Origin of the sequence: Mesorhizobium wenxiniae (genome assembly GCF_002284535.1) — a bacterium.
Lineage (GTDB): Bacteria > Pseudomonadota > Alphaproteobacteria > Rhizobiales > Rhizobiaceae > Mesorhizobium > Mesorhizobium wenxiniae.
Genome location: NZ_NPKH01000011.1, coordinates 1 through 227,753, shown reverse-complemented (window position 1 = coordinate 227,753; position 227,753 = coordinate 1). Strand labels below are relative to the sequence as shown.

The window sequence follows — 227,753 nt, the reverse complement described above, 5'->3', positions numbered from 1 at the left end:
CAATCTCGCCATTTCGGTGATGGAATCCGGTCGTACCGAAGTCATTGCTGGCATGAACCTGCCGATGCTGATCAAGCTGTCCAGCATTCGCAAGGGCGACAATATGAGCGCAGCGCTGGACGAGGCGCAGGCGGCCGGCCGCAAATACATCAATGTCGCCAGCCAGCTTCTGAGCAGCAAATGAACGCGCTGTCGGCCAAGAAGAGTGACATCGTCCGGGAATTTCCAATCGTCAACCAGCGTGGCCTGCATGCCCGCGCCTCGGCGAAGTTCGTTCAGGTCGCCAGCGGCTTCGACGCCTCCGTCCAGGTCGAGAAGGACGGCGTCACGGTTGGCGGCACCTCGATCATGGGCCTCATGATGCTGGCGGCGAGCCCCGGTTATTCGATCCGCGTCACCGCCAGCGGCCCGGAGGCCGAGCAGGTGATCGACGCGCTGGAGCAACTGGTCGCCTCCCGCTTCGGCGAGGAGTCCTGACGCCCAGAGCGCCGCGCCTCATTTGGACGCGCAAAGGACGCTTTAGCACCTTGAATTTGCGCATCGTGCTTCCGGAAACCAATTCCGATTTCGGACCGAGGTGTCTCCGAAGACATGCACGGATAAAGATTTCTTTATATCCCATTGTCGTTAGACCGACGATCTGCTAGTCAGGCCGGCAACTCGCGCCCTTCGACACGCCTTCCGGCGTGGGCGCATCCCGAAGACAATTCTTGATCGGAGCACTGCCATGACGGGTAGCAATGACTATGTGGTCGCCGACATCTCGCTTGCCGGCTGGGGCCGCAAGGAGATCGAGATCGCTGAGACCGAAATGCCGGGCCTGATGGCCTGCCGCGAGGAATTCGGTAAGGCGCAGCCGCTCAAGGGCGCGCGCATCACCGGCTCGCTGCACATGACCATCCAGACGGCGGTGCTGATCGAAACGCTGAAGGCGCTCGGCGCCGACATCCGCTGGGCCTCCTGCAACATTTTCTCGACCCAGGACCATGCGGCCGCGGCCATCGCCGAGGCCGGCATTCCGGTCTTCGCCGTCAAGGGCGAGACGCTCGAGGACTACTGGGTCTACACCGACAAGATCTTCCAGTGGGCCGATGGCGGCACCTCCAACATGATCCTCGACGATGGCGGCGACGCCACCATGTACATCCTGATCGGCGCGCGCGCCGAAGCCGGCGAGGATGTGCTCTCCAATCCGGGCAGCGAGGAGGAAGAAATCCTGTTTGCCCAGATCAAGAAGCGTATGGCGGCATCGCCCGGTTTCTTCACCAAGCAGAAGGAAGCGATCCGCGGCGTCACCGAAGAGACGACGACCGGCGTCAACCGGCTCTATCAGTTGCAGAAGAAGGGCCTGCTGCCGTTCCCGGCGATCAACGTCAACGATAGCGTGACCAAGTCGAAATTCGACAACAAATATGGCTGCAAGGAATCGCTGGTCGACGGCATTCGTCGCGGCACCGACACGATGATGGCCGGCAAGGTTGCGGTCGTCTGCGGCTATGGCGACGTCGGCAAGGGCTCTTCGGCGTCGCTCAAGGGCGCCGGCGCCCGCGTCAAGGTCACCGAGGTGGATCCGATATGTGCATTGCAGGCGGCGATGGACGGTTTCGAAGTCGTCACGCTCGAGGATGCCGCCCCGACCGCCGACATCATCATCACCACCACCGGCAACAAGGATGTCGTCACCCTCGACCACATGCGGGCGATGAAGGACATGGTGATCGTCGGCAATATCGGCCACTTCGACAACGAGATCCAGGTGGCGTCGCTGCGCAATCTGAAGTGGACCAACATTAAGCCGCAGGTCGACATGATCACCTTCCCGGACGGCAAGCGGATGATCCTCTTGTCGGAAGGCCGCTTGCTCAATCTCGGCAACGCCACCGGCCATCCGAGCTTCGTCATGTCGGCGTCCTTCACCAACCAGGTGCTGGCCCAGATCGAGCTGTACACCAAGCCCGGCCAGTATCAGAACCAGGTCTATGTCCTGCCGAAGCATCTCGATGAAAAGGTCGCGCGCCTGCATCTCGACAAGCTCGGCGCCCGGCTCACCGAGTTGTCCGGCGAACAGGCTGCCTATATCGGCGTGACCCCGCAGGGACCGTTCAAGCCGGAACACTACCGCTATTAACCACAGCGGAAATTACCACTAGATATTGAGGTCGGGCGATTGACTTTTCGCCCGGCTTTATTTTTGCGCTGATTGATTCTTCACGCCGATTCGCGCAAGCGCTATGGTGCTGATTCGCGGGGCCGGGGGACGAGGGCCGACGCCCGCATCAGGGCGGTCTTGCATTCAGGCGGCGAAGAGGACCAGGACATGCCGGGGGATTACCCGCCTTGCGCGGGACAGGCCGTTTCCGGCGGCCACAACGATTCGGTGACCACGGGTTCCGCTGCCAGAGGCGGGAGCCTCTTATGGCGCGCTGGCAGCCGCGTCGGAAAATTGCTTGCTTCTTCCGCGCTCGCCGGTCCGCTGCTTGGCCTTTCGGCACATGCTGGACCCGCTGCTGCGTCCAAAGCCGGGCTGTCGGTCAGCACCGTCGAGGTCATGCAACTCGCGATGTTTGTCGGCGTCATGGGCGCGGCACTTGTCTCAGCCATTTTCCTGATCCGCGAACGAGCGCGCACCTCGGCGCAGAATGTCGAACTCAGAGCCCGCTTGGCCGACGTCAACGCTGCGCTGCAACGCTCCGAAGCGCTGCTCAATCTGCGCGGCCAGCGTGTGGTCGTATGGGCCTCGGAAAACAAGAAGCCCGAGCTCGTCGGGACATTGCCGGTTGAAAGCGGCGCCCCGGAAGACCGTGCCGCCTTCCTCGCCTTCGGCCGTTGGCTGATGCCGCGCTCGGCGGCGGCGCTCGAAAATGCCGTGGCGGGACTGCGGGAAAAGGCGAAGCCGTTCGATCTCGTCCTTGAATCGCAGGCCGGTGCGCCGCTCGAAGTGCATGGGCGCAAGGGCGCAGCACACGTCGTCGTCCGTTTCGTCTCGCTTTCAGAAACGCAGCGAAGCGAGGCCAGGCTGAAAATCGAGAACCAGCATCTCGCCGCCGACTATGACACCATGCTCGGCCTGCTCAACGCACTCAGCATGCCAGCATGGCTGCGCACGGCGAACGGGCGGCTGAAATGGGTCAATCGCGCCTATGCCAAGGCGGTCGAGGCGGAAAACGCCGAAGCGGCGGTTCGCGATGCGAAGGAATTCTTGGGTAGCCAGGCGCGCGATGCGATCGCTGCACAGCACAAGTCGCATCCCGTCTTCGAGCAGGCGCTTTCCACTGTGATCGAAGGCGACCGCCGCATGTTCGCTGTGACCGACTTCGCCGGCGCGGACGGTTCGGCGGGTCTTGCCTGCGACACCAGCGCCATCGAAACCATCCGTAACGAATATGAGCGGACCGTGCGGAGCCACGCCGACACGCTCGATCAGCTCAACACCGCCGTGGCGATTTTCGATACCGACGAAAAGCTGCGGTTTTTCAACCAGGCGTTCCAGAAACTATGGGGTCTCGACAGCGGCTTCCTGCACAGTGCTCCCGACAACGCTTTGTTGCTCGACCGGCTGCGCAGCGAAGGCAAGATCGCCGAGCAGCCCGAATGGCGGCGCTGGAAGGAAAGCCTGCTTGGCGCCTATCGCGCGGTCGAGTCGCAGGAACATTGGTGGCATCTGCCGGACGGCAAGACCATCCGCGTCGTCGCCAATCCGCAGCCTAAGGGCGGCGTGACCTGGGTGTTCGAGAACCTGACCGAGAAGATGGACCTCGAAAGCCGCTACCAGACCGCGGTGCGGGTTCAGGGCGAGACGCTCGACAATCTTGCCGAAGGCGTGGCCGTGTTCGGCCCGGACGGAAGGCTCAGATTGTCGAACCCGGCATTCGCAGCACTTTGGGGGCTGGACGCCGACGCCGCCAAGCCAAACGTTCACGTCTCCACGATCCGCGATCTGTGCGACCGGCGCGCGCCGGACAGCCCCTGGCGCGGGTTCGTTGCCACCATCACCGGTTTCGACGACGAGCGCCGCGACCGCCACGGCCAGACCGAGCTGAACAACGGCACCGTGCTGCGCTACGCGATGATCCCGCTGCCCAACGGGCAGGTGATGATGACCTTCGTCGACGTCACCGACAGCGTCAATGTCGAGCGTGCGCTGAAGGACAAGAACGAGGCGCTGGAAAAATCCGACCAGCTCAAGAACGAGTTCGTGCAGCACGTCTCCTACGAATTGCGCTCGCCGCTGACCAACATCATCGGCTTCACCGAGCTTCTTTCGCTGCCGTCGACCGGGCCATTGAGCCAGAAGCAGCGCGAATATGTTGAGCATGTCAGCTCGTCTTCCTCGGTTCTGCTCACCATCGTCAACGACATCCTCGACCTGGCGACCGTGGATGCCGGGATCATGGAGCTCGATATCTCCGAAGTTCACGTCGATCGGACCATCGCTGCCGCTGCCGAGCTTGTCTCCGAACGGCTGGAGGAGCATGCAATCAGGCTCAAGGTCGATGCGGCCACTGCGCCGAAGACATTCCACGGCGACGAAATCCGCATCCGCCAGATCCTCTACAATCTGCTGAGCAATGCCGCGAACTACGCTCCGGAGGCGAGCACCATCACGCTCGCCTGCCGCTCGCTTGCCGAAGGCGTGGAATTCTCCGTCCACGACGACGGTCCCGGTATGCCGCCGGACCTGCTCGATTCGGTGTTCCGGCGTTTCGAACCGCGCACCAATGGCGGCCGCCGGCGCGGCGCCGGGCTCGGCCTGTCGATCGTCAAGAGCTTTGTCGAGTTGCATGGTGGCAGCGTCCGCATCGAGACCGGCAAGGACATGGGCACAACCGTAATTTGTGCCTTTCCCGACACGCCGTCCGGCATCCGCGCGGCGGCCGAGTAGCGCGCTCGATGGCAGGCGTGGTGCTGGAGCGTTTTCTCGCCGACGAGCCTGCGACCGCAAGGCTGGGCGAGGATCTGGCCATGTCGCTGCGCCCCGGCGACGTGCTGGCGCTCAAAGGCGATCTCGGCGCCGGCAAGTCGAGTTTGGCGCGGGCGCTGATCAGGGCAATGACCGACGATGCCGGTCTCGACGTGCCGAGCCCGACTTTCACGCTCGTCCAGAGCTATGAGGCGCGTATTCCCGTCCATCATTTCGACCTCTACCGCCTGTCCTCGGCGTCCGAACTGGACGAACTGGGTTTTGACGAGGCGCTAGCGCAAGGCGCTGCCCTGGTCGAATGGCCGGAACAGGCAGAGGCCTATTTGCCAAAGACTTCGGTGCTGATCGAACTCGTCCATCAGAACGACGGGCGCCTGGCGAGATTGTCGGGACAAGGCGCTGCCTTCGAGCGTGCGGCGCGATCGCTGGCCATGCGCGATTTTCTGGAAAGAGCTGGCTGGGGTGAAGCGCAGAGACGCTATTTTATCGGCGACGCCTCGGCCCGCTCCTATGAGATCGTCTCGCTGGCCGGCCTGCCGCCGCGCGTTTTGATGAATTCGCCGCGGCTGATGCTCGGGCCGCCGGTCCGCGACGGCAGGCCCTATGCTATGATCGCCCACACCGCGCAATCGGTCTCGGCCTTCGTCGCCATTGACCGGGCGCTGCGGGCCGGTGGCGTCAGCGCCCCGGAGGTCCACGCCCAGGACCTGGACCAGGGCTTTCTTCTGCTCGAGCATCTCGGCTCGGAGGGATTTCTCGGCCAGCAGGGTCAGCCGGTGGCGGAGCGCTACGCGGCGGCGGCCGAACTGCTCGCCATGATGCATGGCAAGGCATGGCCCGATCGCATCGAGGTCGCGCCCGGCGTCTTTCACGACGTGCCGCCTTTCGACCGCGACGCCATGATGATCGAAGCCGAATTGCTGGTCGACTGGTATGTGCCGGCGATATCAGGCGGCCCGGCAAGCGATGCCTTGCGCGCCGGCTATAACAGCGAATGGAATGCGGTCCTCAACCGGCTGGAAGGGCGCGAATACACGCTTATGCTGCGCGACTTTCATTCGCCGAACATCATCTGGCGCGGCGAGCGTACCGGTTACGATCGGCTCGGCATCGTCGATGTCCAGGACGCGCTGATCGGCCCGTCCGCCTACGACCTCGCCTCGCTTGCCATGGATGCCCGCGTTACGATCCCGCCTGAGATCGAGAGGCGGACGCTCGATGCCTATATCGCAGCGCGCCATAAGGCTGGCGCTTTCAACGAAGACGAATTCGTCGAAACCTATGCGATCATGGCGGCGCAGCGCAATTCGAAGATTCTCGGCATTTTCGTCCGGCTCGAAAAGCGCGACGGCAAGCCTTATTATCTGAAGCACCTGCCGCGCATTCGCGACTATCTTCGGCGGGCGCTGACGCATCCAGCACTGGCTGCCCTGCGGGATTTCTATACAGCCCACGGCCTACTGGAGGAACGGTCGCTATGACGGCACGCCCCAAGATCGCAATGGTGCTTGCCGCCGGGCTGGGAAAGCGCATGCGGCCAATCACCGACACAATGCCAAAACCGCTGGTCAAGATATCAGGCAAGACATTGCTCGACTGGAGCCTGGACAGCCTGGCCCGCGCCGGCGTTGAAAAGGCCATGGTCAACGTCCATTATTTTCCCGAACAGATCGTCGCCCACGTCGCCGCGCGCCGCGCCCCGAAAGTCGTCATTTCCGATGAAAGCGAAAGACTGCTCGATTCCGCCGGCGGTATTGTCCATGCTTTGCCGGAACTGGGAGGGGCTCCCTTTTACATCGTCAACGCCGACACCTTCTGGATCGACAGCGGCGTGCCCGACCTTGCCCGCCTCGCCCTTGCGTGGGACGCGGCGAAAATGGATATTCTGCTGATGCTCGCGGATCCCCAGTCAGCAACCGGACACAGCGGCGGCACCGATTTCCTGATGTCGCCGGACGGCGCCTTGCGGCGTTCGAAAGGCGACCCGACAGGCCTGATCTATGCCGGTGCGGCGATTGTCCATCCCAGGCTTTTCAGGGATGCGCCGGCCGGGCCGCATTCGCTCAACGCCTATTTCGATGCGGCCATCGCTGCCGGTCGCCTGTTCGGCATGGTGATGCAGGGCCATTGGATCACAGTTGGTACGCCCGACGCCATTCCGCTTGCGGAAGCGGCCGTCGCCGCCGCTCTTGCTGAGTCATCCAGCGCTTTTACCGCGTTGACCAGCGCCATCACTGAGTTGAAATGAGCGGCTCCCGCCGCGTTTTCTCGATCCCGCCCGGAGCGCCGTTTCTGCCGACGCTGGCCAAGGCCCTGCTGTCAGGGCGGCTCGTTCCCGGTTTCCGCTTCGACGGCGACCCGCTGGTGCTGGCCGACGCCACCATCTACGTGCCGACGCGCCGCGCCGCGCGGGCGCTGCGCGGCGTTTTCGTCGACCGTCTGGGCAGCCGCTCGGCGATCCTGCCGGTGATCCGCCCGCTCGGCGAGTTCGACGAGGACGAGGCCGCGTTCGAGGCCGACGCATCGGCCGCCATTGACCTCGCGCCGCCGATCGCCGCAATCGAGCGGCTGCTGCTGCTGGCGCCGCTGGTTCGCGCCTGGAAACGCCGCCTGCCGGCGCATGTCGCGGCACTTTTCGACGAGGAGATCGTCGTGCCGGCATCCGCCGCCGACGCCATCTGGCTGGCGCGCGATCTGGCCCGGCTGATGGACGAGATCGAGACGGAAGGTACGGACTGGACCAAGCTCGCCGATCTGGTGACCGGCAACCTCGCCGGCTGGTGGCAAGTGACGCTCGACTTCCTGAGCATCGTCACCGAAAACTGGCCGAATCTCCTCGAAGAACGCAACCGCTCCAACCCGGCCGCGCATCGCAATGCGCTGATAAGGCTGGAAGCAACACGGCTGAAGGGCAATCCGCCGGCCGGACCGGTGATCGCCGCCGGCTCCACGGGTTCCATTCCCGCCACCGCCGAACTGCTTGCCGTGATCGCCGGCCTGCCCAGCGGCGCCGTCGTGCTGCCCGGCCTCGACCTGATGCTGGATGAGCCGTCTTTCGCGGCGATCGCCGCACCTGGCGCCCGGCCGGCCTTGCTTGGCCACCCGCAATACGGCCTGGCAAAACTGATCGGCAAGATCGGCGTGCTACGCGGCGATGTCGGGGAGATCGCCGTTGCCGAAAGGCCGCTCGCGCTGCGCGCCGCACTTGTCGGCGAGGCGCTGCGGCCGGCCGAGACCACCGAGCTGTGGGCCGAGACGCGCGCCCGCTTTACGGCCGGCGATATCACCAAGGCCTTCGCCGACGTGACGCTACTCGAAGCCGCCGGCGAGCGCGACGAAGCGGTGGCTATCGCCGTCTCGCTCAAACGCGCCGTCGAACAGCCCGGCCAGCGCGCCGCACTCGTCACCGGCGACCGCGCTTTGGCGCGGCGTGTCTCAGTCGAGCTTTTGCGGTTTGGTGTCGTCGCCGACGATTCGGGCGGCACCCCGCTCATCAACACGCCAGCCGCCGGCCTGCTCAGGCTGGCGCTTCAGGCCGCGTTCCGGCCCGGCGACCCGGTCGCTCTGCTGTCGCTGCTCAAGCACCCGCTGCTTGGCCTCGGCCTGAAACGCACAAGCGTCCGTCACGCGGCGGAGATCGTCGAACTGGTGGCGCTGCGCGGCGGCACCGGCCGCCCCGACGTCGCCTCGCTGCCGATGCTATTCGAGGCCCGCCTCACCGGCCTGGGCAGCATCCGGCCGCCCTTCTGGTTTTCCCGCCTGACTGTGCGAAACATCGAGCGCGCCCGCGAATTGCTCGTTCGCCTTGCCGATGCTCTGGCGCCGCTGACCGCCTTTCGCAGTCAAGCCGAAGCCGATTTTGCCGAATTGACCCGGGCCAGCGTCGTCGCGCTCGAAAGTCTTGGCCGCACCGCGGATGGCAGCCTAAGCGAGCTCTATGCCGGCGATGCCGGCGAAAAGCTCGCCGAGCTCTTGCGCGGGCTGATCGCCGCCTCGGCGTCGCTCTCCTTCGCGGCGGACGAATGGCCCGACGTGATGGAGGCGCTGATCGCGCCCGAAACCGTCAAGCCGGCTCAAGGGACCGACAGGAACATCGCCATCTGGGGTGCGCTGGAAGGCCGGTTGCAGAGCGTCGACACGCTGGTCGTCGGCGGGCTTAACGAAGGCGTATGGCCGCGCAAGCCGGAGAGCGACCGCTTCATGTCGCGACTGATGAAGACCGGCATCGATCTCGAACCGCCCGAACGGCGCATCGGCCTGGCTGCCCATGACTTCCAGATGGCGATGGGAGCGAAGAAAGTGGTGTTGGCGCGCTCCGCCCGCTCCGGCGACGCGCCGGCGGTGCCATCGCGCTGGCTGCAGCGCCTCCTGACGTTCATAGGCAAGGACCACGCGGCGGTGCTTCGTCGGCGTGGTGATGAATTTCTGTCCTGGGCCCGTGGGCTCGATGCCGGCGAAAGGAGAGATTTCGCGCCGCGACCGCAGCCGAAGCCGCCGCAGGCTGTGCGGCCGCAACATTTCTCGGTCACCGAGATCGAGACGCTGCGGCGCGACCCTTACGCGATCTATGCCAGGAGGATCCTCGGCCTGATGCCGCTCGATCCGGTCATCCGCGACCCGGGCGCCGCCGAGCGTGGCACGCTGTTTCACGCCATCCTGCATCTCTTTTCGCGGACAGTGGCCGACCCGCTTGTGCCGGAGGCGCTGGCCGGTCTTATCGTCGCCGGCCGCGCATGCTTTGCCGAGGCGGCCCTTCCTCCCGATGTCGAGGCGGTGTGGTGGCCGCGCTTCGAAAAGCTCGCCGCTGGCATCATCGAATGGGAACGCGGCCGCGCCTTCGCCGTGACAATGCGACATGCCGAAGAGCGCGCCGAGAAAACCGGCGTCGGCCAGTCGGGCGTGACGCTGTCCGGCTACGCCGATCGTGTCGATCTCCTGGCCGGCGGCATGGCCGACATCCTAGACTACAAGACCGGCTCCTCGCCATCCAAGGCGCAGGCCCATACGCTGCTTTCGCCGCAATTGGCGCTCGAAGGCGCGCTGCTCAGGCGCGGCGCCTTCAAGGGACTCGGTGCGCGCGAGCCGTCGCAGCTGGCCTTCATCAGGCTGAAACCGAACGGCGAGGTGTTCGAGGAATCCATCCTCGAATACAACCGCAAGCCGCGAACCGCCGCCGATCTCGCCGAGGAGGCCTGGGCACGGCTCGAAAAACTGCTGATCCACTATGCCGACCCGACGACAGGCTATCTGTCGCGCGCGCTGCCGTTCCGCGAGGGCGAGACCGATGGCGACTACGATCATCTCGCCCGCGTGCTCGAATGGTCCGCCGGCGGCGACGCCGACGACGAGGGAGGGGAGGCATGAAGAAGGCCTATCCAATCCCGACCGATACCGCCGCCAGCCAGGCCAGCGCCTCCGACCCGCAAAATTCCGCCTGGGTTTCGGCCAATGCCGGATCCGGCAAGACCCATGTGCTGGCCCAGCGCGTCATCCGGCTCTTGCTGCGCGGCACCGATCCGTCGAAGATCCTGTGCCTGACCTACACCCGCGCCGCAGCCACCAATATGTCGAACCGGGTGTTTTCGACGCTGTCGGAATGGACGGCACTTGGCGACGTCGAACTGGCGGCAAGGGTTGAAGCGCTGGACGGTCGCCAGCCCGATCGCGAAACCATGCGCCGCGCGCGCCGGCTGTTCGCCGAGGCGCTCGAGACGCCGGGCGGGCTGAAGATCCAGACCATCCACGCCTTCTGCGAATCGGTGCTGCACCAGTTTCCACTGGAGGCCAACATACCGGCCCATTTCGAAATGCTTGATCCGCAGATGGAGGCGTCGCTCTTCGCCGCCGCCCGCCGCGACCTGATCTCGGGCACTGCCGCCGGCGATAGGGGGCTGGCCGAGGCTTTCGCCGCCATTCTGGAACGCGGCGGCGAACATGGGCTCGACGCCTTGCTGGCCGAGATTGTGCGCAAGCGCGACGGCTTGCGCGCCTTCATCAGCGCTGCCGGCGGTGATAGCTTCCGGGCGCTGTTCGACGAGTTTAGGTTTCGCGCCGGCCTGACCGCCGAAGGCCTGGCGGCGTCCGTCTGGCCGCTGCCGGGCTTCCTGCCGGACTATCTCGTCACCTTTGCCCGCGCTGCCGAAGCCGCCGATGCCCGCATCGTGCTGAACAATTTGCTGCCCTACGCCCATCTTGCCTTCGCCGAGGATGATCCGGTTCGCCGGCTGCAATTGCTGGCAAAAGCCTTCCTGCGGGCGGATGGCGAGCCTTATGAGCCGGCAAAGACGTTCAAGAAGGCGTTGCTCGACCGATTGCCGGATCTTGCCGAGCGCTATCTCTCGGCGGCCGATGCCATCCTCGAAATCTCCGACCGGCTGGCCTTGTTCAGGATGGTCGAGGGCACACGTGCCGCGCTGACCATCGCCGACTGGCTGATCGCCCGCTACGAGCATTTGAAGCGCGCGCGCGGCTTCCTCGACTTCAACGACCTCATCACCCGAACGGTCAATCTCCTGGCGCGGCCCGATGCCGGTCCATGGGTTCAATACAAGCTCGACCAAGGCATCGACCATATCCTGCTCGACGAGGCGCAGGACACCAGTCCCGACCAATGGGAGGTGGTGAAGCGGCTGGCCGAGGAATTCTTTGCAGGGCTCGGCGCGCGCGACGCGGTTCACCGCACGGTCTTTGCCGTCGGCGACGAAAAACAGTCGATCTATTCCTTTCAAGGAGCGGCGCCCGACTCCTTCGCCGACTCAAGGCTGCTGTTTGCCGGAAAGGTGCGCGACGCCAACGCCGCCTTCGCCGATCTCAAGCTGACCTGGTCGTTCCGCTCGACCGACGACGTGCTTGCGGCGGTGGACCGTGTCTTTGCCGACCCGGTCGTGCGGCGCGGCATCAGCCACGATCCCGACCCGCTGAACCACAAGGCAATCCGCACCGATGCGCCGGGCTATGTCGAGGTCTGGCCGTCGATCGGTGCCGACGTCGTTGACGAGCCCGACGACTGGACGCAAGCCGTCGACCACGCCCATGCGCCAGCGGTGCGTGTTGCCGAAAACGTCGCGGCGACCATTGCCGGCTGGATCGGCGCCAGCGAAATCATCGAAGGCCGCGGCAAGAAGCTTCGGCCAGGCGACGTGCTGGTGCTGGTGCGCAAGCGCGATCGCTTCGTCCATGCGCTGACGCGCGCGCTGAAGCGCCGCGACATCCCTGTCGCCGGCGCCGACCGGCTCAGCCTGCCCGGCCATATTGCGGTAAAGGACCTGATCGCACTCGGCCACTTTCTCGTCCAGCCTGAGGACGATCTGTCGCTTGCAGCCGTGCTGCGCAGCCCGATTTTCGATGTTTTGGAAGAGACGCTTTTCGCGCTTGCCGGCGAGCGGCCGTCCGGCCTCTCGTTGATCGCCTCGCTCAGGCAGCATGCCGGTGAAAGCGCTGCCTTGGCCGCAATCGTTGCCCAACTCGACACTTGGTCCGATGAAGCCGCATTCAAGCCGGTGTTCGAATTCTATGCCGGGGCTCTCGCCCGCGACGGCCTGCGCAAGAAGATGATCGCGCGGCTCGGGCCGGAGGCCGGCGACATTCTCGACGAGTTCCTGAGCTTCTGCCTAGCCGAGGAACGGACCGGCCTGCCGGGACTGGAATCCTTCCTGGCGACGCTGGAAAATGCCGGCCCCGAGATCAAGCGCGAAATGGACCAGACCCGCGACGAGGTTCGCGTCATGACCGTGCATGCCGCCAAGGGCCTGGAGGCGCCTGTCGTGTTCCTGGTCGATGGCGGTTCCGCCCCGTTCAGCGACCAGCATCTGCCGCGACTGATGCCGTTCGAAGGCTCGGGCGACCATTGGGACGGCAAGGGCTATCTCTGGCGCTCGGCCAGCGATGTCGCCAATGGATTTTCGCGGGCCGCTTCGGTCCGCGCTCGCGAGCTGGCAGACGACGAATACCGCCGGCTGCTCTATGTCGGCATGACCCGGGCCGAGGACCGGCTGATCGTCTGCGGCTATCACGGCAAGCGGGCACCAAACGCCGGCACCTGGCATTCGATCGTCAGCCGCGCGCTGGTCGGCGCCCCCGAAAGTGCTGAGCGGCAGCACCCCGCCACCGGCGAGACCGTGCATCGGTTTCACGTGACAAAATTGCCGCCGGTCGGACATGCGGCTGCCGAAGAGGCGCGGCAGACGACACAGTTCGAGCGGTTGCCGAAGAGCCTGTTCCAGCCTTTGCCGCCCTTCGAGGATCTGCCGCGGCCGCTGTCGCCGTCCGGCGCCTCGGCGCTGATCGACGAGGCCAAGCAAGCGGTGATCGACACCGGCTCGCCGGTGCTGGACACCGAGGCGGAGCCTGGCTTTGCCGTGATGCGGGGGCTGGCGCTGCACAAGTTGCTGCAGATGCTGCCGGGCATTGCGGAGGCCGAACGCCGCGATGCCGCGGAACGCTATCTCAAGCGCGCCGGCGCGCAGTGGCCAGAAACCGAGCGCGACAAGGCCTTGGCCTCGGTGGCGACGATCCTTGCCGACAGCCGTTTCGATCAGCTGTTTGCGCCCAATTCACGCGCTGAAGTCGCGGTCATGGGCAGCCTCGAGGTCAAGGGCAAGCTGCGCTCGATCTCCGGCAAGATCGACCGGCTGGCGGTCACGCCAGGCAGGGTGTCGATCGTCGACTACAAGACCAATAGGCCGGCGCCCGCAGCCTTGGCGGACGTTCCATCGGCCTATGTCCTGCAACTCGCGCTCTATCGCGCGCTGCTCCAGCCGCTTTATCCCGAGCATGAGGTCTCGGCGGCGCTGCTGTTCACTGAAGCGCCACGATTGATCGAGCTGCCGCCGGCGGTCATGGACGACGCTCTTGCCGGACTCACGGGAGCGTGACACAACAGCTGCTTGAAGAAGGGCGCGATCACCACCACATTTGGTGCGACAATAACTCACGAAAGGATTTTCGCATGGCCACCGTCAAGGTCGACAAGAGCAATTTCCAGACCGATGTGCTTGACGCCAAGGAGCCGGTCGTCGTCGATTTCTGGGCGGAGTGGTGCGGCCCCTGCAAGATGATCGCGCCGGCGCTGGAAGACATTGCCATTGAACTCGGCAGCAAGGTCAAGATCGCCAAGCTCAACATTGACGAGAATCCCGAGCTTGCGGCGCAGTTCGGCGTGCGCTCGATCCCGACGCTGATGATTTTCAAGGGCGGCGAAATGGCCGACATGAAGGTCGGCGCCGCACCGAAGACGGCGCTGTCGCACTGGATCAACGGCAATCTCGCCTGATCCGACCCTGAATCTCTGCAATCAAGCCCGGCCTCGCGCCGGGCTTTTTTTGTTGGCGTTATTCACAGCGCCGCGCGTCCCTCTTGGACGCGCAAAGGACGCTGTAGCACTCGATCTTGCGCATGACCCCGGAAACCGAATCCGATTTTCTGGGTCATGCGCTGGTCCGCCCTGGCACTCGCCACTTGCGGCCCCATGTTCTTGTCTGGCTTAAAGCAGGAGAACGACATGACCGGATCCGCCAAGGCCACCGTCTTCATCGACAATGAGCGCGTTATCGTCACCGAATACCGCTTCGCGCCGGGCGACAACACCGGCTGGCATCGTCATGGCCATGATTACGTGATCGTGCCGCTGATGGACGGCAAGCTCAAGCTCCTGACCAAGGACGGCGAATCCTTCGCCGAAATGAAGAAGGGGGCGCCCTATTTCCGCAAGGAGGGCGTGGAGCATGACGTCATCAATGCCAATGAGGGCGAGTATGCCTTCATCGAGATCGAGCTGAAGTAACGCGGGAGCAGGCCCTCGCAACATCTTGCCGACAGCGCATGGCGGGATCAGATGCAGGCAAGCGGACAATCAAGAACGCAGGCTTTGACGCGCCGATTGATCGCGAAGGGCTATCCAGCCATGCTTGTTCGCAGCTTTGCGGCCGGCGCTGTCGAGACGGATCTCAACCTCGTTCTATGGAAATAGGGCGATGATCCTCCGTGGCGGCTCGCGCCGATCGACGACGAAAGCAGACTGTCGTGAGAAGCGCATGACTTGGCAATCGCTCCCGCGTTCGAGAGCGTTCAGCTTTCGATAGAACCACCGAACCGCTCTAAGTATTTGTTTTACGCAATTCCGGACGGAAACCGCGACACACTTTTCCTGGAATTGTTCTGGCCTCTTGATACCGGAGGTCCGGCAGAATAGATCAGGTCGGCGGTGTGCCGTTTTCGGCCAGCACCGCGCCGGCCAGATAGAGCGAGCCGCTGATCAGGATGCGCGGCGGCGGTCCGTCCCATGTGTCGCGCAGCAGCATCAGCGCATTGGCGACGGAGCTCACCGGTTCGGCCGACAGGCCGGCCTCGACGGCGCGGATCGCCAGTTCCTCATTCGGCACGCTGGCCTCGCTGAGGCTCACCGGCACCGTGTAGACATGCCGCACCAGCCCCTTGAAGGCGCTGAAATAGCCGCTCTGGTCTTTGGTGTTGATCATGCCGGAAATCAGGAACAGCGGCCGCGGGTTCTTTTCCTCCTGCTCGGCAAGTGCTTCGGCGACGACCACGCCGGCGCCCGGATTGTGGCCGCCGTCGAGCCAGATGTCGGCGCCCTTCGGCGCCAGTTCCGTCAACCTGCCTTGCGGCAATTTCTGCATCCGCCCCGGCCAGGTGACATTGGCCATCGCCTTGTCGGCGACGCGATGGCTGATCTCGAAGCCCGCCGCCTTGACCGCCGCAATCGCCGCCGCGGCGTTGGCGAACTGGTGGCGCCCTGGCAGCCGCGGCGGCGACAGGTCCATCAGCCCGTCTTCGTCCTGATAGACCATCCGGCCGTTTTCCTCGAAGGCGAGGAAATCCTGGCCATAGACGAAGGCGGGACAGTCGAGCCGCTCGGCGGTTTCGATAAGCACCTGCAGCGCCGTTTCGCTTTCCTGCGCGCCGATGACCACCGGGCAACTGCCCTTGATGATGCCGGCTTTTTCGGCGGCGATCAGTTCGACACGGTCGCCGAGAAAGGATTCGTGGTCGAGCGAGACCGGCATGATCACCGACACCGCCGGCTCGCTGATGACATTGGTGGCGTCGAAGCGGCCGCCAAGGCCGACCTCGATGATGACGGCATCTGCCGGATATTCGGAAAACAGCAGGAAGGTGACGGCGGTGAGGATTTCGAAGACGGTGATCTTCTGGCCTTCATTGGCTTTGGCGACGCGGGCGATGGCGTCGGCGAAGACCTTATCCTCGACCAGCCTGCCGCCGCCGTCGGCGGCCAGCCGGTAGCGCTCATGCCAGTTCACCAGATGCGGCGATGTGTGGACATGGACGCGGTGGCCGGATGCTTCCAGCAGCGCCCGCGAAAACGCGGCGCAGGAGCCCTTGCCGTTGGTGCCGGCGATGTGGATGACCGGCGGCAGATGGTCCTGCGGATTGCCCAGCCGCTCCAGCAGCCGCGAAATGCGGTCGAGCGAAAGATCGAAGCCCTTCGGATGAAGCGACATCAGGCTTTCGATTTCGCGGTCGGCGGCAAGCGTGGTCATGGGAGAATCCTAGCGCATGACCCCGAAAATCGAAATCGATTTTCGGAAAGGATCATGCGCGAATCAAGATGCTACAGCGCCACAGATGGCGCGCAATCGCGGTTCGCGACGACGGATGTCGCGTCAGGCTTGCGGGCGTGCTTCCGCCGGGAGCGCCACCGGCGGCAGAATTTCCGGTTCCAGCGGCTTTTCTTCTTCCGGCAGCTTGAGCAGCATTTTCAGGAGCCGCGCGATCGTCTGGCGGATCTCCAGCCGCGACACCACCATGTCGACCATGCCGTGCTCCATCAGATACTCGGCGCGCTGGAAGCCGTCGGGCAGTTTTTCCCTGATGGTCTGCTCGATGACGCGCGGCCCGGCAAAACCGATCAGCGCGCCGGGCTCGGCGATGTGCACGTCGCCCAGCATGGCGTAAGAGGCGGTGACGCCGCCGGTGGTCGGGTTGGTCAGGACGACAATATAGGGAAGACCGGCTTCCTTCAGCCGATCGACGCCGATCGTGGTTCTCGGCAATTGCATCAGCGACAGGATGCCTTCCTGCATGCGGGCGCCGCCGGAGGCCGCGAACAGGATCAGCGGCCGCTTGCGTTGCACAGCGACCTCAAAGCCACGAACGATGGCATCGCCGGCTGCCATGCCGAGCGAGCCGCCCATGAAGGCGAAGTCCTGCACGGTCACCACCACCGGCAGGCCCTCGACGGTCCCCAGCGCATTGATGATGGCGTCCTCCAGCCCGGTCTTGGTCTTGGCCTCTTTCAGCCGGTCGGTGTAGCGCTTCTCGTCGCGGAATTTCAGTGGATCCTGCACCACCTTGGGGTTTTCGAGCATCTCGTACTTGCCGTCGTCGAAGAAGAATCTCAGCCGCTCCTTGGCCGAGATCTTCATGTGATGGCCGGAGGACGGGATGACGAACTGGTTCTGCTCCAGGTCCTTGTGGAAGACCATCTCGCCGGTCTCCGGATCCTTGATCCAGAGGTTCTCAGGCATGTCGGTGCGCCGGCCGAGCATCGAATTGATCTTCGGGCGAACGTAGTTGGTGATCCAGTTCATCGCTTCGGCTCCTGTCCTGACGAAGAGTTAGACCATGGTCTCAAAAAGGGGCAACCGGTTTTCGGTGGAGATCATGGTCAACCAGAAGATCAAGACTATTCGGCGGCAGCAAGGCGAGCGGTACGCACGCCTTGCGAAAGCCCGCTGACCAGCGCGGCGACCGCCTCGGCCGGATCGGCGGTCTTTTCGCCCTTCGGCCCCAGAACATTGGCGACCGCATTGACGATCGCGGTGCCGACGACGACGCCGTCGGCCGACGCCCCGATGATGCGTGCCTGCTCGGCGGTCTTTACGCCGAAGCCGACGCAGACCGGCAGGTCGGTATGCCCCTTGATGCGCGTGACCGCCGCCGCCACCTTGCCGGTGTCGGCAAGTGCCGAGCCGGTGATGCCGGTCATCGACACGTAATAAACGAAGCCGGAGGTGTTCTGCAGCACCTTGGGCAGGCGCTTGTCGTCGGTGGTCGGCGTCGCCAGCCGGATGAAATTGATGCCGGCCTTGAGCGCCGGAATGCACAATTCCTCGTCCATCTCCGGCGGCAGGTCGACGACGATCAGCCCGTCTATGCCGCTGGCCAGCGCATCCCTGAGAAAGCGGTCGACGCCGTGGATGTAGATCGGATTGTAGTAGCCCATCAATACGATCGGCGTTTCATTGTCGGCGGCACGGAATTCCGACGCCATCTTCAACGTCTTGACCAGGGTCTGGCCGCCTTTCAGCGCGCGCAGGCCGGCGGCCTGGATCGCCGGGCCGTCGGCCATCGGATCGGAAAACGGCATGCCCATTTCGATGATGTCGGCGCCTGCCTTGGGCAGTGCCTTCATGATCGACAAGGCGGTGTCGTAGTCCGGGTCGCCGCTCATGAAATAGGTGACGAGCGCCGGGCGGCCCTCGGCCTTCAGCTTGGCCATGCGGCGGTCGATGCGGGTGGTCATGATCAGATCTCCATGCCCAGCATATTGGCCACCGTATGCACGTCCTTGTCGCCGCGGCCGGACAAATTGACGATGACGATCTGGTCCTTGTCCATGGCGGGTACGATCTTCACCGCATGCGCGATGGCATGGGCGGATTCGAGCGCCGGGATGATGCCTTCGACGCGTGTCGTCAGCTGGAACGCCTCCAGCGCCTCGTCATCGAGGATTGGCACATAGTCGACGCGGCCACTGTCGCGCAGCCAGGAATGCTCCGGTCCGACGCCCGGATAATCGAGGCCGGCCGAGATCGAATGCCCGTCCATGATCTGCCCGTCGGCGTTCTGCAGGAGGTAGGTGCGGTTGCCGTGCAGCACGCCGGGCGCGCCGGCGCTCATCGAGGCGCAATGCTCGATGCCATCGAGGCCGCGGCCGCCGGCCTCGATGCCGATGATGCGAACCTCTTTGTCGTCGAGGAAGGGATGGAACAAGCCGATGGCGTTCGAGCCGCCGCCGACGGCGGCGATGATCGTGTCCGGCAGCCGGCCTTCCTGCTCCAGGATCTGGGCGCGCGCCTCGGTGCCGATCACCGACTGGAAGTCGCGCACCAGCTCCGGATAGGGGTGCGGGCCGGCGGCGGTGCCGATCAGGTAATAGGTGTCCTCGACATTGGTCACCCAATCCCGGAGAGCTTCGTTCATGGCGTCCTTGAGCGTGCCGTGGCCGGCGGTCACCGGCCGCACCTCGGCGCCGAGCAGCTTCATGCGGAAGACGTTCGGGCTTTGCCGGGCGACGTCGGTAGCGCCCATGTAGACGACACACGGAAAGCCGAAACGCGCCGCAACGGTGGCCGACGCCACGCCATGCTGGCCGGCGCCGGTCTCGGCGATGATACGCTTCTTGCCCATGCGCTTGGCCAGCAGAATCTGGCCGAGGCAGTTGTTGATCTTGTGCGAGCCGGTGTGGTTCAAATCCTCGCGCTTGAAGTAGACCTTCGCGCCGCCGCCCAGGCCCTTCGCCGAGGAAACCTCGCGAAGATGCCTGGTCAGGCCTTCGGCGAAATAAAGCTTCGAGGGCCGCCCGGCATAGTGGGTCGAAAGGTCCGTCAGCTCGGCCTTGAAATCCGGGTGGTCCTTAACCTCGTTCCAGTGCCGCTCCAGGTCGAGGATCAGCGGCATCAACGTTTCGGCAACGAAACGACCGCCGAAGATGCCGAACATGCCTTGCTCGTCGGGTCCGGTGCGGAAGGAATTGGGTGTCGCCGGCCTGTTCATCGCCGATCTCCTAGCTTGTGGTTTGAAGCACGGTCAGGCGGCGCGGTTGTCGCGCGCTGCCCTGACGGCCCGGAAAAACTGTTCGATCAGCGCCGGATCCTTGACGCCCGGTGCGCTTTCCACGCCCGAGGAAATGTCTAGTCCGGGCGGGTTGGCAAGCCGAAGGGCATCGCCGATATTGGCGGCGTTGAGTCCACCGGAAAGCATGTAATCGACGCCTGCGTCAAGGCCGGCCAGAACGCGCCAGTCGAAGGCAATGCCGTTGCCGCCCGGCAGTTCCGAACCCTTCGGCGGCTTGGCGTCGAACAGGAAACGGTCGGCAATGCCGACGAGGGGTCTTATCCGCTCCAGGTCGGCAGTCTCGCTGACCGGCAGCGCCTTCATCACCGGCAGGCCATAGCGGGCCTTGATCTTGGCCACCCGCTCCGGCGTCTCCGATCCATGCAGCTGCAGCATGTCCGGGCGCATTTTTTCGACGATTTCATCCAGAAACGCATCGCCGGCGTCGACCGTCACGGCAACCGCCTTGGCCTTGCCGATTGCCGCTTCGCGCAAGCGGCCGGCTTCCGCCGGCTCGACACAGCGCGGGCTTTTGGCAAAGAAAATAAAGCCGACATGGCTGGCGCCGCCGGCCAATGCCGCGGCCAACGCCTTGTCGGTCTTCAATCCGCATATCTTGATGTCGAGCGCCATGACGCGGGGATTGGCACGAAACGGCAAAAGAGTCGAGAAAAAGCATCCTGTTTGCCGCCAGCGCGGAACGCGCTACCTCTCTAGATAAGAATGCGGAACGCGCTACCTTACTTCAGACAGCACAGGCGGGAGCAAACAAGCATGGCAGACCAAACCGTCGCCCAACTTAGGCAAAAGCTCGCGCAAGCCCGCGAGGTCATCGCGCATCTGATGGACAAGGCCGCCTTCAACGGCGCCGAGGCACACCGCGCGCTCGACTATTTCAGCAACGATGCCTTCGAGAAGAATTTCTTGCCATGGCCGCGCCATACCGACGAGGGCTTGCGTCCTGAAGAGCTCAACGCTGCCAACGACGACTGATCGGGCGATCTACTCGAACATGATCGCTTGCAGCGCGCCGCCATTGCGCTTAAGCCAATCCTTGCAGCGCTCGGTGTCGGGGCAGAGCTGCTCGCACAATTTCCAGAATTTTGGGCCGTGGTTCATCTCCTTGAGATGCGCCACCTCATGCGCGACGAGGTAGTTTATGACCGGTCGGGGCGCCATCATGATGCGCCAGGAGAACGACAGGTTGCCGTCCGACGTGCACGATCCCCAGCGGCTCGACGTGTCCTTGAAGCGGATTGCCTTGGCGCGCTTGCCGACCGCCCCGGTATGCTTGACCACCAGCGCCTCGATTTCGCGCTTGGCTTCGCGCTTGAGAAAATCGGCGATGCGGCGCGGCAGGTGCAGACGATCGCCATGCACGATCATCAGCGGACCGCGTTCGTCGCGCGACAGCGTGACGGTCCCGCGTTTCGAAGGCTCATGAACGATGCGATGCGGCACGCCGCGCACCGGTATCTTGATGCCCGGCCGCACCTGCGGCCGGTTGGGCACCTTGGCCAGCCGCTGCTCCAGCCAGTCCTGATGGCGATCGAGAAATTTTTCCACTTCGCCTCGGCGCAGGCCCGGCGGCACGGTGATGCGCAGACCACGGCCGCCGGAATCGATGCGCAGCGTCAGCCGCCGTGCCCGGTCGCTCTCGACGATCTTGAGCGGCAGCGTGCGGCCGGCAACACAATGCTCCCGCTCCACGACGGGGGAGGGCCTGGGTTTGGTCAGGTTGCGGAAGAAGCCGAATGACATGGCGGGACGATACGTGATTCGAGGAAAACGAATAGGACATAAAAGAAACGGCGCCGCTGACGCGACGCCGTTCTGATTACTTATATCAGGCCAAGTGCCTTACTCGTCCAGTAGCCCTGGCGTGGATTTGCCACCGTTGCCAGTCCCCGTCGAGCCGGTCGATCCACCAGTTGTAGGAGATGTCGGCTTGTTGCGGTTCGCCATGAAGCGATCGAACTCTTCCTGGTCCTTGGCGCGACGCAATTCCCTGGCATATTCGTCGAACTCGCTCAGCATCTCGTCGAGCTTGCGGCGCTCTTCATTGAGCCGCTCGAGTTCTTTTTCGCGCCAGTCGTCGAAAGCGACGTTGCCGGTGCGGGCGGAGCCGTGGCCCCAGCGTGCCGCTCTGTCGGAACCGCGGCGGCAGCCGGCGAAGATGCCGTCGGTCGCGCGGTTGACGTCGCGCTTGAAGCCGTCAAGCCGGTCGCCCCAGATGATGTAGGCGAGCATGGCGAGGCCGAGCGGCCAGAACACCATGAAGCCGATCACCATCAGTGCGATGGTCGCCGGCGTCCAGGCCGGACGGATCAATGCAGATGTGTTCATTTTCTCCCAATCCTTCAGTTGGAGACAGCCAATCCCGGCTGCGTGGAATCGAAATGGGATGGGAAAAACGGCGATTCAAGACAGTGCCGGCCAAAACCGGACAAGCGGCTGAAATGATTATCGGTTTTTGAGGGTTTCGAGGAAAAGCACGACCAAACCGGCGATCAGCCCCCAGAATGCCGCGCCGACGCCGAAAAGCGTCAGCCCCGAGGCGGTGACGGCAAAGGTGACGGTGGCGGCCATGCGTTCGCTCTCCTCCTTCAAGGCAATGGACAGCGCGTTGGTGAGCGGCGCCATCAGCGCCAGCCCGGCCACCAGCACGATCAGGCTCTGCGGCAGCACGGCGAAGATCGCCACCAGCGAGGCGCCGAAAATGGCGAAGACGAGATAGGCAAGCGCGTAGAAGGGGCCGGTCTTCCAGCGCTCGCCCGGATCGGGATGCACATCGGGGCCGGTGCAGATCGCCGCCGAGATCGCCGCCAGATTGGTGGTCGAGGCCCCGAACGGCGCCGACAGCAGCGAAAGCAGGCCGGTGACGCCGATCAGCGCGCCAGGTTCCGGGTGATAGCCTGCGGCCCTCAGCACGGCGAGGCCGGACAGGTTCTGCGAGGCCATGGTGACGAGATAAAGCGGCAGCGCCAGGCCAATGATCGCCGTGACGGTGAACTGCGGCGCAATCAGCGTCAACGTCGAAAGTTCCGGGGTCGGCAGGCCACCGACCCGGCCGGTGAGGAAGGCGGCAGCGCCGCCGCCGACCAGCACCGCCAGCACCGAGAGCGCCGGATTGAACAGGCGGATGACAAAGAAGGCGGCGATCAGCGGCAGGATAAGCCACGGGTCGACGGGAATGGCCTTCACCGCATTGATGGCGAAGGTGACGACGATGCCGGCCAGCATCCCCGACGCGACCGAGGCCGGTATCCTGGCGATCAGCTTGGTCAGAGGCCTGAACAGGCCGGTGGCAATCAGCAAAATCCCGGTGACGATGAAGGCGCCGACGGCTTCGCCGATCGAAAAGCCGCTCGATGCCGCGATCAGCGCCACCCCCGGCGTCGACCATGCGGCGATGACCGGCATCCTGGTGCGCCATGACAGCCACAGGCTCTCGATCGCCATGGCGAGGCAGATCGCCGTCACCCAGCTCGCGGTTTCGACCTGCGTCGCGCCGACCGCCTTGGCGGCGGCGATGACGATGGCCAGCGTGCCGCCGAAGCCGACAATCGCCGCGACGAAGGCGGATACCGGAATGGAAATGCGCATGTCCCTAGCCTGCCTGCCGCACCATGGCGTCGACCGCCCGCACCAGCATGTCGAGATCCTGAGGCCGCGACAGGCGGTGGTCGCCGTCGGGGATCAGCGACAGCGTGACGTCGTCGGCCGGCAGCAGGCCGACCAGTTTCAGCGCATGGCTCGGCGGCACGTCGGCATCGGCCAGCCCTTGCAATATGTGGACGGGGCAATGGGTGTCGATCGGCCCGTTCATTGTCAGGTTGTTGCGGCCGTCCTCGATCAGCGCTCGGGTGTAGATGTAAGGCTCGGCCGAATAGTCCGACGGCTCCGCGGAAAAGCCCTTCTTGGCAAGATCGCGCTTCTGCGCTTTCGTCAGCGCCGGCTCGACCAGCTCTGCGGTGAAATCCGGCGCCGGCGCCAGCAGCACCAGGCCGGCGATGCGGTTCTGGCCTTCCTTGTGCAATTCTTGGCGCAATTCCTGGATCATGCGCAGCGCGATCCATGCGCCCATCGACGAGCCGACCAGGATTTGCCTGCCTTGCGTGAAATGGCGGAAGACAGCGAGGCTTTGCGAAAGCCATTTCGAGACGGTGCCGTCGGCAAAGGCGCCGCCCGATTCGCCATGACCGGAATAGTCGTGGCGCAGGAATGCCCGGCCTTGCCCGCTCGCCCATTCCGCCAGCTTCTCGGCTTTGGTGCCCAGCATGTCCGACTTGTAGCCGCCGAGCCAGACAATGCCTGGCGCGGCACCCGCAGCGCGCCTGACAGCGATGCTGGTTCCGTCGACATCGAGAAAAACCGGTGCGGTCACGGCGAACTCCTCACGCAAGTCTTTTGACACAGCTGGCGGTTCAACGAAAAGTGCTCGGCAAAGTTTCTTCGTTTGGTACAGGCAGAAGTCAGGCAACAGGTGATTTCCTGTGAACGCTGTGCTATTGACTCCGGCCGCGCGCTCACCACATTGGCGCGTTCGCAATCTGAATTGAAAATCCTGAACGAAACGGCTCAAGGAGACCACGACCATTCGCAGACCTTTCAAAGCAACGGCGCCCACCAAGGAGGGCCCGCGCTCCAACCGTGACATCCGGGTTCCCCGGGTCCAACTTATCGACGCCGAAGGCCACAACCATGGCGATGTCTCCATCAATGACGCATTGCTGCTCGCCGAAGAGGCTGGGCTCGATCTGGTCGAGATATCGCCCAACGCAGTGCCGCCCGTCGTAAAAATTCTCGATCTCGGCAAGTTGAAATACGCCAACCAGAAGAAGGCGGCCGAGGCGCGCAAGAACCAGAAGGTCATCGAGATCAAGGAGATCAAGATGCGCCCGAACATCGACAGCCATGACTACGAGACCAAGATGAAAGCGGTCCGGCGGTTTTTCGAAGAAGGTGACAAGGTCAAGCTGACATTGCGCTTTCGCGGCCGCGAGATGGCGCATATGGAACTCGGCATGCAGCTTCTGAATAAAGTTCGTGAGGAAGTGGCGCCTATCGCCAAGGTCGAAGCCGAACCGAAACTCGAAGGCCGCCAGATGATGATGGTGCTAGCGCCCCGCTAAGCGATCCCGTCGAAAGCAAAGGCCGCTTCGGCGGCCTTTTGTTTTGTTTTGTCTTCGCCATGATTTCTCCGCAAGTTGCATCGACAAGGATTCGGGTTGCCGGTCCTCGCGGCGAAAGGATTGTCCCATGGCCGCTGCGGCACGTTCTCCGATTGAACAGTCGTTTGACGAAATGGGCCGCTATCAGCGGCGCCGGCGCGTCCTGCTGGCGCTGTTGATCGGTGCTTTTTGCGCTTTGCTGATCTTCGGCGGCTCCACGCACGATGAACTAGGCCACGAACGCATAGAGGGGCAGTACGGGATCGCCCTGATACTGATCGGGATCGGCGGCCGGCTCTGGTCGATCCTCTATATCGGCGGCCGCAAGTCGGCCGAAGTGGTTGCCACCGGGCCATATTCGGTGATGCGCAACCCGCTGTATTTTTTCTCCACCGTAGCGGCCGCCGGCATCGGCGCCCAGACCGGCAGCGTGATCGTCTCGGTGGCGTCGGCGGTTTTGTGCGCGGCCGCGTTCTACATCGTCACGCTGCGCGAGGAACGGCATTTGACGACCGTGCTCGGGGCGCCGTACAAGGACTACATCGCACGGGTGCCGCGGTTTTTTCCCAATCCGCTGCTTTTTCGCGATCAGGCCGAGGTCACCTTCACACCGCGCATCTTCAATCACACGCTGCGCGACGGCTTGATGTTGCTGGCTTCCATACCGTTTTTCGAACTCATCGAGTCCGGACAGGAAAGCGGTGTAATTCCCGTCCTCTTCTGGCTGTATTAGTTGCGTGATGGCAAAAGAGGCGACATGCATTAAATACGCCTGAATCATCCTGCAAAGGCGTCCCGCGATCGGCGGGGGCGCCTGTTTTCTTGGCCAGGCGCTGCGATCGCTGGCGAAGTTCCTCGACGATCGGATTCCCCGACATGCTTAATGAAGTTCAATCGGCGCGGGTCGAACAAGCGCAGGCCAAGCGTGCGCTGGGCAGGTATCAGCACGCACGAAGGATGGTGCTTGCCGCCCTCGTGGTCGTCATGTTCGCAGCGCTGCTGTTTGGCCAGTCTGCTTTTCCTCCCGAAAGCGTGCCGCACGAAACGATCGAAATGGTCGGCGTCCTGCTGATCTTTCTGGGCATTGTCGGGCGCTTGTGGTCAACGCTCTATATCGGCGGACGCAAATCCTCCGAGGTGGTTACCGGCGGACCCTATTCGATCACCCGCAATCCGCTCTATGTCTTCTCCTCTATAGCTGCCGCCGGCGTCGGCGCGCAGATGGGCTCGATCACTGCGGCGATCGGCTTCGCGGTGATTTGCGCCGCCGCCTTTCATGTCGTCATCCTGCGCGAAGAGAAGTTCCTGAAGGAGGCCTTCGGTACTCCATTCCAGGCGTATATGGCGCGGGTGCCGCGCTTCTTTCCGAAGCTTTCGCTGTATCAGGAAGGCGACACCGGCAGCTTCAAGCCGCGCCTGCTGCGGACGACGCTGCTCGACGGACTGGTATTCCTCGTTGCCCTGCCGTTTTTCGAATCGATCGACGGCGCCCAGCAATCGGGCATACTGCCGGTGCTGTTCCGTTTCCCATAGGCACAGGGTGTTGCGCGCCGGCCCGCTTTGACGTATAGCACCGCCGTTCCCAAAAACCGCCCGGCAGGGCATGCCGTGGCGGTTTCATTTGCTTTTCGGGCTTTGGTCGGCCTGAAGCGAACAAAAAGCGCGATGATGCGCACATAAACGGAGTAGCAAAATGCCCAAGATGAAGACCAAGTCAGCCGCCAAGAAGCGGTTCAAGATCACTGGTACCGGTAAAGTCCTGTCGGCTGCGGCCGGCAAGCGTCACGGCATGATCAAGCGTTCCAACAAGTTCATTCGAAATGCCCGCGGCACGATGGTTCTGGCTGAACCGGATGGCAAGAAGGTCATCAAGAATTTTCTGCCGAACGGCCTCTAAGGCATTCGGTCTGGACAACGTTTTAAGGAGATCATGACATGGCACGCGTAAAAAGAGGCGTCACTTCGCACGCCAAGCACAAAAAGGTCCTGAAAGCCGCCAAGGGTTTTTATGGCCGCCGCAAGAACACGATTCGCATCGCCAAGCAGGCGGTGGAAAAGTCGCTGCAGTACGCCTACCGCGACCGCAAGAACCGCAAGCGTTCGTTCCGCGCCCTCTGGATCCAGCGCATCAATGCCGCCACCCACGAGCATGGCCTGACCTATGGCCGCTTCATTGACGGTCTCAACAAGGCCGGCATCGAGATCGATCGCAAGATCCTGTCGGACATGGCCATCCACGAGCCGCAGGCATTTGCCGCACTTGTGGCCAAGGCCAAGGTCGCGCTCGAATACCTCAAGAACACCACACCGAACGCTTTTGAAAGCGCTGTAGCCTAACCAGCGCCTTCCCAAGCACTTCGACACTTGATTTGGGAAACCCGCGCTGGCAGGGCTGGCGCGGGTTTTTCTTTGCCTCCAATCGGGCCTGAAACATGAGTGACATGGAAACCCTCGAAAATTCCCTGATGAACGACATCGCGTCGGCCGCCGACGAGGCCGCGATCGAAGCCGTGCGTGTTTCAGCGCTCGGCAAGAAGGGCTCGGTCTCAGAAATGCTGAAGACGCTCGGCTCGATGAGCGCAGAAGAGCGCCAGATTAAAGGCCCGGCTATCAACGGCCTCAAGACCCGCGTCACCGAGGCACTTACCGCGCGCCGCGCCGAGCTGAAGGACGTGGCGATCGCGGCACGGCTCGCGGCGGAAAAGGTCGATGTGACGCTGCCGGTGCGGCAATCGCCGGCCGAGCGCGGCCGCATCCATCCGATTAGCCAGGTCAGCGACGAGATTGCCGCGATCTTCGGCGACCTCGGCTTTGCCATCGCCGAAGGCCCCGATATCGAGACCGACTATTACAATTTCACGGCGCTGAATTTCCCCGAAGGCCATCCGGCGCGCGAGATGCACGACACCTTCTTCTTCCAGCCGGACGAGAAGGGCGAGCGCAAGCTTTTACGCACCCACACCTCTCCGGTGCAGATCCGCACCATGGAGGTGCAGAAGCCGCCGATCCGCATCGTCATCCCCGGAAAAACCTACCGGCAGGACTCCGATGCCACCCATTCGCCGATGTTCCATCAGGTCGAGGGACTGGTGATCGACAAGACGGCCAATGTCGCCAACATGAAATGGGTGCTGGAGGAGTTCTGCAAGGCCTTCTTCGAGGTGCCGCAGGTCAAGATGCGCTTCCGGCCGTCCTTCTTCCCGTTCACCGAACCCAGCATGGAGGTGGACATCCAGTGCGACCGTTCGCGGCCGGGCGAGGTGCGCTTCGGCGAAGGCTCCGACTGGATGGAGATCCTCGGCTGCGGCATGGTCCACCCCAACGTGCTCCGCTACGGTGGGCTCGATCCTGACGAGTATCAGGGCTTTGCCTGGGGCATGGGCATCGACCGCATCGCCATGCTGAAATACGGCATGCCGGACCTGCGCGCCTTCTTCGACGCCGATGTGCGCTGGCTGTCGCATTACGGCTTCCGGCCGCTCGACATGCCGACGCTATTCGGGGGCTTGAGCGCATGACAGCGGCCCACACCGGCGGCTGCCGTTGCGGCGCCGTGCGGTTCGAGGCTTCGGCCGAACCGCACCATGTCAGCTATTGCCATTGCGGCGATTGCCGGCGGGCCAGCGGCGCGCCGGTGTCGGCTTTCGTCGGCTTCATCACCGAGCAGGTCGCCTTCACGGGCAAGGCGCTGAAGATGTTCGAGAACGGGTCGGTGACGCGCTCCTTTTGCGGCGTCTGCGGCTCGCCGATCGCCTATGTCGACGAGCGGCTGGCCGACCATATCTATTTCGTGCTCGGCGCCATGGACATGCCGGCCTATTTCAAACCGACGCACCATGCCCATGTGCGCGAGCAACTGCCCTTCCTGCACATGCCGGACGACTTGCCGCGCCATTTGAAGACCAGCGTGCCCAGACCATCAGACGGAACATAGTCATGAAACTCACCCTCTCCTGGCTCAAGGATCATCTCGAGACCGACGCCTCGCTGGCCGAGATCGTCGAGCGGTTGACCTCGATCGGCCTCGAAGTCGAGCATGTCGATGACAGGTCGAGCCTGAAGCCGTTCGTCATCGCCAAGGTGCTGACGGCGGTGCAGCATCCCGACGCCGACCGGCTGCGCGTGCTGACGGTCGATACCGGCGACGGCAAGGCCCCGGTGCAGGTCGTCTGCGGTGCGCCCAACGCCCGCGCTGGCCTGATCGGCGCCTTTGCAGCACCCGGCACCTATATTCCCGGGATCGACGTGACGCTGGCGGTCGGCAAGATCAGGGGTGTCGAAAGTCATGGCATGATGTGCTCCGAGCGCGAGCTCGAGCTTTCCGAAGAGCATTCCGGCATCATCGACCTGCCCGCCGACGCGCCTATTGGCACCAGCTACGCCGCCTACGCGCATCTCGACGATCCGGTCATAGAGATCAATTTGACGCCGAACCGTCCGGACGCGACCAGCGTCTATGGCATCGCCCGCGATCTGGCGGCAAGCGGGCTCGGCCGCCTCGTCGGCGGGGCGATCATGCCGCATGCCGGCGACGGCATGTGCCCGGTCAAGGTGAAGATCGAAGCACCGGAGCTCTGCCCGGGTTTCGCGCTCAGGCTGGTGCGCGGCGTGAAAAACGGCCCGTCGCCGAAATGGCTGCAGCAGCGGCTGATCGCCATTGGGCTGAGACCGATCAGCGCGCTGGTTGACATCACCAACTACGTCACCTTCGACCGCGCCCGGCCCCTGCATGTGTTCGACGCCAACAAGGTCGCCGGCAACCTCACCGTGCGGCGGGCCAGCGATGGCGAAAAGGTACTCGCCCTCGACGGGCGCGAATACACGCTGACGCCTGACATGTGCGTCATAGCAGACGAGGACGGCGTCGAATCGATCGCCGGCATCATGGGCGGCGAGCATTCCGGCTGCGACGAGAACACCACCGACGTGCTGATCGAATCCGCACTTTGGGATCCGATCACCACCGCGCGCACCGGCAGGACGCTAGGCATCATCAGCGATGCGCGTTACCGGTTCGAGCGCGGCGTCGACCCTGAATTCATGGTGCCCGGGGTGGAACTGGCCACCAAGCTGGTGCTGGATTTCTGCGGCGGGACGCCGACCGAAACCGAAGTCGTCGGCTATGCCGGCCATGTCGAGAAGATCGTTTCCTTCCCGTTGTCAGAAGTGAAGCGGCTGACCGGCATCGAGGTGCCCAGGGACGGGAGTCTCGCCATCCTTTCGCGCCTCGGCTTCAAACCGGAAGGCGTGGGTGATGTCATCAATGTCGCCGTGCCATCCTGGCGGCCGGATGTCGATGGCAAGGCCGATCTGGTCGAGGAAGTCATGCGCATCCACGGCATCGACAATATCGCGCCGCAGCCGCTCGGCGCGCATGATGCCGTCAATGCCAAGATCCTGACCACGCTGCAGATCCGCACCCGCGCCGCCAAGCGGGCGCTGGCGGTGCGCGGCATGATGGAGGCGGTCACCTGGTCGTTCATTCCGGCAAAACATGCCGAACTGTTCGGCGGCGGCGAGACATCACTCAAGCTCGCCAATCCGATCGCCGCCGACATGTCCGACATGCGGCCGTCGTTGCTGCCGGGCCTGATCGCCGCCGCGCAGCGCAATGCCGACAAGGGCATCGGCGATGTCGCGCTGTTCGAAGTATCGGGCACCTATGAGGGCGATGCGGCCGACCAGCAGCGACGCGTCGCCGCCGGCGTTCGGCGCGGCACGGCCAAGCTCGAAGGCTCCGGCCGTCATTGGGCCGGCAATGCCGGTCCGGTCGGCGTTTTCGACGCCAAGGCCGACGCGATCGCAGCACTCGAAGCCTGCGGCGCGCCGGTCGAGCGGCTGCAGATCGAGGCCGGCGGCCCGGCCTGGTATCATCCCGGCCGTTCCGGCACGATCAAGCTCGGACCTAAAGTCATCTTGGGAACGTTCGGCGAATTCCACCCTAAGACCCTGGAGAAACTGGACGTCTCCGGGCCGCTCTGCGGCTTCGAGGTCTTCGTCGACGCCGTACCCGAGCCGAAGGCCAAGCCGACGCGGACGAAACCGAAGCTGGAACTGTCTGCCTTCCAGGCGGTCAAGCGCGATTTCGCCTTCGTCGTCGACAAAGCGGTCGAAGCCGGCACGCTGACCCGCGCCGCCCTTGCCGCCGACAGGAAGCTGATCACCAATGTCTCGGTCTTCGATGTGTTCGAAGGGGCATCGCTCGGCGCGGCCAAGAAATCGATCGCCATCGAAGTGTCGATCCAGCCGGTCGATAAGACGCTGACCGACGAGGATTTCGAGACGCTGGCAAAGCGCATCGTCGAGAATGTGAACAAGCAGACCGGCGGAGTGCTGCGGGCATAAATCGGATTTGGAAACAAAGAAGGGGCGCTGGAGCGCCCCTTCTAATTTTCATTCGGCCGGTGTCTAGCCGTTGACCAGCGCCAGCATTTCTTCGGTATAGCGCTTTCCGACGACTTTTTCCGGCGACAGGGCGTCCCCGATGGCCGCCACCTCGGCTTGGCTCAGCGCGATCTGTGCCGCTGCCGCATTCTGTTCCAGATGGTGGATCTCGCGGGCGCCGGGGATCGGCACGATGAAATTGCCCTGATGCAGCACCCAGGCCAGCGCCAGTTGCGCCGGCGCCACACCCTTCTCCGCCGCCATTGTTTCCAGCGTTGCAATGACCGCCGCATTGGCCGCCATGGCGTCGGCCTGGAAGCGCGGCAATCCACGGCGCCAATCATCGGCGCCGAGAACCTCTGGTTTGGCGATCGTGCCGGTCAGCAGGCCGCGGCCGAGCGGGCTGTAGGGGACAAAGCCGATGTCGAGCTCGCGGCAGACGGCAAACACCTCTTCTTCCGGATCGCGGCTCCACAGCGAATATTCGCTCTGCACGGCTGATATCGGATGCACGGCATGCGCCCGGCGAATGGTCGCGGCACTCGCCTCCGACAGGCCAAGTGCGCGCACCTTGCCTTCCTGCACCAGCTCGGCCATGGCGCCGACCGTATCCTCGATCGGGACATTGGGATCGACGCGATGTTGGTAGTAGAGGTCGATCACCTCGGTGCCCAGCCGCTTCAATGAGGCTTCGGCCACCGCCTTGACGTGTTCGGGGCGGCTGTCGACACCGGCCATGCGCTCGACGCCGTTGCCTTCTTCGAGAATCTTGAAGCCGAATTTTGTCGCGATCGTCACCTGATCGCGCACCGGCTTCAACGCCTTGCCGAGCAGGATCTCGTTCTCGTACGGCCCATAGACTTCGGCTGTGTCGAAGAAATTGACACCAATATCGACGGCGCGGCGCAGCGTGGCGATCGCGTCGGCCTCCGGCTGGCCGCCATAGACGAAGCTCATCCCCATGCAGCCGAGGCCGACCGGATAGACGTCAAGTTCATTTCCAAGCTTGCGGGTTTGCATTACGCCTCTCCTTGTTGTGATGCGACGGAAATAGCGTCTTGCACCGCGTTCGATAATCGGCTCTCATTCGCACGGGCTGTTCTAAAAAACAGATCAATGAACCGAACTCACCTCTCACAGCTTGCAGTGTTAGCAACCGTCGCCCAGTGCGGCAGCTTTCGTGGCGCGGCCAGGGAACTGGCCATTGCGCCCTCCGCAGTCAGCCATGCGGTTTCCAGCCTGGAAGCGCGTCTTGGCGTCCGGCTCCTGGCGCGCAGCACGCGCAGCGTCGCCCCGACTGAGGCAGGCGCGCAGCTGCTCGAGCGGTTGAGGCCGGCGCTGTCGGAAATCGATCTCGCGCTGGAATCGGCGGTCGAGGCGCGCGACCGGCCGGCTGGCAATCTAAGGCTGACTGTGCCGCGCACCGCTGCCCACCTGGCGCTGACGCCGCGGCTCGGTGCCTTTGCATCGGCCTATCCCGACATCGCGCTGGAGATCGTCATCGAAGACCGCTTCACCGATGTGGTCGAAGGCGGCTTCGACGCCGGCGTCCGGCTCGGCGAGAGCCTGCAGCGCGACATGATCGCGGTGCGCATCGGGCCAAATCTTTGCGGCGCCGTCGTCGGCGCGCCATCCTATTTCGCGACCATGCCCAGGCCGCGCCATCCGTACGATCTTGCCGGTCACCGCTGCCTCCGCTTCCGCTTCTCCAGCGGCATCCTCTACCGCTGGGAATTCGAGAAGGACGGAGAGGAGATCGAGCTGGCGGTGCAAGGGCCGCTGATCCTCGACGAGGACCATCTGATCGCCAATGCGACGGCGCCGGCCTTGCCTTCGTGTTCGAGGATTATGTTCGCGATGGCATTGCCGACGGCAAGCTCATTCGCGTGCTGGAGGACTGGTGCCCGCCCTTCGACGGTTTCTTCGTCTACTATCCGAGCCGCCGCCAGATGCGGCCGTCGCTCAGGGCCTTTGTCGATTTCTTCAAGATGACCGGATGAAAGCCGAGCTCGTAGCCGTTCACCGACAATGCCGGCATGGATCACAAACACTACGACCCGCTATGGCTGGTCGGCGATCGTCCTCCATTGGCTGATCGCCGCGATCTTCATCGGCCAGTTCGCGCTCGGCTTAGTCATGATGCGGGTATCCAGCCAGCGCACCGCCTTCGAGCTGATCCAACTGCACAAATCTTTCGGTTTCCTGCTGCTCGGCCTGGTGATCCTGCGCATTGCCTGGCGGCTCGGCAATGCGGTGCCGGCGCTGCCACGCTCGGTCGGACGCTTCGAGCGCCGGACAGCGCCGCTCGTCCATTCGCGCTCTACGTGTTTCAGCTCGCGCTGCCCCTGTCCGGCTGGGCGCTGGTGTCGGTGTCGATGCTGGAGATCCCGAGCGTGCCGTTCAACCTGTTCGTCATGCCGGACCTGCCACTCGCGGAATCGGACCCGGCGGAAAGCTTCTGGACGTCGGCGCATTGGTATCTCGCCTATGCCGGCATCGGACTTGTCGCCCTGCATTTCGCCGCGGCGCTGCGCCATCATTTTTGGCTGAAGGACACGGTGCTGACGCGCATGATCGCGCCTTCGTCGGATCACAACGCGGAATAGAGTGAGCGGCTCATTCGTTGGTGGGGCGAGGGCGCTAAAAAGTGTTGCCTCCAAAAAGGATGACGCCCATGGTTGCGCGCATCTTCGGATTTGCGGCGGTCGCCGCTTGCCTTGCCGTGCCTGTTTTCGCGGCGGTGGCGCTCAGCGACGCTGCCGGCAGCTACACGATCAGCCCGGTCGGTTCCAGCATCCGTTTCTCCGTCGGCAAGGCCGGCGGCGGCGGGCTCGCCGGCGCCTTCGCCCGCTTCAAGGGCAGCATCCGCATCGACAACAGCAATATCGGGCGCTCCCAGGTCAATATCACGATCTTTCCCGAAAGCGTCGGCACCGGCCAGCGCCGCGTCGACGCCTTCCTTCGCTCCGACGCGGTGTTCGACGCAGCCAACAATCCGGAAATCCAGTTCCGCTCGACCAGCGTGAAACGCACCGGCGACACGTCAGCCCTTGTCACCGGCCGTCTGACGGCGCGCGGCAAGACTTTTCCGGAAAAGTTCACCGCCGAGCTCGCCGGCCTCAAGGCGGGCACGATCAGATTCCATGTCACCGGCAAGGTGCTGCGGTCGCGCTACGGCATGGATGTCGGCACGCCGATCTATTCGAACGTCGTCGACTTCGACATGACGCTTACAGGTAGAAGGGGATAGCCTTTGGACCTGGGTTCCTCTTCCCGCTACGTGGCACGAGGAACCCAAGCTCTGCGGAGGGCAGCGCCGGCACCCGAACAAGCCGCAGACGATCGCCTTGCTCCCTGCCATGGTTCGCGTTGGCTTTTCCGCCGATTTCAGGCAAACCTCGACGTCTGCAATTTAAAGATGGAGAAGCCTGATGTTCCGATGGGGTGTTTTGTCGACGGCCAAGATCGGCCGCGAGCATCTTTTGCCCGCAATAGTCGAGGCGGAGAACGGCGTGCTGTCCGCGATCGCCAGCCGCGACATTTCGAGGGCCCGTGCCCTGGCCGATCGTTTCGGCGCGCCCCATGCCTTCGGTTCCTATGACGAGCTGCTCGCATCCAAGGACGTCGACGGCGTCTACATCCCGCTGCCGACCGCGCAGCATGTCGAATGGACCGCCAAGGCGATCGAGGCCGGCAAGCATGTTCTGGTCGAAAAGCCGCTGGCCCTCGATGCCAAGGAGATTCCGCCGCTGATCAAGCTGCGCGACGCCAAGAACGTGCTCGTCTGCGAAGCCTTCATGGTCGTCTACCACCTGCAATGGATCAAGGTGCGCGAGCTGATCGCCAACGGCGCCATCGGCCGGCTGCGCCATGTGCAGGGCGCGTTCTCCTACTACAATGTCGATCCCAAGAACATGCGCAACCAGCTCGATCTCGGCGGCGGCGCGCTGCCCGACATCGGCGTTTACCCGACGGTATCGACTCGTTTTTCGACGGGCAAGGAGCCGCTGCGCGTCCAGGCGACGATCGAACGCGACAAGACGTTCGGCACCGACATCTACTCTTCGATCCGCGCCGATTTCGGCGACTTCGAACTGTCGTTCTACCTGTCGACGCAGATGGCGGCGCGGCAGGTGATGGTATTCCACGGCGAGAAGGGCTTCATCGAGGTGCTTTCGCCGTTCAACGCCGGCATCTACGACCATCATCGCATCGAGCTGCACAACCAGAACCACAGCGAGGCGCAAGTGTTCCGCTTCCCCGGCATGCAGCAATACCGGCTGGAGGTCGAGGCGTTCGCGCGGGCGGCACAGGGCGGCACCGACCGCGTCTTTACGCTGGAAGAGTCGGTGCTCAACCAGAAGGTCATCGACGCCATCTTCCGCGCCGGCGAGAAGGAAGGCTGGGAGACGGTCTGACGATCCGTCAAAGCCGGGAGGAGAGCCGGGGGAGGAGAGAATGGCTGACGATGCCGATGTGATCATTGTCGACGCCGGCCTTGCCGGCCTCGTCGCCGCGGCGGAACTGGCCGAGGCCGGCAAGAAGATCGTCGTCGTCGACCAGGAGCCGGTCCAGTCGCTCGGCGGCATCTTCCTCGTCGATTCGCTCATGGTACGCGGCGCTGGAAGGCACGTTTCTCGGCGGCTGCATCTTTTCCGGGCCGCAGCGCCGGCCGCGCGGCGTCACGCGGGATGGGCTAGACCCCTTTACCAGATCCACTCGCCGCGTCCCAGAACCGCTACCGCGTCGACGATCCGGGTAAAGCTCGAGCGGGCGCGGCCGACCGTATGCCGGGCTCTGAGATAGCCATGTACCAGCCCCGGCTCTTCGAACCAGAAGGCGTGGCCGTCTGCCGCAAAGACGCGGTCGCGATAGGCCTCGCCGTCCGACGAGAGCGGGTCGCATTGTGCGGTGATCAGCACGGTGGGCGGCAGATTGGCAGAATCGGCGTCGGCCAGCGGCGACAGCGTGAGATCTCCGGTGCGGTCTTTGCCGCCGGTCCTGATATTCGTGTAGAAATCGAGGTCGCGCACTGTCAGCATCGGCGCCTCGGCATGGGTCACGTAAGAACCCTGCGTGCGGTCGCCGCCAAGGCCGGGATAGATCAGTACCTGGCCGATCGGCCTTCGCGCATGGCCGCGTGTTGCGTGGCTGACCGCAGCGGCGAGATTGCCGCCGGCGCTGTCGCCGCAAAGCAGGATCGGGCGCTTGTAAGTCGTCGCCGCCCATTCGAAGGCGCTGATGGCATCGTCGAAGGCGGCCGGATGAAGATGTTCCGGCGCCAGCCGGTAGTCGACCGAAACCACTTCATAGCCGGTGCGGCCGCAAAGCTCGGCGCAGATATCGTCATGGCTGTCGAGCCCGCCGAGAATAAAACCGCCGCCGTGGAAATAAAGCACCATCGCCGCCGCTTCCGGCGCCGGGGTCCGATAGATGCGGATCGGGATCGGATGCGAGGGCGTGACAATGGCGGTGGTTTCCGCCGTAACCCCTTGCGGATAGCCGGCAGAGAACTCGCGGCACATGCGGTCGTAGATTTCGCGCTGCTGGTCGATCGTGTAGTCGATCGTATCCGGTGGATAATAGGAATTGGTCCGCTCGATGAAGGCCCAGGTCTCGGCGTCGATCAGCTTTTTGTAGTCGGTCATGGGAACTGAACGGATCGTAACGAATCCGCCTGGGCACCCCCCTCTGTCCTGCCGGCCATCTCCCCCTCAAGGGGGGAGATCGGATGTCGCATCGGCTTTCGCCAATCTCCAGCGCGGCAGGAAGGGTGAATGGGCCGAAGCTGCCAATCTCCCCCCTTGAGGGGGAGATGCCCGGCAGGCCAGAGGGGGGTGGGAAGAAAAGCCATCATCTCCGCAGGATCATTTTCCCTTCCACACCGGGTCTCGCTTTTCGGCAAAGGCGCGAAAGCCCTCGAGATTGTCCTCCGAGCCGTACAGTGCGTCAACCGTCGGCAATTGGCGGCGCGTCACCCGGTTCATCGCGTCCTGGAAGGTGAGCGATTCGGCGATCCGCGCCGTCTCCTTGATCGCGGCAAAGACCAGCGGCGGACCGTCGGCCAGCAGCCGTGCGATCTCCCAGACGCGGTCTTCGAGCCTGTCCTTGGGCAGCACCTCGTTGACCAGGCCCCAGCGATGCGCCTCGGCGACATCCATCCAGCGGCCGGTGAGCAAAAGATCCATGGCGACGTGATAGGGAATGCGCTTCGGCAGCTTGATCGTCGCTGCGTCAGCCAAAGTGCCGGCACGGATTTCGGGCAGCGCAAAGGAGGAATGATCCGACGCGTAGATGAGGTCGCAGGATAGCGCCAGCTCGAAACCGCCGCCGACCGCCATGCCGTTGACGCAGGCGATGACCGGCTTGTTGAGGTCGCGCAATTCCTGCAGCCCGCCGAACCCGCCAACGCCATAGTCGCCGTCGACCGCATCGCCGCCGGCCGCGGCCTTCAGATCCCAGCCGGCGCAGAAGAACTTATCGCCGGCGGTCGTGACAATGGCGACCCGCAGACCCGGATCGTCGCGGAACGCCTTGAACGTTTCGCCCATCAGGCGCGAGGTCTTCAGGTCGATGGCATTGGCCTTGGGCCGGTCGAGCGTGACTTCGAGAATGGTGCCCTCGCGGCGGGTGGTGATGACGTCAGACATTCTTTTTCTCTCCAAGCACCAGCAGCGCGTCGGCGATCCAGGCGCCTTTGCCTTGCGCGCTGACGATCAGCGGATTGATGTCGAGTTCCTCGATCTCGCCGGCATTTTCCTGCACGAAGGCGGCGATGCCTGATATCGCATCGATGGCGGCCGCGACATCGGCCTTGGGCCGGCCGCGATAGCCTTCGAGCAGCGGGAACAATTTGAGCCCGCGCAATGCCGCCTCGATGTCGTCGCGTGTCGCCGGCAGCATCAGCGTGACGCTGTCGCGCAGCAGTTCGACCAGCACACCACCGGTGCCGAGCGTCATAACCGCGCCGAACATCGGGTCGCGGGTGAAGCCGACGAGCAGTTCGGCGACGCCGTCGCGCACCATGCGCTCGACATAGAGGCCGGTGCCGAGCGCATAGAGATCATGGGCGGCGGTGCTGACGGATTCGGCATCCCTGAGGTTAAGCCGCACCGCGCCGAGCTCGGATTTGTGAGTGACGCCCAAAGCCTTCAGCGCAACCGGAAAACCGAGCGCCATCGAGGAGATCACCGCGTCGACCGCATTGCCGGCGCGTTCGCCCCTCGGCACGGGAAGCCCGGCCTCGATCAGCCGCGCTTTCGCCTCGGCCTCGTCAGGCGTGACATGGTCGCTGGCCGGCGCACCTGACGCGGAGGTGTCGATCGGCTGCGCCTGCGGCTCGCGCCAGGCCCAGCCGATGAAGGCGGCCGCCTGGGCGGCGTCCATTGCCTCGGAAATGCCGAACAACGGCACCATGCCGCGTGCCATCAGCCCGGCGGTGTATTCCTCGGGCAGGTTCTCCGGCAGCGAGGAGACGATTGCGCCCTGCGCCTTGTTGGACGTCAGCGCCGATTCGAAGGCGCGCAGCGTCGTCCACCAGTCGGTATCGGAGCATCGGTCGGGGCGCGGGAAATCGAGCACCAGCATGTTGAGGTCGAAGCCGCCCGACACCATGGCGGTGAAGGTGGCGGTCATCGCCGGCTCGTTGTTCCAGATGAAGGTGTGGTAGTCGAGCGGGTTGGCCACCGCAACCAGCGGCCCGAGCGTCGATTTGACGTGGGCGCGATGCGTGTCGGTCAGCGCCGGGAAATTCACCCAGCGGCCTTCTGCGCTGTCGGCCATGACAGACGCTTCGCCGCCCGAACAGCTCATCGACGACAGCCGGTAGCCGGGCAGGGGACCGGTGACGTGCAGCAGCTTGAGCGCCTCGATGAAGGCAGGGATGGAATCGACGCGGGCGATGCCGAGCCGCTTCAGGAAGGCGCCCGAGGCAGCGTCCGAGCCGGCCAGCGACGCGGTATGCGAGACGGTCGCTTGCCGCGCCTGCTCGGAGCGGCCGACCTTCATGGCGATGATCGGTTTCTTCAGCTCTCGCGCCCGCGCGGCCAGCCTTTCGAAGCCGGCTACTGAATCGAAGGCCTCGATATGCAGGCCGAGCGAAGTGACGCGATCGTCCTCGATCAGGCCGAGCGCCATTTCGGAAAGGCCGGTCTGTGCCTGGTTGCCGGCGGTCATCAGAAAGGCGATCGGCAGGCCGCGCTTCTGCATAGTCATGTTGATGGCGATGTTCGACGATTGGGTGATGATGGCGACCCCGCGGCCACCCTCGGCCAGCCTGATGCCGCCATGCTGGTCGGGCCATAAAAGCGCGCCGTCGGCATAATTGATCAGGCCGTAGCAGTTCGGCCCGATGATCGGCATCTGGCCGGCCGCTGCGACTAGTTCGGCCTGCAGCCGCTCGCCGTCCTCGTCATAGGCCTCGGTCTCGAGAAAGCCGGCGGCAAAGCAGACGGCGCCGCCGGCACCGCGCTCGGCCAACGCCTTGACCACTTCTATGGTCAAATGCCGGTTGACGCCGACAAAGGCAGCGTCCGGCGCTGCAGGCAGGTCGGCCACCGAGCGATAGGCCTTGCGGCCGGCGACCTCCTCCTTGGTCGGGTGCACCGGCCAGATCTCGCCGGCAAAGCCCATCTTGATCGACTGCGCGACGACGGCGGCAGCCTGCGCGCCGCCGAAGACGGCAATCGTTCGCGGGCGCAAAAGGCGCTCAAGTTTGTGCATCGATCAGCCCCCGAACGGGCGCAACAGCGCCCGCGAGATAATGTGGCGCTGGATTTCCGAGGTGCCTTCCCAGATGCGCTCGACGCGGGCGTCGCGCCAGATGCGCTCCAGCGGCAGGTCGTCCATCAGCCCCATGCCGCCATGGATCTGGATTGCTTCATCGGCGACGAAGGCAAGCATTTCGGTGGCCTTCAACTTGGCCATGGCCATGTCCTGATCAGTGACGGTGCCCTGATCGTACTTCCAGCCGGCTTCGAACACCATCAGGTCGGCCGCCTTCAGTTCGGTCGCCATGTCGGCGAGCTTGAACGATACGCCCTGGAACTTGCCGATCTGCTGGCCGAATTGCTGCCGCTGCGCGGCGTATTCGACGGCATGGCCAAGCGCCCGCTCGGCCCGGCCGAGACAGGTGGCGCCGACCTGCAGGCGGGTTGCGCCAAGCCATGAATTGGCGACGTCGAAGCCCTTGTGGACCTCGCCGAGCACTTGGGCTCCGGGCAAGCGGCAATCGTCGAATTCGAGGATGGCGTTGGTGTAGCCGCGATGCGAGACGTTGCGATAGCCGTCGCGCACCGTGAAACCCTTGGTGCCCTTGTCGACGAAAAAGGCGGTGATCTTCTTGCGTTTGCCGCGCGGCGTCTCCTCTTCGCCCGAGGCCATGAAGACGATGGCAAAATCGGCAAGGTCGGCATGGCTGATGAAATGCTTGGTGCCGTTCAGCAGCCAGTCGTCGCCGTCCTGCACGGCGGTCGCCTTCATGCCGCGCAGGTCGGAGCCGGCACCCGGCTCGGTCATCGCCAGGCAGTCCCATTTGTCGCCGCGAATGCAGGGATAAAGGTATTTCTCGCGCTGCTCCGGCGTGCCGGCCAACAGGATGTTGGAAGGCCGCGCCACGCAGGTCCAGTGCAGCGCGTAATTGGCACGGCCGAGCTCTTTTTCGTAAAGCAGCCAGGTCACCGTGTCGAGCCCGGCGCCGCCGACTTCCGTCGGCATGTTGGCGGCATAGAGACCGGCTTCGATTGCCTTGGCCTTGATCTCCTCGATCAGCTCACGGCGCAGCACGCCGGTGCGCTCGACTTCGCGCTCATGCGGGTAGAGCTCATTCTCGACGAAGGCGCGCGTCGTCTCGACGATCAGTTTCTGTTCTTCGGAGAGGCCAAATTCCATAGTATTAGCCTTTCTTCTTTTTCTTCGGCTTTTCAGCCTTGGCTTTTTCGGCCGCCTTGGAAGCGGTGGGCTTCTTCGCCGCAAGCTTGGCGAGCTGCTTGGTATAGTCCTTGTGCAAGGCGCCGGCGCCCCAGCCCTTGCCTTTGTTCTGCTTCGACAGCGCCTCCATGATGGCCACCAGATTGTCGTCGCGGATCTTTTCGAGCTCACGGATCGACAGGCCATGCGCCTGGTCGTCCGACTGGGTGGCGATCAGGTCGACCAGTTCGTCGTTGAACTCCGGCACATCCATCAGCTTGGTCCATGGCCATTTCAGGCACGGCCCGAACTGCGCCATGAAATGGCGCATGCCGGCCTCGCCGCCGGCGACGCGATAGACCTGGAACATGCCCATCTGCGCCCAGCGCAGGCCGAAGCCATAGCGCATGATGTCGTCGAGTTCCTCGACCGTGCAGATGCCATCCTTGATCAGCCACAGCGCCTCGCGCCATGCCGCCTCCAGCAGGCGGTCGCCGACGAAAGCCTCGATCTCCTTGCGGATCACCACCGGCTTCATGCCGATCGAGGCGTACATCTCCTTGGCGACTTCGATCGCCTCGGGAAAGGTCTGTTCGCCGCCGACGATCTCGACCAGCGGCAGGAGGTAGACCGGGTTGAACGGATGGCCGACGACCAGCCGCTCCGGATGCTTCTTCATCGCCACCTGCATGTCGGTCGGCTTGATGCCGGAGGTCGAGGAGCCGACGATGGCGTTGGCCGGCGCATAAAGGTCGATCTCGGCCAGCACGCGGTGTTTCAGTTCGAGCCGTTCCGGTACGCTTTCCTGGATGAAATCGGCATCGGCGACGGCATCGGCGATGGTCTTGGCAAAGGTCAGTTTGCCCTCTTTTGGGAGGCCGTCGGGCAGCATCTGTTTGTAGGCGCGGCGCGCGCCTTTCATCACTTCGCCGACCTTGCGCGAAGCTTCCGGGTCGGGATCGAAAATCGACACGTCGATGCCATTCAAGAGCAGCCGCGCTACCCAGCCGGCGCCGATGACGCCGCCGCCGATTGCAGCTGCCTTGGTGATGATGCTCATGCGGAGGCTCCGGTTCTTGTCCTGGCTATTTCCAGATCGATGAGAGGCACGCGCTCGCCGGCGCGGATCACGGTGGGGTCATAGGCCCTGCGCGCAAACACTTCGAGCACGATGGGCCGGAAGAAATCGATCGGCAGCGTCTCGTAATCCGGATCGAAGCTCGACTGGTCCCAGCGCTCGCAGAACTGGTCGCAGTCGTCGAAATAAAGATGGCCGGCGAAACGGTCGCGGGCATGGGGATTGCCGCCGAGATGGTGGGCGTAATAGAGGCGCTGGAAGTCACCGTGCTTTTCCACCACCCAGGTGCACTGCTCGCGCACGAAGGGTTTTAGGATCGAAGCTGCATATTCGTCGTGATTGTAGGGTGCGTAGATGTCGCCGATGTCGTGCAGCAGCGCGCAGGCCATCCAGTCGGTGTCGGCGCCGTCGCGCCATGCGCGCGTCGCCGCCTGGAGCGAATGGCCGAGCCGGGTGATCTTGTAGCCGGACAAGCCTTCGTCGAGCTGGACAAGCGCATCAAGCAGCCGTTCACCGGTCTTCGCCGCATAGTCGATCTCGTGCTCGGTGAGGAACGCGTAGTCGTCGCGGTCGCCGTCCTTCATGGCGGTGAATTTCACGGTCTTCATCGGCGGCTCCTCCCTACCGATTCCCTGTTCAAAGCGGCGCGCGCTTCGTCAAATTGAGCTTCTTGCGCACCTCGTCCGGGCCGATGACCCTTGCGCCCATGTTCGACACGATGCTGACCGCCCGCTCGACCAGCTGCGCATTGGTCGCCAGCACGCCCTTGTCGAGCCAGAGATTATCCTCGAGCCCGACGCGGACATTGCCGCCGGCCAGCACCGCGGCGGCGGCATAGGCCATCTGGTTGCGGCCGATGGAGAAGGCCGACCAATTCCAGCTCGACGGCACATTGTTGACCATCGCCATGAAGGTGTTGAGATCATCGGGCGCGCCCCATGGCACGCCCATGCACAATTGCACGAGAGCATCCGGATCCAGCACCTTTTCCTCGACGAGCTGCTTGGCAAACCAGAGATGCCCGGTGTCGAAGGCCTCGATCTCCGGCTTGACGCCGAGCGCCGTCATCATGCCGCCCATGGCGCGCAGCATGCCGGGCGTATTGGTCATGACATAGTCGGCTTCGGCGAAATTCATCGTCCCGCAGTCGAGCGTGCAGATTTCCGGCAGGCATTGGCGCACATGCTCCACGCGGTTGGTCGCGCCGCCCATATCGGTGCCTTTCTCGTTGAGCGGTAGCGGATTCTCCGGCGAACCGAACACCATGTCGCCGCCCATGCCGGCGGTCAGGTTCAGCACCACGTCGACATCTGCAGCACGGATGCGCTCGGTTACTTCGCGATAGAGCTGCACGTCGCGCCGTGGCTTGCCGGTTTCGGGGTCGCGCACATGGCAGTGGACGATCGCCGCACCCGCTTTTGCCGCATCGATGGCCGAATCGGCAATCTGCTTGGGCGAACGGGGCACATGCGGGCTACGGTCCTGCGAGCTGCCGGACCCGGTCACGGCACAGGTAATGAAAACCTCACGGTTCATCGTTAGCGGCATGGACTTTCCTCCCAACCAGCACAGACGGCCAAATCAAACATGGGCCTGATCGAACAGACGGCAACAATGCCTGACTTGCCGGAAACTGTTTTGCGTTTTACGAAGATCGGATGATGAAAAACGAAAAGCCTTCGATCTTTCGCGCCGAACGCTCGCCGCTCAAGGTAACTCTTCTGATATTTTCCGGGTCGTCGATCATGTGCGTGGCATCGGCGGTCGATCCGCTGCGCGCCGCCAACCGTATTGCCGGCGAGACGCTGTTCGATTTCAGGCTGGTTTCGGTGACCGGCGAAGCGCCGGTCACCACATGCGGCCTGCCGGTTGCGGTCAGTGGCCGTTTCGATGCGGCGGATATAACCGATATGCTTGTCGTCGTCGCCGGTTTCGGTACGCAGAACTATGCCACATCGGCTCTGCTTGCCGGCCTGCGCCGGGCGGCGCGCGCCGCACGCGCCTGCGGCGGTGTCGAAGCCGGCACCTGGCTGGTGGCGCGCGCCGGCCTGCTGGAAGGACGCAGCGCCACCACGCATTGGGAGGACATGGAAGATTTTTCGTCGGCCTTTCCAGGCGTCGATGTGCGCCCCGACCGCTATGTCATCGACGGGCCGGTCTTCACCTCGGGCGGCGCTTCGCCGACCTTCGACCTGATGCTGCATCTGATCCGCACGCGGCTCGGCATGGCTGTCGCGCTCGATGTGGCAAGTGTCTTCATCTACGATCAGGCGCGCGCCGCGACCGACGCGCAGCCGCTTGTCTCGCTCGGCCGACTCGACGGCTACGATCCCAGGCTGGCGCAAGCCATCCGGCTGATGGAAGCCCATGTCGACCAGCCCTTGACCATTGCCGCGGTGGCAAAGCGCGCCGGGGTGACGGCGCGAACGCTGGAGAGCATCTTTCGCAAGTCGATCGGCGAGACGCCGGGCGCCTATTATCTCAGGCTGCGGCTGGGTGCCGCGCGCCGGCTGGTGATCGACACGCGGGTGGCCATGGCCGATATTGCCGGGCGAACAGGATTCTCGTCCGCCGCGGCATTTTCCAGGGCGTTTTCAAGAGCTTTCGGCGAAGCGCCGGTCAGGCTGCGTAAGGGATAGTCGGGATTAGGCAGCGTCCTGGCGGTCGCTTTTGCCGTCGATGTGCGAGCGCATCTGTCTCGCAAGATGGGTCTCAAAGCGGCTGGCGACCGCGCGATCCCATTCGTTTGCACTGCGCGCACCGTGCTTCGGATGCGGCAGCGCCATCAGCCGGTCGATGATCGATCCGGCCTCGCCAGATGAGAGCAGGGCGTCGATTTCGCGTTCGTGCTGCATATCGTTTCGCCTCCTTCTTTCTGTTCCCGCCACGGACCACATATACGAGATTCGTGACGGCTGTTTGAAGGCAAGAGCGAGGCGATTGAGGGGCGGTGCGAGGCAAAACCTTGTCGTCAGTTCCGTCCCCGCGCAAAGCTGTTCCGGACGGCGGGTCGGTCAAGAGACCCGCCGGTGCGACACCTCAGACATACCGGTTGACGATATTCTCGAGCAGTTCCTGGCGGCCGGATCTCGGCTGCGGCTCGATCTTCTTCTTGACGACGCGTTCGGTGATCTCCTCCAGCGTCCTCTTGCCGGCAAGCATCGCCTTGGCCTCGGCCGAGTTCCAGCCGGCATAGCGCTCGGCCAGCGGTCCCGATAGCGCCTTGTCCTCGACCATGCGCGCCGCAGCCTTGAGGCCGCGTGCACAGCAATCCATGCCGCCGATATGGCCAATCAGCAGATCCTGCGGGTCGAGCGACTGGCGCCGCAACTTGGCGTCGAAATTGGTGCCGCCGGACTTGAAGCCGCCAGCCTGCAGGACCTGGTAATAGGCCAGCGCCATCTCCGGCACATTGTTGGGGAACTGGTCGGTGTCCCAGCCCGACTGGTAGTCGTTGCGGTTCATGTCGATAGAGCCGAAGATGCCGAGCGCACTGGCCAACGCCAGTTCATGCTCGAAGGAATGGCCGGCCAGGATGGCATGGCCCTGCTCGATGTTGAGCTTGACCTCCTTCTCCAGCCCGAAGCGTTTCAGGAAGCCGTAGACCGTGGCGACGTCATAGTCGTACTGGTGTTTTGTCGGCTCCTGCGGCTTCGGCTCGATCAGAATGGTGCCCTTGAAGCCGATGCGGTGCTTGTAATCGACGACCAGGTTGAGGAAGCGGCCGGCCTGTTCCTGTTCGCGGGCAAGGTCGGTGTTGAGCAGCGTCTCATAGCCCTCGCGGCCGCCCCACAGCACATAGTTCTCGCCCTTCAGCCGCTTGGTGACATCGATGCAGTGTTTCACCGTCGCTGCCGCATAGGCAAACACATCCGGATCGGGATTGGTGGCGGCACCCGCCATGAAGCGGCGGTTGGAGAACAGGTTGGCCGTGCCCCAAAGCAGCTTGACCCCAGTCTGCTTCATCTTCGACGCAAAGTAATCGGCGATCTCATCGAGGTGCGCGGCACTTTCGGAAAAATCTTTTCCTTCCGGCCGCACATCGGCATCGTGGAAGCAGAAGTAGGGGGCACCGAGTAGCGCAAACATGTCGAAGGCGACATCGGCCTTGAGCTTGGCCAGCTCCATCGTGTCGGTGCCGCCGGCCTTGGCGAACCATGGCCGCTCAAAGGTCTGGCCGCCGAACGGATCGCCGCCCGGCCAGGCGAATGAATGCCAGTAGGCGACGGCAAAGCGCAGATGGTCTTCCAGCCGCTTGCCGGCGACAATTTCGTCGGGATTGTAGAACCGGTAGGCCAGCGGATTGGTCGAATCCGGCCCCTCATATTTGATCTTCTGGATGTCGCCGAAAAAGCCGCTGGTCATGATTGTCTGTCCTCTCGCATGGTTCTATCCTGATTACCTCAGGCGTAATTGGTTTCGCGTTGGCGTTGGATGAAAACGGTCATGTCAAAGCCCCTCAACAAAGGAGACAGACCATGACCGACCTCAACACGATCGCCGAAAACTACATCACTGCCTGGAACGAGAGCGACGCCGTGCGCCGGCAAGCCTTGCTCAAGGCGGCCTTCACCGAGGACGTCAGCTACCGCGATCCGATCATGCAGGGCGACGGCCATGACGGCGTCGACGCACTGATCGAAGGCGTCCAGCAGCGTTTTGCCGGCTTCCGGTTTTCGTTGAAGGGCAAGCCGGACGGATTTGGCGACACGATCCGCTTCTCGTGGAATCTCGGGCCGGAAGGCACGGATTCCGTCATCGAAGGCACCGACATCGGCGTCATCGAGAATGGCCGCCTGAAGAGCGTCACCGGCTTTCTCGACAAGGTTCCGGCACAGTGAGGTCATCTCAGGCCTCGGCGGGGGTGGGAAACCACTCACGCCGTGGCGGCCTTGATGGCTGGGTAAAGCAAGCGGTAGCGCTGATAGGCATCCGCATAGGCATTGCTTAGTGCGGCGACCGGCTCGATAGTGGCATCGGTGGCCGGCGCCGTGCACACTCTGAGCGGATCGGCGCCCGTCGCCGCGATCATGCCGAGTCGCGCCGCACCGAAGGCAGCGCCGAAATCGCCATCGGCCGGGATGTCGACGGGCAGGCCGAGGGCGGTGGCGATTGCCTTCAGCCAATAGCGCGAGCGCGAGCCGCCGCCGATCGCCGTCACCCGCGTCAGCGTCGTGCCGGCCGTGGCCAAAGCCTCGAGACTGTCGCGGAAGGCGAAAGCCACACCTTCGACTACCGCCTGGGTCAGCACAGCGCGGCTCGATTCATGCGCAAGCCCGGTGAACGCGCCGCGGATGGCCGAGTCATTGTGTGGCGTACGCTCGCCGGAGAGATATGGCAGGAAGGACACGCCGGTCGGCGCCTTCAGCGTATCGCCGAGTTCGGCGGTCAGCTCGCCGGCGCCTTTCCCTGATATCTCCGACAGCCAGTTGAGCGAATCGGTCGCCGACAGGATGACGCCCATCTGGTGCCAGGTGTCGGGCAGCGCGTGGCAGAACGTATGCACCGCGCTTTCCGGGTTTGGCAGATAGGCGGCGTTGGCGGCAAACAGCACGCCTGACGTGCCAAGCGAGACGAAGGCCTGGCCGGCTGCGACCGTGCCCATGCCGCAGGCCGACGCCGCATTGTCGCCGGCGCCGCCGGCGATCGGGATGCCGGCCTGCATTCCCCATTTCGAGGCCAGTTCGCTGCGCAGGGCGCCGGCCTTCTCAGTGCCTTCGACCAGCGACGGCATCTGCTTCTGGTCAAGCGACGTGGCGGAAAGCAGGTCGGATGACCAGCCTCGCTTGCCGACATCGAGCCAGGACGTGCCTGCCGAGTCCGACATTTCCGAAATATGTTCGCCGGTGAGCCAGAGCCGCAGGAAATCCTTCGGCAGCAAGACTTTTGCCACTTTGGCGAAAACATCCGGCTCGTTGTTTTTCACCCAGACCAGCTTTGGCGCGGTGAAACCGGGGAAGACAATGTTGCCGGTCAGATTGCGAAAGCGCGGGTCGGCGTCGAGCTTGGCCGCCTCGGCATGGCTGCGCGTATCGTTCCACAGGATGCAGGGGCGCAGCACCTGGTCGCCGGCGTCGAGCAAGGTGGCGCCGTGCATCTGGCCGGAAAGGCCGATGCCCTTCACGGCGGCGAGTTGTCCTGCATACGAGGCGTTGAGCTCGGCAATTGCTTCCTCGCAGGCGCGGATCCAGTCGGCGGGGTTCTGCTCGGACCAGCCGGGATGCGGCCGCGACACGTCGAGTGAAGCATGGCCAGAGCCGATGACAGTCTGCCCGGCATCGATCAAAAGCGCCTTGACGCCCGACGTGCCAAGATCGAGGCCGAGATACATGGTGTCCTCCCACTGCCATTAATTTTTTCGGATCTCGAAAAAATATGACTTCGCAGTTTTTAAGACAAGATCCGCCTCCGGTCAATTCTCCGACAAATCGGCGGCGCGCCGCGAGAACAGCGCCGACAGCAGACTGTCCGGCCGCGCCAGCGCGCGTTCCGCGGCAAGCGCCGTTGCCAGCGCATGATCGCCGGAACGCAACGCCGCTTCGATCAGCGTCAGGTCGATGACGTCGCGTTGCGCGTGGCTGCCCCCGAACCGGTGGGCGATCGCCCGGATTGGCCGGATCAGGCGTAGCGTCTCGGCATAATTGCCGTCGCCGAATGCCTTGATGGCGAGCGTCAAGGGATGGCCGACATCGCGGGTGAAGGCGGCGTTGTCGTCGTTGCCGTGCAGGGCCTCGCTCTGCGCCTCGAGCAAGGCGCGAACCGGCGCTTCTTGGCCGGCGCCGACGAAGGCCATCATCGCATGGGCATCGTTGAAGGCATAGTTGCCGGCGCTGGCTTTGGTCCAGTTGGCGGCGAGCGCCGCCCAGCGGGGGCCGACATCGACGCCGCCGAGATGCAGCCGCCACAGGATCGCCGAAGCGTCGACCATGTTGAGCGCCAGCGTCGAGCGCTCGCCGTAGATCGGCCCGTCATAGAGCGCCAGCACCTGTTCGGTCTCGCCGAGATCGTAGTGAAACAGCGCCAGATGCCACCAATTGTGCACTTGCAGGAAGCTTTCCTTCGTCCAAGCTTCGGGGTTGGCTCGCATCCAAGCGATGCCGTCCTTTTGCCGGCTCTGCATTTCCATGACGTGGGCGACGGCGTGCTGTGCCCAGCCGTCGCGCGGCTCGATGTCGACTGCCATGCGGCCAAGCTTTTCGGCGCGCGCATAGTCGCCCATTTCCTCCAGCCCGAACGCCTGCATGCCAAGTATGGCGTGGTATCCCGGCATGCCGCTTTGCCACGACGGCAGCGCGCGGCCGATGCGGTCGCGCAGCATGCGGGCATTGCCGGTGAAGAAATCGATCTGGTGCCCGGTCTGCAGCGCCAGCGCATCGAGCGGAAACTCGATGGCGATATCCTCGAGCAGACGGGCGGCTTGATGCCAACCTCCTGCGGCAAGACGGCCGAGTGCAGCGACATGCGCCTGCTCACGCGGCGTCGCCGCAAGCGGTAGCGACGCCTCATAGCAAGTCCTGGCCACGGCTGTCGCCTCACGCTCGGTGGCGAGGCCGAAGAGATAGCCCTTGAACACATGCGCCATGACGAAGCCGGGATCCTCGGCGATGGCGCGATCGACCGAGCCGACCGGATCGCCGATGAAGCATTGCAGTTCGCGGACAGCCTGGCTGTAGGACGAGAACCCGGCCTCGGTCGCACCCGAAAATGTCAGGCCGAATGCATCCCTGACTGCCATGTCATGTCCTCAATTGCCCGAGCGCATCGCCACCGTGGCGATGCCGGCGCCGACCAGCAGCGTGCCGCCGGTGCGGTTGAAGATGCGGATCGCCAGGGGATTACGCACGACGTTGCGCGCCCTTGCCGCGATCAACGCGTAGCCGAAGGCATTGGCGAAGGCGAGCACCAGGAAGGTCGTTTCAAAGATCAGCATCTGCGTCCAGAAGTCGGCGTGCCGGTCGAGGAACTGCGGCAGGAAGGCGACGAAGAAGGTGATGCTTTTCGGGTTGAGCGCGGTGACCAGCCAGGCATGCGCCATCATCTTGGCCGACGACACCGCGTCTAGGCGCGGCTCGGCCTTGAGCGTGCCACCGGCGCGAAACAGCTTTACGCCGAGATAGATCAGATAACCGGCGCCGATCACCTTCAGCAGCATGAATACGGTGGCCGACGCCGCCAGCAGCGCGCCGATGCCCAGCATCGACAGCGTCATCGCCGTGAAGTCGCCGAGCGCCACGCCGACCGCCATCGGCAGCGCGGTGCGCCAGCCCTGGCCGAGAGCATAGGACACGACCAGAAGGATGGTCGGGCCGGGAATGACAAGAAGGATCGTCGAGGCGGCGGCAAAGGCGGCCCAGTTTTCGAAGGACATGTTCGTCTCCTTGAGCTCAAAGAAAAGGATAAATCCTTGGGCTCGCAAAGATGTAAAGGGGCAGCATCGAAAATGTGCGGCGCGACGGCTCGGCCGGGAGGTTAAGGCAGGGTAAGAAGTCTTCACGCTTTTTCAACCATGATTGGTGAAAATACACTCTATCCGGCCGGACCGTGTTTCCCGCCGACAGCGTAGGGTTTGGGTAGATGCGTGAGTTGCCGCAAGGGCTGACGCCGCCGTACAATGGCGACGAAATCGAAATCGAAATTTCCGAAATCCAGCTTTCCCGCCGCGCAGTGTTGTCCGGCGCCGGTGCGCTGGCGCTGCTCGGCATCGCCGGCTGCAGCCAAACGCTCGATTTGTCGGCGCTGCAACTCGACGGCGTCACCACCGGCGCGATCACCCCCATCCGCCCGAGCATCAGCGTCGACAAGAACATCACCAGTCCCGATGTGATGTATGCCTCCGTCACCGACGGCGGCTTCACGCTGCCGGAAGTGCCCTACCTCAAAGTCAAGCCGGAGTTCCGTCGCCAGATCGTCGTCGACCCGACCGGCGAGCAGCCCGGCACCATCGTCGTCCATTCGCAGGAGCGGCTGCTCTACCTAGTGCAGCCCGGCGGTGACGCGATCCGCTACGGCGTCGGCATCGGCAAGGAAGGCTTCCGCTGGTCCGGCCGCGCCAATATTCAGTACGGCAAGGAATGGCCGACCTGGACGCCGCCGGCCGAGATGATCGCCCGCAAGCCGGAACTGGTGAAATGGCGGGCCGGGCAACCCGGCGGCCTCGACAACCCGCTCGGCGCGCGCGCGCTGTACATCTACCAGAACGGCCACGACACCGGCTACCGCATCCATGGTTCGCCCGAATGGTGGAGCATCGGCCAGGCGATGTCGTCGGGCTGCGTTCGCCTGATCAACCAGGACATCATCGACCTCTACAGCCGCGTCTCCAGGAAGAACCCGGTCGTCGTCGTCTGACCCTCCCGGTCGTCGTGTGATCTGATAGCGGGGCCGGCGCGGCCGCTCGACTCTCCCGTTGCGTGATCTCGCAAGACAGGCGAATGTGCCTGCAAAGCCACTGCTCGGGAGACGTGAAGCATGTCCGGAACTTTTGTGATCGCGCAAGGCGGCGGTCCGACCGCCGTTATCAACCAGACGATGGTGGGCGCTGCGCTCGAAATCCGCAAGCGGCATCCCGGCGCTAAGGTCCTGGGCTCGATCCATGGCGTGCGCGGTATTCGTGACGGCAACTATATCGATCTCTCAGCGATTCCAGAGGATCGGCTGCGGCTGATTGGGGCAACGCCGAGCGCCGCGCTTGGCTCGACGCGCGACAAGCCGGATGACGCCTATTGCGAGATCATCCTCAATGGTCTGAAGAAGGCCGGCGCCGACGCGTTCATCTATATCGGCGGCAACGATACGTCGGGCACGCAGCAGATCCTGACCGATGCCGCCGGCGGCAAGATAGCTTTCGTCCATGCGCCGAAAACCATCGACAACGATCTCGAGGAGAACGACCACACGCCCGGCTTCATTTCGGCAGCCGAGTTCGTCGCCGGCGCCTTCCTCTCGGTCGACCTCGACTTCCGGGCTCTGCCGGGTATCTATGTCGGCATCGTCATGGGGCGGCATGCCGGCTTCCTCACCGCCGCCGCTGCCGCATGGCAGCTTGCCCCCGACAGCGGCCCGCATCTCGTCTATGTGCCGGAGCGGCCGTTCTCGGCTGCGGCCTTCATCGACGACGTGCGCGCCACGCTCGACCGCCACAAGCGCTGCATCGTTGCCGTGTCCGAAGGCGTCAGCACCGCCGACGGCAAGGCACTGGTCGAAAGCCTAGTCCCGCCGGAGAAACTGGAGCGCGATGCGCACGGCAACGTCAAGCTGTCGGGCAGCGACCTGCCGGCCGCCCTCGAGCGCGCGCTAGCCGAAGGATTGCCGGGCAAGCGGGCGCGTGTCGATGCGCTCGGCTACATGCCGCGCGGCTATGTCGGCGCCATCAACGCCGTCGATGCGCAGGAAGCTTTCGACGCCGGCGTTTTTGCCGTCGCTGTCGCCGAACAGGGCGGCGGCTCGGTGGCGCTGCAATATGACGGCAAGAAAACCGTGCTGAAGAAGGTGCCGCTGAAAAACGTCGCCGGCAAGACCCGCCACATGCCCGCTGATTTCATGCTGCCGGAGGTCAACCAGCTCTCCGATGCAGGCATGGCCTATCTGAAGCGACTGGTTCCAGAAAAATACAAGGTTGGAAAACCGTTCGTCTGATGCCGGCCCTCTTCTGATGCCGGAAATCTTGTGATGCTTGACTGGTTCAGCAAGACGAAGGTCGACGCGGTTACAACCATGCTGACCGAGCCGTTCGTGCATGATTTCGTGCGCGCCAACATCTGGCATCTTCGCGGCCGCGACATCGACCTGCTTGTCGACACCGGCATGGGCATCCGCCCGCTGGCGCCGGAGATCGACACGCCGGCGGGCAAGCCGCTGCTCGTCGTCGCCACCCATATCCATCTCGACCATGTCGGCTCGCTGCACGAATTCCCGCTGCGGGCCGGGCCGAGACACAGCGCCGCGTATTTCAACAGCATGGATGACGCCGTCACCTACGCGCACATGTTCCACGATCTCGACGGCGCCGTCTCGAAGCTGCCGGCGCCCGGCTGGAAAGCCGCCGATTACAAGATTCCGCCGGCGTCGCTGACGCGAACACTTGACGAGGGCGACACGGTCGATCTCGGTGACCGGCTGTTCCGCGTGCTGCATCTGCCCGGCCATTCGCCCGATTCGATCGCGTTGTTCGACGAGGCCGACGGCCTGTTCTTCGCCGGCGACGCCATCTACGACGCGATGCTGATCGACAACCTGCCGGACTCCGACCGATCAGCCTATCGCCGGACGATGCAGCGGCTGCTCGATCTGCCGATCCGCATCGGTCATGGCGGCCACGGCCCGAGCTTCGACGCCAAACGGCTGCGCGAGATCGCCAACGGCTATCTCAGGCGGACAGACGGGATCGGCGCATAAGAGGCTTCGATGGCCGGCAGGACAGAGCCGGGAAGACATGCGAGCTCGTGATCCCTGTCGGCAATTTGTTCTTGCTTTGTGCCGGCAACTATGTTATCGATTTCCGCATGGTGCTGATCGCGCAAACAACCCGCCGCAAGGCGGGTTGTTTGTTTCAGGTCGGCGCTACTCCACTTCATCAAGGGTTCGACCCCAGCCATGCATCTGGCGAGCGGGTGACACCGACCCGATAAATTAAATCTTCGTAATATCATCTGGTAACCGCAATCGCCGCCCTAGATGCGGGGGCTGTCGATCCGGTCGGCTGCCTGCCAGGCGAGACAGGCAAGACGACCCTCGACACGCCGAATGGGCGATTCCCAACCGGAACGCCACGGTGCCCGACCAATTTCTCGCCCGGACAACGGCCATGTCACCCATCGACATTCTTCGCAGACATCGCGTCGCCGCCTGCTGGGCGCCGCACTGATTGTCAGCCCTTTCATCGTGCCCCTCGCCCCCAGACTGAATGGCGCTCTGGCAGAAACAGTGACCCCTCCCGTCACCGGGATGACGGTGCCCAATGGATCGTTTGCCCCGATCGTGGCGGCCGATAAACCGGCAGTGGTGACAATCACCACTGTCATGAAGGCACAGTCGGAGACCATGAGCGACGCTGCTCCGTTCGGCGACAACTCACCCTTCGACGACTATTTCCGCCAGTTCTTCGGCGACCAGGGACTGCCCGGACACCGCCGCCGCAGCAGGCGCCCCGCGCAGAGGCGCTCGGTTCCGGCTTCATCGTCGCCGCCGATGGCACCATCGTCACCAACAATCACGTCATCGACGGCGCCACGTCGATCAAGGTCACTCTCGACGACGGCACCGAACTTCCCGCCGAGCTGGTTGGTCGCGACGCCAAGAACGACCTCGCCGTCCTCAAGATCAAATCCGACAAGACTTTGCCGACCGTCAAATGGGGCGACTCCGACAAGCTCATGCCGGGCGACCAGGTGCTCGCTTTCGGCAACCCGTTCGGCCTCGGCACCACGGTTACATCCGGCATCGTCTCGGCGCGCGGCCGCGATCTGCACAGCGGGCCGTTTGACGATTTCATTCAGATCGACGCACCGATCAACCACGGCAATTCAGGCGGTCCGCTGATGGATGTGAGCGGCAACGTCGTCGGCATCAACACGGCAATCTTTTCGCCGAATGGCGGCAGCGTCGGCGTCGGCTTCGCCATCCCGTCGGACCAGGCGCAAAAGGTGGTCGCCAAGCTGATGAAGGGTGGCTCCATTCAATACGGCTATCTCGGCGTCCAGATTCAGCCGGTGACGCCCGATATGGCGAGCGCTGTCGGCCTCGATCAACCCAGTGGTGCGCTGGTTTCCGCGGTTACTGACGGCTCGCCGGCGGCAAAAGCCGGGATCGAGACCGGCGACGTCGTCACCAGCTTCGCCGGTCAGCAGATCAAGCATCCCAAGGGACCTTTCGCGTGCCGTTGCCGACGTCTCGCCGGGCGCCACGGAAACGCTCGATATCTGGCGCAAAGGGAAGACTGTCGAAATTTCCGTCGATGTCGGGCGCAATGGAGACGATGTGCAGACGGCATCGGTGGGCGGCGGACCAGAGGCACCGTCCGCACAGCCGGGCCTTCGTGCGCCTGCGATCGGCCTCGGTCTGATGGACGTCACCCCGGATGTCCGACAGGCGTTGAACCTGGCGCCCAACCAACGCGGCGCGCTGGTTGAGAGTGTCAATCCCGACAAGCCGGCCTCGGCTTCCGGTATCCAGCCCGGCGACATCATCGTCGCCGTCAATCAGGCGACGGTGCGGGACGCCAGGCAGGCAGACCAGGCGATCGCGCAGGCCGGAAAGGCTGGCAAAAAGTCCGTGCTCCTGCTCGTCGAACGCGGCGACGCGCAGATGTTCGTCGCCGTGCCCTTCGCTAATGGCTGAGGCGGCGCATTGCCGCGAGGTCGCGGCCAAGATTCTGGTTGCCCGCCAGAGCATCTTCGAGAAGACTGGTGAAGGCCGACAGATGGCCTGATGCACACGGATGTTTCGATGGTCACCCGCGGCTTCTCTTCAGGACGAAAGCCCCCGACGGATGCGGATGCGCGCATTCCGCCGGGGCAGTATCTCGAGCAAGGGTTCCCGGTGCTGTCGGCCGGGCCGACGCCGCGCGTGCGCACCGAGGAGTGGTCGTTCACGCTCAAGCACGGGCCGCGGCCGGTCAAGAAGTGGAGTTGGACAGAGTTCAACGCGCTGCCGTTGACCAAGATGACCCGCGACATCCATTGCGTGACCGCATGGACCAAGTTCGACACAGCGTGGCAGGGCGTGCTGGTCGACGATATTCTGGCGGATGCCGGCATTGAGCCACTGAGCCCCTTCACTCTGGCGCTGTCCTTCGACGGCTACACCACCAACGTGCCGACGAAGGATCTCACCGCCGGCAAGGCGATGGTGGCGCTGCTTTACGAAGGCAAGCCGATCACGCCGGACCATGGCGGCCCGGCGCGGCTGCTGGTTCCGCATCTCTATTTCTGGAAATCGGCCAAATGGCTGAACGGGCTGCAGTTCACCGAGCGCGACGAGCCCGGGTTCTGGGAGTTGCGCGGCTATCACATCTATGGCGACCCGTGGCGCGAGCAGCGCTATACGGGCGATCCATGAGCGACGGGCCGGCGGCGCAGTCGCCCTGGCAGACCGTCACCATCCGACGCATCGAAAAGCGTACGCCGCGCGTCACCAGTTTCTTCTTCAAGCTGTCGCGACCCTTTGCCCATCAAGCCGGGCAACATGTCGATGTCAGGCTGACGGCGCCGGACGGCTATCAGGCGCGTCGCTCCTACTCGATCGCCTCGGGGCCGGAAGCCGGCGAGATGATCGAACTGGCGATCGAAAGGCTCGATGATGGCGAGGTCTCGCCGTTCTTCCACGATATCGCGGCTGTTGGCGACGAGGTCGAATTGCGCGGACCGCTCGGCGGCCACTTCGTCTGGTACGACGGCGACGGCGGACCGCTTCTGCTGGTCGGCGGCGGGTCCGGCGTGGTTCCGCTGATGGCGATGATCCGCCATCGCGCGGCGCGCAGATCGGCGGTGCCCGTGGCACTGGTGTTTTCCGCACGGGTCTGGGACGAGGTGATCTTTCGCGACGAGTTGATCGGCCTCAACGATCGTCGCGACGGCTTCGATCTGGTGCTGACGCTGACCCGCGAGGCCGCCCGGCGCCCAGCGGACTATTCGCGGCGGGTCGATGCCGCGATGATAGAGCAATCGATGGTGCGGCTGCCCGCGCCGCCCAGGTTCGCCTTTGTCTGCGGCTCGAATGCCTTCGTGTCGGCCGCCGCTCAGGCGCTGATCGATGCCGGCGTTCCGGCAGGCCTCATCCGCACCGAGCGTTACGGGGTTTAATGCATGTCGCGCAAAAGTGTGCAGCGGTTTTGCGATTACGACATGCATAGAAAACGACAACGTAAAGCGCGTCGCATAAGGCCGGCCAAACGCGACGCGCCTTAGCCGCCTCGCCGGTCAGGCGTCGATTTCGAGCGCCGTCAGTGGCTTCGAACAGCAGGCAAGGATGAAGCCGTCGTCGATCTCGTGATCGAGGATGCCGCCATTGTGGCTCATCTCGACTGTGCCCGAGACCTTTTTCACCTTGCAGGTTCCACACAGGCCGAACTCGCAAGCCGCTGGGATGCGCACGCCCGAAGCGCGCGCCGTCTGCAGCACGGTCTGGCCGGCAACGCAGTCGGCATCGACATCCGAAAGCGAAAAGCGGATCGGCGTTGCGGCCTCGGCAGGTGTCTCGACCCCGCCCTCTGCCGGCCCACCCTTTGCCGGTGATGTGAACGGGGCCAGTATTTCCTCCACCACTGGGGCCGCAAAGCTCTCCTGATGATAGTTGGCCATGTCGAATCCGGCCGCCTCAAGCATCTGCCGCACGGCGCGCATGAACGGGTCGGGACCACAGCAGAAAATTTCGCGCTCGCGAAAATCGGGCGCCAGCAGCGGCAGCCGTATCGCGTCGATCCGGCCCATATGGCCGAACCAGCCCTCGCGGCTGGAGCGCTCCTCGATCATGAAGCCAAGCGTTAGGCCCGGCATGCGGCTGCCAAGCAGTTCGAGCTCCTTGCGGAAGATGATCTCCTCGGGCTTTCGTGCGCAGTTGACGAAGCCGACATCTGTCCATGGCGCGCAGTCGTTCAGCCAGCGCAGCATTGACATCATCGGCGTCACGCCGGAGCCGGCCGAAATGAACAGATACTTGGCCGCGGGGTGGCTGTGCAGCGAAAAGTCGCCGGTCGGTCCATAGGCTTTCACGTGAACGCCGGGTTTTAGATTGTCGAACATCCAGCGTGTGCCGAGGCTGCCGGCCTGCGCTTTCACCGTCACCGCGATCGAGAAAGGCCGCGACGGCGAGGACGACAGCGTATAGGTCCGCATCAGCGGGCCCTCAGTGGTCGGCAGTTCCAGCGTCACGAACTGCCCCGGTCTGTAGCGGAACCAGGTCTGGTTGTCGGAGCGGAAGGTGAAGGTCTTCACGTCAGGCGCCTCGTCGCTGACGCCGATCACTTCCAGCACCTGAAGCCTGTCGTTCCAGGGCGCCATCTCGTCGAGATGGCGGTAGAGCCCGAGATCCGTCATCGCATTCATACCCTTGACCTTTCTCAGGCGACGCTGCGCAACGCCGGCCGGCCGTCTTCGGCAAGGCGCGGCCCGATGAAGGAGGCGTACCATTCGACGAACTGGATGACGCCGCCCTCATGCAGTTCAGAATAGGGGCCGGGCTCATAGGCCGGCGACAGGATGCCGAAGGCGTTTTCCTCGACGATGCGGCGGTCCTGATCGTTGGTCTCGGTCCAGACATGGGTGAGTTCGGCGAGATCGTAATCGACGCCTTCGACCGCGTCCTTGTGGACGAGCCATTTGGTGGTGACGGCCGTTTCCGTGGCGCTGATCGGCAGCACGCGGAAGGTGACGGCATGGTCGCCGAGGATGTGGTTCCAGGTCGTCGGATAGTGATAGAGCAGCAGCGAGCCGATGCGCTCGGTCGAAACGCTGTCGGAAAGGTTCTTCTTCACCGCGCGTCTTCCCGTCATCGTGTAGCTGACGGCATCGCGCAGCAGCGGCGCGCGGGTGGCACGATATTGCCCGGCCGGATCGATGCGGAACTTGCTCGGCAAGCCCGCCGCCTCGCATTTCGCCCAGTGCGCGAGCATCTCCGGATCGCTATCGGCTCCCTGCACGCCAGTCACGGTCGGCGCTTCCGGGAATGTCTTGCACAGTTCCGGGTGGTTGCCGGCGCAATGGTAGCACTCGCGGTTGTTTTCCCAGACGAGCTTCCAGTTGCCCTTCTCGACGATGGTCGATTCGAAGGCGATTTTTGCGTCGCGCAGCCGGTGCGGCAGGAGGTAAGGCTCGATCATGGCGCGCATCGGCGCGAAATCGGCGGGCTCCTTGGCCAAGCAGATGAAGATGTAGCCGCCAACGCTTTCGCAAGCCACCGGCTTCAGGCTGAACTGGCTCTTGTCGAAGCCGTCCGCCATCTGCCTTGCGAACAAAAGCCGGCCATCCAGCTCGTAGGTCCACTGGTGATAGGGGCAGACGAGCTTCGCCGCCGTGCCTTTGTCGGCGTTGCAGACGCGGCTGCCGCGATGCCGGCAGGAATTGTGGAAGGCATTGATCCTGCCTTGCTGGTCGCGGACCAGCACGACCGGATAGTCGCCTATCTGGGCAGTGATGTAGCTGCCCGGCTTCGGCAACTCGCAATCGTGGCCGATGAACAGCCAGTCGCGATACCAGATCAGCTCCATGTCGAGCTTGAAGAAATCAGCATCGGTATAGAAGGGCTGCTCGAGCGAATAGCCTGCCCTGCGGCCGTGCAAGAGCCTCAGCATGTCGTTGCGCGCATCCATGTCCTGTCCTTATAGCCGTCGCATCGGCCCGAAATCGGAATCGATTTCGGAAAGCACGATGCGCAATTCAAAGTCTTGGGGCGTGTTTTGTGCGTCCAAATGGACGCACGTCGCTCCAAAGACTGAACTGGTGGTGATGGAGGAAGGATCACTCGCAGGCCGGCGACAGGCCAGACATGCATCATCCACCTCTTGACCGCCCACCGCGATCAGTCGTGTCTAGAAATCTCGGGCTGGTTTCCGGGCTCTGGAGTGTCCTTGCGGACTCGTCGCGACACCTTCCCAGGCTTGTGGCCCAGTGGTCTCCCGTTGCGACTTGAACTCCACCACCGTTGCGGGGGCAGCGCCGGGTTCTGACCGGCTTCCCAATTCTCCGCTTCGTCGTCACCAAGCGGCACCTGAGTTGGCGTGATCTAATCATGACGGCTGGCTGACTGTCGGCATGAAAGCGACATCGTATCCATGCGGCGCGACACGGCGGCGAAACCCTGTGGGCCGGGATTTGAGGGGGATGAATTTGCACCCGGCTGCGAGCGCTGCCGGTTCTGAAAGCACGCCGGATTTAACCATTGCAGGGCGCCTAAATGGTTAACGATTCGACAACAACTCAGCACCGGCTTTTTAAGCCGCTTCTAAAATCGAACCGAACGGTTCGTTTCTGTTGACAATGCGTGCATGACGCTGTGAACGCAGGTCCGGCAATTCGTCAAATGGTCGAGTGGCGCCTTTGGCATAAACCTCTGAAACAAAACATAAAATAACACTACTGGAAGCATCTGGTACAATTTCAAGGTGTAGATTCTTGGTCCACACGGAACAACTTAGTGATTGGAATCCGCCGAATGGCCTTCCCACATCGGGGCTGTCCGAACGACGCGAATTCCTCCCAAGACACGCCGCTAGACGGACGGAAAATTAAGATACTGGAGTACCAAAAATGAAAAAGATTGCTCTTACTGCCGTCGCCGTTCTGGCCATCACCGGCAGCGCCTTTGCTGGCAGCGACCATTATGGGTCCAACGGCGCCAACCAGCCGGCCGCTGCGGTCGACAACAGCTCGTACACGGCTTCCATTCAGAAGCCGCCTCACGCTGAAAAGCCCGTTGTCCACGGCGCTGACCGCAACCTCTTCGGCAACAATTAACAGCTGATCCCAAACAGCAGAGCGGCGTTGTCTTTCATAAAGACCGCGGCCGCCGCGCTGAGGGGATACGACTATTCAGGAGTACTAGAAATGAAGAAGATCATTCTTGCCGCCGCCGCCATTCTGGCCGTCTCCGGCAGCGCTTTTGCCGGCAGCGACAATTTTGGATCGAACGGCGCCAACCAGCCGGCCGCTGCGGTCGACAACAGCTCGTACACGGCTTCGATTCAGAATTCGGCTTCGGCGCAGAAGCCGGTTCCGGCTGACGAGAAGCCCGTCCACGGCAGCGACCGTAACCTCTTCGGCAACAACTAGTGTCGAGCCCAACAGCAGCGGCGGCATTTGCCCGCCGCGCTGGTGGAACACGAAAAATCCAGGAGTACTGAAATGACGAAGATTGTTCTTGCGACCGCCGCCGTTCTGGCCGTCGCCGGCAGCGCATTTGCCGGTAGCGACAATTATGGATCGAACGGCGCCAACCAACCGGCCGTTGCGGTCGACAGCTCGTACACGGCTTCGACCCAGAATTCGGCCCCGGCGCAGAATCCGGTTCCGGCTGACGAGAAGCCTGTCCACGGCAGCGACCGCAACCTGTTCGGCCGCTAACAGCGACCTGAGCGCACAAGAGCGGCGGGCTTTTGCCCGCCGCTCTTGTTTTTTGCCTTCGCCAAACTGCCTGTATCCAGCAGTTAGGCCGCCAGCCTCAGGCTGCCCTTGCTTCCGCTTTGTGGAGTGTGAAGGAATGTCCGTCGGCATCGAAAATATGCAGGTCGCCGGCATCGGCATTCAACCGCAGCGCAGCACCCCGCTTGACCTCGACATTGCCGGGCAGCTTGGTCACCAGCGGCAGTTCGGAGCGGCCGATGTCGACATAGACGAGCTGAACCTCGCCGAGCTGCTCGACATAGTCCACCGTTCCCTCGAAAAGATAATCCGTCCCGGTGGCGATCATCAGATCCTCCGGCCGCACGCCGAAGCTCACCGAAGCGCCCTTCACTGACGCTGGCGTGGCGATCGGCACCGTCGCCTTGCGCCCGCCGACATGACTGACGACGGTCGGGTCGCCTGATTTGTCGATCGTCGCCGGCAGGATGTTCATTGCCGGCGAGCCGATGAACTGAGCAACGAACAGATTGCCGGGTTTCTTGTAGAGATCCATCGGCGTGCCGACCTGCTCGATATGGCCCTCCTTGAGCACCACGATGCGGTCCGCCAGCGTCATCGCCTCCACCTGGTCGTGGGTGACGTAGATCATCGTTGTAGCCGGCATCGACTCCTTGAGCTTGGCGATCTCGATGCGGGTGGCGACTCGCAGTGCCGCGTCGAGGTTCGACAGCGGCTCGTCGAACAGGAAAACCTTCGGGTTGCGCACGATGGCGCGGCCGATGGCGACGCGCTGGCGCTGGCCGCCCGACATCGCCTTGGGCAGGCGGTCGAGATATTTTGTCAGCTGCAGGATTTCCGCGGCCTGGCGCACTCGCTTGTCGATCTCTGCCTTGCTCTCCTTGCCGATCTTCATAGAGAACGCCATGTTGTCGTAGACGGTCATGTGCGGATAGAGCGCATAGGACTGGAACACCATGGCGATGCCCCGCTTCGACGGCGGCACGTCGTTGACCACCTCGCCGTCGATCCTGAGCTCCCCGGAGGTGATTTCCTCAAGCCCGGCGATGGACCGCAGCAAGGTCGACTTGCCACAGCCGGAAGGGCCGACGAAGACGATGAACTCGCCCGACTTTATGTCGAGGTCGATGCCGTGGAGAATGTTAAGATTGCCGTATGATTTCTTCACTTGCCTTAGCGTGACATCGGCCATGATTCCCTCCAGTGAATACCAAATTCAGTTGACACGCCCGAACCAGGCGCCGTAGCCGCCGAGGCGGATAGAGCCGACGCCAGTCTGTCCCGAAAACCCGTGCCCCGGCAAGGGTTGCAGCGAGCGTCCGCCGAGATCGATTTCGGCCGGTCGGCTGCCGAGATTGAAGGCGCAGACGATCTGCTCGTTGCCCTCGCGGCGCGTGAAGGCGACCGTATCGCCTTGGCTTTCGATGAAGTCTATTTCGCCCTTGGCCAGCGCCGGATGCAAACGGCGGAAAGCGAGAAAGCACCGGTAGTGTTCGAGCAGCGAGCTGTCGTCGCCCTGCTGCACATCGACCGCTTGCGAAAGGTGCTTAACGGGCACGGGCAGCCAGGGCCTCGCCTTGGAGAAGCCGCCATTGCCGTCGGCGCCATTCCAGACCATCGGCGTGCGGCAGCCGTCGCGGCCCTTGAACTCCGGCCAGAAGCGGATGCCGTAGGGGTCCTGCAGGTCCTCGAATTGCAATTCCGCTTCGCCAAGGCCAAGTTCCTCGCCCTGATAGATGCAGACCGAACCGCGCAGCGACATCAGCAGCGCCGAGATCACCTTGAGATAAGCGGTCTGGTCGGCCTCGCCCGCCGCCCAGCGGGAGGCAGTGCGCATCACGTCATGGTTGGAGAAGGCCCAGCACGACCAGCCGTCGCTGGCAACCTTGCCGAAGGCTTCCAGCACCGAACGCACCTTTGCCGCGCTGATCTTTTCGGGCGCCAGGAAGTCGAACGAATAGCACATGTGCACGCGCTTGCTGCCGGCGGTATAGGCCGCCACCACCTCGAGCCCGCGCTGCGAATCGCCGACTTCGCCGACCGCCGCCGTCGCCGGATATTCGTCGAGCAGCGCGCGGAAGCGTTCGAGGAAGCCGAGATTTTCGGGGCGGCTCTTGTCGTAGAGATGGTCCTGGTAGTTGTAAGGGTTGACGGAAGGAGCGGTCTGGTCGTTGCGCTCTTCGGGCGGCAGCGGCGGATTGTCCTCCAGGCCCTGGCTGTGGAAGTAGAAATTGATTGTGTCGAGGCGGAAGCCGTCGACGCCGCGCTCCAGCCAGAAGCGGGTGACATCGAGCAGCGCATCCTGGACCGCGCGGCTGTGGAAGTTGAGATCGGGCTGCTCGGCCAGGAAATTATGCAGGTAATATTGCTGGCGGCTGGTGTCCCACTGCCAGGCCGAGCCGCCGAAGATCGACAGCCAGTTGTTGGGTGGCGTGCCGTCGGGCTTGGCGTCGGCCCAGACATACCAGTCCGCCTTCGGGTTGGTGCGGCTCGAGCGGCTTTCCCTAAACCACGGATGGATGTCGGCGGTATGCGACAGCACCTCGTCGATCATCACCTTGAGCCCGAGCCTGTGCGCCTCGGCGGTCAGGGCATCGAAATCGGCCAGCGTGCCGAACATCGGATCGACGTCGCAATAGTCTGACACGTCGTAGCCGAAATCCTTCATCGGCGACTTGAAGAACGGCGAGATCCAGATGGCATCGACGCCGAGCGCCGCGATATAGGGCAGCCTGCGGATGATGCCCCTGAGGTCGCCGATGCCGTCGCCGTTCGAATCCTGATAGCTGCGCGGATAGATCTGGTAGATCACGGCACCTCGCCACCAGTCGCGGTCGACGGCGAGGTCGGGGCTCAACGTTGCTTTCACAGCGGATTGCATGATCTCAACCCCCTTTGACCGAGCCGGCGAGCAGCCCGCGGACGAAATAGCGCTGCAGCGAAAAGAACACGATCAGCGGCACGACAATGGTGATGAAAGCCGATGTCGTCAGGATCTCCCAGTCGCCGCCGCGCGAGCCGAGCAACGCGTTGAGCTTGGCGGTCAGCACGATCTGGTCGCCCTCGGTGCCGAGGAAAACCATCGCGACCAGCAGATCGTTCCACACCCACAGGAACTGGAAGATGGCGAAGGAGGCCAGCACCGGGAACGACAGCGGCAGCACGATCTTGACGAAGATCTCGAAATCGCTGGCGCCGTCGATGCGCGCCGACTCCATGATTTCGCGCGGCAGGCCGGCAATGTAGCTTCTGAGGAGATAGATGGCGAAGGGCAGGCCGAAGCCGGTATGCGCCAGCCAGATGCCGAGATAGGTTTTCGACGGCACGCCGAAGAAGCTGCCGACGCCGTTGTAAAGCTTCAGCAGCGGGATCAGCGACATCTGCAGCGGCACGACCAAGAGGCCGATGATCACCGCGATGAGCAACGCCCGGCCGGGAAAGCGCATCCAGGCCAGCGCATAGGCCGCGAACGCCGCGATCAGGATCGGGATGACCGTCGCCGGAATGGTGACGGTCAGCGAATTCATGAAGGAGCGGCCGATACCTTCCGAAAACAGCACCGTATTGTAATTTTCGGTGGTGAATTTCGGCGGCGCCGACGAGGCGTAGTAGACGCGCTGGCCGCGCTCGCCCTCAAAGGGCTTCGTTGAGGTCATGACGAATCTGCCGTCGGCGTTGAGCTGCAAGGTCTCGCCGTCGCCGAGATCGGCTGTCGTGCCGGCGGGATATTGCGTCGGCGCCGACGACTTGACGCCGAAGGCGCTGATGTCGCGGGCCGGAGCGTCGCCGAAGATGTTGCCCTCGAGGACGAACTTGCCGTCCTTCTCGACTTGCGCCGAGGCGGGTGGCAGCCGGCCCGCTTCCGTCTGGGTGGAACTGGCGAACGAGTTCCACCAGCCCGAGGCGATGATCTGATCCTTGTCGCGCAGCGACGAGACGAGAATGCCGAGCGTCGGCACGGTCCAGATCGCGACGAAGATGAAGACAGCGATATGGACGCCGAAACGGCTGGCAAAGGACTTTCCGGTCGCCACGGCCATCTCAATGTCCTCCCGTCTCTTTGTTCGCCTGGCGGATGTTCCAGACCATGATCGGAATGACCGCGATCATGATGATGATGGCGATGGTGGCGCCGCGGCCGAAATCGCCGCCGCCGCGGAACATCCAGTCGAACATCAGATTGGCCAGCACCTGGCTGTTCCATTGGCCGTTGGTCATGGTCAGCACGATGTCGAACACCTTCAGCACCAGGATGGTGATGGTGGTCCAGACGACGGCGATCGTGCCCCAGATCTGCGGCACCATGATCTTCCAGAAGATCTGGAACGGATTGGCGCCGTCGATGACGGCCGCTTCCAGCGTCTCTTCGGGAATACCCCGCAAGGCCGAGGACAGGATGACCATGGCAAAGCCGGTCTGGATCCAGATCAGGATGATCATCAGGAAGAAATTGTTCCAGAACGGCAGCGATATCCAGACCTGCGGCTGGCCGCCGAAATACTGGATGATGGCGTTGAGCAGGCCGATCTGCGTCTGGCCGGCGCCGCGATACTCGTAGATGAATTTCCAGATGACGCTGGCACCGACGAAGGAGATGGCCAGCGGCAGGAAGATGAGGCTCTTGGCGATGGTGCCCCACCAGATCTTGTCGGTGAGGACGGCGATGATCAGCCCGAGGAACGTGCAGGCGGCCGGCACCACCGCCAGCCACATGATGTTGTTGAGGATGGAAGTGCGGAACTCGCGGTCGCCGAACGCCCATTCATAATTGGCGAAGCCGACGAAGTTGGCGCCACCGCGATCGAGGAACGACAGCCTGAGCGTCTCCACGACTGGGTAGATCAGGTAGATGGTGAGGATGATCATGGCCGGGCCGACGAACAGCCACGGCCGGATCATCCCCTGCCGGCGCAGATTGTCGATGGCCGCAGCACCTGCAACACCGCGCGACGGAAAGATGATGTCCACCAGCTTGTTGGCGCCCCAGAAATAGGCGACGCAGCCGCCGACGCCGACGATGATGACGAATATGGCCGAGAAAATCTGAGCCGCCACGGGTCCCTCCCTCTGCGCATGATCCGCCAGTCGAGAATGGCTTTGGCGACCGGATCATGCGCCGATTCAGTTGTTTGGAACGCGACCGGATGCAAGGCGGGGTTCTAGTCTTGCTGGTCGCGCGTCATGCCGGAATGTGCTCATAAACAAAGATTGCTGCGGCGCGGGCCGCCGGTCGGATCCGGGCCACTGAGCCCCGGATCCATTCAGGATCGGCAGTCCGCACGTCAGCCGGGACCGCCTACTTGATCGCGTCCCAGCTCTTCTGGATGTCAGTGGCGACATCCTGGGCGGACTTGCCGCCGACGAGATCGATCATGCCGGTCCAGAAGGCGCCGGCGCCGATCTTGCCCGGCATCAGGTCGGACCCGTCGAACCGGAAGGTCGAGGCCTCGGCAAGGATTTCGCCCTGCTTCTTCAGCGCGTCGCTGGCATAGGCCTCCTTGTTGACCGACTTGAACGGCGTCACGAAACCGCCCTGGGCCATCCAGATCTCATGGGCGAGCGGCATCTTCAGGAATTCGATGAACGCGCGGGCACTCTTGCTATCCTTGGTGATCATGGCCAGCGTGCCGGCGCCGAGCACCGGGGTGCCGAGGTCGGGCTTGGAAGCGTAAGGTGGGAAGTAGAAGAAGTCGGCGTCCTGGCCGATCTCAGTGCCTTCCGGGAAGAAGGTCGGGATGAACGACGCCTGATGGTGCAAATAGCATTTCGGCGGCACCGAGAACAGGCCTTTCGGGCTGTCGCGGAAGTCGGTCGCCGCCACCGCCTTGGCGCCGCCGTCGACCATCTTGTCATCGGTCGCGATCTTGCCGAAAATGTCGATGGCGTTGACCACCGCGGGATCGTTGAATGGGATCTCGTTCTTCACCCACTTGTCGTAGGTCTCGGGCGTCTGCGTGCGCAGCATGATGTCCTCGACCCAGTCGGTCGCCGGCCAGCCGGTGGCGCCGCCCGAACCGAGCCCGATGCACCATGGCGTGCCGCCGTCGGCGATGATCTTCTTTTCAAGCTCGGCGAGCTCTTCCTGCGTCCTCGGCACCTCGTAATTGGCTTCCTCGAAATTGTCCGGCGAGTACCAGACCAGCGATTTCACGTCGGCCTTGTAGGGGAAGGCGAAGAAGCCCGGCTTGCCGTCCTTGTCGTTGAAGGTGCCGAGATCGACCCATGACTGGCCGGCGCCGTAATTGTCCTTGATCCAGTTGGCGGTGTCGTCGCCGAGCGGCGTCAGCAGGCCCTTGGACGCCAGATCCTGGATTAGGCCCGGCTGCGGCAGCACCGCGATGTTGGGCGGGCTGCCGGCCTGCGTGTCGATGACGATCTGCTGCTCGTAATTTTCCGACGACGAGTATTTGATCTCAGCGCCGGTGGCCTCCGAGAAATAGTCGAGAACGGTGCGCACAAGGCCCTCGTCCTCGCCGCGCCATGGCCCGAAGATCGATAGCGTCTCGCCCTTGAGGTCGACCTTCTTGAGCTCTTCGTAGTTTGCCCAGTTGAAACGGGGGTCCTCACCCGGCTTGAACTTCAGTTCGGCTTGCGCCGGTGCGCCCAGGGCGAGCGTGACAAAAGCGGCGCTCAGCAGAAGCATTTTCGTCATAGGTATTCCCTCCCAGTGGTGACAAACACCGGACGGAACCTCCATTCCGTCCGCCGACGCCGTAGGACTGTGACTCAGTCGGAAAGGAACCGCAACCTTTCGAAGAGTCTTCCAAAGCGCTTTGGTTCTTTTCGATCACGCCACTGAATGGATCAGAAGTCAAGAGGGATATAAGCTAATCGATTTAATTCTGCCGATATAAGGAGCAACTAAATGCGATGCAGAAGGCTTTTTTGGCGCGCCAGCAGCAAATTTTGCTTCAAACCGGTCAGAAACAGTGCTTATGGTCTTAAATGCAGCAGCGCTTGCCGTGGCGGGGCCGACAGTCCATAGTTAAAAGCGCTTTGAGGCTTGGAGGCCTCCGGTGAACCTCAAACAGCTTTCCCACATGCTGGCGCTTTCGCAGACAACGGTAAGCCGTGCGCTCAACGGCTACCCGGAAGTCAACGAGGAAACGCGCCGGCGGGTGATCGACGCCGCCAAGCGCCACGGCTACCGCCCCAACCCGAGCGCGCGCCGGCTGGCGACCGGCAAGACCGGGATGATCGGTTATGTCTTGCCGACCGGGACGACCGTCGACATCGACCCGCATTTCGTCGAATTCCTGTCCGGTCTCGGCGACTACGCCCGTTCGCACGAACTCGACCTGGTGCTGTCCCCGGCCGATGCCGACGACCAGGAGACGACCTACCGGCGCATCGTCGCCAACCGGCAGGTCGACGCCGTCTACATCTCATCGCCGAGGCCGGCCGACCGGCGGGTGGCGCTGGTCAGCACGCTCGGCATCCCCTTCATCGTCCATGGCCGCAGCGAAGGGCTCGATTTCGACTACCCCTACACCGACATCGACAATGAGGGCGCCTTCCACGAGGCGGCTCGGCTGCTCGTCCAGCTCGGTCACCGGCGGCTGGCGCTGATCAACGGCGACGACCGCGAGACCTTCGCCATTCACCGCGAGCGTGGCGTGCGCCGGGCGCTGGCGGCGAGCGGTCTGGCCCTAGGCGAAGGCCATGTCTGTTCCCTCGCCATGACCGAGGAGAACGGCTACCGCGCCGCCAGACGGCTGCTCGAGCGCAGCGATGCGCCGACCGCGATCGCCTGCTCCAGCCTGATCATGGCGCTCGGCGTCGTGCGGGCGGCGCGCGATCTCGGCCTGACTATCCCCGGCGACCTGTCGCTGATCGCCCATGACGACGTCTTCCCCTGGCTGAAGCCGGAAAATTTTTCGGTGCCGTTATCGACGACGCGTTCGCCGATCCGTTTGGCCGGCGCGCGCGTCGCCGAGCGGCTAGCGGCGCGGATTTCCGGATTGGAGGAGGGCGCCCGCGGCGAAGTCTGGCCGGTCGATCTGGTGGTAAGGGGATCGGTCGCCGGAGCCCGGGCCTAGCGCACTGGTTTCGGCTCGACCTGACCTGAATCAACATAACCCCAAAGCGCCAGAGCTATACCATCGCAGCCTCGGCCGCCTTGGTGACCAGCAGGCCGTAGTCGAAATCTTTGTCCCTGCCCTTGGGGCCGAAATTCTCGGCCGTGGCGCTTCTGTCTGCGCTGATCGGCGCAAAATGGTTCACCACTTCCGCCCAGGATTTTTCCGGAGCCTAGCCGAAGAGCGGCAACGTTGCCAAAGGCGCGCAAATTCTTTTCGCACAAGGGGGAGAAGTGGAGACGCGCATCAGTCGAGGAACGGCTTGGCCTTCATTGTCGCGGGCACCGGCACGCCAAGGCGCGCAAGCACCGTCGGCGCAAGCTGCAGCTGGTCGAGCAGCGTATCGGCCTCCGGACCCTTGCCCTGTCCGAAATAATACAGAGCAAAATCCTGCATATCGTCGTCATGGCCGCCATGATGGCCGCGATCGGTCTGGCCGTGATCGGCGGTGACGATCACCTCGTAGCCGGCTTCCCGCCAGCGCGGCAGGAAGGTGGCCAGCATGCCGTCCATCGCATAAACGGCATGGTCCATCTCGTGGCAGTCGTGGCCGAAGCGGTGGCCCATCGAGTCCAGTGTGCAGGTATGCAGGATGCCGTAGTCGATGCCGTGGCGCCTGGTCAGCATGGTCAGCGTCGCGAACAGGTCGATGTCGCTCGGCGTCATCTGGTTGCGGGCGTTGTAGCCGGTCATCGTGTGGAAACGGCCATACGTGATCGGCCCGCCCGGCTCGTCGAATTCCATATCCTCGACCAGATCGAAAGGATAGGCCCGGAAGAATTCGGACCAGTAGGAATGGGTGACCGCGCCGGTCTTGCCACCGGCCTTGCTGACCTCGGAGAAGATATCCGGTTGCTCGACGCGAAACCGGTTCTCGTTGGTCAGGATACCATGCACCTGCGGCGCCACGCCGGTGTGGATCGAGGCATAGCAGCAGGCCGAGGTCGACGGCAGCACGGAACGCATCTTCCAGATGCGCGCTTCGCCCGATTGCACCCAGCCTTCGAGATTGCCCATCAGCCGGCGCCAGTTGCGGTAAGGCACGCCGTCGAGGATGATCAGCAGAAGTTTTGTCGTCAGCGCCACGGGGTGTCTAATTGCCCGCGCTGGCCATGCGCCGTCCCTTGATCGCCTTTTCCAGCCAGCCGATCTCCATTTCGGGGACTGAGGACAAGAGAAGGTCGGTGTAGGCATCGAACGGCGGCGCCAGCACCTGGCTTTTCGCGCCGTAGCGCACCACCTCGCCGCGATACATCACCGCGATCGAATCGGCGATCGACTTCACCGTAGCGAGGTCGTGGGTGATGAACAGATAGGCGACGTTTTCCTCTTTCTGCAGCTCGAGCAGCAGCTTCAGGATGCCATTGGCCACCAGCGGGTCGAGCGCCGAGGTCACCTCGTCGCAGATGATCAGCTTCGGCTTGGCCGCAAGCGAGCGGGCGATGCAGACGCGCTGCTTCTGGCCGCCGGAAAGCTCGGCCGGGTAGCGGTCGATGAAACCCTTGCCCATTTCGATCTTGTCGAGCAGCTCGGCGACGCGGGCGTCACGTTGCCTTCCACGCAGACCGAAATAGAATTCGAGCGGCCGGCCGATGATGGTGCCGACGGTCTGGCGCGGGTTCATCGCCACGTCGGCCATCTGATAGATCATCTGCAACTGGCGCAGATCCTCCTTGGGCCGGTCGGCGAGCCGGTTGGCGAGCGGACGTCCATCGAAGGTGACGGTGCCCTCTTCGGGTGGCAGGAGGCCGGTGATGGCGCGCGCCAGTGTCGACTTGCCGGACCCGGACTCGCCGACCACGGCCAGCGTTTGGCCCGGATAGATGTCGACCGAGACGTTCTTCAGCACCTTGATATGGCTGCGGCCATAGGCGGCGGTGATGTTCTTGACCGACAGGAACGGCGTCGTGCCGGGCTTCTGCTCCTGGTGCTCGATCTCATGCACCGAGACCAGCGCATTGGTGTATTCCTGGCGCGGCTCCTTGATGATCTGGCGGGTGCCGCCCCATTCGACCAGCCGGCCATGGCGCAGCACCATGATCTCGTCCGAGACCTGCGCGACGACGGCAAGGTCGTGAGTGATGTAGAGCGCCGCGACATGGGTGTCGCGGATGGCGTCCTTGATCGCCGCCAGCACGTCGATCTGCGTCGTCACGTCGAGCGCCGTGGTTGGTTCGTCGAAGACAATCAGGTCGGGCTCGGAGCACAGCGCCATCGCCGTCATCACGCGCTGCAGCTGGCCGCCGGACACCTGGTGCGGAAAGCGCTCGCCGATGCTTTCGGGGTTCGGCAGGCTGAGCTTCTTGAACAGCGCGACGGCGCGTTTTTCGGCCGCGGCCCGTGTCGCCGTGCCATGCAGCAGCGTCGCCTCGACCACTTGGTCCATCAGTCTGTGCGCCGGGTTGAAGGCGGCGGCAGCCGATTGCGCGACATAGCACACCTCGCGGCCGCGCAGCTTGCGAAAGCCCTCCTTGCCGCCCTTGAGGATGTCGCGGCCGTTCAGTATGACCTCGCCGCCGGTGATGCGCACGCCGCCGCGGCCATAGCCCATCGATGCCAGGCCGATGGTCGACTTGCCGGCGCCGGACTCGCCGATCAGGCCGAGCACCTTGCCCTTCTCGAGCGTCAGCGACACATCATGGACCAGCACGATGTTCTTCGGCGGCTCGCCCGGCGGGAACACCGTGGCCTCGATGCGCAGATTGCGGATGTCGAGCAGCACGGACTTTGCTCGCTGGTCAGCCATTATCCGCGCCCTCCCTTCAGACTTGTCGTGCGGTTGAGCACCCAGTCGGCGACGAGGTTGACGGAAATCGCCAGCATCGCGATCGCCGCCGCAGGGATGAGTGCCGCCGCTATGCCGAAGACGATGCCGTCCTTGTTTTCCTTGACCATGCCGCCCCAATCGGCGCTAGGCGGCTGCACGCCAAGTCCGAGGAAGGACAGCGTCGACAGGAACAGCACCGCATAGATGAAGCGCAGGCCGAGTTCCGAAACCAGCGGCGACAACGCATTGGGCAGGATCTCGCGGAAGATGATCCACATGCTGCCTTCGCCGCGCAGCTTGGCCGCCTCGACGAAATCCATGACGTTTATGTCGACGGCGACCGCCCGCGACAGGCGATAGACGCGGGTCGAGTCGAGAATGCCCATGACCAGGATCAGCGTCACCAGATTGGTTGGCAGCACCGACAGCACGACGAGGCCCATGATCAGCGTCGGGATCGACATCAGGAGATCGACAAGGCGCGACATAAGCGTATCGAACCAGCCGCCGAAAACCGCCGCCGAGAAGCCAAGGATTGCGCCGAGCGAGAAGGACAGCGCGGTGGCCAGCACCGCGATGAACAGCGTGACGCGGGCGCCATAGATCATGCGCGAAAGAAGGTCGCGGCCGAGATTGTCGGTGCCCAGCCAATGTGTCGCCGACATCGGTCCCCAGACATCGCCGACGATCTCCCCATTGTCGTACGGCGCGATCCAGGGCGCGAAGATCGCTGCCAGCACGAACAGCGCCGTCAGCACCAGGCCGATCAGCGCAGGGATGGGGATGCGTTTTATGTCGAGCATGCCCGCTCCCCTATTTCGGATGTCTGAGACGCGGATTGGCGACGATCGCCGCTATGTCCGCAATGATGTTCAAGCTGATGTAGACAGCGGCGAAGATCAGGCCGACCGCCTGCACCACCGGCACGTCGCGCTTGGTGACGTGGTCGACGAGATATTGGCCCATGCCCGGATAGACGAAGATCACTTCGACCACGACGACGCCGACGATCAGATAGGCGAGGTTGAGCATGACGACGTTGATGATCGGCGCAATCGCATTGGGAAAGGCATGCCTGCGGATGACGGCGAATGCCGAAAGCCCCTTGAGCTCGGCGGTTTCCACATACGCCGATTGCATGACATTGAGGATAGCGGCGCGCGTCATGCGCATCATGTGGGCGAGCACCACCAGCGTCAGTGCCGCCGCCGGCAGCATGATCGCCTGCATGCGCTCGCCGAAAGGCATTCCGTCATAGACTGTCGAGATGCCGGGGAAGATCTGGTATTTCACGGCGAAGAAATAGACGAGCACGTAGCCGATGAAGAATTCGGGAAACGAGGTCGAGGCAAGCGCCAGTCCGGAGATCAGCTTGTCGACCCAGCCATTGCGGTAACGCACCGCGATCAGGCCGAGGACGATCGCCAGCGGCACGGCCACGACCGCCGCCCAGAAGGCGAGGAACAGCGTGTTCCACAACCGCCCCTTCATCGACGCCGCAATATCCTGCCCGCTCGACATGGCGGTGCCGAGATCGCCGGTTACGACGCCGCCGAGCCAGCGGAAATAGCGGATAAAGGCCGGATCGTTGAGGCCGAGCTGCTCGCGCAGATTGGCGAGCGACTCCGGTGTCGCCGACTGCCCGAGAATAGCTTGGGCGACGTCGCCGGGCAGGATCTGGGTGCCGGCGAAGATCAGGACCGATACGGCCAACAGCAGGAGAATGCCCAGCGCAATGCGCTGGGCCACCAGTTTCATGATGGGTGAGGACATATCCGCAAGGCCAGGCTCAGGCTTCGAGCCAGCACTTTGCCAGAGCGTACCCGTTCATCAGTTCCTGATGCGGATCGTCGACCCAGCCGGCGACCTTGGCGCCCGTCGCGTCGATGAACTGATTGAACATCGGCAGGATCAGGCCGCCCTCGTCGCGCACAAGGACAGCCATGTCGTGGTACATCGCTTTGCGCTTGGTCTCGTCGAGCTCGGCGCGGGCCGCCAGCACCATCTTGTCGAAATCCGGGCGCTTGAAACGCGTATCGTTCCAGTCGGCCGTCGACAGATAGGCGGTCGAATACATTTGGTCCTGGGTCGAGCGGCCGCCCCAGTAGGAGGCACAGAAGGGCTGCTTGTTCCAGACTTCGTTCCAGTAGCCGTCGCCCGGTTCACGCTTGAGCTCGATCTGGATACCGGCCTTGGCGGCGCTCTGCTGGAAGAGTTGGGAGGCGTCGACGGCGCCGGGGAAGGCGACGTCCGAGGTCCTGAGCAGCACCGCGCCGTCGTGACCAGACTTCTTGAAATGGAACTTGGCCTTGTCGGGATCATACTTGCGCTGTTCGATCTCAGTGAACAGCGGATAGGACGCATTGATCGGGAAGTCGTTGCCGAGCGAACCATAGCCTCTGAGAACCTTGTCGAGCATCTCCTCGCGGTCGATCGCCAGCTTCAGCGCCATGCGCAGGTCGTTATTGTCGAACGGCGCTGTGTCGCAGTGCATGATGAAGACATAGTGACCCGGCCCCGCATGGTTGCGGATGGTGACGCCGGGCAGGCGCTTGATCAGGTCGACGATCTTCGGCTCGACGCGGTTGATCATGTTGACCTGGCCGCCCTGCAGGGCCGAGGTGCGCGCAGTGGCATCGTTGATGACGATGATCTCGATCTGGTCGGCATGGCCCATCTTGTCGCCCTGCCAGTAATTGGCAAAGCGCTCGCCGCCATGGCGCACGCCGGGCTCGTTGATGGTGATCTTGTAGGGTCCGGCCGAGATGCCGGCATCGGCCTTGTCCTTGCCGCCATTGGGCTGGACGATCAAATGGTAGTCGCTGAGCAGATAGGGCAGGTCGGCATTGGCTTCCTTCAGCGTCAGCACGACTTCCTTGCCGCTGGCCTTGATGCTCTCGATGCCCTTCATGTAGCCGAGCGCGCCCGACTTCGATTTCTCGTCCGAATGGCGTTCGAGCGTCGCCGCCACGTCCTCGGCGGTCACCGTCTTGCCATTGTGGAATTCGACGCCGTCGCGGATCTTCAGCGTCCAGACCTTGGCGTCGTCCGACGAGCCGATCTCCTCGGCAATGCGGTTCTCGAGACTGCCTTCCGGGGAGAGCTCGACGATTAGTTCGCCCCACATCTTGCCGAAGGCGAACGGCACCTGGGTCATGAACAGGGCCGGATCGAGGCTGTTGGTGGACTCGCCGCCGACCAGGCCGGCCTTCAGCGTGCCGCCCTTGACCGGACCCGCGGCGCGCGCCGCGCTTGAAAGCAGCGAGTTGGCGAACGTCGCGGTGACGCCGAGTGCTGCCGCCCTGCCGAGAAAATCACGACGGCTCAGTTTGCCGGATGCGACGCGCCGGCTAAGAAATTCCAGTTCGTTCGACATGTTGTTCCTCACTCTGTTGGTTCGACCTTGTGGTCGTTTTTTATCGTTTCTTGTGAGGAGAATAATGACCGCAACGGAACGCCGTAAGCAAGACCGAATGCGACATGCCGTGGCGTAAATCGTACGTCGCAATTGGATCAATCCGCATAAGCGCTCAAAGCAGAGCGCGCGGGATTTTCTCTTCGAAATTGCGCTCGAAAACCAGTTTCTCGCCTTCATAGGCTTCGATTCTGGCGTTAACCATGAAGTTTTGCGCGTCGGACCGCATCTCGGCGAAGGTTTCGGTGCGCACCGACCATCGATTTCGCGACAGCGTCTGCGTCCAATGCGTCTTGCCCGACGCTGACAGCGGATTGTCGGGATTGATCGCCCATGTCTCTCGCGCGATGCTGCCATTGGCGAGGCCATGCTCCAGATCGCGCACCTCGCCGAAATCGTCGACGATGGAAAGCGTGACAATTCCGGTCTTCTCGTCGCGATCGACATGACGTTCGGAATTGGCAGCGCGGATCGTTTCGGTCGCCCAAGGCGATGCTGCCTCGGGCGTGGGGAACGTGACTTCATCGCCTTGCGCCAGCGGGCGCAGCGGCAATTTCAGCGTCGCCGCCGACAGGTCGAGCCGGACCGGTTCCGGAGATGGCCAGATCATCGGCCAGTAGGCGTTCGAAACGGCAATACGCAGGCGATGGCCTGATGGCACGCGATAGGCGCATTGGTCGAGCACCACCCGGGCGCTGACAGTTTCGCCCGGCACCAGCGCTTGCGGGAATTCGTGCGAGTTGTGGTGCGTCAGGTTGAGCACGCCGTAGGAGATCAGCTCCGATGCGCCGTCGGGATGCACATCGCACAGCCGGATGGCGATGTTCGCTTGAGGCCGGTCGGACGAAACCCTGACCAGCACTTCCGGTGCGCCGACAATGTCGATCGCCTCAGTCAGCGCCGGCTGGTCGAAACACACCGATAGTGCATCGTCCGGGCGCTGCTCGCCGGGCAATTCCGGGCCGAACGTGAAGGGAAAATATTCGCCGCCGGCAAGGCCGCAGGTTTGCGGTGAAGCCACGATGATCGGCTTGCTGCCTTCTGCGATCAGCTCGACTTCCTGCGTCTTGATATCAGACGACGGCCACACCGGTTCCGCGACCCAGCGGCCTGGCCGCTCCTGATGCCAGCGTGCGGGGCGGACGCTGTCCATGACATAGGCGCGGTAGGCCGGGTCGCCCTCGACGCCGGCGTCGATGTCCTTCAGCCAGCGGTCCCACCAGCGCAAGGCCTCCTGCAGGAAGCCGATGCGCGGTTCGGGTGCGGCATAGTGAGGGTATTTGTGGATCCAGGGACCAACGATCCCTTTGACCGGCGCCTCGATATTGGCGGCGAGATGGGAAATGGTATTTCGATAGCCGTCATGCCAGCCGCCGATCGACAGCACCGCAGCTTGGATGGCCGAATAGTCCTCGCAGATCGAGCCGCGCTTCCAATAGGCGTCGCGGTGCTGATGCTTCAGCCACAGCGGCGCCAGGAAGGGCTGATTCTCCAGCCGGGTCAGCCACAGGTCGCGCCACCTGACGTCGCCGGCCAGCAGCGGATCCGGCGGCCGCGAGGAATAGGACAGCATGGTCGAGGCCCAGCCGAAATTCTCGATCAGCAGGCAGCCGCCCTTGTAGTGGATGTCGTCGGCATAGCGGTCGACGGTCGAGCACAGGCTGATGACTGCCTTTAGCGCCGGCGGCTGCTTGGCAGCCGTCTGCAGGCAGTTGAAGCCGCCCCAGGAGATGCCCATCATGCCGACACTGCCGTTGCACCAGGGCTGGGCCGCCGCCCAGGCAATCACGTCGCAAGCGTCCTGCAATTCCTGCTCGGAATATTCGTCATCCATCAGCCCTTCGGAATCGCCATTGCCACGCATGTCGACGCGGATCGAGGCGTAGCCGTGGCCCGCGAAATAGGGATGCGTCAGCTGATCGCGAAAGATCGTGCCGTCGCGCTTGCGGTAGGGCAGGTGCTCGAGGATCGCCGGCACCGGATCGTCGGCAGCATCGGCCGGCATCCATACCCGCGCCGACAGCCGGCAGCCATCCGGCATGACGATGCCCATGTCAGGAAATTCGACGACCTTGCGGGGAAATTCTGTGACGGTTTTCATGCGGCGCTCCTGGCTGGCCGCATGATGGAGCTCGAGCCTGCCGCGTCGTGGGCCAGCCAACGAATTCGGCTGGTCAATCCGCGTCAACTCAGCGGAATGTCGTTTTCGGCCTTGCTTGCCTGGTAAGCGCTGGACAGTTCGTCATAGCGCGCCGAGATCTTGCCGATCCGCGTTTCCAGCCGCTGGCGCTCGGCCTCGGCCAACGACCGCACCAGTTTGCGGATCGAAAAGCTCTTCCAATAGGCGTTCTCGGCATTGTAGCCGCCGGCGTCGAGGGTGAAGACCTCCTTCAGGATCTTCAGGTCGTGCGGGATGGCGAAGCTGTCGCGCGAATCTTCGTGCGAAAACAGATAGTAGAAATTATCGAAGCCGGTCCAGGTGATCGCCGACAGGCACAGCGAGCAGGGTTCGTGCGTGGCGAGGAAGATCGCGTCCCTGGTATCGACGCGCTCGGCCTTCGGCATTTCATAGAACCGCTTTAGGCAATGCACCTCGCCATGCCAGAGCGGACTTTCCGTCTCGTTGTTGGTTTCGGCGAGCACCAGCGAGCGATCATCCTTTCTCAGGATCGCCGCGCCGAACAGCTTATTGCCGTGGGCGACGCCTTCGGTGGTCTTCGGTATGATGTCGTGCTCGATCACGTCGAGCAGGCGATCGATCAGCGAGACGTCGGCCATCAGGCGGTCCCGTCGGGGAGATCGATCTCGTAGGCGTGCGAGAAATGGCACTCTTCGAGATTGGAGCCGTCGCCACCGCGGTCGACGACGAGAAAGTCCTGGGCCTCGCCGATCGGCGTCAGCACGCCGTGCCACCGATTGCGCGGATAGTTGACGCCTTGCCCGGGCGCGGTGATGAAGGCGTGCGGCTCACCAGGGCCGTCGTCGCCATCATGGCAGACGACGACCAGGAACGGCCGTGGCGACAGCGGGATGAAAGCCTGGCTGCCGAACGGGTGACGCTCGACCATGGTGAGCTTCAGCGGAAAATCGTAAGGCGTGCCGCGCACCATGGAGATCAGCACGCGCGCATTCGGCCCTAACGCTTCGGCGGTGGCGAGGTCGTGATAGCGCTCGGCCTTGCCGCCATTGATCGGATAGTGATTGTCGCCGCCCATATCGATGACGTCGCCGAATTCGGCGAAGGTCTCGCGGGTCAGCGGCCGGGCGACGATTCGGGTCATGGCGCGCGACCCTCGAAGCCCACCCCACCAAGCTTGGCATGCCGGTTGACGTCCTTGTAAAGCAGGTAGCGGAATTTTCCGGGACCGCCGGCATAGCAGGCCTGCGGGCAGAAGGCGCGCAGCCACATATAGTCGCCGGCCTCGACCTCGACCCAGTCCTGGTTGAGGCGGTAGACCGCCTTGCCTTCCAGCACATAGAGCCCGTGCTCCATCACATGAGTCTCGGCGAACGGGATGACCGCGCCCGGCTCAAGCGTGACGATGGTGACGTGCATGTCGTGGCGCATGTCGGCCGGATCGACGAAGCGCGTCGTCGCCCATCTGCCTTCGGTGCCCGGCATCGGCGTGGGCGCGATGTCTCGTTCCTTGGCGAAGAAGGCTTGCGGGACATCGATGCCCTCGACGGCGTCGTAAGCCTTGCGGATCCAGTGGAAGCGGACAGCAGCACCGCTCTCGTTGCGAACGGTCCATCCGCTGGCCGGCGGCAGGAAAGCAAAGCCACCCGGCTGCAGGACATGTTTCTCGCCAGCCAGCAAAACGGTCAGCTCGCCCTCAACCACGAACAAGGCGCCTTCGGCGCCGGCATCCGGTTCAGGCCGGTCGCTGCCGCCGCCGGGCGCGACCTCGACGATATATTGCGAAAACGTCTCGGCGAACCCCGACAGCGGGCGCGACAGCACCCAGACGCGGGTCTTTTCCCAGAATGGCAGGGCGCTGGTGACGATGTCCTGCATCACCCCCCTTGGAATGACCGCATAGGCCTCGGTGAAGACAGCCCGGCCGGTCAGCAGCTCACTCTGGCCGGGGTGGCCGCCCTGCGGCGCGTAGTAGAATCGGTCGGCCATCTTGATCGTGTCCATGAGTTCAAAGCCTATTGCGGAGCCAAAGCCTATCGCGGAAGCCAAGGCTATTGTGAAAGCATGTCCCTGAGGCGGAGCAGTGCGATGCGCTCGACCTGTTTGCAGGCGGTGTCGAATTCAACGTCGTGGCTGTTGCCGCTGCGCGCCTCGAACTCCGCCAGGATTTCCGCCTTAGTCTTGCCTTTCACCGCGATAATGAAGGGAAAGCCAAAGGAAGTGTCGTAGGCGGCATTGAGTTTGGAGAACAACTCGCGCTCCTTGTCGGTCAGCGCGTCGAGCCCGGCGGAAGCCTGTTCCCTCGTCGATTCCGCCGACAGCCGCTTGGCCTGCGCCAGTTTGCCGGCGAGGTCGGGATGGGCCTTGAGCACGGAGAGCCGCTCGGCCTCGCTGGCGCCGCGAAAGACGCGGCACAGCGCATTGTGGAGGCCGCCGGCACTATCATGCGCCGGGCCGAGTTCCAGTTCGAAGGCGCGCTCGGCGATCCACGGCGAATGCTCGAACACGCCACCGAATGCATGGACGAAGGCCTCGAACTCCATTTTCGACGGGCGCAGCGCCGGCGGCCGGAAGGAATGGGTCTCTTGCCAGTGCCTGGCGATATCGATGCGCCGCGCCAACCAGACCCTGTCATGCGATCTGACGTAGTCGACGAAGCGCTTCAGCGCCGCGGCCCGGCCCGGCCTGCCGACGAGGCGGCAGTGCAGGCCGATATTCATCATGCGCGGCCTGCCTGCCTTGCCCTCGGCGTAGAGCGTGTCGAAACTATCCCTGAGATAGGCGAAGAACTGGTCGCCCGAGTTGAAGCCCTGCGGCGTGGCGAAGCGCATGTCGTTGGCATCGAGCGTATAGGGGATGATGAGCTGCGGCTTTGTCGACCCGTCCGGCCCGTCATGCTCGAACCAGTAGGGCAACTCGTCGTCATAAGTGTCCGACACATAGTCAAAGCCGCCTTCTTCCGCCGCCAGCCGCACGGTGTTGATCGACGTGCGGCCGGTGTACCAGCCTGCGGGCCGCGCCCCAGTGACCTCGTAGTGCAGCTGGATCGCCGCTTCCATGTCGCGGCGCTCGTCCTCCGGCGCATGGTCGCGGTAGTCGATCCATCTCAGCCCGTGCGAGGCGATTTCCCAGCCGGCATCCTGCATCGCTGCGACCTGGTCGGGCGAGCGCGCCAGCGCTGTGGCGACGCCGTAGCAGGTGACCGGTACTTCAGCCTCGGTGAACAGGCGCAGCAATCGCCAGAAGCCGGCGCGGGCGCCATATTCGTAGATCGATTCCATGTTCCGGTGGCGCTGCCCGGGCCATGGCGCGGCGCCGACGATCTCGGACAGGAAGGCTTCCGAAGCCTTGTCGCCATGCAGGACGCAGTTCTCGCCGCCTTCCTCGTAATTGACGACGAACTGCACTGCGACATGCGCCCCGCCAGGCCACTTCGGATCCGGCGGATTGGCGCCGTAGCCGCGCATGTCTCGTTCGTACCGCATCGTTGCTCCTGCCGGATTGTGTGATCAGGATAGTCGAAAGCGCCGCTTGCGCATTCCCCCGAAAATTTTGAAAGTGTTTTTGCAGCACTCCGCTCGACCGGGACTTATGCATCGCCTTTAATTGGCGCACAATTCGTCAAACATGTTCGGCTGTACCGGGCATGTTCGACTGTACCGGGAATGGGAGCAGCCAGTGGCGGAAACGTCGAAAGCCGAAGGCGGACGTCTGACGACCCATGTCCTCGACACCGCGACCGGCCGGCCGGCGGCAGGTCTGTCGATCGAGCTTTACCGCATCAACGACGATATGCGGACGCATCTGAAGACGACGGTCACCAATGCCGACGGCCGCTGTGACGCGCCGCTGCTTGCCGACGCGGAATTCCGCACCGGCGAATACGAGCTGGTCTTCGCGGCCGGCGACTATCTGCGCCGGCAGGGATTGAGGCTGCCGGAACCGGCCTTCCTCGACAGCGTGCCGATCCGCTTCGGCATGGCCGAGCTGGTGCACTATCATGTGCCGCTGCTTATATCGCCCTACGGCTATTCGACTTACCGAGGGAGCTGACACATGGCCGGGCTCAAGACACGCAATGAGATACGCTTCATCCTCAATGGCGAGCATGTTGCGCTGACCAGGGTCGCGCCTGAGGAGACCTTGCTAGACTGGCTGCGGCTCGAGCGCACGCTGCGAGGCACCAAGGAAGGCTGCGCCGAAGGCGATTGCGGCGCTTGCACCGTGCTGATCGGAAGGCTCTCAGCCGGCCGGCTGGTGTATGAAAGCGTCAATGCTTGCATCCGCTTCCTCGGTTCGCTCGATGGCACGCATGTCGTGACCGTCGAGCATCTGCGTGGCGACGGCGATAGGCTGCATCCGGTGCAGCAGGCCATGGTCGACTTTCACGGCTCGCAATGCGGCTTCTGCACGCCGGGCTTCGTCATGTCGCTTTACGCTCTGTGGATGCGGTCGCCGGAGCCGTCGGATGCGGCCATCGAAAAGGCGCTGCAGGGTAATCTCTGCCGCTGCACCGGCTACGAGGCGATTGTCCGCGCCGCGCGTGCCATCTTCAGCTACGGCAAGGCGGCAAAGGACCCGCTGGCTGCGGAGCGCAAGGCGATCGCCGAGAAGCTTGCGGCCATGAAAGACGGCGAGCGCATCGAGATCGGCGCCGGCAAGCAGCGGCTGGTCGTGCCGGCCGATGCCGACGACCTCGCCGCCGTGCTGGACAAGGAGCCGGGCGCCACCATCGTTGCCGGTTCGACCGATGTCGGCCTGTGGGTGACCAAGCATATGCGTGAGATTTCGCCGGCGATCTTCATCGGCAATCTCGACGGGCTCTGCGCGATTTCCGAAGATGAGGGCGTCATCTCGATCGGCGCCGGTGTCACCTATACGGAGGCGTTTTCGACGCTGGCGAAACGCATCCCGGCGCTCGGGCCGCTGTTCGATCGCATCGGCGGCGATCAGGTGCGCAATATGGGTACGATCGGCGGCAACATCGCCAATGGCTCGCCGATCGGCGACACGCCACCGCCGCTGATTGCACTCGGTGCGCGGCTGACGCTGCGCCGGGGCAACAAGCGGCGGACGATCTCGCTCGAAGATTTCTTCGTCGCCTATGGCAAGCAGGTCCGGCAGCCGGGCGAGTTCGTCGAGGCCGTGCATGTCCCGGTACCCGCGAAAGGCACGAAGTTTGCGGTCTACAAGATCACCAAGCGCCGTGACGAGGACATCACCGCAGCACTTGGCGCATTCCTGCTGACCCTGGCCAAGGAGGGCACGGTGGCGGAGGTGCGCATCGCCTATGGCGGCATGGCGGCAACGCCCAAGCGGGCTTTCAGCGTGGAAAAGGCGTTGCTCGGCAGGCCTTGGACCGAGGCGACAGTCGACGCGGCGATGGCCGAATATGCCAGGGATTTCACCCCGCTGACCGACATGCGGGCGAGCGCCGAATACCGGGCGCTAGCGGCACGGAACCTGCTGTTGCGCTTCTTTGCCGAGACCAGCGGCACCAAGGCGCCGATCCAGGTTTCGCGGCACGAGGCGGCGTGATGACCAAGCACGCTCCCAACCTCAAGGCGCAAAAAATTTCCGGTGGCGTTGCCGCCGACCAGCGCCATGATTCTGCGTACAAGCATGTCAGCGGCACGGCCGTCTATATCGACGACATGCCGGAATCATCAGGCACGCTGCATGGCTGCCTCGGGCTTTCGACGGCCACGCACGCCACCATCACCAGCATGGACCTGTCGGCGGTGCGCGCAGCACCCGGGGTCGTCGACGTGCTGACGGCGAGCGACGTGCCGGGTGAAAACGACATTTCGCCGACCGGCCGTCACGACGAGCCGGTGCTGGCCGACGGCAAGGTACAATTCTTTGGCCAGCCGATCTTCTGCGTCGTCGCCGAAACGCGCGAGCAGGCGCGCCGCGCCACAAGGTTGGCCAAGGTCGAATACAAGGAATTGCCTTTCGTCACCGACGTCGGCGTGCTCGATCCCAGCAAGGACAAGCTGGTCACGCCGCCGCTGACCCTGAGGCGCGGCGATGCAGCGGCTGCGATCAAAGCGGCGCCGCGTCGGCTGAAGGGAAAAATGCGCATCGGCGGTCAGGACCATTTTTATCTCGAAGGCCAGATCGCCATGGCCATTCCCGGCGAGGATCAGGACGTCACGATTTATTCCTCCACCCAGCATCCGAGCGAAGTCCAGCACATGGTCAGCCATGCGCTCGGCGTGCCAAGCCATGCCGTCACGGTCGAGATCCGCCGTATGGGCGGCGGCTTTGGCGGCAAGGAAACGCAAGGCAACCAGTTTGCCGCGCTCGCGGCGATTGCTGCGAAAAAACACCACCGCGCGGTGAAAATCCGGCCCGACCGCGACGACGACATGATCGCCACCGGCAAGCGCCACGACTTTCTGGTCGATTACGAGGTTGGCTTCGACGACGAGGGCAATATTCTCGGCGTCGATTTCATGTTCGCGGCGCGCTGCGGCTTCTCGGCGGACCTTTCAGGCCCGGTCACCGATCGCGCGCTATTCCACTGCGACAATACCTATTTCTGGCCGGCGGTTCATGCGCAATCGGCACCGCTCTACACCAACACCGTGTCGAACACCGCCTTCCGCGGCTTCGGCGGGCCGCAAGGCATGGTCGGGGCCGAGCGCGTCATCGACGAGGTCGCCTTTGCCGTTAGCAAGGACCCGCTCGAGATCCGCAAGAAGAACTTTTATGGCACCTCAGACCGCAACGTCACGCCCTATCACCAGACGGTCGAAGACAACATCATCCACCGCATCGTCGCCGAACTGGAGGCGAGTTGCGACTATGCGCGGCGTCGCCGCACCATTGAAGCCTTCAACGCCAACAGCCGCTTCATCAAGCGCGGATTGGCGCTAACGCCGGTCAAATTCGGCATCTCGTTCACCGCTACGCATTACAACCAGGCCGGCGCGCTGGTGCATGTCTACACCGACGGTTCGGTGCATCTGAACCATGGCGGCACCGAAATGGGGCAGGGCCTCTACGTCAAGGTGGCGCAGGTTGTGGCGGAAGAGTTCCAGATCGACCTCGACCAGGTCAAGATCACCGCAACGACGACCGGCAAGGTGCCGAACACCTCGGCGACCGCCGCGTCGTCAGGTTCCGACCTCAACGGCATGGCGGCGCAGAACGCAGCCCGGCAGATCAAAGAGCGGCTGACCAATTTCGCCGCCGAACAATACCAGGTGCCGCGCGACCAGGTGCTGTTCCTGCCCAACCGGGTGCGCATCGGCAACCAGGAGATCGCCTTCGCCGATCTCGTCACGCAGGCCTACATGGCCCGCATCCAGCTTTCGGCGGCGGGCTTCTACAAGACGCCGAAAATCCACTGGGATCGCGACAAGGGCGAGGGTCGCCCCTTCTATTATTTCGCCTACGGCGCCGCGTGCTCGGAAGTGTCGGTCGACACGCTGACCGGCGAATACATGGTCGAGCGCACCGACATCCTGCACGAGACCGGCCGCTCGCTGAACCGCGCCATCGACCTCGGCCAGGTCGAGGGCGGTTTCATCCAGGGCATGGGCTGGCTGACGACGGAGGAACTTTGGTGGGACGACAAGGGCCGGCTGCGCACCCATGCGCCGTCGACCTACAAAATCCCCTTGGCCTCGGACCGACCGAAGATCTTTAACGTGACGCTGGCCGACTGGCCTGAGGCGCACGAGCCGACGGTGCACCGCTCCAAGGCGGTCGGCGAGCCGCCGCTCCCGCTCGGCATGTCGGTGCTGCATGCTCTGTCGGATGCGGTGGCGAGCGTTGCCGACCACCGGATCTGCCCGCGCCTCGATCCACCGGCGACGCCGGAGCGTGTGCTGATGGCGATCGAACGGCTGAAGAGGGAAGCCAAGACCAGCACGTGACCAGTCTTTGGAATCCCAGAAAGCGTGCAATTCAGGCCGAAAACTCTATATTTCCCGATAGGGAATGCGAATGATGACCTCGAAAGTGCAAAGCTTGAAAGCCTTTCTTGCCGACGCCGGCCGGGTCGCCCTGGTCGAGGTGGCCGGGACAAAAGGTTCGACGCCGCGCGAGAAGGGCGCCTTCATGCTCGTCTCGGGCGCGGCAAGTTTTGGCACGATCGGCGGCGGCCAACTCGAATACATGGCAATCGACAAGGCGCGGCAGATGCTTTTCTCCCCCGTTGAGGGGGGTGAGGAGAGGTCGGCCAATGGCCGAGAAAAAGCCAACGATTTGGCTTTTTCAGCGACGAACGCCCGGAGCCATAGCGAAGGGCAGGCCGCGAAGCGGCCAGAGGGCGTCGTCTCAGAAGGCATCGCCAGAGCGTCGAGCACTGCCGCGGCGATCCCACCCGACGGCTTCGCCGCCGCCCTCCCCTCAAGGGGGAAGGATGTCAGCGCCACGCTCGATATCCCGCTCGGACCCGAAATCGGCCAGTGCTGCGGCGGCAGGGTCGAGGTGTCGATCCGGCTGGTCGACGCTGCGTTGGCGCAAGAGCTGATTGCGGCCGCGCAAGCCGAGGAGGCTCAACTGCCGCATGTTTACATCTTTGGTGGTGGTCATGTCGGCCAGGCGTTGGCCTCGGCGGTGGCCTTGCTGCCGGTCCGTGTCGTCGTTGTCGAGACGCGGGTCGAGGCGCTGGAGGGCATGCCGGACACGGTCGAAACCAGCCTGACGCCAATGCCCGAGGCTGTGGTGCGCGAGGCTCCGCCCGGGAGCGCCTTCGTCGTCCTCACCCACGACCACGCGCTGGATTTCCTGATCGCCACCGAGGCGCTGAAACGCCGGGATGCCGCCTATGTCGGCATGATCGGCTCGAAGACCAAAAAGGCGACGTTCAGGAGCTGGTTCCTGAAGTCAACGGACGGCAGCGAGGCGGAATTTGCCCGCCTGGTCTCGCCGATCGGCGGTGAAACGGTCAAGGACAAGCGCCCGCAGGTGATCGCGGCACTGGCCGCCGCCGAGATCATGACGGCGCTGGCCGCGGATGCCACGGCGTCAGCCGCTCCGCACCCCGCCTCTCGTGGCAAGGCAATGGCCGGCTGACAGCCAAGCGCCTACAGCCTGCTGCTCACATCGGCCGTTTCATACCCCAGATGGTCGCGCAGCGTGCTGCCTTCATAGTCAGTGCGGAACAGGCCGCGCCGCTGCAGCTCCGGCACGACAAGCACGGCAAAGGCATCAAGCTCGCCAGGAAAATAGGACGGCATGACGTTGAAGCCGTCTGCCGCGCCACCCTCGAAGCGTGCCTCGAGCTCGTCGGCGATCTGGGCCGGCGTTCCGACGACGCGCCAGTGGCCGCGAGCGCCGGCGAAATGGCGGGCAAGCTGGCGAATCGAAAGGTTGTCGCGGCGCGACTGCTCGATGACCAGCGCCTGCCGGCTCTGCATGCCTTCGCTGGCCGGCAGCTCCGGCAGCGGCCCATCTATGGGATAGCGCCACAGATCGGAAATGCTGAGATAGCTGGAAAGCAACGCCACGCCGACATCGTCGGGGATCAGCTCCTGCAGCTCCTCATATTTTGCCGTGGCTTCCGCTTCGGTTGCCGCCACGACCGGCGCGACGCCCGGCATGATCTTGATGTCGTTCGGCTCGCGCCCATAGGTCGCCAGACGCCCCTTGAGATCATCATAGAAGGCCTTCGCCTCCTCGAATGTCTGCGCTGCCGTGAACACGACATCAGCGGTCCGGGCGGCAAGATCCCTGCCCTCGTCCGATGCTCCGGCCTGAACCATGACCGGTGCGCCCTGGGGCGAGCGCGGCAGATCGAGTGGGTCCCGCACTGAAAAGCTTCTGCCGTCGTGACCAGGTCCGGAAACCCCGTCCAGCTTGCCTTGCCAGAGTGCGGTAACCACGGCAGCGAATTCTCGCGCGCGCTCATAACGGTCGGCGTGCGGGCGCAGGCCGGTCGCGCCGAAATTAGCAGCTTCGATGTGGCTGGCGGAGGTGACAAGGTTCCAGCCGGCACGGCCGCCACTCAGATGATCGAGCGACAAGAAGGTCCGCGCCAGCCCGTAAGGCTCGGTATAGCTCGTCGATGCCGTGGATACGAGGCCGATGCGGCTGGTCTGGGCCGCGAGAGCCGAAAGCAGGCTGATCGGTTCGAAGCCGATCGAGCGTGACGTCTGGCTGGCGATGTTGATATCGGCCTCGCGCACGCCGGCGGCGTCCTCGCAGAAGATCATGTCGAATTTCGCCGCCTCCGCCGTTCGCGCCAGCTGGATGTAGTGCTCGATGTCGACGCCTGCCGTCACATGCGCTTTTGGGTGGCGCCAGGCGGCAATGTGGTGGCCTGTTGCCCACAGGAACGCCCCGAGCTTCATCTGACGTCGATGGGCGGTCATCGTTCATCTCCCCCAGCAAGTCCGAGATGGGAGCGCAGCGTCGCGCCGGGATAATCCGACCGGAGAAGGCCGCGACGGCGAAGCTCCGGCAGCACGAGGTCGACGAAATCGTCGAGCACAGATAGCGCCGGTGGCATGAGTATGTTGAAACCATCGCAGCTTTTCGATCGGAAGGGCTCTTCGAGCCTATCCGCGATCAGGTCCGGCCTGGCGGCCATGTCAGCACCCGGCGCGACGGTCATCAGCACCTTTGTCGCGCCAGGACTGCGCCCGAACGCAAGCGCGTGGCGCTTCAGATCGTCGGGCTTCGCGCCCGCGATCGATGGCTCGTCCAGCAGGATGACATCGGCGAAGCGGGCGGCGATCTCCATGTCGGGCTCCGACAGGCCTGACATGACGAGCACCGGCATATCCTGCGGCGAGCGTGCAACGTTCAGTGGCCCGCGCACAGAGAAAAACTCGCCCTTGTGGTCGAGCAGGTGCATCTTTTCGGGATCGAAGAAGCGGCCGCCGCGCTGGTCGAACAGCAGGGCATCCGCATCCCAACCTCTCCACAAGCCCCGCACGATCCCGATGAATTCTTCCGCGCGTCGGCGGAAATCGTCGCGGGAAAACCCTTCCGGACGGCTGAAATTGGTCGCCTCGCGCGGATCGGGGACCATGCTTGCGTGCCACCCGGCACGGCCATGGCTGATGACGTCGAGCGATGCGAAACGGCGCGCGAGGTTGTAGGGCTGGTGGGCGACCGTCGACGCCGCGGCGACGAGGCCAATCCTGCTGGTAATCGTCGCAAGCGCTGCCAGCAGGGTCGTCGCTTCGAAGGGCACTTGCCGGTTCGGTGCGTCGCCGCCTGCAGCCGGCGCGGAATCAGCAAGCAGCACCATATCCAGCCCGGCCGTCTCGGCCTTTTGCACAAACCGGGCCAAAAGAGTGAAATCCGGACCGGCGTCGGATGGAGGGGAAAGAGCGCTTTCCGGAAACAGTGAAACGGCGAGATGCATTTTGGCACCGCTGGCCATCGGTCTTCCCTGGTGAGTGAATTCCGCAGGGACTATCTTCGCCGGCTTGACGGGACGCAACCGGCCAGCCGGCGATCATTTGCCTGCCAGAATATCCTTGATCAGCCGTTGGCAGCGCTCGGCCATGAAATCGAGCAGCAGCCGCACCTTCGGGTCCTGCAGCTTCTTGTGCGGGTAGACGGCGGCGAACTGCACCGGTGTCGGCGGCGTGTCGGGCAGGATCACCTTCAGCCGCCGGTCGCGGATGAACGGCTCAACCTCGAAGCGCGGCTTGTTGATGATGCCGCGGCCGGACAGCGCCCAGCCGGTCAGCACGTCGCCATCGTCGGTGTCATAAGGCCCATGCACTTCGAATTTCCGCGGGCCGTCAGCCGTCTGCAGCGTCCAGACGTATTCGCGCGCGCCGGAATAGCGAAGCATCAGGCAGTCGTGCTTTTTGCCGATCAGTTCCTGCGGCTCGGCCGGCTCACCGCGCGTCTCCAGATATTTCGGCGCCGCCACCAGCACCCGCTCGCACTCCATGATGCCGCGCATCCTGAGGCTGGAGTCCTCGATGATACCGAGCCGGAAGGCAACGTCGATGCCTTCCTTCATAATGTCGACATTGTGGTCTGAAAGCCTCAGCCGCACCTCGATATCAGGGTATTTGTCGTGGAAATCTGGGATGCCCGAGGCCACCAGCCGCCGGCCGAGGCCGAGCGGCGCTGTCACCTTGATGGTGCCGCGCGGCTGGCCTGACAACGCGCTGACCGCGGCCTCCGCCTCGGTGACCGCCTCAAGCACTTGCTTGGCGCCGGAGTAGAACACCGTGCCGTGCTCGGTCGGCATTAATTGCCGCGTCGTGCGGTTGAATAGCCTGACACCAAGGTGCTTTTCGAGCTCCTTGATGCGGTTGGAGGCGACCGCCGGCGAAATGCGCATGTCACGGCCCGCCGCCGATAGATTGCCAAGCTCGACGACGCGAACAAAAACGGCGATGTTGTCGAGGTAGGCCATGCGGCTTAGGGCTCTCATACGGCGTAGGGATAACCCTAATATTTTCTATTTTTTTTTGAAAGTCATCGTGCAGCTCGGCCCTTTCCGTTTGCGGTCCAGTCCGTAAAGTCAGCCGATCGGCAGGGACGACTTTTCAATGTTGGATTTCGCGATTTTCTGGGACTGGCTGAGTTTCGCCGTGCGCTGGCTGCATGTCGTCACCAGCATAGCGTGGATCGGTTCGTCCTTCTATTTCGTTGCGCTCGATCTTGGCTTGCGCCAGCGACCGGGCATGCCTGTCGGCGCCTTCGGCGAGGAATGGCAGGTGCATGGCGGCGGCTTCTATCACATCCAGAAATATCTGGTGGCGCCGGCCGAAATGCCCGAGCACCTGACCTGGTTCAAATGGGAATCCTACGCCACCTGGCTGTCGGGCTTTGCCATGCTGTGCGTCGTCTACTATGCCGGGGCGGACCTGTTCCTGATCGATCCCAATGTGCTTGCCATGTCGGTGCCTACAGGCATCTTGCTGTCACTGGCGACGATCGGCGTCGGCTGGGTGGTCTACGATCTCTTATGCCGTTCGCCGCTTGGCAACAGCGACACCGGCCTGATGCTGGTGCTCTATGGCGTGCTGGTGTTCATCGCCTGGGGTCTTACCCACCTGTTCACCGGCCGCGCCGCCTTCCTGCATCTTGGCGCTATCACCGCAACGATTATGTCGGCCAATGTCTTCATGGTCATCATCCCGAACCAGAAGATCGTCGTCGCCGACCTGATCGCCGGCCGCAAGCCCGACCCGAAATACGGCAAGATTGCCAAGCAGCGCTCGCTGCACAACAATTACCTGACGCTGCCCGTTTTGTTCTTGATGCTGTCGAACCACTACCCGCTGGCGTTCGGCACCGAGTTCAACTGGGTGATCGCCTCGCTGGTTTTCACCATCGGCGTGCTGATCCGGCACTATTTCAATACGATGCATGCGCGCAAGGGTAACCCGACCTGGACCTGGCTGGCTGCGGCCGTCCTGTTCGTCGCCATCATGTGGCTGTCAACGGTGCCGAAAGTGCTGACCGGCGAAGTCAAGGCGACCTCTGCGGCACAGGTCTATGTCGCCTCGGCGCACTTTCCCGCAGTGCGCGACACGGTGCTTGGCCGCTGCTCGATGTGTCATGCGCGGGAGCCATCCTACGAGGGCATCTATCACGCGCCGAAAGGTGTGATGCTCGACACCGACGCCGGCATCGCCGAGCAGGCCCGCGAGATCTACCTGCAGGCCGGCCGCAGCCACGCGATGCCGCCCGCCAACGTCACCCATATCACCGACAAGGAACGGGCGTTGCTGGTGGCATGGTTCGAGGAGGCAGGGAAATAAGCATGACCAGCACGCTCCTGCGCGGCCGCACGCTGTCCTTCCTGCGCTGGCCTGAGACCGTCGACGATCATTCCGCCTGGCGCTACGAGGATGACGGCGGCCTGCTGCTCCGCGACGGCAGGATCGCTGCCGCAGGCGCCTATGCCGACGTCGAGAAAAAAGCTGATGAAGGCGTAAAAAAGATCGACCACCGCCCGCACCTGCTGCTGCCTGGCTTCATTGACGCGCACGCGCACTTTCCGCAGATGCAGGTTATCGCTTCCTACGGCGCCGAGCTGCTCGACTGGCTGAACACTTACACCTTTCCCGAGGAAACCAAATTCCAGAACGCCCAGCATGGCCGCCGCATCGCCAGGCTGTTCCTCGACGAGATGGTGCGCCACGGCACGACGACAGTCGCCGCCTATTGCTCGGTCCACAGGGAATCGGCCGAAGCGTTCTTCGCCGAGTCGCATGACCGCAACATGCTGAACATCGCCGGCAAAGTGATGATGGATCGCAACGCGCCGGAGGGCGTGCTCGACACGCCGCAATCGGGTTATGACGACAGCAAGGCGCTGATCGCCGAATGGCACGGCAAGGGGCGCCAGCACTATGCCATCACACCGCGCTTCGCCATCACCTCATCACCCGAGCAGTTGGAGATGGCAGGCGCGCTCTGCCGCGAATATCCTGATCTGCACATGCAGACGCATCTGTCGGAAAACCACGCCGAGATCGCCTTTACGCTGCAACTTTACCCCCAGGCACGCGACTATACCGATGTCTACGAGCATTATGGGCTGCTCGGGCGCAAAAGCCTGTTCGGCCACTGCATCCATCTGTCGGAACGCGAGGCGGATGCGCTTTCGGACACGGGCTCGGTGGCCGTGTTCTGCCCGACCTCGAACCTGTTCCTCGGCTCGGGCTTGTTCGACTATCAGCGCTACCGCACGCGTGACAAAGCCCTCCGCATCGCCGCCGCCACCGATGTCGGCGGCGGCACCAATTACTCGATGCTGCGCACCATGGACGAGGGTTATAAGGTGATCGCGCTGAATGGCGAGAAGCTCAACCCGTTCCAGTCGTTCTGGCAGCTCACCCGCGGCAATGCCGAGGCGCTGTCGGTCGTGGAAAAAGTCGGCACGCTCGACCAAGGCAGCGATGCCGACATCATCGTCCTCGATGCCCGCGCCACGCCGGCCATGCGGCTGCGGATGGAGACGGCGGACACGCTGGCGGAGGAACTGTTTCTGCTGCAGACACAGGGCGACGACCGCGCCGTGCGCGAGGTCTATCTCGCCGGACGTGCGATGAAAAGCGATCTGGGACTTAACGTCGGGCTATGAAGTAATCGGTGGGTTCAAGCATGACAGTGCGCCAGTCCAAGCTGATCGGAATGGTCGGAGGAATGAGCTGGGAGTCGAGCGCCCTCTACTACCGGCTGCTGAACGCGGCCGCACATCGCCGGCTTGGCGGCCATCACAATGCGCGCTCCGTGCTGTTCACGCTCGATTTCGACGAACTTAACACCATGGCTTCCATGGGTCGATGGGATAGCGTCGGTGAAAGAGTTGCCGAGGCCGCGCGGTGCCTGGAAGGGGCCGGGGCAGACTTCGTGATCATCACGGCGGTCACCCCGCACTCGGTTGCAGATCAGGTTGAGGCGGCGATTGGTATCCCGTTGCTCCATCTGGCCGATCCGACTGCAGTTGCGATCCGCAACCGGGGTTTCTCGCGCGTCGGACTTTTGGGAACCCGATACACGATGGAGATGGATTTCTTCAGACAACGGCTCAGGGACCGTCATGGCCTCGACGTGATCACGCCGCTACAGGAGCAGCGCACCGCTCTGCACCGGATCATCGTTGACGAGCTGACCCTGGGCGCCGTCAAGAACGCCTCCAAGGCGGCGCTCCTGCAAATGGCGCGTGATCTCCAGGCCCGTGGCGCGGAAGCGATCATCGTCGGCTGCACCGAACTGCCGCTTCTGCTCGACACGGACGACTATCCTGTGCCAGCCTTCGACGTAACGGTTCTTCATGCCGAGGCCGCGGTCGATCTGGCGCTGGAGACGGATCCGCGTGAAGCATCCGAGGCTTGACCCGGCGGCAACCATCGGTCAAAGCGTGGAGTTGACAGGGGAACGACATGGCCGTTGCGGACGATATCGCTCTGATCCAGAAACAGGAAGCCGAGCTTGTCTTCCCGGCCTTTGATGAGGCTGTCGCCTTCAAGATCGGCTCGGCGATCCGCGACCGGGCACTAGCCGAGAATCTGCCGATCATCGTCGATATCAGAACCTTCGACCGGCCGCTGTTCTACGCGGCAATGCCGGGCTCGAACGCCTCCAATCCGGATTGGGCGCGGCGCAAGATCAACGTAGTGCGGCGGTTCCTGAAAAGCACCTACCGCATGGTGCTGGAGCAGCAGCGTCCCGACCGCAGCTTCAAGCCGGGCGAGGGGCTCGACATCTCAGACTACGTGCTGGCCGGCGGCGGTTTTCCTGTCACGGTCAAGGGCGCCGGTGTGATCGGTGTGATCGCGGTCTCGGGCCTGCCGGAGCGCGAGGATCACGGCGTCGTCGTCGATGCGCTGTGCAGCCATCTCGGCGTCGACGGGTGCGAACTGGCACTGCCGCCGGAAGCAAAATGACCGAGATCGATCCCAAGACCTTCCTCACCGCCATCTTCAATGCCGCCGTCGCCGCTGCCGATCCCCAGAGGACCATCAGGGATCACCTGCCGGCAAGGCCGAAAGGGCGCACCATCGTCGTCGGTGCCGGCAAGGGTTCGGCGCAGATGGCGGCGGCTTTCGAGAAGGTGTGGGACGGGCCGATCGAAGGGCTGGTCGTCACCCGCTACGGCTACGCTGCGGCATGCCAGCGCATCGAGATCATCGAGGCGGCGCATCCGGTGCCGGACGTCGCAGGGCTCGAAGCGTCGCGCCGGCTGCTCGAAAAAGTTCAGGGGCTGACCGCGGATGATCTGGTCGTGGCGCTCATTTCCGGCGGGGGGTCGGCGCTGCTGCCGGCGCCCGCGGAAGGTCTGACGCTGGCCGACGAGATCGCCGTCAACGAGGCGCTGCTCGCCTCCGGCGCGCCGATCGCCGCGATGAACACTATCCGCAAACATGTTTCCATTATCAAGGGCGGTAGATTGGCCGCGGCCGCCTATCCGGCCAAGGTCATGTCGCTGGTCGTCTCCGACATTCCGGGCGACAATCCGGCGCTGGTCGCTTCCGGTCCGACCGTTCCCGATTCGGGCAGCCGCCAAGAGGCGCTGGCATCGATCGCCGCCTATGGCATGAAACTGCCGGCTGCGGTGATGGCGCATATCAATTCGCCGGCCGCAGATGCGCCGCGCGCCGACGATTCGCGTTTTTCGCGCAACGAAGTGCATCTGATCGCCTCGGCCGGCGTATCGCTGGAAGCGGCTGCAGCCGAAGCCAGGCGCCATGGCATCGAGGCGGTCATCCTCTCCGATTCCATCGAGGGCGAGGCACGCGAGGTCGGCGGTGTCCACGCTGCGATCGCCCGCGAAGTCGCGACGCGCAACCGGCCCTTCCGAAAGCCCGTGTTGGTCTTGTCTGGTGGAGAGACGACGGTGACTTTGCGGGCAAAAGGCAAGGGCGGCCGTAACAGCGAGTTCCTGCTCGCCTTCGCTATCGGCATCAGCGGCATGGATGGCATCCACGCGCTGGCCGCTGACACCGACGGCATCGACGGCTCTGAGGACAATGCCGGCGCCTTCGCCGATGGCTCGACGGTGTCGCGGATGCGGGCGACGGGCGTCGATGCTAAGGCCATGCTCGCCGGCAACAATGCCTGGACGGCATTCAACGTCGTCGGCGATCTTTTTATGCCCGGCCCGACCGGGACGAATGTCAATGACCTAAGGGCGATCCTGATCAGATAGGTTCAGGCCGCCATCAGCTTTTTTACCGCCTTCATGTCCTGCAGGAACCGCTCGCGCTCGGCCTGTTTGTCCGCCGGCTCGCGAATACGCAGGATGAAGGACGGGTGGATGGTGACGAACACACGCAAGCCATCGTCGCGCTCCACGACCTCGCCGCGCATCTTCATGATCGGCACGACCTTGCCGAGCAGCGACTGCGCCGCTGTTGCGCCGAGCGCCACCGCCAGATTGGGCTTGATCATTTCGAGCTCCTTGTCGAGCCACCAGCGGCAGGCCTGCACCTCGCCGGCATTTGGCTTGGAGTGGATGCGCCGCTTGCCGCGCGGCTCGAATTTGAAATGCTTGACCGCGTTGGTGACATAGACTTTCAACCGGTCGACGCCGGCATCCTCAAGGATGGCGTCGAAGACCTTGCCCGCCGGCCCGACGAAGGGTTTGCCGGCCAAATCCTCCTGGTCGCCAGGCTGTTCACCGACGAAGATCACCTTGGCCTTGTCAGGCCCTTCGCCGAACACGGTCTGTGTTGCATTGCGCCAAAGCGGGCAGCGGCGGCAGGCTTTCGCGACTTCGCTGAGTTCGGGAATAGATCTTGCGTCGTCGCCTTCCGTCGTCTCAGGCAATTCAGGCTTCGGCCAGCGTCTTGCCTGCACCTTAGCGTGGTGTGGCGTGGGATTTGTCTGCATCCTGGCGATCATGGCTGATGCGGCCTTGTCCGCTGCTGCGATCAGACACGCAATGAGCAAAGCCCGCGGAAGGTTCCGTTGAAATTACACACGCCTGCGCCTTCACCGGCGGATGGCCGACAACGCGATGCCTACACCTCGTGCAGATAGAGATGATAATCCAGTTCGCTGACCGTGCGCGCCACGCGCAGATATTCGGATTGCTTGATCGCCACAAATGTACGGTGCAGGTCTTCGCCCAGTGCGCCTTTGAGGAACGTCGACGCGCGCGCGGCCTCGATCGCGGCGCGCCAGTCCACCGGCATGGTCGTGCGCGTGATTGCCGATTCGTAGCCATTGCCGGTGGTTTCGGGGCCGGGATCGAGGCCTTCGTCGAGACCCTTAGTGATGCCGGCCAGCACAGTTGCCGCTACCAGATAGGGGTTGGCGTCGACGCCCGACGGCCGGTGCTCGATGCGCCGGTTTTTCGCATCACCCGCCGGCACGCGCAGCGCCACCGAGCGGTTGTTGACGCCCCAGGTCGGCGCCACCGGCGCATAGGATTGCGAAACGAAACGCCGCCATGAATTGGCGTGCGGCGCAAACACCAGCATCGATTCGGCCATGGTCTGGATGAGGCCGCCAAGGCCGCGCAGCAGCGGCAAGGACCAAGTCTCGCCGCTAGCCTCAGTGAAGACGTTCTTGCCGGCGTTGTCCCGCAGCGAGACATGGAAATGCATGCCAGAGCCGGCATATTTCTCGATCGGCTTGGCCATGAAGCAAGCGGTGACGCCGTGGCGGCGCGCCTGTGCCCGCACCAGCCGCTTCAGCATGACGAGGTCGTCGGCCGCCCGGATCACATCGTTGCGGTAGTTCAGTGTCAATTCGTACTGGCCGGGCGCATATTCGGAAATGACAGTCTCGGCCGGGATGCCTTGCACCTTGGCCGCGGCATAGATGTCGGAAAACAGTGGCTCCATGCCGTGCAGATGGTCGACGGAATAGACCTCGGTCTTGGCCGAGCGTCGGCCGTCGAGCACCGCGTGTGCCGGCTGCACCTTGCCGTCGGCGTCGCGCTCGTTGGCGAGCAGGAAGAATTCGAGCTCGAAGGCGCCGGCCGGATGCAGGCCCTTGGCCGCCAGTATCTCCACCTGACGGGCCAGCGCCAGCCGCGGATCGGAGGACATGGGCTGACCGTCGAGATGATACATCGCCATCAGCACCTGGCCGCGCGGCGGCTGTGTGCCGAACAGCGGCACCAGCGTGCCGGGGATCGGCCATGCCCGCAGGTCGCCGTCGCCGGTCGTCCAGATCAGCCCCGTCTCGTGAACGTCCTCGCCGGTGATGTCGAGACCGAGGATCGAGATCGGCATGTGCCGGCCGCCCTCGAAGATGCTCTTCAATTCGTGCCGGCGCACGATCTTGCCACGCCCGACGCCATTGGCGTCGGTCAGCACGATGTCGAACGCTTCGATTTCGGGATGGGCGTCGAGAAAGGTCTGCGCCTCGGCAGGCGTCGAGCCCGAAGGTGATGTCATAATGGCGTTCAAAATTTGCTTGTGCGCTTCTCTCATGTGCAAGCTTGTCTCATGCCGCGAGCCTTGCCGCAACCGCGCCGAAGGCGGTGATCAGGCGGTTGACCTGGGTGGCGCTGGTCGCCGGCGAGATCAGCATCATGTTGTGGAACGGCGCAATCAGCACGCCGCGATTGACCAGTGCGACATGGATAGCCGCTTCGAGCTCCGGCGCGAGCGCTGTTTCCGCCTCGCCGCCATTCCTCAGCGGGCCAGGTGCGCAGATGAACTCGACGCGCGCGCCGACTTGGGCAACATGCCAGGGCAGGCGGCAACGGTCGATGACGGCGGTCAGCCCTGCGTCGAGCCGCCGCGCCAGATGGTCCATATGGTCGTAGTTCTCCTCGGTCATCACCTCTTCGAGCGTGGCGCGCATTGCCGCGAACTGCAGCGGATTGGCCGACAGCGTCGTACCCATGCCGGAATAGCCTGGTTCCTTGGCGCTGATATAGTCGGTGTAGCGGCTGGCGACGTCTTCGCTCATCCCCCACACGCTGGCCGGCACGCCACCGGCGATTGGCTTGCCGAGCACGAACAGGTCCGGCTCCAAGCCGTGTTTCCTGGTGTAGCCGCCCGGACCGGTCGAGATCGTGTGCGTCTCGTCGATCAGCAGCAGGGTGCCGGTTGCGCGGGTGAGACGGCGTAGCGCGTCGTGGAAGCCGGGTTCGGGCAGCACCATGCAGGAATTGGTCAGCACCGGCTCGGTGATGACGCAGGCGATATCCTTATTCCGGAGCACGGCCTCGAGTGCCGGCACATCGTTGAACTCGATGACATCGGTCGTCCGGGTAAGGTCGCGGAATTCGCCGGCCAGTCCCGGCCGGTTGGCCGGTCTGCCGCCGACCAGCCGCACCATCGTCTCGTCAACCGAGCCGTGATAGCAGCCGTTGAAGACCAGGATCTTTTCCCGGCCGGTGATGGTGCGGGCGACGCGCAGCGCAAAGCGGTTGGCATCGGTCGCCGTCGTCGCGATCTGCCAGAACGGCAGGCCGAAGCGCTGTTGCAGCAACGGGCCGATCGCTACCGCATCTTCGGAAGGCAGCATGTAGGTCAGGCCGTGTCCGGCCTGCCGGCGGATGCCGCGCGCGACCGGCGGCGGCGAATGGCCGAACATCGAGCCGGTGTCGCCGAGGCAGAAATCGTCGAGCCGGTTGCCGTCGATATCGGTGATGGTGGCGCCTCTGGCGCTGTCGACCAGGATCGGAAACGGCGTCGGCCAGTCGTTCATCCAGTGCATCGGCACGCCGCCGAAGAAGCCCGGCAGGCCGTTGCCGACCTTGGCTGCCGATTTCGGCCTTGCCTTGCGGAAGGCTTCGGCCTCGGTCTCGCGCAAATCGGCGATGCGGGCAGTGCTGATGCCGCCGATGGACGTCTTTAAATGGTCGATAGTATGCATGAAGGTCCCTCTCATCCGTCACTCTGCCAATCGGCGTCCGGAACCGCAATTGGCCGCACAGCTGTCCTGCATTGGTTCAGCGGCCAGGGTGAAGAGGACGGGCGCTTGACCTGAGGGCATCCTCCAGCATCAATGCGGATAGGGTTTGTGGCTGGGGAAAGAAAGATGCGGACGATCTTCTGTGCAACAACGCTGCTGTTATCGGCCGGCTCGGCCTTCGCCACCGGCGGCATCTGGTGCTCGGCCGAGGATGCAGCGGTGAAATTCCAGGTCGAAGCCGGCGTCACCAGAGGCATGGGCGGTCCAACGTTCAATTTCCGCGGCGATCTCGAAATTCTCGGCAGACCCGTCGGCGACGATTTGCGCAAGACAGTGTTCGAGGATTCCAACCTCACGCAATATTGGCTCGACGGCAAGGAATTGCGGCTGCTCGTCTATCGCCAGCACGAGGTCGCAAACACCTACAGCTCTGTCGAACTGACGATCGTGACCAAGTCCAGTGAAGAAGGCACCTATGACGGGCGCTATTCGCTCGCCATCTATGAGGGCACGGCTGACACGGGTGGCGATAGCATGCCTGCCGCGTTGACCGGCAAAGTCTCCTGCGGGGCCGAGTAGAGAACTCCCGGTTATGCGGAAATATCGATGACGCCGCAATCGCCGGCGGCACTGCCGAAGGCGACGCGGCGTTCCTCCCTATCCCACATCATCGAGGTGATGGCGCCCTTGCCCGGTCGGCGCAGAAGCACCTCTTTGGCGTCAGCGAAACGCACCGCCATCACCATGCCGTCGTCATAGCCGATGGCGACGACATCCTGGCTTGGATGGCAGGCGACCGAGGTCACCATGGCGTTGCCGCGCGTGCCGAGTTCCAGCGGCGCCTTGCCCATCGGCCCGTCCTTGCCCGAAAACGGCCAGACGATCGCCGCCGGTGCGCCGGAACTGGCCAGCCATTTTCCCTTGGCGCTCCACGACAGGCTTTTGACTTTGCCGGGATAGCCGCTCATGCGCATGTGCTTGCCGTCGGCCAGCTTCCAGCCATGTAGGGCGTTCTCCTGCATGGTGGTGACGAGGAAGGCGCCATCCGGCGAGAAGGTGATGCCGGTATGGGCGCCGGCCCATTCCAGCTCGACTGGCTTGCCGTCCGCCGCCGGAAAATGCAGCGTCGCGCCATTGTAGCGGGCGACGCCGAAGCGCATGCCCTTGGGCGAGAACGCCAGCCCTTCGACCGAACGCGGATGCATGAATTCTTTAGTCTTGCCGTCGGCAAAGCGCACAAAGGCGATTTTGCCCGAGGCATAGGCCACGGCGCCTTGTGGTCCGGCGGCGACGCTGGTGATCCATTTTTTCCCGGCGCTTGCCAATTCTGCCGCATTGCCGCCGGCGCTAACCGAAAAAATCTTGCCGTCCTCGCCGCCGGTGATCAGCCGGTCGTTGGCCGCATCGTGGAACGCGGCGAGCAGCCCGTCATTGGCCTGCGCCGTCTTGTGGCCGTGGTCCAGCCGATGGATTGTGCCGTCGGCCAATGCGAAATGCGGTACGTCGCCAAGGAAGACGGCGGCGATGCAATGACCCTGGAGATCAAGTGGGGCGACTGTGGGCATGGCTATCGTGGTTCACAGCTAGACGGGATTGCAGGGGCGGTTCAGGCGGCTTACTCGACGTTTGCGGTTCCGGCAACCATGAGGATCTGCATCGAAACCACAATTGTGGCGACTCCGATCGTCAAAACAGTCCCTTGGCCCGCAGACCAGTTGCGAAGGTCGCCAATGGCATCGCCAAGGTCAAATCCTGGCCTTGGAGGCTCTCGGCACCATAGCTGGCATACAACCGTGCTGCCCGCTCGTTCTTGGCGTCGATGATGAGCAGGATGCCGCCGCCCTCACCTGCAAGCCGCAGGCAGCGCAACGCTGCGGCGGCTAGCAGCTGACCTCCGAGCCCTTGCCCGGCGACGGCGCGGGCGGTCGCAAGCCGGGCAAGCTTGAAGCCGGAAACCTCGTGTCGCGCCAAGCCTCTCGTCATGGCGTCCGGCACTGCTTCATGAGCTACAGCGGAAGGGGCGATTGTATAGAAACCGAGGAGCCGGTCCGAAGCCGCGTTGTCGATTGCACAGAAGGTCTTGGCCGCGTTCTGATCGTGGCTCTGCCGTGCGAACCGCCGCAGAAATCGTTCATCTGCGCATCACCGCAACCGAAAGAAGCCCGATCGTGGCGTTTCGCAATCGACTCCTCGTGCCAGAACGGAAGCGTCACACAGTATCCGGCAAGGCAGCGCTCGCCGCTCGCAGCCTAGCATTGGGTTTCGGCGGGTTCTCAAGTAGGTCAAGGATGCGTGTGAAGTCGCGGTTGGACGCCCTCATCACCTCGGCAGCTTCGATCACGGCCTGCGCTTCGGGTACGATCTTGTCGAGGATGAAATCGGCCATGTCCTTGTGCGACAGCGCAGCTGCCCGGGGCGATGATCGCCTTCTGCGCCGGTGGAATGCGTATCTGATAACGTTCGAATTATTGTCGGCGGATCTGGACATAATCTGTCCTCTTTTGCACTTCTGTACACATGATATGTGTACAGAAGGCAGTAACCAACCCCTATTCGGTCCATTACGCCTGGCAGGCGTCGAAGCTCTTCTTAAGGCGCTCGGCGTCGAGCTCGCGGCCGATGAATACCAGCCGGCTCTCGTGCTTCTCGCCGTCCTTCCAGGCGCGCTGGTGGTCGCCCTCGATGATCATGTGGACGCCCTGAATAACGTAGCGCTCGTCATCGCCCTTGAGCGCGATGATGCCCTTCAGCCGCAGGATGTTCGGGCCTTCCATCTGGGTGATCTTCTCGATCCACGGGAAGAACTTCTTTGGGTCCATCTCACCGCCGCGCAGCGACACCGATTGCACCGTCACGTCATGGATATCGGAAGGGTGCGTGTGATGATGGTGGTCATGCCCGTCATGGTGATGATGACCATCATGATCGTGATGGTCATGGTCATGATGATCATGGTCGTCATGCGCCTCGAGGAAGTGCGGATCGTTCTCCAGCGCTCGGGAAAGATCGAAGGCGCCACGGTCGAGCACCTCGGACAGCGCCAGGCCGGCGCGGGTGGTGCGATGAATCCTGGCCGCCGGGTTTATCGCGCGGATCGTCGCCTCGACCTTGCTCAGTTCCTCCGGCGTGACGAGATCGGTCTTGTTGAGCACGACGACATCGGCAAAGGCGATCTGGTCCTCGGCTTCGCGGGAATCCTTCAGCCGCAACGGCAGGTGCTTGGCGTCGACCAGCGCCACCACGGCGTCGAGCCTGGTCTTGGAGCGCACATCGTCGTCCATGAAGAAGGTCTGCGCCACAGGCACCGGATCGGCGAGGCCGGTCGTCTCCACCACGATGGCGTCGAAACGGCCCGGCCGGCGCATCAGGCCCTCGACAACGCGGATCAGGTCGCCGCGCACCGTGCAGCAGACGCAGCCATTGTTCATCTCGTAGATTTCCTCGTCGGATTCTACGATCAGCTCGTTGTCGATGCCGATCTCGCCGAACTCATTGACGATGACGGCGTAGCGCTTGCCGTGGTTTTCCGAAAGGATGCGGTTGAGCAGCGTCGTCTTGCCGGCGCCGAGATAGCCGGTGAGAACGGTTACGGGGATCTGCGTCGTCTGTGCATCGCTCATGTTGGGCCTCGAAAAGGATTGTTGGCTCCATATAGGATGTGCGCCGTGCTTTTGCACGCGGCAAACCGATGGGCCAAACACGTCGCCAACATTGCCGGCTTTCCCAACATCGCTGAACTTTCATTGGCGCTGGCGGATTTCACTGCCTAGATAAGAACAAGGCAGCTTGCTCGAAAGAAACCAAAAGAGGCGCCGAATGTCCGACAAACCGTCCCCGTTGAGCCGGCGTCAGGCGCTCGGCTTCATTGCCGTCAGCGCCGGCGGCGGCGTCTTCCTTCCGGGCATCGCGCTGGCTCAGCAGGCCTCGCCCTATGTCGGGCTTGCCCTGTTCGATAGCGGTGCCGGCGTTTGCGCGATCACGCCGGAAGCGACTGAGGGGCCGTTCTATTTCGACCCGAAGCTCCAGCGCGCCGATATCACCGAAGGCAAAGCGGGCATTGCTCTCAATGTGCGGCTGCAGGTGGTCGACGCGGCCTGCCGACCGCTTGCCGGCGCGCGTGTCGACATCTGGCATTGCGACGCGCAAGGGCATTATTCAGGCTATCCGGGACAAGGCGACGGCCAGGACGTCGATACGTCAGGCCAGAGTTTTCTGCGCGGTTGGCAAAAGACCGACGAGAGCGGTCTCGTCTCGTTCGCCACCATCTATCCCGGCTGGTATCGCGGCCGCACCACCCACATCCACTTCAAGGTCTTCCCCAACGCTAATTCGGTGATGACCGGCCAGCTGTTTTTCCCCGATAGTCTGAGCGAGCAGATATTCACCACTGTCGCGCCTTACACCGACCGGTCCGGCAAGCGCGATACGTCGAATGCCAGGGACCGTATCGCGCGGCGCGCTGGGCCGCTGTCGCAGGCGGCGCTGCGCGAGGTGGCGGAGGTCTACCAAGCCTTGATGATCGTCGCGATGAAGGCTGGTTGAGTCTCGTCGTGTGTGGAGTGCTCCTGCTGCAAGCGTCCACCTCTACCGAAAAGTCGTTTGTCATCTAACTGAAATAAACATCTGGCATTAGCCACGGCGGACACCGCATTGCTTGCCGGCAAAGCTGTTTTGCAAAGCCGGATCTTTGATCGTCGATTGCCAACCGGGCGGCTGCCTCTATGCTGTCCGCACCGGTTCGGCCGAAGAGGGATGACCATGGCCAAGGCGGACAAGACTGCGACAATGAGCCGGCTGCATTCGGCGGCGCGGCTGGCACGTACTGCGCTGGCGGCGCGGCTTCTAGGGCACGGCTTCTATGCCGGTCAGGACCAGATCATGCTCGCGCTCGACCGTGAGGACGGGCAGACGCCCGGCAATCTTGCCGGTCGCCTCGGTGTGCGCCCGCCGACCATCACCAAGACCATCAACCGGCTGCAGGCGCAGGGCTTCCTGGAAAAGCGCGCCTCTTCCGCCGATGCCCGCCAGGCCCATATCTTTCTGACCGACACGGGCCGCGAAATCATTCATGCCATCGAGAAATCGGTGAAGAAGACCGAGAAGCAGGCGCTGAAGGGTCTCGATAAAAAGGACCAGAAGGCGCTGTTCAAGCTGCTCGCCCGCGTTGAGGCGAACCTCTCGAACGGCGAGATGGTTCTCGTCGACGAGGAGATCGACGCCGACGAATGATCAGCGGCTGACGCCATCAGGCAGCGGCTGCTGACGATCCATGGACCAATGCCGACCAGCGGCCCGGCGTGACACCGAACGCTTTCTTGAAGTGTCTGTTGAAATGACTTTGGTCGCTGAACCCGGCCGCTATCGCGATCTGCGCCAGTGGCTCGCTTGCCTCGATCATGCGCCGTGCTCGTTGAAGCCGGCGCATCAAGAGAAAGCGATGCGGGCTGGTGGAGAAGGCAGCACGGAAATGCCGCGATAGGGCGTAGCGATCCAGCCCGGTGATCGCCTCCAGCTCGTCGGAGCGGACGATACGGAAAACATTCTCTTCCAGATAGTCGCGCGCCAGGCTGGCCGCGCGCCATGCTGTCCTTGGGATCGGTTTCGCCGGCAGGCCTGCATGCCGTGCCAGGCTTCGCATCAGCTGCGCAATGAAGTCGGCGACAAAGAGATCGTCCAGCTTCTGGTCCAACGGCCCCAGCGCCGAAAGCAGCCTCGTGCGGAAGACAGGATCCGTCACCACGGCATCCCTGACGAAAGGCAGCGATGCGTCGATCGTATCAAGGCAGTCCAGCACGACGGACGGCTCCAGATAAAGCATCCTGTAACGCAGGCCCTCTTCGGTGCCGGCACCGCCGTCGTGCAATCCGTCGGGATGGAGCACGATAATCTGGCCGGGCAGGCTATGATGCGACGCGCCGCGATAACGGAAACTCTGGACGCCATGCAGCGTCACGCCGATGGCGTAGGTATCGTGACGATGGAGATCGAACGCGCTGCCGTGGAACCGGGCCTCGATACGCTCCATGCCGGCGGAATCGGGTGCCGAGATGACGCAGTTCTCAGCCGCGTCAACGCACAAACGTCCAAGACCTTGGAAGGCCTCGCCATCTAGGCTGTTTGACATCGCTTCACTCACAAACCTCGAATGGCAAATGTCTCATGTTCGACACGAAATTTGCAATCGTGCTGCAGGACGACCTTCCCGTCTGGCAAAAGCTCAATGTCACCGCCTTCCTGACCAGCGGTATCGTTGCGCAGTATAGCGACATCATCGGCGAACCCTATCGCGACCGCGCCGGCAATATCTACAATCCGCTCTCGATCCAGCCGGTCATCGTGCTTTCGGCCGATCGCCCGACGCTCAGTGCGATCCACCGGCGGGCGCTGGACCGCGGTGTGACGACCTCGCTCTACGTCGACGAAATGTTTTCGACCGGCCACGACGCGGGGAACCGCGCCGTATTTGCCGAATTCGCACCCGACGACGCCAAGGTCGTCGGCATCGCGGTGCGTACCGAAAAGAAGCTTGTCGACAAGATCACCAGGGGCGCCCGTATGCATCCCTAGTGCACGTAGTCAGCTGTTGTCAGCCTCCTCTGGCTTGCCGGCAGGTGACAATTGCCTCAAAGGTAGGGCTCTGCCCTGCTTCCATCCGGCCTGAAATTGAGTGCTCTCCCAAGACAAGACGAAAGCGCGACGCCTCCGGCGGCGATCCTCTGCATGCTTTCCGTCTATGTATTTTTCACCTTCCTCGACACCAGCAGCAAATATCTTGTCATGGCCGGCGTCTCGGCGCTGATCGTCGCCTGGGCTCGCTTCGCCGTCCATGTCGTGCTTGTCGGTGTCTTTCTGCGCGGATGGCGCGAGCCGGCGCGCTTTCGCGCCAACAATCTGCCGGCGCATATCCTGCGCGGCGCCTTCCTGTTCGGATCGACCATTTGCAACGTCATGGCGCTGCGAACCTTGCAGCTGGCAGAAACCACATCGATCTATTTCTTCGCGCCGATGGTGATCACAGCAATCGCCGGTCCTTTGCTCGGTGAATGGGCTGGCTGGCGGCGCTGGCTGGCAATCCTGAGCGGCTTCGTCGGCGTCCTCATCATCACCCGGCCAGGCGTTGGCGTCTTTGGCGTCGGCCATCTCTTCGCGCTCGGCTCGATGCTGTCGAACTGTTTTTACGTCATCATGACGCGGCGCATGTCGGCCACGGAAACCTCGGAGAGCCTGATTCTCTTTTCGGCGCTGGCTCCGGCCGTACTTCTCCTGCCGATGCTGCCGTTTTCGCTTTCGCTGCCGCAGGATGGCTGGCACTGGTTCATCCTGCTGATGCTTGGCGTCTTCGGTGCAATCGGCCACTGGCTCCTGGTTCAGGCCTATCGTCTTGCCACCACCACGGCATTGGCTCCCTATCCCTATTCACAGATGATCTGGATGATCATTGCCGGCTGGATTGTCTTCAACCAGTTTCCCGACCGCTGGACGCTCGTCGGGGCGATCGTCATCGTCGCCAGCGGCCTTTATATCGTCCATCGCGAGCACCGGCTTCGCGTGCGCAACCGCGCCGCCCTCGACGTCGAGGTGGAAGCGCTGGCAAAAAAACTTTGATTTGTTCCGGAAGGGTGGCATAAGGCCGCGTTTAAACTGTTTAGATCATGATCCCGAAAGTGGCATCCGGTTTCGCTGGAGATCATGGATCAGCTCTAGATCGTCGGGGGAGCGCAAGGCGCTGGCACAGAAGATCAAGCTTTCGACGATCGCGGATGCGCTCGGTGTGTCCACGGCCACGGTCTCGCTGGCTCTGCGCGACAGTCCGCTGGTTGCCGGAAACACCCGCGACCGCATCAAGGAACATGCCCGCGCCATCGGCTATATCTACAATCGCCGTGCCGCCAGCCTGCGCACCTCGCGTTCGGGCATCGTCGGCGTCGTCGTTCACGACATCATGAACCCGTTCTTCGCCGAGATACTGCGCTCGATCGAAAGCGAGCTCGATCGCAGCCGGCAGACCTTCATCCTGTCGAACCACTACGACCAGCTCGAAAAGCAGCGCACCTTCATCGACACGCTTTTGCAGCTCGGCGCCGACGGCGTCATCATGTCGCCGGCCATCGGCACGCCGCCCGAAGACATATTCATGGCCGAGGAAAACGGCCTGCCCGCGGTGCTGATCGCGCGCACCGTCGAAGGCGCCGACGTGCCGGTGTTTCGCGGCGACGATGCCTACGGCACTGGGCTTGCCACCAACCATCTGATCTCGCTCGGCCACAAGCGCATCGCCATGGTCGGCGGCACCGACCAGACCTCGACCGGCCGCGATCGCTACCAGGGCTATGTCAACGCTATGGAGGCGGCCGGGCTGGAGGTCAGGCCGTCCTGGCGCATCGCCGGTCCGCGCACCAAGCAGGCCGGCTTCGAGGCCGCCGGGCAGTTCCTTGCGCTGAAGGACAAGCCGACCGCGGCCTGCTGCTGGAACGACCTCGTCGCCATCGGCCTGATGAACGGTATTGCACGCGCCGGGCTGGTGCCGGGCATTGACATCTCCGTCACCGGCTATGACGATCTCGAGGAGGCGGCGATCGCGACGCCGGCGCTGACCACCGTGTGGAACGGCCAGCGTGAAGTCGGCCGCCGCGCAGCCAGCGCGCTGCTCGACAAGCTCAATGGGCAGATGGTGCGGCCGTCGCAGGAACTGATCAAGCCGGAACTGCATGTGCGCCAGTCGACCGGCAAACCGGTGGAGCGTGAATGACAAAAGCCGAACAGCAGCAAGCAGTCGCCATTCTGGTGCCGGGCCAATTCAATGATCATGCGGTCGGTCGCATCGACCGGACGTTCAGCCGCGTCTGGATCGAACGGGCCGATGCGTCGCTGGTCACCGACGAGCTGCGCCGGACGGTGCGCGGCATTGCCGCCTTTGGCGGGATCAACGCAGCCCTCATCGACGCGCTGCCGAACCTCGAGATCATCGCCAATTTCGGCGTCGGCTATGATTCGGTCGATGCCCGTCACGCAGCACAGCGCGGTGTCATGGTCACCAACACGCCTGACGTGCTGACCGAGGAGGTCGCCAACACGGCGATCGGGCTTTTGATCAACACCATCCGCGATCTGCCGCGCGCCGAGACCTGGCTGCGCGACGGCAGTTGGGCACGCAACGGCAACTATCCGCTAAGCCGGCTGACTTTGCGCGGTCGCAGCGTTGGCATTTTCGGCATGGGCCGCATTGGTCTCGCCATTGCGCGCCGGCTAGAGGCCTTTGGGCTGCCGATCGCCTATCACAATCGGCGCCGCGTCGAAGGCCTGGCATACGAATACCACGGCACGCTGAAAGGCCTTGCCGAGGCGGTCGATACGCTGATCTCGGTGGCGCCCGGCGGCGCCTCGACGGAAAAGGCGGTCAACGCCGAGATCCTGTCGGTGCTTGGTCCGAATGGCGTCTTCGTCAACATCGGTCGCGGCAGCACGGTGGACGAGGCAGCTCTTGCCGCAGCCCTGGCCAATGGCACCATCGCAGCTGCCGGGCTCGACGTCTTCGCCGATGAGCCGAACGTGTTGCCGGCGCTGCTCGCCGCTCCCAACACCTCGCTTTTGCCGCATGTCGGCTCGGCTTCGGAACATACCCGCCGCGCCATGGCCGATCTGTGCGTCGACAATCTGATTTCCTGGTTTTCGGAAGGGAGGGCGCTGACGCCGGTGCCGGAAACGGAAAAGGTCAAGGCGCGCAGCTGATTGGCACGCTTTCTAATTTGTTAACTACGGCTTAACGCTTTGAATCATTCTATATCTATCGCCAAACACCCGGAGAACGCAGATGAAAGCACTTGCTGCATTGATGGCGGTGGCCGCGCTGTTCGGCAGCGTTCAGCTGTTTCACGGCGGCAGCGGCGAAGGCCGCACAGCCGCCGATGAGCTAACGCCGTCGCCCGACGACTACAGGCTGGTGGCCAATGGCGACGAAGCCTCCTGCGCGGTCAAGCGCGGCACTGAGATTTCGCATGGCCTTTCGCTGTTGACGGTCACTGCGAATTGCCGCCGGGTCTTGCCCGGCATCGAGCGCGCGAAATTCTGGCGTGAGCAGGATGACGGCACGGTCACCTTCAGCGCGAACGGCATCGACCCGATCGTCACTTTCGGCGTCGCCGACGGCGACGGTTATGAATCCTACGCGCCAGCCCTGCCGCTGCTGTCGCTGGCGGCCGGCAGCGATTGATGTTGACGTCTGACCGCTGAACTATTCCGCGGCGGCCCGCGTGCCGGATTTCGCTGCGGCGTGCAGGCGCACCGCGTCGCCGAAGGCGCGGAATATCCTTGCTGAGATGCTGTCCGACTTGACCCAGTATTCGGGATGCCACTGGACGCCGACGGCGAAAGCACGGGCGTCCCGCACCGAAACCGCCTCGACCGTGCCGTCAGTGGCGACCGCCTCTATCTGCAGCTTCGGGCCGAGCCGGTCGATGGCCTGGCGGTGCACCGAATTGACCATGATGTCGTCCGCCCCGAAGACGCCGGCGAGGCAGGTTCCAGGCTTGATCGAAATGGACTGGCGGATGGCGAAGCGTTCGTCCTGATTGTCGCTCGCCGGTGCGCGATGGTCCAGCGATCCCTTGCGCTCCTGAATCTCTGTAGCCAGCGTGCCGCCCAGCGCCACATTCATTTCCTGGATGCCGCGGCAGATGGCGAGCAGCGGCACGCCGCGCTCCACTGCCTTGCGGATCAACGGCAGCGTCGTCGCGTCGCGGGCAGGATCGTAGGGACCATTGGCCTCGCTGGCATCGCCGCCATAGAGCGAGGGATGCACATTGGACTTCGAACCGGTGACCATGACGCCGTCGACCGATGACAGGAGTTCGTCGAAATCGAGCCGGTCGCCGAAGGACGGCACCAGCACCGGGAATACGCCGGCGCCCGAAAGCGCCGCCTCCAGATATTGCTGCGGAACGGCATGCCAGGTGTAGTTATCGAACTGGCGGACGTCGGTCGATATGGCGACGAGCGGCTGCTGCATTTTTGATCCGGGTTCCATTCAGTGCAGGGACATATTCTGCCTTTAAAATAGGCGATCCGAAGGGGCTTTGCCATGACAAGTTCGGCATGTCGCATGGTCCACCGAAACGGCGTTAGACTTAAGTTGCAAGAGGTGCGTTCGCGCCGCGAATTTCGCGGAAACGCCGCCGGCAAAACCGGCTGCCATGGCTGGACTCGACTTCTTGCCCGTGTAATGTCTGCCGCGAAGCCGATCCGGGGCACAGAGCATTTCCCGAACGTCGGTCTATTGATCCAATAGGGAGGACTTCATGGATCGTCGATCATTCATCCGCAAGGCCGGCGCGACCGGTGTGGGCGCCGCGGCGGCTACAGCAGCGCTTGCCGCGCCGGCCATCGCCCAATCCAATCCGAAAGTGACATGGCGCCTGGCGTCGTCCTTCCCGAAATCTCTCGACACGATCTACGGCGGCGCCGAGGTCTTTTCCAAGATGCTTGCGGAGGCGACCGACGGCAACTTCCAGGTCCAGGTCTTCGCGGCAGGTGAACTCGTGCCCGGCCTGCAGGCCGCGGACGCCACCACCGCCGGCACCGTCGAGGCCTGCCATACGGTGGCATATTATTATTGGGGCAAGGACCCGACATGGGCGCTGGGCGCTGCGGTTCCGTTCTCGCTCAACGCGCGCGGCATCAATGCCTGGCATTACCACGGCGGCGGCATCGACCTGTTCAACGAGTTTCTCGCCACGCAGGGCCTTTTTGGCTTGCCGGGCGGCAATACCGGCGTGCAGATGGGCGGCTGGTTCCGCAAGGAGATCAACACCGTCGCCGACCTTTCGGGCCTCAAGATGCGCATCGGTGGCTTTGCCGGCAAAGTGGTGGAAAGGCTCGGCGTGGTGCCGCAGCAGATCGCCGGCGGCGACATCTATCCGGCGCTGGAAAAAGGCACCATAGACGCCGCCGAGTGGGTCGGCCCTTATGACGATGAGAAGCTCGGATTCTACAAGGTCGCGCCGAATTATTATTATCCCGGCTGGTGGGAAGGCGGGCCGACCGTCCATCTGATGTTCAACAAGGCGAAATACGAAGAGCTTTCACCGGCCTATAAGGCGCTGGTGCACACCGCCGCGCAGGCCGCCGACGCCAACATGCTGCAGAAATACGACTTTCTGAATCCGGCGGCCGTGAGGCGGCTGGTGTCCGGGGGCGCCAAATTGCGCCCGTTCAGCCCGGAAATCTTGGCAGCCTGCTTCGAAAAGGCAAACGAGGTCTATGCCGAGATGGAAGCCTCGAACGCGCCGTTCAAGAAGATCTGGGACTCGATCAAGGCGTTCCGAAAGGAGCACTATCTCTGGGCGCAGGTGGCCGAGTACAATTACGACACCTTCATGATGGTCCAGCAGCGCACCGGCAAGCTCTGACAACAGTGACGGCCCCACGCGCGTGGCGCCGTCACACTTCGATTTGCCGGATCAGCGCGGCACAACCAGCACCTTGACTTCGCCTGGCGCAGGCGGATTGGCGATCACCGCAGCCGCCTCCTCAAGCGTCACATGCCGTGAGATGAGCTTGTCGATCTCGATCGCACCCGAGGCGATGAGATCGGCGGCCCGGCGATGCGTAAACGGATTGAGAAACGAGCCCAGGACCCTCAATTCCCGGAACAACAGGTCGAAAGGTTCGAACTCGGCCTTCATGCCTTGAGGCATCACGCCGACGACGACAACCGTACCGCCGGCTTTGGCCAGCCGCATCGATTGCTCGACTGTCTCTCTTACGCCAGCACATTCGAACACCACATTGACACCGCCTGGCATCAGGCCCGACGCACCGACGACCGTGTCGATGATATCGCAAGCGCTTGGGTCGACGGTCGCCGTTGCGCCCAATTCTTCGGCGAGGGCACGCCGCGAGGCCTGGCGCGTCGATAGGATGATTGTCGTCGCGCCGGCAAGCCTCGCCAGTTGCACGGTGAGCAGGCCGATCACGCCGCCACCAAGCACGGCGACCGAGGAGCCGGGTCTGATCTGCGCCAGGTCCAAGCCATGCAGGCAGCAGCCAAGCGGCTCGCAGAACGCGCCATGCGTCGGCTTCAGGTCTTTCGGAAGGGAGAAGGCCTGCTTCTGGGGCAGCACGACATATTCGGCGAAGCCGCCGTCGCGGCGGATGCCGATGGCAATCAGATTATGGCAAAGATTGATGCGACCCGCATGGCAGTGCGGACAGCTCCCGCAGGCGATGTTGGGATCGCCGGTGACGCGATCGCCGACCGAAAAGCCGGACACTCCGGTTCCAATCGCTTCGACGATCCCAGAGAATTCATGTCCGAGCGTCACCGGCGGCGTACAGGGAAATTCGCCATGGAAAAGATGCCGGTCGGTTCCGCAGACGCCGCATGCCTCGATCCGCACCAGGAGATCGTCCGGCCCGGCGGCCGGTTTGCCGACCTCGCGCAGGGCAATGCTGCCCACGCCCTCCAGCCGCACCGCTTTCATCTCTGTTGCGCCTCCGGCATCAATTGAAACTCGGTGGTTGGGACAGATCGGGTGCTGGCGCTGCTGGCTTGGCAGGCGGCGTTTCGCCGAAATTCGGCGGCTGCGACAGGTCCGGTGCAGGCGCGGTCGGCGCCGTGCCGCCATCCGCCGGCGGTATGCCAAGCGGCGACAGGCCCGGCGTTTCCGGTACCTGGTAATCGATCGTGCCCGGGTCGACTGGCGTGCCCTTGTAGTGCATCACCATCTGCGGGAAAGCGATGGTCAGGCCGATCATGATGACCTGGATGCAAACGAAGGGAACCGCGCCCCAATAGATCTGGCCGGTGGTCACCGGTGCGATCTGTTTGCCGGTGAGGCGATCCAGATAGGGCACCCGGGCGGCGACCGAGCGCAGGTAGAACAGCGCGAAGCCGAAGGGCGGGTGCATGAAGCTGGTCTGCATGTTGACGCCGAGCAGCACGCCGAACCAGATCAGGTCGATGCCGAGTTTGTCGGCGGCCGGCGCCAAAAGCGGCACGATAATGAAGGCGAGCTCGAAGAAGTCGAGGAAGAAGGCGAGCAGGAACACGAGGATGTTCACCCCGATCAGGAAGCCAATTTCGCCGCCCGGCAGCGATGTCAGGAGGTGTTCGACCCAGATATGGCCGTTGACGCCGTAGAAGGTGAGCGAGAACACACGCGCGCCGATCAGGATGAACAGCACGAAGGACGACAGCCGCGTCGTCGACGCCAGCGCCTGCTTGATCACGTCCAGCGACAGCCGCCCTTTCATCGCCGCCATGATCAGCGCGCCGACGGCGCCCATGGCGCCGCCCTCGGTCGGGGTGGCGATGCCGAGAAAGATGGTGCCCAGCACCAGGAAGATCAGCGCCAGCGGCGGAATCAGCACGATGATCACCTGCTGCGCCAGCCGCGACATCATGTTGATCTTCAGGCGCTGGTCGGCGATCGCCACGACGTAGATGAAAACCACGCCGATGGTGGCGCCGAGAATGTCGGCGTTTTGGCCCTGCGACGGCGCAAGATAGCGATACGCCGCGTAGGAAACCACGACTGCCGTCAGCAGCGCGACCAGCAACGACAGGATGCCGTGGCCGAGCGTGCGGGCCCCGAGCGGCAGGGCCGGCATCGACTTCGGCCGGACAATCGACATGATCAGGATGTAGAGCGTATAGAGGCCGGTCAGAACCAGCCCCGGGATCAGCGCGCCCGCATACATGTCGCCGACCGAGCGGCCGAGCTGGTCGGCCAGAACGATCAGCACCAGCGAGGGCGGAATGATCTGGGCGAGCGTGCCCGACGCCGCAATGACGCCGGACGCCACACGGCGGTCATAGCCGTAGCGCAGCATGATCGGCAGCGAGATCAGGCCCATGGCGATGACGGAAGCAGCCACCACACCCGTGGTTGCGGCAAGCAGCGCACCGACGAAGATCACGGCATAGGCGAGACCGCCGCGGATCGGTCCGAACAATTGGCCGATCGTATCGAGAAGGTCCTCGGCCATGCCCGATCGTTCGAGCACGATGCCCATGAACGTGAAGAACGGGATGGCCAGCAGCGTGTCGTTCGACATCACCCGGCTGCCGTAGAAATTGTCCGGCAGTGCGTGCAGCAGCGGCCAAGCGAGATTGATCGAGCCGCCCGAATAGGGCGACAGAAGGACACCGATAAAGAAGAACAGCAGGCCGTTGGCGGCGAGCGAAAACGCGACCGGGTAGCCGATCAGCAGGAAGATGACCAGCGAGGCGAACATGATCGGCGCCATGTTCTGGGCGATGAACTCGATCACGAGCGCACCTCTTCGGCGAGCGCCTTCGCTTCGAGTTCGGCCTGCTCATGGACCGATATGAACGGGGTGGGATCGTCCATGTCGCCGCGCATGATGGCGATCTTCTTGATGATCTCGGAGATACCCTGGAGCGCGAGCAGGAAAAAGCCGACCAGCAGGATCGCCTTTGCCGGCCAGATGATCAGCCCGCCGGAATTGTTAGACATTTCGCCGCTGCGAAACGACAGCGACACATAGGGAACGAAATAGATCACCATCAGGGTGACGAACGGCATCAGGAAAAAGAGATGGCCGAGAAGGTCGATCCAGTGCTGCACGCGGCGCGAGAACATGCCGTAGACGATGTCGATGCGGATATGGTCGTTCTGCTTCAGCGTGTAGGCGGCGGCCAGCATGAAGGCGGCGCCGAACAAATACCACTGCAGTTCCAGCCAGGCGTTCGACGACATGTCGAACGTCTTGCGGATGACCGCATTGGCGGCGCTGACCAGGATTGCCAGCAGGATCAGCCACGACACCCATCTGCCGATGAATTCGTTCACACGATCAATGGTTCTGGATAGAGCGAGAAGCCCTGCCATGCATTCCTCCCTTTACGCATCGGCCCGAAATCGGTGTCGATTTTCGGAGAGCACGTTGCGTGCTTCAAAGTATCAGCGGCGCGCCATCCCGCTTGTTTTTCCGCCGCCTCGATGTGGCCCAACGGTATGCCGTGCGTGGCCCGGCGGGTCAACACAGGGCAGACCGACTAAAACAATCTTGTGAAGTGAGGAAGGGGGCTTTTGAGATGAGGAAGGGGGCGAAGCAGCCGCCTGACCCGGCCCATGACCCCGAAAATGGGAATCGATTTTCGCTGGGATCATGCGCAAAATCAAAGTGCTACAGCGTCCCTTGCGCGTCCGAGAGGACGCGCGCGCTGTAGACGTCATGCAACCAAAGTCTACCCAGGCTTGGTACAGTCAGGCGATCTTGCCCTGATCGCGGCCGGTGCCGATCAGCACCAGCATGGCGACGAGGAACAGATACATCCAGCCATCGCGCCATTCGAGCGGAAAATAGCCGGCCCACAGCGATTCGGCCATGCCGAAAGCGGCAGCGCCAAGTGCTGCCCGTAACGGCGAGAGATAGCCGCCCACCGCCGTCACAAACAGGATTTTCAGCCCGTAGACCAACCCTGTGCCGAAGCTGATGTTGCCGTAGTAGAAGGCGGCGAGCACGCCGGCCAGTGCCGCGCAAAGGCCGCCGAAAAGCACCGCACGCCGAAGCACCGCGCGAACATCGACGCCGCACATCGCTGCCGCCCTGGGATCGTCGGACACGGCGCGCCAGCGCCGGCCGAAGCTTGATTGGGCAAACGCCCAGGCGGCGAGCCCGATAGTTGCCGCGACGACAGCGCAGTCGAGCAACTGGATAAGCGTCAGCGTGGCATTGAAATTGGCCCCTCGCGCAAAAATGATGGGCTGGGCCAGCATTGGCGGCAGCCACAGATCATGGGTGTCGGCGGCGATACGGCTGGCTTCCGACAGGGCCAGCAATATACCGAGCGTCGTCACCACGATGGCGTTGGGCGAGCGGTCGGCCAACGGTTCGAAGATGCTTCGCGACAAGACACGGCTGAGCAGCGCCGCATAAAGGAACGCCGCAGCTACGCCGAGCGCGACGGATGCAAACAGCGTCAGCCACAGCACCTGATAGCCGAACGCCGCGGTGAGGATCATCGTATGCCCGCAAAAGGCGAACAGCGCCCCATAGGCAAGATTGGTGCGGTGCAGGATGCCGTTGGTCAGCACGTAGCCGAAGGCAAGCAATGCGTAGAGCGCGCCCGAATGCAGCCCGTTCAGAACCTGCTGGAAGAAATAGAGCATGCAATGTCCTCGATGCATGCCCCGCAATCGGGGCGTAGCGGTTTGGGACGAACGACGTTCTCAAGACAAGGCGATGGCGATCGCCTCCGTGACGAGCGTTGCACCCGGAATCTAACTTGTCAAATGCGATTTATCGGTTAGATTCGCCATATGGTAGTATCCTGGACTCCGCACCGCTTCACCGGTGGCATGCTTGCGCTCGACACGGCGAACACCGTCGTCTTGCGGAACGATCCGGAGAAAACCTTCGACCGGCTCAAAGATCCGGCGGAGATCGCCCGCTTTGCCGAAGCGGCGAGCGGGTTTCGCGCCGCCGAGCTCGGCGGCAGGCCGCTCGTAGCGCCGGCGCCTGAAAAGATCGCGCCGGTGGTGCTGTCGATCAGGGAGACGACCGATCGGCTGTTTCGCCGCGCGGTTTCGAAAGGTGCGATCACTACCGGAGACATGCCCGAATTCCTTGAAGCCTGCGCCGACGGACTCGCCCAAAGCCGCACCGAAATCGGGAGGCCCGGAAAACCGTTCGGCAATCCGGCGACGCCGATTGCCTTCGAGGCGGCGCTTGCGGTCTCGGCGCTGTCGCTGCTGCGCGGCGACACAATCGCCAGGCTGAGGATATGTCCGAATTGCAGCTGGCTGTTTGTCGACAAAAGCCGCAATTCCAGCCGCCTCTGGTGCGACATGGCGGTGTGCGGCAACCGACAGAAGGCAAACCGATACTATCGCCGCCGGACCGCGGCGAGGGAGATCACCAATGTCTAAAAGATACTCGCACGCGATGATTGTCGTCGCGGCGTTGTTCGCGGTGGCCGCGCTCGGCGCCTGCCGTGACTCCGGTAAGGACCAGCTGTTCGCCATTTCCGGGAAGCTGTTCGAGTTCAACTACCGGCTGGGCATCGCCACCTATGTCATCACCCTCAATCCGTTGCGGCCGGTGGGTGAGGGACAGGTCGCCGTGGTCTCCTTCCAGAACCCGGCCGGTGGTGATCCGATCATCGTCACCCAGAAAATATGGCCGAAGCTGCAGCATGTGACGCTGACCAGCCCGCCGCTCACCTGCGTCGTAAAGGACAAGCCCTATACCGTGTCGATCCGCATCGAGGATCGCAGCGGCAAATTGCTGCAGAGTTTCGAGACGACACTGACGTCCTCGCTCGACCAGTCGGTCCTGCCCGACCGGCCTCTCGTGGTCGGGCCAGTCTACGAGCTCAACAAGGACCTGGCCGGCCATGTCGACGGCAAGCTGCCCGGCGAACCAAAGCCCAGTTGCCCAAAGGCTGCATGATGCGTCACCAGCGGCACTGACCGCCGCCGGAATTTTCGTGCTCGGCCATCCTCCCCGACAGGCGTTTCGTGGCGCCACACGGCCGCGCACGGATCATTTGTTGCGCCTCGTCTGGCATCTTCGATTTTGTTTGACCTGCCCGGCAAGGGGAGAAACACTGCAGCATCCGACTCCGACGTTGGCTGTGCTCGAAGTGTGGCCTCCGCAGAGGGAAATGCCTGATGACGCTGTATGATGTCGCGCTCGACGACAAGTTCGACCTGGGGAAGGAGCGCATCTTCCTTTCCGGCGCGCAGGCGGTCATCCGCATGCTGCTGATGCAGCGCGCGCGCGACCGCCGGGCTGGCTTGAACACCGCCGGCTTCGTCTCCGGCTATCGCGGCTCGCCGCTCGGCGGCCTCGACATGCAGCTTTGGAAGGCCAGGAAGCAGCTCGCCCAGTCGGACATCGTCTTTCAGCCCGGCCTCAACGAGGAACTTGCGGCCACGGCCTGCTGGGGATCGCAGCAGGCCGAGTTGCTGGGCGAGGGCACGCATGACGGCGTCTTTTCGGTCTGGTACGGCAAGGGACCGGGCGTCGACCGATCCGGCGACGTGTTCCGCCATGCCAACCTGGCCGGCTCGTCTAGATATGGCGGCGTGCTTGCCCTGATGGGCGACGACCACATGGCCGAATCCTCAACCAACGCGCACGCCACCGAATTCCTGTTCGTCGACAGTATGGTGCCGATCCTCAATCCGGCGGGGGTCCAGGAGATCATCGACTATGGGCTCTACGGCTTTGCCATGTCGCGTTTCGCCGGCACCTGGGCAGCGATCAAATGCGTCAAGGACAACATTGAATCGACGGCTTCGGTCGATGCCGCACTCGACCGGCTTGATATCGTCGCCCCGGACTTCGACATGCCGCCCGGCGGCCTCAACATTCGCAACGAGATCGACATGCTCGGCCAGGAGGAGCGGCTGCATGAATACAAGCGCGCCGCCGCTTCGGCCTTCATCCATGCCAACGGGCTGAACCGGATCGTCTATTCCGGCGGCAGCAGCCCGAAGCTTGGCATCGTCACCATCGGCAAGAGCTATCTCGACGTTCGCCAGGCGCTGGAAGACATCGGCGTCGACGAGACTGCCGCCAACCGCATCGGGATCAGGCTGTTCAAGGTCGGTTGCCCGTGGCCGCTCGACCTGCAGCACATCGCCGATTTCGCTCGCGGCCTCGACGCCATCGTCGTCGTCGAGGAGAAACGCTCGCTGATCGAGGTGCAACTGCGCGAGAACCTTTACGGCACCGCCATGCAGCCGGTCATCGTCGGCAAGAAGGACGAGCGCGGCGACGGGCTGTTCCCGGCCAAGGGCGCGCTCGACCCCAATGACATCGCAATCGCGCTCGGCGAGAGAATCTTGCGAACGATCGGTCCGTCGGACGAGATTGCCGCACGAGTGGCGAAACTTCGCCAGTTCCAGGCGATGCTCGCCGACACGTCAGACATCGCCTCGCGCACCCCCTTCTTCTGCTCCGGCTGCCCGCACAATTCCTCGACCAAGGTGCCCGACGGCTCGCTCGCCGCCGCCGGCATCGGTTGCCATTTCATGGCGCTGTGGATGGACCGCAACACCGTTGGTTTCACAGCCATGGGCGGCGAGGGCGCGCAATGGGTCGGCCAGGCGCCGTTCTCAAAGCGCGACCACATCTTCCAGAATCTCGGCGACGGCACCTACAACCACTCTGGTGCGCTGGCGATCCGCTTCGCGCTGTCGACCGACGCCAACATCACCTACAAGATCCTCTACAACGACGCCGTCGCCATGACCGGCGGCCAGCCGCACGAGGGTGGCCTGACCGTGGACATGATCGCCAGGCAGGTGCGGGCCGAGGGCGTCGAGCGTATCGCTATCGTCACCGACGAGCCGGACAAATATACCGGCAAGGTCGAATTCCCCGCCGGCGCCACCATCCATCACCGCGACGATCTCGACCTCATCCAGCGCGAATTGCGCGCGGTCAAGGGCACATCCGTGCTGATCTACGACCAGACCTGCGCCGCCGAAAAGCGCCGCCGCCGCAAGCGCGGCACATTCCCCGATCCCGACAAGCGCGTCTTCATCAACGAACTGGTCTGCGAAGGCTGCGGCGATTGCGGGGTGCAGTCGAACTGCGTGTCGATCCAGCCGGTCGAGACTGAATTCGGCCGCAAGCGCAGGATCGACCAGTCGAGCTGCAACAAGGATTTCTCCTGCGTCAACGGCTTCTGCCCGTCCTTCGTCACCGTGCATGGCGCCAAGATCAGGAAGGCCGAGGGTATGGCCGGCACGACCGATCCGCTCGACGGCGTGCCCGCGCCCGCTGAATTTCCGCTCGGCGAACAGGGCTGGGCGGCGATCATCGACGGCGTCGGCGGCACCGGCGTCGTCACCATCGGCGCGGTGCTCGGCATGGCGGCCCATCTCGAAGACAAGGGCTGCGGCATGATCGACATGGCCGGCCTTGCCCAGAAGGGCGGCTCGGTGTTCACCCATGTCCGCATCGCGCGCAGCCCGGGCGATATCCACGCCATCCGCGTTTCGGCCGGCAAGGCAGACCTTGTGCTCGGCTGCGACCTCGTCGTGTCGGGCGCTCAAAAGGTGCTCGCCGCGGTGCGTGAGGGCCACACGATCTTCCTCGCCAACACCGCCGAGATCATGCCCGGTGAGTTTACCCGGTCGGCGGATTTCTCGCTGCCTGTCGAGCGGCTGAAAAAGGCGATCCGCACTGCCGCCGGCGACGACAAGGCGCATTTCTTCGACGCCACCCGCACCGCCACCGCGCTGTTCGGCAGTTCGCTCGGCGCCAACATGTTCATGCTCGGCTTCGCCTTCCAGCATGGCGGCTTGCCGCTGTCGGCCGAGGCAGTCGAAAAGGCGATCGAACTCAACGGCCAGGCCGTGGCGATGAACGTCTCAGCCTTCCGCTGGGGCCGCCGCGCCGCCCACCAGCCGGATTTCGTGCGCGGCCTCGTTGCCCAGCCGGGCACGGCTGCACAGAACGCCGCTGTCGTCGAAACGCTGGACGACATTATCGCCCGCCGGTTCGCCTTCCTCACCGCTTATCAGAACGCTGCCTATGCCACGCGCTACGCCGACAGACTGGCCGCGCTGCGCAAGGCCGAAGCCAGGGCGATGCCCGGTTCGACTGATGTGACCGAGGCCGCTGCGAGGAACCTGTTCAAGCTGATGGCGATCAAGGACGAATACGAGGTGGCGAGGCTCTACACCGACGGCTCCTTCGCCGCCGAGCTGGGCAAGCAGTTCCAGAGCTACGACAAGCTCGAATTCCATCTCGCGCCGCCGATGATGGGCAGGCGCGGCAAGGACGGCAAGCCGAGGAAGTCGAGTTTCGGTCCCTGGATGATGGAGGGGTTCCGCCTGCTGGCAGCGATGAAAGGCTTGCGCGGCACGGTCTTCGATGTGTTCGGCTACAGCTCCGAAAGGCGTATGGAACGGCAGCTTCTTGCGCAGTACGAGGCCGATCTGGAGCTTGTCGCCAGCGCGCTGGCGGCAGGCAAGGTCGAGGCTGCGGCCGCGCTTGCCTCGGTGCCGGAGCTCATTCGCGGCTATGGTCACGTCAGGCAGGCCAGTGCCGAAAAGGCCGCTGGCGAACGCCTAAGGCTGCTCGATCCCCTGGCAAAAATGCCCGTTCGGCCGGAACTCCAGGCCGCCGAGTAATCGCCTTGTTTGTTTGAAGGGTAGCTTCCCGGCGCCAACCGACTGACGGCAAAGCACGGAACGGCCTCTCTAAATCTTTCTTAAGGCGAATGTGACACAGCTTGGCTCCCCAGGGTTGGGATTCAGGCGTGAATCTGAAAAGAAAAAACGAGATTCCGGTCGACGTCTATATCCCGTTCGTGGAAACTCTGTTTCGCGACGGGGTGACGCTTTCGATCGGCATTCTCGCGCAAACCTTCCTGATCGGCCTTGTCTGGTGGAAGAACGGCGATCCGCGTTACCTAGTTGTTGCGATTGCGATGGTTCTCGTCGGCATATTCCGCATGAGAAATTTCCAAAAATACAACAGCTTGCCGTCACCAACGACCTGGGAGGAAGCGCACAAGCGCGAAAACGACTATATACTCTACGGCTCCATGCATGGGCTTACGCTCGGGGCTTTTTGCCTCCTCGGCATCTACTTTGCGCGCGACGATTTCGCCGAGATCGCCTCCGTCTGCCTCACGCTGGCGACCGCGACCTCCATTGCCGGCCGCAACTACGGCTCGCCGCGCATGGTGACCATCCTGACCCTTGCATTGACCTGGCCCATCTCGCTGGGCTTCCTGCTGCGCGGCGATATCTATCATGTCCTCCTTGGCCTGCTGTCAGCGCCGTTCCTGTTCGCGATCCGCAAATTCGCCAATACGGTGCGCGATGTGCTTTTTGCGGCGGTGTCGGAGGAGAAGAAGGCGAACCGCCTTGCCCAGCGCTTCAATCGGGCGCTGAACACCATGTCGCATGGCCTTGTCATGCTCGGCCCCGACGGCCGGGTGGCGGTGGCCAATGCCGAAGCCGCGCATCTGATGTCGCTCAAATCGCCCGACGCGCTGCTCGGGCGATCGATTCACGGTCTGCTGATGCGCGGCGTTGCCGGCGGCATGCTGGCGCCGAAGGACTGCCGCTACATCGAAGCCCAGCTTACGCGCGCCCTGCGCGAGGGCCGCGACCGCAAGGTTCTCGTCTCGCTCGCGAACGGTCAGCACTATGAGTTCTCGGCGCGTGAAGGCAGCCAGGAGCTGGGGGTCATCACCTTCGAGGATGTGACGGCCCGCGTTGAGGCGGAAGACAAGATCCGCTTCATGGCGCGCTATGACAACCTCACCGGCCTGCCCAACCGCGCCTATTTCCACGAGCTGATCGGAGAGGCCATGGCATCCGGTGACCTCGAACGTCTCTGCGGGCTCGCCGTGCTCGACCTCGACGACTTCAAGAGCGTCAACGACACGCTTGGCCACCCGGTCGGCGACGGATTGATCTACGCCGTCGCTGAACGGTTGGCGGCGGTCGTCGGACCAGGCGTCACCGTCAGCCGTTTCGGCGGCGACGAGTTCATGATCTTCTTCGACCGCGTCGAGGACGAGAGCCATCTGTCCAGCCAAATCGACGAGATTTTCATTGAGCTGCAGGGCGAGGTCGACGTCGCCGGCCATGGGTTGCGCATCCAGGCCAGCGGTGGCGCGGTGCTGTCGAGGGTCAGGGATACCGATGTCGACGCCATGATCGTCAAGGCGGACCTCGCGCTCCACAAGGCCAAGGAACTCGGCAAGAATACTTGGCGGTTGTTCGAGGCGTCGATGGAGGTCGCTTTCCGCAACCGTCAGCTGATGAAGGCGGATCTGCGCACCGCGGTAGAAAGCAAGGGGTTGCGGGTGGTCTACCAGCCAATCGTGGCGATGAGCACGATGCGCATAGCCAGCTGCGAGGCGCTGTGCCGTTGGGACCACCCCGATCTCGGACCAATTTCGCCCAGCATCTTCATTCCGCTGGCGGAAGAAATGGGCATCATTTCCGAGGTCAGCACCTTCGTCCTGCATGCGGCGTGCACCGAATGCGCCAAATGGCCCGCACAGACCAGTGTCTCGGTCAATCTCTCGGCCAAGGACTTCCGCAACCGCGACGTTATCGAGAAGGTTCGCCATGCGCTCGCCAGTTCCGGTCTCGCCGCCGGCCGACTGGAGATCGAGGTCACCGAGACGGCACTGCTCGACGACAAGTCGCTGACGCGTCAGTATATCGAGGAATTGAAGCGGCTTGGCGTGCGCATCGCGCTCGATGATTTCGGCACCGGCTATTCAAGCCTCAGCTATCTCCACAAACTTCCGCTCGACAAGATCAAAATCGACCGTTCGTTCCTGATGGACGTTACCCAGAACAGCCGTTCGCTCGAACTGCTCAAGGGCATCGTCAACCTGTCACGGCCACTGGGACTTTCGGTGACTGTCGAGGGCGTCGAGACTTTCGAGCAGCTCAAGATCCTGGCCTTGCAGGTCAAGCCGGACCTGGTTCAGGGATTCCTGTTCGGCTCGGCGCTAAGCGCGTCCGGTATCGAGACCATGTCGAGCACGGTCTGGCCCTTCGCCAAGGACATCAAGACGGCCAGGAAGGCCACGCATCGCTGATTTTCAGGAAGAAATCTCGTACTTTGGTATAATTTTTACAATCATTAACCTTAATAGCTGGTAAACGATCTCTATCTTGTTTTCATCTTTACATCTTACGACCCTGCCGTAGTGTTGATCGCGGCGGCAGTTCCGGGGATTGAGTTTATGGTTGTTGAGTTGATTTCGCCTCGCCAGGCGGCGGGTGCGGACGGGAGTGATGCGTCCGACACTATGTCCAGCTTTGCCAGGAATGTTTCGGCGATGCTCGAGCGGACGGAATACCGTCGCTGCGACAAGGGCGAAGACCTCGAGGACATTTACCGGCTGCGCTACAAGTCGTATCGCTCCAACGATATGGTGCCCGACAACGAGAACCATACCATTCACGACGAGCTCGACGACGCGCCGAATGTCTTTCGTTTCGGCGTCTACATCGACCAGGAACTCGTCAGCACGCTGCGCATCCATCACGTCACGCTAGCGACGCCGATGTCGCCTTCCACCAAGGCTTTCGGCGATATCGTCATGCCGATGCTGGCCGAGGGACTGAGCTTCATCTGTCCCAGCCGGTTCGCCTCCGACCCCGACTGGTCACGCGTCTATCCGCAAATTCCCTACCTAACATTGCGGCTCGCCGGCATGGCGTGTTTCCATTTCAACGCGCCTTACTGCCTGTCGACCATTCGCGAGGACCACGCCGGCTTCTACAAGCGGATCTACTATTCCGAGAAGATCAGCGAGGCCCGCGCCTATCCCGGCGTCTACAACAAGGTCGTGCTCTACCGTGCCGACGTCAATGCGATCCGCGAGCGGTCCCTCTCCCGGTTCCCGTTCTTCCGTTCGACTCCGATGGAGCAGCGTATGCTGTTCGACATGCCCCACGTCGGTGAACTCGCGCCGCTGACCATCCTGCCCACAGCCAAGTATTTTTGCGAAGCCGCCTGATGTACGTCGCCCAAAAGCGCGCAGTGGTTTTGGGACAACAACATGCACCTAAACAAGGCAAGTCATTCGGCAACTTTGCAGCCTGGCCATGGAGCTTTCCGGCCGCTTCGGCGTTCTGGCAAGCGCGCCGGTGGCGCATGAACGACGTCGACCCGCTTAGCGTTGGCGGCAATCCTATCGAAAGGAAACGACATGACCATTTCCACGCTCGCACTCACTCCGCTTATCTCGCTGATTGCCGGCGTGCTGATCTTGGTGATGCCGCGACTCCTCAACTACATCGTCGCGCTCTATCTGATCGTCGTTGGCCTGCTCGGGCTGTTTCCGCAGCTTGCTGGTTGATGTGACAAGCTTCAGCCGCAAGGAAGTGCAAGGCGGCAGGCACGGTCACCTCAGGAACAATCTCGCTGCATCGGGCAGCTTCAACTTTCCTTTGAGGCTGTTGTCTCCAGCGATGCGGCAATAGCGCCATTGCCCTCGGCTTGGCTTTTCGCTATGTGCCTGAAAGATGTCTTCGAAGGGGTATTCCTATGGCTGATCACTCGCCGACCGGTCCTGTCGAACTAGGCGCGAAGATGGACTATGCCGAGCACGACCGCACCTATGCCGGCTTTGTCATGCTCGCCAAATACGGGTCGCTGTTTTGCGCCGCCGTGCTTCTCGCAATGGCTTTCGGCTTCTTTGCGGGCGGCTTCTTCTCGGCATTTGTCCTGTTCGTTCTGATCCTCGCCCTCGGCGCTTTCATTCTCCGGTAAATTCTTCAAAACCCCTTGCCCGTGACATCGCCGGAAGTCCGGCCGGCGTCCTGCGCAGACAGGTTCCAGCCGAAAGGATCATGCGGTGGGACAGACGATTTTCATCCCTCGTGAGCTCGATGCGAACGAGCCGCGCGTTGCTGCCTCGCCCGACACGGTGAAGCGGCTGGCGGGGCTGGGGTTCAACGTGATCGTCGAAAGCGGCGCCGGCACGGCATCGCGCATTCCTGACGAGGAGTTCGGTAAGGCCGGCGCTGTGATCGGTAAGGCCGCCGATGTCGCCAAGGCCGATGTGGTGCTGAAGGTGCGCCGGCCTGATGAGGCGGAGCTGAAGGCCTATCGCCCGGGCACTGCCGTCATCGCCATCATGGATCCCTATGGCAACGATGCTGCCGTCGATGCTCTGGCAAGGGCCGGCGCCACCGCCTTCTCGATGGAGTTCATGCCGCGCATCACGCGCGCCCAATCGATGGACGTCCTGTCCAGCCAGGCGAACCTCGCCGGCTATCAGGCGGTGATCGACGCGGCTGCCGAATATGACCGGGCGCTGCCGATGATGATGACGGCGGCCGGCACGGTGCCGGCGGCGAAAGCCTTCATCATGGGCGTCGGCGTCGCCGGCCTGCAGGCCATTGCAACTGCAAGGCGGCTTGGCGCCGTCGTCACCGCCACTGACGTGCGCCCCGCAGCCAAGGAACAGGTCGCCTCGCTTGGCGCAAAGTTTCTGGCGGTCGAGGATGAGGAGTTCAAGGCGGCCGAGACGGCTGGCGGCTACGCCAAGGAAATGTCTAAGGAATACCAGGCCAAGCAAGCGGCGCTGACCGCCGAGCACATCGCCAAGCAGGACATCGTCATCACCACCGCGCTGATCCCCGGCCGTCCGGCGCCGAAGCTGGTTTCAGCCGCGATGGTCGCCTCGATGAAGCCGGGCTCGGTGATCGTCGATCTCGCGGTCGAACGTGGCGGCAATGTCGAAGGCGCCGTGCCCGGGCAGGTGGTGACCACGGCCAACGGGGTGAAGATCATCGGCCATCTCAACGTACCGGGCCGCGTCGCGGCCTCCGCCTCGCTGCTCTACGCCAGGAACCTTTTTGCGTTTCTCGAGACACTGGTCGACAAGACCACGAAGACGCTTGCCATCAACCGCGACGACGACTTGGTCAAGGCGACGATGCTGACCGATGGCGGTAAGGTCGTGCATCCGGCTTTCATCGGCAAGCCGGCGGTGATGATCGCCTCGGCCGAGCCTGCGAAGCCCGCTGCTGGAGAAAAACCGGCCGCGCCAAAGAAAGCTGCCACATCCAGGAAACTTGCCGCACCCAAGTCGCTCGCTAACAAGCCGAAAGGGATCGCGTGATGGACCAGACCTTGCAGAAAGCCCTTGACCAGCTCGATCAGGCGACCGCCGCCGTCCGTCTCGCTGTGCAGGATCTGGCCACAGCTCCAGGCGGTACCGATGCGGCGGGCGACGCCGCGCACGCGCTGTCCGGCGGGGCGATCGATCCGTTCGTCTTCCGCTTTGCCATTTTTGTCCTGGCAATCTTCGTCGGCTATTACGTGGTCTGGTCGGTCACACCGGCGCTGCACACGCCGCTGATGGCCGTCACCAACGCCATTTCCTCGGTCATCGTCGTCGGCGCGCTGCTTGCCGTCGGCATCTCGGCGTCCGGCATCGCCACCGGCTTCGGTTTCGTCGCGCTGATGCTGGTCTCGGTCAACATCTTCGGCGGCTTTCTCGTCACCCAGCGCATGCTGGCGATGTACAAGAAGAAGGACAAGTAGAGCGACATGAACGCCAACTTCGCCTCCTTCCTCTATCTGGTTTCCGGCATCCTGTTCATCCTGGCATTGCGCGGCCTGTCGCACCCGACCACGAGCCGTCAGGGCAACATGTACGGCATGATCGGCATGGGCATCGCCATTGCGACCACGCTGGCGCTGGCGACCCCTTCGGCGGGGGGCTTCGGCCTCATCGTGCTCGGCCTCTTGATCGGCGGCTCGGTCGGCGCGATCACCGCGCGGCGTATTGCCATGACCTCGATGCCGCAGCTGGTCGCCGCCTTCCATTCGCTCGTCGGTCTTGCCGCCGTCATGGTGGCGGCCGCCGCCATCTATGCGCCGGAAAGCTTCGGCATCGGCACGGTTGCCGACATCCACGCCCAGGCGCTGATCGAGATGAGCCTCGGCGTTGCTATCGGCGCCGTCACCTTCACCGGCTCGGTCATTGCCTTCCTCAAGCTCGACGGTCGCATGTCGGGCAAGCCGATCATGATCGGCGGCCGCCATTTCATCAACGCCGCCCTCGGCATCGCGCTGATCGTGCTGATCGTGCTGCTGGTCACCAGCGAGTCCAAGCTGGTGTTCTGGCTGATCGTGGCGGCATCGCTTGTCCTTGGTGTCCTGCTCATCATCCCGATCGGCGGTGCCGATATGCCGGTTGTCGTCTCGATGCTGAATTCCTATTCGGGCTGGGCGGCTGCAGCCCTCGGCTTCACGCTCGGCAATCTGGCGCTGATCATCACCGGCGCGCTGGTCGGCTCGTCCGGCGCGATCCTCTCCTACATCATGTGCAAGGGCATGAACCGGTCATTCATCTCGGTCATCCTCGGCGGCTTCGGCGGCGAGACTTCCGCCGCTGCCGACGACGGCATCGAGCGCACGGTCAAGCAGGGCTCGGCCGATGATGCCGCCTATCTGATGATGAACGCGCAGAAGGTGATCATCGTGCCGGGCTACGGCATGGCGGTCGCCCAGGCGCAGCATGCGCTGCGCGAGATGGCCGACAAGCTCAAGGCCAATGGTGTCGACGTGAAGTACGCCATTCATCCGGTCGCCGGCCGCATGCCCGGCCACATGAACGTCCTCCTTGCCGAAGCCAATGTGCCGTACGACGAGGTGTTCGAACTCGAGGATATCAACTCTGAATTCGCGCAGGCCGATGTCGCCTATGTCATCGGCGCCAACGACGTCACCAACCCGTCTGCGCGGGACGACAAGAGCTCCCCTATATTCGGCATGCCGATCCTCGACGTCGACAAGGCCCGCACCTGCCTGTTCGTCAAGCGCTCGCTCGGCTCCGGCTATGCCGGCATCGACAACACGCTGTTCTACAAGGACGGCACCATGATGCTGCTCGGCGATGCCAAGAAGATGACCGAGGAGATCGTCAAGGCCATGGATCATTGATCCGGATTCGCGGTCCAGTGCACCGCTAATTGTTCGGAAAAAAGCCCGGCTCCGCGCCGGGTTTTTCTTGACTTGAACATCCGGCCTGCAGCGTCTTTGCTCCCATGCCGGTTTCAGCGCTACGATGAACAAATTTTGTTCCGGGCTTTGTCACCAAACGGAGGCACTAGTGTCCGACCCTCATCCTGTTGCGTCGCCGACCAAGACCAGCCCGCCGGCCTCCGGAAAGGCGCCGCGCAAGCTCAGCCAGGCCGTGGTGATCGTGCATGGCATGGGCGAACAGCGACCCATGGGCACGCTGAGGGAATTTGTTCAGGCTGTTTGGAGTCACGACCCTGCTCGCGTGCCGTTTTACGCCCGTGTCGCCGATTCGGGCGGTCCCGCCGGCTCGAAGATCAACCAGAGCTGGATCACGCCTGACAGCCGCACGAACTCGCACGAGCTTCGCCGGATCACCACCCCTTACGATGTCGATGGCCGCCGCACTGATTTCTACGAGCTTTACTGGGCCGACATCACGCAAGGCACGACGCGGGGCCGGCTTGCGGCCTGGGTGGCAAATCTGCTCTGGCGCAAGCCCGCCGACATTCCGCGCGACGCCTGCGGGCTCTATGTCGTTACGTTTCTGGCCGTCATAACAGTCTTGGGCGCGGCGCTCGTGCTCGCGACCTCGGCCTTGCAAGGATATATTTCCTGGACCACGAGCATGCTCGTCACGATCCTGGCCTCGTTCGTCGTCTGGTCGGTGGACCGGTTTGGTCTTCCTTATTTCGGTGATGTGGCCGCCTATGTCCGTGCTGAAGCGGCAACGGTCGAGAAGCGCGCGCTTGTCCGCGACCGTGGCCTGACGCTGCTGAGGCGTCTCATGATGGACGATACCTACGACCGCATCGTGCTGGTCTCACACAGCCTGGGATCAATCATCGCCTATGATTTGCTGCAGATATTGTGGGCTGATTTCAGGCCGCGAAAGCTGGAAGCGGTCCGCGACAAGGCGAGACTGAAAGCGATCCGCGCCGTCGACAGCGCTACGCTCAACGCCGATGGTTCTGCGTGGCCCGACAGCTTGGATGACCTCTCCGGATTCCGGCGAGATCAATGGGAACTCTATCGCCAGCTCCGCGCCAGGGACGACGATCATCCATTGCCGTGGAAGATCAGCGATTTCGTCACGCTCGGCAGCCCGCTGACCCACAGCGAATTTCTGGTGACCTACAATCTCGCCGAATTCAGGCGCGGCATCGCTGAGCGGCTGTTCTCGGCGTGTCCGCCAATCGCCGATACGGCGGCCGGTGGAACCGTCCTCTATCAGGAAGGGCGCAGCCGTTCGGGCAGGCCGCAGCGGGCGGTGCATCATGGCGCTGTATTTGCCGCGACGCGCTGGACCAACATCTTCGACAGGGGCAATGGCTGGCTGACGGGCGACCCGATCTCCGGGCCGATGGCGGAAAATTTCGGCCCCGGCGTGGAGAACATTCAGGTCGAGCTGCGCAGTTCGCTTGGCCGCATCTTCACCCACAGGCTCTATTGGTCGCTGAAGGCGACCGGCGTCGAGGTCGCCGCAGCGGCCGGAACGCCGCCGCGCTCGCATATCGAGGTGCTGCGCGACGCCGTCGATCTCGGCCGCAAACTGGAGCCAAGCCAGGCGGTGTCCACGGTTTTTGCCGGAAAGTAAGAGCCGGCGCTCGTTTCGGTGAACCGGCGCTGGCAATCACCCCATCGAAACAGCATGTCTATGCAGGGGCAGTGTCCCTGCATAGAAGAAACCGTCAAGCACCGATCAGCGGTTGGTCAGGAAGACCGCCTCCTCGTCGTCGCGCTGCCTGCCGCCAAGGGCTGCCGCGGCGCTTGCGATGAAAGCGCCGACAACCAGCGACAGTGCGCCAAGCAGCGCGAAGGTGGCACCGGCTTTCCTGGCGGTATCGGCAGCCTGCTGAGCCTGAACCTTCGCCTCTTCGACCCTGGCAAGCACGGCATCGACACGAGCCCTGGCATCCGGTTCCGACAGCCCGGCTCGGGCAGCCACCAGCTGCGACAGATAGGTCTTGTCGTCGACAGACACTTCTCCTGCTGCTGCGCTCGAGATCAAAATGCGCGAAGCCTGCGCCGTCGCCGCCGCATCGCTCTCCGGGCTGGCGGCAGCAAGCCTGGCCGCATCGGCCGGGCGGAACAATGCATCGACGAAGTACGACGTTGCGTTGTCGGTCGCGGCGCCTCCGGCGTTTGCAGTGGCACCTGCCGAAGCGCCCATTGCCGCGCCCGACGCGACTGTCGAAGCGGCCTGGACGCCGGTTCCGACAGCTGCGGAAAGCGCCGAGCCGAGCACGCCGGCGACGAGCAACGTTGCAAGCGCCCAGGCGAGGAAGCCGTGGGCGGTATCGCGGAAAAAGACTTCATCGGTGTGGACGCCGACCCATTTGGTGCGCAGGCGCCCGGCAAGATAACCGCCGGCAGCCGACGACAGCCACTGCACGATGATCAGCCACGCGGCGGTGGAGGCCGCGAAAGTTGTGACCGATGTGCTTAAGCCGGACCACGGCGAAACCATGGTCAGCCCGAGCCCGGAGCCGAGCAACATCAGGATCAGTGTTAGCCCCGAGGCAGCAAAGGCGCCGGCCACGATCGGCCCCCAGCTGACAGCGGTGGAAGAGGATTCCGTCGGTGCGGAAACGTCGACAGCCGTTAGGGTTGACTGCATGTCAGCCCCCTACCGTGCGAAAAGCATGATGAGAATAATGATCGGAATCGGGACTCCGAGAAGCCAGAGCAAAATGCCACGTCCCATGAGTGCCTCCTGCGGCGATTGTGATCAATCACAATGCCTTGGAAGCCTTTCCGTTCCGACCGGGCCCTCCTCAGTGAACCTTTGTTGCAATGCACCAGACATCATTGGCAGGCCTAGGTCTACCAACGATGTCTCGAGCGCTCGAAATTGAGCGTCCGGCCTGGGCTTTAAATATCCAGATTGGCGACGGACAGCGCGTTTTCCTGGATGAACTCGCGCCTGGGCTCGACCTCGTCGCCCATCAGCCGCGAAAACAGCGAGTCGGCGTCCGTCGCGTCATTGACCTTGACCTGCAAAAGCGAGCGCACATTCGGGTCGAGCGTGGTCTCCCAGAGCTGCTCGGCGTTCATTTCGCCGAGGCCCTTGTAACGCTGCATGGTCAGGCCCTTGCGGCCGGTGGCAAACACGGCGTTGAGCAGCGCCAGCGGTCCCGAGATGGTTTCCGACACATCCTTGCGGCGCAGCACCGGCGGCTCGCCATAGACTTCTGCGAGGCGAGGCGCATAGCGGTCGAGCTGGCGGGCGTCGGCCGAATTGATCAGCGCGAGATCGAGATGCGCGAACTCCTTGACGCTGCGCACCGTGCGCTCGAACACATAGCCGCCGACCCCTTCGTTTGAGGTCGACATGCGGCCCGTCCAGCCGCGTTCGGTGTCCTCGGCGATGATGTCGAGACGCCGGGCGACGCGATCGGCCATGGCGTTGGCCCGGCCGAGATCGGCGAAAACGTCCGGGTTGAGCGCGCCGGCAATCGCGGCCTGCTCGACCACGCCTCTGTTGTAGCGCGTGTGCAGCCCGTTAATGAGCTGGCGCACCGCCAGCGCATCGTCGATGGCGCTGCGCAGGTCCTGTCCGGCCCGCACCTCGCCGGTGCTGAGCGCAAGCGACGCCTCCTCCAGCCCCGAGCCGATGAGAAATTCCTCGAAGGCGCTCTCGTCCTTGAGGTATTGCGAGCTCTTGCCACGCGTCACCTTGTAGAGCGGCGGCTGGGCGATATAGAGATGGCCGCGCTCGATCAGCTCGGGCATCTGCCGAAAGAAGAAGGTCAGCAGCAAGGTGCGGATGTGGGCGCCGTCGACGTCGGCGTCGGTCATCAGGATGATCTTGTGGTAGCGCAGCTTATCGGCGTTGAACTCGTCCTTGCCGATCGAAGTGCCGAGCGCGGTGATCAGCGTGCCGATCATGTCGGAGCCGAGCATACGGTCGAACCGGGCCCGCTCGACATTGAGAATCTTGCCGCGCAGGGGAAGAATGGCCTGGTTCTGACGCGAACGGCCGCCCTTGGCCGAGCCGCCGGCGCTGTCGCCCTCGACGATGAAGATTTCGGACTTCGCCGGGTCGCGTTCCTGGCAGTCGGCCAGCTTGCCGGGCAGCGAGGTGACGCCGAGCGAGCTCTTGCGGGTGATGTCGCGCGCCTTGCGCGCGGCTTCGCGCGCCGCTGCCGCCTGGATGACCTTCTCGATGACCACCTTGCCCTCGGTCGGGTGCTCTTCGAGCCAGGTGCCGAGAGCTTCGTTGACGAGCCCTTCCACCACCGGACGGACTTCGGACGAGACCAGCTTGTCCTTGGTCTGCGAGGAGAATTTCGGGTCGGGAACCTTGACCGACAGCACGGCCGTCAGCCCTTCGCGGCAATCGTCGCCGATCAGCGCCACCTTCTCCTTCTTGGTGAGGCCCGAGGATTCGCCGTAGCCGGTTATCTGGCGCGTCAGCGCGCCGCGAAAGCCGGCAAGATGCGTGCCGCCGTCGCGTTGCGGAATGTTGTTGGTGAAGGCCAGCACGTTCTCGTGGTAGCTGTCGTTCCACCACATGGCGACCTCGACGGTGATGCCGTCACGCTCGGCTTTGATCGCAATCGGCTCGTCGATCAGCGGTTTCTTGACGCGGTCGAGATATTTGACGAACTCCTCCAGCCCGCCATCATAGTGCAGCTCATGGCGCACGACGTCGGCATGGCGGGCATCGGTCAGAACGATGCGAACGCCAGAATTCAGGAAGGCGAGTTCGCGCAGCCGGTGCTCCAGCGTGCCGAAGTCGAACTCGACCATGGTGAACGTCTCGGCTGACGGGAAAAAGGTGATCTCGCTGCCGCTGCGCCCCTCATAAGTGCCGGCAACCTTGCGCTGTTCGTAGGTGCCAGTGACCCTCAGCGGCGCGTCGGCATTGCCGTGCGTGAAGCTCATCTCGTAGATCTGGCCGTTGCGGCGGATCTTCAGCTTCAGCCAGCCCGACAGCGCGTTGACTACCGAGACGCCGACGCCGTGCAGACCGCCGGACACCTTATAGGAGTTCTGGTCGAACTTGCCGCCGGCATGCAGCTGCGTCATGATCACTTCGGCCGCCGAAATGCCTTCGCCGGTGTGGATATCGGTCGGAATGCCGCGGCCATTGTCGATCACCGTCACGGAACCATCGGGGTTGAGCGTTACCGTGACAAGGTCGGCATGGCCGGCCAGCGCTTCATCGATGGCGTTGTCGACGACCTCGTACACCATGTGATGCAGGCCCGACCCGTCGTCGGTATCGCCGATATACATGCCAGGCCGCTTGCGGACGGCATCCAACCCCTTCAAAACCTTGATGGAATCGGCGCCGTACTCGGCCTCAGCGCCGTTGGCGTTGTCGATCTGATCGCTCATGAAAACCTGTCTGATTGATGCCGCACATCCAGCGCAGAAATCGGCTCCGAATCGCGCGTCTTTGATGTCCTAGATATAAGTGCAAAAGGCGGTTTTTCCAAGGTTTGCAAGCATTTCCGAATGGAAGAAGAACACGCTCGGCCGGCCATGGCATCGGACCCAAAAAGTGGATCGGTTTTGGAACAGAGCGGCGGCAACAAGAGCAGGCCGCCCTGTTCCGGCAATCAGGTACTTTCCAGTGCCCCGGTTACATTCCGGAGAGGCCGGCGACATGGACGCTTGCCTTGCCAGCCACTACATTGAGGTGACCAGCGGAGCACGCCATGGACAGTCAGCCCGCCCCATTCGTCCCGCCGGCACCGAAGCCGCGTACCTCGCCGCCTTCGACGCTGGAGATGATCCGCATCGTCTATCGCAATCCGCTCGAACTGTGGGGCGAGCCGACCTACAACGAACCCTGGATTTCGGTGACCGGCATCGGCGGGCCACTGGTCATCGCCAATGACCCCGGCCTCATTCGCCACGTGCTGGTCGACAATGCGAAAAACTACAAGATGGCGACGGTGCGTCAGATGATCCTGCGGCCGATCCTGCGCGACGGCCTGCTGACCGCTGAGGGCGAGGTATGGAGGCGCTCGCGCAAGGCGATGGCGCCGGTGTTCACGCCGCGGCACATCTTCGGTTTTGCCGAGCCGATGCTGAGGCGCACACGGGAGTTCGTCACGCGCTACGAGGGCGGCGGCACGTCGGACATCGCCCATGACATGACGCTGCTTACCTTTGACATCCTGGCCGAGACGCTGTTTTCCGGTGAGATATCAGGTGAGCCGGGCAGCTTCGCCAAGGAGATCGACCGGCTGTTCGAGACCATGGGCCGCGTTGATCCGCTCGATCTGTTGCGGGCGCCCGATTGGCTGCCGCGCCTGACCCGCATCCGCGGCCGCAAGACCATGGCCTATTTCCGCAAGATCGTCACTGACACCGTCAAGATGCGCGAAGAGCGGGTTAAGCGCGATCCGGACAAGGTGCCGCAGGATTTTCTCACGCTTTTGCTCAAGGCGGAGGGACCGGACGGGCTGACGCGCGCCGAGGTCGAGGACAACATCATCACCTTCATCGGTGCCGGCCATGAGACCACGGCGCGTGCACTTGGGTGGACGCTCTATTGCTTGGCCGAAGCGCCTTGGGAGCGCGAAAAGATCGAGCGCGAGATCGACGCGGTGCTGGCGCGCGAGTCCGATCCGACAAAGTGGCTCGACGCCATGCCGTTCACCCGCGCTGCCTTCGACGAGGCGCTCAGGCTCTATCCGCCGGCGCCGTCGATCAACCGCGAGCCGATCGAACCCGAAACCTGGAACGGCCTCTATATACCGAGGCGCGCCGCGGTGCTGGTCATGCCGTGGGTTGTTCATCGCCATCGCAAGCTGTGGGAGCGGCCCGACGCGTTCATGCCCGAACGCTTCCATCCGGGAAATCGCGAGAAGATCGACCGCTTCCAGTATTTACCGTTCGGCGCCGGTCCTCGCGTCTGCATCGGCGCCAGCTTTGCCATGCAGGAGGCGATCATCGCTCTGGCGATCATGCTGTCGCGTTTCCGCTTCGACACCACCGCCGAGACTAAGCCGTGGCCGGTGCAGAAACTGACGACGCAACCGCAGGGCGGCCTGCCGATGCAGGTCACGCGGCGCCTTTAGTGAGCGCCTGATAGGCTAGGCCGCCGTCTTGCGCTGGAACTGGCCCGCGGCCCGGTAACGCCAGAGATAGCTGGGCAGGATGCTGCCGATCGAATGTGGCTGGATATCGAGACCGGCGAGCGTCCTGTTTTCCCTGGTGGCCGCTTCCGACACGATGTTGTGCTCGCGCAATTGCAGGACCTGATCCTTAGTCAGCAGTGGATTGGGCAAAAGCCCGAGAATCGATGCCTGCATGTTCGCCACCCACCAAGGCACCGACACCAGAAGTCGCTTGCGGTCGATCATGGCAAGCATTTCCTGCATGCATTGCTTGAAGGTGAGCACCTGCGGCCCGCCAAGCTCATAGATCCGGCCGCCCTGGACTTTGCCGTCGACCGAGCGCGCCACCGCTTCGGCGACATCGCCGACATAGACCGGCTGGAATTTGGTCTGCCCACCGCCGATCAGCGGCAGGACCGGCGAATAGCGCGCCATATTGGCGAACCGGTTGAAGAAACTGTCCTCCGGCCCGAAATTGATCGACGGCCGCAAGATGACGGCATCGCTGATCGTTTCCAGGACCGCTTTTTCGCCGAGCGCCTTGGTGCGCGCGTAGTCCGATTGCGCGTTCAGATCGGCGCCCAGAGCCGAGATATGGGTGAGGCCAGCGCCGACGGCGCGCGCCGCTTCGGCGACGGCGCGTGCGCCGAATTCGTGGACGGAGGTGAATTTCTGCCGGCCGCTCTCATGCAGGATGGCCACCAGATTGACGACATGATCGGCGTCTTGCACGGCGCGGTCGACCGACCAGCGCACGCGAACATTGGCCTGCACCGGCTGGATCTGGCCGACATTGCCGAGCGGCTGCAAATGGCCGGCGAGATCGGGCCGGCGGCAGGCGACCCTTATGCGGTAGCCGCGCCTGGCCAGCGCCCGCACGACGTGACGGCCGACAAAGCCGGAACCGCCGAACACGACGACGAGCTTTGGGGTCTGCAGGATTTCGGTCATTGCTGGCTCCGGCGCAGTTTCCAGATTTACTGGTGCTTGACTGAAGCCGTTTCTTAGTCCGTTTCGCGCCAAAGGCAAAGGGCGACGATAAGTCGCCGGAGACCTTGTTTCGACCGCGTCAGAACGCCCTGCCGATGCGTGCGTCGACCGATTGGCGGTTGCCGCCGCGAATGACGAAGAAGAACAGGATCGCCGCCCACAGCAGTGATTTTTCGGCGCCCGAAAAGCCCTCGCCCATAGTGACCCAATGGAACCAGACGGTGACCAGAAGCACGAACATTCCGGCGAAGGCGGCCGGTCGGGTCAAGAGACCTATGGCGATGAAAATGCCTCCGAAGAACTCGGTGCATGCCAAGAGCAGGGACCAAAATGCGCCCGGATAGAAGCCGAGGCCCTCGACCATCTCGGCGGCGCCAAACGGATCGGTGATCTTCTGCGAACCATGAATGGTGAGGAAGATGCCGGCTACGGCACGCAGGATGGTTTCAGAGGTGGTGTGCAGCGCCGCATAAAGGCTGCCAAGGGCTGGGACGAAAAGGCTTCTTCTGGAATTCTCGGTGCTTGCGGACATTGGGGCTCCTCTTTTGCTGCTTCGCGCAAACACCCGACCACCTCAGTCAAAGTCAAATGAACAAAAGTTGACTAGAAAAGCGTGTTAACTGACCAGATGCGAGAGAACGCAGAAAACCCCGCCGAAGCGGGGTTTTCGGGGTGACTTCCAAGGTCGGAGTCAGGGTCCGACGAGGCGGCCTGGCCTGAGACGGTATCAGGACGGCGTGAGACGCCCGCCCCAGCCCGGGACATTCGACCGGATGTCACCGCCCGGGCAAACCCCACCCCGGACAGGCATTGGTCGCGCCACCGCGCAAAAAGGTTCAACGGCGGCGAAAAAATCGCAGACAAACTTTTTAGGAAGAATACCGGGCGGCGAATTCGGAGATGCGCTGCACCACGGCTTTCGGAGCCGTTATGCCCCGTGCTGCCGCCTTCTCCGCCGCTTCGGCCCGGGCACGGCCGGGCACATGCACGCCGTAGCGGCGGCGCAACCGTTCGAGCTGGTCCTTCATGCGTTTCTCGAAATCCGGATCGAGCAGCTTAGGCTCGACGGCCAGCACGAAGAGGCCGGTTCCGGGACTGTCCGGTCCGCCGCTGAACCATGGCGCATCGAGCGACCAGTTGGCGCCCGACAGGCCAGCCGCCAGCACTTCGACCATCAGCGCGATGTTGGCGCCGCGCTGGCCGCCGAAGGCAAGCATCGCGCCTTTCATGGCTGCGGCGGGATCGGTGGTCGGGTTGCCGCTGACGTCCAAGGCCCAGCCTTCGGGAATTTTCTTGCCGTCCTCGGCCGCCTTGCGGATGTTGACGAAGGCAGTGGCGCTCGACGACTGATCGATCACCAGCGGCGCTCCGTCGGCGGCGGGCGCGGCGAAGGACATCGGGTTGGTGCAGTAGACCGGCTTGACTGAGCCCGAGCCGGCAAGCACGGCGGGCCCGTTCGTCGCGGCGAAGGACACCAGTCCCAGCGCGGCCAGCCGCCCGGTGAAATAACCGAGTGCGCCGCATGTATAGGCGTTCTTCTGCGAAAAGATAGCGACGCCGAACAGGCGCGCCGCCTTGGCGAGATCGTCGATGGTGCGGTCGAAGCCGGTATGCGCCAGACCGCCTCTCGCGTCAGAGAGATAGACCGCCAAGGCCGGCCTAGTGATGACCGGCTCGGCCTTGCCGTCGATGCGGCCGGCCTCCAGCGCTTCGAGATAGTCGATGAAATGCGACAACCCGACCGTCGACAGCCCTTCCGCCTCGGCCGCTACGATGGAGGCTGCAAGCGACTGCGCCGCTTCTTCATTGGCGCCGGCGCCGAGCGCCGCCATCCGGCACAGCCCTGTCGCTTGGTCGAGACTGAGTTGCATTTCGTAAGTCCTGAATTCGTGAAACTGTCTCGATGTCAGCCGAGCCGGTTTGGAATCCGCGCCTCGAGCCGGCGGAAGCCGAAGACCAGGATACCGGTGATGGCCATATAGACCAACGCCAGAAGCAGCAAGGGTTCGTAGGTGACGAACAGATCCTGGCGCACCCTCGAGGCTACGGCATAGATGTCGACCATGGTTATGGTCGCCACCAGCGGTGTTGCCTTCAGCTGGAGAACGGTTTCGCCGGCCAGCGTCGGCAGCGCCCGGTGGATCGCCTGCGGAAGCCATACTCGCCTGAACATTTTCCAACGGCTCATGCCGAAAGCTCGGGCCGCCTCGAGTTGACCTTTCGGTACGCCTGCGAAGGCGCCACGCATTACTTCGCCTTCGTAGCCAGCATAGGAAATCGTCAGCGAAAGAACTGCATAGGGCCATGCCTGCCTGAGAATGGGCCAGAGGAACGACTCGCGTATCCACGGAAATTGTGGAAACAGCGAACCGAGTCCGAAGTAGAGCAGCCAGAGTTGGAGCAGCAGCGGCGTACCACGAATAACCGTGCAGAACACCTTGGCGGGAACGCTCAGAATCGGCGGGCCGATCACCTGCGCGAGGCCGAGGGGGATAGCGAGCGCGATGCCCAGAGCCGACGTCACCACCAGCAGCCATATGGTCCGCCATATGCCCTGCAAAGCCAGCGGCAGATAGGTGGGCAGCCAATCCCAGCGCATGAGGAAAATCGACGCCAATATGATAACCAGCGCGATCAGGACCAGCGCTATCCGATGTGGCCGCATCCAGAGCGAAGCTCGGGCGGCGGCGTTAATGACCGGGGTTTCGGCAGCCGCCATCAGTGAGGTCCCGCGATCGAAGGCATGCCGCGTCGCGCCCAGCGCTCAACACGCCCGATGACGACGTTGGAGACGAGGGTCAGAACGAGATAGAGCGCGCCCGCCGCCATGAAGAAGGTGAAATAAGCCTTCGTCGCGCCGGCTGCCGTCCGTGTGGTTTGCGTCAGTTCATTGACCCCGACGATCGCGAGAAGCGCGGTGTCTTTGGTGGCGATCAGCCACAGATTTGCCAGCCCTGGGATGGCGAAGGGGAGCATCGCAGGTAGCGTGATACGCCTGAGAAGCAGGCCGGGGGGCATTCCATACGCCCGCGCGGCTTCGATCTGGCCCTGCGGAATGCCGAGAATCGCGCCGCGCAAGACTTCGGTAGAGTAGGCGCCCTGCACGACCCCGAGCACGCCTATTCCGGCGACAACACCGTTGATATCGATTGCGGCATGGCCGAGCGCGGTGAGCAACTGGTTGATGAGGTCGGTACCAGCGAAATAAAGCAGCAGGATCAGCACCAGTTCGGGCACGGCGCGGACCACGGTGGTGTAGACTTCCAGCAGGTCACGGACCACCGGCCCGCCATAGAGCTTGCCATAAGCGCCGCCGACGCCGATCACGAGACCGACTCCAAAGGAGCCGAAAGCAATTCCGACGGAGTTTGCCAACCCATGCAGAAGGCTGAGACCCCTGCCGTTCGGCGGCTGGAAGGAAAGCAATTCCAGCGAACTGGCTCCGAAGATGGTGGCGAGAACGTCGCTCAGCTTATGTCCCCTGGGCTTCCGGGTTGAGGCGCCAATGATGTATCAAGCCGGACGTGCCATCGCGACGATGGCGGCTAGGCATGCCCGGCTTGATGCCGCTGCCGTCAGTTGGACTGCGACTCTTCGCCGTAGATGTCGAAGTCGAAGTACTTCTTGGTGATTTCGGCATACTTGCCATTGGCGCGGATGGCCTTGATTGCGGCATTGAGCTTGTCCTTGAGCTCGGTGTCGCCTTGACGTACGCCGGCGCCGACGCCAGGCCCGAGCACTTCAAGGTCCGGTGCGACATAACCTTTGAGGTCGCAGCACGCTTTGCCTTGATCCGACTTCAAAAATGCGTCGAGCGCGATCGAATCGGCCTGAGTGGCATCGATCCGGCCGGCGGCGAGATCCTGATTTGCCTCGTCCTGCGTCTGGTATTCTTTGATCTCGGCAGCATCGGTGAAGTGCTTTTTGGCGTAAGCAGCGTGCACCGTGGACGCCTGAACGCCGATAATCTTGGCTTTCAGCCCCTCTGGCGTCGCATCGAATTTCTGATCCTTGGCGCCGATCACCGCAGTCGGCGTATTGTAGTATTTCTCCGAAAAATCGATTTCCTTCTTGCGTTCGTCGGTAATGGACATCGAATTCATAATCGCGTCGATCTTCTTGGTTTTAAGCGCCGGGATAAGGCCGTCCCACGGGATTGGCGTCAATACGCAATCCAGCTTGGCTTCGCTGCAGATGGCGTTGACGATGTCTACTTCCCAGCCACCCCAGTTGCCGGAAGCATCCTGCGAGTAAAACGGCGGATAGGCTTCAGGCGAAAAACCCACCTTGATCTGTTCGGCGCTTGCCGAAAATGCGCCCGACAACGCGATCAGCGTGGCCGCGAGCGCCGTTTTGAGAAAAGGTTTCATTTTTTCATTTCTCCCGTTTTTTGGTTTGACGTTCCCGTCTGCTTTTCTCGCAAGTCATCCAACATTGCGCAGAAACTGCTTCAGCCTTTCGGATTTGGGCGCACCGAAGATCTGCTCCGGCGGCCCTTCTTCCTCGACCAACCCGTTGTAAAGATAGACGACATGCGTCGCGACTTCGCGGGCGAACTTCATCTCGTGGGTCACCAGCACCATGGTGCGGCCCTCGCGCGCCAGATCGCCGATCACCTTCAGCACCTCGCCGATCAGTTCCGGGTCGAGCGCCGAGGTCGGCTCGTCGAACAGCATGACGCGCGGATTGATGGCCAGCGCCCGGGCGATGGCCGCGCGCTGCTGCTGGCCGCCCGACAGATAGGCCGGATAGACATCGCGCTTTTCGGCCAGCCCGACGCGGGCGAGCAGCTTTTCGGCCTCGGCGATGGCCACGTCGCGCTTGACGCCGAGAACATGCACCGGAACCTCGATTACGTTCTCGATCAGCGTCATGTGGCTCCACAAATTGAAATTCTGAAAGACCATGCCGAGCTTGGAGCGGATGCGCTCGATCTGCTTGCGGTCGGCGGGAACGGTGTGGCCGTGACTGTCCGCCTTCATCCGGATCTCCTCGCCATTGACGCGGACGATTCCGCTGGTTGGGTTCTCCAGGCAATTGATGCAGCGCAGCAGGGTCGACTTGCCCGAGCCGCTGCCACCGATGATGGCGATGACTTCGCCGTCGCGCGCCGACAGCGAAACACCCTTCAGCACATGCAGTTCGCCGAATCTTTTATGCAGGTTCTCGACATGGATGGCTTCGGCGGCGTCGTTCTGCGCCGTGTACTTCAGGGCGGGGGCCGTGCCTTGCGCTATCACCTTTGGGGTGCCTCACGAAGCGGCTGGACCCATCGCTGCTGGAATTTTTTACCCATTACCATCACTGGACAGACTTCTCATTCTCAAGATGGACCGTTCCGCTTGCCTCCGTCAACCATGCTTTTTTGGACCATTGATCGCGGCTCGCTGAGTGGCTATTGGCTGAATGGGATGTTTCAGGAGCACTTGGTGGGTAAAGCATACGGGTCGCAGTCCATGGCCGGGCCCCTGCAGCGCGTGCTGATGCGGTCCGCCGCAAGCGCCATGCCTCGCGCCAAAGCATCGGAATGGCACTATGGTCCTGGCTTCGATCCGCAAAAGGCCGCCGCCCAGCATCAGGCGCTGACGACGCTGGTTCTGGCATCCGGCGCCGAGATCGAATGGCTGACCGACGCCGATGACGGGCTTGCCGATTCCGTCTTCACACACGATCCTTCACTGATGACCGACCACGGCGCCATCATTCTTGCCATGGGCAAGGCGTTGCGCCTGGCTGAGCCCGGCCTGCACGAGGCGGCCTACAAGCGCATGGGCGTGCCCATCCTCGGCCGCATCGAGCATCCCGGCCAAGTCGAGGGCGGCGACTGCGTCTGGGTGGATTCTCGGACGCTGGCCGTCGGCCGCGGCGTGCGCACCAACCAGGATGGCATCCAGCAACTCGCCAACCTGCTAACACCCAAGGGTATCCAGGTCTATGGTTACGACCTGCCGCTCTGGCATGGCGAGGAGGCCTGCCTGCATCTGATGTCGGTGATCAGTCCGCTCGCCGACGATCTGGCGCTGGTCTATGCACCGCTTTTGCCGGCTGCCTTCTACCAGATGCTGCGGGCGCGCGGCATTCGCCTGGTCGAGGGCGACGCCGAGGAGTTCTTCGCCTCCAACGGTCTCAGCCTCAATGTGCTGCCGACCGCGCCGCGCGAGGTGATCGCCGTTGCCGGCTTCCCGAAGACGGCGGCGGCCATGGCGGCCGCCGGCTGCAGGGTTTCAACCTTCGAGGCGGACGCGCTGTGCATTGCCTGCGAGGGCGGACCGACTTGCCTCACACGTCCGGTGCTCAGACAATGACGACAGTCGGCGAAGCGCTCATCACTTTGCTCGAAGCCCATGACGTCGACACGGTCTTCGGCATACCGGGTGTGCATACTGTCGAACTCTATCGCGGGCTGGCGCGCTCGAAAATCCGCCACGTCACCCCGCGTCATGAGCAGGGCGCCGGCTTCATGGCCGACGGTTATGCGCGCGCCAGCGGCAAGCCTGGCGTCGTCTTCGTCATCACCGGACCGGGACTAACCAACACCATAACCGCCATGGGCCAGGCCCGCGCCGATTCGGTTCCGATGCTGGTGATCTCAGGCGTCAATGCCACGCCGACGCTGGGCAAGGGCCTCGGCCATCTGCACGAACTCCCCGACCAGCGTGGCATGATGGAGAAGGTGGCGCTCTTCTCGCACCGTGTCACCGACGCCGACGAACTGCCGGGCGTGCTTGCCCGCGCCTTCGCCCTGTTTTCGTCATCGCGCCCCGGTCCGGTCCATATCGAGATCCCGACCGACATCATGGTCAAGCCGGCCGACGGCATCGCAGCTTTGCTGACCAATGTCGCGCCGCCCGAACCGGATGCGGCGGCGATAGCAGAGGCGGCAAGGCTTTGCGCGGCTGCCCGCCGCCCGCTGATCCTCGCCGGCGGCGGCGCCAAGAGAGCCGAAGCGCCACTGAAGCGTCTCGCCGAAAGGATGGGAGCGCCGGTTGTCCAGACGGCCAATGCCCGCGGCCTGCTGCATCGCCATCCGCTTGGCGTGCCGGCGAGCCCGAGTCTGAAGGCGGTGCGTGCGCTGATGGCCGAGGCCGATCTGGTCATTGCCGCCGGCACCGAATTCGGCCCGACCGACTATGATGGGTATAGCGACGGCGGCTTTGTCCTGCCGACCAATCTGATCCGCATCGACATCGGCGCCGACCAGCTTGCCCGCCGGCCGGCCCGGATTTCGATCCAGGCCGATTGCGGCGTAGCACTCGAGGCGCTGCTTGCCGAAATCGGCAAGGGCCAGCCGCCATCGGACGACGGTCCGGCTCGCGCCGCTGCAACGAGGCAAGCGGCCTTCGCCGAAATCAGCCCGAGCCTCCAGGCGCAAACACGAGCCGTCGAGGCGATCCGCGATGCGTTGCCAGGCTCGATTATCGTCGGCGATTCGACCCAGCCGGTCTATGCCGCCAACCTCTATTACGATCACGATCGACCGGGCAGTTGGTTCAACGCTGCCACCGGCTTCGGCGCGCTCGGCTATGGTCCGCCGGCGGCGATCGGTGCGGCCCTTGCCGTGCCTGATGCGCCGGTCGTTTGTCTCACCGGCGACGGTGGTTTCCAGTTCACGCTGCCGGAACTGGGCGCCGCGCTCGACGCCTCGGCGCCGGTGATCTTCGTCGTCTGGAACAATCGCGGCTATCGCGAAATCGAAACCTCGATGCTCGATGTCGGCGTCGAGCCGGTCGGCGTCTCGCCGGCGCCGCCTGATTTCTGCAAGCTGGCCGAGGCCTATGGCATTGCCGCCGAGCGGCTTGCCGGCATCGGTCATCTGGCGGACGCACTCCAGCGCGCGCGGGCGACCGGACTGCCGTATGTTATCGAGATCCCTGTCGATTGAGTGCTGTGGCAGAGTCTGCTTGGGGATGCGATCCTCGTCGGATGGCCGCCGGCTTGAGGCGCGTAAACGACACTGTGTCATCGAGATTTCGGTTGAGTGATCGCGCGAAAGGCGCGACCTTCGGCGGCGGCGCGGCATATGAGTGACTGGAGCGGTCGAAGATGACGGATACACTGGACGGCAGGCATGTTGTGGTGACCGGCGGCACAGGAGCGCTCGGTGGCGCGGTTGTCGGCAAACTGCTGGAGCAGGGTGCGGTCTGCCATGTGCCCAATGCCCATGCTGCCGCGCCCGCGCATTTTCCCTTCCCGGCACATGAGCGCGTCAGGCTGGCGCACAATGTCGATCTCGCCGATCCCGCTAAGGTCGATGCGTTCTATGCCAGCGTTACCGATTTGTGGGCATCCATCCATCTGGCCGGCGGTTTCACCGCTGCGCCGGTCGAGAAGATCGAGCCCGCGTCCTTTGCCGAAATGATGGATACCAACGCCCGTACCACCTTCCTGTGCTGCCGCGCGGCGATCCGCTCGATGCTGGAGTCTTCAGTGTCGGGGCGCATCGTCAATGTCACGGCGCGCGCCGGGCTCGACCTTCGGCGCGGTTCCGGCATGGTCGCCTACGGCGCCAGCAAGGCGGCGGTCGCGGCAATGACGGTGGCGATGGCGGAAGAACTCAAGGGCAAGGGAATCCTGGTCAACGCGGTCGCGCCCTCGACGCTCGACACGCCGGCCACCAGGGCAGACATGCCGGCCGCCGATTTCAGCAAATGGGTCAGCCTCGAAGCGGCCGCTGAGGCCATTGCCTATCTCGCTTCGCCGGCCAATCTGGCGATGAGCGGCACGCTGGTGCCGCTTTACGGCAGGGCCTGACACAGCAGGTCGTCGACCAAAGAAAACCCCGCCGGATCGCTCCGGCGGGGTTTTTCGTCACAGCCGCACCGAAATGCGGCAGCAACCAATCTTTAGCTGCCCTGCTTCTTCAGCGCGGCACCCAGGATGTCGCCCAGCGAAGCGCCGGAATCGGTCGAGCCGTACTGGGCGACCGCTTCCTTCTCCTCGGCGATTTCCAGCGCCTTGATCGAGACCTGCAGCTTGCGGGTCTTCTTGTCGAAGGCGATGACGCGGGCGTCGACCTTCTGGCCGACCGTGAAGCGCTCTGGGCGCTGCTCGTCGCGGTCGCGGCTGAGGTCGGAGCGCTTGATGAAGGTCTCGATGCCGCTCTCGACGAGCCGCACTTCCAGACCGCCATCCTTGACGCCGGTGACCTCGCAGGTGACGACCGCGTTCTTGCGCAGTTCGCCTGAAGTCGCCGCCTCGCCGGCCGTGTCCTTGGCCAGCTGTTTGATGCCGAGCGAGATGCGCTCCTTGTCGATGTCGACGTCGAGCACCTGCGCCTTGACGATGTCGCCGCGATTGTACTCCTCGATCACCTGCTCGCCCGGACGGGTCCAGTCGAGGTCGGAAAGATGGACCATGCCGTCGACATCGCCTTCGAGGCCGATGAACAGGCCGAATTCGGTCTTGTTCTTGACCTCGCCCTCGACCTGGCTGCCGACCGGATGGCTGCTGGCGAAAGCCTGCCACGGGTTCTCGAGCGTCTGCTTGAGGCCGAGTGAAATGCGGCGCTTGGCCGGATCGACCTCGAGCACCACCACATCGACTTCCTGCGTCGTCGACAGGATCTTGCCGGGATGGACGTTCTTCTTCGTCCACGACATTTCCGAAACGTGGATGAGGCCCTCGATGCCCGGCTCCAGCTCGACGAATGCGCCGTAGTCGGTGATGTTGGTGACGGTGCCCTTGATCTTCTTGCCTATCGGGAATTTCGTTCCGATCTCGGACCACGGATCGCTCTCGAGCTGCTTCATGCCGAGCGAGATGCGGTGGGTTTCCTGGTTGATGCGGATGATCTGCACCTTGACCGTCTGGCCGATGTTGAGGATTTCGGTCGGATGGTTGACGCGGCGCCATGCCATGTCGGTGACATGCAGCAGGCCGTCGATGCCGCCGAGGTCGACGAACGCACCATAATCGGTGATGTTCTTGACGACGCCTTCGACCACCTGGCCTTCTTCGAGGTTCTGCACGATTTCCGAACGCTGTTCGGCGCGGCTTTCCTCGAGCACGGTACGGCGCGACACCACGATGTTGCCGCGGCGGCGATCCATCTTGAGGATCTCGAAAGGCTGCGGATTGTGCATCAGCGGCGAGACGTCGCGAATCGGGCGGATGTCGACCTGGCTGCGCGGCAGGAAGGCCACGGCGCCGTCGAGATCGACGGTGAAGCCGCCCTTGACCTGGTTGAAGATGACGCCTTCGACGCGCTCACCCTTGGTGAACTTCTCTTCGAGACGGACCCAGCTCTCTTCGCGGCGGGCCTTTTCACGGGAAAGCATCGCTTCGCCAAGCGCGTTCTCGATGCGCTCGACATAGACCTCGACCGTGTCCCCGACCTTGAGCGTCGAGTCCTTGCCCTTGACGCCGAATTCCTTCAGCGGCACGCGGCCTTCGACCTTGAGGCCGACGTCGATGATAGCCATGTCCTTTTCGATCGCGGTGATCGTGCCCTTGACGACTTGGCCTTCGCCGGAATGGCCGGCGGAAAATGATTCTTCGAGCAGGCTCGCGAAATCATCGCGAGTAGGGTTTGCAACTGACATAGTTTCTCCTGGAATGCCCCGCATCTCAAGCGGGACGGGCGCCGTGGGTTAGCGTTGCGTTGGCCTGCCGGCGTTCCGGGCTTCAGAAAAGCCCTTGGCCGCCTAAGCGGCAATTCCGGCGCATGAAAAATGCTGGCAGGCTGGTTCGCGCCCGATATGGATATCTTTTCGCCGCCGGCAATCGGCAGCGGAAGGAAAACCCAGCTCAGGCTTTGTTTCTCTTGGCCAGAACGTCGTCGATGATCGCCTTGGCCGCCAGGAACGCGGCTTCTATAGCCATTTCCGAGGTGTCGAGCAAGTGCGCGTCGGCGGCAGGCTTCAGCGGCGAGTCGGCGCGACCCATGTCGCGCTCGTCCCGGCGCAGGATATCGGCGAGGATCTCGTTGAAATCGGCGGTGCCCCCGATGCTCTCGATCTCGGCCAGCCGCCGCTCTGCCCGCACTTCGGCGCTGGCCGTCACATAGAGCTTGATGTCGGCGTCGGGACAGACGACGGTGCCGATGTCGCGGCCGTCGAGCACGGCGCCCGGCGGCGCCTTGGCGAATTCGCGCTGCTTTTCGACCAGTATGCGCCGCACCGAAGGGAACACCGCCACTTTCGAAGCCGCCTCGCCGACCGCATGCGCCGACAGCACCGACCGGTCGAGCTTGGCCAGGTCGACCTGGCGGGCAGCGGTCTCGGCGGCTGAGACATTGTCAAGCGGCAGACCGAGCCGAAGCAGCGCATTGGCCACAGCGCGATAGGTGAGGCCGGTGTCGAGCAGGTTCAGCCGGTAGTGGTCGGCGACCCGGCGGGCAAGGGTGCCTTTGCCTGCGCCCGCGGGGCCGTCAATGGCGATGGTGAAGACGTGTGTCATTGACGGCTCAACGCTTTGTCCGCCCGGCAACAAGCCCTCGCGCCTTCGTCATCCCAGGGCGCAGCGAACACGTAGCGGAGCGAAGACCCTGGGATCCATGCCGTGATATCAGCCAAAGAGTGCTGCCAACCAGAATTCAGCATCGCTGCGGCGCTCTGATGTCACGGCATGGATCCTGGGGTCTGCGCCGCGTCGCTTCGCTCCTTGCTCCGCCCCAGGATGACGAAGGCAGAGGTGTTGGGGGCCAATTTCCAAGGTTTGCGACTGCCATGTCACTCAATCTCCGCGCCCAGCCCCTTCATCAGCCCCATGAACTCCGGAAAGCTGGTCGCGATCATCGCCTGGTCATCGATGGTCACAGGCTTTTCCGTTGCCAGCCCCATGACCAGAAAGCTCATGGCGATGCGGTGGTCGAGATGGGTCTGGACGACGATGTTGTGTCCATTGGGGTGCCGGCCGAGCCCCTTGCCGCCGGGTTTCCCGCGCACCGCCAACGAGGCCTCGCCCTCGGTACAGTCGACGCCGTTGAGCTTCAGTCCTTCGGCCACTGCCGACAGCCGGTCGGATTCTTTCACACGCAGCTCTTCCAGTCCCTGCATCAGCGTCTCGCCCTCGGCGAAGCTGGCGGCGACAGCAAGCACCGGATATTCGTCGATCATCGTCGGCGCCCGTTCAGGCGGCACGGTGACCCCCTTCAGCTCGGAATAGCGCACCCGCAGATCGGCGACATCTTCGCCGCCTTCATTGCGCGGGTCGACAATGTCGATCCGGGCGCCCATTTCCTGCAGCGTCAAAAGCAACCCGGTCCGGGTCGGGTTCATCAGCACGTTTTCAATTGTAATGTCTGAGCCCGGCACGATCAGCGCCGCCACCAGCGGAAAGCCGGCCGAGGACGGGTCGCCCGGCACAGCGATCGTCTGGCCGGTGAGCTTGCCCTGGCCCTCGATGAAAATGTGGCGCACGCCGCGCTCGTCGGTCTCGACCGACAGATTGGCGCCGAATCCCTTCAGCATCTTTTCGGTGTGGTCGCGCGTCATTGCCGGCTCGATGACGGTGGTGACGCCGGGCGTGTTCAGCCCGGCGAGCAGCACCGCCGACTTCACCTGCGCCGAGGCCATCGGCACGCGGTAGGTGATGGGTGCGGCGTGCTTGGGCCCGTGCAGCGTGATCGGCATGCGGTCGCCGGGCGTCGCCTTCAGCACCTGCACGCCCATCTGGCGCAGCGGCTCAAGCACGCGGCCCATCGGCCGGCCGGACAGCGAAGCGTCGCCGATGAAGGTCGTCTCCATGTCGTAGGTGCCGACCAGGCCCATGGTGAGGCGCGAGCCGGTACCGGCATTGCCGAAATCGAGCGGGCCTTCCGGCTGCAGCAGCGCCCCGTTGCCGGTGCCGCGGATCACCCACTCAGTGCCGAGCTTTTCTATATGCGCGCCCATTGCCTTCATCGCGGCGCCCGTGCGCATCACGTCCTCGCCTTCCAGCAGACCGGTGATGCGGGTCTCGCCGGAGGCGAGGCCGCCGAACATGAACGAGCGGTGCGAGATCGACTTGTCGCCGGGCACCCGCGCCGCGCCTGAAAGCGCTGACGATTTGCGGGCGGTGGCCGGTTTCGGGGCGGCAGTATGCGACATGGCTTTTCCCTGCGTGAAAATGCCGGTGGCCGGCCTTTTTCTTTTGGTTTGGGCGGTCTCGTATCACGGCGGACGGAAATGGTCATCCCCTTGCAAGAGGTCGCTCAACGCGGCGATTTATGACGCTGGCTTTAGGCTTTGACAGCGCCGCAAACTGTGGTTATGGGGACCAAACTTTCATCGACGAGGCTTGCAGTGGCAAAACCCGAACTTGGCACCAAACGCATCGACCCCGAGACGGGTCAAAAATTCTACGACCTGAACAAGGATCCGATCGTCTCGCCCTATACCGGCAAGAGCTACCCGCGTTCCTATTTCGAGGAAGGCAAGATCGCCGCCCTCGAGGAGGAAGAGGAAGTTGCCGAGAAGGAAGTGGACTCCGAGGAGGAAGAGGGCGTCGAGGTCGTCTCGCTCGAAGAGGCGGACGAGGATGCGAAAGCCGACGATCTTCCCGATCTCGGCGATGACGAGGACGATGTGGACCTCGGTGACGAGGATGACGATACTTTCCTCGCCGACGAAGAGGAAGAAGACGACGATGTCGCCGACATGATCGGCGTCGGCGACGACGACGACGAAGTCTGATCGGGCCTCTGGCGCAAGCGCCTGCCGACTTTCGCGGCGTCTCAATAAAAAGCGGCTCTTGAAGGCTTGATATTGACGGAAGGCGGGGTTAGAAGCCGCTGCACTAACGGCGCGGTCTCAACCCGCGCCGGATCTCTTCGCCGGCAACGGCGCCGGTAGACTGCCGGAGTGGGGCCATAGCTCAGTTGGGAGAGCGCTTGAATGGCATTCAAGAGGTCGTCGGTTCGATTCCGATTGGCTCCACCAAAAATTCTTTAATATTTTCAGATCATTAGTAAACGCCCCCTCTGGGGCCCCTTGCCTCGAAAAGGTCTGGGGCACCGCCGGGGCACCGCAAAACGCTTTTTGGGGTCGCAAAACTATTTTTTGCCCAGGCTCAGGTTTTCCGCCACCCCCGGCGAGGTAGAGTTCTTATCGACCTTAGGGGTCTGATCGACTGGATCGACGTTTATGTTGTGGGTTTGGGATTTTACGGATCGCCGGAAGCGGCATCCCGGCCTGTAGACGCCGGCGACCCACCCTGTTCCGTAGCCGGTGTCTTTGCTTGCTCACCGTATAGCTCAGCAATGCCCCAAGCGATTGCGGTCAGGAGCAGTGCTGCTATCAGGATCGTAAAACCGTGGCGGCCCAATCCGCCTTGGCGAGCTTTCTTTTCGGGGATGTTTTCCGTCATGTCTAAACTCCGGTGCGTTGGCACGCACCAAATGGGGGCACGGACCAAAGATGGCTGGGCCGGCAACGGACACCTTCCGGGACTTCCGCCACCACTACTCCAACCAGCGATGACCAACGAGGTTCCCGTCCAAACGAAAAAGCCCGCCGCCGTGAGGCAGCGGACTCGAACAAGGAACATTCCGGCTTAACATAGAAACGTCTCCGGCGTACCCCTGGAGCCGGCGACCGCGGACACACTAGATTCCGTAGCGGCCGAAATGAAAATCAGCAGATCCGATCTCATCCAGAGAGTGCTGCGCGAATGGCTGGAAACCAACGCCTATCTGCCGGTCCGGTCGATCGATGAGGAAAGCGAGACGGACGGCAGCGCCTAGGCTGGGGAGCGACCAGTATGTACAAGACCCGCCGCTACATTTGCGAAGCGACGGGCCCTGAGTGCCGTGCATTGGGGTGCCCGGTATTGCTGACTATGCAATTGAGGTGCCAGACGTATTGACCCATTGCGGGGCACCTGGCTTCAACACAGCGGCCTACCGCCAGTCAGCTTTGACGACACGGCGGGTATAGGCGCGCTCGACGCCGAAGACCGCTTCGTCCTTTGTGAAGACCCTCCCGTTCGCGCCACCTTCATAACATGACCAGAACCATGTCCCGGCCTCGGTGCCGTGGAGCGTCTTCAGGATGCGACCGACTGTATCCTGCATGAAACTGGCAGCGAAGTCAGACGGCGGTGCTTTCCCGGCCGATGACGGTCCTGCTCCATTCCAACCAGACGCGGGCGCCGCGGTTCACCAGGAACTGGAACGCCTCTTCTTTCTTTTCGAACGTCTGGAGAATCGTGCTGCGATCCACGACTTGCCAGCCGCGTTGATAGGCGAAGCGGACTACAAGGCGATCGGCTGGCATCGAGCCGATATAGCGTGAGCCCCTGGCCGGCGCTACCGACCAAAAGTGACTATATGGGACAGCTCGGCGATGTCGCCATAGATCATCGAACCTTTGACGAGAAAACACCTGTCACCGAGGACTTCGAAGAGTTCGCTTGACGCGGTGCAAACCGGCAGGTTCTTCGAATTGTCGTACGTACCGAGCGTCGCGGTTTCGACCTTACGGTCCGCGGCTTCGGCATAACTGACGCTGATCGCGAGGATGGCGATAGCAAGCGGGCTCGTGGAAGGTCGCGACATGCATCCAAAATAGCACCGGCCCTTGATGGGCTTCGTCCATCAATTGGATGAAGCGGTCACCTATATTAGCAATCTCTTGACTAAGACGCCGGCCGCCCCAGACTCATGGCATGGCGCGGGGAATTGGGATTGGAGATCTGGTGGCGATCACGGCCACCGTCCGCAGACGGGTCACTGAGGACCGCTTGAGCGTCTCGATTCCGAGCTACAACTTTCCGCATTCGATCATCGACCACACGAAGGTGAAGAAGGGGCAGCAGATCGAGCTTACCGGCGAGATCACGCGCATCGACGAGGAAGGCGGCAGGGTGACCGTCGATCTGGGACCGCTGGTGACGGTCGACATCGATAAGGTCAGGCTGGTCGGGAAGTACAGGCCGCCGAAGCGCAAAAAGCCGCTGCGTGACATGGTGGATTAAAGTTATCGTACCTTACCCTTCTTCGTATGCGTTCTGAACTCTGTTTTCGGAACTGCTTGCTGTGGCGGCGCGTTAATATTCTGTATCGGGAGATAGAAACATGTCTGTGCAAAACGAAGACTATCGAACGAACAGAGCCGACTACGCGATTGCCGCAAAGCACNCTGTGGCGGCGCGTTAATATTCTGTATCGGGAGATAGAAACATGTCTGTGCAAAACGAAGACTATCGAACGAACAGAGCCGACTACGCGATTGCCGCAAAGCACGGCCGAGCGGCTAATGGAAATCGCGATAAACTGCTGGCAAGAAAAAAGAAGTTGCTGGTGGTAAGGGATTGGCGATCTGCAAGGTTGATTGCAAATCCATCGGAAAGCGCGGCGGAACCGAAAGCCAGAACGCGCGGTTAGCGGGGCCGGCGCAGGACGCTGTTATGCCGACTGGACCCATTACTGCGAACGCTCGACGGCAAATGTCGACGCGTCATCTCCCGGCTCTAACATGCGCAACTGTGGCGCGGACTTCATGACCGGATTGAAGGCCCTTTGCCGTATCGGGCCGGAACGGTTGCTCGTCTTCGAGGGTTAAGATGCAGGAGATGCAGGCGTGGCCAAGAAGCCGTCTATCGCCGAAATGTTGCGACTTACCTCTGACCAACTGAAGAGGATTCGGAAACGCGTCGCCGATGGCGGTCACGTGGACCAGATGCAAGAGATCGATGCTCTGGTGGGCCTCGCCAAAGAAATGGCCAACCGGCAACTGGCCGGGTTAGAAAGCCCGGCAGATGAAAACGATGGCTCTGGGCAAGACGGTGACGATGCAAAAGGACTGAGCGTCGTCGACCGCCTCCTGACATTCCGTGATCACGGAATTACTTGAATCGCCAAGCTCGGTAGTATCAACGGCGGCGGACCCCAATCCGCCCGGCCGGGCGCCCCACAGGCAATCTACCCCCCACAAGCGGCGCCGGCCACCTCCTTCCCTGCTGAAATCGTCAAGCGCGCCCTTGTGGGCGGGTTCGCGCGGCTGAAGCTATGATCTGCTCGAGTATCAAGATGGCATCACGCACCCTATCGTGGGCTCGATGACTGTCGCCATGATACAGCGATGACTCGGTCTCACTGAACTGGATGCGGCTATCAGACCCGATAAGGCCGGCCAGGATTTCCCGCCGATCCTCAAGTACCATGTCGCGCAAGTCGTGGCCGTTGAGATGCAGCAGATCGAACGAAATAGAGGTCGTGCTGGCGCCTGGTGATTGCCTTGCGCAGCGCGGCAAAATCCGAAAGGCCCGCCTCATTCAGAACGACGACTTCGCCGTCGATGATGGCATTGTCGACGTCCAGCTCTCGCGCCGCCGCAACCAGATCGCGGTATTTGGAGGTCCAGTCGAGTCCGCGGCGGGTGAAGATCCGCGCACTGCCGGCGTCGATGATGATTTGGGTGCGGTAGCCGTCGAATTTGGCTTCATGCATCCAGTCATCGCCTTGGGGCGGCTTGGCGACCAAGGTGGGCATCATCGGCGGGACAAACTTCAGACGCATGCATTGACTCGCAAAACCGCGATTCAATTAGCATGCTCTTAATTAGTTCCGGAAAATTTTAACGAATCGTTGACCGCGCTGTCCCAGAATAGGACGGCGCGGTCAAGCCCCCAACGGCTGCGCAGGCGGCTCCGGCAATTCGCCTCCTCGCGCCACTGTCGGAGCCGCTACCACACTCCTTTAAATACCAGTAATGGTTGAATCAACTGTTACCGCACGTGCTTTCCAGTGCGCTTTCCCAGTCGTTAAACTTTGATGGAACAGGGGCCTCGCCTTCACGGTTCGACGCTGACACATGCCCTGCGGAAGAGGAAACCTCAGCCCGACGCCAGGATGCGAAGGGCTGAGGGCAGAGATTGTCAGCCGCCCGAAGTATCGGCCGGTCCATCGACCTCGAAGGGGTCCTTCTTCGCCGAAGGCGCGGAGCTTTCGGAGGGTTTCGTTCCGGGGATCAGTTCGAAGTCCGGGGGGAACCCACTCAGAGTGCTCCTTACGTCGTCGAAGAATTTCCGGTCTCCGTCAAACTTCGCTTTCCCTGATGATAGCAACTCGTCAAAGGTCGACCTACCACCCATGACCTGCTCCAAATCCGAACGGTTGAGCGTGACGGTCAGGTCCGGGTTCTTCGCAAGGTGACCCTTGATGTTGGTAAGCGTTGAATTGCTCATTTCGATGACGTAGTTCTCGCCGTTGTCGGGCGTGAGCAGATTGATAGTGAACTGCATCCCCTCCGCCTTCTTGGAATCCAGGCTGATGCCAAGGAAATCGAGCCACAGCCCAGTCGACATTCCCCGGATCACGTCTGGACCCGATTTGGGCGACGCGCCCCCAGGCACGCCCGAGCGCAGCTCATAGGCAGCCGCAAGAAAGCTGTTCCGAACGCTGGGGCTTTCCTTTTGATAGCCGATCTGCTCGTAAACGTCTGCCAGCAGGTCCTTGGCTGCCTGGTTTGCAGGCTCGGCGTAAACGAGCTTGTTGAGGATTTCCATCGCTTCAAGATACTTACCCTGATCGTGCAACTCCTTGCCCTTGGCCATTATCTTCCCGGCACCACCCATCATCTCGACATAGAGCGGGGCAGAGTCGCGGGGCGATAGCGGAATCAGCGTAGCGGGATTGGCATCCCAGTAGCCAAGGTAACGGTTGATCACGGCGCGGCTGTTGTGTTCCTCCGAACCGTGATAGCTGTGGGCTGCCCACTGTTTCTGCAAACTATCGGGTAGCTTGTAGCTGGTGTGGATCTCGTTGATTGTCACCCCATTGTTCGCCTGGTGCAGGACCTCATTATTGAGGTGCGCATAGACGTCGCGCTGGGTGCGCATCACTTCCTGAATGCGGTCATTTCCCCAGCGCGGCCAACTGTGTGACGCGAACATCACGTCAGCTTCCTGACCATAGCGGTAGAGCGCTGTATTGATATGCTTTGACCACGCCAATGGATTGCGCACCAGCGCACCACGCAACGTGTAAATGTTGTGGATCGTGCCGGTAATATTCTCGGCAGCCCAGAACGCCTTTATATCCGGGAAGTAGGTGTTCATCTCGGCCGGTGCTTCGGTGCCGGGCGTGTTCTGGAACTCCATCCTTACGCCGTCGATCGTCAATTCCTCGAAATCATCCTCGATGTAACGGCTGGGTTCAATTAGACCTACATTGCCGGCGGCCGTGTTTTTGCCGATCGACTGATCGACGTGACCGAATGGGCTGCGCGGTAACAGAACACCATACTGGAAGAACATGCGCCGGGTCATCGCATTGCCGGCGTAAACGTTCTCTGCAACCGCATGCTCCATGAATCCGACCGGTGCAAGGATTTGGGCCTTGCCGCTCCTGACGTCGGCTTCGTCGACAACGCCGCGCACGCCGCCGAAGTGATCCGCGTGAGAATGCGAGTAGACGACGGCCACGACCGGGCGTGCTCCAATCTTCTCGTTTATGAATTCCAGCGCCGCCTTGGCGGTTTCCTTCGTCGTCAGCGGATCGAACACGATCCAGCCGGTGTCACCCTTGATGAAGCTTATGTTGGCGAGGTCGAAGCCGCGTACCTGGTAAATCTTGTCTGGTACGACTTCATAAAGACCGTACGCCATGTTCAGGATAGCTTGACGCTGCAGCGAGGGGTGAATGCTGTCGAAATCCCTGCCCTGCAGCAGGAACTCGTAGCTCTCCATATCCCAAGCCACATTGCCAGCCTCGGCCATAATCTGCTTGTAGGACGGAGCCGCGATGAAGCCCTTCTTGGCTTCCTCGAAGTCACGCTTATCATCGAACGGAAGCGTCTTACGCTGCGCATTCTGGAAGTCGATTGTGAATTGCGAGGGCATTTTGCCCTTTGGGTGAAAGTGCTTTCCCTCCATTGCGCCAGGGTCTGTCAACACGGTGCCGCCGCCGGCGGCAAAGGCCAATTTGCAAGTTCCAATCAAGAGCGCGGCAAGCGCAACGACAAAACCATTTCTCCGAACGGTCATTTCATCCTCCTGAATACGTTGCTTGCGATAGCGAGGCAGTATCTCCCCAACCGCCCCGACTGCCAAAAACAGTACTATAACTCCTGTTTTTGATCCAGATTTTAACCCGCTTCCCAGTGGGCAAAACGAAACGGGAGGTCGCGTGCTTGACGTGTCATTTGGCGAGTCACGGCAATGTCGAGTGCACTTTAGAGTATTCGTTCTAAACCGATCTGCGACAGTCTTGCACGGACTTGACAATGGTTGAGAAGGCGAACCACGCAGGCCTTTGCCGGTACTTACAATTTTACGCACTTATTCGATTCTAGGCGGCCGCTTACATTAGCCAGAGTGACGGAACGTGATTCCGCAGGGCTGCGGCAACGAAAGTTGGTCGTCGGCGTTGCGCTTTTTCGCCCGAGAAGGAGTTAACTCGTGCCAAGCCTAGATGCGAAGCCCCGCCAGTTACCCACGCTCGCAGGCATTCTGTTTGGCCTTGGTTTGGGCGGCTTTTTCGACGGCATCGTCTTTCATCAGCTGCTCCAGTGGCACACATGGTAACCAGCGCCGGCTATCCCGCCGACAGCGTCGAAAACCTGCGATTCAACACGCTCCTCGACGGTCTGTTCCACGCCGCCACCTATCTGTTCGTTGTGCTTGGGCTGGTCCTGCTCTGGCGCGCCGCGCATCAATCGCACCTTTGGTGGTCGGGAAAGATGCTGGTCGGCACAGTGCTCATCGGATTTGGCTTGTTCAACCTCGTCGAAGGGCTGGTGGATCACCAGATCCTCGGCATCCACCATGTCAACGAGACCGTCCCGCGGGAGCAATGGATCTACTGGGATTTGGGTTTCCTGCTTTGGGGTGCGCTGATGTTGGTCGGCGGATGGAGGCTGTGGAGGCAGGGCAGACGTGCCTCGCCAGGCTAGTTGCGTTATGCCTGCCTAATTCAGCGCGGGCGGCTGGCCCGGCCGTCGATCATGGCCCCCAAGACGCCCCGCCGGTTAGGCCCAGCGGCCACGCAACTCCTACCCTGGCTACCCTGGCTGCTGCGCGCGACCATCTCAGCGAGGAAGCATGGACGGCCAAGATAACATCTGCAACGCCTGGGCCGCCCTCAAGCTGGTTCGCATGGCTATTGAACAGACCTGCCCGGCTGGTGTGCTGCCGAGCGAAGAAGCTGTCTTGCTGCTATGGTCCCGAGCCGATTCATGAGGGTGAAGCGCTGGCCAAAGCCATCATTGAGACCGTCGAGAGGCTGACCCGTTGCCTGTGTCGCCGGTCGGAACGCACAGGCAGCGCCCAATATCGGCCATTGAGGTGACCGTTGCCACTGCCTGAAAGCAGACATTGTTGGCGACCATTCGGGAGGTCGCGGGTGCGCCAGAAGCTGTCCTCTACTCGGAGAAGCCTGAATGGCCCAGCTCGGACCCTTAGCCGACTCTTGGGTACGAGCGTCCGTCTGCGGCGGCGAGACGGCCTGACAAGAGCTAGTCCAATATCGCGGACGTTTCAGCAAGTTGGCACTACCTATGGCTCCGGTCGTCAATAGATCTACTGCTCAATAGCCCTCGCGACAGGTTGCTCCTTAGCTAGCTTTAGCGAATGTAGCCTGCTTAGAAAGAAGCTGATCGAAGGGTGAATATTGGGCTCCTTCTTTGTTCGTTCTATTGCACGACTTACCTGAGAGAAGAGAGCAGTCCTCCCGGAATCTGCCAGTGAACTTAGGCCAACTAACAAGCTGCGGTTGTCGATCAAATCTGGATTGATCTGACTCGAACCAACCGCTAACGTGACGAACCGCCTCACTATGCGAGAATCGATTAGGAACGGGAAGGATTCGGGTTCGATCTCGTCGCTGGTGCAGGGCTTAAAACCATCTTCATTGGTGACTGTTTTTGGTTTGACCTCAGGAATCACGTCAAGCTTACTCATGGGATCCTTGAAGTGCGAGTTTTCAGTGACGCTTGACGTACCGATTTGAACCCGTGAACTTGTGAGTAAGCATGCCTTCGACTCGGGAACCCCAAGCACGACAGAGCGCAGCCCATCTTGGTAAAGGCTCGGGCCGGGAAGAGTAAGGGCTGTTAGCCCTCTGATCGCCAGAGCGATTGTTTCTAAATCGTGGACCGCGATGTGAAGCGGACTATCAGGTCGCTCAAGCTCCCGAATCAACTCCTGATTTTGACGCACTAAGAGTTCGTCAAGTCTAGTTTCAACCTGTTTCGTCAACAAAGGAGAACGGGTGATCAAAGGGTTTGCTAACGTATTCTCGGTTTCAAGGAAAGTCACCCAGTCAAATTGTTTTTGACGATCACCGCCAAAGTTCTTCATATATTTGCAATTTGCTGGTCTGTTGCAGCCTTGGAAATACAATATTTGCTTCCAACCTTTTCTATAGTCAATTATCGCTAGTGGCTTCTCTGGCGTCGGTTTTCCTTTTGGAAGCAGATATGCGAATACTGAGACGATCGGCTCACCGACCAAGCTTGCCACCGCCTGATCGCTTAGCGACTCGGGATTCAGAACATCGGGAGCATACCTAAATGCCAGTTGCCCAAGACCAACCAACTCTGCTGCAATCAGTGTTGGGTCGTTGAGGCTCACCTTCCAAATATGGGGGCCGCCGACTAATGGTTTATATTCTAAATATTTTCCTTGGGCGCCAGATTTGCGATTCCAACCGCGGCCCTTATCTTGAATCTTGTTCCACTCTGTTGATAGCACTGGCCAATCTGCCGCATAAACGACGTCACGTTTAGAAAAGTCCGGCAACAGTCTATTTGCGATCTCCGAAAGTTCAGACGGGCTCAACCAAACTGCGGTTGCATCCATCTCTAGTAAGACCTTTTGACGAATCTCGCTCGCCGAACGCTCGACTCGCTGAACGGCGGACAGATGCTCTGCCATCATTGAATCGAGTAAAGTTAAGAATTTCTCCGGCTGCTCGACGAATCGCTTTGTAAGGTCGGATTCAATGGAGACCCCCTCGTTGACGAGAGAATCCAAAATAGCGGACGGTTGCGATTTAAAGAACGCGTCGTTTTCGACCGCCAGTCTGATGTAAGCGTCGGCGGCACGCGTCCAGCGGAGCGGGTTTGCGCGCCTAGCGCTAAAAGGAAAACCGCCCCTATCCTGTGCTAAGCCGAGGAAGACGTTGATAGCGGCCGACCAGTCCCTTTCTTCAAGCGGGATGTCGATGTCAGTCAGCTTCGACCCCACCTTCCAAGTGCCTGCCAGCGGTTCGCTCCGAGCTAAGTCAAGGAACCGAGAAATCTCCAAAGTGCATTTTGCATATTCAGTTTCGGTGAGGGGTATGCCAATGGCCTTCGCTACACCTACACACTTTTTCATGGCCCCCTCGAAGGGCTCGGCAGCAATCACTTCTAAATAGCGCACCAAGCGTCGCTCGATGTGATCCAAACGAGTTAGCGTTTGGGCCATCGCACCGCGAATTTCACTAAGGTCTGCTCGCGCTAAGGCAATCTGATTTGCTGCATTACTAAACTGGCTCACCATTTCCGCAAAAATCTGTGACAGCTCCGCATCTATGCGATCAAATCGGGCTCTGTTTTCCTTCTGGTAAGCCTCCATTTGCTTCGCCAGATTAACTATTTGGGCAGAAATTATTTGGTCGCCGGTAGGCCCGGTATCCTCCATAGTTTGAACCAACGAGACGAATATCGCAAAATAGTTCATTGTCATGGCTGCAGTTCCAACGCTAGACGCTGACTCAGCCCCGGGACCGGATGTATATAGCCGCTCGTACGTGTCCGCAATCTTGATTACATCAATGATTGCATTGCCTACTGCAACGAACCTTTGACTCTCTTTCTTGTCGCTAAAAAATAGAGAAGTTAGAAATACAGCAGAGCGTATCCCCTCACGCTCGAACTCTGACCGTTCTAAATTACTCTGATCTTTCTGCTGTTTCATCAGGATCTTGACAATGTCGTCCGGTTGGGCAACAGCGTCTTTATCTTCCTGCGTATTTTTAAGTTTCATTTCAGATAAACTGTTACTCAATTTTTCAACCGCTGATTTAACGTCAGCGTTTTCAGATGAAATTAATTTTACTCCCTCGATAGCGGCGAAGTCTTGATTCTCGGCCAAGATAGAATTTGCGCGGTCCTGGATTCGCGCATTAATTATTGGAGCGTAGACTTCATCCCATACTTTCGCAAAAATCGGGTTACCTTGAGCCCAATCGTAGATCTTTCCTAGGGCGCCCGCTTTATCAATGTCGAAATAAGCCCAGTTGCTGGCGAATTCTTTATTGTAGGCGGACCAAAAATGCGTAGTCCACTCGGAGGACTCAGCGTAGTTCTTTAGCGCATGCTGACGATTGGCAAATAGCATGGCGGATAGGTTTGGCAATTGCTTGAACTGCTCAAGAAATAGATTTGCATCTTCGACGGTATCACTGGGAGTTCTCGAATGCGAGAAGGTTAGGTAGGATCGTTCACTTCCATATCTTAACATGTTAAGAATATGCCTCAACTCACCTTCCGTCTTGGGCATATTGGGGAGTTGGTCAGCAATTATGCTCACCGCGCTCCAGTGTGAGGGATTATGGGTCTGGCTTATCCTATGTTGGGTCAGGCCGATCCAAACATTCTTGTCTCGTTGGTCAGCCGCGGCGTTGTCGATGGTCAACAACAATGTAATGAGAAACAGTGTTGATCTGATCACGGTCGCATCCTACCCTTGGTGCCTGATGCAGGGTATCGCAGGAGGGACAGGCCGTCTATGGGACTCCCTATTGGTCTGCTCTCAGTTCATCTTGCGCGCATGCCGAAAGAACTGCGACGACGCCAAGGGCTTTGACTACCCATGCGGGCGCCGCGCTGCCCAAGCCTTAGAAAAGATCCTGGCAGCATCGCGACCGCTGCGTTGCAGTTTTGTCGATCGTGATCAGTACGGGCGTCTCGTCGGGAACTGCAATCGCGCCGACGGCCGAAGCATTCAGAAATGGCTCGTTGAACAAGGCCTCGCTCTAGATTGGCCTCGCTATTCGAACGGCGCATTTGCCGCCGAACAACGCACTGCCAAGGCGGCTCACCGCGGTGTTTGGCAGGGCCGGTTTGATCAACCTTGGGATTGGCGTGCCGCAAACACCGACAAGGTCGAGACCGTGTCAGCGACCCATCGACTAGCGTCGGGCTTCTCGACACATTTGCAACATCAAAGGCAACATTAGCTCTGGTGGGCATATCTACCATGTGCCTGGCCAAAAATATTACGATGAGACGCGGATCACCTCGCGGAAGGGCGAACGGTGGTTTTGCAGCGAGGCCGAGGCGCGAGCGGCCGGCTGGCGGAAGGCAAGGCGATAGGAAGAGGAACTAAAGTCGAGGCGCAGCTCGCCATCGCGCACGCCATAATGCGCGCCGGCCAGCCTTGACGATCGGCAAGCCGGCGCCAGAATCGCGAGGATGAAAGTCCAAGACCCTGCCTACGACGCCCGGAATTGCCTCGACCTAATTCGCATGGTCATTGAAGAGAAGTGCCCGGCCGGTGTGCTGCCGAGCGAGGAAGCCGTCTTGGGGCTCTATGGCCCTGAACCCATCCACGAGGGCGAAGCGCTCGCCAAGGCCATCATTGAAACCGTTGAGCGGTTAGAGGGCCGTGACACGGACTTCGAGCGATTCGCTATCTGTCGGGAATAGGCGCATAGTCCCCACGTCGTCCGATCTGCATGGCAACGGACGCTTGAAAGAGTCGATCACGCTTTCGCCCCAACACAGGGAGACGCGCGATGACCCTCCGAGGCATAGCAGACGCCGAGCAGTTGGCGACGCTCACCAGAATTCTAGACGATTATTGTGAACAAGCTGGCATTGAGGGCAGCCACCCGGCGCGGGAGCATTTGGCCCGCCGTCTGATCGCTCTTTTCAGCGGCGGCATAGACAGCCCTGACGACATCAAGATGGCTCTGGATAGCATCTCAAAGGAGTTTCAAACCGATCTCAGAGCCATGTAGTTAGGCCAGCCATTAGCGTTTGTGCGGGCGTGCTGCCGAGCGAGGACGCCTGTGTTGCTGCTATTTGCGACAGGGGCCCAGTCTGGACTGGCGCAAGCGCAGCTTGCAGCCGGGAAACGGCGCGTAGAGCGATGCGGCCGGCGGGACTACCTAGCTCCCGTTGCAATTCACATTAGCGCACAAACAAGTAAGATGCTGCGTTAAGCGCCTTTGAGAAAACCGTGCCACCGAAATGGCCGCTCCCGGACAGTTGTCTAGTGCGCTGCCTACGACACCAAGAATGAAGGTTAACTAGGGAGGACATCAGTGTGATGCGCATATTCGGAACGATCTCAATTGCCGTGCTGGCCATGGCGGCTGCGATGCCGGCGTGGGGGCAGGAACAGCCCGCGCCAAAATATTCCGCCAAAGTTCCGCCGTCGATCCTCACGCCGGACACGGTTCAGACCCGGATCGGCACGCTGAAATTCTTCGACGGTCTCCCCGACGAGGAAACCGTGAAGAAGGTTTACGACAACCTCGACTTCGTCCGCGGCGTGGAGGCATTCCTGTCAGGCATGCCGGCCGCATCGGTTTACGCGGCTTGCAAAGGTTTCGCCGCAGCCGGCATCAAGCCAAATGAAGGCATCGGCATCACCGAAGACCTGTTTGATGCCCGTTCGCTGCTCCTGACCGGGAACTCGACAACAGTCTATGTCTTCAGCTGTCTCGACCTGAAAGACGGTCCGGTGGTCTTGGAGGTACCGCCGAATGTTCTCGGCCCGCTAGACGATGCCTATTTCCGCTTCGTGACCGACATCGGGCAGACCGGCCCTGATCAGGGCAAAGGTGGCAAGTATGTTTTCGTCGCCGCGGACTACACTGGCGCGGTTCCGGCCGACGGCTCCTTCGTAATCAAATCACCTACCTATTCCAACCTTTTCTTCTTTCGGGCCTTCGTGCAGAACGGCGACATCCCGGCGGCGGTGAAAGGCGTCAAGGAGAAAGCACGGATCTACCCGCTTTCGGCGGCCGCCAATCCACCCGAACAGAAATTCGTCAACACATCGGGCATGCAATTCAACACGATCCACGCCAATGACTTTCATTTCTACGAAGAGCTCGATGCCGTGGTCCAGAACGAGCCCGCCGACTTCGTCAACCCGGAGATGGTGGGGCTCTTCGCGTCGATCGGCATCAAGAAGGGCAAGCCCTTCGCGCCGGACGAGCGGATGAAGGCGATTCTCACGGATGCGGTCGCCGTCGGCAACGCAACCGCGCGGGCGATCCTTTTCGCCTCGCGCGACGAGCGGTCGAAGTTCTACCCGGACCGCCAGTGGTACACGACTTTCATCGGTGGCAGCTCTGAATTTGCCGATGGCGCCGAGCGGTTGCTCGATGCCCGTACCACGTTCCACTATTACGCCACCGGCATCACGCCGGCGATGGCTGCGGCGAAGCCGGGCACCGGCTCGGCCTATGCGGTGGGCGCCCGCGACTCGGAGGGTCGCTATCTCGACGGTGGCAAGACCTACAAGATCACGCTGCCGGCACCGATTCCCGCCGCTAACTTCTGGTCGTTTACGGTCTATGACGGTCAGACCCGCTCGATGCTGGAGACCGACCAGAAGCTCGCCGGCCTGGACAGCAACCAGAAGGACATCAAGAAAAACGCCGATGGTTCGGTGACCGTCTGGTTCGGCCCCAAAGCCCCCGCCGGACAGGAAGGCAATTGGGTGCAGACCATGCCGGGCAAGGGCTGGAACACACTCCTGCGCCTCTATGGGCCGCTAGAGCCCTGGTTCGACAAGACCTGGAAGCCCGGCGATTTCGAACTGGTGGACTGAGTGGCCCGTTCAAGAGCCACGCTGCGACCGGCGACGGCCTGCGCATCATTGCTGCGGCAGTCGCGGATACTGAAGAACCGCCAGACGCCGCCGCCAGACGCCGCCGGCAAAGTCGTGACACAAGGAGCCCGCGTACCCTCCCGGAGGGCGCGGGCTGATCGGGCAATCCGACCTCACAGCACTTGTTTGCGATGACGTGCTGCAGAAACCCTTTGTTCCACACGCAAAAAAGCCACCGCACCTTTCGGCACGGCGGGCTTGGGCATTCGCGGCTCAGTAGTCCACACTCATCGCACCGCGGCCGCCGCTCGCCGCGCATCCGCAATCAGAGCCGCAATCTCTTTGCGCTGTGCGATAGCCTCGCAAGTGAATCGTCCGTGTCGATATTGGCCATGAGCGGCGCCTCTTGGTGCTCCACCGCCAGCCCCATGAAAGCGACAGACGCGATGGCCACGTACAGCCGGGGCTTTGCAGCCAACCCCGCTGCGCTTGCTTCGAGCCTGACAACGCGGTGCACGGTTCATGGGGTTATCGATCATTTTCTTCGCCTACCCCGCCCCCATGGGCGACGTTGCCGACGATGGCTTGTCCGCCCTTTTCAACGTTCACGCGCTCGACAATCACGCGCTGCTCTCCCTTGCTGCGATAACGCTTCAGGGCCTCAACCTGGGCCACATATGTACGGGCGAGGCGGTTTAATGCCCGTTCCTGCGATTCCTTCAATTCCCACGTCTTTGCTTGTCCCATGCACATAGCGGCATTCATCGTGGCCATGTGAATGGCGGCCATCTGGACGCCGAGAGTCGCTTCGATCTGGTCCTTCGGTCGGAGCCCGCATACCATGGAGAGGGCATAGTTCATTTCCCCCTCACGAACCACATCGCCAACCTGAGCGACCTTTGCCAGTGAATCGAGAGTGCCGGCAAGGAAAGTGCCATTATCGGCCCCTACGGCTTCGGCTAATAGCTCATAGCCTAGTGTGGGGTCAGGGTGGTCCACCGCGAGCGATGCGACGCGCTTAGCGCCATCTTCGCTCATTGAGACGTTAATTTGCGGAACAGGCGGCTTGCTTGCCCGCCGCTTTTTGTAGGCGGCCCGCGCTGCGATTTCCCGATCGGTCGGCTCGTACGGTTTTGCGACGGCGTTTTTCGGCTTTGCCTCCTCGGCAGCAAGCGACAACCTGTCGTTTGCTCGCGCGCGCTTTGGCATCGGAACGACTGTCATTAGTGCCTCGCCATACCCGCCTGCTGAATACCGATTGCCATCAGATCCGCGAGAGCGTTCGCAGCCTTGCTGAGCAAGTCCTGGCCCATGGCGTGAAAGAAGCCCGCGTTGCTGATGTCGCCGCGCTCTCGAAATGCTTCCGCCAAAGCGTGACAGCCATGGCCATAGGCAATAAAATTGAACAGGTCAGTGTCGCTCACGGCGGTTGAAGTGAAGACGGCAGAAAGCCTCGTGGCCAAATCCGGGTCCATCTTCTCGCCGCATGCGGCTTCCATGCGCCCCTCTACGAATTTCATGTAGTCTGCGAGCGTTGGAATGGTCATCGGTCTTCCGCTTTCATCGTTTCACGCCTATCTTGCACGAATGAGCTATGACCATTTCCGGCCGCCAGAGCATTTGTCGCCAACCGGCAAGTTGCTGTTCCGCGCTCTGTGTCTCGTGACTTTCATCGTAGCCATGGGAGCGGTCATTTATTACTTAGGCCCTCTGATCGACCGTTATGTTGGCGTCCCGTTCGCGGATTGGATTACCAACCTGATTTTTGGTCCTAAGGCTTAATCAACAGCTGCTCGCCTCTCTGGTTTTGCAAAATCGGCATTCCTCCGCCTCGAAGCGTAGCGCCGCCAAGGCCGCTTGGATTGACCGGGACGGGCACCCTCGTGGCAGCGCCAACGCGTGCAGTCCTGGCCACTGAACCCAGCCCTCTGGCAGCTGCTCCGGTAACGGCCCCGAGACCCATTGATTCGAGCGGTCCCAATCCGCCCGCGAAGCCTCCGCCGCTGGCCAGGGCAGTGAGGATGCCAGTGGCATATTTGTTCAGCATCGGCATCAATCGGTTAGCGGTATTCGAGCCGTTGATGCCCTCGCGGGCCGGGGAAAGGTTGCGCATAACAGCTGCGAACTTCCGCATCATGTCCCGTTCGTCGGGCGAGTAGAGAACATGCGCCACGCCCTTGCCGTTACCTTCAAGAAGCCCATCAAGATTTTTGACGATCTGATGCGGCTGCATGGCATCGTCGCCCGCCCTGGTGGCCCTGAGCCAGAATGACTGGCGGATGCCGCTCCATTGCGGACTGTCCGCGCCAAGATGACGGCGCAGCTCGTTAGCGGTCATGAACGACGCATTTTTCGGAGAAGCCACAGAAGTCCCCCAAAGATACTGCCCAACCTCCTTCGGCGAGAGGTCCTTTTCCATGATGTTGCGGACGCGTGCTTGCGCCTCATACTGCGGGTTCAGCCGACCGCCCACCTTGGCGCGCGGCTCGGTCATCCCTTTGTATTCCGACCATTTCGAGCGAGCGTTCTTCAGTTCTTGAAGCACGTCGTCGCTGGCGCTGACCAAGCCGCGGTCGAATACGTCATCAGTCCAGTCATCGATCGCGGAGCTGATCGCCTTGAGAGCAGGCGCATCCTGTCCGATCGGCGGGAAATTCTTGCGCAAGCCGGCTCGGAGATTCTCGACCCAGCGCAATTGCGCCTGTACCGAATGGACATCACCGCCCGGCTTTGGCATGCGGCCGATATAGTCATCGATGAACGACATCGCCCGCGAAGCGCCTTGATGATACATCGGATCGATGAGGATCTGGTCTGCGTCGAGCTTACCTCGAATGAACGACGGTATCGACTTAACGGCATCGCCCGAAACCAGCACGTTCGGATTATTTACCGACGCCTCATAGGCATCCTGGCTGGCCGCCTTGAGTGCATCCCGCTTGCCCCGCAACGCCCCGGGGATGCTGTCATAGGCCGAAGCCTGCCCCGAAATGACAGGCTGAGCACCGGCAATGCGGCTCTGAACACCGCCAACAGATTGGCCCACCGCTTCACGTTGGGTTTGGTCGAATGACGACATCGCGCCTTGGCTGCGAAGCTGGTTTTCAATATTCGACTGTGGAACAGACCGTGTGGCCTGAGCGCGGGAAAGCGGGATGCCAAACTGTTCCGCGTACGAAACGTTCGCGGCCGGATTGATGCCTCGCGCGACATCATCGGATCCACGGAAGACGCGGCCATAAAGCTTGCCTGCACCTGTCGCTATGCCCTCGCCCCCAGCGCCAAGCGCCACACCGTATGGAAGATTTCTGGCAGCGTTCCACACACGGTCCCGAGCGTCCTCACCACTACCGGCGCCATACGCGGCGGCTGACAAGCCACCATCGGCCGCGCCGCCGAGCATTCGCACTAGCCAACCCTTGCCGGCTTGAGCGGCATTGGCCGCCATCGACATGCCGCCCTTGACCATACCGGCAGCATTGCCGACACCCCCGGCCACCTGACCGGCAACATGCATGTATGGGTGAGCTTCGGCGTCAGCCGCGCTTTGCGCGCGGATTTCCTCCAAGAGCTCGTTATAGCCCTTGCCATGTCCACCTGGCAGCATTCCGCCAACCGTGCCGATGCCTGCCGCTGCCTCGTCGGCCAGTCCGAACGTTGCAAGATCAGCCATGCCCCCCGCGAACGAACGGGCGGTTCTCACCCCATCGCTGCCTTGCGGAGGCTGTGCAATGGCAGAGTTTGCTGCTGCATCATCGAACATCTCAAAGCCGGGAGGGGGCGCCGGCATGGAATTGACAGCCGGCGCGGGCGGTCCTTGCATCGGGCGGCCTCTTGGATCGTCCACGACGACAAAGCCGGGGGGTGGGGGCGGTATCCGACCGTTCATTGCACTGGCACCCAGTTGCTACCGTCCCACTCGATAATCTCGCCGGTCTGACGGTTCACAGCCCGATTCTGGTACTTGGCCACGCCGGGGTTGGAGGCTGGCGGATTTGGATTGTAAACACGCGAGGGTCCGATATCCGCTCCCGGTGCGCCAGGAGTGCCGCCGGGCCGCGATGGTTCCCACTGCCCGCCAGACTGCCTGATTGAGTCTACCATGGCCCGAACGCGGCGTTTCTTGCTCTCGATCGAGGGCTTCGACTCGCCGGGGCGCGGCGTCAGGATATCGGTCTGTTTCCTCACCTCATCCGGTGTCGCGGTCGCACCGGACACGCTGTAGAGGTAGGACGAAACGATGGTCTGAAGCGAGTTTGCCGCCTGCTGGTATTCTGGCGTCGTCACATATTCGCTAAAAGGAAGCCTGGAATATGCTTGGTTCTTGATGTCGGCCAGCGCATCGAAGTTGGTTTCAACAATCTTCAGTTCTGGCTCAACCACCGAATACAGCGAGCGGTTGCGGCGTTCGCCTTCGGTCGCCAGCTTGCCGGGCTTTCCTTCAGTGAGCGGGATGATGCCAGGGCGCCCGGAGGCGTTCGGTGCCGGTGCAGCACCCCCACCCGCCTGTGGCGTCAACGGCTGTGGCGGGCCGCCATTCGCCGTCTGGCCGAACACACCTTGCGGGGTGAGGAAGGTGATCGATCCATCAGCCGGATTGGTGATGGTCTTCCCAGCTCCGAGCTGCGCAGCCTGGTCTTGTGTCAACTGACCCGTCTTGACCAGATGGTTCAGCGATTGCGCCTCAACAGAGGTGCCCTCGAACGGTCCTCCGTTGCCAGTGCTTGGTGCCGTGATCCATTGCTTGGTGTTCGGATCATACAGCCGACCGTCGCCAGCGTTGATAAGCGACGGTCCGCCCTCTTCCGGCATTTTGCCAGTGAGAATAAAATTCCGACCTTCCTCGGACTGAGGATCCATGCCGTATTGAGCGGCCGCCTGCGCGCGCTGATCAAATTCGGTCGGACCATTGCCTTTCGCTCGCTGGAGGAGATAGGACCGCAGCGACGGCTTGTCCGTCGCGAGAATGGTAGCCGTGCCCTCGTCAAGGCCCTGATTGGTCAGCCAGCCCACGGTCACGTTCTTCTTTGCACTCTGCGGCGCGATGATGTTCTGCAGGAAGTCACCAAGTCCGCCAAACCCACCCGCGCCGGGTGCAGGGGCGCCCTGTGGAGCGCTTTCTGAGGCTGGCGCGCCCTGTTTAAGCTGCGGAGGCGTCGCTGGCCTTGGCTGGGCCTGCGGAGCCTGTTGCGGCATCTGTGGCGGTTGGGCAAGCCTCTGCTGTGCCTGCCGAAGCAAAGCAGGGTTGTTGTGGTCCCCAACCGGTGACGGGCCTGCCATCTGCGGCACAGGCTGGGCCTGCTGCGTCCCGTTGGGGTTTAGGATCGAGGCCAGGATTTCCTGAAGGGTCATTTAGCGTCTTCCAAACGATAGGCTCGAACGATGACGTCGTTTTCGAGGAGAACGAAGTTGCTCATTATGCCGTCCTCCAGAACTCGACGCGGGTATAGACTTCAACCGTGCTGGCGAAGCCGGATGGCCGACCAAGACCGTTGGTGGCCACTGTGTTGGTGCATTGGTGTTCGATGCGGTATGCTTTGCCGGCAACGACAGGAGCGCCGCCGAATGACCTCGTTTGGGTATCGGCACTCCCGGCGCTTTGCTCCGACGAGCCCACCCCAGCCACGGTGGCATCGGTAACGTTGAATAGCCTGGTTTTGTGCTGCCCGACGTTGCTCGCAGGTGCCGACCATTCCACCCATCCCGCCACGGTCGGAGTGAACGCGTTCGCGGCGATAGAGACGAGCGACGAAGGGTCTAGCACTTCTGTATTCAGATCACGCGTGCGCCAAGCGCCGGAGGTAAAAGTGCCGCCTTCTGTGGCGGACGCCTTCTGTTCTTCCATGACAGCATCTGGCGCACCGGTGATACTGACCCATTCAGGTGCTGTGGCACCTGAATTCATGCGCAGTGTTTGGCCCGCCGTACCTTTGGCAAGCCTAGCCTTGACTTTGGCCCCGGTGAAATACTCAATGTCACCGGCCGCAGTGCTTGCAGGAATTGGGATGAAAAGTTTCGTTGCTGCACCATCGCCGATAGCAAGAACATTGTCGTCAGTATCCCACTGGGTGTCGCCTTCGGCAGTTGGCGTTGGTGCCGCACTCTGCTTCAGGGTCAGTGTCGGCGTTGTAAGTGTGGCTGTGGTCAGCGTCATGCCACTGCCGGAGCCGCCAGTAATCGTCGGCGTGTTAATAGCCGGGCTGGTCAGCGTTTTGTTGGTGAGGATTTCCGTGCCGGTCAGCGTGACATAGGCGCTCAGATCCATAGTCGGATTGAGCAGCAGCCACGCGCCGGCAGCGGCATTAAGCGCGCTCTGATACATCAGCAGATAGATGCCGGTGGCCTGAAGTTCTCCACCGGTCAGCGCAGATTCGCCTGCTGCGACCATCTTGCGAATGGACTTCGCGCCGATGGCATTGACGTTGAGTGTCGCAGCCCCTGTGTTGTCGGTGGCGATGCGCAGTGCGAGGATTCGCCCGTTTGCATAAGCCGTGAACGCCGAGTTGGTGGTGATAGTCAGGGCATCGGCTGTCCCGCCGGCCGTAAGCGCGCCGCCAATGTCGCCAAGCAGTTCGGCGTTCCTGGCCATCGCCTGCCTCGCGGAGTTATTCACGGCGCTCGGAGGCATGCCTTCCGAATAATTTATCTGCGCATCAGCCGCGCCATTGTTCGCTGCGACCATGCTCCAGTCGTAAATGCTAGCCATCAGCGGCCCCTTGCTTGCAGTGCCACGGCGGCATGTTCGAAATGGCTAGGGCCGTGCCGCATGGCAGCCAAAGCAGCCCGTTGGTCGGTCACGCTGAAACCGAAGCCGCTGGAAAGGGGTTCGACGCCGGGAAGGGTGCCGCCGCGGGCATCAGCCACGATTGAGCCTATGGCCCGGCATTCAGCCCTGTGGAGGCGCCAGAGCTGCATGAGCGTCATTGGAGGGGCTTGGATATACGACATGCTATGCGGCCGCCCGCTGGGAGGCTTCCGTTGCCGCTTCTCGAATGTATTCGGACAGCGTGAGGCCGCGCTTCAGAGCGGCGGCGCGCAGTGCATGCTTTTCTTCGGGGGAAACACGAAGCCGGATGTTTTCGATCATCGCTGCGCTGAGGCGCATAGGTCGATCTCCTGTGGCGAACACAGGAAAAGTATCAGCCCAAGCTATTGCTGGCGTTCCGCATCATCGGCAATGTGGCGCATGATCCGCATGGTGAGTCATTATGCGGACAATGGGTCATGGGTTGGAGGGCGCAATCGGCAAGTTGGTAAACGGCGATGATGGACTGCCGGCGGAGGATGTCGGCTTCTGGACTAAGGAGAAGCACGCCTATCTTTGCCGCTATGTAGACATGTCGCGCAGCGTTCGTTCGCTTTGGACGGCACCACGGAAAGCTGGGGCTACTTACATTGATCCATTCTGCGGTCCAGGTCGCGCCAAAGTTCGCGAGACCGGCGAGTTCATCGACGGTGGGGCAGTGGCTGCTTGGAAGAAGAGTGTTGCCGGCGGTTCGCCGTTCACGAAGGTTTATATCGGCGACCTTGATGGCAAGCGGGTCGATGCGGCCGAGGAGCGATTGAGGAGACTTGGTGCGCCGGTAGAGACGTTCGTCGGCACAGCTGTCGAGGCGATCGAGACGCTGATTCCGAAGTTGAACCCGTACGGGTTACATTTCGCTTTCTTGGATCCGTTCAGCCTTGAGGCTCTAGATTTCAGGATGATCAGGGCGCTGTCGGGCATCAAGCGAATCGACATACTTGTTCACATCGCGCAGATGGACCTCCAACGAAACATGGGGAAAAATCTTTCTGGCGATGACGAGGCCTTCGAAACTTTCGCGCCGGGCTGGGAGAGTGCCGTGAACAAGGACCAGGCTCAAAAAGGAGTGCGCCAGGAGGTCTTCTCGCACTGGCGCACTTTGGTCGAGAAGCTGGGAGTTTGGCCGTCGACCGAGATGAAATTGATCACCGGCAGCAAGAACCAGCCATTGTATTGGCTTTTGCTAGCCGCCAAGCATGATCTCGCTCACAAATTCTGGGCAACCGCTTCGAACCCGAGCGGCCAAACATCTCTCTTGTAGTGGATAAAATCTGACACTTAGTACCGGTGCGGAATGGCGGAAGATGACCCCCGCGGAAGTTCGTTCGCCACCGGCCGAACGCCCATGACCCAAAGCGGACGTACGTCTTCCACGACGCGAACGGCAGCTTTGCGCCCATGTCGGCCGTTTCTATCAACTTTGCCAGTGCCTGAAAGCGGACGTTAGCGGCGACGACAGGGGACATCCCAGTTGAATGTGTTCCGATTTGGTTCTTTGGGCCGTCAAGTCGTTCGGGTCTTAGTGGCAGGCTCCGATCCCCTGTGGTAACCTGCCCAAAATACCGCAATGGGGGGCGACATTGGCACGCCAACATATTGCAACCCTGTCGCTTGCACTCCTTTTCGGAGCCTCGTGCTGGCCAGCTAATGCGGGCGAGCTCGACTTTCCAAAATCGTCGATCGTGTGCAGCACTAGGTGCATGCAGATGATCTCGACCCCTAGCGTCGAAAGTGCCGCAAGAGTTGCTGCCGAAGCCGGCTGGCGCGCGAAATACGAGGATCTGGCACGCAGGCGCGCCGTCGTTGCCCAACAGTTCGAGGACCGGCTAAAGAAGGAGTACATCCTCGGTTTTACGGAGAAATCAATAGCGGACTTTGCGCCAGGAGGCGGCACGCTTGTCGAAGAATTGGTCGACAAGGAATACAAAGAGGTGGAAGCCCGCCGCGACGCCGCACTGAAAACCCTTCTTCGCCAGGGACTGGAAGAGCTGCGCTTGGCAGGGAGTTTTGACGAGCTCGATCTGGATACTCCGAAGAGGCGCTTTGAGAGAGTTCAGGAAGCGCTTTATCGATCCCGGTATATTCTCAAACCTGGTGGTCTCTTCGATTCGGTCGGCACGCAGGTGGAAAAGGACGAATTGCAGAATGAAGCGATTCTCTACCTTGGGACCGCGATAGAACAGCTTCAGCGCGATGTGGAGCAGCATAAGAGAGACCATCCGAACGGCTATTCCGCAAAAGATTTTGGGACTGACGAGAGGCAGATGGGTGCTGCATCCTCCGCCGTAGACGCGACAAGAAACGTCAAGGAGAAAGCGAAGACGCTCGAGATAAAGGCAGGCGACGAAGGTGTCGCGGAAGACCAGAATGAACAAGCGATAGAGTTCGGTGATTTCGCGAAGGGATCCGTGAGGCAGCTGGATGCCGCAGCCGGCATCATGGCCGAGCTTGGATATTCTGACGCGGCCAGGGACATATCCATCCTATCATCGGGCATTTCCCTTTCCGCCAACATTGCCGTCGCCTATGCGAATCCGGCCGAGGCGCTTCCCACCCTACTTCAGGGAATAAAGTTCTTCAAAGCGCTTGGAGGTGAACAAGAAAACGACGGGATGGCCCGGGCAGTCGGGCAGATGCTGGAATTACAGAAGAAGATCCTCGCGCAGCTTCGCGAGCTGGATGAAAAGATTACTCAATATCACGAGCGGGAAATGGCAGCGATCGCGGCCGTTAACGCGAACGTTGCCTTGATATATGATGTGATCCGCGCTGATCTGCGGTCGGATCTCGACATCTGCTTTTCCATCGTTAAGCGGGAGGCGTTCAACGATCAATTCGCAAAAAAACTGCCCGGGTATCCGCGATTCAAAGATTCACGGATCACGTTTGGATCCTATCAGGAATTGGTTGATCAGAACGCGGACACTTCGGCAATTCGGAATTGCAAGTCTGCCTTTGAAAAATACTTCAGGCCGATCGATGCAAAAATACCAGAGTTATTTCACCTTCCGTCGAATGTTGCGATCAACGATGCGGCGCAGGCGCCAGCCGCGGAGGCCGTAAAGTTTGCACCGTCTGTAGATTACAACACACGCGCATATAAAGTTCTTAAGACGTATTACGTCGCCGGCGCACTCCATAGCCTGTCCAATCCAGCCCTGTTCGCTGCGGCAATTTCGCAGCCCGACAAGACCGCAGGCCTCGAATTGGAGGAGATCTACGATGACAATGTCGCGTCGGCGCTCGATCCGTACGCCGTGACCAAATACGTTGCTTACCTGGTTTCCTCGCACGTCTACTTCGAGCTCCTGAGCGATGGTGATCAAAAGATACCGACTCTCGAGCAGCTATACGCTCGAAAGCGCTTGAGCAGCAGTACCGAGGAGCGTTTGAGATTCGCGGTGCATATGTCCGAGGTTGCGATTGCGCAACGAGCCATGCTGGCGGGCGACGTTTTGCTGCCAGCGGCGTATCAGGTCTGGCAACTGGGCAGCGACTTCGACTCGATTTTTTGCAAGAAATGGGAAGGAAAACGGCTTTTCCGGGATCATGCCTGCACAAGAGGCGGCCAACCGGTTGACCGCGACGCTGCGCGAAAGGAGTTTCAGGAGTTGAAAAAAGAGTTGCTTGGTTCAGGCGACGGCAATTACAAGGGGTTGCTTCAAAGCAGCCCCTACTTCGCCTCTAACCTCGCTGCGTACATTGTCGAAAGGCGACTGGCGCTTTTTGGCCATTCAAAGCTGGCCTATTCGGTCGGTGTCAGTGCAAGAAAGTCGCCTGCTCTGCTTAGAAAGCTGTTGGGCAGCGATGTCGCATTTCAACATTTGACGGAAGAAAAAGATGTCGGCTCCGGTTGGGCTATCGACATTAACGGAGCGCAGGTGTCGCTTCCGCAGATGTCAGATATACTTGGCGACGAGCTGTGGTTGACTCCGACACCATATCTGACCGATCTGCTCCGTGTCAGGCAGGCCGCGGCGAGCGAACTTGGTGCATATCAAACGGTTGCTCCCTCGAATCTGACATCGAGCGACTTGCAAGACCTGAAGGTCTTGCTTGCGGCGGGCATAGATCCGTACCAGGAAATACTCGTTGGCTCGGGTGATTGAGTGGAAGCCTCAAATGATACGACTTTTTGTTGCAGTACTTATTTCGGCTTTCGGGAGCAACGGTTCGCGCGCGGACGAGTTTATTTTTGGCAAGACAGACACCGGTAGCAGTAGCTGCAACAACTTCAACGCCAACGAGATACAATGCGATCTTGGCAGAGGGGATGTTTATGTGATCGGGTCAAGGCTTAAGCAAGTACGTGCTGGACAGTGCGTTGAGGGCGCAACATTCTATACAAAGAATGGGGTTATTATGGTTAAATTTGGCTGCTACGCGGATTTTGACTACACAGTCTATATATCGACAACGCCGCCCTTTACTGCTGAACAAGCGTTTAGGTTAGAGGGGATCGTTAAAGAGAAGATTGACAAGAAAATTGTAGGCTTGGCGGAGCGCGTGGAAGATCTCGAGACGGAAATTTTGAAGCGGTTGGACGACCTGGCGAAGCAGAAGTAGGGCATTCGAGGGGCACTGTCACGATCAAGTGAAGCCCACACCGAACTTGCCAATTGGTGGTCGCGATCGGCGCAGAGCAGACCTAGGTTCTTCAAACTTCGATCTCAGCAACGGGTCAGTTCACGTCTATGCACACAGCGCGCCTGAAGGTCCGCTTGTGACATTCCGAGCCTTGAAGCAGCTTTCGGCCCGACCGCCGTTTCTCCGAAGGCCAATTTTGGCCACAGGAGAACGAGCATGGGAACTTCGCAGTATGACCCTGCAGCTAGAGGCAGACCGGCGTGGAATGCCGGCAAACGAGTCGGTGCCAAGCGTGCTCTGAAGCCTCGGCAGATTTGGGCGATCCGTTTCTTTCTTGATCGCGAAGGCCGTATGCGAGACCGAGCTTTGTTCGACCTCGCCATTGATAGTAAGTTGCGCGGATGCGACTTGGTGAAGACGAAGATCGGCACGCTTGTGGCCGGTCCGGAAATCCGAACGCGGTCGATGGTGATCCAGCAGAAAACAGGACGACCGGTCCAGTTCGAAATTACGTCGGATGCCCGGGCGAGCTTATTGGCATGGCTTCAGCGACGCGGAGGGACGGTGGATGACTTCGCGTTCCCCAGTCGCGTAGACGGGAACCGCCATTTGAGCACGAGGCAATACGCTCGCCTGGTCGATGAGTGGGTTTCAGCGATTGGCCTGCGCCGAGAGGAATACGGTACCCACTCGCTCCGACGCACGAAGGCATCGATCATCTACAAAGCGACGGGCAATCTTCGTGCCGTTCAAATCCTGCTTGGGCACACCAAGATCGAGAATACGGTCCGGTATCTCGGCGTTGACGTAGAAGACGCCCTGACGCTGGCTGAAGCAACAGAGGTCTGACTAACAACGAGAGCGGCCTCACCTCCGCGGGCGAGGCCGCAGCTGCAATGCGACGCAGGTCGGTCATTTGGTTTTGGCCCGTCACCTCCCGAAAGCGGCCGGATTGGCACTGCTGCCCTAAGCAAAGTCCTGAGCTAGAGTGAAACTAGGGGAACTATAATGCCATCAGATGAGGCAGCCGAGCAGAAGCGCAAGGAGGCCGCATCCTCGCTGCTGAGAGACATGGAAACGACAGCCGCGCGCATGCGCGCGCTGATTGTTGCCATGCCACCTCATGACTTGCTCGGCTACATTTATGCCCAGCGCGTGATGAAGGCCATGTCGGAACAGGACATTACTGCGAAAGAACGCGAAGCGGCCGGCCGTGACGACGTCATCACCGAGAACCAGTTCCTGCTGGAGTATGTGCACGCGGTTCTTGCGTCCGACCCGGCCCCTGAGAAAGTCGATTTTGACGAAGCGAAGTGCGCAGAACTCTTTGAGCTTGGTCGTGAGCTGCAGCAACAGGCCATGTTCTACGCTATGGCCACATCGGCTGACACGAAGGACGGCGCTTTCGGCCCTGACACGGCCGACATTGAATACCGCGCAAAATCCACCTGGGTATTGCTTCGCGGGAACCGCTATCAGGTTCTGGAGGGCGAATTTTACCGCTACGTGCTCGCGCCGCACGACGATGTGCTGAAAGAGGTTTACGGCGTCGGTGCCGAAGACATCGCGATCGGGTTTCAAGCCATGACCGATGCCACGCGCTCTGGCCATGCCGACGCCATCATGGAAATGATGAACCAGTTCGAGGCGGTACAGATCTTCGCCCGGGCGGAAGATAAGCCTCTGGAAGAGGTCATGGAGGCTTGGGCGGCGGACAACGCGGAACAGGCAAAGGCCGCCGGGCTGGCGATTGATGACATGTTCAGGGGTGGCGTTGCCAACGTAAGCCGTCACACCAATCTCCCATCTGTTCTACTGGCGGATCTCGCGTACCAGCGCGGAGAAGAGAAGGAGTTCTTCGCGCCCGGAGACCATGCGGGCACTCCGTACCGGACGCTGCCCGCGCGTAAGAAGCCCCTTATCCAGCTCGGCTCCGACTACTACGCGGTCGACCCGTGCTTCACTCGCGACGCAGGATATCGTGCGCTGCTGTTCAATCTGCTGCAGCGTAAGCCTGATTATAAGGCGGCTTTCAACGAGCGGCAGAAGATGATGAGCGAAGCCGCCTTCGCCGACATCCTGAACGCCCAGCTGCCGGGCGCTAAGGTTCTTCAAGAGGTCTACTACAAGGATCCGGCAAGCAAACAATGGTCGGAAAACGACACGCTAATCCTGATTGAAGATGTGCTGTTTCTCGTTGAGGCAAAGGCCGGGGCGGCCGCGACCATCGCGTCTCCAGCGCTCGACTTCGGTCGGCACGCCCAATCGGTGCAGGACCTGGTGATCAAGGCCTACAAGCAGTGCGAGCGCTTCTTCAACTATCTGAACTCGGCGGACGAAGTACCACTTTACCATCTTGTCGACGGCAAGTACGTCGAGTGCGCGCGTGTCCTGCGTGCGGACTACCGCGTGATGGTGCCGATTGGCTTGACGGTCGAATCGTTCTCGCCGTTTTCGACTTTTTGCAAGGAGCTGCCGCAGGTCGAGCCGCTGCTCGGGAAACATGCCTTCGTGTCACTTTCCATCGATGACCTGTTCGTGCTCAAGCGACTGCTGCCTACGCCCGGGGAGTTTGCCCACTATATGGAAGTCCGACAGGCCGTCGCGGGTCTGCGCGGCGCTCATCTCTTCGACGAAGTCGATCACCTTGGCGCCTATCTGAAGAAGAACCGCTTCGACCAGGACTTGGCCGACCAGTTGAAGGATGGCAAAGCGAATCTGGTCGTCTGGGATGGCATGAGCTACGATGTTGACCGGAGTTTCGAGGGCGAAAACTGGGAAGTCAAACCTTTCCCGGCTCAAGCCTTCCCCGACGACGTCTTGAAGGTTCTCCGGGCACTTAATGCCACACGGGCTCCCGGTTGGCTTTTGGCCGAAAGTTACATTAGGGATCTTGGTGGGGAAGGTCGGAACGACCTAGCGTCAATGCTCGTCGACCTCCGCAAGTCGCTGAACCAGCACCCCGCCCGCTACTTCCTTTACGGAAGTGACAAACCCTTCTTTATCTGGCTGCAGAGTTCAGGCGATAAGATCGACTGGCAAAGAGTCCACGACAAAGCCAGCGCTGCAGCATTTCTCACACCCACCGCTGACACGACCGGGATCATGGTCGAAGCTACTGCTGGCGGCACCTATAAAACGGCGTATACCTTTGAGGTCACCAGACCTTCCTCGCGCACCGACGACAATGCCCACATTTTTGATGATGTAGAGCGGATGAAAGAGCGTGCAAAGGCGAACGCACAGTCTCCGGTCGCTCAAGCACCGAAAATGCCCCGGGTCGGGCGCGAGCCCCGGCGCAACGATCCCTGTCCATGTCAGAGCGGGCTGAGATATAAGAAGTGTCATGGTCGCTGAACGCCGCGACTAGACAATCGTTCGTAACGACCGGTAGACGCTACAAATCTAGCGTCTGCTATCGGCGTCACCACCCCAAAGACAGCCCTTCCGCTTCCGGCCCAACTGCGGTCATTCGAGAACTGGCGGTGGATGACCGCTTTTGTGAAAGTGTTGGTCGTTTCCAGTCGGCAATCGAACGGCACGAAATCACCCATTTCCGCTTTTCACAAACGGTACCAAGCGTCAGGATTTCACCACTAGATCGAGGCCGCCGGCATCTCGTCGTAGGTTCGACCGTTGAGCGTCCGCCCTGCGGCCTTCTTGTTCCGACCGCCCCACTGCTTGAAGAAGAAGGCCGTTCCGCTGCGCCGGCACATTGTCTCGATCTCGTCGACCCAACGCGGATCCATATGACGAGCACCAGGCCCCGACTCGCCACCGACGATCGCCCAGTGGATATCCTTCAGGTTAGCGCCGGCAACCGAACCGATCAGTGGCTCAAGCGAAACGAACCGGATCGCTGCCGGCACCCGGCGCAAGTCATCCAGACGATCGAGCACGCGGCTGTCCTCGACACTGGTTCCAAGCCAAACGTTGGGAAGGATCGGGAAATCGCCGCGCGTGAGCACTTCGGCCATGACCTCTGGCCGCTTCGTCAGAATTTGGTACGTGTGCCGGGGCGTGTCTTTCATCACAGTCCAGACTTGGCGGATGAAATCGGCTGGCACGTCGATGTGGAACAAATCGGACATTGAGTTGACGAAAACCCGGCGCGGTTTCGACCACGTGGCCGGTATTGCCAGCGACTTCAGGTCGGTCACGACCTTGCCGGTCCATTTTGCCCGGCCGCCAGTCTTGCGAGTGAGGCCCCGGTATTTCTCCACGCCCATGGCTTCGAGACGAGCCGCCATGCGCATCGCATAGCAATTCGTGCAGCCTGCCGTCAGGATCGTGCAGCCCGCCACAGGGTTCCACGTCGCGTCAGTCCATTCGATTGACGTTTCGGCCATTGAATGATTCTCCGTGAGAATGATGGTGGATTCTTGGTTATGAACTTTTCGTTGCAGAGGCCCGAGCGCGGTTCGATCTATAGGCTTCGAGCGCCTCGGCATCTCCGGCCGCGACGATAGCCACACCGGCCGGATCAACACGCCACGGCGCCTTGTTGTGAAGCTGCTTCCCGATCCCATAACGCTTGCACCACCTCGCGACCGTGTCCGGTGAAACGCCAGCGAGTCCGGCTGCTTGCTGAAGGGTGAGCGGCTTTAACTTATCCATGGCCGCCTCCGTGAAGCGTCCTAGCACTTCGTGATTGGGGCTCTTTCTTTTCTCCAAAGCCCCTTGCCGGCGATGAGGGAACGCCTTCGTTCGCGATTTTGACGGCCTTAGTAAAAGTCTTCTTTTCTGTAGAATTCTCGGTTCCAGTCTCTTCTCCGTCTCGTGTAACTGTCTCCGTCTCAGTCTCCTTATGTCGACAGTGTCTCGACACAGTGTCCATACGGTGTGCCGTCATGAAGCTCTCCTGGTCATGTAGGGCGAGTTCCCAAGCCTTGAGCCATTCAGCATTTCCACAGAGCTTGGGATCAGGGCCGGTTGCAGTTCAGCTTCAGCAATTTCGCGCACGGCATCGCTTTCGATATCTGAAACCACGCGAACGATAGATTTCTGATGGCTGGCGTTCATTGGCTTGTTGTGACCGAACCAACCAATGACAAAGTACTCGTCGGTGGTGGAGTCGAAGGCGATCAAGCCTCCCTCGATCAGGTGTTTTCGAGCCTCATCCATCCGCTCGATTGGCCACCCGAGATCAGCAGCGGCATAGGCGTCGGGCATTCTGAAGCATCCCGCGCTGGTCTGGTGCTCGCTGGACAATAAAAACATGAGCAGGTAGCGGGCGTCGTCGACCGGCAGCGCCCGAAAACGCTTTGATCGCCAAACTTTCGGACTGATTTTCGAGAATTCGCGGCTCATGTTGCACCGCTCCTGTCTGCCACGGCAGAAAACTCTCCATAGTGATGCTGTTCTGCCGCCGCGCGCGCCGCCGACGCTTCGTCGAAGGTGCCAAACGTCCCAAGTACGTGGTTTTGTAGGTCGACGCCGATGAAGGCTTGCCAACGACCACCGGCGGTCTGAGTAACGCCGATCCTTCCGCTGCTGTTTCGCTTGCCCGGGCGGCGGTTGCGAGCGTTCTGGAGCGGTGTCGCCTCTCGCAGATTCTTCCATCGGTTATCCGCGCGCATACCGTTCTTATGGTCGACTCGATGGGTCGGCCACTTGCCAGTCATGATCAGCCAGATAACGCGGTGAGCTTTGTAGAGCCGGTAGTCGATCTCAACCTGAGTGTAGCCTTCACTCGTCCGCGTGCCGGCTAGCGCACCGCTGAACGTCCCGTGGCGGGCGACGCGCCAATTCAGCGCGCCGGTTTCCGGATTGTAGATCAGCAGAGCCCTTGCGCGTTCGGCAGTGAGGGCTGGAAGTTGGGGACGGGCAGGCATCATCGAACCCCCAATCCCGCCAAACGGCAGACTTCGAACGCGGTTGCCGCTGGAACCCCAAAACGGCTAGCAATGACGGCTATGGCATAAGTACCATCGTCGATTTCAATTGCCGTTTTCGAGGCGTTGGGGTAGAAAGTAGCCGCTACAGCTTGCCTATCTACCGAGCCGCCGAGCCCTGCCAGGCTGGCGGCTTTGTCGTGTATGGTCATCTCTGCACCTCACGCGGCCACAGAAGTGGACTTGCGGCGGTTGCCTTCCATCCATGCGTCAAGGTCGGTTGTGCTGTAGACCACCGTGCGGCCGAGCTTGATATATTCGGGGCCGTCGCCGGTCAGTCTGAGTTTTTCGAGGGTGGACACTGAGAGCCCGACATGAAGCGCCGCACCGTCGGTGCGGAGCCTGCGGGCCTCTTGGGTGTTAGAGGCGTTCATTTCTTTCTCCGTGAAACGCCGCGCAAGAGCGGCTAACACGATGAAAATGAACGCGATTGCGCTATACGGGCAGGGACAGGTGTGGACAGCGAAGGCCAAGCGGGGACATGTGCATATGTGTCTGAAATTGGCCGCTAATGACCGGACTGGAAATGCCGCCTTATTGTGCGAGAGCTGGGCACGGACAGCTCATGTGTCTTGGCGAACTGCTGGATCCTTTCATCTCGCCTTTCAACAGTGAGACCTTGGGGAGGTTGACCATCCCACAATTCTTTAACAGCACGATCAATCGCTTCTCGCTGCGAACTGGTCTTCTTGGCCACTGTTCCTCCACTGTTTTCAGTGGGTAAGGGCGTGACAAGCGCGGGTGCGGCTTCTGGTTCTGGCTCGGCTTTCTCCATCTTGCCTGCGAGCTTTTGTTTGAAGTGGTCCAGGCTGTTCCGGCTGATGTAGATATACTGATATGCATCTCCGCCAACGCCGCGACCGAAAGGCTCGCTGGGATCCATCTGGCACCAGTAGAGCCGGGTGCCAATCTGCTCTGACCACCACTTGTCTGTCGACAAGGGCGCGCTCATGCCACCCCCGGGGCGCGGCCGCAGGAATGAGACAAGCGAACCATCTGCGCACCCATTCACGATCAGCGCCACTGCCGCGTTAAAGCGCCCGCGCACGGCATTCAGACGTTCATCTTCTGTTTCTGCCAACTCAAGGCCGATATTCCACTCATCGTCGGTGAACGTCAGTGGCTTCGGCCCTGTTGGGCCATACTTGATCGGTTCCCGGCCCAGTTCCGGGTGGTGCCGCCGCAATAGCGTGTTTATGTCTTCCTTCTGCCAGGGCTTGGCGGTCGACTGCTCCAGCCGCAAAAAACCGCCACCAAGCAAAGGCTTCTTCTCGAAACCGTAGGGTTCGCGCGCGACCGTCTCGCCCCCAAGTCCATTCCTCGCCATAGACGGTCTTGCCGACTTCGTGGACGGCGCGGGCGAGAAAAACATATCCTGGCGGATCACCCGGCCATCTCCGCCGGGTTGCTCCAAAACTTAATTCGCTCATCGATCATCGCTGCATCTTTCGCGCGATGCACCCTGGTAGGGCCGCAGGGAAACCAAGAGGTGCGACTTGGCTTGTCGGATGGCCGTCCTATCCCTGCGGGTCTGTCAGACCTTTTGAACCTTTTGAGTGTTCCGGTTCTGGGGCATTTGAGAATTTTTCATCCTCTGAGTTTCACAACGTTTTCGGCCGCTGGCGGCTGTACATCGCCCATCGCTTCGGAAATGCGCTTGCCTATCGCGTTCGACGCCTTGCGCAGCGGATCGGCTTCAAGGTGCGCATAGCGTTCGGTGGTGCGCGATTGTGCATGGCCTAGAAGTTTGCCCACGATCGGCAGTCCAAGATTGGCACCGACGCCTATTGATGCATGGGTGTGCCGCAAATCATGGATGCGTACCCTAAGCCGGGATTGTCAGCCTGGGCAGCGAGGCCGGCGCGCTTGCGGATCATCTGCCACGGGCGCTTGAGGTCGGAACGCGGACGGCTTTCCATCTTGCCGTTCTTTAGGGCTCGAGGTTTGCCCGGGATAACGTAACGATCGATGCGCGGCAGCTCGGCCAGCACCATTTGAGCCGGGGCGTTTAGAATGATGGTTTTCTGCCCTGTCTTGCTGTCAGGCAGCAGCAACAGGCCCCGCTCAAGGTCCACCATGTCCCATGTCAGATGCAGGATTTCCCGCAACCGGGCACCGGTCAGGATAAACAGCCGAAGCGCGGCAGCCGATGCAGGATCTAGCTTGACCAGCCGATTGCCGGCTTTAGGGGCGTGCTTGGTCTGCTTCTCGGGGTCAGGCTCCCATGCAATGCCAACGGTTTCAGCTTCGCGGATGGCAGAGCCCAGCCGCAGGATTTCATCCGACGACAGAAACCGCTCCCGTTTGGCCTCTCGATATTTAGCGATGCCTGCGGCGGGGTTTTCCATCTTGGGCAGAATCTTGCCCTTTATGGCCCACCCGTACATCGAGCTAATCACGTCGCGCACTCGGTTTGCGGTCGTCGGCTTCGATTTGAGGCTTAGATGCAGGGCGGCTATATCGCTTGGGGTGACTGCCGCAGCCTTGCGCGTCCCGAACTGCGGCACCGCATAGGCGTTGAGCATATGTTTATATTGCGCATGCGTATTCGCTTTCTTGAGCGCTTCGACATGATGCAGGAAGCCATCGGCCAGCTTCGCGAAGGTGATGGCGCCGCGTTCCTCGGCTCTGTCCCGCGAAGGGTCCTGGCCTTTCACGACAGAGGCCAGGAGGTCTTTCGCCACGTCGCGGGCTTGGTCGGGCGTCACCTTGCCCACCTTGGCAATCGTCACCCGCTTGACCGGGGCATTCTTTCCCGAGCCGGCGCGTAGCGCACGATATAGGATATGCCGCCCGTTGCGCGGACGCGAAGCCCAAACCCGATTAGCTCGCTATCGAAGACGTAGAAATCCGTGCCGTTCGGTTTCGTGGCATCGACCACGCGCTTTGTGATTTTGACTGTCTTGCCGGCTTCCGACATTTCCGCTTACCCGGTTTGAGGCTCGGGGCACCGCCGGGGCACCACAAAAAAGGAAACCCGGCGATACTCTCGGAAACACGATAGCTGATTTGCCTTGAAAACAATAGGTTTGCGGAAACAGGGTGCAATGAACGGAAACAGAACGAAAGTCAGGCCCTATGAATGGCATTCAAGAGGTCGTCGGTTCGATTCCGATTGGCTCCACCATTTTTCTCTTGGGAAAATTAGTCGTTGTAGGCCTGCCTATCACTCGCAGGCCGACAACTCGGGCGGGTCCCCTGAAAAGTTTCGCTGTATTTCGGCTAGTCTGAAGCTGAAACCCCGGCAACCACCGGGATTTTCAGCACACTAGCTGCTAGTAATACCAATCCCAGACCCAAACACGCCTGCGACGGCACCGGACGCGCCGATAGCCATTTCGCCAGTAACGACGGCAGATCCTTCTCCAAGCGCGCCGCCTGCGCCGCCGCCTGCGGTGCCAGCTCCGATGGCGGACCGGCTCCGCTTGCGTATCTTCATCCTCGAAGGCTTCCGTATCCGGCGCGTCGAGTTCATCGAGAATGCCACTTCTGGCGCCCGGTACGCCGGCGACCGCGTTGATGGGCCGAACTGCGCTCGCAAGGGCTGCTGCCCCAGCAATGCCAAACATTCCTGTCAAAAATGATCGCCGATCCATGGAAACCTCCAATCTTCTAGCCAGCGAGACAAGGTTCGCAAACTGAAAGATAGCGCAGGCGATACAAAAGCAAAGTAGACCCTATGAATGGTATTTAAAGAAGCTTAACGGGCCAGCTGCGCGAACATATGGCAGTCCCCGAAGCGATAACTGCGTCAATTCTCAACATGCCGCATTGCACAATCGCGCGGCGTGCGCAAAATGCGGCATGATCCGGAAATCCCTCACGGTCCTGGTGATCGACGAAAACCACATCCGCGCCTCCATCATCGAGGCGGGATTGCGGGAGGCCGGGCATGAGCAGGTCACGGTCGTTCACGATGTTGCCGGAATAGCGCGGCGCATCGCCGAGATCGAACCGGACGTGATCGTCATCGACCTCGAAAATCCCAACCGCGACATGCTTGAAAACATGTTCCAGTTGTCGCGCGTGGTGAAGCGGCCGATCGCCATGTTCGTGGATCGGTCGGATCAGGCTTCGATCGAAGCTGCGGTGGCAGCGGGGGTCTCCGCCTATGTCGTCGACGGGCTGCGCCAGGAGCGCGTCAAGCCGATCCTCGAAATGGCGATCAGCCGCTTCAACGCGTTCTCGCGTATGGCGCGCGAACTGGAAGAAGCCCGCAGTGAATTGGAGGACCGCAAGGTCATCGACCGCGCCAAGGGCATCCTTATGAGGTCGCGCGGCGTGTCGGAGGACGCGGCCTACACGCTTCTGCGCAAGACCGCCATGAACCAGAACCGCAAGATCAGCGAAATCGCGCAGAGCCTAGTGACGGCGGCAGGCCTTCTGGATCCCGGAGAGAGTTGAGCATGGCGGCCGAACACCAGATCAATGCCGGTTTCATACCGCTCTTCGACAGCGCGGTTCTTGTCGCAGCGCGCGAGATCGGCTTTGCCGCGCGCGAAGGCGTCGACCTGACGCTCAGTCGCGAGACATCCTGGGCCAACATCCGCGACCGCATCGCGATCGGGCATTTCGATCTGGCGCATATGCTGGGGCCGATGCCGATCGCCTGCAATCTGGGGCTCACGCCACTCGCCTCCGATACGATCGTGCCGTTCTCGCTGGGACTGGGCGGCAATTGCGTAACGGTTTCGAACGTGGTCTGGGCGGGCATGGCCGCGCACGGCGCCTTGCCCGACCTCGATCCGGCGCGAGCCGGCAAGGCCTTGGGAGCGCTAATCCGTGAACGGGCAAATGCCGGTCGCGACCCGCTGCGCTTTGCGGTCGTGCATCCGCACTCCGGACACAATTACGAACTGCGCTACTGGCTCGCGGCCTGCGGCATCGATCCGTCGCGCGAAATAGAAATCGTCATCGTGCCGCCGCCCTTCATGGCCGACGCACTCGCCGCCGGCAGGATCGACGGCTACTGCGCCGGCGAACCCTGGAACAGCGTCTCGGTTGCCGCCGGCACCGGCCATATCGCCACGGTCAAGGCCGCTATCTGGAGGACCAGCCCCGAAAAAGTCGTCGGCGTGCGCAAGGCCTGGGCCGAAAAACACCCCGAAGCCCTTTCAGCCCTGCTGCGCGCGCTCCATCACGCTGCGCGCTGGTGCCAGGATCCGGCAAACCGCGGCGAACTGGCCGCGCTGATGGCGCAGCCTGCCTTCCTCGGCCTGCATGCGGCAGTGCAGATGCCGATCCTGAGCGGACATCTCCAACTCGGCGGTGGCGCGGAACGAACGGTCGAGGATTTCTTCCTGCCCTTCGACAAGGCCGCGAACTTTCCGTGGAAGAGCCATGCGCTGTGGTTCTACACGCAGATGGTGCGCTGGGGGCATGTCGCGCACACGCCGGAAAACCTCGCTATTGCTCGCGACTGCTACCGCCCCGATCTTTACCGGTCGGCGCTGAAGCCGCTCGGCGTCGCACTTCCCGGCGCCAATTCTAAGGTCGAGGGCGCGCTGGCGTCTGCCACACCTGTCGGCTCCGCCGGCGCCAGTCTGGTGCTCGGCCCCGATGGTTTCTTCGATGGCCAGATATTCGATCCCGACGAGATCGACGCCTATATTGCCGGGCAGAAATTGGCGCGCGCCGAAGCCTGATCATTTTCGCGCCATTCTTGTGCGTTGCACAAAAATTATGCGTGCAAATGCGCTAATGAACAAACTTTGGCTTGCTCGCCCAGCGGGCCAGCGCGCCCACGATTGTGGCATGCCGTTGATCTCATTGATGTTTGGCATCCATTCCGAAACTGGCACGGTTCCTGCTTTGCAATAGGCAGACTCTTCTCGGGGTCACGGAATAGGCGTCCAATGGCGGGCGCTGCAGGCAAAGCTGCCGCTCAGGTCAACACGCGATCCCGGATGGACGGACGCGCGCGGCCTGGCTGGCGGCTTTTTTGTTTTGGTCCAAGACGCAATCGACGGCGCAGATCCCAAGCCGCGCCCAACCGGAGATGACGATGACGAAACGCATCAAAACCCAATCCGCCCTCACGGGTGTAACGCGCCGCGATTTCCTGATGGTGAGCGCGGCCACCGCGGCAACGCTGGCGGCGGCACGCGCGCTGCTGCCGTCCGGCGCCTATGCGGGGACGGCAGCGCCGGAAGTCACCGGCGCCAAGCTAGGCTTCATCGCGCTGACCGATGCAGCGCCGCTGATGATCGCCAAGGAGAAGGGCCTGTTCGAAAAATTCGGCATGCCCGATGTCGAGGTGCTCAAGCAGGCCTCCTGGGGCGCGACACGCGACAATCTGATGCTTGGCGGCGAAGCCAACGGCATCGACGGCGCCCATATCCTGACGCCGATGCCTTACCTTATGCATACCGGCAAGGTGACGCAGAACAACCAGCCGATGCCGATGGCGATCGTCGCGCGGCTGAACTACGACTGCCAGGGCATTTCCGTCGCCAAGGAATACGCAGCCACCGGCGTCGGCCTCGACGCCTCCAAGCTGAAGGAGGCCTTCGCCGCCAAGAAGGCCGAGGGCAAGGAGGTCAAGGCCGCCATGACCTTCCCGGGCGGTACCCATGATCTCTGGCTGCGCTACTGGCTGGCCGCCGGCGGCATCGATCCCGACAAGGACGTCTCGACCATCGTCGTGCCGCCGCCGCAGATGGTCGCCAACATGAAGGTCGGCAACATGGACGTCTTCTGCGTCGGCGAGCCGTGGAACGAGCAGCTCGTCCACCAGGGCGTCGGCTTCACCGCCGCCACCACAGGAGAATTGTGGAAGGGCCATCCCGAAAAGGCGCTCGGCCTGCGCGCCGCTTTCATCGAGAAGAACCCGAACGCCACCAAGGCGATCCTGATGGCCGTCATGGCAGCCCAGCAATGGTGCGAGGCCAAGGAGAACAAGGACGAGATGGCCGCCATCATCGGCAAGCGGCAATGGATGAACGTGCCGACCCCCGACATCATCGGCCGCCTCAAGGGCGACATCAACTACGGCAACGGCCGAGTCGCCAACGGCACCGACCTCTACATGAAGTTCTGGAAGGACGGCGTGTCCTATCCGTTCAAGAGCCATGACAGCTGGTTCCTGGCCGAGAACATCCGTTGGGGCAAGTTCGCGCCGACCACCGACATCAACGCGCTGGTCGATCAGGTCAACCGCGAGGATTTGTGGCGCGAGGCGGCCAAGGATCTCGGCGTCGCGGCAAGCGACATACCGGCATCCTCGTCGCGCGGCGTGGAGACCTTCTTCGACGGCAAGATCTTCGATCCGGCCAACCCGTCCGCCTATCTCGACAGCCTCAAGATCAAGGCATCGGCCTGACGTAGACGGCAAGCGGCGCCGTTGGCGCCGCCTGTCACTCCACGTGCTCAAGGAGCTTTTGCGAAATGTCTATCCAAGCCATCGAGGACACCAAGGTGAAGGCGTTCCCCACGCCTGCCAAGCCCGCAGAGGTCATAGCTTTCACCGCCAAGGTGAGGCGCCGCTTCGATCCCGCCGCGATCACCGGCAAGCTGGCAAGCACGCTGGTGCCGCCGGCAGTCGTCATCGTCGTCATGCTCGTCATCTGGCAGATCGCCTGCTCGTCGCCCAACGCCAGCTTGCCGCCACCCAGCCAGGTATGGAACGAGGCCTACGATCTGATCGCCCATCCGTTCTTCGACTATGGTCCGCAGGATATCGGACTGGCCTGGCGGGTGCTGATCTCGCTGCAGCGCGTCGCCATCGGCTTCGGCCTGGCTGCAATCGTCGGCGTTGCGCTCGGCGCGCTGGTCGGCCAATCGATCTGGGCGATGCGCGGCCTCGACCCTGTGTTCCAGATCCTGCGCACCGTGCCGCCGCTCGCCTGGCTGCCGCTGTCGCTGGCCGCCTTCCGCGATTCCAGCCCATCGGCGATCTTCGTCATCTTCATCACCTCGATCTGGCCGGTGATCATCAACACCGCCGTCGGCGTCCGCAACATCCCCGAGGACTACCGCAACGTCGCCCGCATCCTCCGGCTCAACCAGCTCGAGTTCTTCGTAAAGATCATGGTGCCGGCCGCAGCGCCCTACATCTTCACCGGCCTGCGCATCGGCATCGGTCTGTCCTGGCTTGCCATCGTCGCCGCCGAAATGCTGACAGGCGGCGTCGGCATCGGCTTCTTCATCTGGGATGCCTGGAACTCGTCGCGGCTGCCCGACATCATCGTCGCGCTCGCCTATATCGGCGTCACCGGCTTCTGCCTCGACCGCCTGGTCGCGGCGGTCGGCGCCTTCGTCACCCGCGGCACAACGGCAAAGTGAGGAGAGGGGCGATGACGGCCTACCTGAAACTCGACCATATCGACAAATCCTTTGCCCGCGGCGGCCAGGTCAGCGAGGTGCTGAATGACATCCGGCTGACCATCGACAAAGGCGAATTCGTCTCCATCATCGGCCATTCCGGCTGCGGCAAGTCGACCTTGCTCAACCTGATCGCCGGGCTGACCAGAGTCTCCGCCGGCGCCGTGCTGCTTGAGGACAAGGAGGTCGACAGCCCCGGACCCGAGCGCGCCGTGGTGTTCCAGAACCACAGCCTTTTGCCGTGGCTCACCGTCTACGAGAACATCAACCTGGCGGTGTCTAAGGTGTTCGGCCGCACCAGGAGCCGGGCCGAACGGCACGACTGGATCATGCGCAATCTCGACCTCGTGCAGATGGCGCATGCCAGGGACAAGCGGCCCGCCGAAATATCGGGCGGCATGAAGCAGCGCGTCGGCATCGCCCGCGCGTTGGCCATGGAGCCGAAAATCCTGTTGCTCGACGAGCCCTTCGGCGCGCTTGACGCGCTGACGCGCGCTCATCTGCAGGATGCGGTGATGGATATCCATTCGAGGCTTGGCTCGACGACGATCATGATCACCCACGATGTCGACGAGGCGGTGCTGTTGTCCGACCGCATTGTCATGTTGACCAACGGCCCGGCGGCGACCATCGGCGAGGTGCTTGCCGTGCCGCTGGCCCGGCCGCGCCGGCGCATCGAGCTTTCCTCCGACCGGACCTTCCTGCGCTGCCGCGAGGCGGTGCTGAAGTTCCTCTACGAACGCCACCGCTTCGTGGAAGCCGCGGAGTAAGGCCGTGACCGAAAAACGCGTCATCATCTACAATTGGCAATCTGCATCGGCAATGGGCAATCTACCGCATTGCACAAATATTATGCTGCTGTGCAAGGCATTCTGACTAATCTTTGATCCGTTGCCGGGCTTGGTCAAAAATCGCGCGGCTGCGGTTTAGATTGATTTCATTCGATAATCTGGAGCGCTGTCGAATTGGCACGCTTCCTGCTTTTCAGAATGTAGGTCCGCAAGGGCCAAGTGATATGGCGTCCAAAGGCGGGCGCTACAGGCAAAGCTGCCGCTCAGGTCAATACGCGATCCCGGATGGACGGACGCGCAAAGACCTGACCGGCGGCTTTTTTGTTTTTACGCGATCGACGGCGCTGGTCCCAAGCGGCGCCCAACCGGAGACGACGATGACGAAACGGATCGGAACTGGCGCGTCCCTCGCGGACTTCACGCGCCGCGATTTTCTGGATAGCAGCGCGCTGACGGCGGCGCTGTTCACCGCCGCGCTCCTGCTGTTTCCCGTCGGCGCGCCAAGACGGAAAGCAAGGACCTGACCGTGGCGAGCCCGGTCTCGTTGCACGCACCGATGCCGCGCCGCTGATCATTCACCCACAAACATCCGCGGTGCCTCCCACGCCGCAAACCGGAGCCAGACGTTGACCGCAAATCTCCCAGCCGCGCCCAGCCAGGACAATGCTCCCCGGCAGGCGCTTGTGATGTCCACCATCGCCTTCACCGTCTGCTTCGCGGTGTGGACGATATTTTCAATCATCGGCGTGCGCATAAAGCAGGACCTTGGGCTGAACGAGACGGAGTTCGGCCTGCTGGTCGGCACGCCGATCCTCACCGGTTCGCTCGTGCGCATGGTGCTCGGTGTTTGGACCGACCGTTTTGGCGGACGGCTGGTATACACCGCGACCATGCTTGCGGCGGCGGTCGCGACCTTCCTGCTCGCTTTTGCGCACACCTACGGACAGATGCTCGTCGCCGCGTTAGGCGTTGGGCTCGCCGGTGGTTCCTTCGCCGTCGGTGTCGCCTATGTCTCGCGCTTCTTCCCGGCCGGCAAGCAGGGCACAGCGCTTGGCATTTTCGGTGTCGGCAATGTCGGCGCCGCGGTCACCAAGTTCCTGGCACCGTTCGTGCTTCTCTCCTGGGGCTGGCAGTCGGTCGCGCTGATCTGGGCGGCAGCACTCGTCGTCATGGCCGCCGTCTTCTGGTTCACGACCGGCGACGATCCGGTCATCCGCGAGCGCCGCGCCGGCAAGGCAGCGCCCGCGAGAAGTTTCTTGCAGGAATTCGCGCCGCTCAAGAACCTGCAGGTCTGGCGCTTCGCCTTCTATTATTTCTTCGCCTTCGGTGCATTCGTGGCGCTGTCGCTGTGGTTGCCGCGCTACCTGATCGGCGTCTACGGCTTCGGCATCGCGACCGCCGGCATGATCGGCGCGGCCTATTCGATCCCTGCAAGTATCTTCCGCGCCTATGGCGGCGTGCTTTCCGACCGGATCGGCGCCCGCACCGTGCTCTACTGGACCTTCGCGGTCAGTGCCGTCGCGACTCTCGTTCTGTCTCTCCCCTCGGCAGACTACGTCGTGCGCGGCATCAGCGGGCCGATCGCCTTCCATTTCGAGATCGGCCCGCTCGCCTTCATAGCCGTTGCCTGCGTGCTCGGCTTCTTCATGAGCCTTGGCAAGGCCGCCGTCTACAAGCACATCCCGGCTTACTACCCGCAGAGTGTCGGCGCGGTCGGCGGCGTTGTCGGCATGATTGGCGGACTCGGCGGCTTTATCCTGCCAATCGCCTTCGGCGCAGTCAACGACCTCACCGGCGTCTGGTCGAGCTGCTTCATGCTGCTCTTCGTCATCGTCGCCACCTGCTTTGCCTGGATGCACTTCAGCATCCGGCGGATGGAGCGCGCGGCCGCCGCCGAAGCTTCAGGCCTTTCCTACGCGGCTGAGTGAGACCGGAGTGGATCAGGACATGACCGAAAAACTCGTCATCATCGGCAACGGCATGGCCCCCGGGCGCATGCTGGAGCACCTGCTGGAAAAGGCGCCGGACCTCTACCAGGTCACCATCTTCAACGCCGAGCCGCGCGTGAACTACGACCGCATCATGCTGTCGCCGGTTCTGTCAGGCGAAAAGGATTATGAGGAGATCATCATCCATGGCGATGGCTGGTACATCAAGCACGGGATCACCCTCTACAAGGGCCACAAGATCGTCGCCATCGACCGGCAGGCAAAGACCGTCACCTCCGATCATGGCGTGACCGAGCCTTACGATAAGCTCGTCATCGCCACCGGCTCGGTGCCGTTTATCATCCCGGTGCCCGGCCATGATCTGCCCGGCGTGCTGACCTATCGCGATCTCGATGACGTTCGGGCGATGATGCTGGCCGCGCAGTCACGGGCCAAGGCCGTGGTTATCGGTGGCGGCCTGCTCGGGCTGGAGGCGGCTGCGGGCCTGAACGCGCAGGGCATGGACGTCACCGTGCTGCATGTCATGCCGACGCTGATGGAACGACAGCTCGATCCGGCCGCCGGCTATCTCCTGCAGCGCGCGGTCGAACAGCGCGGCATCAAGGTCATCACCAAAGCCAACACCCAGGCGATCACGGGCAACGGCAAGGTCGGGCAGGTGGAACTCGCCGACGGCACCATCATCCCGGCGACGCTGGTGGTGATGGCGGTGGGCATAAGGCCGAACGCCGGTCTCGCCAAAGAGGCCGGTATTGCCGTCAATCGCGGCATCGTCGTCGATGCCGGCATGCGCAGCAACGACCCCGACATCTTCGCGCTGGGCGAATGCGCCGAGGTCAACGGCATGGTCTACGGCCTGGTCGCACCGCTCTATGAGATGGCGCGTGTCGCCGCCAGCCAGTTGGCCGGCGACGTGGCCGCCGCCTTCGTCCATTCGGACACGCCGACCAAGCTCAAGGTTACCGGCATCGAGCTGTTCTCGCTCGGCGACTTTGCCGAGGGCGAGGACCGCCAGGAGATCGTGCTGCGCGATGCCGCGGCCGGCGTCTACAAGCGCCTGGTGCTCAGGAATGACCGCATCATCGGCACCGTGCTCTACGGCGAGACGGCGGATGGTGCTTGGTTCAACGACCTCAAAAAGAAGCAGACCGACATATCGCAAATGCGCGACACGCTTATCTTCGGCCAGTCATACCAGGGAGGCGCCTCCCTGGACCCTATGGCGGCCGTTGCAGCCTTGCCGGATGATGCGGAAATCTGCGGCTGCAACGGCGTTTGCAAGGGAAAGATCACCGGCGCGATCACGGGGAAGGGCCTGACCTCGCTCGACGACGTGCGTGCCCACACCAAGGCGTCCGCTTCCTGCGGCTCCTGCACCGGGCTGGTCGAAAAGCTGATGGTGCTGACCATCGGCGACAAATACAATCCGGCGGCGGTGCAGCCGATGTGCGGCTGCACCACGCTCGGCCATGACGAGGTCCGCCGACTGATCAAGGCGAAGAGCCTGAAGACCATTCCCGCCGTCATGCAGGAGCTGGAATGGAAGACCTCCTGCGGCTGCGCCAAATGCCGGCCGGCGCTCAACTACTATCTCGTCTGCGACTGGCCGGACGAGTATGCCGACGACTACCAGTCGCGCTTCATCAACGAGCGCGTTCACGCCAACATCCAGAAGGACGGCACCTATTCTGTGGTGCCGCGCATGTGGGGTGGCGTCACCAATGCCGCCGAACTGCGCGCCATCGCCGACGTCGTCGACAAGTTCGAGATCCCGATGGTCAAGGTTACCGGCGGACAGCGCATCGATATGCTCGGCATCCGCAAGGAAGACCTGCCGGCGGTGTGGGCCGATCTCGGCCAGGCCGGCTTCGTCTCCGGCCACGCCTATGCCAAGGGACTGCGCACGGTGAAGACCTGCGTCGGTTCGGACTGGTGCCGCTTCGGCACCCAGGATTCGACGGGGTTCGGTGTCCGCATCGAGAAATTCATGTGGGGTTCGTGGACGCCCGCCAAGGTCAAGATGGCGGTCTCGGGCTGCCCCAGGAACTGTGCGGAAGCAACCTGCAAGGATGTCGGCGTGATCTGCGTCGATTCTGGTTACGAGATCCATTTCGCCGGTGCTGCCGGCCTCGACATCAAGGGCACAGAGGTGCTCGGCCTGGTCAAGACCGAGGACGAGGCGCTCGAGCATATCGTGGCGCTGACGCAAATGTATCGCGAGCAGGGCCGTTATCTCGAGCGCATTTACAAATGGGCCAAGCGCATCGGCATCGCCGAGATCAAGCGCCAGATCATGGACGATGGCGAGAAGCGCAAGGCGTATTTCGACCGCTTCGTCTTTTCGCAGAAATTCGCGCAGGTCGACCCTTGGTCGGAGCGCGTTTCCGGCAAAGACAAGCACGAGTTCCGGCCGATGGCTTCGGTCGGATTCGCGCAGGCGGCGGAGTGATCATGATGAACTGGGTATCAATCGGCTCCCTCTCCGACATTCCGCGTCGTGGCGCGCGCTGCGTCGCCACGCCGCAAGGCAAGATCGCCGTCTTCCGCACCGCGGAGGACCAGGTCTTCGCCATCGAGGACCATTGTCCGCACAAGGGCGGGCCGCTCTCGCAGGGCATCGTCCACGGCGCGGCGGTCACCTGTCCCCTGCACAATTGGGTGATCTCGCTGGAGACCGGCAAGGCGCTCGGCGCTGACGAAGGTGCGGTGCGCACCGTTCCGGTGCGGATCGAGGGCGAGCGTCTGTTCATTGCGCTGGAAGCGCTGGCCAGCCGCGCGGCCTGAGCATGAAGATCGACGAAGCGCGCGAGGTGAGGACCACCTGCCCCTATTGCGGGGTGGGTTGCGGCGTGCTGGCGAAGGTCGCCGCGGATGGCGAAATAACCGTTCGCGGCGACCCAGACCATCCGGCGAATTTCGGCCGGCTCTGCTCCAAGGGCTCGGCGCTGGCCGAGACGATCGACCTCGACGGCCGGCTGCTCTATCCGGAGATCCACGGTCGCCGCACCGGCTGGGACGAAGCGCTCGACCTCGTCGCCTCGACCTTTTCGCGGACTATCGCCGAGCACGGCTCCGACGCGGTCGCCTTCTACGTCTCCGGCCAGTTGCTGACCGAAGACTATTACGTCGCCAACAAGCTGATGAAGGGGTTTATCGGCTCGGCCAATATCGACACCAATTCGCGCCTGTGCATGGCTTCGTCGGTTGCCGGCCACCGCCGCGCCTTCGGCTCCGACACAGTGCCGGGCAGTTACGAGGATCTGGAGCTTGCCGACCTGATCGTGCTGGTCGGCTCCAATCTCGCCTGGTGCCATCCGGTGCTCTACCAGCGCATCGCCGCGGCCCGGGAAAAAAGACCCGAGATGAAGGTGGTGCTGATCGACCCGCGCCGCACCATGACCTCAGATCTCGCCGACATGCATCTGGCGATCGCGCCCGATGGCGACGTCGCGCTGTTCACCGGCCTGCTCGCCTATCTTGGCAAAAATGACGCTCTGGACCGCGCCTATATCGCTGCACATACGACGGGCTTCGAAGGCGCGACTACCGCTTCCGCGCTCGACCTTGCCGGCATCGCCGCGGCCACGGGCCTCGGCGAGGACGAGCTTGTCCGCTTCTACAGCCTGTTTGCCGCGACGGCGAAAACGGTGACCGTCTATAGCCAGGGCGTGAACCAGTCGTCCTCGGGCACCGACAAGGTCAACGCCATCATCAATTGCCATCTCGCCACCGGCCGCATCGGCAAGCCCGGCACCGGGCCGTTTTCGGTGACCGGCCAGCCCAACGCCATGGGCGGCCGCGAGGTTGGCGGCCTGGCCAACATGCTGGCCGCCCATATGGAGATCGAAAACCCCGAACACCGCGGCCGCGTGCAGCGCTTCTGGAGCGCGCCTGCCATCGCCGAAAAACCCGGCTTGAAGGCGGTCGAGATGTTCCAGGCGGTGGCCGACGGGCGTATCCGGGCGCTGTGGATCATGGCGACCAACCCGGTCGATTCGATGCCGGATGCCGATGCCGTCGAGGCGGCGATCAAGGCCTGCCCTTTTGTCGTGGTGTCGGACGTGCTGGCCATGACCGACACGGTCCGCCACGCCCATGTCCGGCTGCCCGCCGCCGCATGGGGCGAGAAGGACGGCAGCGTAACCAATTCGGAGCGCCGCATCTCGCGCCAACGCGCCTTTTTGCCGGTGCCCGGCGAGGCAAGAGCCGATTGGTGGATCATCGCCGAAGTGGCCAAGCGGATGGGGATTGCCGAGGCGTTTTCGTATGCGTCGCCGGCCGCGATTTTCGCTGAACATGCAGCGCTGTCGGCCTTCGAGAATGACGGCGCCCGCGATTTTGATATAGGCGCGTACGCCGGTGTTGACGCGGAGACCTACGAGGAGTTGGCGCCATTCCAATGGCCAGCACCGGCCTCACCCTCCCCCTCGAGGGGCGGGTCGGCGCGCGCGTTGAGCGAAGCGAAACAAGCGGGACGGGGTGGGGTCCGTGGAGCCTCTCCGCCCCCACCCCGGCTCTCTCGCCTTGCTGCGCAGAGCTCGCTCGCCGACCCTCCCCTCAAGGGGGAGGGTATCCGCTTCTTCGCCAATGGCGGCTACTACACGCCCGACCGCAAGGCGCGTTTCATCGCCATCCACCCGACCGCACACAACCGCACCAGTCCGGACTATCCGCTGATCCTCAACACCGGACGCGTTCGCGACCACTGGCACACCATGACGCGGACCGGCAAGAGCCAGCGCCTGTCTCAGCACATGGCCGAGCCTTTCGTCGAAATCCACCCGGCGGATGCGCAGCATTTCGGTATCGGCGACGCCGACATCGTCCGCGTCTCGACTGTGCACGGTGAGGTGCTGGTTCGCGCGCTGGTGACAGCGCGGCAGCGGTCAGGCTCGATCTTCGTGCCGATGCACTGGACGGACCAGTTCTCCGCGCGCGCTCGCGTTGATGCGCTGGTGGCGCCCATCACCGATGCGATTTCAGGCCAGCCGGCCTCGAAGAATATTGCCGCCCGCGTCGAACGCTTCGCTGCCGCCGCCTTCGGCTTCGCGGTGCTTGCCGAACGGCCGGCCTCGATCGACGCCGATTATTGGAGCCTCGCCCGCTGCGCCGCCGGCTGGCGCCTTGAGTTTGCGCTGGAAGCTGGGCGGGACTGGACGGCTTTCGCAGCCTCGCTTTTTGGCGCGGACGCGCTAGGCGAGACGCTCGCCTATCATGACGTCGCCGGCGGGCACTATCGCTTCGCCCGTTTCGCCGGCAGCCGGTTGGCTGGCGCGCTCTATCTTGCGCCCAAGCCGGTCGCGGTGTCTCGCAGCTGGGCCGTGGAGCAGTTGAGCGCGGACCATGCCAATCGGCGCGGACGGCTGGCGATCGTGGCTGGGCGGCCGGGCGGCAATGCCGTCGATCGTGGCGCCGTCGTCTGCTCCTGTTTCGGGGTCGGCGCCAATCAGATCGCGGACGCGGTGCGCGGCGGCTGCGTAAGCGTCGAAGCGATCGGCGCCACCTTGCATGCCGGCACGAACTGCGGCTCCTGCCGCGCCGAGATCAGGACCATCATCGAGGCGCGACGGCTTCAAGCGGCGGAGTGAGGGCGTTGAGAAACTCGGGCACACCGAGCCTCGCCGCTTACCAGCAATTTACAAACCATGGGCTACCAACGTCCTTATTCGATTCGTTCCGAACAGGACCCTTATGAGCAAAGCCCTCACTTCATTCGCATTGGTGGCCATATTGACGGCTTTGCTGATGGCTCTCAGCCTGGCAGTGGCCAGGCATGGCTATCCTTATGGTGCGATCGGCGCAAAACGCCTGGACGACGTCGCCGATGCCGGAACGTTTATCCCGCTCGCGGCCGTGTATTTCTTCAGCGCGCTGCTGATGATGATCCTGCCGATCAGGGCCGCGGGCGTCGTCCTGACGAACGCCGCGGATGCGGTCTTCTGGACAGTCATCGTGCTGTTCGCGGCTATCATTGGTTGCCTCGCCGCCAGATGGGCTTTCGATCGAAGCAATATCCTGCCGGCACTGCTGAATTGGCGCTTCCTGTTTGTCGCAGCCGTCGTCGGATGCCATCTCTTCATGAATGAGCTGCGCCGCAACATCCTGCTGAGAAGCCTGGTCTTTGTCGTCTTCGCCGCAGCGACGCTGGCCTGCCTGTTCTGGTCATTCACCATCTGAGAAACCCGTGCAGGCGCTGGGATGGACGGCTTTAATTCTTGTCGACAGGTTTGGAACGCATCCGTGAAACGGTCTCGCGTTCGGCCCGCTTTGAACGCATCGGTGGCAGGCCACGATCGATCAGGTCCATGTCTTCCAGCACCATGTCGCCCATGCGCTTGAAGGCGATGTCGAGCGCGCCGGCCCGGTGGGCGGAGCGCAGAAAGCCGGGCAGCGAGCGCACAGGGTGGTCCTGCGCCAGCGGCTCTTCCGGAAACACGTCGCTGGCGGCGACGATGTGGCCGCTGCGAACGGCGTCCATCAGCGCCGGAAAATCGACCACTCCGGCACGGCTGAGCAGGATGAAGGCGGCTCCCTTGCGCATCCTGGCAAAGGCTCCAGTACCGAGAAAACCCTGGTTTTCGCTGGTCACGGAAGCGACGACGAAGACGAAATCGCTGGTCGACAAAACCGTGTCGAGCGAAGCCGGCTCGACGCCGTTCTCGATCAGGATTGACGGCGGCAGCCACGGATCGAAGACCCTTGTCCGCGTGCGAAAGCCCGATAGCAGCCGGTTGAGCGAACGGCCGAGATCGCCGAAGCCGATGATGCCGACTTCCGCACCGGACAGAAGCCGCGCCGTCTGGTTGCCGTCGCCGCCCCACAGCTCCTTGCCTTGCCGGAAGGCGAGATCGGCGTCGACGATGTCGCGGGCGAGGTTGAGCGCCATGGCAAGGCCGAGCTCGGCCACCGGCTCGGCGAACACCAGACCTGTGGTGACGACATGGATGCCGCGCGAAAACAGCGTTTCATACGGCATGTTGTTGATGAGGTTGCTCTCGACATTGAAGATGCAGCGCAGTGTTCGCATCTTGTCAAGCGTCTCCGGCGCGATCGGCGGCTGGCCGACGATGTAGCGCGCCTCGGCGAGCACGTCGGCCGGCAAGGCCGCTACGCCTTCTGGCGACGTTTCGACGATACGATATTTGGCGCGGAATCTCGCCAAAGCCTCGGGCGTGAAAATCAGGTCGAGCGTGCGCGGCTCGGGCGCGCTGATCACCAGCGGCAACACGCTGTCGGACATGGCGGTTCCTCCCGGTGCGATCCGCGTCGCACAACACTAGAATCAACTTTTACCGCCTCGACACCTAGCACATGCCTGTCGAGTAAGAGAACTTTGCCGCCGGCGGCCTTGCGGTGTGGCGGCCGGTGGTCCAGATAGACGGCAATCGAAGGACGACAAGGAAGACAGCGACATGATCCCGTTTCGAAAGAACCTCATCGATGGCGAGTGGGTGGGCGACGCCGGCTCCCGCAACATCAACCCGTCCAACCTCGACGACGTGGTCGGCGAATATGCGTCGGGGGACGCCGAGCAGGCCCGGCAGGCCATCGCGGCGGCGAAAGCGGCATTTCCGGCTTGGTCCCGATCGGGCCCGCTGGCACGCCATGCGGTGCTGAGGAAGGCGTCGGACGAGATCACCGCGCGTAAAGATGAAATCGGCCGGGCGTTGGCGCGCGAAGAAGGCAAGACGCTGGTCGAGGGCATTGGCGAGACCGTGCGGGCCGCCCAGATCTTCGATTTCTTTGCTGGTGAGACGCTGCGCCTGTCCGGCGAGCTGGTTCCAAGCGTGCGGCCCGGCGTCGGTGTCGAAATCACGCGGGAGGCGGTCGGCGTCGTCGGCATCATCACGCCGTGGAATTTCCCGATCGCCATTCCGGCGTGGAAAATCGCTCCTGCCCTGGCGTACGGCAACACCATCGTCTTCAAACCGGCCGAGTTGGTTCCGGAGAGCGCCTGGACCATTGTCGACATCCTGCACCGCGCCGGCCTGCCGAAAGGCGTGCTCAATCTCGTCATGGGCAAGGGTTCGGTGGTCGGCCAGGCCATGCTCGACAGCCCTGACCTCAATGCCATCACCTTCACCGGCTCGGTCGGCACCGGCAAGCGCGTCGCTGCCGCCAGCGTCGAGCACATGCGCAAGTTCCAGCTCGAAATGGGTGGCAAGAACCCGCTTGTCGTGCTCGACGATGCAGATCTTGCCGTCGCCGTCGACTGTGCGATCAATGGCGCATACTTCTCGACCGGCCAGCGCTGCACGGCATCGTCCCGCCTAGTCGTGACCGAAGGCATCCATGACCGTTTCGTCGACGCGATGAAAGATCGCCTAGGCAAGCTGGTCGTCGGCGACGCTCTCGATGCCAAAACCCAGATCGGACCGGTCGTCGACCAGAGCCAGTTGAAGCAGGACGAAGACTATATCGCCATCGGCCGCCAGGAAGGCGCCGATCTCGCCTTCGGTGGCGAGCGGCTCGATCGCGAAACCCGCGGCTTCTACCTGCAACCAGCGCTGTTTACGCAAGCCACCAACGCCATGCGCATTTCACGTGAGGAGATTTTCGGGCCGGTCGCAAACGTCATTCGCGTCAAGGACTATGACGAGGCGCTGGCGGTGGCTAACGACACGCCGTTCGGGCTGACGTCGGGCATCTGCACGTCGAGCCTCAAGCACGCCACGCATTTCAAGCGCAACTCGGAGGCCGGCATGGTGATGGTCAATCTGCCGACGGCGGGCGTCGACTTCCATGTGCCTTTCGGCGGCCGCAAGGGATCGAGCTACGGCCCGCGCGAGCAGGGCCGCTACGCGGCGGAGTTCTACACCACGGTGAAGACCGCCTACACGTTCACCGGCTAATCATGCCGGTTACTTGCCGGGCCAAATGAAATCGAACATGCGAGCAGGCCAGTGACTCCCTTCCCAGCAAGCGCGAGTTGCTGGGAAGGGCGAACATCTTAGTGTCCGACACGACAGCGACAGCTGGGCGGTAGCCGTCATTCAGCACGGTCCTTAGGGTCCGCCGGCTGCGATAGCCAGCCGCCGCTGAACCCGGCCTTGCACAGGCCGCGACGGATATGCGGGCTCGACCGCATCAGGTCCCAGATCAGGCGCGAGCGGTGGTTTTCGATCATCAGCACGACGATACCCTGGTCCAGTCCGTAATGCGCATCCGATATCCAGCCGCTCGGCCCGAACTTCCGCCGGTTCGCCAGCGTGGGGTTGAAACCGCTCGGCACCCTGAAACTGTCGACCACCTCAGGGTGGCGTTCTCTGAGGTGGCGCAGCGCCGGCAGGCAGATTTCCGGCGCGAAGGGCAGCGATGCGAGATACGACCACGGCGCTATCGTTCCGTCGTCCGGGCCGAACGGTGCGCCGCGCGCCGCGTAGCCGGAAAATTTGCGCGGTCGCCGCTCGATCTTCGCGCGGAAGTTGCCGGGCCCGTCACCCGCCGAAAGGCCCCAAAGTCCTTCGCCGTAGCCGTCGTAGCCAGAGGGGTTGTGCCGCGCATAATCCCGATGAAGGTAGGTCGCGCGGCGGCTGTTTTCGAAATAGTCCGAGTTCTTCTCCCGCATGAACGCATCCCGGATGCCGTCGAAGTCAATCCAGGCATGCGAGAACTGGTGCATGAACAGCGGACCGCCATAGAGCACGTCGTAGCCGTAGATGTTTTCCCATCGATATGTCGCCGTCCAGCCGGCATAACTGTCGTCCGAGGCTGGCTTTTCCGGGGAGGCCATTGCCAGAACGTAGAGCATGGTCGCTTCGTTGTAGCCTTCCCAGCCATAACGCAGAAAGCCGCTCTTCGGCTTCCAGCCCTGTCGCAAGGTCGATTTGCTGCCTTGCGCCCATCGCCAGTCGACGCGCCGGTAGAGGACTTCCGCCAGTTCGCGGACTTCGGTTTCTTCGTCATTGTCGCCCGTGAAATAGGTGCCAGCCACGAGCACGCCAGCCATCAAAAGCGCAGTGTCAACCATCGACAATTCGCATCGCCAGGTGCGCAGGCCGGTCCGGATGTCGAGGAAATGGTAATAGAAACCCTTGTGGCCGGTGACGTCGTCGCCATTGCCTTGCCGGCTGTTCCAGAAGAAGCGCAGTGCGGCAAGCGTCAGCTTTACGGCGGCATCTCGGGTCATCCAGCCACGCTCGACCCCGACCGGATAGCAGGACAGGGCGAAGCCGACGACCGCGATGCTTGCCGGCCAATTTGGCCGCGAGGTGTCGGCAACCAGCCCGTTCTCCGGATTCACGGTTTCCAGAAAATAGCCGAAGGCCGCGCACTGGAAGCGGTCGAGCAGGTCTTCGTCGGACAGTCGAGGTTCGACCCTAAGCAAGCGACGGGAACTCCAGTCTGGCGGCCTTGGCGGTAGATCGCCCAACTTGCTTCAATAGGTGGCCCGGCCGCCGGAAACGTCGAAAACGGCGGCGGTGGTGAAGGAGCATTCCTCGGAAGCGATCCACGAGATCAGCGCCGCCACCTCCTCGACCTCGCCAAACCGCGCCATCGGTATCTTCGACAGCATGAAATCGATGTGCTGCTGGCTCATCTGCTGGAAAATCGCGGTGCGCACCGCCGCCGGCGTGACGCAGTTCACCGTCACCTTGGTCTTGGCCAGTTCCTTGCCCAGAGACTTGGTCAGGCCGATCACCGCCGCCTTGGAGGTGCTGTAGGCAGAGGCATTCGGGTTTCCCTCTTTGCCGGCGATCGAAGCGATGTTGACGATCCTGCCGTAATTGCGCTCGAGCATGTGCGGAACCAGCGCCTTGTTGCAGTAGAAGACGCCGTTGACGTTGATGTCGATGACCCGGTGCCAATCCTCCACCGAATAGTCCCAGGTCGTCATGTTCGGTCCGGTGATGGCCGCACTGGTGACCAGGATATCGACCGCGCCAAGGGCATCTATCGTCTGCCGGGCGGCCTGTTCGACCGCCACGGCATCGGCGACGTCGACAGTCACGCTATGCAAATCGGCAATGACAGCCTTGGCCTGCTCGATCTGGGTGGGGTCGCGATCCCAGACGCAAACGCGCCCGCCCTCTTCAGCGATTCTTAGCGCGACAGCCAGGCCGATTCCGGACGCGCCACCAGTGATCACGGCCGACCGCCCGGCAAACCGTCCCGCAAAACTCATCGGCATGCGCTCTTCCTCCCAATCGGCGGCGAATGTGAAGTCAATGGCGGAGGAGTTCAAGCCAGAGGCTGAAGCTCCGAACAGGTTCATGGTGGGCCACGAGGCGGTAGGAAAAGCCGCGGCAGGGCTAGAGCGTCGGGCTAGCTGGAGTTACGCCGCGCGCACCGGTTCAGACGTTCTTGATCGATTTCCAATGGTTCAGCCGCTCCGCGATCAGCTCTACTCGTCGCTGGTTGTCGCGCCCGTCCAGGATGCTCAAGTCCTCCGGCTCGGCGCGCAGATAGACACCGGAGGTGCGGGCGTTCAGTTTTGGCTGTGTGTCGGCTCGTGTGGTGAAGTACCCGGACGCGCGATCGGCGGACTCCAGCCGGATCTCTCCTGTCCCGTACAACTGCGACGCGTTCGCGTCCAAGGGCCGTTCTCCATTCCAAAAGTAAAAAATGCCGGCAGGCTCCTTTCTCTCCTTTACTGCTTCGCTCCAGTATCTCGCGGACAGACTGCCATTCTCTTGCCATGAGCGGCCGGCTAGCTCCAGCGCACCATCGCGGTCTCGCGAGATCCGCAGGAGGCTCACCGCGGAAGGTTCCTTCACGGTCCGCTCCGACAGGGAAAACTGCCACCAAAGACCCTCTATTCGGGCGGCGCGGCCCTCATTTTCAATCGCTTTTCGCAGCTTTTGGTTGACCGCTCTCATCTCGGCGGCGGTTGTCGCTTCGGCGTACCTCACGGACGTCAGGCCGAGGAGATCGCTTGGAAGCTTGGAGCCGTTGGCATGGAGGATAAACGTTCGGCGCATTCCGAGGACACCGCCGAAAAGGCCGGCTTCGAAGACCACATTGTCTCGCGGAGAAGCTTGAGCGGATACAGGAGCAGGTGATGCCGTCAGGCTTGCACTCGTCCAGTCGTCCTGGGCGAACACAAAAGCAGCGAAGTCGACTTCACGCGTAAGCTCAAGGAGGCGCTCCAGTGTGGTTGTCCCGGGATTGAAGGACGTCGTCCAGGGTTCCACATACGCGATGTCTTCAAGACCGCGTGTCAGCGCCTGCAGCAGTTTTTTCTGCTTCCCCGACGAGCCCAGGAAGATTCGAGGTTTGTCCATCCGTTTGCTCCAGCCCAGCAGATCGGGACCACCAGCGTCTGCTATCCTTGCGGCCATCGTCTGGTTGTCCCCGCCATAGCGTACGCGGAGGGCCTCATTCATTGCAACGGATGCAAGGAATGCCGGCTGCTATTTTTCGGACCGGTGCTGTGGACTGCGAAAACAGTTCCGCGCGGTGGCGATGCCGAGCTTCTCATGAATCCGGCGGCGATGGCTCTTGACCGTGATGCCGAGGCGCTCACAATGTTTGGAGCCAGAAGCCGGCCTGGATGCTCGGTTCTTGCGGCCTTTTACCGCCTTCCCGGGGCGTCCTTGTGGCTGTTTTTGCCTCATTTGGGTGACAGGCTGCAGGGGATGGGTTATATTGCACTGCACAATGGAAGCGTTCGCGCCTGGCGCGGCGGCGAATCGGCATTGAACTCATGGACGGGAATTCGCTACCGAGATGAAGATACCAAAATCTCTGTTGGTCGACCCGGAGAAGAGCACGGTCTATGGCACATTTGCTGTCGCCATCTCCATTTGGGCGTTCTCCTACTCCTACCTTTTCGGCCAGATCCTGATCCTGGCCTATTATGCGGTCTGGCTTCCCCTGATCATGGTAGATTACCGGCGGCTGTTGCGACATGCCTCCAGCGCGTGGCTGCCACTGGCGTTTGCAATCTACGTCTGCCTCTCGGTGTTCTGGTCGGATGCTCCCGGCATCACGTTGAGGACGGCGATCCAGTATTGCTCTCATATCGCCTGCGCCTATATCGCCGCGCGCACCGTCAGCGTTCGGACGTTGACAATAGGCTCACTGATCGGGATCTTTCTCGTCCTGCTCTACTCGCTTATGGTCGGGGGTTATTCGTATGATGGCCTCGACGGGACGTATAATTTCGTCGGCGCATTCAGCTCCAAGAACCAGATCGGCTTTGTTGCCTCCCTTGGCATCTATTTTTGCGTTGTCTTGCTGACCTTTCTCAGGCGCGGCCGGATCAGCCTTTTCTTGACGGCGCCCGTCCTCGTCCTGTCGGCCTATCTGCTGGTCATTTCGCATTCAGCCACCTCGATGGCTTCGGTACCGGCAGTTCTCGCTCTGGTCGCTCTGCTTGCCATGACGAAGAAGCTTTCGCTCCGCTACCGACGGGTGATTTTCCTGGTCGGCGCATGCGGGCTGGTCGCGGTCACCGCGGTTGCCTTTGCGGGGCTTCTGGATTTCGTCCTTGGCGTCTTCGGAAAAGACTCCACGCTCACCGGACGGACCTATCTCTGGGAGCAGGGCTGGCGTGCGGCGCAGCAAGCGCCGATCCTCGGCGTCGGCTACGCGGGCTACTGGGTGCAGGGTTTCGCCGAGGCCGAACGGCTTTGGAACGAATTCTACATCACGACCCGAAGCGGCTTCCACTTCCACAACACCTATGTCGAAGCGCTCGTCGAGCTTGGCTATGTCGGGGCGACGCTGATTTCGCTGATCATCGTGCGCACGCTGTGGGGCCACATATCGGCGTTGATATTCAGGACGTGGCAGGCCGAATCTGTGATTCTTGCCGGCGTGATGGTGCTTCTGTTCATCCGGTCCTTCGTCGAGGTCGAGACCCTCAACCCCTACATCATGGGCTCCTTCCTTCTGTATTACAGCTACTTCAAACTGGTGAAGGTGCCTGTCGCCCGCCCTCGGTGGACGGCGGCGAGCCTCGCGGAACCAGAAACCGCAAAGGGCTAAGAAAAGCGCAGAATGTCACCTTGATTTCGTTCGTTAAAATTACCGACAAAAACGAATGTAATCTTGGGGCGCCACAATTTCGCGAATTATTCGGGCGGGATTTCCTGCAACCAGGCTTCGCGGCGGTGCACTTTTGGTGACCACAGAGCCGGCTCCAATTACGCTATGATCCCCGATTTCGACCCCAGGCAGGATTATTGAATTCGGCCTATCCAAACATTATCCCCAATCAGGACAGCTTTCGCTTTAACACCGGCACCCTCTTCGACCTCATGATAGTTTGAGTCTTGGATTACAACCGATTCGCCAATAAGGCATCCTTTTCCGATGCTTACTGCGACAGATGCGTCGATCGTAACTCCGCTGTTTATAAAAGATCTAGAGCCAATTGACAGACTTGCGTTCCGGCGTGCATGAAACCAGGAACGTGACCCAAGCCGTCGAAACGAAACGCGAGAGCCAAATCTAAAATTGCCTTTTCCTGCTATATGAGGCGAGACACCAAGTACCGAAACTCGATCGGATATTTCGATACCCCTTACTGCCCAAGTGAATGTAACTATTGCGCCTTTAATATACCTTCTAGCACGATAGATATTCACCACGCTTCCCCCACCGATTGGCACTTTTCGCCGAGAAGCGTGCATCTATGCGGACGGCCTCGGCATGACGCTCCCTTTGAGCGTCAGCTGACGTTGGCGTATTCGATCGATCGAGTTCTATTGGCTAGCCATTGGCGCCAGCTTCACCTTGATCACGTCCCCGGGCAGCACGGGCGTGTCTTCACTGGCGGCAATTTCGCTGGTCTTGCCGTCGACCACCCGAACCAGGGCAAAGGACATCGTTGGCTCTTCGCCGTCGCGATAGCGTTGTAACGCCGGATTCCCCGACATGGCTTCGGCCATCAGGCCGGTTTGCATGTTCATCTTGAGCATCGTCGCACTGAGATCGGCTTCTACCTGTTGCCGGTCGGCGGCGAGGCTCGCATTCTGAGTGTTTTCCAGGTCGATGGCATCCTGATTGGCCTTGCTGATCGACTGCTTGGCGGTAAGGATGGCCGTGTCGTAATCCAGGATCTGGCCTTCCAGGTCGGCGATCGTTTGTTGCGAAGTCAGAACCCGCGTGTTGACGACAAGGCCTTTCTGCGCCAGCGAGCCGATGCCGCTGAGCTGTTCCTTTGCCAGGTCGACCTGCCGCTGCTGGTTGACAATCTTTTTCTGCAGCGAATCGATCTCGCTCTGCAGTAGCTTCTTCAAATCGTCGAGCGCCTGAAGGCGCAGTTTAAGCTTCTTTTGATCGGCCGTCAGGATCGCCATCTCGTCCGCAACGACGCTTGCCACCTTCGGATCGTTGGTCACCTCCTTCGGCACGTCAAATGTCGGCTTGTCCGCCATCTCCGCTTCGATGCGCGCGCGCCTGACGATCAGCCGGACCCGTTGGTCTTCGAGAACGTCAAAATCGCCCTTGGCATTGATCATGTCGCGGTCGTACCGCTGTCCTTCGGGGGCCCGCCGGACACCGCCGGCGATGCTCATCGCCCTCAGGACGGTCAGACCAGGCACGTAGGGATACTGGCCAGGCGTCTGCACCTCCCCGGAAATGTAGAATGGCCTGTACTCCGCCATTTCGACGGAGGCTTCCGGCCGGTCCGCCAGGGCGAGCTTGCGCTGGAGCGCCTGGCCGATCGCTGCCGCGATCTCGGATGTGGTCTTCCCGGATGCCGGCATTTCGCCGACGAACGGCACGGACAATGTTCCGGCCGGGCCGACTGTGTACTCTCCGTTGACGGCCGTCCAGTCGCGGAACGTGCCTTCAACGGTCTGCCATTCGGCCACGCGGATGGTCAGCTTGTCCTGCGATCCAAGGCGATACTCATCGGCGGCGGCGAGTTGGGGAATGGTGAGCGCCAGCGCGAGGCAAGTGGTCATAAGCCGCATCCGCCGTATGCGATTGCTAACAATACCGGCGCAGGAGATTTCGAAGATATCTGTTTTCAACTGAACGTTTTCCGATCCGCTTTAGCCCCGCCCGATGAAACTTGCTGCAGAATGATTGGCATCTGGACAGTCACTCTTCCACACAGAACCGGCTCCCGGCCGGTCAGTAGCAGCCCCGCGACATCCAGACGGCAGGCACGGTCTTGACGATGATGCGAATGTCCTGGAACAGCGACCAGTTCTCGACATAGTGGCGATCGAATGCGACGCGGCTGTCATAGGAAACGTCATTGCGGCCGCTGACCTGCCAAAGCCCGGTTAGGCCGGGGCGCGATTTCAGGTAATAGACGGCCGAACTGCCATAAATCTCAAGCTCGTCGCGTACGACGGGGCGAGGACCGACAAGGCTCATGTCACCCTGGAGGATATTGATGATCTGCGGCAGTTCATCGAGGCTGAGCTTCCTCAGCACGGCCCCGACGCGCGTGACGCGCGGATCGTTCTTGAGCTTGCGGGTCGCCATCCATTCGGCTTTGGCGTCCGGGTTGGCGGCAAGATATGCAGCCAGCACCTGTTCGCCATTCTGAACCATGGTGCGAAACTTGAGGCACGGGAAAATCCGTCCTCCGCGACCGATCCGGCTGTGACCGTAGAAAATCGGTCCGCCGTCGGAGAACTTGACAAGCAGCGCGACCATCACAAACAGCGGACTGAGAGCAACCAGGCCAATCAGTGAACCGGCGATATCGAAGCTGCGTTTGAGCAGGCCGCCGATCGGTGGAAAATCGATACCTGCCTGCGAAAAATCCGCGTCGGCCGGCTTGGCTACGTCCCTCATGCATAAACTCCATACGTTGAACGGATGGTTTGCCGGACGATATCAAAAAAATGCTGCATCGCAACACACAATTTCTTGAGCGCCTGAAATAATCACGTCATGACTTGACTAAATAATAAACCGATCCTGCACAAATTTTCGCCTTTATGGCGCGTTCGTGACAAATTCTGGGCAACCTTGAAAAATCTAGTGCGCTTTTGGGGCTTAGGTTGGGCAAATCGCTCTTTGTGCCGGGTTATTGAGCATCATCGTCCTTTAGTTTGGTAAAATATAGAGAGGGTTTAAAGTAAAGGACTGATTAATATTGTGGCTCCTACTGAAGTGGGTCCCTACCGGGTGATTGGTCGTAATGCCGATGTGTGCATCGCAACATGGCGGAGTCGATCCCGCGAACTTATCCAAAATAATTTGCGGTTGGCCTTGCCCGATATTGCACACCTTAATAGAGTTGCAAATTGTTTCTGTCAGAGTATGGACAGCGTGGGAGGGCCGGAAGCAACCGGCCAAAGAAAGCGAGCGGCCTCAACAAGCTCGCATGGCGAAGGGAGGCTCGGGGTGGGTCGATCATCGATTTTTGCCCGAGCAGGTTGACGGGCTATCGGGTATGTCGCTACCAAAATTCATTGTCGGCATGATTTTCGCTCTGGCGATCGTGGTCGCATGGTCTTGTTTCGACGGTGCTTCGCTAGACACGACGCTTTTTCGCGCTGTAGCCTGCGCCATTGTCATCCAGCTGGGCTACTTTCTGCTGGTTTTCGTCATGGTTGTCAGAAATTCCCCGACGTCGGCTGATAAGATTCGCGATGCCGAACGAAAGCTGAGTTCGACCGAAGTGGCCGACGGCGAGAAGTTCAGCGCCAGGAGAAGCCTGCACTGACCTGACGACAGAAAGCGTCGGCCGGATGCTGGCGGACTGCTCGCCCGACAGCATCCTGGGCAACCGGCCTCCGGATTCTTCATTCAGCCTCGGATCCTGTGACTCAGCTCTAATTTGCGTAAACTCTGTCGATCGACCTGGTGATCAGCGATTCGAGTGCGCTGACGGTCCCATCCATGATGAGCAGGGACGGTTTGCGAAGCAGTCCGTCTATCCGTGGGTATTTCACCGCCCATCGATTGCGCCATGACGACACCGAAAGGAAAGACTGGACGGAGCGAATGATTTTAACGATGCTTTGCTTCGCAATTGCAGCATAAGCGCCGGCTGATGTTTTCGAACAGCCGGACAGGCAGTGAGAACGAGAGCTGCATGGACATCAAACCGGGGGCGGCGAGAAGTTCGGAGCTACCTGTGCAGTCGAGAACCGAATGGATGACAGAACCCCAGGTCTGCGTGATCATCGCCGCCCGCAACGCGGCGCGGACAATTCCAGTGGGCATCGCGTCGGCGTTGCGCGAGCCGGAGGTGGCCGAAGTCGTCGTCGTCGATGACGCCTCCACTGACGATACCGCGAAAGTCGCTCGGGCGGCCGACGATGGCAGCGGCAGGCTTTCCGTCATCCGGCTCGACGTCAACGGCGGTCCCTCCTTCGCCCGCAACGCCGCGATCGCCAGCTCCAGATCGCCGTTCATCAGCATTCTGGACGCCGACGATTTTTTTCTCGAGGGCAGATTTCGCGAGTTGTTCGCCAGCGCCGATTGGGATTTCGCTGCGGACAACATCATGATGATCAGGGACGATGCGGCGACCGACGTCTCGAAAATCACCGCTCCGCGGTTTTCGGCCGATCCGGAATTCCTCGATTTCGAGCGTTTCATCGAAGGCAACATCTCCAGTCGCCGTGTGCAGAGAGGTGAGTTGGGTTTCCTCAAACCGGTGATCAGTCGCGCCTTTCTTGACCGACATGGACTGCGCTATGACGAAAACCTGCGGCTGGGCGAAGACTATGAACTCTACGCGCGCGCGGTCGCTTGCGGGGCGCGCTTCAAGGTCATCAGGTCCTGCGGCTATGGCGCGATCGTTCGCGCGGACTCGCTGAGCGGCCAGCACAAGACGCAGGACCTCAAGCGTCTGGCCGACGCGGATCTGGCGCTGCTGACGATCGATAGTTTGCCGGAAGGCTCTAAGGCCGTGCTCAGAAGGCACGAACGGCAGGTACGCGACAAATATCGGTTGCGAAACTTCCTCGACGTGAAGAACGAGCAGGGGCTGACATCGGCTGCGGCCTACGCCCTGGCCAGCCAATCCAACCTCATCCCCATCCTTCGCGGCGTGGCCGCCGACAAGCTGGATGCGCTGTTTCGCCGCGCCGGCTTTGCCTCGAAGCAGCCTGTGCCGCCACTGCGCTTTCTCATGGCCGCAACCAGCCCGGTCGGCAAGCCATGAGCTGGTCCGCAACCGGCGCCATGCCGATCATGTCAACAGGTCCTTTACCACGCTTCAAAGTGATGCGAATTTCCGATTCGCCGCACTAGTGGTTGCCTACTCGCTTTGGGGATGGCATGTATGTTGCGGTGCAGCAATTTTGATTGGCTGTTTGAATCGGCACGAAAATGTCCCCCTGTCAGAGGAGTTGGACGATGCGACAAGACTTTTTGGCCGGACGGGCACAGGGATAGCCTTAGGCTGGCTATGACAGGAAACTGAGCGCATGGCCTCGATATTTGGCTTCAGATCAAGGAATCCGGCCCGAGACAGGCAGACCGACATCTCGCGCCTTGACCGCCTGGCAAAGCTGCTTGACCAGATCGCAGTCGAGGTCGAGGCGGAGAAAAACGGCCTTGAGAATCGCTACCGGACAAAGGCCACCAACGCGGCCTTCCTGGTCGAGGCGATGGAGAATGGGGCGGCCTCCTCCAGCAGATCCTCCGAGATCAGCGAGCTGACGAAGTCGATCCTGAACTACGAGCGGCGCATCGCGGCGCTCGCGCGCCAGAACGAATTGATGAAAGATCTCCGTCATTCGCTGGATGCAATCTTCGACGAAAGCGCCCAGCGTAGCTCGACCGCCAAGGCAGATTTCGCCAAGCCGGCCGCCGGCACGGAGTGAACTTCAAGATCCCTGGATAGGCCCACAGGCAGGAGGTTTGGTGTCACTGGGCAAGTTAAGGCAAGCACAAGGAAGGTACTGGCAGAAGGTCAAGGTCAGCTCGTTTCGTCATGGTTTGAACGTCGACTTTGGGTTGGGGCGCAGCACAAAGGTGAGTTTGGTATGAACGCGGATCCGAAAAGCACGTCCACCCCAGCAACCGGCGGCAGGCCGTTCACGCGCTCGATCAGGCAAGGGAACCTGAGGCAGTTATGTTCGGGCGGCGCGTTTCTGCTGTTTGCACTCGGCAGCCTGGTTGCAGGCCCGACCCCTTCCCATTCGCAGGACATCCCGACAGCGCCATCGTTCGTCGATGATTTCACCAGCTTCGATCGTGCGCGTTGGTACATTGCCGACGGCTGGACGAACGGCAAGCACCAGAACTGCACCTGGTCCAAAAGCCAGGTCCGGCTTTCCGACGGCATGCTGACGCTCGGTTTCGAAAAGCGGAAGCTAAAGGATCGCGACTTTGCCTGCGGCGAGGTCCAGACCAAGCAGCGCTTTGGCTATGGCACCTATGAGGCGCGGATGAAAACCGATGCGGGCTCCGGCATCAATGCCGCCTTCTTCACCTACATCGGCCCCACTGACAAGCAGCCGCATGACGAAATCGACTTCGAGGTGCTGACGAAGGACACCTCCAAGGTGCAGGTCAACGCCTACATAGCCGGCAAGGGCAAGAACGAGAAATTGGTGGATGTAGCTGGCGGTACCGACAAGGTTTTTAACGACTACGCCTTCGTCTGGGAGAAGGACAGGCTGCGCTGGTACGTCAACGGCCAACTGGTGAACACGATCAAAGATCCGGCAAAGCTGCCCACTCATGCGCAAAAGATATTCTTCAGCCTGTGGGGCAGCGACACGCTGAAGAACTGGATGGGACCGTTTTCGGATCCGGGTCGAAAACTCATCATGCAAGTGGACCGTGTCGCATTCACGGCGCTAGGTCAGCCATGCCAGTTTCCGGAATCGCTGGCATGCAGCATAAAGTAAAGACTAATCTGAACCGGCCGGACCGAAAGCGCTCCGAAGTCTTGAACAGGAATGAAACCAAATGAATTTGACGGTCTTTGGAATTGGCTATGTCGGTCTCGTGCAGGCGGCGGTGCTTGCCGAAGTTGGACACCAGGTGGTGTGCGTCGACATCGACGTGAAAAAGGTCGAGCGGCTCAATCAGGGCCTCATCCCGATTTTCGAGCCCGGGCTCGAAAACCTCGTCAAGGAGAACCACGCGGCCGGCCGCATCAAGTTCACCACCGATGCCGCGGCCGCCGTCAAGCATGGCCAGATACAGATGATCGCTGTCGGCACGCCTCCGGGCGAGGATGGTTCTGCCGACCTCAAATATGTGCTGGCCGTTGCCGAGGCCATCGGCCGGGAGATGGACGCGCCCAAGATCGTCGTCGGTAAGTCGACCGTGCCGGTCGGCACCTGCGAGAAGATAAAGGCCAGGATCGCCGCGACGCTGAAGGCGCGCGGCCGCGAGGATCTGGGTTTCGACGTCGCCTCCAATCCGGAATTCCTCAAGGAAGGCTCCGCGGTGGCCGACTGCATGAAGCCCGACCGCATCATCGTCGGCACCGGCAGCGAGGATACCGAGGCGGTGATGCGTGAGCTTTACGCTCCGTTCAACCGCAACCACGAAAAGATGATCGTGATGGATGTGCGCAGCGCCGAGTTCACCAAATACGCGGCCAATTGCATGCTGGCGACCAAGATCAGCTTTATGAACGAAATGGCCAACCTGGCCGAGGAACTCGGCGCCGACATCGAGGAGGTCCGCAAGGGCATCGGCAGCGATCCGCGCATCGGCTACCACTTCATCTATCCGGGCCTCGGCTATGGCGGCTCATGCTTCCCCAAGGACGTGCGCGCCCTGATCAAGACCGCCGAAGGCGTCAAATTCGATGCCAAGCTGCTGCGCGCGGTCGAGGAACGCAACAACGAACAGAAGTCGGTCCTGTTCGACAAGGTGAACCGCTATTTCAAGGGCAATCTGAAGGGCAAGACCTTTGCGCTGTGGGGCCTCGCTTTCAAGCCCAATACCGACGACATGCGCGAGGCGCCGGCGCGTGTCTTGATGGAAGCGCTCTGGAAGGCCGGTGCCAAAGTGCAGGCTTACGATCCCGAGGCGATGCAGGAATGCCAGGCCATCTACGGACTGCGCGAGGATCTGCTTTTGTGCGGGACCAAGGAGGCAGCGCTGCGTGGCGCCGATGCGCTCATGATCGCAACCGAGTGGAAGAACTTCCAGGCGCCGTCGTTCGACGCGATGAAGGATGCGCTGATCACGCCGATCATCTTCGACGGCAGAAATCTCTACGACCCCAAGGTCATCGCTCGCTACGGCATCGAATATCACAGCATCGGCAGGATGGCGGCGTGAGATCATGCGGGAAAGCCTGTTGCCATGACAGCGGGACAGGACGGAGGCTGGCGGGAACTGATGGATATCTTCTGCCTTCGTAAACCGCTTTTGAACAAACCCAGAATGCGACAAGGAGCCGGACCCATGAAAGTCCTTTTTGCAGGTGGCAACGGTTACACTCCCCAGTTCAGCGGCGGTGTCCAATCCAGCACCCACCATCTGGCCGAACAGTTGCTTGAACATGGCCACGAGGCATCAGTGCTTGCAGCGCTGTTCGGCCAGGGCGTCTTTGGCTACAAGGCGCGCGCCAAGATGAAGCTTCTGAGGCAGCGCGCCGTCATCGACAGCTATCCCGGTTACCCTGTGGTGCGGGCGTGGTTTCCCTGGGAAGCGGCGCGCTTTGCCGTCGAAAGGCTCGATCCCGACGTCGCCGTCGTGCAGTGCCACAAATCGGTGCCGATCGGAAAGGCGCTGCAGGCGCTTGGCGTGCCGCTGGTCGTCTATCTGCGGAACGTCGAATTCCACGAATTGGGCGGGGATCTGCGAGAGCTGCATTCGGCGCTTTATATCGCCAATTCCGAGTTCACGGCGCGCACCTACAAGGCAAAATTCGACATCGATTCGACGGTCATACCCCCGACCATCAATCCCGAGCTCTACAGCACGCCGACGACAGGCGAGTTTGTTACGCTGATCAACCCTTACAATGAAAAAGGGTTCGAACTCGCGGTGCGCATTGCCGGCCAATGCTCCGAAATTCCGTTCCTGTTCGTCGAAAGCTGGAAGCTCGACGACGACCACCGGGCACAGATCGAACGGACCATCGCGCCGCTGCGCAATGTCAGGCTGGAAAGCCGCACCAGCGACATGAAGACGGTCTATAGCCGGACCAAGATCCTGCTGGCGCCCAGCAAATGGGAAGAGGCCTGGGGGCGCGTGGCATCCGAGGCCCATTGCAGCGGCATTCCGGTCGTCGGGTCCCGGCGCGGCGGCCTGCCGGAAGCGATTGGCGCCGGTGGCGTGGTGCTCGATTATGACGCACCGCTCGACGACTGGGTCGCGGCGATCAGGCGGCTGTGGAACGACAGCCAGGAATATGAACGGCTCTCGGCGGCGGCACGTGAATTTTCCGAGCGGCCGGCGCTGGATCCTGAACGTCAGTTCGCGACCTTCTTTTCGATGCTCGACCGGGCGGCCCAGCAGGGTTCGCGCCAAGCCGCCTGATTAATGCATGTCGCCCAAAAGCATGCCCTTGAGGCTTGAACCGAGGTTGCGCAGCGGTCGGATGAATTGCAATCTCACTGATCGACATCAGTTCGCCTGTAGCCATGAATTGTCATGACCAGTTTGTCCGACGCCGGCATCGGCTCCCATTTGCCGGCCCAACCTGCGTCCATCACCGCGCCTGCCGCAACCCATAGATCGAAGTACGCCTTCATGGGCTTGTTCGGAAAGGCACCGCCCAGAGTGTCAGCCGGCGTAACCACGGCAGCTTCTTTGCCGTCAATGAGGAAAGCAACACGTTTTCCCGCCTCGTATTCTATGCCAAGGCGGTATCTTTTCCCCGAGAGGTCGCCGAGTTGGATCCACTTTAGCCAAATGCTCTTGTGCTGATTGTCGACGTTTGCCCAAACGTTGAGCTGTAGTCCTTTCGTGCCCACGAATTCAAAATCGATTTCCTCATGGGCTTTGTCGTTAAAAGTCCAAAGCGGAGCTGCAACAAGCCCTGGCTTCATCGTCGGGAGAGTGACATCCACTTCCCACCTTGCCGATGAAAAGTCCGATTTACCGCCGGCTACGACCTGTGCGGAAGCTTTCTCGCTGACAGTAAGCTGAAGCGCGCCGTCAACGATTTTGGCGTTCGCCGCCTTCCAGTCATAACCTCCGAGCTTGGGCTCGCCCCACTGCGATGGCACGAAGGGATTGTTATACTTCCAAAGTTGGAGCTTGACAGCTGACCAATCCGGAAGCTTGTCAACGGCAGCTTCCGCGTCTCCTGCGGCAACACTCTCTGCCAAGGCTCGCCTATGAACCAGTTGCAATGCTGCCGAGGTAGCAAGAAGAGCCGACAGTTGTCTGCGTGTGAAATTCATGCGTCTATCTCCGATGGCAGATTCCAGCTTTCCCGACGGCTCATGATGGCCGTTCGTAGTGACCGGCGAACCACACCGTAAATGGTGAAATCGGCGGCATGATGTCCCTTGGCCACAGTTTTGGCTCGCATCTAAGCCGGTCGTTTGACCCGGCTCTTCAGTGTCTCATAGCCGCGTTCGCCAAGCAGCCTGCGCGCGACGATCTTGATGGCCGTCTTGCGCCCTTCCTGCGAATTCATCTGTTCAAACTGCCTGGAAAGTTGCGGGCGATCCGTCCAAGTGCAGGCAGCGACAGCGAGTCGGGATAAATGACCAGATGCGTTTCCACGCACAGCACCGGTTTGCCGGAAAGCTCGGCGATCTTGAGGACCTGCTGGTGCTCGCTTTTGATGAACAGCATGGCATCGGACTTGCGCTAGAAATCGGCCTTGAAGTTGCCATGCACGCCAAGCCGCTGCCGCTCCGCCTTGCTCGGCAGTTCGAGCATGATCAGCTTGTCGTATCTGATGTCGTGCTTTTGGAGCCATGCTTCCGTGTGGTTGCGGTATTTCTCAAGCCGGCTGGTGACCAGCCATCCGATCTTGCGGGTCGGGCCAAACAGCGGCAGCGCCTCGCTCAGGAATTTCTCGTATGCGGGTCCGTCGTCGACCTGGTTTTTCAGTGTGCAGAGCGGTGATTTTGCCGGTGCGCGCATTCACTTCACCTCGCTCGGTGCCGGCGCGGGCGGCGTCCGCGCCGGCAGTAGCTTCACAGCTTCCCACAACGATATGGCCATTTTCCCGACACCGCATCAAAAATGTTGCAATGCAACAAAACAGCCCGAAATTCGGAGCGACAGTAGGCATCCGAATCCCAGGAAGGAGCACGATCTCCGCCGCTCAGCACGCCAAATTACAATGGCAACCCAATCCGATTCTCACGCTCTCGTGAGGTACGACTGCGATAGCCGTCGAGCGTTCATGCACGCCAGGCCATCCGGGGTGGCAAGACGCTGAGCGATGCTGCCGGCGTGCCACCGTGGCGCGGGGATATCTTCTGCTTGTCGGGTTCAAGCGGCAAGGCTTCCGGAGATGAAGCATCAAGGGCCGGGTCGAGTTGCACAGGTTCTTTGGTTCGCTCCAACGCCACACGGTCGTAAAGCGCATCGAGGAATGCGCCCGCCGGTTCCGCGGCAAACATGATCTCTGCCGTCCACCGGGCTTGACGTCGCAGTGGCGCCATCAGCTTCGGCTGACCGATATATGTCTTCAATCGTTCGATGGACAGGCAAGCGAGGCGCTCGACCTCATCCTGGAAATATTGGGCAAATTTCGCCTCGCCGCGCGAGTTGTATCCCGGATTCCAGCAATTGCCGAGATCGTTGAGTCTCATGGGTAATGAGATTCCGTTGACACCATCCTCCAGGAATTCAGGCAGGGCACAGACCCCCGTTCCGAGAACCGGGGTGTGTTCCGACATCGATTCTATCGCCGAGTATCCAAATGTATCGCCGAAGGTGGCTAGGATGCCAAAATGCGAATGGCGCAACAATCGTCGCACCGAATGGTTTGGCAACGCGCTATAATGCTGGACATTCTTCAGGTCGAGCAACTTGATATACTGGTCAAAGAATCCTGGAGTTGTCGGATCCGTCCATATGCCGCCGCCTACCTGCAGACTCGAAACGATGTTCACTCGGATAGGCAAATTCTGCTCTATTGCTTTTTCCGCGATCTTGACCGCGACGCAGCCGCCCTTACGGCCAAAATGGGCGCCGACGAACGTCAGCACAAGTTCCTCCGCGGTGTTCTCAAGCATCGCATCTTCCACGGCAGGCACGACGATGTTCGGATGGCGGACCATCAGCTTCTCCGTCAGAAGGCTTACGTTCGGATTGTCGGCGTGCTGACCCAGAAAACACCTGCGGGCAAAATGCGACAAGGCAATAATGCGGCGGCAGCCGGGGTTCGCAATCCGCGACGCCAGGTAACGAGCCATCGGCCCGCGCTTGCGAAGGGCGAACTGACGCGGCAAATGGGATTCGAACGAGATGATGAATTTCGAAGAATTGACCGGGATCCGGTTGAACGCATGCACCACGTCGACGGACAGGGCAGGCTCGATCAACGTCACACCTTCCAACTTCGACGAGACCAGGTTGAACGGTAGGAACCGCTTGCGCAGGATTGTATGTCTGGAGACGCGCGGCGTAACGAAACTGGTCGGATATTTGTCGTTATAGACGGCAATACGAAGAGATTTGGCCATGCCTTAACCACCGTATCCAAACAGCGGGATAGGGGATTTTAGCGAACTGCCCTATGGGCGCAGAACTGCCAAATCCTGCAATTCCACTGGAACCAAATACAAGCGCATGAACCCCCCGGCCCCAATTCTCACCAACTTCTCGTCATATGAAAACCGATTTTTTGCTGCAACGCAATAGAACATTCGCGCAGCCTAATGTTTGTGGGTGCGCGACAACCGCTAAATCCGCTACATAGCACCAAAAATGTTGCGATGCAGCAAGAGCTGTACTAGCATCCCTGCGGGCGGGCCAACAGCGGTCGAGTTTTCATGCTGCATGTCTTGTACTTGGTACACGACGTCTCCGACCCGGCAGTGCGCCGGCGGATCATAATGCTTAAGGCAGGCGGCGCCCAGGTCACACTGGCGGGCTTCCGTCGGATAGCAAGCCCGGTCGCCGACGTCGAAGGCTTGCGCCCGATCGACCTTGGGGCGACGCGCGACGGCCGATTCGCCCAGCGGCTGGCAGCAGTCACAAAGGCGGCGGTCTCGATCGGCTCGAAGCTCGGCTCGATGCCAAGACCCGACCTCATCATCGCGCGCAATCTGGAAATGCTGGCGCTTGCCCGGCGTGCCAGATCGGCTTTCCAGGCGACGGTGCCGATCGTCTACGAGTGCCTCGACATTCATCGCCTTGTGCTTCGCGACGACTTTTTGGGCAAGGCGATGCGCGGCGCGGAACGCTATCTGGCCAGGGATGTAATGCTGCTGGTGACCAGTTCGCCGGCGTTTATCGCCAACTATTTCAAGCCGTTTGGGCAGATTGCCGCGCCGGTCGAGCTGCTCGAGAACAAATATTTCGAGCCTGCCGCGGTTGCGCTGGATGATCGCATGGTGGCGGATGATCCCGTCGCTCCGCCTTGGCGGGTCGGCTGGTTCGGTGCGCTCCGGTGCCGCCGCTCCCTGGAGCTTCTGGCCGAATTTTCCCGACGGCTCGACGGTCGCTTCGAAATCATCCTCAGGGGCCGCCCGGCGCTTTCCGAATTTCCGGATTTTCACGGTTTTGTCGAAGCCGAGCCCTGGCTTTCGTTTGGCGGGCCCTATCGGAACCCCGAGGATATGGCGACGATCTACCGCGAGGTCCATTTCTCCTGGGCCATCGATTTTTTCGAGCAGGGGCTGAATTCCGAATGGCTGCTGCCCAACCGTCTCTACGAGGGCTGCCGCTTCGGCGCCGTGCCGATCTCGATGGCCAACACCGAAACCGGCCGGTTCCTCGACCGGCAGGGTATAGGCGTTCTTTTGCCTCAAGCCACGCCTGAGGCCCTCGAAGCCGCCCTGGGGGATATGGACGAGCATCGTTTCGGGAAATTGCGGGCGCGTGTTCTTGCCCGCAATCCGCGAACCTGGAGCCATGATCGCAGCGATTGCCGGGCGCTCGTCGAAAAGCTTCGCGGGTTGACGGTTGTGCAGGATCCGTATGCTGCCCAGGCACTGGCTTAGGATGGCTATCGATGGACATGGGCCGATGATGCCAACCGAAAAGCTTGCGCCCAGCCTGATCGTGATTCCGTGCCTGAACGAAGCGGCTCACATCGGTGCGCTTGTTCATGAGCTTAGACCGTCGGCCGAGAGGCTCGGTGCCCGGATCGTCGTTGCCGATGGCGGCAGCACGGACGGCACGAGGGCAATCGTCGAGGAGATTGCCGGGAAAGATCCGCGGATCATCCTTCTTCACAATGAAAAGCGCCTCCAGAGCGCGGCGATCAATCTCGCCGTTGCCAGTTACGGCGAGGGGGCTGAATATCTCATTCGCATCGACGCGCATGGCGGCTATCCCCCCGACTATTGCGATCGGCTGGTCGAGGAGGCGCTGGCCACCGGCGCCGATTCGGTCGTCGTCTCCATGCTGACCAGCGGCAGCGGCACGGTGCAGAAAGCTGTGGCGGCTGCACAGAATTCCAAGCTCGGCACGGGCGGCTCGAAGCACCGGCATCTCTCAATGGGCGAGTGGGTCGATCACGGCCACCATGCGCTGATGCGGATATCGGCCTTCAAGGCGGTGGGCGGCTATGACGAGACGTTCAGCCACAACGAGGATGCGGAGTTCGACTATCGGCTCCGTCAGGCCGGTTACCGAATCTGGATGAGCGGCAAGACGCAAATGATCTATTACCCGCGCGCGACGCTCGCCGGCCTGTATTTCCAGTATCTCGGCTATGGCCGCGGCCGCGCAAAGAACGTTCTCAAGCACCGCATGATACCGAAGGTCCGGCAGATGGTGCCGCTTCTGGTGTTCCCCGTTGTCCTTCTCTCTGCCTTTTTCTTCGTGCATTGGTTGGCGGTCGTGCCGCTTCTGGTATGGGCGTCGGTTTGTCTCGGCTATGGCGTGTGGACTGCCCTCAGCCAGCGCAATCCGGACAATGCGCTTGCTGGGATTTCGGCGATGGTCATGCATTTCGGCTGGTCCGTTGGCTTCTGGCTGCAACTGCTTGGACCGCGATCACAGAGTAGGAGGGTAGCGTGATGGGTGTGGCCGAAAAAAACCGCAGCATCGACATCTGCGTCTGCACGTTTCGGCGGCCGGAGCTTGCCGACACGCTTCGCTCCATAGCCGCCCTGGAGGTGCCTTCGGGATTCGACATCCGCGTCATCGTCGCCGACAATGATGACGGGCCGACGGCCGAGTTGCTGGTGGCGACGTTGGCGGAGACGTTGAAGCTGCCGATCAGCTATCGTCATTGCCCGGCGCGCAACATCTCGATCGCCCGCAACGCCTGCCTCGACGCCAGCATGGCGGATTTCGTCGCCTTCCTCGACGATGACGAAACGGCATCGTCCAGATGGCTCGCCGAACTGGTTGCGACGGCGGAAGTGAGTGGCGCTGCCGCCGTGCTCGGACCGGTGCGGGCGCGCTATCGGCCCGATGCGCCCGCCTGGATGCGCCGCGGCGATTTTCACTCCACCCTGCCGGTCTGGGTGGGCGGCGAGATCCGCACCGGCTACACCTGCAACGTCCTGCTCAGGATGGGCGCCGACAGCCTCCGCGGCCGGCGATTCAGCCTGGCGCGTGGCCAGACCGGCGGCGAGGACACCGAATTCTTCGACCATATGGTCAAGGCCGGCGGTCGCATCGCCTTTTCGCCGCAAGCCTGGGTCGATGAAGTGGTGCCGCGCGCCAGAGCCGCATTCGACTGGCTCCGCCGCCGCCGGTTCCGCGTCGGGCAGACGCATGGGCACCTCCTGGGGCGCGACGCGAGTGGCCTCGCGCTGGTCAGGCAAGTCGGCCTCGCCTCGGCAAAGGCGGTCTACTGTTTCGCATTGGCAATCCCGGTCGCCATCAATCCCGTGCGCAGGAACCGCAGCGTGCTTCGCGGCATCATGCATGTCGGCGTCGTGAGCGGTCTCGTCGGTGTGCGTGAAATCCGCCAATACGGCCTGCCATCGCCGCAGGAAGGGGGCAAGCGTGCAGCCTGACGTCACCTTTGTCATTGCCGCCTACAATGCGGAGCTGACCATCGAGCGGGCGATCGCCAGCGCCATCGCCCAGCGCGATGTCAGCGTTGAGGTGATCGTCGTCGACGATCAGTCGCGCGACCGGACGCTCGATCTGGCGCGATCCTACCCCGAGGATATCGTGCGCGTCGTCGCCCTTGCACAGAACCGTGGTCCCGGCGGCGCCAGGAATGCCGGCCTTGAGCTTGCCCGCGGCCGGTGGGTCGCGGTCCTCGATTCCGATGACGCGATCTATCCCGGGCGGATCTGCACCATGATTGACCGCGCGGAGAAAGCGGGCGCCGAGATCGCGGTCGACAATCTCCAGGTCGTTCGCGAGGACGGCGTTGCCGAAGAGACGATGTTCCCGGCCGACTATCTCGAGGGCTTAAGTGAAATCTCGCTAGCGGACTATATCGCCGGCAATGTGGTCTTCGAATCCAGGTTCAATCTCGGCTATCTCAAGCCGATCTTCCAGCGACGCTTCCTGAACGAAAACGGGCTTCGCTATGACGAAGGCCTGATCATCGGCGAAGATTACATCCTGCTGGCCAATGCTCTGGCCAAGGGCGGCAAATGTGTGGTCGAGCCGACGACCGGCTACGTCTACCATATCCGGACCGGCTCCATTTCCCGCGTGCTCGAACTTCATCACGTCGAGGCGATGCGCAAGGCCGATCTCGCCTTCGCCAGAACCCATTCGATGGACGCCAAGGCCGAGGCCGCTTTCGCAAGGCGCACACGCAGCCTGCGCAAGGCGGCGTCGTTCCTGTCGCTAGTCCAGCACATCAAGGCGCGGTCCCCGCTCAAGGCGGTGTGGACGGCGCTCAGCGATCCGGCGGCCGTTCGGCATATGAGCATGCCGATCGCCGTTCGGCTGCGAAGGGTGGCGGCACAATTTGCCGTGGGTGCGGGGGAGGTGAAAGGTGCAGGCAGGTGAAAACAGTTTTCGCGGCCTGCGACAGGTTGAAGTCGATCTCCTCAGAAGGAATATGCAATGAAAAAAGTCAGGAAGGCAGTCATACCGGTAGCGGGGCTTGGAACGCGATTCCTGCCGGCGACCAAGTCGATGCCGAAGGAAATGCTGCCGGTCGTCGACAGGCCTGTCGTGCAATATGCGGTGGACGAGGCGTTCGAAGCCGGCATCGAGCACATTGTCTTCGTGACGGGCCGCAACAAGGCAGTCATAGAGGATTATTTCGACCTGCATCCAGAATTGATCGGGACTTTGGAGCAGACCGGCAAGACGGCGCAGCTTCAGGCGCTCGAAAGCCTGCTTCCCGTGGCTGGTGCGACGAGTTTCATCCGGCAGCAGTCTCCGCAAGGTCTCGGCCATGCGGTATGGTGCGCCCGGGAAGTCATCGGCGATGAACCTTTCGCATTGCTGTTGCCGGACATGGTGTCCTTCGGCGGGCGTGGATGTCTCGCTGAAATTGCCGACCTCTATGCACAGACCGGCGGAAACGTCATCGCCGTCGAGCGCTGCGATCCGACCGAGACCAGCAAATACGGCATTGTCGGCTGCGGCGCCGATGTCGGCTCGGGCTTCGAGGTCACCGCCATGGTCGAAAAGCCGGCTCCAGCCAATGCGCCGTCGAACTACTACATCAATGGCCGCTACATCCTGCAGCCCGAGATATTCGCGCTGCTCGGCAATCAGCAGCGCGGCGCCGGCAACGAAATCCAGCTGACCGACGCCATGGTTCGCCTTGCGCAGAACCAGGCTTTCTTTGCCCAGCCCTTCAACGGCCGGATGTTCGACTGCGGCTCGAAGGAAGGGTTCATCCAAGCCAATATCGCCTTCGCGATGGCGCGTGACGACATGAAGGGGCCAATCTTCGAGATGCTTGAGGAGTTTGTCCGGTCGCATGAGCGCCGGGTGGAAGCCGCATAATGCCCATTTTTTGGGAGCATTAGCATATGGACGCTGACGCAAGACATGCCGATGCGCTTGGCGGCCCGGGTTTCGCGTTGTCTGGCATGAAGCTTGCGTCGTATATGTGCTGATGCTCCCGATCTTGCTTCAGCGCCTGCAAACGAGAGCATCGGACCCAAAAGTAGAGGCGGTTTTGGGAAATCCGATGCTCAAACAAGAGATAGAGCGGCGGCACAGGTCGACTTGAGGGACCGCCGCTCTAGATGCAAAGTAGAATTGGACCGAAGATGAATTATGCCAATTTTCCTCTCGACAAGAGGAAACCATTGCCGAGTTCGGACGCAGTCAGCGCCGACGACTTCATCGATGTCGAGCGCTTGCTCAGCATGGCAGCAAGGCAGGCAAAGGTGGTTGCGGCATGCGCTGCCATCGGTCTTTTTCTGGGCGTGCTCTATTTGCAGACCACGCCTCCCACCTACATGGCGACCAGCCGCGTGCTTATCGACGAAGGCTTGAATAAGGTCGTTGACGAGGTGTCGGCGGCGTCGGTCAGCATGCAGACCGATTCCGCCATTCTGAGCCAGATCGAAATTCTTCACTCGGCGAGGTTGGCGGCGGTGGTCGTCGACAAGCAGAAGCTCGATCAGAACGACGCCTTCTTGTATCCTCCCACATCGGCCGTGTCGAAGGCGGCCGGCTTTGTGCGCGGCGTGATCCGGTACTTCCGTCCCAGCCCCGCCGTGGGCACCACCGACGTCACCCGGCTTGATCCGGCGACGCGTGACGCGATGATTGCCTCGTCACGCCGCGATTACGCGATCCTCAAACTGCAAAACGAAGTGCAGGCCGAGCGCATCGGTCGAAGCTATGTGATCTCCATCGCTTATCAAGCGACGGATCCCGCACTTGCGACCGCGATCACCAAAGCCTACGCAGACGCCTACCTCGCGGATCAGCTCGATGCGAGCTTCGATGCGACCGAGCGCGCGGCGGTCTGGCTGCAAGGCCGGCTGACGGAGCTTCGGGAAAGTTCCCAGGCAGCGTCGCTCGCCGTCGAGAAGTTCAGGGCCGAACACGGATTGGCCGTCGACGACGGCCAGTTGATCAGCGACAAGCAACTGTCGGACCTCAATGGCCAGCTCATTGAGGCGCAGGCCGATACCGCCCGCGCCAGCGCCCGCTACCAGCAATACAAGTCGATCGTCGAAAGCGGTTCGGACAACGCATTCAGGGATGCCGCCATATCCGCCGACCAGCCAAGCAACTCGATCATTTCAACGCTCAAGACCCGCTATCTCACTGTCGCCAAGCGGCAGCAGGATATCGAAGCCAATTTCGGGGCTGAGCATCCCCAGGCGGTCGCACTTGCCAAGGAAAAGGCCGACATATCAGCGCAGATTTTCGGCGAGCTGAAGCAGTTGACCGAAAGCTACCGCAACGAATACGAAGTTGCTCTCGCGCGCGAGACGGCGCTCCGCGCAAATGTCGCGTTAGCGGCGGGCAAGAGTTCCATCGACAACCAGTCGCAGGTCAAGCTGCGCGAACTCGAGCAGAAGGCAACGGCGCTCTCGACGCTCTATCAGACGTTCCTTGGCCGCTACGAAGAAGCCTCCCAGCAGCAATCCTTCCCGGTTGGCAAGATCCGCGTCATCTCGGACGCGACGCTGCCGCAGTCCGCGGCAACCCCGCGCACGTCCATAGTGCTGGGACTTTCGCTTGTGCTTGGCGTGATGATGGGGGCCGGGGTTGGTGGCCTGAATGAATTCAGGGAGCGGTTCTTCAGGACCGGCGAAGACGTTCGCGATCGCGTCGGCCTCAAATTCCTCGGCTACCTGCCGATCATTGGCAGCAAGGTCGCCAAGGACGACAAGCGCGATGATGGTCAGGCAGACGTCAAAACTGCCCAATCACCGTCGGCTGCTGAAAGACGCGCGCGCATGCGGGTGAGCATAGACGCCCCGGCATCGATGTTTTCCGAAACGCTTCGCAGCGCCAAGATTGCCTTCGACGTCGTGATGGAAGGGCAAGGCAGCCGGGTCATTGGCGTGATCTCGGTTCTTCCCGGTGAGGGCAAGTCGACCGTGGCGGCGAATCTGGCCGGACTGCTTGCTGCCAACGGGTCGAAAACCCTGCTGGTGGACGGCGACCTGCGCAAACCCGGCCTCAGCCGCAGCCTTGGCATGGAGGCCGAGCAAGGCCTGATGGAGGCGGTAGTGAGCGGGCAGACCTGGCAGTCCGTCGGCAAGATCGACCGGCAGACCAAGCTGGCGATTGTCCCGGCTGTGCCGCGCGGTCATTTCTCGCACACCAGCGAGCTTCTATCGTCGGCCGGGATGCGGCGTTTCATCGACAATGCCAAGGAGACCTTCGAGTACATCATCGTCGATCTGCCGCCGCTCGGCCCCGTGGTCGATGCCAAGGCCTTTGCTCCGCTTGCCGACGGCTTCGTGCTCGTAACCGAATGGGGGCGCACGCCGCGTGCGATGGTGCAATCCATACTGAGTTCGGAACCCTATATCGCCAACAAGATCGTCGGCGTGGTCCTCAATAAGGTCGATTTGAAGAAGCTGGCGAAGTATGGATCGATCGGCGGCTCGGAAAAATTCTTCGACAGATATTCGTCCTACTATCTGGAAAAATCGGAAGCGCGGACGAAAGCAAACACCTGAGGCCGGTATATTAGGAAGGGATGTTGAGCAGATCGTGGCTTCCTGCGCGGCCAGGCCGATACCGGACCTGAGCGGCGTGAGCGAACACGAATGCCCCCTCGAACAGACCATGACCGGCAGCCCTGCGCAAGAGCCGGTAAGGTCGGCGGGGAATGATGTCTCTTAGGTGCGGTCGATCTCCTCGCGTGACGCGTAGAGGTCGCCGAGCCGCGACGGGTCGCGCAAAAAGCGTGGGCACTATGCTTCGCACCGCACATTCCACCGCAGGACGTTTGCAGCCAGGAACCGGCGTGACACGCTGGCGCGTTACGCCGTCTTGAGACGGTAGCGGACGATCGTGTGGTCGAGCAGAAGCCGGATTCGCGGTTCGGCCTCGATCGCAATCAGCCAGCTCGCGGCGATCATGGTCACGCCGACGATGACCACCGAAAGCAGGTACGGCACTCCCGCACGCATCAGGGCGCCGAGAATGGCCGCGCCGACGACATCATGGATCAGATAGAGAGGATAGGTCATCAGGCCGATCCGGCGCCAGCCGCGCCAGGACAGGTTGAGCCGCAACGACCATGCCATCAGGGCTATGGCAACTAGAGCGGGTCACGCTTTGACGGAATCGAAAGGGATTCCGGATTGGTCTGATTTGTGATTCAAGATGCTGGCTGGATTG

The 227,753-nt window shown here is 62.0% G+C and carries 205 protein-coding genes, 1 tRNA gene, 10 pseudogenes and 1 riboswitch (1 of these 217 running past the window's edge); of the genes and pseudogenes, 114 read left to right on the top strand and 102 right to left on the bottom strand.

All coding sequences use genetic code 11. From position 1 onward, the window contains the following. The 11 genes and pseudogenes from CIT31_RS03425 to CIT31_RS35845 form a co-directional block, all read left to right on the top strand. Positions 1-184 carry the 3' end of a PTS sugar transporter subunit IIA gene (locus tag CIT31_RS03425; protein ID WP_029347440.1) on the top strand. Its footprint begins 218 nt before the window's first position, so only the last 184 of its 402 coding nucleotides appear in the window; its start codon lies beyond the left edge, outside the window; the stop codon is at positions 182-184. Continuing rightward, positions 181-477: an HPr family phosphocarrier protein gene (locus tag CIT31_RS03420; protein WP_029347441.1), complete on the top strand. Its 297-nt coding sequence runs from the start codon at positions 181-183 to the stop codon at positions 475-477. Before CIT31_RS03425 ends, CIT31_RS03420 begins: the two co-directional genes overlap by 4 nt. Positions 478-727: 250 nt before the next feature. Beyond that, positions 728-2,128 carry an adenosylhomocysteinase gene (gene ahcY / locus CIT31_RS03415; RefSeq protein ID WP_029347442.1) on the top strand — a complete coding sequence of 467 codons (1,401 nt, stop codon included), beginning with the start codon at positions 728-730 and terminating at the stop codon, positions 2,126-2,128. A 189-nt stretch (positions 2,129-2,317) separates the two neighbouring features. Beyond that, on the top strand, positions 2,318-4,882 hold the full coding sequence (locus tag CIT31_RS03410; RefSeq protein WP_095517710.1) for a sensor histidine kinase: 2,565 nt from the start codon (positions 2,318-2,320) through the stop codon (positions 4,880-4,882). An 8-nt stretch (positions 4,883-4,890) separates the two neighbouring features. Further along, the gene (gene tsaE, locus CIT31_RS03405; RefSeq protein WP_095517441.1) at positions 4,891-6,402 is read left to right on the top strand and encodes a tRNA (adenosine(37)-N6)-threonylcarbamoyltransferase complex ATPase subunit type 1 TsaE; all 1,512 of its coding nucleotides are present in this window, start codon (positions 4,891-4,893) and stop codon (positions 6,400-6,402) included. After that, entirely contained in the window at positions 6,399-7,169 is a 771-nt protein-coding gene (locus tag CIT31_RS03400) for a nucleotidyltransferase family protein (RefSeq protein WP_095517440.1), read from the top strand. The genes tsaE and CIT31_RS03400 overlap by 4 nt, the downstream gene beginning before the upstream one ends. After that, a complete protein-coding gene (addB, locus tag CIT31_RS03395; RefSeq protein WP_095517439.1) occupies positions 7,166-10,285 on the top strand; it encodes a double-strand break repair protein AddB in 3,120 nt (1,039 codons plus the stop codon). Before CIT31_RS03400 ends, addB begins: the two co-directional genes overlap by 4 nt. Next, positions 10,282-13,794: a double-strand break repair helicase AddA gene (addA, locus tag CIT31_RS03390; RefSeq protein WP_095517438.1), complete on the top strand. Its 3,513-nt coding sequence runs from the start codon at positions 10,282-10,284 to the stop codon at positions 13,792-13,794. The genes addB and addA overlap by 4 nt, the downstream gene beginning before the upstream one ends. A 74-nt stretch (positions 13,795-13,868) precedes the next feature. After that, on the top strand, positions 13,869-14,192 hold the full coding sequence (gene trxA, locus CIT31_RS03385) for a thioredoxin (protein WP_027152031.1): 324 nt from the start codon (positions 13,869-13,871) through the stop codon (positions 14,190-14,192). A gap of 228 nt (positions 14,193-14,420) precedes the next feature. Then, on the top strand, positions 14,421-14,702 hold the full coding sequence (locus CIT31_RS03380; protein WP_065011517.1) for a cupin domain-containing protein: 282 nt from the start codon (positions 14,421-14,423) through the stop codon (positions 14,700-14,702). Positions 14,703-14,738: 36 nt separating this feature from the next. Then, a pseudogene (locus CIT31_RS35845) lies at positions 14,739-14,888 on the top strand (RES family NAD+ phosphorylase); the annotation flags it as partial. 223 nt (positions 14,889-15,111) lie between these two features. Here CIT31_RS35845 and CIT31_RS03370 read toward each other — a convergent pair. The 5 genes from CIT31_RS03370 to CIT31_RS03350 all read right to left on the bottom strand — a co-directional run bounded on the left by CIT31_RS03370 (position 15,112) and on the right by CIT31_RS03350 (position 20,368). Then, a complete protein-coding gene (locus CIT31_RS03370) occupies positions 15,112-16,437 on the bottom strand; it encodes a bifunctional folylpolyglutamate synthase/dihydrofolate synthase (protein WP_095517437.1) in 1,326 nt (441 codons plus the stop codon). Positions 16,438-16,560: 123 nt separating this feature from the next. Then, positions 16,561-17,487, bottom strand: a complete 927-nt coding sequence (gene accD, locus CIT31_RS03365; RefSeq protein WP_095517436.1) for an acetyl-CoA carboxylase, carboxyltransferase subunit beta — start codon at positions 17,485-17,487, stop codon at positions 16,561-16,563. Positions 17,488-17,582: 95 nt separating this feature from the next. After that, positions 17,583-18,422 (bottom strand): tryptophan synthase subunit alpha, encoded by an 840-nt coding sequence (gene trpA / locus CIT31_RS03360; RefSeq protein ID WP_095517435.1) that lies wholly within the window; start codon positions 18,420-18,422, stop codon positions 17,583-17,585. A gap of 2 nt (positions 18,423-18,424) precedes the next feature. Further along, entirely contained in the window at positions 18,425-19,675 is a 1,251-nt protein-coding gene (trpB, locus tag CIT31_RS03355; RefSeq protein ID WP_095517434.1) for a tryptophan synthase subunit beta, read from the bottom strand. A gap of 33 nt (positions 19,676-19,708) precedes the next feature. After that, the gene (locus CIT31_RS03350) at positions 19,709-20,368 is read right to left on the bottom strand and encodes a phosphoribosylanthranilate isomerase (protein WP_095517433.1); all 660 of its coding nucleotides are present in this window, start codon (positions 20,366-20,368) and stop codon (positions 19,709-19,711) included. A 141-nt stretch (positions 20,369-20,509) separates the two neighbouring features. Between CIT31_RS03350 and CIT31_RS03345 the strand changes: the two genes are divergently transcribed. Then, on the top strand, positions 20,510-20,728 hold the full coding sequence (locus CIT31_RS03345; protein WP_065011512.1) for a hypothetical protein: 219 nt from the start codon (positions 20,510-20,512) through the stop codon (positions 20,726-20,728). Positions 20,729-20,737: 9 nt separating this feature from the next. Here the strand turns inward: CIT31_RS03345 and CIT31_RS03340 are convergent, their stop codons facing one another. The 4 genes from CIT31_RS03340 to CIT31_RS03325 form a co-directional block, all read right to left on the bottom strand. Beyond that, complete coding sequence (locus CIT31_RS03340; RefSeq protein WP_095517432.1) at positions 20,738-21,496, bottom strand: M48 family metallopeptidase; 759 nt, start codon at positions 21,494-21,496, stop codon at positions 20,738-20,740. 99 nt (positions 21,497-21,595) lie between these two features. Next, positions 21,596-22,081: a DUF2852 domain-containing protein gene (locus CIT31_RS03335; protein ID WP_029347463.1), complete on the bottom strand. Its 486-nt coding sequence runs from the start codon at positions 22,079-22,081 to the stop codon at positions 21,596-21,598. Between the two features lie 117 nt (positions 22,082-22,198). Beyond that, entirely contained in the window at positions 22,199-23,341 is a 1,143-nt protein-coding gene (locus CIT31_RS03330) for a benzoate/H(+) symporter BenE family transporter (RefSeq protein ID WP_095517431.1), read from the bottom strand. Between the two features lie 4 nt (positions 23,342-23,345). Then, positions 23,346-24,122, bottom strand: a complete 777-nt coding sequence (locus CIT31_RS03325; RefSeq protein ID WP_095517709.1) for an alpha/beta hydrolase — start codon at positions 24,120-24,122, stop codon at positions 23,346-23,348. Between the two features lie 211 nt (positions 24,123-24,333). Between CIT31_RS03325 and infC the strand changes: the two genes are divergently transcribed. From infC to pheT, 8 genes are all read left to right on the top strand, one after another. After that, on the top strand, positions 24,334-24,870 hold the full coding sequence (infC, locus tag CIT31_RS03320; protein ID WP_077374810.1) for a translation initiation factor IF-3: 537 nt from the start codon (positions 24,334-24,336) through the stop codon (positions 24,868-24,870). A 127-nt stretch (positions 24,871-24,997) separates the two neighbouring features. Next, positions 24,998-25,642, top strand: coding sequence for a methyltransferase family protein (locus CIT31_RS03315; protein ID WP_095517430.1), 645 nt, complete (start codon positions 24,998-25,000; stop codon positions 25,640-25,642). A gap of 143 nt (positions 25,643-25,785) precedes the next feature. Continuing rightward, a complete protein-coding gene (locus CIT31_RS03310; protein WP_095517429.1) occupies positions 25,786-26,442 on the top strand; it encodes a methyltransferase family protein in 657 nt (218 codons plus the stop codon). Between the two features lie 160 nt (positions 26,443-26,602). Next, complete coding sequence (gene rpmI, locus CIT31_RS03305) at positions 26,603-26,806, top strand: 50S ribosomal protein L35 (RefSeq protein WP_006201248.1); 204 nt, start codon at positions 26,603-26,605, stop codon at positions 26,804-26,806. 38 nt (positions 26,807-26,844) lie between these two features. Next, a complete protein-coding gene (rplT, locus tag CIT31_RS03300) occupies positions 26,845-27,246 on the top strand; it encodes a 50S ribosomal protein L20 (protein ID WP_006201247.1) in 402 nt (133 codons plus the stop codon). Positions 27,247-27,341: 95 nt separating this feature from the next. Further along, the gene (gene pheS, locus CIT31_RS03295) at positions 27,342-28,427 is read left to right on the top strand and encodes a phenylalanine--tRNA ligase subunit alpha (protein ID WP_095517428.1); all 1,086 of its coding nucleotides are present in this window, start codon (positions 27,342-27,344) and stop codon (positions 28,425-28,427) included. Next, positions 28,424-28,843: a GFA family protein gene (locus CIT31_RS03290; protein ID WP_095517427.1), complete on the top strand. Its 420-nt coding sequence runs from the start codon at positions 28,424-28,426 to the stop codon at positions 28,841-28,843. The genes pheS and CIT31_RS03290 overlap by 4 nt, the downstream gene beginning before the upstream one ends. A 2-nt stretch (positions 28,844-28,845) precedes the next feature. Then, complete coding sequence (gene pheT / locus CIT31_RS03285; RefSeq protein WP_095517426.1) at positions 28,846-31,254, top strand: phenylalanine--tRNA ligase subunit beta; 2,409 nt, start codon at positions 28,846-28,848, stop codon at positions 31,252-31,254. A 63-nt stretch (positions 31,255-31,317) separates the two neighbouring features. Here pheT and CIT31_RS03280 read toward each other — a convergent pair whose 3' ends face one another. Further along, positions 31,318-32,313: an aldo/keto reductase gene (locus tag CIT31_RS03280; RefSeq protein ID WP_095517425.1), complete on the bottom strand. Its 996-nt coding sequence runs from the start codon at positions 32,311-32,313 to the stop codon at positions 31,318-31,320. 96 nt (positions 32,314-32,409) lie between these two features. On the opposite strand from CIT31_RS03280, the pseudogene CIT31_RS03275 reads away from it, so the two are divergent. The 5 genes and pseudogenes from CIT31_RS03275 to CIT31_RS35995 all read left to right on the top strand — a co-directional run. Continuing rightward, a pseudogene (locus CIT31_RS03275) lies at positions 32,410-33,293 on the top strand (LysR family transcriptional regulator). A gap of 28 nt (positions 33,294-33,321) precedes the next feature. Further along, positions 33,322-33,899 (top strand): annotated as a pseudogene (locus CIT31_RS03270) (cytochrome b). 68 nt (positions 33,900-33,967) lie between these two features. Continuing rightward, entirely contained in the window at positions 33,968-34,543 is a 576-nt protein-coding gene (locus CIT31_RS03265) for a YceI family protein (RefSeq protein WP_095517708.1), read from the top strand. Between the two features lie 181 nt (positions 34,544-34,724). Then, on the top strand, positions 34,725-35,711 hold the full coding sequence (locus CIT31_RS03260; protein WP_029347491.1) for a Gfo/Idh/MocA family protein: 987 nt from the start codon (positions 34,725-34,727) through the stop codon (positions 35,709-35,711). A gap of 40 nt (positions 35,712-35,751) precedes the next feature. After that, positions 35,752-35,946, top strand: a pseudogene (locus tag CIT31_RS35995) (FAD-binding protein); the annotation flags it as partial. 53 nt (positions 35,947-35,999) lie between these two features. Here CIT31_RS35995 and CIT31_RS03250 read toward each other — a convergent pair. The 7 genes from CIT31_RS03250 to bcoG all read right to left on the bottom strand — a co-directional run bounded on the left by CIT31_RS03250 (position 36,000) and on the right by bcoG (position 43,825). Continuing rightward, positions 36,000-36,941, bottom strand: coding sequence for an alpha/beta hydrolase (locus tag CIT31_RS03250; protein WP_095517423.1), 942 nt, complete (start codon positions 36,939-36,941; stop codon positions 36,000-36,002). Positions 36,942-37,160: 219 nt separating this feature from the next. Beyond that, positions 37,161-37,943: a carnitinyl-CoA dehydratase gene (locus CIT31_RS03240; RefSeq protein ID WP_029347500.1), complete on the bottom strand. Its 783-nt coding sequence runs from the start codon at positions 37,941-37,943 to the stop codon at positions 37,161-37,163. Then, a complete protein-coding gene (locus tag CIT31_RS03235) occupies positions 37,936-40,014 on the bottom strand; it encodes an acetate--CoA ligase family protein (protein WP_095517422.1) in 2,079 nt (692 codons plus the stop codon). Before CIT31_RS03235 ends, CIT31_RS03240 begins: the two co-directional genes overlap by 8 nt. Positions 40,015-40,017: 3 nt before the next feature. Continuing rightward, entirely contained in the window at positions 40,018-41,181 is a 1,164-nt protein-coding gene (locus CIT31_RS03230) for an acyl-CoA dehydrogenase family protein (RefSeq protein WP_095517421.1), read from the bottom strand. A 4-nt stretch (positions 41,182-41,185) separates the two neighbouring features. Beyond that, positions 41,186-42,259, bottom strand: coding sequence for a 3-hydroxyacyl-CoA dehydrogenase NAD-binding domain-containing protein (locus CIT31_RS03225; RefSeq protein WP_095517420.1), 1,074 nt, complete (start codon positions 42,257-42,259; stop codon positions 41,186-41,188). Continuing rightward, positions 42,256-42,885, bottom strand: a complete 630-nt coding sequence (locus CIT31_RS03220) for an HD domain-containing protein (RefSeq protein WP_095517419.1) — start codon at positions 42,883-42,885, stop codon at positions 42,256-42,258. Before CIT31_RS03220 ends, CIT31_RS03225 begins: the two co-directional genes overlap by 4 nt. A 28-nt stretch (positions 42,886-42,913) precedes the next feature. After that, positions 42,914-43,825 carry a 3-dehydrocarnitine:acetyl-CoA trimethylamine transferase BcoG gene (gene bcoG, locus CIT31_RS03215; protein ID WP_029347504.1) on the bottom strand — a complete coding sequence of 304 codons (912 nt, stop codon included), beginning with the start codon at positions 43,823-43,825 and terminating at the stop codon, positions 42,914-42,916. Between the two features lie 110 nt (positions 43,826-43,935). On the opposite strand from bcoG, the gene CIT31_RS03210 reads away from it, so the two are divergent. Further along, positions 43,936-44,916, top strand: coding sequence for a GlxA family transcriptional regulator (locus CIT31_RS03210; RefSeq protein ID WP_095517418.1), 981 nt, complete (start codon positions 43,936-43,938; stop codon positions 44,914-44,916). Between the two features lie 6 nt (positions 44,917-44,922). Here the strand turns inward: CIT31_RS03210 and CIT31_RS03205 are convergent, their stop codons facing one another. Then, the gene (locus tag CIT31_RS03205; RefSeq protein WP_029347507.1) at positions 44,923-45,132 is read right to left on the bottom strand and encodes a hypothetical protein; all 210 of its coding nucleotides are present in this window, start codon (positions 45,130-45,132) and stop codon (positions 44,923-44,925) included. Positions 45,133-45,316: 184 nt separating this feature from the next. Further along, complete coding sequence (gene xylA / locus CIT31_RS03200; protein WP_095517417.1) at positions 45,317-46,642, bottom strand: xylose isomerase; 1,326 nt, start codon at positions 46,640-46,642, stop codon at positions 45,317-45,319. Between the two features lie 113 nt (positions 46,643-46,755). Between xylA and CIT31_RS03195 the strand changes: the two genes are divergently transcribed. Then, a complete protein-coding gene (locus CIT31_RS03195) occupies positions 46,756-47,118 on the top strand; it encodes a nuclear transport factor 2 family protein (RefSeq protein ID WP_095517416.1) in 363 nt (120 codons plus the stop codon). A 35-nt stretch (positions 47,119-47,153) separates the two neighbouring features. Here the strand turns inward: CIT31_RS03195 and xylB are convergent, their stop codons facing one another. The 3 genes from xylB to CIT31_RS03180 all read right to left on the bottom strand — a co-directional run bounded on the left by xylB (position 47,154) and on the right by CIT31_RS03180 (position 50,645). After that, positions 47,154-48,608 carry a xylulokinase gene (gene xylB / locus CIT31_RS03190; RefSeq protein WP_095517415.1) on the bottom strand — a complete coding sequence of 485 codons (1,455 nt, stop codon included), beginning with the start codon at positions 48,606-48,608 and terminating at the stop codon, positions 47,154-47,156. Positions 48,609-48,689: 81 nt separating this feature from the next. Further along, a complete protein-coding gene (locus tag CIT31_RS03185; RefSeq protein WP_095517414.1) occupies positions 48,690-50,012 on the bottom strand; it encodes a tetratricopeptide repeat protein in 1,323 nt (440 codons plus the stop codon). A 9-nt stretch (positions 50,013-50,021) separates the two neighbouring features. After that, entirely contained in the window at positions 50,022-50,645 is a 624-nt protein-coding gene (locus CIT31_RS03180; protein WP_095517707.1) for a LysE family translocator, read from the bottom strand. A gap of 206 nt (positions 50,646-50,851) precedes the next feature. Between CIT31_RS03180 and CIT31_RS03175 the strand changes: the two genes are divergently transcribed. From CIT31_RS03175 to CIT31_RS03150, 6 genes and pseudogenes are all read left to right on the top strand, one after another. Then, the gene (locus CIT31_RS03175) at positions 50,852-51,625 is read left to right on the top strand and encodes a L,D-transpeptidase (RefSeq protein WP_095517413.1); all 774 of its coding nucleotides are present in this window, start codon (positions 50,852-50,854) and stop codon (positions 51,623-51,625) included. Positions 51,626-51,745: 120 nt separating this feature from the next. After that, positions 51,746-52,912 carry a diphosphate--fructose-6-phosphate 1-phosphotransferase gene (locus CIT31_RS03170; protein ID WP_095517412.1) on the top strand — a complete coding sequence of 389 codons (1,167 nt, stop codon included), beginning with the start codon at positions 51,746-51,748 and terminating at the stop codon, positions 52,910-52,912. A gap of 33 nt (positions 52,913-52,945) precedes the next feature. Then, positions 52,946-53,671 (top strand): MBL fold metallo-hydrolase, encoded by a 726-nt coding sequence (locus tag CIT31_RS03165; protein WP_095517411.1) that lies wholly within the window; start codon positions 52,946-52,948, stop codon positions 53,669-53,671. Positions 53,672-54,080: 409 nt separating this feature from the next. Next, a pseudogene (locus CIT31_RS03160) lies at positions 54,081-55,612 on the top strand (DegQ family serine endoprotease). A 108-nt stretch (positions 55,613-55,720) separates the two neighbouring features. Further along, positions 55,721-56,332: a molybdopterin-dependent oxidoreductase gene (locus CIT31_RS03155; protein WP_095517706.1), complete on the top strand. Its 612-nt coding sequence runs from the start codon at positions 55,721-55,723 to the stop codon at positions 56,330-56,332. After that, positions 56,329-57,075 (top strand): FAD-binding oxidoreductase, encoded by a 747-nt coding sequence (locus tag CIT31_RS03150; protein ID WP_095517410.1) that lies wholly within the window; start codon positions 56,329-56,331, stop codon positions 57,073-57,075. The genes CIT31_RS03155 and CIT31_RS03150 overlap by 4 nt, the downstream gene beginning before the upstream one ends. A gap of 117 nt (positions 57,076-57,192) precedes the next feature. Here the strand turns inward: CIT31_RS03150 and CIT31_RS03145 are convergent, their stop codons facing one another. Further along, a complete protein-coding gene (locus CIT31_RS03145; protein ID WP_095517705.1) occupies positions 57,193-58,308 on the bottom strand; it encodes an FAD-binding oxidoreductase in 1,116 nt (371 codons plus the stop codon). A gap of 23 nt (positions 58,309-58,331) precedes the next feature. Further along, positions 58,332-59,579 carry an aromatic ring-hydroxylating oxygenase subunit alpha gene (locus tag CIT31_RS03140; RefSeq protein ID WP_095517409.1) on the bottom strand — a complete coding sequence of 416 codons (1,248 nt, stop codon included), beginning with the start codon at positions 59,577-59,579 and terminating at the stop codon, positions 58,332-58,334. Positions 59,580-59,793: 214 nt separating this feature from the next. Then, positions 59,794-59,996, bottom strand: a riboswitch (cobalamin riboswitch). A gap of 520 nt (positions 59,997-60,516) precedes the next feature. Here CIT31_RS03140 and CIT31_RS03135 point away from each other — a divergent pair. From CIT31_RS03135 to CIT31_RS03125, 3 genes are all read left to right on the top strand, one after another. After that, on the top strand, positions 60,517-60,723 hold the full coding sequence (locus CIT31_RS03135) for a DUF680 domain-containing protein (RefSeq protein ID WP_095517408.1): 207 nt from the start codon (positions 60,517-60,519) through the stop codon (positions 60,721-60,723). Positions 60,724-60,813: 90 nt separating this feature from the next. Next, positions 60,814-61,038: a DUF680 domain-containing protein gene (locus CIT31_RS03130; protein ID WP_029347531.1), complete on the top strand. Its 225-nt coding sequence runs from the start codon at positions 60,814-60,816 to the stop codon at positions 61,036-61,038. Between the two features lie 72 nt (positions 61,039-61,110). Further along, the gene (locus tag CIT31_RS03125) at positions 61,111-61,329 is read left to right on the top strand and encodes a DUF680 domain-containing protein (RefSeq protein ID WP_095517407.1); all 219 of its coding nucleotides are present in this window, start codon (positions 61,111-61,113) and stop codon (positions 61,327-61,329) included. A 97-nt stretch (positions 61,330-61,426) separates the two neighbouring features. On the opposite strand, the gene CIT31_RS03120 is transcribed toward CIT31_RS03125, so the two are convergent. From CIT31_RS03120 to CIT31_RS03100, 5 genes are all read right to left on the bottom strand, one after another. Further along, positions 61,427-62,539, bottom strand: coding sequence for an ABC transporter ATP-binding protein (locus CIT31_RS03120; RefSeq protein WP_065006610.1), 1,113 nt, complete (start codon positions 62,537-62,539; stop codon positions 61,427-61,429). A gap of 24 nt (positions 62,540-62,563) precedes the next feature. After that, positions 62,564-64,228, bottom strand: a complete 1,665-nt coding sequence (bglA, locus tag CIT31_RS03115) for a beta-galactosidase BglA (RefSeq protein WP_095517406.1) — start codon at positions 64,226-64,228, stop codon at positions 62,564-62,566. A gap of 4 nt (positions 64,229-64,232) precedes the next feature. Next, on the bottom strand, positions 64,233-65,387 hold the full coding sequence (locus tag CIT31_RS03110; RefSeq protein WP_095517405.1) for a carbohydrate ABC transporter permease: 1,155 nt from the start codon (positions 65,385-65,387) through the stop codon (positions 64,233-64,235). 1 nt (position 65,388) lies between these two features. Beyond that, the gene (locus CIT31_RS03105; protein WP_065006607.1) at positions 65,389-66,402 is read right to left on the bottom strand and encodes a carbohydrate ABC transporter permease; all 1,014 of its coding nucleotides are present in this window, start codon (positions 66,400-66,402) and stop codon (positions 65,389-65,391) included. A 241-nt stretch (positions 66,403-66,643) separates the two neighbouring features. Further along, a complete protein-coding gene (locus CIT31_RS03100) occupies positions 66,644-67,999 on the bottom strand; it encodes an ABC transporter substrate-binding protein (protein ID WP_095517404.1) in 1,356 nt (451 codons plus the stop codon). Between the two features lie 364 nt (positions 68,000-68,363). Here CIT31_RS03100 and CIT31_RS03095 point away from each other — a divergent pair, with 364 nt between their 5' ends. After that, complete coding sequence (locus tag CIT31_RS03095) at positions 68,364-69,386, top strand: substrate-binding domain-containing protein (protein WP_095517403.1); 1,023 nt, start codon at positions 68,364-68,366, stop codon at positions 69,384-69,386. 55 nt (positions 69,387-69,441) lie between these two features. Here CIT31_RS03095 and CIT31_RS35670 read toward each other — a convergent pair whose 3' ends face one another. The 11 genes from CIT31_RS35670 to puuE form a co-directional block, all read right to left on the bottom strand. Then, positions 69,442-69,570 carry a hypothetical protein gene (locus tag CIT31_RS35670; protein WP_280950300.1) on the bottom strand — a complete coding sequence of 43 codons (129 nt, stop codon included), beginning with the start codon at positions 69,568-69,570 and terminating at the stop codon, positions 69,442-69,444. Positions 69,571-69,671: 101 nt separating this feature from the next. Continuing rightward, a complete protein-coding gene (locus CIT31_RS03090; protein ID WP_029347542.1) occupies positions 69,672-70,511 on the bottom strand; it encodes an alkaline phosphatase family protein in 840 nt (279 codons plus the stop codon). Positions 70,512-70,518: 7 nt separating this feature from the next. Beyond that, positions 70,519-72,171 carry an ABC transporter ATP-binding protein gene (locus CIT31_RS03085; protein ID WP_029347544.1) on the bottom strand — a complete coding sequence of 551 codons (1,653 nt, stop codon included), beginning with the start codon at positions 72,169-72,171 and terminating at the stop codon, positions 70,519-70,521. Beyond that, positions 72,171-72,995 carry an ABC transporter permease gene (locus CIT31_RS03080; protein ID WP_095517402.1) on the bottom strand — a complete coding sequence of 275 codons (825 nt, stop codon included), beginning with the start codon at positions 72,993-72,995 and terminating at the stop codon, positions 72,171-72,173. Before CIT31_RS03080 ends, CIT31_RS03085 begins: the two co-directional genes overlap by 1 nt. Positions 72,996-73,005: 10 nt before the next feature. Beyond that, positions 73,006-73,965 carry an ABC transporter permease gene (locus CIT31_RS03075; RefSeq protein WP_095517401.1) on the bottom strand — a complete coding sequence of 320 codons (960 nt, stop codon included), beginning with the start codon at positions 73,963-73,965 and terminating at the stop codon, positions 73,006-73,008. Positions 73,966-73,981: 16 nt separating this feature from the next. After that, complete coding sequence (locus tag CIT31_RS03070) at positions 73,982-75,568, bottom strand: ABC transporter substrate-binding protein (RefSeq protein ID WP_095517400.1); 1,587 nt, start codon at positions 75,566-75,568, stop codon at positions 73,982-73,984. Between the two features lie 154 nt (positions 75,569-75,722). Next, the gene (locus tag CIT31_RS03065) at positions 75,723-77,708 is read right to left on the bottom strand and encodes a CocE/NonD family hydrolase (RefSeq protein ID WP_095517704.1); all 1,986 of its coding nucleotides are present in this window, start codon (positions 77,706-77,708) and stop codon (positions 75,723-75,725) included. An 83-nt stretch (positions 77,709-77,791) separates the two neighbouring features. Continuing rightward, positions 77,792-78,385 (bottom strand): nucleoside deaminase, encoded by a 594-nt coding sequence (locus tag CIT31_RS03060; protein WP_095517399.1) that lies wholly within the window; start codon positions 78,383-78,385, stop codon positions 77,792-77,794. Beyond that, a complete protein-coding gene (locus tag CIT31_RS03055) occupies positions 78,385-78,888 on the bottom strand; it encodes an ureidoglycolate lyase (RefSeq protein WP_029347553.1) in 504 nt (167 codons plus the stop codon). Before CIT31_RS03055 ends, CIT31_RS03060 begins: the two co-directional genes overlap by 1 nt. Continuing rightward, a complete protein-coding gene (locus CIT31_RS03050) occupies positions 78,885-79,748 on the bottom strand; it encodes a bifunctional allantoicase/(S)-ureidoglycine aminohydrolase (RefSeq protein WP_095517398.1) in 864 nt (287 codons plus the stop codon). Before CIT31_RS03050 ends, CIT31_RS03055 begins: the two co-directional genes overlap by 4 nt. Positions 79,749-79,795: 47 nt before the next feature. Beyond that, entirely contained in the window at positions 79,796-81,229 is a 1,434-nt protein-coding gene (gene puuE, locus CIT31_RS03045) for an allantoinase PuuE (protein WP_095517397.1), read from the bottom strand. 193 nt (positions 81,230-81,422) lie between these two features. Between puuE and uraH the strand changes: the two genes are divergently transcribed. The 4 genes from uraH (at position 81,423) to xdhC (ending at position 86,774) form a co-directional block, all read left to right on the top strand. Next, positions 81,423-81,797: a hydroxyisourate hydrolase gene (gene uraH / locus CIT31_RS03040; RefSeq protein WP_029347558.1), complete on the top strand. Its 375-nt coding sequence runs from the start codon at positions 81,423-81,425 to the stop codon at positions 81,795-81,797. Positions 81,798-81,800: 3 nt separating this feature from the next. Next, entirely contained in the window at positions 81,801-83,282 is a 1,482-nt protein-coding gene (gene xdhA / locus CIT31_RS03035) for a xanthine dehydrogenase small subunit (RefSeq protein ID WP_095517396.1), read from the top strand. Continuing rightward, positions 83,282-85,630 (top strand): xanthine dehydrogenase molybdopterin binding subunit, encoded by a 2,349-nt coding sequence (xdhB, locus tag CIT31_RS03030; RefSeq protein WP_095517395.1) that lies wholly within the window; start codon positions 83,282-83,284, stop codon positions 85,628-85,630. The genes xdhA and xdhB overlap by 1 nt, the downstream gene beginning before the upstream one ends. Before the next feature lie 73 nt (positions 85,631-85,703). Further along, positions 85,704-86,774, top strand: a complete 1,071-nt coding sequence (gene xdhC / locus CIT31_RS03025; RefSeq protein ID WP_095517703.1) for a xanthine dehydrogenase accessory protein XdhC — start codon at positions 85,704-85,706, stop codon at positions 86,772-86,774. Positions 86,775-86,785: 11 nt separating this feature from the next. Here xdhC and CIT31_RS03020 read toward each other — a convergent pair whose 3' ends face one another. The 3 genes from CIT31_RS03020 to CIT31_RS03010 all read right to left on the bottom strand — a co-directional run bounded on the left by CIT31_RS03020 (position 86,786) and on the right by CIT31_RS03010 (position 90,087). Further along, positions 86,786-88,072, bottom strand: a complete 1,287-nt coding sequence (locus tag CIT31_RS03020) for an LLM class flavin-dependent oxidoreductase (RefSeq protein WP_095517394.1) — start codon at positions 88,070-88,072, stop codon at positions 86,786-86,788. Further along, positions 88,069-89,091, bottom strand: coding sequence for an LLM class flavin-dependent oxidoreductase (locus CIT31_RS03015; protein WP_095517393.1), 1,023 nt, complete (start codon positions 89,089-89,091; stop codon positions 88,069-88,071). Before CIT31_RS03015 ends, CIT31_RS03020 begins: the two co-directional genes overlap by 4 nt. Positions 89,092-89,166: 75 nt before the next feature. Beyond that, entirely contained in the window at positions 89,167-90,087 is a 921-nt protein-coding gene (locus CIT31_RS03010; protein WP_065006098.1) for a LysR family transcriptional regulator, read from the bottom strand. A gap of 136 nt (positions 90,088-90,223) precedes the next feature. On the opposite strand from CIT31_RS03010, the gene CIT31_RS03005 reads away from it, so the two are divergent. From CIT31_RS03005 to CIT31_RS02985, 5 genes are read left to right on the top strand one after another with little or no spacing between them, the layout of a single operon-like run. Beyond that, positions 90,224-91,441 carry a urate hydroxylase PuuD gene (locus CIT31_RS03005; RefSeq protein WP_095517392.1) on the top strand — a complete coding sequence of 406 codons (1,218 nt, stop codon included), beginning with the start codon at positions 90,224-90,226 and terminating at the stop codon, positions 91,439-91,441. Positions 91,442-91,443: 2 nt separating this feature from the next. Next, complete coding sequence (gene guaD, locus CIT31_RS03000; RefSeq protein WP_095517391.1) at positions 91,444-92,769, top strand: guanine deaminase; 1,326 nt, start codon at positions 91,444-91,446, stop codon at positions 92,767-92,769. Positions 92,770-92,789: 20 nt separating this feature from the next. Next, positions 92,790-93,524 (top strand): aspartate/glutamate racemase family protein, encoded by a 735-nt coding sequence (locus CIT31_RS02995; RefSeq protein WP_095517390.1) that lies wholly within the window; start codon positions 92,790-92,792, stop codon positions 93,522-93,524. A gap of 47 nt (positions 93,525-93,571) precedes the next feature. Further along, positions 93,572-94,075 carry a heme-degrading domain-containing protein gene (locus CIT31_RS02990; RefSeq protein ID WP_029347573.1) on the top strand — a complete coding sequence of 168 codons (504 nt, stop codon included), beginning with the start codon at positions 93,572-93,574 and terminating at the stop codon, positions 94,073-94,075. Beyond that, complete coding sequence (locus CIT31_RS02985; RefSeq protein ID WP_065006094.1) at positions 94,072-95,337, top strand: glycerate kinase type-2 family protein; 1,266 nt, start codon at positions 94,072-94,074, stop codon at positions 95,335-95,337. Before CIT31_RS02990 ends, CIT31_RS02985 begins: the two co-directional genes overlap by 4 nt. 2 nt (positions 95,338-95,339) lie before the next feature. Here CIT31_RS02985 and CIT31_RS02980 read toward each other — a convergent pair whose 3' ends face one another. From CIT31_RS02980 to CIT31_RS02970, 3 genes are all read right to left on the bottom strand, one after another. Further along, complete coding sequence (locus CIT31_RS02980) at positions 95,340-96,080, bottom strand: UdgX family uracil-DNA binding protein (RefSeq protein WP_280950299.1); 741 nt, start codon at positions 96,078-96,080, stop codon at positions 95,340-95,342. A 71-nt stretch (positions 96,081-96,151) separates the two neighbouring features. Beyond that, positions 96,152-97,537 (bottom strand): glutamine synthetase family protein, encoded by a 1,386-nt coding sequence (locus CIT31_RS02975; protein ID WP_095517701.1) that lies wholly within the window; start codon positions 97,535-97,537, stop codon positions 96,152-96,154. Between the two features lie 49 nt (positions 97,538-97,586). Further along, positions 97,587-98,969, bottom strand: a complete 1,383-nt coding sequence (locus CIT31_RS02970) for an aspartate aminotransferase family protein (protein WP_095517389.1) — start codon at positions 98,967-98,969, stop codon at positions 97,587-97,589. A gap of 165 nt (positions 98,970-99,134) precedes the next feature. Here CIT31_RS02970 and CIT31_RS02965 point away from each other — a divergent pair, with 165 nt between their 5' ends. Next, on the top strand, positions 99,135-99,587 hold the full coding sequence (locus tag CIT31_RS02965; RefSeq protein WP_095517388.1) for a hypothetical protein: 453 nt from the start codon (positions 99,135-99,137) through the stop codon (positions 99,585-99,587). An 11-nt stretch (positions 99,588-99,598) separates the two neighbouring features. On the opposite strand, the gene CIT31_RS02960 is transcribed toward CIT31_RS02965, so the two are convergent. The 4 genes and pseudogenes from CIT31_RS02960 to CIT31_RS02945 form a co-directional block, all read right to left on the bottom strand. Continuing rightward, positions 99,599-100,573 carry a WD40 repeat domain-containing protein gene (locus CIT31_RS02960; protein WP_095517387.1) on the bottom strand — a complete coding sequence of 325 codons (975 nt, stop codon included), beginning with the start codon at positions 100,571-100,573 and terminating at the stop codon, positions 99,599-99,601. 121 nt (positions 100,574-100,694) lie between these two features. Next, a pseudogene (locus CIT31_RS02955) lies at positions 100,695-101,221 on the bottom strand (GNAT family N-acetyltransferase). After that, positions 101,218-101,496: pseudogene (locus tag CIT31_RS02950) on the bottom strand (type II toxin-antitoxin system TacA family antitoxin). Before CIT31_RS02950 ends, CIT31_RS02955 begins: the two co-directional pseudogenes overlap by 4 nt. 73 nt (positions 101,497-101,569) lie before the next feature. Next, the gene (locus CIT31_RS02945; protein ID WP_065006088.1) at positions 101,570-102,628 is read right to left on the bottom strand and encodes a CobW family GTP-binding protein; all 1,059 of its coding nucleotides are present in this window, start codon (positions 102,626-102,628) and stop codon (positions 101,570-101,572) included. 196 nt (positions 102,629-102,824) lie between these two features. On the opposite strand from CIT31_RS02945, the gene CIT31_RS02940 reads away from it, so the two are divergent. Then, the gene (locus tag CIT31_RS02940) at positions 102,825-103,550 is read left to right on the top strand and encodes an intradiol ring-cleavage dioxygenase (protein WP_095517386.1); all 726 of its coding nucleotides are present in this window, start codon (positions 102,825-102,827) and stop codon (positions 103,548-103,550) included. 216 nt (positions 103,551-103,766) lie between these two features. Further along, a complete protein-coding gene (locus CIT31_RS02935; RefSeq protein ID WP_095517700.1) occupies positions 103,767-104,237 on the top strand; it encodes a MarR family winged helix-turn-helix transcriptional regulator in 471 nt (156 codons plus the stop codon). A 16-nt stretch (positions 104,238-104,253) separates the two neighbouring features. Here the strand turns inward: CIT31_RS02935 and CIT31_RS02930 are convergent, their stop codons facing one another. Continuing rightward, positions 104,254-105,132 carry an AraC family transcriptional regulator gene (locus CIT31_RS02930; protein WP_095517385.1) on the bottom strand — a complete coding sequence of 293 codons (879 nt, stop codon included), beginning with the start codon at positions 105,130-105,132 and terminating at the stop codon, positions 104,254-104,256. Positions 105,133-105,167: 35 nt separating this feature from the next. Between CIT31_RS02930 and CIT31_RS02925 the strand changes: the two genes are divergently transcribed. From CIT31_RS02925 to CIT31_RS02905, 5 genes are all read left to right on the top strand, one after another. Further along, positions 105,168-105,575, top strand: a complete 408-nt coding sequence (locus CIT31_RS02925; protein WP_095517384.1) for a DUF2000 family protein — start codon at positions 105,168-105,170, stop codon at positions 105,573-105,575. A 153-nt stretch (positions 105,576-105,728) separates the two neighbouring features. Further along, the gene (locus CIT31_RS02920; protein ID WP_165778334.1) at positions 105,729-106,613 is read left to right on the top strand and encodes a DMT family transporter; all 885 of its coding nucleotides are present in this window, start codon (positions 105,729-105,731) and stop codon (positions 106,611-106,613) included. 121 nt (positions 106,614-106,734) lie between these two features. After that, positions 106,735-107,757 carry a LacI family DNA-binding transcriptional regulator gene (locus CIT31_RS02915; protein WP_082982104.1) on the top strand — a complete coding sequence of 341 codons (1,023 nt, stop codon included), beginning with the start codon at positions 106,735-106,737 and terminating at the stop codon, positions 107,755-107,757. After that, complete coding sequence (locus CIT31_RS02910) at positions 107,754-108,737, top strand: 2-hydroxyacid dehydrogenase (protein WP_095517382.1); 984 nt, start codon at positions 107,754-107,756, stop codon at positions 108,735-108,737. Before CIT31_RS02915 ends, CIT31_RS02910 begins: the two co-directional genes overlap by 4 nt. 82 nt (positions 108,738-108,819) lie before the next feature. Further along, on the top strand, positions 108,820-109,218 hold the full coding sequence (locus CIT31_RS02905; protein WP_095517381.1) for a hypothetical protein: 399 nt from the start codon (positions 108,820-108,822) through the stop codon (positions 109,216-109,218). 21 nt (positions 109,219-109,239) lie between these two features. On the opposite strand, the gene CIT31_RS02900 is transcribed toward CIT31_RS02905, so the two are convergent. Continuing rightward, on the bottom strand, positions 109,240-110,013 hold the full coding sequence (locus CIT31_RS02900; protein ID WP_095517699.1) for a gamma-glutamyl-gamma-aminobutyrate hydrolase family protein: 774 nt from the start codon (positions 110,011-110,013) through the stop codon (positions 109,240-109,242). A 289-nt stretch (positions 110,014-110,302) separates the two neighbouring features. On the opposite strand from CIT31_RS02900, the gene CIT31_RS02895 reads away from it, so the two are divergent. Beyond that, positions 110,303-111,412, top strand: a complete 1,110-nt coding sequence (locus tag CIT31_RS02895; RefSeq protein WP_029347597.1) for a TRAP transporter substrate-binding protein — start codon at positions 110,303-110,305, stop codon at positions 111,410-111,412. 51 nt (positions 111,413-111,463) lie between these two features. Here CIT31_RS02895 and CIT31_RS02890 read toward each other — a convergent pair whose 3' ends face one another. The 4 genes from CIT31_RS02890 to CIT31_RS02875 all read right to left on the bottom strand — a co-directional run bounded on the left by CIT31_RS02890 (position 111,464) and on the right by CIT31_RS02875 (position 116,143). Further along, a complete protein-coding gene (locus tag CIT31_RS02890; RefSeq protein WP_095517380.1) occupies positions 111,464-112,486 on the bottom strand; it encodes a zinc-dependent alcohol dehydrogenase family protein in 1,023 nt (340 codons plus the stop codon). 19 nt (positions 112,487-112,505) lie between these two features. Next, positions 112,506-114,278, bottom strand: a complete 1,773-nt coding sequence (locus CIT31_RS02885; RefSeq protein WP_165778333.1) for a TRAP transporter large permease — start codon at positions 114,276-114,278, stop codon at positions 112,506-112,508. Beyond that, the gene (locus tag CIT31_RS02880; protein ID WP_065006078.1) at positions 114,275-114,859 is read right to left on the bottom strand and encodes a TRAP transporter small permease subunit; all 585 of its coding nucleotides are present in this window, start codon (positions 114,857-114,859) and stop codon (positions 114,275-114,277) included. Before CIT31_RS02880 ends, CIT31_RS02885 begins: the two co-directional genes overlap by 4 nt. Before the next feature lie 378 nt (positions 114,860-115,237). After that, a complete protein-coding gene (locus CIT31_RS02875) occupies positions 115,238-116,143 on the bottom strand; it encodes a branched-chain amino acid ABC transporter permease (RefSeq protein WP_065006077.1) in 906 nt (301 codons plus the stop codon). A gap of 150 nt (positions 116,144-116,293) precedes the next feature. Between CIT31_RS02875 and CIT31_RS02870 the strand changes: the two genes are divergently transcribed. The 11 genes from CIT31_RS02870 (at position 116,294) to CIT31_RS02820 (ending at position 130,110) form a co-directional block, all read left to right on the top strand. After that, entirely contained in the window at positions 116,294-116,902 is a 609-nt protein-coding gene (locus tag CIT31_RS02870) for a CGNR zinc finger domain-containing protein (RefSeq protein WP_095517379.1), read from the top strand. Further along, the gene (locus CIT31_RS02865; RefSeq protein WP_165778332.1) at positions 116,895-117,425 is read left to right on the top strand and encodes a hypothetical protein; all 531 of its coding nucleotides are present in this window, start codon (positions 116,895-116,897) and stop codon (positions 117,423-117,425) included. Before CIT31_RS02870 ends, CIT31_RS02865 begins: the two co-directional genes overlap by 8 nt. 221 nt (positions 117,426-117,646) lie before the next feature. Then, the gene (locus CIT31_RS02860; RefSeq protein WP_095517377.1) at positions 117,647-121,126 is read left to right on the top strand and encodes an indolepyruvate ferredoxin oxidoreductase family protein; all 3,480 of its coding nucleotides are present in this window, start codon (positions 117,647-117,649) and stop codon (positions 121,124-121,126) included. 128 nt (positions 121,127-121,254) lie between these two features. Next, a complete protein-coding gene (locus tag CIT31_RS02855) occupies positions 121,255-123,567 on the top strand; it encodes a putative bifunctional diguanylate cyclase/phosphodiesterase (protein ID WP_095517376.1) in 2,313 nt (770 codons plus the stop codon). Positions 123,568-123,714: 147 nt separating this feature from the next. Beyond that, positions 123,715-124,494 carry an N-acyl amino acid synthase FeeM domain-containing protein gene (locus CIT31_RS02850; protein WP_095517375.1) on the top strand — a complete coding sequence of 260 codons (780 nt, stop codon included), beginning with the start codon at positions 123,715-123,717 and terminating at the stop codon, positions 124,492-124,494. 192 nt (positions 124,495-124,686) lie between these two features. Further along, the gene (locus CIT31_RS02845) at positions 124,687-124,836 is read left to right on the top strand and encodes a DUF3096 domain-containing protein (protein ID WP_065006071.1); all 150 of its coding nucleotides are present in this window, start codon (positions 124,687-124,689) and stop codon (positions 124,834-124,836) included. Positions 124,837-125,024: 188 nt separating this feature from the next. Next, positions 125,025-125,249, top strand: coding sequence for an aa3-type cytochrome c oxidase subunit IV (locus CIT31_RS02840; protein WP_029347610.1), 225 nt, complete (start codon positions 125,025-125,027; stop codon positions 125,247-125,249). Positions 125,250-125,334: 85 nt separating this feature from the next. Beyond that, positions 125,335-126,606, top strand: a complete 1,272-nt coding sequence (locus tag CIT31_RS02835) for a Re/Si-specific NAD(P)(+) transhydrogenase subunit alpha (protein ID WP_095517374.1) — start codon at positions 125,335-125,337, stop codon at positions 126,604-126,606. Continuing rightward, on the top strand, positions 126,606-127,031 hold the full coding sequence (locus CIT31_RS02830; RefSeq protein ID WP_029347614.1) for an NAD(P) transhydrogenase subunit alpha part 2: 426 nt from the start codon (positions 126,606-126,608) through the stop codon (positions 127,029-127,031). The genes CIT31_RS02835 and CIT31_RS02830 overlap by 1 nt, the downstream gene beginning before the upstream one ends. 6 nt (positions 127,032-127,037) lie before the next feature. Then, positions 127,038-128,435, top strand: coding sequence for an NAD(P)(+) transhydrogenase (Re/Si-specific) subunit beta (locus tag CIT31_RS02825; protein WP_095517373.1), 1,398 nt, complete (start codon positions 127,038-127,040; stop codon positions 128,433-128,435). Between the two features lie 169 nt (positions 128,436-128,604). Further along, complete coding sequence (locus CIT31_RS02820; protein WP_095517372.1) at positions 128,605-130,110, top strand: hypothetical protein; 1,506 nt, start codon at positions 128,605-128,607, stop codon at positions 130,108-130,110. A gap of 105 nt (positions 130,111-130,215) precedes the next feature. Here CIT31_RS02820 and CIT31_RS02815 read toward each other — a convergent pair whose 3' ends face one another. Both CIT31_RS02815 and gyrB read right to left on the bottom strand, forming a co-directional pair. Continuing rightward, positions 130,216-131,133, bottom strand: coding sequence for a hypothetical protein (locus CIT31_RS02815; protein WP_095517371.1), 918 nt, complete (start codon positions 131,131-131,133; stop codon positions 130,216-130,218). Between the two features lie 254 nt (positions 131,134-131,387). Further along, positions 131,388-133,859 (bottom strand): DNA topoisomerase (ATP-hydrolyzing) subunit B, encoded by a 2,472-nt coding sequence (gene gyrB / locus CIT31_RS02810; protein WP_095517370.1) that lies wholly within the window; start codon positions 133,857-133,859, stop codon positions 131,388-131,390. 323 nt (positions 133,860-134,182) lie between these two features. Between gyrB and CIT31_RS02805 the strand changes: the two genes are divergently transcribed. Next, positions 134,183-135,553: a cytochrome P450 gene (locus CIT31_RS02805; protein ID WP_095517369.1), complete on the top strand. Its 1,371-nt coding sequence runs from the start codon at positions 134,183-134,185 to the stop codon at positions 135,551-135,553. 15 nt (positions 135,554-135,568) lie between these two features. Here the strand turns inward: CIT31_RS02805 and CIT31_RS02800 are convergent, their stop codons facing one another. From CIT31_RS02800 to CIT31_RS02770, 7 genes are all read right to left on the bottom strand, one after another. After that, complete coding sequence (locus tag CIT31_RS02800) at positions 135,569-136,543, bottom strand: complex I NDUFA9 subunit family protein (RefSeq protein WP_095517368.1); 975 nt, start codon at positions 136,541-136,543, stop codon at positions 135,569-135,571. A gap of 118 nt (positions 136,544-136,661) precedes the next feature. Beyond that, entirely contained in the window at positions 136,662-137,114 is a 453-nt protein-coding gene (locus CIT31_RS02795; RefSeq protein ID WP_095517367.1) for a DoxX family protein, read from the bottom strand. Between the two features lie 337 nt (positions 137,115-137,451). After that, entirely contained in the window at positions 137,452-138,453 is a 1,002-nt protein-coding gene (locus CIT31_RS02790) for an Ldh family oxidoreductase (protein WP_095517366.1), read from the bottom strand. Positions 138,454-138,488: 35 nt separating this feature from the next. Then, the gene (locus CIT31_RS02785; protein ID WP_095517365.1) at positions 138,489-139,301 is read right to left on the bottom strand and encodes an ABC transporter permease; all 813 of its coding nucleotides are present in this window, start codon (positions 139,299-139,301) and stop codon (positions 138,489-138,491) included. Beyond that, positions 139,301-139,966: an ABC transporter permease gene (locus CIT31_RS02780; protein ID WP_206073329.1), complete on the bottom strand. Its 666-nt coding sequence runs from the start codon at positions 139,964-139,966 to the stop codon at positions 139,301-139,303. Before CIT31_RS02780 ends, CIT31_RS02785 begins: the two co-directional genes overlap by 1 nt. Before the next feature lie 191 nt (positions 139,967-140,157). Next, positions 140,158-140,952 carry a transporter substrate-binding domain-containing protein gene (locus tag CIT31_RS02775; protein ID WP_095517363.1) on the bottom strand — a complete coding sequence of 265 codons (795 nt, stop codon included), beginning with the start codon at positions 140,950-140,952 and terminating at the stop codon, positions 140,158-140,160. Positions 140,953-141,006: 54 nt separating this feature from the next. Continuing rightward, positions 141,007-141,819, bottom strand: coding sequence for an ABC transporter ATP-binding protein (locus tag CIT31_RS02770; protein ID WP_095517697.1), 813 nt, complete (start codon positions 141,817-141,819; stop codon positions 141,007-141,009). Between the two features lie 219 nt (positions 141,820-142,038). Between CIT31_RS02770 and CIT31_RS02765 the strand changes: the two genes are divergently transcribed. From CIT31_RS02765 to CIT31_RS02755, 3 genes are all read left to right on the top strand, one after another. After that, entirely contained in the window at positions 142,039-142,887 is an 849-nt protein-coding gene (locus CIT31_RS02765) for a dimethylarginine dimethylaminohydrolase family protein (RefSeq protein WP_065006161.1), read from the top strand. After that, complete coding sequence (locus CIT31_RS02760) at positions 142,884-144,464, top strand: 5-guanidino-2-oxopentanoate decarboxylase (RefSeq protein ID WP_095517362.1); 1,581 nt, start codon at positions 142,884-142,886, stop codon at positions 144,462-144,464. Before CIT31_RS02765 ends, CIT31_RS02760 begins: the two co-directional genes overlap by 4 nt. A 161-nt stretch (positions 144,465-144,625) precedes the next feature. Continuing rightward, positions 144,626-145,333 carry an SDR family NAD(P)-dependent oxidoreductase gene (locus CIT31_RS02755; protein WP_029347638.1) on the top strand — a complete coding sequence of 236 codons (708 nt, stop codon included), beginning with the start codon at positions 144,626-144,628 and terminating at the stop codon, positions 145,331-145,333. Positions 145,334-145,425: 92 nt separating this feature from the next. Here the strand turns inward: CIT31_RS02755 and rpsA are convergent, their stop codons facing one another. From rpsA to aroA, 3 genes are all read right to left on the bottom strand, one after another. Further along, the gene (gene rpsA, locus CIT31_RS02750) at positions 145,426-147,123 is read right to left on the bottom strand and encodes a 30S ribosomal protein S1 (protein ID WP_029347639.1); all 1,698 of its coding nucleotides are present in this window, start codon (positions 147,121-147,123) and stop codon (positions 145,426-145,428) included. Positions 147,124-147,328: 205 nt separating this feature from the next. Further along, positions 147,329-147,979 carry a (d)CMP kinase gene (gene cmk, locus CIT31_RS02745; protein WP_095517361.1) on the bottom strand — a complete coding sequence of 217 codons (651 nt, stop codon included), beginning with the start codon at positions 147,977-147,979 and terminating at the stop codon, positions 147,329-147,331. A gap of 272 nt (positions 147,980-148,251) precedes the next feature. Further along, the gene (gene aroA, locus CIT31_RS02740; RefSeq protein WP_095517360.1) at positions 148,252-149,610 is read right to left on the bottom strand and encodes a 3-phosphoshikimate 1-carboxyvinyltransferase; all 1,359 of its coding nucleotides are present in this window, start codon (positions 149,608-149,610) and stop codon (positions 148,252-148,254) included. A gap of 195 nt (positions 149,611-149,805) precedes the next feature. On the opposite strand from aroA, the gene CIT31_RS02735 reads away from it, so the two are divergent. Both CIT31_RS02735 and CIT31_RS02730 read left to right on the top strand, forming a co-directional pair. Continuing rightward, positions 149,806-150,195 (top strand): TIGR02300 family protein, encoded by a 390-nt coding sequence (locus tag CIT31_RS02735; protein WP_095517696.1) that lies wholly within the window; start codon positions 149,806-149,808, stop codon positions 150,193-150,195. Positions 150,196-150,365: 170 nt separating this feature from the next. Next, positions 150,366-150,441, top strand: a tRNA-Ala gene (locus CIT31_RS02730). 223 nt (positions 150,442-150,664) lie between these two features. Here the strand turns inward: CIT31_RS02730 and CIT31_RS02725 are convergent. Beyond that, entirely contained in the window at positions 150,665-150,868 is a 204-nt protein-coding gene (locus CIT31_RS02725; protein WP_095517359.1) for a hypothetical protein, read from the bottom strand. Between the two features lie 214 nt (positions 150,869-151,082). Between CIT31_RS02725 and CIT31_RS35665 the strand changes: the two genes are divergently transcribed. Next, complete coding sequence (locus tag CIT31_RS35665) at positions 151,083-151,244, top strand: ribbon-helix-helix protein, CopG family (RefSeq protein ID WP_095517358.1); 162 nt, start codon at positions 151,083-151,085, stop codon at positions 151,242-151,244. A 156-nt stretch (positions 151,245-151,400) separates the two neighbouring features. On the opposite strand, the gene CIT31_RS34895 is transcribed toward CIT31_RS35665, so the two are convergent. Continuing rightward, entirely contained in the window at positions 151,401-151,574 is a 174-nt protein-coding gene (locus CIT31_RS34895) for a hypothetical protein (RefSeq protein WP_245316096.1), read from the bottom strand. On the opposite strand from CIT31_RS34895, the gene CIT31_RS34890 reads away from it, so the two are divergent. Continuing rightward, positions 151,573-151,794, top strand: a complete 222-nt coding sequence (locus tag CIT31_RS34890) for a hypothetical protein (protein WP_245316095.1) — start codon at positions 151,573-151,575, stop codon at positions 151,792-151,794. The genes CIT31_RS34895 and CIT31_RS34890 overlap by 2 nt on opposite strands. A gap of 14 nt (positions 151,795-151,808) precedes the next feature. Here CIT31_RS34890 and CIT31_RS02710 read toward each other — a convergent pair whose 3' ends face one another. Further along, positions 151,809-152,057, bottom strand: a complete 249-nt coding sequence (locus tag CIT31_RS02710; protein ID WP_095517357.1) for a hypothetical protein — start codon at positions 152,055-152,057, stop codon at positions 151,809-151,811. A gap of 140 nt (positions 152,058-152,197) precedes the next feature. Here CIT31_RS02710 and CIT31_RS02705 point away from each other — a divergent pair, with 140 nt between their 5' ends. The 3 genes from CIT31_RS02705 (at position 152,198) to CIT31_RS02695 (ending at position 153,354) form a co-directional block, all read left to right on the top strand. Further along, complete coding sequence (locus CIT31_RS02705; protein WP_425350554.1) at positions 152,198-152,476, top strand: hypothetical protein; 279 nt, start codon at positions 152,198-152,200, stop codon at positions 152,474-152,476. Between the two features lie 205 nt (positions 152,477-152,681). Beyond that, on the top strand, positions 152,682-152,885 hold the full coding sequence (locus CIT31_RS02700; RefSeq protein WP_095517355.1) for a hypothetical protein: 204 nt from the start codon (positions 152,682-152,684) through the stop codon (positions 152,883-152,885). A 196-nt stretch (positions 152,886-153,081) separates the two neighbouring features. After that, positions 153,082-153,354 (top strand): hypothetical protein, encoded by a 273-nt coding sequence (locus CIT31_RS02695; protein WP_095517354.1) that lies wholly within the window; start codon positions 153,082-153,084, stop codon positions 153,352-153,354. Between the two features lie 299 nt (positions 153,355-153,653). Here the strand turns inward: CIT31_RS02695 and CIT31_RS02690 are convergent, their stop codons facing one another. Both CIT31_RS02690 and CIT31_RS02685 read right to left on the bottom strand, forming a co-directional pair. Further along, positions 153,654-154,019: an ATP-dependent DNA ligase gene (locus CIT31_RS02690; RefSeq protein ID WP_425350553.1), complete on the bottom strand. Its 366-nt coding sequence runs from the start codon at positions 154,017-154,019 to the stop codon at positions 153,654-153,656. 359 nt (positions 154,020-154,378) lie between these two features. Continuing rightward, the gene (locus CIT31_RS02685; RefSeq protein ID WP_206073321.1) at positions 154,379-156,487 is read right to left on the bottom strand and encodes an alkyl/aryl-sulfatase; all 2,109 of its coding nucleotides are present in this window, start codon (positions 156,485-156,487) and stop codon (positions 154,379-154,381) included. Positions 156,488-156,901: 414 nt separating this feature from the next. On the opposite strand from CIT31_RS02685, the pseudogene CIT31_RS02680 reads away from it, so the two are divergent. Continuing rightward, positions 156,902-157,395, top strand: a pseudogene (locus CIT31_RS02680) (DUF2243 domain-containing protein). Between the two features lie 625 nt (positions 157,396-158,020). On the opposite strand, the gene CIT31_RS02670 reads toward CIT31_RS02680, so the two are convergent. After that, positions 158,021-161,158: a hypothetical protein gene (locus tag CIT31_RS02670; RefSeq protein ID WP_133116111.1), complete on the bottom strand. Its 3,138-nt coding sequence runs from the start codon at positions 161,156-161,158 to the stop codon at positions 158,021-158,023. Here CIT31_RS02670 and CIT31_RS02665 point away from each other — a divergent pair. The 5 genes from CIT31_RS02665 to CIT31_RS02650 all read left to right on the top strand — a co-directional run bounded on the left by CIT31_RS02665 (position 161,115) and on the right by CIT31_RS02650 (position 164,275). Beyond that, positions 161,115-161,666 carry a thermonuclease family protein gene (locus CIT31_RS02665; protein WP_342586903.1) on the top strand — a complete coding sequence of 184 codons (552 nt, stop codon included), beginning with the start codon at positions 161,115-161,117 and terminating at the stop codon, positions 161,664-161,666. The two genes, CIT31_RS02670 and CIT31_RS02665, sit on opposite strands and share 44 nt — an antisense overlap. 22 nt (positions 161,667-161,688) lie before the next feature. Beyond that, entirely contained in the window at positions 161,689-161,802 is a 114-nt protein-coding gene (locus tag CIT31_RS36265) for a sunset domain-containing protein (RefSeq protein ID WP_483425957.1), read from the top strand. A gap of 99 nt (positions 161,803-161,901) precedes the next feature. Continuing rightward, positions 161,902-162,135 carry a hypothetical protein gene (locus CIT31_RS02660; RefSeq protein WP_095517352.1) on the top strand — a complete coding sequence of 78 codons (234 nt, stop codon included), beginning with the start codon at positions 161,902-161,904 and terminating at the stop codon, positions 162,133-162,135. 89 nt (positions 162,136-162,224) lie between these two features. Next, positions 162,225-162,449: a hypothetical protein gene (locus CIT31_RS02655; protein WP_095517351.1), complete on the top strand. Its 225-nt coding sequence runs from the start codon at positions 162,225-162,227 to the stop codon at positions 162,447-162,449. 311 nt (positions 162,450-162,760) lie between these two features. Next, entirely contained in the window at positions 162,761-164,275 is a 1,515-nt protein-coding gene (locus CIT31_RS02650; RefSeq protein ID WP_245316094.1) for a DUF1254 domain-containing protein, read from the top strand. Positions 164,276-164,803: 528 nt separating this feature from the next. Here the strand turns inward: CIT31_RS02650 and CIT31_RS02640 are convergent. Both CIT31_RS02640 and CIT31_RS02635 read right to left on the bottom strand, forming a co-directional pair. Then, positions 164,804-165,499: a hypothetical protein gene (locus tag CIT31_RS02640; protein WP_095517349.1), complete on the bottom strand. Its 696-nt coding sequence runs from the start codon at positions 165,497-165,499 to the stop codon at positions 164,804-164,806. Beyond that, positions 165,499-165,822, bottom strand: coding sequence for a hypothetical protein (locus CIT31_RS02635; RefSeq protein ID WP_133116110.1), 324 nt, complete (start codon positions 165,820-165,822; stop codon positions 165,499-165,501). The genes CIT31_RS02640 and CIT31_RS02635 overlap by 1 nt, the downstream gene beginning before the upstream one ends. Between CIT31_RS02635 and CIT31_RS02630 the strand changes: the two genes are divergently transcribed. Further along, entirely contained in the window at positions 165,815-166,057 is a 243-nt protein-coding gene (locus tag CIT31_RS02630) for a hypothetical protein (RefSeq protein ID WP_095517347.1), read from the top strand. The genes CIT31_RS02635 and CIT31_RS02630 overlap by 8 nt on opposite strands. Here CIT31_RS02630 and CIT31_RS02625 read toward each other — a convergent pair. The 4 genes from CIT31_RS02625 to CIT31_RS02605 form a co-directional block, all read right to left on the bottom strand. Next, entirely contained in the window at positions 166,047-167,948 is a 1,902-nt protein-coding gene (locus CIT31_RS02625) for a hypothetical protein (RefSeq protein WP_133116109.1), read from the bottom strand. The genes CIT31_RS02630 and CIT31_RS02625 overlap by 11 nt on opposite strands. A 212-nt stretch (positions 167,949-168,160) precedes the next feature. Next, on the bottom strand, positions 168,161-169,627 hold the full coding sequence (locus CIT31_RS02620; RefSeq protein WP_133116108.1) for a hypothetical protein: 1,467 nt from the start codon (positions 169,625-169,627) through the stop codon (positions 168,161-168,163). 64 nt (positions 169,628-169,691) lie between these two features. Beyond that, positions 169,692-170,981 (bottom strand): hypothetical protein, encoded by a 1,290-nt coding sequence (locus CIT31_RS02615; protein ID WP_133116107.1) that lies wholly within the window; start codon positions 170,979-170,981, stop codon positions 169,692-169,694. A gap of 243 nt (positions 170,982-171,224) precedes the next feature. Beyond that, positions 171,225-171,380, bottom strand: a complete 156-nt coding sequence (locus tag CIT31_RS02605; protein ID WP_095517342.1) for a plasmid mobilization protein — start codon at positions 171,378-171,380, stop codon at positions 171,225-171,227. A gap of 124 nt (positions 171,381-171,504) precedes the next feature. On the opposite strand from CIT31_RS02605, the gene CIT31_RS02600 reads away from it, so the two are divergent. From CIT31_RS02600 to CIT31_RS02580, 5 genes are all read left to right on the top strand, one after another. Further along, positions 171,505-172,341 (top strand): three-Cys-motif partner protein TcmP, encoded by an 837-nt coding sequence (locus tag CIT31_RS02600; protein WP_245316093.1) that lies wholly within the window; start codon positions 171,505-171,507, stop codon positions 172,339-172,341. 439 nt (positions 172,342-172,780) lie between these two features. Beyond that, the gene (locus tag CIT31_RS02595) at positions 172,781-175,189 is read left to right on the top strand and encodes a hypothetical protein (protein WP_095517341.1); all 2,409 of its coding nucleotides are present in this window, start codon (positions 172,781-172,783) and stop codon (positions 175,187-175,189) included. Positions 175,190-175,202: 13 nt separating this feature from the next. Beyond that, a complete protein-coding gene (locus tag CIT31_RS02590; RefSeq protein ID WP_095517340.1) occupies positions 175,203-175,646 on the top strand; it encodes a hypothetical protein in 444 nt (147 codons plus the stop codon). Positions 175,647-175,883: 237 nt separating this feature from the next. Next, positions 175,884-176,516 carry a tyrosine-type recombinase/integrase gene (locus tag CIT31_RS02585; RefSeq protein ID WP_095517339.1) on the top strand — a complete coding sequence of 211 codons (633 nt, stop codon included), beginning with the start codon at positions 175,884-175,886 and terminating at the stop codon, positions 176,514-176,516. A gap of 159 nt (positions 176,517-176,675) precedes the next feature. Beyond that, positions 176,676-179,024, top strand: a complete 2,349-nt coding sequence (locus tag CIT31_RS02580) for an SEC-C metal-binding domain-containing protein (protein ID WP_095517338.1) — start codon at positions 176,676-176,678, stop codon at positions 179,022-179,024. Positions 179,025-179,263: 239 nt separating this feature from the next. On the opposite strand, the gene CIT31_RS02575 is transcribed toward CIT31_RS02580, so the two are convergent. The 10 genes and pseudogenes from CIT31_RS02575 to CIT31_RS02545 form a co-directional block, all read right to left on the bottom strand. Continuing rightward, positions 179,264-180,016, bottom strand: a complete 753-nt coding sequence (locus CIT31_RS02575; RefSeq protein WP_095517337.1) for a DUF5131 family protein — start codon at positions 180,014-180,016, stop codon at positions 179,264-179,266. Between the two features lie 37 nt (positions 180,017-180,053). After that, positions 180,054-180,284 (bottom strand): MerR family transcriptional regulator, encoded by a 231-nt coding sequence (locus CIT31_RS02570; RefSeq protein ID WP_133116106.1) that lies wholly within the window; start codon positions 180,282-180,284, stop codon positions 180,054-180,056. Positions 180,285-180,515: 231 nt separating this feature from the next. After that, a complete protein-coding gene (locus CIT31_RS02565; RefSeq protein WP_095517335.1) occupies positions 180,516-180,977 on the bottom strand; it encodes a hypothetical protein in 462 nt (153 codons plus the stop codon). After that, positions 180,974-181,504 (bottom strand): HNH endonuclease signature motif containing protein, encoded by a 531-nt coding sequence (locus tag CIT31_RS02560; protein WP_095517334.1) that lies wholly within the window; start codon positions 181,502-181,504, stop codon positions 180,974-180,976. The genes CIT31_RS02565 and CIT31_RS02560 overlap by 4 nt, the downstream gene beginning before the upstream one ends. Continuing rightward, positions 181,501-181,713 carry a hypothetical protein gene (locus CIT31_RS33740; RefSeq protein ID WP_133116105.1) on the bottom strand — a complete coding sequence of 71 codons (213 nt, stop codon included), beginning with the start codon at positions 181,711-181,713 and terminating at the stop codon, positions 181,501-181,503. Before CIT31_RS33740 ends, CIT31_RS02560 begins: the two co-directional genes overlap by 4 nt. Positions 181,714-181,722: 9 nt before the next feature. Continuing rightward, entirely contained in the window at positions 181,723-181,935 is a 213-nt protein-coding gene (locus CIT31_RS02555; RefSeq protein WP_095517692.1) for a helix-turn-helix transcriptional regulator, read from the bottom strand. A 134-nt stretch (positions 181,936-182,069) separates the two neighbouring features. After that, the gene (locus tag CIT31_RS02550; protein WP_095517333.1) at positions 182,070-182,948 is read right to left on the bottom strand and encodes a hypothetical protein; all 879 of its coding nucleotides are present in this window, start codon (positions 182,946-182,948) and stop codon (positions 182,070-182,072) included. Between the two features lie 200 nt (positions 182,949-183,148). Then, entirely contained in the window at positions 183,149-183,316 is a 168-nt protein-coding gene (locus CIT31_RS34885) for a hypothetical protein (RefSeq protein ID WP_245316114.1), read from the bottom strand. Further along, positions 183,317-183,370: pseudogene (locus tag CIT31_RS34880) on the bottom strand (hypothetical protein); the annotation flags it as partial. After that, positions 183,346-184,293: a tyrosine-type recombinase/integrase gene (locus CIT31_RS02545; protein ID WP_245316092.1), complete on the bottom strand. Its 948-nt coding sequence runs from the start codon at positions 184,291-184,293 to the stop codon at positions 183,346-183,348. The pseudogene CIT31_RS34880 and the gene CIT31_RS02545, both read right to left, overlap by 25 nt. A gap of 1,072 nt (positions 184,294-185,365) precedes the next feature. Between CIT31_RS02545 and CIT31_RS02535 the strand changes: the two genes are divergently transcribed. The 11 genes from CIT31_RS02535 to CIT31_RS02485 all read left to right on the top strand — a co-directional run bounded on the left by CIT31_RS02535 (position 185,366) and on the right by CIT31_RS02485 (position 198,800). After that, positions 185,366-185,965, top strand: coding sequence for an ANTAR domain-containing response regulator (locus CIT31_RS02535; RefSeq protein ID WP_095517331.1), 600 nt, complete (start codon positions 185,366-185,368; stop codon positions 185,963-185,965). A gap of 2 nt (positions 185,966-185,967) precedes the next feature. Further along, positions 185,968-187,206, top strand: coding sequence for a CmpA/NrtA family ABC transporter substrate-binding protein (locus tag CIT31_RS02530; protein ID WP_165778331.1), 1,239 nt, complete (start codon positions 185,968-185,970; stop codon positions 187,204-187,206). A gap of 359 nt (positions 187,207-187,565) precedes the next feature. After that, the gene (locus tag CIT31_RS02525) at positions 187,566-188,882 is read left to right on the top strand and encodes a CmpA/NrtA family ABC transporter substrate-binding protein (RefSeq protein WP_095517691.1); all 1,317 of its coding nucleotides are present in this window, start codon (positions 187,566-187,568) and stop codon (positions 188,880-188,882) included. 65 nt (positions 188,883-188,947) lie between these two features. Continuing rightward, positions 188,948-189,844 (top strand): nitrate ABC transporter permease, encoded by an 897-nt coding sequence (ntrB, locus tag CIT31_RS02520; RefSeq protein ID WP_095517329.1) that lies wholly within the window; start codon positions 188,948-188,950, stop codon positions 189,842-189,844. A gap of 11 nt (positions 189,845-189,855) precedes the next feature. After that, positions 189,856-190,653, top strand: coding sequence for an ABC transporter ATP-binding protein (locus tag CIT31_RS02515; RefSeq protein ID WP_095517328.1), 798 nt, complete (start codon positions 189,856-189,858; stop codon positions 190,651-190,653). A 245-nt stretch (positions 190,654-190,898) separates the two neighbouring features. Next, positions 190,899-191,198, top strand: a complete 300-nt coding sequence (locus CIT31_RS34875; protein WP_245316091.1) for a hypothetical protein — start codon at positions 190,899-190,901, stop codon at positions 191,196-191,198. Positions 191,199-191,360: 162 nt separating this feature from the next. Next, complete coding sequence (locus CIT31_RS02505; protein ID WP_206073327.1) at positions 191,361-192,602, top strand: MFS transporter; 1,242 nt, start codon at positions 191,361-191,363, stop codon at positions 192,600-192,602. 19 nt (positions 192,603-192,621) lie between these two features. Continuing rightward, positions 192,622-195,072 carry a nitrite reductase large subunit NirB gene (gene nirB, locus CIT31_RS02500; RefSeq protein ID WP_095517690.1) on the top strand — a complete coding sequence of 817 codons (2,451 nt, stop codon included), beginning with the start codon at positions 192,622-192,624 and terminating at the stop codon, positions 195,070-195,072. A 5-nt stretch (positions 195,073-195,077) separates the two neighbouring features. After that, positions 195,078-195,407, top strand: a complete 330-nt coding sequence (gene nirD / locus CIT31_RS02495) for a nitrite reductase small subunit NirD (protein WP_095517689.1) — start codon at positions 195,078-195,080, stop codon at positions 195,405-195,407. A gap of 2 nt (positions 195,408-195,409) precedes the next feature. Beyond that, positions 195,410-198,211 (top strand): nitrate reductase, encoded by a 2,802-nt coding sequence (locus CIT31_RS02490; RefSeq protein WP_095517326.1) that lies wholly within the window; start codon positions 195,410-195,412, stop codon positions 198,209-198,211. A 103-nt stretch (positions 198,212-198,314) separates the two neighbouring features. Further along, positions 198,315-198,800: a hypothetical protein gene (locus CIT31_RS02485; RefSeq protein WP_095517325.1), complete on the top strand. Its 486-nt coding sequence runs from the start codon at positions 198,315-198,317 to the stop codon at positions 198,798-198,800. A 31-nt stretch (positions 198,801-198,831) separates the two neighbouring features. On the opposite strand, the gene CIT31_RS02480 is transcribed toward CIT31_RS02485, so the two are convergent. Further along, entirely contained in the window at positions 198,832-199,863 is a 1,032-nt protein-coding gene (locus tag CIT31_RS02480; protein WP_095517324.1) for a hydroxyacid dehydrogenase, read from the bottom strand. Between the two features lie 175 nt (positions 199,864-200,038). Here CIT31_RS02480 and CIT31_RS02475 point away from each other — a divergent pair, with 175 nt between their 5' ends. Further along, entirely contained in the window at positions 200,039-201,475 is a 1,437-nt protein-coding gene (locus CIT31_RS02475) for an aldehyde dehydrogenase family protein (RefSeq protein ID WP_206073326.1), read from the top strand. Positions 201,476-201,612: 137 nt separating this feature from the next. On the opposite strand, the gene CIT31_RS02470 is transcribed toward CIT31_RS02475, so the two are convergent. From CIT31_RS02470 to CIT31_RS02460, 3 genes are all read right to left on the bottom strand, one after another. Then, positions 201,613-202,950 (bottom strand): glucoamylase family protein, encoded by a 1,338-nt coding sequence (locus CIT31_RS02470; RefSeq protein WP_095517323.1) that lies wholly within the window; start codon positions 202,948-202,950, stop codon positions 201,613-201,615. Positions 202,951-203,001: 51 nt separating this feature from the next. Next, positions 203,002-203,754, bottom strand: coding sequence for an SDR family NAD(P)-dependent oxidoreductase (locus CIT31_RS02465; protein ID WP_095517687.1), 753 nt, complete (start codon positions 203,752-203,754; stop codon positions 203,002-203,004). Between the two features lie 163 nt (positions 203,755-203,917). Beyond that, on the bottom strand, positions 203,918-204,949 hold the full coding sequence (locus tag CIT31_RS02460; RefSeq protein ID WP_245316090.1) for a TIR domain-containing protein: 1,032 nt from the start codon (positions 204,947-204,949) through the stop codon (positions 203,918-203,920). A gap of 343 nt (positions 204,950-205,292) precedes the next feature. Between CIT31_RS02460 and CIT31_RS02455 the strand changes: the two genes are divergently transcribed. Then, complete coding sequence (locus tag CIT31_RS02455; protein ID WP_095517322.1) at positions 205,293-206,555, top strand: O-antigen ligase family protein; 1,263 nt, start codon at positions 205,293-205,295, stop codon at positions 206,553-206,555. A gap of 39 nt (positions 206,556-206,594) precedes the next feature. Here CIT31_RS02455 and CIT31_RS34740 read toward each other — a convergent pair. The 3 genes and pseudogenes from CIT31_RS34740 to CIT31_RS02440 all read right to left on the bottom strand — a co-directional run. Then, positions 206,595-206,756: pseudogene (locus tag CIT31_RS34740) on the bottom strand (acyltransferase); the annotation flags it as partial. Between the two features lie 518 nt (positions 206,757-207,274). After that, on the bottom strand, positions 207,275-208,483 hold the full coding sequence (locus tag CIT31_RS02445) for a polysaccharide biosynthesis/export family protein (protein ID WP_095517685.1): 1,209 nt from the start codon (positions 208,481-208,483) through the stop codon (positions 207,275-207,277). 172 nt (positions 208,484-208,655) lie between these two features. Next, a complete protein-coding gene (locus CIT31_RS02440) occupies positions 208,656-209,330 on the bottom strand; it encodes a sugar transferase (protein ID WP_095517321.1) in 675 nt (224 codons plus the stop codon). 535 nt (positions 209,331-209,865) lie between these two features. On the opposite strand from CIT31_RS02440, the gene CIT31_RS02435 reads away from it, so the two are divergent. The 6 genes from CIT31_RS02435 to CIT31_RS02410 all read left to right on the top strand — a co-directional run bounded on the left by CIT31_RS02435 (position 209,866) and on the right by CIT31_RS02410 (position 215,951). Then, complete coding sequence (locus CIT31_RS02435; RefSeq protein WP_245316089.1) at positions 209,866-210,207, top strand: exopolysaccharide production repressor exox; 342 nt, start codon at positions 209,866-209,868, stop codon at positions 210,205-210,207. Positions 210,208-210,642: 435 nt separating this feature from the next. Continuing rightward, on the top strand, positions 210,643-211,656 hold the full coding sequence (locus tag CIT31_RS02430; protein ID WP_095517320.1) for a glycosyltransferase family 2 protein: 1,014 nt from the start codon (positions 210,643-210,645) through the stop codon (positions 211,654-211,656). 265 nt (positions 211,657-211,921) lie between these two features. Further along, complete coding sequence (locus tag CIT31_RS02425) at positions 211,922-212,320, top strand: hypothetical protein (RefSeq protein WP_095517319.1); 399 nt, start codon at positions 211,922-211,924, stop codon at positions 212,318-212,320. A 162-nt stretch (positions 212,321-212,482) separates the two neighbouring features. Continuing rightward, positions 212,483-213,352, top strand: a complete 870-nt coding sequence (gene exoK / locus CIT31_RS02420; protein ID WP_095517318.1) for an endo-1,3-1,4-beta-glycanase ExoK — start codon at positions 212,483-212,485, stop codon at positions 213,350-213,352. 61 nt (positions 213,353-213,413) lie between these two features. Then, positions 213,414-214,745 carry a UDP-glucose dehydrogenase family protein gene (locus CIT31_RS02415; protein WP_029347687.1) on the top strand — a complete coding sequence of 444 codons (1,332 nt, stop codon included), beginning with the start codon at positions 213,414-213,416 and terminating at the stop codon, positions 214,743-214,745. 126 nt (positions 214,746-214,871) lie between these two features. Beyond that, positions 214,872-215,951: a glycosyltransferase gene (locus CIT31_RS02410; RefSeq protein WP_095517317.1), complete on the top strand. Its 1,080-nt coding sequence runs from the start codon at positions 214,872-214,874 to the stop codon at positions 215,949-215,951. A 74-nt stretch (positions 215,952-216,025) separates the two neighbouring features. On the opposite strand, the gene CIT31_RS02405 is transcribed toward CIT31_RS02410, so the two are convergent. The 4 genes from CIT31_RS02405 to CIT31_RS02395 all read right to left on the bottom strand — a co-directional run bounded on the left by CIT31_RS02405 (position 216,026) and on the right by CIT31_RS02395 (position 219,067). Further along, positions 216,026-216,820: a family 16 glycosylhydrolase gene (locus CIT31_RS02405; RefSeq protein ID WP_095517316.1), complete on the bottom strand. Its 795-nt coding sequence runs from the start codon at positions 216,818-216,820 to the stop codon at positions 216,026-216,028. Positions 216,821-217,055: 235 nt separating this feature from the next. Then, positions 217,056-217,220, bottom strand: coding sequence for a hypothetical protein (locus CIT31_RS34870; protein WP_245316088.1), 165 nt, complete (start codon positions 217,218-217,220; stop codon positions 217,056-217,058). A 15-nt stretch (positions 217,221-217,235) separates the two neighbouring features. Further along, a complete protein-coding gene (locus CIT31_RS34865) occupies positions 217,236-217,514 on the bottom strand; it encodes a hypothetical protein (protein WP_245316087.1) in 279 nt (92 codons plus the stop codon). Between the two features lie 263 nt (positions 217,515-217,777). Next, positions 217,778-219,067 carry a glycosyltransferase gene (locus CIT31_RS02395; protein WP_095517315.1) on the bottom strand — a complete coding sequence of 430 codons (1,290 nt, stop codon included), beginning with the start codon at positions 219,065-219,067 and terminating at the stop codon, positions 217,778-217,780. 309 nt (positions 219,068-219,376) lie between these two features. Here CIT31_RS02395 and CIT31_RS02390 point away from each other — a divergent pair, with 309 nt between their 5' ends. The 6 genes from CIT31_RS02390 (at position 219,377) to CIT31_RS02365 (ending at position 227,086) form a co-directional block, all read left to right on the top strand. Continuing rightward, a complete protein-coding gene (locus CIT31_RS02390; protein ID WP_095517314.1) occupies positions 219,377-220,549 on the top strand; it encodes a glycosyltransferase family protein in 1,173 nt (390 codons plus the stop codon). 25 nt (positions 220,550-220,574) lie between these two features. Next, complete coding sequence (locus tag CIT31_RS02385; protein WP_425350552.1) at positions 220,575-221,573, top strand: glycosyltransferase family 2 protein; 999 nt, start codon at positions 220,575-220,577, stop codon at positions 221,571-221,573. Further along, entirely contained in the window at positions 221,573-222,523 is a 951-nt protein-coding gene (locus CIT31_RS02380; protein ID WP_095517313.1) for a glycosyltransferase family 2 protein, read from the top strand. The genes CIT31_RS02385 and CIT31_RS02380 overlap by 1 nt, the downstream gene beginning before the upstream one ends. Next, positions 222,513-223,481: a glycosyltransferase family 2 protein gene (locus CIT31_RS02375; protein ID WP_095517312.1), complete on the top strand. Its 969-nt coding sequence runs from the start codon at positions 222,513-222,515 to the stop codon at positions 223,479-223,481. The genes CIT31_RS02380 and CIT31_RS02375 overlap by 11 nt, the downstream gene beginning before the upstream one ends. A gap of 57 nt (positions 223,482-223,538) precedes the next feature. Beyond that, a complete protein-coding gene (locus tag CIT31_RS02370; RefSeq protein ID WP_095517311.1) occupies positions 223,539-224,435 on the top strand; it encodes a UTP--glucose-1-phosphate uridylyltransferase in 897 nt (298 codons plus the stop codon). Positions 224,436-224,704: 269 nt separating this feature from the next. Next, entirely contained in the window at positions 224,705-227,086 is a 2,382-nt protein-coding gene (locus CIT31_RS02365; RefSeq protein ID WP_095517310.1) for a polysaccharide biosynthesis tyrosine autokinase, read from the top strand. 306 nt (positions 227,087-227,392) lie between these two features. On the opposite strand, the gene CIT31_RS02360 is transcribed toward CIT31_RS02365, so the two are convergent. Further along, entirely contained in the window at positions 227,393-227,602 is a 210-nt protein-coding gene (locus CIT31_RS02360) for a hypothetical protein (RefSeq protein WP_245316086.1), read from the bottom strand. Positions 227,603-227,753: the final 151 nt, after the last annotated feature.

Bases quoted from the DNA above. Each gene is read 5' to 3' on its own strand.
- trxA (WP_027152031.1), top strand. From the start codon at position 13,869: ATGGCCACCGTCAAGGTCGACAAGAGCAATTTCCAGACCGATGTGCTT.
- CIT31_RS02415 (WP_029347687.1), top strand. From the start codon at position 213,414: ATGAATTTGACGGTCTTTGGAATTGGCTATGTCGGTCTCGTGCAGGCG.
- CIT31_RS02880 (WP_065006078.1), bottom strand. From the start codon at position 114,859: ATGGCAGGGCTTCTCGCTCTATCCAGAACCATTGATCGTGTGAACGAA.
- CIT31_RS02535 (WP_095517331.1), top strand. From the start codon at position 185,366: ATGATCCGGAAATCCCTCACGGTCCTGGTGATCGACGAAAACCACATC.
- CIT31_RS02570 (WP_133116106.1), bottom strand. From the start codon at position 180,284: ATGGATAAGTTAAAGCCGCTCACCCTTCAGCAAGCAGCCGGACTCGCT.
- CIT31_RS03290 (WP_095517427.1), top strand. From the start codon at position 28,424: ATGACAGCGGCCCACACCGGCGGCTGCCGTTGCGGCGCCGTGCGGTTC.
- CIT31_RS02585 (WP_095517339.1), top strand. From the start codon at position 175,884: ATGGGAACTTCGCAGTATGACCCTGCAGCTAGAGGCAGACCGGCGTGG.
- CIT31_RS02635 (WP_133116110.1), bottom strand. From the start codon at position 165,822: ATGACCATTCCAACGCTCGCAGACTACATGAAATTCGTAGAGGGGCGC.
- CIT31_RS02825 (WP_095517373.1), top strand. From the start codon at position 127,038: ATGAACGCCAACTTCGCCTCCTTCCTCTATCTGGTTTCCGGCATCCTG.
- xdhB (WP_095517395.1), top strand. From the start codon at position 83,282: ATGACCAAGCACGCTCCCAACCTCAAGGCGCAAAAAATTTCCGGTGGC.
- CIT31_RS02515 (WP_095517328.1), top strand. From the start codon at position 189,856: ATGACGGCCTACCTGAAACTCGACCATATCGACAAATCCTTTGCCCGC.
- CIT31_RS03140 (WP_095517409.1), bottom strand. From the start codon at position 59,579: ATGGATGCGCGCAACGACATGCTGAGGCTCTTGCACGGCCGCAGGGCA.
- CIT31_RS03205 (WP_029347507.1), bottom strand. From the start codon at position 45,132: ATGCAGCACGAACGCGAAATCGACGCCCTGCTCTCATCTGGCGAGGCC.
- guaD (WP_095517391.1), top strand. From the start codon at position 91,444: ATGACCAGCACGCTCCTGCGCGGCCGCACGCTGTCCTTCCTGCGCTGG.
- CIT31_RS02700 (WP_095517355.1), top strand. From the start codon at position 152,682: ATGTCTGTGCAAAACGAAGACTATCGAACGAACAGAGCCGACTACGCG.
- CIT31_RS02800 (WP_095517368.1), bottom strand. From the start codon at position 136,543: ATGACCGAAATCCTGCAGACCCCAAAGCTCGTCGTCGTGTTCGGCGGT.
- rplT (WP_006201247.1), top strand. From the start codon at position 26,845: ATGGCACGCGTAAAAAGAGGCGTCACTTCGCACGCCAAGCACAAAAAG.
- CIT31_RS03125 (WP_095517407.1), top strand. From the start codon at position 61,111: ATGACGAAGATTGTTCTTGCGACCGCCGCCGTTCTGGCCGTCGCCGGC.
- CIT31_RS02925 (WP_095517384.1), top strand. From the start codon at position 105,168: ATGTTCGACACGAAATTTGCAATCGTGCTGCAGGACGACCTTCCCGTC.
- CIT31_RS03150 (WP_095517410.1), top strand. From the start codon at position 56,329: ATGAGCGACGGGCCGGCGGCGCAGTCGCCCTGGCAGACCGTCACCATC.
- CIT31_RS02775 (WP_095517363.1), bottom strand. From the start codon at position 140,952: ATGAAACCTTTTCTCAAAACGGCGCTCGCGGCCACGCTGATCGCGTTG.
- CIT31_RS02460 (WP_245316090.1), bottom strand. From the start codon at position 204,949: ATGAATGAGGCCCTCCGCGTACGCTATGGCGGGGACAACCAGACGATG.
- CIT31_RS03280 (WP_095517425.1), bottom strand. From the start codon at position 32,313: ATGCAAACCCGCAAGCTTGGAAATGAACTTGACGTCTATCCGGTCGGC.
- CIT31_RS02395 (WP_095517315.1), bottom strand. From the start codon at position 219,067: ATGGCCAAATCTCTTCGTATTGCCGTCTATAACGACAAATATCCGACC.
- CIT31_RS02830 (WP_029347614.1), top strand. From the start codon at position 126,606: ATGGACCAGACCTTGCAGAAAGCCCTTGACCAGCTCGATCAGGCGACC.
- CIT31_RS02900 (WP_095517699.1), bottom strand. From the start codon at position 110,013: ATGCAGCAGCCGCTCGTCGCCATATCGACCGACGTCCGCCAGTTCGAT.
- gyrB (WP_095517370.1), bottom strand. From the start codon at position 133,859: ATGAGCGATCAGATCGACAACGCCAACGGCGCTGAGGCCGAGTACGGC.
- nirB (WP_095517690.1), top strand. From the start codon at position 192,622: ATGACCGAAAAACTCGTCATCATCGGCAACGGCATGGCCCCCGGGCGC.
- CIT31_RS03060 (WP_095517399.1), bottom strand. From the start codon at position 78,385: ATGGCCGACGTCTCGCTGATCGATCGCCTGCTCGACGTGATCGAGCAC.
- xdhA (WP_095517396.1), top strand. From the start codon at position 81,801: ATGGCCGGGCTCAAGACACGCAATGAGATACGCTTCATCCTCAATGGC.
- CIT31_RS02380 (WP_095517313.1), top strand. From the start codon at position 221,573: ATGGGTGTGGCCGAAAAAAACCGCAGCATCGACATCTGCGTCTGCACG.
- CIT31_RS02390 (WP_095517314.1), top strand. From the start codon at position 219,377: ATGCTGCATGTCTTGTACTTGGTACACGACGTCTCCGACCCGGCAGTG.
- CIT31_RS02485 (WP_095517325.1), top strand. From the start codon at position 198,315: ATGAGCAAAGCCCTCACTTCATTCGCATTGGTGGCCATATTGACGGCT.
- addA (WP_095517438.1), top strand. From the start codon at position 10,282: ATGAAGAAGGCCTATCCAATCCCGACCGATACCGCCGCCAGCCAGGCC.
- CIT31_RS02580 (WP_095517338.1), top strand. From the start codon at position 176,676: ATGCCATCAGATGAGGCAGCCGAGCAGAAGCGCAAGGAGGCCGCATCC.
- CIT31_RS02970 (WP_095517389.1), bottom strand. From the start codon at position 98,969: ATGCATACTATCGACCATTTAAAGACGTCCATCGGCGGCATCAGCACT.
- CIT31_RS03195 (WP_095517416.1), top strand. From the start codon at position 46,756: ATGACCGACCTCAACACGATCGCCGAAAACTACATCACTGCCTGGAAC.
- CIT31_RS02660 (WP_095517352.1), top strand. From the start codon at position 161,902: ATGAAAGTCCAAGACCCTGCCTACGACGCCCGGAATTGCCTCGACCTA.
- CIT31_RS03400 (WP_095517440.1), top strand. From the start codon at position 6,399: ATGACGGCACGCCCCAAGATCGCAATGGTGCTTGCCGCCGGGCTGGGA.
- CIT31_RS02785 (WP_095517365.1), bottom strand. From the start codon at position 139,301: ATGGCGGCTGCCGAAACCCCGGTCATTAACGCCGCCGCCCGAGCTTCG.
- tsaE (WP_095517441.1), top strand. From the start codon at position 4,891: ATGGCAGGCGTGGTGCTGGAGCGTTTTCTCGCCGACGAGCCTGCGACC.
- CIT31_RS03135 (WP_095517408.1), top strand. From the start codon at position 60,517: ATGAAAAAGATTGCTCTTACTGCCGTCGCCGTTCTGGCCATCACCGGC.
- CIT31_RS02370 (WP_095517311.1), top strand. From the start codon at position 223,539: ATGAAAAAAGTCAGGAAGGCAGTCATACCGGTAGCGGGGCTTGGAACG.
- CIT31_RS03340 (WP_095517432.1), bottom strand. From the start codon at position 21,496: ATGTCATTCGGCTTCTTCCGCAACCTGACCAAACCCAGGCCCTCCCCC.
- CIT31_RS02365 (WP_095517310.1), top strand. From the start codon at position 224,705: ATGAATTATGCCAATTTTCCTCTCGACAAGAGGAAACCATTGCCGAGT.
- CIT31_RS03165 (WP_095517411.1), top strand. From the start codon at position 52,946: ATGCTTGACTGGTTCAGCAAGACGAAGGTCGACGCGGTTACAACCATG.
- CIT31_RS03110 (WP_095517405.1), bottom strand. From the start codon at position 65,387: ATGGCCGTGGCGACCGGAAAGTCCTTTGCCAGCCGTTTCGGCGTCCAT.
- CIT31_RS02615 (WP_133116107.1), bottom strand. From the start codon at position 170,981: ATGGCTAGCATTTACGACTGGAGCATGGTCGCAGCGAACAATGGCGCG.
- trpA (WP_095517435.1), bottom strand. From the start codon at position 18,422: ATGACCACCCGCATCGACCGCCGCATGGCCAAGCTGAAGGCCGAGGGC.
- cmk (WP_095517361.1), bottom strand. From the start codon at position 147,979: ATGACACACGTCTTCACCATCGCCATTGACGGCCCCGCGGGCGCAGGC.
- bcoG (WP_029347504.1), bottom strand. From the start codon at position 43,825: ATGCCGCTAACGATGAACCGTGAGGTTTTCATTACCTGTGCCGTGACC.
- CIT31_RS02555 (WP_095517692.1), bottom strand. From the start codon at position 181,935: ATGAACGCCTCTAACACCCAAGAGGCCCGCAGGCTCCGCACCGACGGT.
- CIT31_RS03210 (WP_095517418.1), top strand. From the start codon at position 43,936: ATGATGAAAAACGAAAAGCCTTCGATCTTTCGCGCCGAACGCTCGCCG.
- CIT31_RS02790 (WP_095517366.1), bottom strand. From the start codon at position 138,453: ATGCAACTCAGTCTCGACCAAGCGACAGGGCTGTGCCGGATGGCGGCG.
- CIT31_RS03075 (WP_095517401.1), bottom strand. From the start codon at position 73,965: ATGTCCTCACCCATCATGAAACTGGTGGCCCAGCGCATTGCGCTGGGC.
- CIT31_RS02445 (WP_095517685.1), bottom strand. From the start codon at position 208,483: ATGACCACTTGCCTCGCGCTGGCGCTCACCATTCCCCAACTCGCCGCC.
- CIT31_RS02815 (WP_095517371.1), bottom strand. From the start codon at position 131,133: ATGCAGTCAACCCTAACGGCTGTCGACGTTTCCGCACCGACGGAATCC.
- CIT31_RS03335 (WP_029347463.1), bottom strand. From the start codon at position 22,081: ATGAACACATCTGCATTGATCCGTCCGGCCTGGACGCCGGCGACCATC.
- CIT31_RS34865 (WP_245316087.1), bottom strand. From the start codon at position 217,514: ATGCGCGCACCGGCAAAATCACCGCTCTGCACACTGAAAAACCAGGTC.
- CIT31_RS02840 (WP_029347610.1), top strand. From the start codon at position 125,025: ATGGCTGATCACTCGCCGACCGGTCCTGTCGAACTAGGCGCGAAGATG.
- CIT31_RS02690 (WP_425350553.1), bottom strand. From the start codon at position 154,019: ATGCGTCTGAAGTTTGTCCCGCCGATGATGCCCACCTTGGTCGCCAAG.
- CIT31_RS02620 (WP_133116108.1), bottom strand. From the start codon at position 169,627: ATGACCCTTCAGGAAATCCTGGCCTCGATCCTAAACCCCAACGGGACG.
- CIT31_RS02935 (WP_095517700.1), top strand. From the start codon at position 103,767: ATGGCCAAGGCGGACAAGACTGCGACAATGAGCCGGCTGCATTCGGCG.
- CIT31_RS02590 (WP_095517340.1), top strand. From the start codon at position 175,203: ATGATACGACTTTTTGTTGCAGTACTTATTTCGGCTTTCGGGAGCAAC.
- rpmI (WP_006201248.1), top strand. From the start codon at position 26,603: ATGCCCAAGATGAAGACCAAGTCAGCCGCCAAGAAGCGGTTCAAGATC.
- CIT31_RS03130 (WP_029347531.1), top strand. From the start codon at position 60,814: ATGAAGAAGATCATTCTTGCCGCCGCCGCCATTCTGGCCGTCTCCGGC.
- CIT31_RS03005 (WP_095517392.1), top strand. From the start codon at position 90,224: ATGTTGGATTTCGCGATTTTCTGGGACTGGCTGAGTTTCGCCGTGCGC.
- CIT31_RS03225 (WP_095517420.1), bottom strand. From the start codon at position 42,259: ATGAGCATCATCACCAAGGCAGCTGCAATCGGCGGCGGCGTCATCGGC.
- CIT31_RS34890 (WP_245316095.1), top strand. From the start codon at position 151,573: ATGAAACTGGCAGCGAAGTCAGACGGCGGTGCTTTCCCGGCCGATGAC.
- CIT31_RS03260 (WP_029347491.1), top strand. From the start codon at position 34,725: ATGTTCCGATGGGGTGTTTTGTCGACGGCCAAGATCGGCCGCGAGCAT.
- CIT31_RS02860 (WP_095517377.1), top strand. From the start codon at position 117,647: ATGACGCTGTATGATGTCGCGCTCGACGACAAGTTCGACCTGGGGAAG.
- xylA (WP_095517417.1), bottom strand. From the start codon at position 46,642: ATGACCAGCGGCTTTTTCGGCGACATCCAGAAGATCAAATATGAGGGG.
- CIT31_RS02435 (WP_245316089.1), top strand. From the start codon at position 209,866: ATGGCGAAGGGAGGCTCGGGGTGGGTCGATCATCGATTTTTGCCCGAG.
- CIT31_RS03070 (WP_095517400.1), bottom strand. From the start codon at position 75,568: ATGTCGAACGAACTGGAATTTCTTAGCCGGCGCGTCGCATCCGGCAAA.
- trpB (WP_095517434.1), bottom strand. From the start codon at position 19,675: ATGAACAGGCCGGCGACACCCAATTCCTTCCGCACCGGACCCGACGAG.
- CIT31_RS03230 (WP_095517421.1), bottom strand. From the start codon at position 41,181: ATGGAATTTGGCCTCTCCGAAGAACAGAAACTGATCGTCGAGACGACG.
- CIT31_RS02480 (WP_095517324.1), bottom strand. From the start codon at position 199,863: ATGTCCGACAGCGTGTTGCCGCTGGTGATCAGCGCGCCCGAGCCGCGC.
- CIT31_RS02405 (WP_095517316.1), bottom strand. From the start codon at position 216,820: ATGAATTTCACACGCAGACAACTGTCGGCTCTTCTTGCTACCTCGGCA.
- CIT31_RS03350 (WP_095517433.1), bottom strand. From the start codon at position 20,368: ATGGCGCTCGACATCAAGATATGCGGATTGAAGACCGACAAGGCGTTG.
- CIT31_RS03015 (WP_095517393.1), bottom strand. From the start codon at position 89,091: ATGGCCAGCGGTGCCAAAATGCATCTCGCCGTTTCACTGTTTCCGGAA.
- puuE (WP_095517397.1), bottom strand. From the start codon at position 81,229: ATGCGGTACGAACGAGACATGCGCGGCTACGGCGCCAATCCGCCGGAT.
- aroA (WP_095517360.1), bottom strand. From the start codon at position 149,610: ATGTCGCATACTGCCGCCCCGAAACCGGCCACCGCCCGCAAATCGTCA.
- CIT31_RS03170 (WP_095517412.1), top strand. From the start codon at position 51,746: ATGTCCGGAACTTTTGTGATCGCGCAAGGCGGCGGTCCGACCGCCGTT.
- CIT31_RS02465 (WP_095517687.1), bottom strand. From the start codon at position 203,754: ATGCCGATGAGTTTTGCGGGACGGTTTGCCGGGCGGTCGGCCGTGATC.
- xdhC (WP_095517703.1), top strand. From the start codon at position 85,704: ATGACCTCGAAAGTGCAAAGCTTGAAAGCCTTTCTTGCCGACGCCGGC.
- CIT31_RS02895 (WP_029347597.1), top strand. From the start codon at position 110,303: ATGGATCGTCGATCATTCATCCGCAAGGCCGGCGCGACCGGTGTGGGC.
- CIT31_RS03085 (WP_029347544.1), bottom strand. From the start codon at position 72,171: ATGGCTGACCAGCGAGCAAAGTCCGTGCTGCTCGACATCCGCAATCTG.
- CIT31_RS02910 (WP_095517382.1), top strand. From the start codon at position 107,754: ATGACAAAAGCCGAACAGCAGCAAGCAGTCGCCATTCTGGTGCCGGGC.
- CIT31_RS03145 (WP_095517705.1), bottom strand. From the start codon at position 58,308: ATGACGGATCTCGGGCTCTACCGCCATCTCGACGAGATGGCGCCCTGG.
- CIT31_RS02985 (WP_065006094.1), top strand. From the start codon at position 94,072: ATGACCGAGATCGATCCCAAGACCTTCCTCACCGCCATCTTCAATGCC.
- CIT31_RS02560 (WP_095517334.1), bottom strand. From the start codon at position 181,504: ATGATGCCTGCCCGTCCCCAACTTCCAGCCCTCACTGCCGAACGCGCA.
- CIT31_RS02665 (WP_342586903.1), top strand. From the start codon at position 161,115: ATGGTCAACAACAATGTAATGAGAAACAGTGTTGATCTGATCACGGTC.
- CIT31_RS03420 (WP_029347441.1), top strand. From the start codon at position 181: ATGAACGCGCTGTCGGCCAAGAAGAGTGACATCGTCCGGGAATTTCCA.
- CIT31_RS02410 (WP_095517317.1), top strand. From the start codon at position 214,872: ATGAAAGTCCTTTTTGCAGGTGGCAACGGTTACACTCCCCAGTTCAGC.
- CIT31_RS03380 (WP_065011517.1), top strand. From the start codon at position 14,421: ATGACCGGATCCGCCAAGGCCACCGTCTTCATCGACAATGAGCGCGTT.
- CIT31_RS02865 (WP_165778332.1), top strand. From the start codon at position 116,895: ATGTCTAAAAGATACTCGCACGCGATGATTGTCGTCGCGGCGTTGTTC.
- CIT31_RS03180 (WP_095517707.1), bottom strand. From the start codon at position 50,645: ATGTCCTTCGAAAACTGGGCCGCCTTTGCCGCCGCCTCGACGATCCTT.
- CIT31_RS02490 (WP_095517326.1), top strand. From the start codon at position 195,410: ATGAAGATCGACGAAGCGCGCGAGGTGAGGACCACCTGCCCCTATTGC.
- CIT31_RS03220 (WP_095517419.1), bottom strand. From the start codon at position 42,885: ATGAAGACCGTGAAATTCACCGCCATGAAGGACGGCGACCGCGACGAC.
- CIT31_RS02505 (WP_206073327.1), top strand. From the start codon at position 191,361: ATGTCCACCATCGCCTTCACCGTCTGCTTCGCGGTGTGGACGATATTT.
- accD (WP_095517436.1), bottom strand. From the start codon at position 17,487: ATGAACTGGATCACCAACTACGTTCGCCCGAAGATCAATTCGATGCTC.
- CIT31_RS03185 (WP_095517414.1), bottom strand. From the start codon at position 50,012: ATGGCAGTCAGGGATGCATTCGGCCTGACATTTTCGGGTGCGACCGAG.
- CIT31_RS03100 (WP_095517404.1), bottom strand. From the start codon at position 67,999: ATGACGAAAATGCTTCTGCTGAGCGCCGCTTTTGTCACGCTCGCCCTG.
- CIT31_RS03265 (WP_095517708.1), top strand. From the start codon at position 33,968: ATGGTTGCGCGCATCTTCGGATTTGCGGCGGTCGCCGCTTGCCTTGCC.
- CIT31_RS02440 (WP_095517321.1), bottom strand. From the start codon at position 209,330: ATGAGGGACGTAGCCAAGCCGGCCGACGCGGATTTTTCGCAGGCAGGT.
- CIT31_RS02650 (WP_245316094.1), top strand. From the start codon at position 162,761: ATGCGCATATTCGGAACGATCTCAATTGCCGTGCTGGCCATGGCGGCT.
- CIT31_RS02995 (WP_095517390.1), top strand. From the start codon at position 92,790: ATGACAGTGCGCCAGTCCAAGCTGATCGGAATGGTCGGAGGAATGAGC.
- nirD (WP_095517689.1), top strand. From the start codon at position 195,078: ATGAACTGGGTATCAATCGGCTCCCTCTCCGACATTCCGCGTCGTGGC.
- CIT31_RS02640 (WP_095517349.1), bottom strand. From the start codon at position 165,499: ATGACAGTCGTTCCGATGCCAAAGCGCGCGCGAGCAAACGACAGGTTG.
- CIT31_RS02595 (WP_095517341.1), top strand. From the start codon at position 172,781: ATGCAGATGATCTCGACCCCTAGCGTCGAAAGTGCCGCAAGAGTTGCT.
- CIT31_RS03330 (WP_095517431.1), bottom strand. From the start codon at position 23,341: ATGCGCATTTCCATTCCGGTATCCGCCTTCGTCGCGGCGATTGTCGGC.
- CIT31_RS03080 (WP_095517402.1), bottom strand. From the start codon at position 72,995: ATGCTCGACATAAAACGCATCCCCATCCCTGCGCTGATCGGCCTGGTG.
- CIT31_RS34895 (WP_245316096.1), bottom strand. From the start codon at position 151,574: ATGCAGGATACAGTCGGTCGCATCCTGAAGACGCTCCACGGCACCGAG.
- CIT31_RS03120 (WP_065006610.1), bottom strand. From the start codon at position 62,539: ATGGCCGATGTCACGCTAAGGCAAGTGAAGAAATCATACGGCAATCTT.
- CIT31_RS02760 (WP_095517362.1), top strand. From the start codon at position 142,884: ATGACGACAGTCGGCGAAGCGCTCATCACTTTGCTCGAAGCCCATGAC.
- CIT31_RS02905 (WP_095517381.1), top strand. From the start codon at position 108,820: ATGAAAGCACTTGCTGCATTGATGGCGGTGGCCGCGCTGTTCGGCAGC.
- CIT31_RS02990 (WP_029347573.1), top strand. From the start codon at position 93,572: ATGGCCGTTGCGGACGATATCGCTCTGATCCAGAAACAGGAAGCCGAG.
- CIT31_RS03020 (WP_095517394.1), bottom strand. From the start codon at position 88,072: ATGACCGCCCATCGACGTCAGATGAAGCTCGGGGCGTTCCTGTGGGCA.
- CIT31_RS02575 (WP_095517337.1), bottom strand. From the start codon at position 180,016: ATGGCCGAAACGTCAATCGAATGGACTGACGCGACGTGGAACCCTGTG.
- CIT31_RS02530 (WP_165778331.1), top strand. From the start codon at position 185,968: ATGGCGGCCGAACACCAGATCAATGCCGGTTTCATACCGCTCTTCGAC.
- CIT31_RS02870 (WP_095517379.1), top strand. From the start codon at position 116,294: ATGGTAGTATCCTGGACTCCGCACCGCTTCACCGGTGGCATGCTTGCG.
- CIT31_RS02890 (WP_095517380.1), bottom strand. From the start codon at position 112,486: ATGAAAGCGGTGCGGCTGGAGGGCGTGGGCAGCATTGCCCTGCGCGAG.
- CIT31_RS03370 (WP_095517437.1), bottom strand. From the start codon at position 16,437: ATGACCACGCTTGCCGCCGACCGCGAAATCGAAAGCCTGATGTCGCTT.
- CIT31_RS02875 (WP_065006077.1), bottom strand. From the start codon at position 116,143: ATGCTCTATTTCTTCCAGCAGGTTCTGAACGGGCTGCATTCGGGCGCG.
- ahcY (WP_029347442.1), top strand. From the start codon at position 728: ATGACGGGTAGCAATGACTATGTGGTCGCCGACATCTCGCTTGCCGGC.
- CIT31_RS02360 (WP_245316086.1), bottom strand. From the start codon at position 227,602: ATGACCTATCCTCTCTATCTGATCCATGATGTCGTCGGCGCGGCCATT.
- CIT31_RS02605 (WP_095517342.1), bottom strand. From the start codon at position 171,380: ATGCGCCTCAGCGCAGCGATGATCGAAAACATCCGGCTTCGTGTTTCC.
- pheS (WP_095517428.1), top strand. From the start codon at position 27,342: ATGAGTGACATGGAAACCCTCGAAAATTCCCTGATGAACGACATCGCG.
- bglA (WP_095517406.1), bottom strand. From the start codon at position 64,228: ATGCAATCCGCTGTGAAAGCAACGTTGAGCCCCGACCTCGCCGTCGAC.
- CIT31_RS03065 (WP_095517704.1), bottom strand. From the start codon at position 77,708: ATGAAAACCGTCACAGAATTTCCCCGCAAGGTCGTCGAATTTCCTGAC.
- rpsA (WP_029347639.1), bottom strand. From the start codon at position 147,123: ATGTCAGTTGCAAACCCTACTCGCGATGATTTCGCGAGCCTGCTCGAA.
- CIT31_RS02975 (WP_095517701.1), bottom strand. From the start codon at position 97,537: ATGACATCACCTTCGGGCTCGACGCCTGCCGAGGCGCAGACCTTTCTC.
- CIT31_RS03050 (WP_095517398.1), bottom strand. From the start codon at position 79,748: ATGGACACGATCAAGATGGCCGACCGATTCTACTACGCGCCGCAGGGC.
- CIT31_RS03345 (WP_065011512.1), top strand. From the start codon at position 20,510: ATGGCAGACCAAACCGTCGCCCAACTTAGGCAAAAGCTCGCGCAAGCC.
- CIT31_RS02385 (WP_425350552.1), top strand. From the start codon at position 220,575: ATGATGCCAACCGAAAAGCTTGCGCCCAGCCTGATCGTGATTCCGTGC.
- ntrB (WP_095517329.1), top strand. From the start codon at position 188,948: ATGTCTATCCAAGCCATCGAGGACACCAAGGTGAAGGCGTTCCCCACG.
- CIT31_RS34875 (WP_245316091.1), top strand. From the start codon at position 190,899: ATGGCGTCCAAAGGCGGGCGCTACAGGCAAAGCTGCCGCTCAGGTCAA.
- CIT31_RS02725 (WP_095517359.1), bottom strand. From the start codon at position 150,868: ATGACGGAAAACATCCCCGAAAAGAAAGCTCGCCAAGGCGGATTGGGC.
- CIT31_RS02795 (WP_095517367.1), bottom strand. From the start codon at position 137,114: ATGTCCGCAAGCACCGAGAATTCCAGAAGAAGCCTTTTCGTCCCAGCC.
- CIT31_RS03235 (WP_095517422.1), bottom strand. From the start codon at position 40,014: ATGCACAAACTTGAGCGCCTTTTGCGCCCGCGAACGATTGCCGTCTTC.
- CIT31_RS02565 (WP_095517335.1), bottom strand. From the start codon at position 180,977: ATGAGCCGCGAATTCTCGAAAATCAGTCCGAAAGTTTGGCGATCAAAG.
- CIT31_RS02930 (WP_095517385.1), bottom strand. From the start codon at position 105,132: ATGTCAAACAGCCTAGATGGCGAGGCCTTCCAAGGTCTTGGACGTTTG.
- CIT31_RS02960 (WP_095517387.1), bottom strand. From the start codon at position 100,573: ATGCCCACAGTCGCCCCACTTGATCTCCAGGGTCATTGCATCGCCGCC.
- CIT31_RS02945 (WP_065006088.1), bottom strand. From the start codon at position 102,628: ATGAGCGATGCACAGACGACGCAGATCCCCGTAACCGTTCTCACCGGC.
- addB (WP_095517439.1), top strand. From the start codon at position 7,166: ATGAGCGGCTCCCGCCGCGTTTTCTCGATCCCGCCCGGAGCGCCGTTT.
- CIT31_RS02425 (WP_095517319.1), top strand. From the start codon at position 211,922: ATGGCCTCGATATTTGGCTTCAGATCAAGGAATCCGGCCCGAGACAGG.
- CIT31_RS02455 (WP_095517322.1), top strand. From the start codon at position 205,293: ATGAAGATACCAAAATCTCTGTTGGTCGACCCGGAGAAGAGCACGGTC.
- CIT31_RS03410 (WP_095517710.1), top strand. From the start codon at position 2,318: ATGCCGGGGGATTACCCGCCTTGCGCGGGACAGGCCGTTTCCGGCGGC.
- CIT31_RS02525 (WP_095517691.1), top strand. From the start codon at position 187,566: ATGACGAAACGCATCAAAACCCAATCCGCCCTCACGGGTGTAACGCGC.
- CIT31_RS02710 (WP_095517357.1), bottom strand. From the start codon at position 152,057: ATGTCGCGACCTTCCACGAGCCCGCTTGCTATCGCCATCCTCGCGATC.
- CIT31_RS03175 (WP_095517413.1), top strand. From the start codon at position 50,852: ATGCGTGAGTTGCCGCAAGGGCTGACGCCGCCGTACAATGGCGACGAA.
- xylB (WP_095517415.1), bottom strand. From the start codon at position 48,608: ATGTATCTCGGCCTCGATCTTGGCACGTCGGGCGTCAAGGCGCTTTTG.
- exoK (WP_095517318.1), top strand. From the start codon at position 212,483: ATGAACGCGGATCCGAAAAGCACGTCCACCCCAGCAACCGGCGGCAGG.
- CIT31_RS02755 (WP_029347638.1), top strand. From the start codon at position 144,626: ATGACGGATACACTGGACGGCAGGCATGTTGTGGTGACCGGCGGCACA.
- CIT31_RS03240 (WP_029347500.1), bottom strand. From the start codon at position 37,943: ATGTCTGACGTCATCACCACCCGCCGCGAGGGCACCATTCTCGAAGTC.
- CIT31_RS02845 (WP_065006071.1), top strand. From the start codon at position 124,687: ATGACCATTTCCACGCTCGCACTCACTCCGCTTATCTCGCTGATTGCC.
- CIT31_RS02850 (WP_095517375.1), top strand. From the start codon at position 123,715: ATGGTTGTTGAGTTGATTTCGCCTCGCCAGGCGGCGGGTGCGGACGGG.
- CIT31_RS02965 (WP_095517388.1), top strand. From the start codon at position 99,135: ATGCGGACGATCTTCTGTGCAACAACGCTGCTGTTATCGGCCGGCTCG.
- CIT31_RS33740 (WP_133116105.1), bottom strand. From the start codon at position 181,713: ATGACCATACACGACAAAGCCGCCAGCCTGGCAGGGCTCGGCGGCTCG.
- CIT31_RS02655 (WP_095517351.1), top strand. From the start codon at position 162,225: ATGACCCTCCGAGGCATAGCAGACGCCGAGCAGTTGGCGACGCTCACC.
- CIT31_RS02685 (WP_206073321.1), bottom strand. From the start codon at position 156,487: ATGACCGTTCGGAGAAATGGTTTTGTCGTTGCGCTTGCCGCGCTCTTG.
- CIT31_RS02940 (WP_095517386.1), top strand. From the start codon at position 102,825: ATGTCCGACAAACCGTCCCCGTTGAGCCGGCGTCAGGCGCTCGGCTTC.
- CIT31_RS34870 (WP_245316088.1), bottom strand. From the start codon at position 217,220: ATGCTGTTCATCAAAAGCGAGCACCAGCAGGTCCTCAAGATCGCCGAG.
- CIT31_RS02630 (WP_095517347.1), top strand. From the start codon at position 165,815: ATGGTCATCGGTCTTCCGCTTTCATCGTTTCACGCCTATCTTGCACGA.
- CIT31_RS02430 (WP_095517320.1), top strand. From the start codon at position 210,643: ATGACAGAACCCCAGGTCTGCGTGATCATCGCCGCCCGCAACGCGGCG.
- CIT31_RS03315 (WP_095517430.1), top strand. From the start codon at position 24,998: ATGGCCGCTGCGGCACGTTCTCCGATTGAACAGTCGTTTGACGAAATG.
- CIT31_RS02625 (WP_133116109.1), bottom strand. From the start codon at position 167,948: ATGGCTGATCTTGCAACGTTCGGACTGGCCGACGAGGCAGCGGCAGGC.
- pheT (WP_095517426.1), top strand. From the start codon at position 28,846: ATGAAACTCACCCTCTCCTGGCTCAAGGATCATCTCGAGACCGACGCC.
- CIT31_RS03310 (WP_095517429.1), top strand. From the start codon at position 25,786: ATGCTTAATGAAGTTCAATCGGCGCGGGTCGAACAAGCGCAGGCCAAG.
- CIT31_RS02765 (WP_065006161.1), top strand. From the start codon at position 142,039: ATGGCCGGGCCCCTGCAGCGCGTGCTGATGCGGTCCGCCGCAAGCGCC.
- CIT31_RS02805 (WP_095517369.1), top strand. From the start codon at position 134,183: ATGGACAGTCAGCCCGCCCCATTCGTCCCGCCGGCACCGAAGCCGCGT.
- CIT31_RS03055 (WP_029347553.1), bottom strand. From the start codon at position 78,888: ATGACCCGAATCGTCGCCCGGCCGCTGACCCGCGAGACCTTCGCCGAA.
- CIT31_RS03010 (WP_065006098.1), bottom strand. From the start codon at position 90,087: ATGGCCTACCTCGACAACATCGCCGTTTTTGTTCGCGTCGTCGAGCTT.
- CIT31_RS03250 (WP_095517423.1), bottom strand. From the start codon at position 36,941: ATGACCGACTACAAAAAGCTGATCGACGCCGAGACCTGGGCCTTCATC.
- CIT31_RS02920 (WP_165778334.1), top strand. From the start codon at position 105,729: ATGCTTTCCGTCTATGTATTTTTCACCTTCCTCGACACCAGCAGCAAA.
- CIT31_RS03155 (WP_095517706.1), top strand. From the start codon at position 55,721: ATGGTCACCCGCGGCTTCTCTTCAGGACGAAAGCCCCCGACGGATGCG.